The sequence below is a fragment of the Mesocryomonas fontinalis genome (assembly GCF_055730125.2).
The window spans coordinates 107,853-332,359 of record NZ_JBUZWG020000004.1 but is presented as its reverse complement, the minus strand read 5'-3'; the positions used below and the strand labels follow the sequence as shown (position 1 = coordinate 332,359).

The window sequence follows — 224,507 nt, the reverse complement described above, 5'->3', positions numbered from 1 at the left end:
GAGCGGCTGAGCGTCATCGACCGCATGGCGATCGCCGCCTGAGCACGCCGCAGGGGCGCGCAGGCCGTTTCGGGTGGCGCTGCTGAGCCTCGTAAAGCCCATAGTCTCTCACGCCTTATAGTCTCTCACCCCCAACGAGAGACGGCGCCACTTCCAGCGGCGCCGTCTTTTTGTCGGAACAACTCGCCTTGCGGCGGTCGTCAGGCCGCGTCGGCCCGTCGTGGCAGGCGCCAGTTCGGCCGGATGAAGTGGCAGGTGTAGCCGTTCGGAATGCGCTCGAGGTAGTCCTGGTGCTCCGGCTCGGCGAGCCAGAAATCACCCACCGGCGAAAGCTCGGTCACCACCTTTCCGGGCCACAGGCCGGACGCGTCGACATCGGCGATGGTGTCTTCGGCCACGGCCCTCTGCTCCGGGCTCGCATAGAAGATCGCCGAGCGGTAGCCGGGGCCGCGGTCGTTGCCCTGGCGGTTCGGCGTCGACGGGTCGTGGATCTGGAAGAAGAATTCCAGCAGCTGGCGGTAGCTCATCACCGACGGCTCGAAATTGATCTCGATCGCCTCGGCATGGGTGCCGTGGTTGCGGTAGGTGGCGTTCTTGACGTCGCCGCCGGAATAGCCGACGCGGGTCGAGACGACGCCCGGCATCTTGCGGATCAGATCCTGCATTCCCCAGAAGCAGCCCCCTGCCAGAACGGCGCGTTCGGTGGTCATCGGATGTCTCCTATCGGATTGGTTCCCTGGACCCTTGAGATAGGAAGTTTCCGCTTCGTTTCCAGCCGGTTCGCCGGCTGTTCCTGGCTTCAAGGCGCAGCGGGAACGAAAGCCGTGCCGCGACGCATCCGCCGGAAATACAGCGCTGCGGCACCCCCGATGCGGCCATGGGTTGGCGGGCGGCACTCGGCGAAATCGGGCCGCGCAGCCCGGCCCCCGCTGACCATCGCGCCGGCGCCTCCTATATCCAGGGGATGAGAGCGTCGATGCAATTTGTGGGAGAGGCTGAATGACGGCCCTGATACCGTTCGACAACAGCTATGCCCGCCTGCCCGAGAACTTCTATGCCCGGGTGCTGCCGACGCCGCCGACAACGCCGCGGCTGATCAAGCTGAACCGGGACCTCGCCGTCCAGCTCGGCCTCGACCCGGATGCCCTGGAAACGCCGGAGGGCGCCGAGATCCTCGCGGGCAAGCGGATCCCGCTCGGCGCCGAGCCGATCGCGCTCGCCTATGCCGGCCACCAGTTCGGCAGTTTCACGCCGCAGCTCGGCGATGGGCGGGCCATTCTTCTCGGCGAAGTCGTCGACCGCGATGGTGGTCGCCGCGACATCCAGCTGAAGGGATCGGGTCCGACGCCCTTCTCCCGCCGTGGCGACGGGCGGGCGGCGCTCGGGCCGGTGCTGCGCGAATATGCCGTCAGCGAGGCGATGGCGGCGCTCGGCATCGCGACGACGCGCGCGCTCGCGGTGACGACGACCGGCGACAGCGTCATCCGCGAGACCGACCTGCCGGGCGCCGTGCTGGCGCGGGTGGCGGCGAGCCACATCCGCATCGGCACCTTCCAGTTCTTCGCCGCGCAAGGCGACGGGGCGGCCTTGAAGCATCTCGCCGACCACGCCATCGCCCGGCACTATCCCGACGCGGCGCTCGCCGAATTCCCCTATCGCGCATTGCTCGACGGCGTGATCGGGCGCCAGGCGGATCTGGTGGCGCGCTGGATGCTGGTCGGCTTCATCCACGGGGTGATGAACACCGACAACATGTCGATCTCCGGCGAGACCATCGATTACGGCCCTTGCGCCTTCATGGACGCCTATGACCCGGCTGCCGTCTTCTCGTCGATCGACCATTATGGCCGCTACGCTTTCTCCAACCAGCCCGGCATCGCCCAGTGGAACCTGACGCGGCTCGCCGAATGCCTGCTGCCGCTGTTGGCCGAGGACGAAGCGGCGGCGATCGAGATCGCGCAGGCGTCGCTGGCAGGCTTTGCCGACCTCTTCCACGCCGCCTATCTCGGCGGCCTCCGCCAGAAGCTCGGGCTGACCACGGCGCGGGAAGGGGACGACGCGCTGGCGCAGGACCTGCTCGGCCGGATGGCGACGGGCAAGGCGGATCACACCTTGACCTTCCGGCGCCTCGCCGATGCCGCCGCCGATCCCGCAGCGGACGGCGCCGTTCGCGTGCTGTTCGCGGCGCCCGAGGCGTTCGACGAATGGGCGGTCCGCTGGCGCGCGCGGCTGGCCGAGGAGGGCGGCGATCCGCAAGGACGGCGGACCGCGATGCGGGGCGTCAGCCCGGCGATCATTCCGCGCAATGCCGAGGTCGAGAAGATGATCGCGGCAGCGATCGGCGCCGGGGATTTCGCGCCGTTCGAGCGCCTCGTCGCGGCGCTGGCGGAACCTTATGCCGATCGGCCGGAATTTGCGGATTATGCCAATGTCCCGGTGCCGGGCGAGCGGCCGTACCAGACCTTCTGCGGCACCTGAGCGTTCCCGCAGGCCGCGCGGGCGGCGAGATCCGCGCGGCTTTCTCCCGTCCGACACTGGATCATGACAGAAGGCTGCCCCATGCTTTCGGCATGGGAATTGAAATTGAGCGTAAGTTTCTTGTCCGAGACGACAGCTGGCAGACCGTTTCCGGCAGCGACAGCGTCTCGATCCGGCAGTTCTATCTCGGCCGCCGCGATGCCTTTTCCGTCCGCGTCCGCATCGTCGACGGGCGCGACGCCTTCCTCACCATCAAGACCGGCAATGGTTTTGCGCGCGGCGAGTTCGAGTATCCGATCCCCTTGGCCGATGCGCTCGACCTCGAGCCCGCGCGCGTCGGCATCACCATCGCCAAGCGCCGGTACCGGCTGCCGCATGGCGACCATCTCATCGAGATCGACGTCTTCGAAGGAGAGCTTGCGCCGCTGATCGTCGCCGAGATCGAGCTCGAGACGGAAACCGATGTCGTCGTGCTCCCGGCATTTCTCGGCCGCGAAGTCACCGGCGATCCCGCCTTCTCCAATGTCCGGCTGGCGACGGCCGGCATCCCGGACGCCGCCACGAAGCTTTAGCCTCACGAACCTCTAGCCCCCGAACTTTCAGCCCCGAGGGCGCCGCTGCCCGGCGCCCGGCTTGCCCCACCCGCCCATTTTCACCCGCCTGATATTTGCCCGCACGGATTTCACATGAGTTTTCGGATCGACCCCGCCGCCCCCCTCGACGCCGACGTCCGGCGCATCGCCGGAGAGCAGATCGACAAGGCCATCGCCCAGCTCGGCGCGACGTCGTCCGGTGGTGACCGCGATACGGCCATCCACGACGTGCGCAAGCGCATGAAGAAGATGCGCGCGCTGTTCCGGCTGGTCCGGCATGGCGATGCGGCCTTCTACCGCGAGGAGAACGCCCGCCTGCGCGACGGTGCGCGCCTCCTGTCATCCGCGCGCGACCGCACCGCTCTGATCGAGGCGCTGGATTCGCTGGCGCAGGACGTGCCGGCGAGCCTTTCCACCGAAGCGGTCGTCGCAGCCTTTGCGCCGCTGCGGCAGGATTTGCTCGCCCGGCGCCGCGAGGCCGAGAACGGCCAGGGCAGCACTGATGTCCTCATCGCGGGCACGATCGACACCTTGCAGGCCAGCCGCGCCGCGCTCGACGGGCTCGGCTTCCCCCGCGCAAAATCGCGGGCCGTCGCCAGCGCCGGCTTTGCCGCCACGCATGCGGCGGCGCGGTCGGCCTTGAAGGTCGCCGAGAAGACCGGCTCGGCCGAGGACCTTCATCTCCTGCGCAAGCATGTCAAATATCTCGGCTTCCACCTGGCTCTCCTGTCGCCGCTCTGGCCGGAGGCTTTCGCGCCCTTGCGCCAGGCCGCGGGAGACATTGCCGACGATCTCGGCCGTGACCACGACTTCGCCGTGCTGCGCGACGAGATCGAGGCAGGACAGCATTCGCTGGTGCTTGCCTTGATGGACCGGCGGCAGGCCGAGCTTCAGGGCAGGGGGCTCGTCCTGGCCCGGCGTCTGCTCGCAGAGAAGCCGGCGGCCGTCGAAACGCGCATTGCCCGCCTCTACCGGAACGCTCGTCAGGGTACTGTCACACAGATGTGAACGACGCTGGGTTGCGCCGGCGAGAGCATGAATGGGCCGATGCCGAGGCCTTTCCCGCGGGCTGCGGGTGTTGTGGTTCTGCAGCACCGTGGCGGGCGATTCACGTTACATGCCAAGCTTTTGCGTCCCCATCAAAATTCCAGTGGAACCGGCTGAATCCTTCGTGCATGCTCTGATTCGTGAGGCTGCTATGAAGCAAAAGACGGCAGCAGGCGCACGGCAGGCCCTGTAGAGAAGGGCCGTTTAGGGGAGGTTGTAATGCTGAGACTTGCATCGCAGAACCTCAATAGCCGCACCGTACTTCTGATCGAACGCGATGAAGTCTGTGCAGGCGAGATGATGGCCGCCGTAAAGGCAGCCGGTGGGCAGTTGGCGGGTTGCGTCAGTTCGGGCATGGGGGCCGTGGCCTTTGCCCGCCGCCAGCGGATCGACTGCGTCATGGTTCACACCCAGACACTGCTCCGGATTTCGTTTCCGCTGAACGAGGTGATGACATCGCTCGGCGTCGTCGTCGTGCCCGTGACCTCGTTCGACGAATGGTACGAGCTCGACGACGAAGAAGACGAGGAACAGCCCCTCGAGCTCTCTCTGGCGGCGTGCGCCTGAGGCTTGAGGCCTGGACGGGCGGCAGGCGTTTGTGCCGTTCGCACCGCGGTGCCATCGACGGCATTTTCGCGGGCATTCCCTCGCCATCATCTTCCGCGGGATTTCTCGACCAGGAAATTCCGCGGCTGTTTCCCCTCCGCCCCGTCCTTCCCGTCCTCGAACCGTCCTGACGGCACAGCCCTCGTGCTGGCCGCTGCGTCGATGGCGTCAGGTTTCCGGCCGGCACGCGCAACGGGCTGGGCGGCCAGGCAGCCCCTTCACGCGCGCCAATGCTTTCCGCCTTTGAGGTGGCGGGTGGACCGCCCACAAGGCGTTCCGGTTCCCCGGACTGTCCTGTAGGACAGGGCCATCGGCGCGCGAGCGCCGCATTGGGGGGGGCGATCGGCATGTTGACCGCGCACTGCAAGGTGAAGCTCGAGGATCCGCAGGAGACCTTGCGCGAACTCCTGGAACAATACGAGGAGCACGGCACCGTGACGCTCGGCGAGCGGACCGGCTTGATCGTCACGCCTTTCGGTACGGCTAACCTCGTTGCGGGCGCGCGGACGATCCGCATTTCCGCCGAGGCGGGGGACGAGACCAGCCTCGCCTACATGACCTACGGCATCGCCTTCCACCTCAGCGAGTTCTCGCCGGAAAGGCCCCCGGTGGTGCGCTGGGAAGGGCATCACACGGTGGGGGTGACGCCGCCCTATTTCCGCGAGATGACGGTCGTCTCGGCCGCGGACCTGACGCCGTCGATGCGCCGGCTGGTGCTGCGGACGGATAACGTCGAACGCTTCGCCCGAGACGGTATCCACGTGCGCCTGCTGTTTCCGCCGAAAGGCCGCCCGCCGGTCTGGCCGGTGACCGGCGAGGATGGCTGCCCGCAATGGCCGACCGGCGACGACACGCTGGTTGCCCGCGTCTACACCGTGCGGCGCCTCGATGTGGCGGCCGGCGAGATGACGGTCGACATCCTCCGCCACGACGGCGATGCGACGCCTGGCTCGGTGTTTGCGACGACCGCGCAGCCCGGCGACATCGTCGGCGCGGTCGGACCGGCGGGAGACGCGCTGCCGGAGGCCGGCAAGCTCTTCCTCTTCGGCGACGAGACGGCGATCCCCGCGATTGCCCGCATTCTCGACGCTCTTCCGCCGTCCGGCACCGCCCGCGCCGTCATCGAGATCGCCGGGCCGCAGGAGCGACAGCCCTTGCCGACCGGCGCCAACATCCACGTCGACTGGCTGCAGCGCGGCGAGCGGAGCCTCGGCGAGGCCGCAGCGGCCCTCACCCCCGGCGATATCGGCGAGGACGGCTACGTCTGGGCCGGCTGCGAGTTCGCCGACTTCAAGGCAATCCGCCGCCATTGCCGCGCGGTGCTCGGCCTCGCCAAGCACCGGCACCTCGTCGCCGCCTATTGGCGGCGCGGGCATGCGGGCGACCTCGACGGCTGATCCCCGGCGTCCCGCCGGGCCGGCAGGTCCGGTCGAAGCGGCAAGGCCCTTGCCCGGCCTCTCACGGGCTGCCGGGCGTTCGCCCTCTGGTTCGCCGTCGCCGAACTGTCCGGCGCGAAGCCGCGCGGCTCAGAAACGGTACTTGATCGACCCGATGATGTCGCGGCCCTGCTCGCGGTAGCAGTAGGCGTCGGCACAGGTCACGTCCCGCTTGTCGAAGAGGTTCTTGGCGTTGATCTGCGCCGAGATGCCGTCGAGCTTGGGGTTCGCCTTGCCGAAATCGTAGGAGAGCGAGGCGTCGACGAAGACGCGGTCGTCGTTCTCGCGGATGTTGGTGCTGTCGGCATAGCTCTGGCCCTGGAAGCGGACGCCGAGACCGAGGCCGAGACCCTCGGCAAGGTTTGCCGGCAGCTGGTAGCCGCCCCAGACCGAGAACTGATGCGCCGGGATGCCGACCGGTACCTTGCCGAGATTGTCGCCGCCGGTGATCTCGAGATCGACATAGGTGTAGGCGGCGGTGAGGTCGATGCCCTCGGCAAGGCTCGTCGTCGCCGAGACCTCGAAGCCGCGGGACTGCACTTCGCCGAGCTGGATCTGGAAGAAGCGGTTGTCGGGGTCCTGCGACAGGACATTGGTCTGGTTGATCTCGAACAGCGCGGCGTTGACCGAGAGGTTCACGTCGTCCGGAGCGTACTTGACGCCGAGCTCGACCTGGTCGCCCTCCGTCGGGTCGAAGGCGAGCCCCGCGGCATTGGTGCCGATCGTCGGCGCGAAGGAGGTGGAATAGCTGACATAAGGCGAGATGCCGTTGTCGAAGAGGTAGGAGAGCCCCGCCCGGCCCGAGAACTGCTCGTCGTCCTGCTCGCTGCGGGAGAGCGGGGCGATGACGCTTTCGTTCCGGGTGTTCAGCCAGTCGTAGCGGCCGCCGAGCGTCAGGACGAAGCGGTTGTACTCGGCCTGGTCCTGCAGGTAGACGCCGGTATGGCTCTGCTGGGTGTTGGTGCTCGAGAAGAACTCGTCCGCCGCCGGCCCCTCGATCGGCTGTGCGCCGTAATTGCGGGTCAGGAGGTTCAGCGACGGCACGTCGCTGTTGGCGCCGTAGCGGTAGCTGGAATCGGTGTGGCTGTAGTCGAGGCCGCCGAGCAGCGTGTGGGCCACAGGCCCGGTGCTGACGTTGACCTGGACCTGGTTGTCGACGGCGATGGAATCGGCATCGTCGAGGATCTGGCCGGCGCTCCGGCTGGCGGTGATGCCGTCGGGATTGACGCCGGTGAACGAGACGAAGCGCATGTTGGTGTCGACCGACTGGTAGCGGAGATTCTGCCGGATGGTCACGGTCTCGTCGAACCGGTGCTCGAACTCGTAGCCGATGCGCGCCTGGCGGCCGTCGAGGTCGCGGTAGCGCGGATCGCCTTCCTCGATGTCGGTGATCCTGTTGTTCAGCGTGACGTAGCCCGCAGCGCCCCCCGAGGTCAGCTCGGTGTATTCGCCGAGGATGGTGAGGTGGGTGTTGCGGTCGGTGGAGCGCAGCGTCAGCGCTGGCGCGATGTAGGTGCGGTCGTCGCGCGCGGCGATCAGCTCGGTGTCGGCGCTGCGGGCGATGCCGGTCAGCCGGTAGAGCACGTTGTCATTGCCGCCGAGCGGACCGGAGGCGTCGAAATTGCCCTGGTAGCGCTTGTTCGAGCCGATCTGCGCCTCGACCTCGCGGAACGGCGCCTCGGTCGGGCGTTTGGAGATGACGTTGACGATGCCGCCGGGCGGGCCGGCGCCGTAGAGAACCGAGCTTGGTCCCTTGAGGATCGAGATGCCGTCGAGGCCATAGGGCTCGAGCCGCAGCACCGAGAAAGTCCCGCCGAGGCTGCGCAGGCCGTCGCGGTAGAAGCCGTTGCCGGTGACGTTGAAGCCGCGGAGGAAGACGGTGTCGAAGCGCGGATCGAAGCCGTAGGTGCCGACGCGCACGCCCGACGTATAGGCGACGGCCTCGACCAGCGACTGCACCTGCCGGGCCTCGAGTTCCTCGCGGGAGACGACGGCGATCGACTGCGGCACCTTCTTGAGGTCGGTATCGGTCTTGGTGCCGACCCGCGCGGCCTTGGCGACATAGCCCTCAGTGGCAAGGCCCCCGCCGGTTCCGACGCCCGCATCGCCGGCCGTCCCGCCCTCGAGCGTCACCGCCTCCAGCACGATCGCATCTTCGGCAGCCGCAAGGCCGGCGGACAGAGCGAGGCAGGAGCAGCCGAGGAGCCCGGACAGGACGAGGCGACGGGGGCGGACCATGGCGAGATTCCCTGATGACGGCGGCCGGCGGCCGCTTGGCCGTCAGTACGTAAAGTTGACATTTACCGTCAACATTTAGCCGCCGCAAAATCATCGATCGGGGCGCGACAGGGGGCATAAGCCGCAACTGTTGCCCGAAAACCTCAGGAAGCGTGTCCGCGCCCTCATCCCTTGTGTTCGGTGGGATGGCGATGATCCCTGCGGCGCCGTTTGCGGCCCGTCTGGCGTTGGAGCACCGGCCGCCTCGGCTCAGCTCTGCGCGAGAGATTGCGCTGCCGCGCACAAAAGCTGCGCCGCCGTAGGGGAGGATCGCGCCGACACCACCAGGGTGCAGCGCTTCCGGCTGTCCTGCCGCCTCTGGCCGGTCGCCACGGTCGACTGCCTTGCTGGACAAGGTATCCGGCGGACTTGCGCTACCAGCCCTCGACGGTCAGCAGCATCGCGACCATGGACCTGCGCACCATCCCCCAGTCGTCGAAACTCACCGCCGGGATCTCGAAGCGGTCGAGCACGACCACCCCGTGGTGCCGCGTGTCCCGCGCGATCTGGACGAACAGGTCCTCGACGGCCTCACCCGAGCCCTCCAGCACCTGCATGACCTTCCGGCCGTCGACGGCCAGGATCCCGGTGATCGCATGGGCGCGGTTCCATTCCGCCGACCACGCGACGATCGCCACGAGATCCTCCTGCGTGGTCGCTTCGGAAAGGGTGCTGGCGTAGCGGAGGCGGATGAGCATGAACCGAACCGTATCAGAAACTGCTGGGATGGACTGACAGCGGCCCATCGGAGCCAACCGGCCGGTATGTTGCAACCCTTAGGGCCGACGGCGCGGAGTGTGGAACGTGCTCTGCGGCCCATGCGCTGAAGCGCCCGCTTCCCTTCCGCTTGGTTTGGCTGGGCCGCGCTGATCCAGCTGTCGCCCACCAACGCGCCATCGACTTGAGCCGTTTCAGCCGGACGATGGGACGAGGGGAAGGCGTGGTGCCCAGGGACGGAGTCGAACCGCCGACACTGCGATTTTCAGTCGCATGCTCTACCAACTGAGCTACCTGGGCGCCTTGCTGCGGAGGGATGCGGCAGGCCGCGTCCCTCGCGGGTGGTGGCCTTATATGAAGATCATCCGGCGCTGTCCAGCCACTTTCTTCAGGCGAGGGACGGCGATGGCCGGCATTTGCTTTCGCTCCGTCGCGCTGCGCCACCGTCATGCTCAGCGCCCGCGGCCGACAGCCTTGCGCGAGGCTTTGGTCATTCACAGGGATATCCATTGTTTGCGCCAGGACCGCTTGCGCTTCGCCCGGGGCTATGTCAGAAGGCCCTCGCTTTCAGCAAAAGCGCTGCGGTAGCTCAGTGGTAGAGCACTCCATTGGTAATGGAGAGGTCGGGAGTTCAATCCTCCCTCGCAGCACCATCATCTGCTTCGCGCAGAAACCGCTGAAACCCGGCGCAGTAACCCGCTTCTGAGATATCAACACTTTCCGCAGGTTAAAACGATTGGCCTGAAACAGGACCATTTCGGTACGTTTCCAACGTTCTGCGGATACCTTTCGGACTGCCCGACAGCATCAAGGTCCGCGTGGTGCGATGCCTTGGACGAACCGACGGCTCCACAGCGTCGCGGACCGACTTCGGTCTGAACTAAAGCCTTGATCCTGCACCGTTGGACTGCTCTCTCGTTTGCATGAGCATACCCCTCTGGGCCGGGTTCGAGTCCGGCCACCTCGGTTGGTCGAAGCACGATCTCCTCGTCACAACCCGGCACATGCCTGATGACCGCATGGCAGCGCACTACGCCATCGCTCGGGACCATGGGCTGCTACGGGCGCGCGACGGCTTGCCTTGGCGGCATAACCCGGTCCCGCGACTGCGGCTTGCCGAGGCGTCGGGAATGGAAGTCACCTGGGACCTCGCGCATTTCGATCGACCGCCGGATCCGGTGGCCCACGCCGTCGCCGTCGCCCGGGGCGCGGATCCCCAAAGGCCCTTGCGCCTCTGTCCGGTCAACGAGCCTTCGATATACCCGATGCTGGCCGGCATGGCCTGGGAGGAGGCGGTCGAGATGGCGATTGCCATGGCGCGGGCCGCGCGCGACCACCATGGGGACGTGCGCCTGCTCGCCTGCGACCCGATCAACGGGATCGGCGAGCGCCAGTTCGCAGCCGTCGACCGGCTGGTGGCCGCCGGCGTCGTCGACACCGTCGGCATCAACTCCTACCCGCACACCGCGCGGGCGCCGCTCGGCCGCGCGATCCTGAAGAGCTGGCGGCGGTACAGGCTTCCGATCCTTGTCGCCGAGACGAGCTGGCACGACGGGCATCGCGCGCAGCGTCGGCGCTTTCCCGGGTTCGACAAACGTCGTTGGCTGGAGCATGTGTTGGCCGAGGTCGACTGGGCGCAGGAGAGGGGCGCGCGGGTCGAGGGCGTCTGCTGGTATCCGATCGTCGACTGCCCGCCCTGGCCGCATCCGGGGTCTGCGCATCGCTGGCGACACGGCCTGATCCACGAGGACCTCGGTCTCGACCCCTTGCTTTCGGAGGCTCTCAGAGGCCGCATGGGTGTGGAGCTCGGTTTGCCGAGCGAGCAGCTCAGCCTCGCACTCTGACCCCGGTTCGATTCCAAACGGCTTGATCGTGTAGAAGGGAGACTGGCAGCTTTCGGATCGTGCGGGCCAGGAAGCTGACGGTCGTCGAACTCTGGAAAAGCACCGTTCGTTGCTGAGGCACCTAGCAGCGATCTGGCGGTCCGACGTCTGGTCGGAAAGCGGGCGCTACGGGCCCGACCATCTTGCCCGCTGTGTATCACTCAGCTTTCGGCCAACCTGCCATCGCTGCGTCCACGATCCCCATCAGCTTGGTGCGTCCAGCCCCATCCTTGGCAAGCGTCGACATACCCTGAACCACTGCGAAGACATGACCTGCCAGCGCCTCTGCGTCCGATCCCTGCGGCAGAAGACCCTCGCGAATGTCTCGCTCGATGCGGGCACGCAACGCCGCCTCAATGCCCCGGCGGATTGCAGCCAGTGTCTCGCGCACGGTGTCGGCCTCGCTGGAACTCGTCACGAGAGAACTCGCGAGGAGGCATCCTGGCGGCGTGTCGTCGCCGGTGTCGCCGAGCACGGCGGAAACCAGAAGGTCGCGCGCGGCATCATAGGCGCTCGCCGCGCCCGCGATGCTCTGTTCGACGGCTTCAAGTCCCCCGAGATAGCGCTCGACCGCTTCCAGGAAAAGGCGCCGCTTGTCCCCGAACGCGGCGTAGAGACTGGGAGGCGTGATCCCCATCGCGCGCGTCAGGTCGGCGACGGACGTTGCCTCGTACCCATGGCGCCAGAAGAGATGCATCGCGCTGACCAGCGCCGCATCCCGGTCAAAGGAGAGCGGTCGCCCCGTGCGTCGCGCGGCCGGAGGAGGCAAGGGTTCCATATCGCTCGCTATAGAACGCTTGACCGGGTCGATCAAGCTGGCTAGACGACTTATATAGCGATCACTAGGAAACGATCTCATGTCCATGACCACCTATCGCACGCTCGGCCGATCCGGCCTCGTCGTCAGTCCTCTGGCGCTGGGGACGATGACCTTTGGCGTCGGTCGGTGGGGCATGGAACGGCCTGAAGCGGAGGCTGTCTTCGATGCCTATGTCGAGGCGGGCGGCAATCTCGTCGACACCGCCGACGTCTATGCCGGCGGCCGCAGCGAGGAGATGCTCGGGGCCATGATCGCCGATCGCGGGCTTCGCGACAGCCTCGTCGTCGCCACCAAGTCCGGCTTTTCCACTGGGCGTGGCTCCCACGCCGGAGGCAATGGCGCCAAGCATGTGCATGCCGCACTGGACGGGTCGCTGCGCCGGCTGGGAACCGACTACATCGATCTCTACTGGGTGCATGTCTGGGACTCGGTGACGCCTGCGGAAGAACTGCTGGAGACGATGGCGGGCCTCGTAAGAGCCGGCAAGATCCGCTATTGGGGCCTCTCCAACGCACCCGCCTGGTATGCCGCCAAGATTGCGACGCTGGCGTCCGCCCACGCGATGCCGGGGCCGATCGCGCTCCAGTATTTCTATTCCCTGGTCAGCCGCGAGGTCGAGGCCGAGCACCTGCCGCTCGCCCGGGACATGGGCCTCGGCCTGATGCCGTGGAGCCCGCTTGCCTACGGTCTGCTGACGGGCAAGTACGATCGCGCCGCAGTCGAGGCAGGCATGCCGCGTGCCGGCGGCCTTCCCACCGACGTCGGAACCGGCGTCTCCCGCCCGGACAACGACAAGCGTCTCGATGGCAGCAATCCCTTCGGCGATACCCTCTTCACCGAACGCAACTGGCGGATTGTCGACACGCTTCGCCATGTCGCGGAGACGATCGGCGAGACGCCGGCCCGGGTTGCGCTGGCCTGGGTTCTCTCGAAGCCCGGCGTCGACACGGCCCTGATGGGTGTGAGCCGAGTGTCGCAAGTCCACGACAACGTCGCCGCGACCGAGCTTCGCCTGCCCGCCGAGCAGATTGCAATCCTCGACGAGGCCAGCAAACCGGAGGGGGCGATGATCTACGGCCTCTTCACCCAAGCCGCGCGCCAAAACCTTGTCTTCGGCGGAAGCAATGTCGTCGATCGGGGATAGCGACACTTCGACGAACTCTCGCCGGAAGGCAATTTGGGCCCGTTCTCTTGCGTCCATCGGGCTGCCATTGGGCGTCCATCGGGCGGCCACCAGGGTGTCCGCTTCCGCGCCTTGTTCGCAATGTGACAAGGACCATCTCGGGTCGTGAGCCGCCAGATCGGCTGGTAGCCTCTGAAACCTATGGGGTCGATTGGTGCCGTACCTGGCAAATCGCTTCGGTCTCAGCGCCGCCCGCGATAGGCGTCGAAGCTGAACCTCCCTGGGCCGAGGAGGGCCGCAAAGAGAAATCCGCCGCACATCGACACGTTCTTGAAGAAGTGGAACTCCATGTCGGGGTTCGAGAAATCGGTGTGCGCGACGAAGGCGGTGGCGATGCACCAGGCGGCCAATACCAGGGCGGCAGGACGGAAGAAGAGGCCGGTCATGATGAGGAGGCCGCCGCCCAGTTCGATCAGGACGGTCACGGCGTAGGCGGCTGGCGGGACGGGAAGCTGGAGCGCGGTGAAATATGCAATGGTCGCTCCCATCGTCATCGCCTTGGCGAGCCCGAACCAGGGGAAGATTGCCCCGAGCAACAGGCGCGCCAGTAAGGTTCCCGCATCGATCGCGGACGTCGTTCGTTTGATCTCGCTCATGCGCTGAGGTCCTTCAGTTTTGTTTCGGCGAGCGGCGAATGTCGGTCGGCGGGATGCCAGGACAGCACCCCGTCGATGGGGATCAGAAGGGGTAGGACGGCACTTCGTCGTGCATCGACAGCCACTGCCATTCGCTGAACTGGTCGGCATTGGTCAGGGTGCTGTGAGCAAAGCCGTTGCCGGAGGAGCCGACCCCGCCGATGGGTCCGTAGACGTCGTGCAGAACGGTCTGGTCGTTGATGTGGACCACGCCCGCATGCAACGCGTCGGCGATCCGCTGGCCGCGCGCGAGGTTGGGCGTGACGACCGCCGCCACGAGGCCGTATTCGGTTGCGTTGGCGAGCTCGATGGCCTCGGCGTCGGTGCGGAACGTGGTGATCGGCGCGATCGGTCCGAAGATCTCCTCGTCGAACGCGGCCATTCCGGGCACGACACCCGTGACGACCGTCGGCTTGAAGAACAACCCGTCGCGCGTCCCGCCCGTCAGCACCTTGGCACCTTTGGCGACGGTCTCGTCGAGGATCCGCTGGACATTGGCCGCCTGGCGCTCGTTGGCGATCGGGCCGATCTGAACCTTCGGGTCGATCGGATCCCCGACGATCAGCGCGGCGGCCTTCCGGACCAAAGCCGCCGTATAGGCGTCGGCAATGCTCTCGTGGACGATGTGGCGGCCGGCGGTGAGGCAGATCTGTCCCTGGTGGAAGAACGAGCCCCAGGCACCCGCGCTCGCCGTCGCCTCGATGTCGGCGTCCTCGAGGATAATAAACGGGTTGTTGCCGCCGAGCTCGAGCGAAACCCGCTTGAGCTGGGCACCGGCGATCCCGCCGATCTGACGGCCGACCTTGGTGGAGCCGGTGAAGCTGATCATGTCGACCAGCGGCTCGGCCACCAGCGCCGCTCCGGTCTCGGCCGCTCCGGGCAGGACATGCAACAGTCCATCGGGAAGACCGGCCATCTTGAGGAGGATCGCAAACACGAAGCCTCCGATGAACGGCGTCTGGATATCGGGTTTCAGGAGGACGGCATTGCCCATGGCGAGCGCCGGGCCAACCGCGCGGGCCGCGAGGATGAACGGCGAATTCCAGGGCGTGATGATGCCGACGACGCCGAGGGGGACGCGGCGCGCAACGTTCCGCCGGCCCGGTTCGGCCGTCGCCGTCATGAAGCCGTGCGGTGCACTGCCGAGCGCCGCCGCCTTAAGAATCTCCCGGGCAACGACGTGGACCTCCCACTGCGCCTTCGCCTTGATGGAGCCGGACTCGCGGGTGAGTTGTTCGGCGATCTCGTCCGCATGCACGAGGATGAGACGCGAAAATTCGCGCAGCACGTCACCGCGCTTCGGGCTTGGCAGCGCGGCCCATGCCTTCTGTGCCTCTCGACCGACGGCAGCAGCCGTGCGCACGTCCTCGGCGGAGGCGACGCCGGTGTGCGCGAGCGTCTTGCCCGTGGCCTTTTCCAGCACGGGCTGGGTTCCGCCGCCCGGCTGCTTCCAGCCACTGCTGTAGATCCTGCCGCTGTAGACATCGACGGATTTGAGAATGCTCTGTTGGGTCATATGCCTGATCATCCCTCTGAAGCTGATGGCCGACTCCAGTTCAGGTCGGTAGCCTTCAGTTAAAGAGATCTCGGGGAATGATTAGTTGGGGCATCCGGGATGTAATGTCCAAAGGGATGGACGATCGCCGGCGCCCGGTGGATGTAGTAAAAAATAGATCTGAATACTTTAATATTTAGCCGGCGCATGATTGACGCAAAAGATAAGACTAAGCGCGGATATTTTTAAAAATTCAGGGGAACTACGCGGGAAAGGGTTCCGGGTTGACCACTTTGGGCAGTTCGGTGATGAGACAGTCGAGAAACGCTCGGACCGACGGCAGAACGTAGCCGCGGAAGGGCAGGACGGCGGTGATCTCCGCCTTTCCCGCCATCCATTCCGGCATGACCCGTTTCAACCGTCCTGTGAGAACGTCATCCCGGCAGATGTAGCCGGGGAGGGCGGTGATCCCGATCCCGTCGACGGCCGCCTGTTTCAGCATCATCAGATCATTGCCGGCCATGCGGGGTTGAACCGGAAGCAGCCGGTCGCCGATCAGAGGATGGCTGAGCTTCCACACCGTCGCCTGCCCGGGGCGATGCATCGCCAGGAGGTCATGCTGCGAGAGGTCATCCGGCGCCATCGGCGCGCCACGGCGTTCGAGGTAGCCGGGTGCCGCGAAGATGAACCAGGGCGCCGGCGACAGGCTACGCTGGACCAGGGACGAGTCGTCCATCGGTCCTTCATGCGCCCGGATTGCGAGGTCGAAGGCGCCGCCGATGATGTCGGTCTGCTCGTCGCCTGTGTGCTGGACAAGCTGGATCTTGGGGTGGTCGATCGCAAACCGGGGTATGATCGGGCGCAAGGCATAGACGGAGGTCGCAATCGCCACCGTGAACTTCACGATCCCCGTCGGCTCGTCCAACCTCTGTCGGACCGACTGCTCGGCGAGATCCGCGCTCCGAAGCATGACCAGCGCATGGCGGTAGAACAGGGCACCGGCCTCGGTCATGTTCTGCGTCCGCGACGTTCTGTTCATAAGCCGTACCCCGAGCTCGGCTTCGAGTTGCTGGAGGCGATGGCTCAGTGTCGATTTAGGGACGCCCATGCTTCGGCCTGCCGCCGTCAGCCCCCCGCTGTCGACGACCTGAACGAAATAGCGGAAGTCATTGAGATCCAGCACTAGGGCGCTCCATCCAGTGGCTCCAGGCGCCCCCAAGGGCTGCTCTCATCAGGCGGAAGCTCAATACGGCCACCACCAGGACTAGAGAGGCGCCTTGACCATAGCAACCCGCAGGTGGCGGGCGAGCCCTTCGGACGCCGCCGCGAACGCCGACAGATTGATATCGAGCACCAGGTTGGAATCGTCCCCGTCAGCCGGAACGAACGAGGCTTCGAACCGGATATTGGCTTCGTCGCCCGTCTCGCCGGGAGCCACGATGATCTGGTTCGTCTGCTGGGTGACGGGGATCGGAAACGTCACCATCTCGTAGGTCAGGTGACGCGCGGCATCGTCGCTCTTGATCAGCCGCTCGCGGACGAGCGTTCCGTCGGCGGTGATCAGCTCCCTTTCGCCCTCGGCCACCAGGCGGCTCTTACGGGCAATGGGGCTCCACGACGCGACCGCGCCGAAATCGCGGATCACCGACCAGACCCGCTCAGGGCTCGCGCGGAGGGTCGCGGTGTACACCGCGACGTAGCTCTTGCTCATACTCTCGCTCCGCCGTTCGCGAGGATATGCTGCCCCGTGAGCCAGCGCGCCTGGTCGGAGGCGAGGAAGGCGACGACATCGGCCACCTCGTCCGGCTCGCCCAGACGCCCGAGCGGCGATCCGGCGGCAATGCGGTCCCGCTCTTCCTGCGGCGCATCCTTGATGAATTCGGTGTTGGTCGCGCCGGGCATGACCGAGTTGACGGTGATCCCGCGGTGACCGAGCTCGATCGCGAGCACCTCGACGATCAGCTTCGACCCGGCCTTCGACGCGGCGTGCAGCCCCATTCCCTGTGCCGTGAAGGCGGTCGTCGAGGTCGAGATGTCGAGAATCCGCCCACCGTCCCGCACGCGCTTGGCCGCTTCCTGGAGAACGAAGAACGAGCCCTTGGCGTTGAGCCCGAAGATCCGGTCGAAATCCTCCTCCCTGACGTCGATGACGGGCACGCCGATGAACGGCAGTCCGGCATTGGCGACGACGATGTCGAGACCGCCAAAAGCGGCATCGACCTCCGTGAAGAGGCGCCGGATATCCGCCATGTCGGCGACATCCGCCTGGAAGGCGCGGGCCACGCCGCCCGCATCCTCGACGGCGCGAACCGCGTCCGCCGCTTCTTCCGGTCGGCTGCGATAGTTGATCGCGACCGTCGCGCCTTCGCGCCCGAGGCGTTCGCCGATCGCGCGACCGATGCCGCGCGATGCGCCGGTGATCAGCGCCACCTTGCCTGTGAGGGATGTCATGAAAAGGCTCCTTCTCGGGGTAGACGATCGGCGGGGCGCCGCTTGGCTATTTCGGGAAGACGACCGATGCGCTGACGTCGCGCCAGGCGTCGATGTCGCTCTTCAGCGATGCCATCTTGCGCTCCATGACGGCGACCGCATCCTCACCGAGCGCGAGGTGCAGCGGCGGCTTCTCGGATGCGACGAGCTTGAGGATCGCCTCGGCGCCGCGCTGGGGATCGTTCGGCTGCTGGCCGGCAACCTGGTCCATGAAGCCCCGGAACTTGCCGACCGGGTTGTCCTCGTAAGCCGCGATTTTCTGGCCGGCGTGCTTCAGCGAGGACGAGGCGAAGTTGGTGCGGAAAATGCCGAGCGTCAGGATCGTCACCTTGATGCCGAACGGCGCGATCTCCTGCGCGAGAGCTTCGTTCATGATGTCGACGGCGGCCTTCGCTGCGGAATAGACCCCGAGCCCGGCGAATCCCGTGAAACCGCCGACCGCGGAAGCCGCAATGATGTGTCCGGAGCCGGCAGCCCGCATGATCGGCAGAGCGGCGCGCAGCACGTTGAGCTGGCCGAAGAAGTTGGTATCGAACACCGCCTTCGCCTCGGCCTCGCTGGTCTCCTCGACCGCGCCCAGCATTCCCCAGCCGGCATTGTTGACGAGGACGTCGATCCGACCCCCGAACAGGTCGCCCGCCTGTGCGAGGCCGGCCTCCACCGAGGCGACGTCTGTGACGTCGAGGACGACGGCGGACGATCGGCCCGGCACGACGGCCTCGAACTCGGCCTTGTTGGCGGCGTTGCGAACCGTGCCGACGACACGGTCGCCTTGCGCCAAAGCGGCCTCGGCGAGGGTGCGGCCGAGGCCGGAGGATACGCCGGTGATCAGCCAGTTCTTCGATGATGTCTGCGACATGGAAACGTCCTTCTGGGGAAGTCTGAGACGGAGGAAATTCGAGCTAGGCAAGGATCCGCGCGGCGATCCGTTCGGCGACCATGATGGTGGTGACGTTGGTCGGGACCGATGGGATGTCTGGCAGGATGGAGGCGTCGACGACCCGAAGGCCCTCGAACCCGCGCACGCGTCCCCAGGCGTCGACGACGGCGGTGTCATCCGTGTCCGCCCCCATCGGGACCGTCGATGTCGGATGCTGGTAGGCCGCGATATTGGCGACGATGTTGGCGCGCAGGTCGACTTCGCTCTGCACCTCTTTCCCCGGCGCCATCTCGTGATCGACGGCGTCGACGAAAGGTGCCGTCCGTCCGATCTCCCGGGAAAGCTTCACCGCCTCCACCATCCGGTCGAGATCGCTGGGGTCGTCGAAGAAGTTGTAGTGGATCCGCGGGGCGACGCGGGGATCGCGTGACACCAGGCGGAAGGATCCGACCGACCTCGGCAGCGTCACCGCAGCGGCAAGAACGATCGCTCCGCCGGTGGGGCTCGCCTTCGGATCGATGAAGTGGGTCGCGGACACCTGGAGGTCGAGTTCGTCGCCGGCCGCCGCCGACGAGCCCGTCCAGACAAGGGCACCGGCCGCAGGGGTCATGGCTCTTGCTGAGGCCTTCAGAGCGTAGACATTGTAGAAGAAGGGATGGTCCTGAAGACGCGCGCCGACCGGCAGGTCCGCCAGCACGGGGATCCCAAGATCGCGCAGATCGCCGGCGGGACCGACGCCCGAGCGGAGGAGAATGGCCGGACTGCCGAACGTCCCGCCCGACAGGAAGATCTCGCCGCCGCTGAGGACCTCTCCCGACACCAGCCGAACGCCCGTGGCGCGATGGCCGCTGAAGACGAGTTGGTCGACTTCGCACGCGCTGCGGATCGTCAGGTTCGGACGCGCCCGCATGGCGACCGTGCCGTTGACCGCGGAGCTGCCGCCGACCACCCGGCCGCGCGGCAGGGGAATGTCATGGCCGAGCTTTGCCATGTCGTCGCTGTGGTAGTGCCAGTCGAAATCCGGCGTGCCGACGGTGCCCGCATTGGTCAGGCTTGCCGGATACCCCGTCGGCGCAAAGTTAGGGCCCGCTTCCAGCAACAGCACGGTGCGCATCGGGTCGGCGCTGAGGCGGGTGGCGAGCACGGCTCCGGCGGATCCCGCTCCCACGATGATGACGTCGGCCGGTCGCGCGGCAGCTTGGGCGCGCCCAAAGCCGATCAGCACGGCAGCCGTTGCCTTGCCTCCCTCAGCCATGAAACTTCTCCTCGTGATTGCCATCGCGTCAAACCGTCCGTGGGCGGAGCCAACCGGCGCATGCAGGGCAAGTCGGCTCCCGGTGCTCTGGAAGTAGCGAGTGCCCGGCTGACCGAACAGCAGGCCAGACCCGGAAGCTAAGTCCGACAGGATGGACGACCTCGGGCATCGCTCACCGGGCTCGCCCCGGAGAAACGGCGGTCGATCTACGCGCGAGTTTCAGCTCGTCAGCGGGCCGGCGCTCATCTTGACCAGAAGGGCCGTGGCTGGAGCGGCCCCGGCGGCGCTTTGCCGATGAAGGCCACGACGAGAAGGCCGGCAACCGCAGCCCAGAAGGCAAGCCTGAAAGCATCCGCATGGGCCAGCACGGTCGCCTCGCGGTGCACAATGTCAGCGATCGCGTTGATGCCGGCGGCCGAGCGGGCGATCGGATCGTCCAGGTTGAGGCGGGACGGCAGCCTCCACGGGCCCGCCGCAGCCGCATCGTCGTTCGGCATGCGCTGGATGATCGATGTCAGGTGGAGTTGCCCCTGAATGCTGAGGAGGGCAGCGAGGAGGGCGAGGCCAAGCTCGTTGCCGACCAGCCTCACGACCTGGATATAGGCGGAGAACGCGACGGACCGGGCCGGATTGAGGTTGGCGATGCCGATCACGATGAGCGGCAGGAGGCTGAAGGCAAAGCCGACCGATTGGAGCAGTGCCAACGGGACGAAATCGCCGGTCGACCAGTCCGATGTGACGCGCGACCCCAGGAGAGCTGCAATGGCAAAGGCGCTCAGTCCGATCGTCAAGGCAATGCGCGGATCCAGCCGACGCAGCAGGAAAACGCAGAGCGGCGTCAGCGCGATCGACGGTAGCGCCGCGAAGGACAGGAGCAGGGGGCCGATCTGTCCTGGCCGGAGCCCGGCAACGGTCGACAGGAAGCTCGGGATCAGCAAGGTGTTCGACAGGCTCGTCAGCGTGAACATCAGGACGACGACGATACTGAGACCGACGTTGCGCGATGCCAGCACGCCGATCCGCGCCCATGGTTCTTCGACCACGGCCTCGTTGACGAGAAAAGCGAGGATCAAGACGGCTCCGCCCGCCAGCAGCGGCACGACGATGCCGGACGATGTCCAGCCGAGGCGGTTGCCCTGATCGAGCGCCGCAAAGAGCATCGCCATTCCCGATCCGAGCAGCAGCATGCCGCTCCAGTCGGCGGAGCGCAGGCGCGTCCTGTCGACAGCTTCCCTTCGCGTGCCGAGGAGTATCAAGAGCCCCATCAGGGGGGCGATGATGGCGTCCTGCCAGTAAATCCATTGCCAGCCCGCCGACCCGACGTACCAGCCGGCCAGGGCGAAGCCGGCATTGAGGCTGAAGACGGTCCGAAACGCATAGAGCCCGATCGCCGGGAGCCACCAGGCGGGCGGCAGGTTCTTCAGGATCACCATGATGGTCGCGGGCACGAACAGCCCGAGGAGAAGTCCGTGCAGGACATGGAGGACGAGGAGGATCTCGTAGCTCCGGACCAGCGGGATCAGGATCGACAGGAGCGTGTAGAGGAGGATCGGCATCGCCAGCACCCGGCGGACGCCGAAGGCCGTGGCAAGCCAGGCGACGGCGGGGGCGACGAAGATCTGCGGCGCCGTCGCGGCCGTGTTCAGCCAGGCGCCTTCGTCGACGCCAAGGGAGAAGGCCGTGCGAAGATCTGCAAGCCCGATGCCGAACAAGCGGCCGTGAAGCGCCACCATGAAGGATCCGAGCAACACTGCGCCGACGGCACATGCCGGACAAAGCGTTCGGCGAGCTGCAGCGCTCGGCGCGGTGGTGCGCGCGGCCAACCTCACCGGTTCGCTGCGCTATGCCCGTGCTTCGGCGACGCTTCGCCGGACGGCGACAGTTTTGCCGAAGCGGTGCACATGGACAGCCTGACGCTGGAGGGGGCGGATAGGCGTTGCATCCTCTCTAGGCGCACGGCCGACTGTCCGAGGTTTGGACGGGACGGGCATGTCGACGCTTCGGCGGTGGAGACGGATGTGGGTCAGGCCGACAGGCGGGGTTTGACCTCGCGCCCGAGCAGTTCGATCGACCGCAACATCGCCGGTTGATCGCTGGCCGCCGAGCTCATCTGGAACGTCAGCCGATCGATGCCACCGAGTTCATCGGACGTCTGGAGGATCTTCGCCGCGACCGCATCGGGATCACCGACGAGGAACGCCCCGCCGGGACGGACCATGCGGTCGAACTGCGGACGTGTCGACGGCGGCCAGCCTCGCTCGAGACCGATCTTGGTGAACATCGCCTGCCATCCCGGGAAGAACCGTTCCTCCGCCTCGCGCTGGGACTCTGCGACGAAGCCGAGGGCGTGAACGCCGACGCGCAGTGCTTCCGCGGCGTGCCCGGCCTTTGCTCCGGCTTCCCGGTAGAGATCGACCAGCGGTCGAAACCGCCTGAACTCTCCGCCGATGATCGCCACCATCAGCGGCAGTCCAAGCCGCCCCGCCCGCGCAAAGGACTGTGGCGTGCCACCGACCCCGAGCCATATCGGCATCTTCGGTTGAGCCGGCCGCGGATAGACGCCTTGGCCATCCAGCGGAGCCCGGAAACGGCCGGCCCATATCAGTTTCGTCTCGTCGCGAAGGGCGAGCAGCAGGCCGAGTTTCTCTTCGGAGAGCGCGTCATAGTCGCTGAGGTCGAGGCCGAACAGGGGATAGGCTTCGATCGACGAACCCCGGCCCACGACGATCTCGGCCCGTCCGCGCGAGATCAGGTCGAGGGTCGCGAATTCCTGGAAGACCCGGACGGGATCGGCGGCGCCGAGCACCGTCACCGCGCTCGTCAGGCGGATCGACTGGGTGCGCGCGGCGGCTGCGGCGAGGATAACGGCCGGGGCACTGTCGAGATAGTCGCTGCGGTGGTGCTCGCCGATGCCGAACACGTCGAGCCCAGCCCTGTCGGCCGTCTCGATCTCGTCGAGCAGGAAACCCATACGGTCCATGTCGCTGACGCCGGCGACGGTCGCGGCAAAACTGTCGATTCCGATTTCCAAGATGCCGTCCTCCTCATATGCAGTTCGACTGCATCGATGCAGAGACCTTACGGGACGAAGCTTGGGACCAGAAGGACGAAGGCCGGGAAGGTGCGTCCAACGCCTCGGACGATGCCGACCTGACTGGCAACCGCGATGGGCATCAAGCGGCAACTTCCTGTGGCTGCGGTCGTGCCACGCCGGAACCCGAGGCAAGCGCCAGTCCATCCTCGCGAAACGCCAGGAGCAAGCGCCTGATCGCCTCGCGTTGCACGAGAGAAGGGTTGCCGGGCCGGGCGGTGAACTTGAAGCGCACGATCAAGGCCGTTTCCGTGACGTCCTGGATGCCTTGCATCTTCAGCGGCTGAAGAATCTGCGCGGCCAGTTCGGGATCTTCCATGATCTCGAGACCGACGCGTTTCACGGACTTGCGGAGCTTCTCGACATCGACGCCGAGGTCGAACTTCAGCTCGAATTTCACGACGGACCAATCCCGGCTGTAGTTCGTGATCGACTGGATCTGGCCAAAAGGCAGGGTGTGGAACTGGCCGTTCTGGTGGCGCAGCCGCACCGAGCGAAGCGAGATGTGCTCGACGGTCCCTTTCAACCTGCCGGTGTCGATGTACTCGCCGACGCGAAAGGCGTCCTCGGCGATGAAGAAGATGCCGGACACGATGTCCTTCACCAGTGCTTGCGAGCCGAAGGAGATGGCGAGGCCAAAGACCCCGAAGCCGGCGAGGAGCGGCGAGATGTCGAGTCCCAGAGCTGAAAGCACCAGGAGGGCGGTGACGGCGATCACCAGCCCGAGCGCGACGTCCCGGATCAGTGGCAGCACGGTCGACAGGCGGGTCGCGGGGAGGGCTTGGGCTTCCTCGTCCCCGGACCCGGGGGCCGTAGCCCCGCCGCTTGGCAGATGGATCCGGAAGAAAGCCGAGGCGAAGGTCCAGAGCGACCAGCCCGCTACCACGCCGAGCCCGAGGCGCAGGGCGTCGTCCAGGCGGACGGACAGCCCGTCGGCCTCGGTGCCGACGAGTGCATTGCTCCAGAGCCGTGCGACGATAGACAGACCGCCAAGCCAGATCAGGCCCGTGACCAACGTTCGGCCGGCAACGAAGGCTGCCGCGACGACAGGGCGCCCGTCCGCTTCGTGGCGGTGCAGGTAGGATGCGGACAGGGCGTGGAACCCCATGGCCATGAGCGGAACCAGGAACGCGAGCACCTGCGTCGACCGGGCGGTGGCATTCCAGCCGGCGACAGGTGACCCTGCAATGGCAAGGCATCCCAGAAACCAGAGGACGAGGGCGAGCGCGATCAGGAACCACGGATAGGCATGGGCCGCGCCCCATCTGACCGAGCTCGGTGACGGGCCCGCAAACGCGTTCGCGATATCGTGCCGCCCGACCCCGAACCAGATCAACTTCAGGGCGAGCACAAACGACGCTCCGAGGAAAGACACGCCGCGGATGGCTTCGTCGCTCGCTCCCGCGCGCTGAAACAGCCCGGCGATTGCGAGGATGATGGCGCCGGCGGCGCCGTAGGCGACCAGCATTCCGAAGTGCCAGCCGGGTCTCCCGACCTTCAGCAGCCGACGCTCGCTGCGGCGCGGGGATAGGAGCCAGTCGCCGACGACGAGATGAACACCGATGACGGCGATGATGCGCAGGAGCGCGGCGGACGCCTCCTCGGCGGGGGCGCTGAGCGACAGCAGCCCGCGATGCGCGCCGAAGGCAAGAAGGACGAAGACGCCGAGCGCGGCCAGATGCGCCAGGGCCGACCGCGAGGCAGAGCGGGTCCGCGTGCGAAGGTCGACGCCATGTCCGAACGCCCCCGCCGCAGGCAGCAATCGCCGCACCATCAGCGCAAGGCAGGCTGCTATCAGTGTCGCGCCGATGATCGTTCCAGCCGACCCGCCCGTTCCGTTATCTCCCGGTGCGATCCAGTCGAGCGTCATCCGTGCGGCTGCGGGGATCGCGGAGATTCCGGAAAGGCCGAGGGCGACCCCATCGGAAATGCTCCGGGATAGATCCGTTCGAGTTTCCTCCGTCGGTCTGGTCGGCGGGGTTTCTGTCGGAATGCTGGTGGCGGGCGTGGCAGCAACGCCGCCCCAGCGAACCGTCACCGGACGTCCGCCTGCGGACGCAGCCCGTATCGCGGCTTCCACGGAGGCCGCGTCCTGCCCGGGCATCAACTCCAGGACGAGCGGTGGCAACGCTGTCCCCGTCACCTCAGCACTTGCCGTGGTCACGGCGCCGACGACGCAGATGACCGCCAGGATACGGACGGCGGCAAGTGCTCCGGTCCTCAGAATGTCTCCTAAAACTGCCACGCCGTCGCCTTCCTGATCGAGCCGATATGCCATTTGCAGATGATCTGGCGGGCGGCGTCGCGCTGACCGTAACGTGTCTCAGCGGCGGTGCCGGCGTCTCGACTGTGCTCGAAGCGACCGGCACGTGTCCTGCGCACCCCTACGACCGGTCAATTGTCGGCGACGGTAAGCTGGACGGCCGGCGGGTGATAGTCCGGGAGTTTGGACGCACCGTTCCGTCCCCTGGACGAAGCCGCCTTCGTCCGATCAGATCGCTTTGGCCGCTGTCGCCGACAACTCCTCCAGGTCCAGATCCCTCTCCAGATCATGCAGCGTCTCGTCGCTGATCTGGTTGGCGCGGTGCAGGCGGACGAGTTCGGCCCGGCCGGCCCTCACGGCCTCGAGGACGATGTCGTAGTGTGCCGTGATCTCACCGACGAACGTGTCTCCGTTCTTCGCATGCTGGGAGGTCTGGTCGAACCGCCGCTGGAAGCCTTCGAGCAATCGCGGGTGGGCGAGCGCTCCGTCGGCGGCATAAGCTTTTGACCGGACGGCGACGAGTTGCGCTGCCGCTACCGCGGCTTCCGCCTCGGCGAGGACCAAAGGCGGCCGCAGGTCCCGGTCGGAGAGCCTTGCCGCACGGATGACCAGCCCGAGCGTCGTCCCCTGTACCAGGACGGTGACGAGGATCGCGGCGAAGGCGGCGACGAGCATCAGGTCGCGGCCCGGCATCGTTTCCGGCACCGTCAGCGCGACGGCGAGGGTCACGACGCCCCGCATGCCGGCCCAGCTCATCACCGTCGCGGCTCTCGGGCCGAGCGGATCGTCCGTGGCGAGGCCCATCCGGTCGAGCAGGACGAGGACGGCGTCGCAGCCGAAAATCCAGATGAAGCGCGCCAGCGTCATCGCCGCGATCACCCCGACGACCGGAACGGTCATCGTCGACAGCACAGTCTCGAAGCCTCCGACACGCTCCAGGACGCCGCGCAGCGACAGTCCGATGAGGATGAAGATCATCGCCTCCAGCAGGAATACCATGACGTGCCAGAAGGCGCCGGCGCGGATGCGAACGCTCGCGGTGAACACGACATGCTGGTACCAGCCGAAGACCAGTCCGGCGGTGACGGTGGAGATGACCCCGGACACATGCACCGCTTCCCCCGCCAGATACGCGGCCCAGCCGAGGATCAGGGACGCGAGGATCATCAGGGTCTCGTCGCCGAGGCGCCGGAGAAGCAGCGTCCAGATCCCACCGACGACGGCCCCGACCACGACGCCGCCGACGGCGAGGAACCCGAACTCGAGGCCTGCATCGACGGCATCGAAGCTTCCCGTCAGGGCGGCTGCGACGGCGAAGCGGAAGAGCACCAGGCCGCTGGCGTCATTCAGGAGGCTTTCGCCCTCGAGCAGCGTGGTCAGCCGGCGAGGGAGCTTGACGCGCTGAAGGACCGCGCGTGCCGACACGGCATCCGGCGGCGAAACGATGGCGCCGAGGGCGAAGCATGCCGCCCACGGCAATTCCGGCACGAGCCAGTGAACGACGACGCCGACCACGAGGGTGGTGAAGACAACGGCGCCGACGGCCAGCGACAGGATGCCGGCACTGTGGCGGCGGAAGGCGGCGAGGGCGGTGTAGAACGCTCCGTCCATGAGGAGGGGCGGCAGGAAGAGGACCAGGACCAGTTCGGGGTCGAGTTCGATCACCGGCAGTCCGGGAAGGAAGGCGAGGGCACCGCCGCCAACGAGGAGAGCGACCGAAGGAGGAAGCTGGGCGCGAGCGGCAATCCAGTGCAGTGCAAGGATCGCGAGAAGAAGGATGAAAACCAGTTCAAATGTCTGGGCCGGGTGCATCGCTCTCTCCGCATCGGGGTCATGCAGCCCCCGGTAGCGGATATCGGCGCGGAACATAAGACCGGTTGAATGTAGCCATCTCCCGAGCGCTTCAGCGCACGTCCGCTTCCGACGTCGTCGGCAACGTTCGAGCAGGGCCGACGACGACCTTTGCGCCGTCGGCGGCAAAAAGCCGGGCTGTGGCGCGGCCAATGCCGGCACTGGCGCCTGTTATCAGCGCGCCCCTGTCTTCCAATCGGTCCGTGGCAGTTCTCCTTGGCCGCAAGCCATCGGCTGTGGGCCCGACGGGTTCAGTTTTTCCTGTCGAGGAAAGCGCGCACCATCGCGACGGTATCGGTCGGATTCTCTTCCATGATCCAATGGCCGGATCGGGGAACGATGGCCTCCTCGACGTCCTCCGCGGCATAGCGCATCACGGTCGCCATCATCGGCCCGAAAGACTTCTCGCCGCCGACCGCCAGCACGGGCATGGTCAACTTGCCCTCGGCCATGAAAGCCTTGTTGTCGGCTGCGTCCCGGTCGAAGGCGGCGAACTGCAAAAACCCGGAGTGCATGGCGCCCGGGAGTGCGTATAGCTTTGCATAATGCGCGCGCGCCGCCTCGGTGAACGACGCCGGATCGGCCGAGAAATCGTTCCAGAAGCGATCGAGGTAGATCCGCTCACGTCCCGCGACCAGTCGTTCCATGTCCGGTCCGCCGAAACGGAAATGCCAGAGGATCGGGTTCTTCAGCACTTCTTCCCAGGGACCAACACCCGGCAGTGGCGCGTCGATCAGCACGAACCGGGTGACCCGCTTCGGGAACTCTGCGGCGAAGGCGTATCCGACCATGTTGCCGATATCGTGGGTGACGAGCTCAACCGTGTCGATCTTCAGCGCGTCGAGCACGCCGGCTACGTCATGCCCTTGCGTCTTCTTGTCGAAACCATCCTTCGGCTTTCCCGAAAGGCCGAGGCCTCGCAGATCAGGGACGACGACGGTATGGTCGCGCATCAGATCGACCGCCAACGGGACCCACATGTCACCTGTCTCGCCATAGCCGTGCAGGAGCACCACCGCCGGCCCGCTTCCGCCGACGCGAACGTGGATGGTGCTACCGTTGGTGTCGATATCGCTGATCTTGAACTCGGCTGGGAACGTCAGCGCTCCGGCAAGCGCGGGAAGGGTCATGAGGAGTGTTCCGACGGCGCTCGTGAGGATGCGGTGCATGGCCGTGTTCCCTGTGAGATGAGGTTCCGGCGCGATCGCGTCGTCCGGTGCCACAGGTATGGCTCTTCCTTGCAGTTCGGATAAGACTGCAAATCTTGGAACTGCAATCCGGAATAGGCGAACAATGATGAAGCTGGATGGCATCAGCACGTTCGTCGCCGTTGCGGAATGCGGCTCCCTCACCGAAGCAGCTCGGCGACTGCGCTTGTCAAAGTCGGTGGTCAGCGAACGGCTCGTCGAGCTCGAGCGAAGCCTCGGCGCCATGCTGGTGCACCGAACGACCCGCAAGCTCTCGATCACCGAGGACGGCGCGGCCTTTCTCGAACGCGCGGTCGCCATCCTGCGCGACGTCGAGGCTGCCCAAGCGGACATTGCGGAGCGGCGGGGGACGCTGGCGGGACCTTTGCGGATCTCGGCCCCAGTGACGTTCGGTAGGATGCATCTCGGGCCGGCGATCACTCCCTTCCTGGCGGCCAATCCGCTGATCGAGATGACGCTTGAACTTGACGATCGGCGAGTGGACGCGGCAGCGGACGGATACGATGCGGTCGTGCGGCATGCGCCGATCGAGGACACCCGGCTGACGGCTCGGCGGTTGGCGCCAAGCCGCCGGGTCCTGGTTGCCGCGCCCAGCTATGTTGCCAGACATGGTGTTCCAACTTCGCTGGCGGACCTCGCTGACCATCGCGGCATCTTCTACCAGATCCGCGGGGTCGCCGACTGGCGCTTCGCGGGCGAGACGGAGGGTGCGGAAGCCCGTGTCGTCAGGGCGAAGGCCGTGCTGCACACCAACAACGGCGACGTCATGCGCGATGCGGTGACGGCCGGGCTCGGCGTGGCACTCCTTCCGACATTCATCGTCGGCGATGCCCTTCGCCGTGGCGAGCTTCACGTGATCGATGTCGGAGCCAGGCCACCGGAGGAGTTCATCTACGTGGCACATCCGGAGGGTCGCCGCTCTTCCGCCAAGCTGAAGGCCTTGGTCGAGCATCTGGGAACGGCCTTCGGCGATCCTCCGTATTGGGACGTGGACCTGTAGCGACCCGGAGAATGTCCGGACAAGCAGCTCTTCGAAGGGCGGACTGGATCGGCCGAGGCTGTATGAAGCGACCAGTCTGCGTGGCTCGCCACCTCTGATCGCGTGCAGGTCATTTGCCGTCGCGGCCGCTCAAGAAGTGGCTTCCTGGATTATGATGACGGCGTCGTCGCCATCCGGGACCGGAGGCAAGCGCTCACCTCGGATCGTGGCCGGGGGAGGCCCCGACCTTCAGTCCGGATGCAGGGCGAGGTCGAAGGCAAAAGCGGGGCCGCAGGATCGTGTCGATCCGGCGGCCACCGCTTCGTCTGGTCACCCGTCAGGACATGTCAGCCTCAGACGAGGCCCTGGTTCTTGGCTTCGTCCTTCGCCTCGTTCGTCGCGGAGCGGACCACTGAGGACAGCTTATCCGCAACGGTCTCTCCGCCATCCGAATTCGGCTTCAGGCCCACGTCCTCAGCTTCGGCACTGGCAGCGTCGAAGACTTTGCTCGCAACGATCTCGGCCTTCTGCAAGACGTCGCGGCCCTTGTCGAGCACCTCATCGCGAACCGTATCCCGGGTCTCGCCGAGCAGCCCATCCTCGACATTCGTTGACGGCAGGGCCGCCCCGATGGCAGCGCCGATGGCGACAGCCAGGGCTCCGAGCACGAGGGGCTCGTTCTGCAACGTGTCGAGGAAGGTGCGCCTGGCCCTCTGCTGAACGTCAGAGACGCGCTCGCCGAGGTGCGAGGCTTCCCGGAAGATCGCATCGCCTGCGCGGTGAACGGCGTCGCCGGCTTCGTGACCGAGGCTGCGAGCACGCTGCGCGGCTGCCTCCGCCGCGGACGTGACCGTCTCAGCCACGTCGGACGCGGCACCCGAGGCTGCCCCCGTTGCCGACGACACTGCAGAGGCGACACCGTGGCCAGCGTCGCGAAGACGGTCTTCGGAATACCCGTCCGCATACGGGCGTGACAGGTCGCTTCCGCTGCGGGCCGTGTAGCCGTCGCGGCCCCGCAACCTCTCGTACCGATCGTCATCCCGGCCCGGGCGATACCGAGCTTCCGACGGTTTGTCGCGCACGCCTTGCCCGAGGAGAAGCCATGCGGCGCCGGCGCCGATCAGTCCGAGGGCAAGCGGGTTGTCCCGGACCTGCCGGTTCAGGTTCTGTACCATCTCGGCGCCTTGCCCATTCCGGACATAGGCGGCGACCTCGTCGACGATCTGGCCCGGCGAGAAGCGATCCTTCAGCGCGTCGAGGGTCGAGTCGAGCGAGGAGCGATGGCGCTCGGCTTCGCGTTCGAGACGTTCGGCTTCGGTGCTCATCGTACCTGCTCCTTCACGAGGTTTCCGTCTTTCTGCAACTGTTCGATCGCCCGGTCGGGAACGAGGCTGACAGTCGCCAAAGCCGTCTTGCCGCGATTGATCAGAACCATCCCGGCAAGGCCGAACACGACAGCGACCACAAGCGCCGCCCAGCCGGGTCCGACGAGATGCGCCAGCGCGATCACGAGCGCCTGCGCCAGGACGACGAGGGCGACGATCAGGCAGATCGCGCCGGCCGCAAGCGAACCGCCACCGAGCTGAACCTGCGTGAACTTGTCGGAGATCTCAGCCCGGATCAGCTTGCCCTCGGTGCGCAAGAGCTCGTTTGCCTCTCGCACGACATCGCCGATCAGATCGGGGACCGAGCGGGGATCCTTGCTCTCGATGCTCATCGCACACCCCCTTCGTGATCGACGCCATCGTCGCGCAATCCGGTGTCGCGCAAGCCCGACGAATAGGAGGGGCCCGTCGAATAGGCCGGGTCGCGCGGATCTGTAGAACCTGGCCGCTCTCCAGCAGCATCCGAGACGCCGGATCCTGGACGCGCGCCGCGGTGACGCTCGGCATCGGAGTGGTCGCCGGACGCCTTGGCGAAGCGACCGATCGCCACGCCTGCCAGCACGGCGCCGATCAGAAAGGCCGCAGGCTGCTGCCGGGCGAAACCGGCGAGCGAATGCGTGATGTCGCCAAGGGACTTGCCCTTGATCGACGACGAGGCGTCCTCGAGGCCCGACGCCGCTTGCCGCACCATACTGGCGACCATGGACTGGTCTCGCGCCCCGAGTTCGTCGGAAGCCTTGCGGATGGCGGCCGTGAAATCCTCGAGGCTTGTCGCGGCGACGGTGATCCCGTCCTTGGCCTGTGCCTCGACCTTTTCCTTCAGGCTGGACGCCAGGTTCGACGCCTCGTCTCGAAACGTTCCCGCGACCTTGCGCGCTTCTTCGCGCACAGCTTCGCTCTCACGCCCGACAGCGTCGGGCGCATCCTTCATATTCGACATGCTTGCTCCAGTTGGTTTGGGACGGCTCGTGCCGTTCCCATGCGCTACGGGCGACTGCCGGCGTTAGCGGGCGGCGCTTCGCTCGGACCTTTTCCGAGCGACCTTTTCCAGATGATCGGCCTCGATCTCTCGCGAGGCGGTCGCCCAGAATTCGTACTCGCGTCCGTAAGGACGACCAGCTTCCTCCCAAAGAAAGTAAGCGCGCTCTCGAACCGCCGGCGTCAGATCCCTATGATCGGTTTGCATTTTTCTTCCATCAGGCTGCGCGCGATCGCCTCGGCGTCATCGTCGCCGATCGTTCTTCTCAAACCGGCCACTTAAACCGGGACGAAGATGTAGTACCCGGTTTCCCGGAGCACCGCGGCGTAGGTCGACCTGTCCGTCTCCAGCAGCTGGTCGGCAATGTCAGGGACTTTGCCGACGAACTTCCAGCCTTCGCCTTTCAGGAAAGACGGCAAGGCGCCACCATCGGGCACAGCGCACACGGGCACGAGATCGCCGTCCTTGCGAAACAGATTAAGCATCTCGTTGCCCATGGCAGCCTCTTGGATGACGTCGGATCGCATAAGCAGACCGCGCATAAGCCAGAACTCGAGGCGGACGTCTTCGACGTGAGATCCGCCTCTCCGGGGGGGGGGGCGCAGAAGGTTACTTCAGCGCGTCGCGCGCCTTGTCCTTGGCTTCGCCGACCTTGCCCTGGACCTTGCCACCGGCCTTCTCGGCCGTGCCCTCGGCCTCAAGCTTCTCGCTCCCGGTCACCTTCCCGAGGGCTTCCTTGACGGAGCCGACAACCTGCTTCTTGGCGCCCTCGATGCGATCCTTATCCATCTCAATCTCCATTAGTTCCAGGAGAAGCTTGCCGTCCGCGTTATCGAAGACGACGCTCGCCCTTCCAGAGACTTGGTGCTTCAACGGCGCTTACCCAGTTCCGTTTGCATCAGTTCGGATGAGGCAGTTGCTTCTATTTACCGGTCTCCAAGGTAGCTGGCGGGCCAGCGGCGGCGACGGCGGACCAAGGATACGAGACGGCAAATGCCACTATAGGTCGTCACTTCGATTTCTTCGGGCGTATCCCCTGAGCCTCCGGACCGACGATGCCGCGTTCACGCGCCCAGACGATCGCCTCGCTCCGGCGGTGTGCGTCGATCTTGGTGTAGATGCGCTGGACATGGTTGCGGATGGTGTTGCGCGACAGAAAGAGCAGCGCGGCGATCTCGCCGTCGTCGAGCCCCTGGGAGATGAAGCCGAGGACCTGGCGCTCCTTTTCGGTAAGGTCGGCCCCATCGGACTTTCGCTGACCGTCCGGCTGTGGGGATCGCATGTTGGCCAGCTTCTCCATGACACTGCGGCTGAGCCATGAAGTGTCCGCGAGCGCCTCCTCGATCGCCTTGACCAGCTCGAGCTCGGATGTCTTGCGGACCGTGATGTCCTGGAAAACGTCGAGGACGCAGACCTCGCCACCGATGTCGATCGTCTCGGCGGACACCAGGCAATCCGCGATCGAGCCGTCTTTCTTCTTCAGCTTGGCCTCGTACCCCCGGAACCCACCGGTCTCGACGAGTTCGCGCTCCTGCTTTCGCCGGGTGGCCGCGCTGTCCCATAGTTCGATCTCGGCGGTGCTCCGCCCCACAACCTCGTCGATGGACCATCCCGTTTCCTTGAGGAAAGCCTCGTTGACGTCGAGGACCCGGAAGCCGTCCAGCGTGCAGATCTTCATCGGGACCGGAGCCAGCCTGAAGGTTTTTGCAAACTTCTCCTCGCTGCTGCGCAGGGCCGTTTCGGCTTTCCGGCGTGGCTCGAGGTCGGCAAACGTGAACAGCATGCACCGCTCGTCGCCCATCTCTATCGGCTGCCCCGCGACGATGACGAGCTTCGTCTCGCCTTCGGGGAGCGCGATACAGGCCTCCATCTGCGGGACGGTCGCCCATTCCGAAAGACGCTGCTTGCCGATCTCACGTTTGTCGGCACCCGCCATGACGTCGAGGTCATAGACCGAGCGGCCGACGACGGCCTCCCGGGCATAACCCGTCATGTCCATGAAGCCCTGGTTCACCCGAATGAACCGGAGGTCGGAGACGCGGCAGATGAGCGCCGGCGCCGGGTTGGCGTTGAACGCGCTCTCGAAACGATCGACCGCCTGCATCTCGTCCGTGGCGTCGGTAACGATGAGGACAAGGCAGTCGGGATGGCCGTCGGCGTCGGTCAGCACGAGGCTGCGGACACGGTGGACCCATTCCGGCTCTTCTTGTCCGGCACGCGCGACCTCGACGACGACATCGGCGAAGACCTCTCCCGCCACCACCCGTTCGGCGGGATAAGCGTCCTCGTCCAGTCGATGATTGTTGCGGTAGCGCAGTTGGAAACGCGTGCGGTATTCGTCGACCGTGGCGCCGAGCGCGGCGACCGACGACACCCCGTGCATTGCCAGAGCGGCTTCGTTGGCCCAGCTGATCGACTGGTCGGGATCAATCAGGATGACGCCCTCGGTCAACCCGGCAATGATCTGCTGCAACTGGCGTCGTTCGGCCGTGGCGGCGTGAAGTGACTCAACCATTCTTCATTTCCAACCGGTTCTGAGCCGCACCGGAGGTTTTTCCGGAGCGACTAAAACTCATTCCCTGACAGCGCTCGAACTCATCGCGGCCACACGGTCCAGCTCGGCCACAACCAGATCTGAGGATGGGATATCTGGCGTTGGTTCCGATGAAGGGGAGAGCACGAGGCCGACGACACCGCCGTCCGTTCGCATCGCCACCACGCCGAAACGGGCGAACGCCGCCTCCAATGATCTCACCAGATGTGCCTCGATGGGACGGTCCCGCTCGACCTCGAAGATGCGCGACACGGAAACGCCGCTTTCCACCGAGAGCCGCCTGGATGTCCAGTTGAGGAACCCTCTGGCGGCCCGGCAGATCGCACCGTCCATCAGATCGACTTCCCCAGGTTGCACGGTGGTACGAACTCGCCCCGTCCCTGCTCGGTGTAGATCGTCTGGTGGTCGTAGCCTTCCATCCATGTTCTCCAGGTCTCGGACCCTGCTGGGTGGGGGTTTACGCTCCGGCGTTGCCCTTCGCGCGCGGCAGTCGCGCCAGCAACGAGGAGCTCGACGCTTGTCTTGTCTTCATTGGTTTCTTGAACGTCCATGACACTCATCCTGAGACACTCATTCTGATCGATGATGGCCCGGCAATTCCGAGCCATCTGATTGCTGGAGCCTAATGATCAGTGGCGACGAGGCCCAAGGGCGCCCGAGCGGCCGCCGAACCAGCCAGCCGCTGCCCCGAGGATGAGGGCGAGAGCCGCCAGCAGCGAGCCCTTCGAGACAACCGAAGCGGTGACCTCGGCAGCACGCGTTGCGGTCTGCTTCGCGGTGTCGACCGCTGAGCGATACTGCTGCTCGAGCTGCGTGATCTCTGCGTTGGCCTGATCGAGGGGAATGCCCCTTGCCTCGGACAAGGCCTGTGCCGCCTGGCTGCGTGCCTGATCGGCCCCAGCCTCTCCGCCCGTCAGCAAGGCCCTGATCGCATTGACCGCGTTGCCCTGGAGAGCCTCCGGGCTGGTCCCGGTCGACCGGACCTGTGACTCGATCGCATCGAGAGGATTGGAGTTGGCGAGAGCCGGGGCTGCGGTCTGGGCGACCGTCTGCCCGATGCCCCCAAGCGTCGAGGCGACGCCGCTGAAGGCACCACCGACGATCGAACCGACGGCCGTCGTCAGAAGGTAGAGAACCAGCAAGGTCGTGACCGCCCATGCGGTGACGCCATGCAGCCCGGCCGAGATCCTGTCGGACCGTCCAGACATCCGGGCCGCGACATAGCCGCCGATGTATGCTGCAACGAGGGCGGAGAGGACGTACCAGACACCCGCTCCGATCGAGAACGTCGAAGCCGCAGGGTTGTCGGCACTGCCGGCACCCGGGTCGAGCGTCGCAATGCCGATACCAGTGCCAACCAGCGTGAGGATGACCTGAACCGCCAGTGCGATCGCTACGCCCGCGAACACGGCGCCCCAGGAGGCGCGATCGAGGGAAACGACCGCCGTGTCGTTATGGACCGGGGTTTGTGGCCCGGCGCCGGCGTGCCGAGGTCCAGACTTCATGGTGCTCATGTCTCGTTCTCCCGTTTGCAAGCGATCGCCTTGGGTCAAGACGTCGGTGCGTCGATGCGTTGTTGATGGTGCAGTCAAGTTCACGCGCGTCGCGTCGACGGAACGCGGCGTGCATGATCGATCAGTTCGGAAAGACGTACGCATTCACGCAGCCGTCGGTAGACGCAGCATCACCAGCTTTGCTGATGCGCAATGCTCTATTTATTGCCGGGTGATCGGTTCACTCGCGGCCTGTGGCGCTCGTCTCGTCGAGGGCGACGCTTCGGTAGAGCACTGCAGGATCATTAGAAAATGTTGCGCCCTCTTGCGGCGTCGGCGCGTCGCCGAGGTTCAGCGCCCCTCATCGATGACACCAGCATTTGGTTCTCACGTCTTCAGTCGATTTGTTGAGAGCCGTTCTGTCTCGAAGGCCGTAAGTCCCGAAGTAACGTGACGCTTGATACTTCGCGTGGTTTGAGTAGTCGATTACTCAATTCAGTGAACTCGTCGGAAAGTTAACCCTCGGTTAAGGTCTCGGGAAGCTGCACCGTCGTTGTGATGCCGTCGTTCCGGCGATAGCCCGCAATGGCTGGCGGTGTCGGCGCGTTCCTGTCGGCCGTTTTGCAACTGGCGACGGTTCTGGCCCGGGGCGGAGCGACCTTCCTGGCATACGCGGGGTCGGCCCAGCCGTAAGCGCTGCGTCCGGTCTTCGTCCTCGGCGCCGCGTCGGCGCGCTTTACGTGGTTCGCGGCCCTCGGCTAGGGTGCGCCTGTTGTAACCCGTCTTCACCCGCCCGTCCGCATTGCTAACCCTCGATGCCGTCGTCGGCATCGTCATGCCGAGCCTTGCTGCCTTGCTTCGTGCCGGGCGCCCTGAACCAACCCGGTTGATCCCACCATGCCCCTCCACGATCTCCTCCTCGTCTACACCGCCTACGTCATCGCCGTCGTCAGCCCCGGCCCCAGCAACATGGCGATCATGAACGCCGCCATGCGGCACGGCCGCCCTGCCGCCCTTGCCATGGCGGCAGGCGTCATCACGATGTCGACGGTCTGGGGCCTCGTCGCGGCCACCGGCGTGTCGACGCTCCTTGCAACCTATGCCCACGCCCTGACCGTGCTCAAAGTGGCTGGCGGGCTCTACCTCCTGTGGCTCGCCTGGAAGGCGGCTCGCTCCGCCGCCACGCCGGACAGGCCGATGGTCGGGGCCGGCACGATCCCGCCGGGGGCCTGGAGCCTCTACCGCCGCGGCGTCCTCATGCATGCGGGCAATCCCAAAGCGGTGCTGGCCTGGCTGGCGATCATGTCGCTGGGAATGCGACCCGACGCGACGCCGGCGAGCGTCGCGGTCGCCCTCGCGGGCTGCATATCTCTCGGCATCCTCATCTTCTCGGGCTATGCGCTCCTGTTCTCGACGGCGCCGATGGTGCGTGCCTATGCCAAGGCCCGCCGCTGGTTCGAGGGCCTGCTCGCGATTTTCTTCGCGGGCGCCGGCATCCGCCTGATCCTGTCCCGCTGACCCTCTGAACGGAGCCGACGACGATGTCCGATCCCTCTCCCTTCCACGGCCTCTCCGCCTTCCCGATCACGCCGGCCGACGAACACGGACGCGTCGACGTCGAGTTGCTCGGGACGCTGCTGGACCGCGCTTGCCAGGCGGGCGTCGACTCGATCGGCCTCCTAGGCTCGACCGGCACTTACGCCTACCTCTCGCGATCAGAGCGGCGCCGGGCGATCGAAGCGGCCGTGGAGTGCGTACGGGGGCGCGTCCCCATCGTCGTGGGTGTCGGGGCGCTTCGCACAGACGCGGCACGGGATCTTGCTGGGGACGCCGAGGCCGCGGGGGCCGATGCGCTCCTGCTGGCCCCGGTATCCTACACCCCGCTCACGCAGGACGAGGTCTACGATCACTTCCGGGTGGTCGCGGGCACTTCGAGCCTTCCGCTGTGCGTCTACAACAATCCCGGCACCACCCACTTCACCTTCGGTCTCGATCTCCTGGAGCGGCTCTCTCGTCTCCCAACGGTCAAAGCGGTGAAGATGCCCTTGCCCTCGAACGGCAACTACGGGGACGAGATCGCCACCTTGCGTGAGCGGACGGGGCTGGCGATCGGCTACAGCGGCGACTGGGGGATGGCGGACGCCCTGCTGGCGGGAGCGGATGCCTTCTACAGCGTACTCGGCGGCACATTGCCGGCTCCGGTCGTGGCGCTCGCTAATGCCGTGAAGGCAGGGGATGCGGCGGAGGCACGCCGCATCGATGCGACGCTCGAACCCCTGTGGGATACCTTCAAGGCGTTCGGCAGCCTGCGGGTGATGTACGTGCTCATCGATCTGCTGGGACTTGGAAAGGCGGAATTGCCGCTGCCGATCCGCCCGCTCGCGCCCGAGGCGCAAGCCCGGGTGCAAGCGGCGCTGCAACCGCTCTTGAAGATTTGACCGGACCCGGACCCGGCTAACCTCGAACGGCACAGTCGTGCATGCCTAACGGACGCCGCGCCAAGTCGTCCTGGGTCCGACGGCCCGCGGGGCTACGCGCTGGGCGCCGCCTCGCTCTTGCGGGAGCCACCGTGAAGGTCGCGGTTGCCCCAGCTCCGCAGCGCCCTTTGGGTGATCGACGCGATCCTCCACGTCCCGTCGGTCGACGAGAAGCGGAATTCGTATGAGCCGCAGGAGTGATAGAAGTCCTCGCCCCCGGACGCACCCCCGGACGCACCCTCGGCCAACCGCAGGATGAGGTAGTTGCAACGCCCACCGACCCCGTCACCCTCTTGCGACAGCAGGAGGTTCGAGAAGCTGTGCTGCTTCGAGAGGCTGTCCTTGGCCCCCTTGCGTCGCTCGACGAACTCGGCGCTCGGCATCGAACCCGGCGCCTCGCGTCCGGAGGACGCGTAGTCGACGAACACTTCCTCGGCGAGTGTGTCGCGCATCATGACCCAGTCGCGCTGGTCGAAGGCCAGGAAGAAGCGGCACAGCAGGTCGTGGATTGCCTCGCGGGCTTGGGTGTCGACGATGCTCATGAACTGGCCTCGGTTACCGGGACCCGATCCGTAGCGATCGTCTTCGGGTGGATCAACTCGGGTAAATCAACTCGGGTGGACAGCCGTCCGGCAACTCTCTGGGTAAGGCTGGCGTGCAGTGCCGGGTCTGCGCTACAGCGCTACAGGGGCCGGGCTCCGCTGCGTTGATGGGTTGCAAACGTCGAGATGCGCCAGGAGCCGGCGGTTCTCTGCACCAACACGCTCCGCCAAGCAAAGGACGAGGGTCGATGACGGATCTGCGGAAAGGCGTCTGGCTGAACGAACCAGGTCGGGCGGAGCTCGGCTTGGACAGCCTCCAGATGATGACGGAGGAGCGGACCGACTTCTGGCGCGAGACGCATTACGGCTTCACGCGCGACAACGGCCATTTCCTCGGGGTCGAGACCGGCGACGGCTTCACCGCGCAGGTGCGCATCCGGGCGACGTTCGAGCATCTCTACGACCAGGCCGGCATCATGGTCCGCATCGACGAGCGGCGCTGGATCAAGGCAGGCCTCGAGTTCTCGGACGGACACGCCCTCCTCGGCAGCGTCCTAACGAACGAGCGGTCCGATTGGGCAACGGGGCGCTTCGACGGCGATCCGATGGACTTCTGGATGCGCGTGTCCTTGGCCGACGGTGTCCTCCGGGTGCAAGCCTCGACCGACGGCAGGCTTTGGCCCCTCGTGCGGCTCTGTCCGTTCCCGGAGAACCTTAGCTACCGGGTCGGTCCGATGTGCTGCACGCCGGAGCGAGCGGGTCTGGCTGTCCACTTCTCGGACTGGACGCTGACGGGCCATCTTCGAAAGGACCTGCACGACCTTCGATAGGGTGGCAGCCCGACGACGGCTGCGGCCGTCCGCTTCTGGTGGCGCCGTCCAAGCGGCGCCGAAGCTGACGGCGCAGCAAGTCTAGCCTCTCCGATCGCGGCGCATACCGTCCCATACCGCTTGCCAACGCCGACGTGTTCTGACGGGCGGAGGCAAGGAGACGGGATCGATATCGATGGGGTAGTCCGCGAAGAACACGGGAAGGCTCGCCGGACCAGCCCGTTCGGCAAGGCCGATCCTCTCCGTCAGCCACCCCGCATAGGCCCAGTCGCGGCCTCTTCCCAGCTGCACGATCCGCGGAAAACGCTCTTCGAACAGCGTGGCGAGTTGCTTCGCCGAGCAACCCGGCGCGTCCGACCAGCCGAAATATCGATCCTGCGAGCCGGTCGAGTAGTCGGCGACGTCTTCGCGCGACAAAGGGTCGATGATGCGCAGCCCATCGTCGCTCATGTTGCCGATATGGGTGATCGAGCAGCGCCAGTACAGGCCATTCGGTGCCATCCCAGAGGCGAAGCGAATGTGCTGATATCCGGTCCGGTGCAACTCGTGGATGGCGCAGAGGAGACGTGTCGCGGACTGGTGAGCTGGGCTTGGCGGGGGTTCCTGCCCGGTCAAGTCGCTCATTGGCAGCCTTTCGAGAAAGAGGCTCTCGTCCGAAGCCCGACGTCCATAATGTTCGCTCTGCGGTGATGTCGCAGGCAAGACCAATGTCTCGAAGGGCGCGAAAGCACAAGCGCGACCGAGGGTGCAAAGCGAACTGCCTAATTCGAGCGGGTCTCTCGGACAAGGGGCCAGCCGTCCGCCCGTGCAAAGGCTGGTCTAAAGCGCTCTGCGATTTGCGCCGGGCGTCGTCCGAGGCTGCACTCCGGGCGCCGGCCTTTGGGGGCAGGCGAGGGGGCAGGCGAGGAAGCGGGTGTCGCCACGGGACCGGCGGGTCCGTTCACGATGGAGTTCCCTCGGGTTGTCGGTGGTTTCGAAACCGATTATCCCAAGCCCAGAAATGCTGCCTGCCGGGCGATCCGGCGAGGCGGCAGGCTTCTCCGCCGGCGGGCCATAAGGTTCGTGGGGCCGGGTCCATGCTCTCCAGCGGGCGGATAACGCGTCCGGGTGGCAGTGAAGCGTGGCGAAGGCCGGGCGAAGGCAGACGAAATGTTGCACCTCTTTTTTGGCATTCCCTGCGCCTACGTCATCGCGCGGTTCGTCCTTCCGCTGGCCTTGCCGCTTTGGGCGACCCTCGGCGCGATCCTGCTGCTCCTTGCCGGTGCGGAATTCCATCTCTGGAACCGCCTGTCCTCGGGCTCGGTGTTCTCGCCCGAGTTCCCGCGGGCGCTGGTGATCGCCTTCAACGTGGCTTTCGGCGCCATCCTGTTGCTTGCCGTGCTGCAGTTCGCGCTCGACGTCGGCACCGGCCTTGTCAGCCTGTGGCGCGGGCACTGGATCGGCATTGCGCCGGGGGCGCGGGCGGCGATCGCGCTGGTCGCTCTGGCGCTGGCCGGCCTCGGCGTCAGCCAGGCGATCAAGGCGCCGTCTGTGCGGGATGTGACCGTCGCCATTGCCGACCTGCCGCCGCAGTTCGAGGGCTACAAAATCCTGCAGCTGACCGATCTTCACATCAGCCGGCTGTTCGAGACGCCCTGGTCGGAGCAAGTCGTCGCGCGGGCCAATGCCGCCGGCGCGGACCTCATCGCCATCACCGGCGACTTCATCGACGGGACGGTCGAGAAGCGGCGGGCGCATGTCGAGCCGTTGCGCGGGCTTACGGCTGACGACGGGGTCTTCGCGGTGCCCGGCAACCATGAGTATTTCTTCGACGCCGAAGCCTGGCTCCGGCACTTCCAGTCCTTTGGCATCCGCATGCTTGTCAACCGGCACGTCGTGATCGAACGGGGCGGCACCGGGCTGGTGCTGGCGGGTGTTGCCGATCTCTCGGCAGCGGAGGTCGGTCTTCCGGGGCCGGACCTCGCTAGGGCCCTCGCCGGCGCGCCGGGAGGAATGCCGGTGGTGCTCCTCGACCACCAGCCGCGGGATGCGCGAAAATCCGCCGCTGCCGGGGTGGCGCTGCAGCTCTCCGGCCATACCCACGGCGGCATGATCCTCGGCTTCCATTGGCTGCTGGCGAAGATGAACGGCGGCTTCGTATCCGGGCTCTATGCGGTCGACCGGATGAGCCTCTATGTCAGCAACGGCACCGGCATCTGGCCGGGATTTGCCTTGCGGCTGGGCAAGCCGGCGGAGATGACGCTGATCACGCTCCGCCGCTCTTAGCCTTTGTAGAACGGTTGCTGCCCGCCGTCAGGCGAGGTCGATGGTCTGCCGCTGGATCCGCGCCGCGGCTTCCTCTTCCGTTTCCGCCTCGTCCTGGGGCGCCGGGTCCTGGCTGTCCTCGAAGGCCGGGTCGTCGGAGTGACGGATCTCTTCGAGGTCCGGGGTCAGCGGGTTGATGCCGGGGGTGTTGGACATGGCTTCCTCCATTTCACTGGATCAGCAAGACGGCATGCCCTGTCATTGTTCCCGGTCAGCCCCGCCGCTGCCTCGCCGGACCGCTCGGGTCGGGCCAGTAAAAAACCCCCTCCGACGGGGTCGGAAGGGGCTTGTAGTGGCTTCAATTCTTAGGAACCGGGCAGCTGGTTCCTTTGAACCCGCCGCTTCTCGAACTAGCGAACCGAGATCACGTCGCCCGAGCGGCGGTCGATGTCGACGCGAATGTCGCGGCCGCGCCGGTCAGCGCCCAGGATCGAATAGGTGCGGCGCGATGTGCGGACGTCGTCGACCTCGCGCACGCCCTCGCCGCGGGCAATCCGCACGGCTTCGCGTTCGCTGATCTCGCGACGGTCGCGGCGATCGTCACGCGGCGGGCCGCGGCGGTCGTCCATTGGCGGTCCACGACGGTCGCGGTCGGGCTCCATGACGCGGACGCCGTCCGGTCCGATGACGATGTTCTGCGCGAGAACGGGCGTTCCGACGGTGACCGCGCCGAGCGCAAGGAGACCAATGGCCCAGAATTTATTCTGCATGGGAATGCCTCTTTTCTGCCGACGCTCTCCGCGTCAATCTTGGTGCACCCTAACCGTTCACACGAATATTTGTTCCGTGCGCCCGGTGCTTCCCTGAAAGGCGTTTTGACGCGTTTGAAGGCGTTCGAATGCGTTGCGGTTCAGTCTTCACACGGGTCTTGGGCGCCAATCTCGTTCGAAATTCGGCGAAAACCTATCATGGGTTAGAGAACGCGTTCCCGTTTCGTCTTAGTCTCCTGCACATGATAGAGACATCCAGGATGGATTTTGACTGGGACGGTGACCAAGGCTTCCTGCTCGATCTCAAGCGGGCGGCGAAGGGGCTTTCGATCGGCAGCGATGGTTCCTCGATCGCGAAGCTTCGCCAGCTCTTTCAGGAGGCGGAGAGCGATCTCGGGGCTTCGAGACAGGCCTTGACCGTCGTTTGCCAGCCGAAGTGAGCCGGTTCGGCCGGCATCGCCGCCGAGATGGCTTGGCCTTCGCGGGTCGCCTGCGCTAAACCCTCGGAAAGCCCGGCATGGATCCGGCAGCGCAAGCCCCGGGAATGCTCATGGTCGCGACCGATATCGCCACGCGGGTCTGGAACCACACCTTCAAGCTCGACCCGATCGTGCGCAGCCTGCTCGATACTGATTTCTACAAGCTGCTGATGCTGCAGATGATCTGGGGCCTGCACCGGGACGTCGACGTGACGTTCTCGCTGATCAACCGGGCAAAGACCATCCGCATTGCCGACGAGATCGACGAGGGCGAACTGCGCGCCCAGCTCGATTATGCCCGCACCATCCGCCTGTCAAAGCGCGAGATGATCTGGCTCGCCGGCAATAGTTTTTATGGCTCGACGCAGATCTTCCGTCCCGCCTTCCTCGAATGGCTCGAGAATTTCGCGCTGCCGGAATACGAGCTGCGGCGGGTCGACGGGCAGTTCGAGCTGACCTTCAGCGGGCCGTGGACGCACACCACCATGTGGGAGATCCCGGCGCTCGCGATCATCAACGAGCTGCGCTCGCGTGCCGCGATGAAGGATCTCGGCCGCTTCGAGCTCGACGTACTCTATGCCCGCGCCAAGGCCAAGATGTGGGGCAAGGTCGAACGCCTGAGGCAGCTGCCGGACCTCAAGATCTCCGACTTCGGCACCCGGCGACGGCACTCCTTCCTCTGGCAGCGCTGGTGCGTCGAGGCGCTGAAGGAAGGGCTGGGGGATGCCTTCATCGGCTCGTCCAACGTGCTCCTGGCGATGGAGACCGACGTCGAGGCGATCGGCACCAACGCGCACGAACTGCCGATGGTGGTGGCGGCGCTGACCGACAGCGACGCGGCGCTGCGGCAGGCGCCCTACGAGGTGCTGAAGCAGTGGCAGAGCTATTACGGCGGCAACCTCCTCGTCGTTCTGCCGGACGCCTTCGGCACCGAATCCTTCCTGCGCTGCGCTCCGGACTGGCTGACCGAGTGGACCGGCTTCCGGCCCGATTCGGCGCCGCCGATCGAGGGCGGAGAGGCAATTCTCGCCTGGTGGAAATCCCGCGGCATCGATCCGCGCGAGAAGCTCCTGGTGTTCTCCGACGGCATGGATGTCGACGGGATCGAGGCTGCCTACCGGCATTTCGAGGGGCGGGTGCGCATGAGCTTCGGCTGGGGCACCAACCTCACCAATGATTTCCGCGACGTGGCGCCGGACGGGCGCTCGGCGCTGGAGGCGATCTCGCTGGTCTGCAAGGTGATCGAGGCGGATGGCCGGCCAGCGGTGAAGCTGTCGGACAATCCCGGCAAGGCCACTGGCGATCCCGCCGAGATCGAGCGCTACCGCCGGCTCTTCGGCGCGTCGACGGTTTTTCCCCGAGCGGTGCTGGTTTGAGCAAGGCGTGTCTCGCCACAGCCCGATTTATAGGTCAAACCCGCGCGATAGCCCTGTCGACACCCCTGTCCTCCCGGCGCGCGCCTTTGCAAGCCGGATCGCAATCCTGAACCGGAAGGCCCGCCTTCGATGAATGCCCTTGCCCCCGAGACCGCCGCCTCCTTCCCGATCCCGGCCGGCGTCTACGCCGAGACCGTGACCGAGGTTAAGCACTACACCGACCAGCTCTTCCGCTTCCGGATGACGCGACCGGAAGGTTTTCGCTTCCGCTCGGGCGAGTTCGTGATGATCGGCCTGCCCAACGCCGAGAAGCCGGTCTACCGCGCCTATTCGGTGGCGAGCCCGTCCTGGGCGGAGGAACTCGAATTCTTCTCGATCAAGGTGCCCGGCGGTCCGCTGACCGAGCATCTGCAGAAGATCGAGGTCGGCGACACCGTATTGATGCGCAAGAAGTCGACGGGCACGCTGGTGCACGATGCGCTGGTGCCGGGCAAGCGGCTCTATCTGTTCTCGACGGGCACCGGCATCGCGCCCTTCGCCAGCGTCATCCGCGACCCCGAGACCTACGACAAGTTCGAGACGGTGATCCTGACGCACACGACGCGGACGCTGGCCGAACTGACCTACGGCAAGGAGCTGGTCGAGGAGATCAAGGCGGACGAGCTGATGAGCGAGTTCGTTGGCGACAAGCTGCTCTTGCACTCCAGCGCGACGCGCGAGGGCGAGGCCAAGGGCGAGCGGATCACCACGCTGGTCGAGACCGGCAAGCTGTTCACCGATCTCGGCCTGCCGCCGCTCGATCCCGCCACCGACCGGGCGATGATCTGCGGCTCGATGGCGATGCTGAAGGACACCGCCGCCATGCTGGACCGCTACGGCTTCGAGGAAGGCGCCAACTCCAAGCCCGCGACCTACGTGGTCGAGCGCGCCTTCGTCGGCTGAGCCTTACACCGGTCGGGTTTGTCCCCGCGCGGCCCCAGGTCAGCCGTCAAGCCGCGCTGAACGCCTTGAAGGCGACGGTGGTGAAGGTGTCGGTGACGCCGTCGATCACCTGGAGGCGCTCGGTGACGAAGCGGCCGAGATCGCTGGTGTCGCCGAGGTAGAACTTGGCGAGGAGGTCGAACTGGCCGGAGGTCGAGTAGACCTCCGAGATCTCCTCGACGTCCTGCACCAGGGCGTCGGCGACGGCATAGGCCTTGCCGGGCCGGCACTTGAACTGCACGAAGATGGTCTTCATCGAGATGCTCCGGCTGGGCGCTGGGCGCCGAGAATGGTGCGCCGTGTCTACAGCATCGGCTTGCGGACCGGTATCGGTTTGCGAACCCGCCCATGCCGGGATCCGACGTGTCGGGATGCCGTTGTTTTGCGGCGCTCGCAGGGAATCCTTGCCGAGGAGGATCGCGGGATCCGCGCCGCTGGCGCCAGCGGGGAGGCAGGCGATGCGCGCAGCCGGTCGCGGCGGCTTCCATCGTCCGGCCGGGATGTCTATGGCTGCGGCAGCACCTCCATCTCATCCTCTCTGAAAGATCGCCATGACCCGCCTGACCCTTGCCGATGCCGAAGCGCTCGTCGTCGACGCCCTGATGAAGGGCAATGTCGACCGCGCCGTCGCCGGTTCGGTCGCCCGCGCGCTGGTGTCGGCGGAGGCGGCGGGGCAAGGCAATCACGGCCTCCGCCGCGTCGTCGCCTATACCGGGCAGGCGCGGACCGGCAAGGTGAACGGCCATGCCGTGCCGGCCGCCTTCCGCCCGGCGCCGGGGGTGCTGGTGGTCGATGCCGCCGACGGTTTTGCCTATCCCGCGCTCGACATGGCGGTCGACCTCCTGCCCGAGATCGCCCGCAGCCAGGGCGTCGCGATGGCCGCCATCCGCCGTTCGCACCATGCCGGCGTCGCCGGGCTGACGGTCGAGCGTCTCGCCGATCTCGGTCTCGTCGCGCTGATGGTCGCCAATGCGCCGGCGGCGATGGCGCCCTGGGGCGGCCGCACGCCGCTCTATGGCACCAATCCGCTCGCTTTCGCCGCGCCCCTCGAGGGGCAGGAGCCGGTGGTCGTCGACCTCTCGCTCTCAAAGGTCGCGCGGGGCAATGTGATGACGGCGCGGCAGAAGGGGCTGCCGATCCCGGAGGGCTGGGCGCTGGACCGCGACGGCAACCCGACCACCGACGCCAATGCCGCGATGGCGGGGACGATGGTGCCGGCCGGCGATGCCAAGGGCGCGGCCCTGGCGCTGATGGTGGAGATGCTCGCCGCAGGGCTCACCGGCGGCAATTTCGCCTACGAGGCCGGCTCGCTGTTCGAGGACAATGGTCCGCCTGTCGGTCTCGGCCATGTCATCATCGCGCTCGACCCCGTCCGCATCGGCGGCGCCGGCACGACGGTGCGGATGGCCGAGATGGCGACGCGCGTCGCCGAGGAGCCGGGCGCACGCCTGCCGGGTCGCCGCGGCCAGACGGCGCGCCAGAAGGCCATCGAGGAAGGCGTGGAGATCGAGGCGGACGTTCTGGCGGCGATCGCCGCGCTGTAGAGGATCCTGCGATCCGGCGAATACGAAAAAGGCGCCGAGCTCGAACCTGCGGCGCCTTTTTATTTCCTGGAGCGCGCGGGGTGGCCGCGCGCTCTGCTGTTTAGCGCGAGGCCTGCGCCTGCGGGCTCTGCGCAACGCGCCAGACCGTGTTCGACAGGTCGTCGGCGATCAGCAGGATCCGCTTGTTCGGGTCGAACAAAACGCCGACCGGCCGGCCGCGCGTATCGCCGTCCTTCATGAATCCGGTCACGAAGTCCGTCGGCTCGCCGGACGGGCGGCCTTGCTCGAACGGCACGAAGGCGACCTTATAGCCCGACGGATCCTGGCGGTTCCAGCTGCCGTGCTCGCCGATAAAGGCGCCTTGGGCGAAGTTGCTGCCGAAACCGTTCTGCGTCGCAAAGGACAGGCCGAGCGCGGCGACGTGCGAGCCGAGCGCGTAATCCGGCGCAACCGCCGTCTCGACGAGGTCCGGCTTCTGCGGCTGCACACGCGGGTCGAGGTTCTTGCCCCAGTAGCTGTAGGGCCAGCCGTAGAAGGCGCCTTCGCGCACGGAGGTCAGATAGTCCGGCACCAGCTGCGGGCCGAGCTCGTCGCGCTCGTTCACCACGGCCCACAGGGCCTTGCTGTTCGGCTCGATCGCCAGGGCCGTCGGGTTGCGGATGCCACGGGCGATGGTGCGGTGGGCGCCGGTCGCCCGATCGATCTCCCACACGACGGCGCGGTCCTGCTCGACGTTCATGCCGCGCTCGCCGACATTGCTGTTCGAGCCGATGCCGACATAGAGCTTGGTGCCATCGGCGCTGGCCGCGAGCGACTTTGTCCAGTGGTGGTTGATCGCCGAGGGAAGCTTGGTGACCTCCTCGCCGGGCGCGGTGATCTGCGTCTCGCCGTCCTGGTAGGGGAAGCGCATCAGCGCGTCCTGGTTGGCGACGTAGACGGCGCCGTCTACGAAGGCGAGGCCGTAGGGCGCATTGAGGTTGTCGATGAAGACCGTGCGCACCTCGGGCACGCCGTCATTGTCGGCGTCGCGCAGCAACGTGATGCGGTTGCCGCTCTTCACGCTGGTGTTGCCGCGCTTCTTGATCACGCCGGCGATGATGTCCTTCGGGCGAAGCGCCGGCGCATTGCCACCGCGGCCTTCGGCGACGAGGACGTCGCCGTTCGGCAGCACCAGCATCTGGCGCGGAATCGCGAAGTCGGTCGCCATGGCCGAGATGGTGAAGCCCTGCGGCACGGTCGGCACTTCGCCGTTCCAGCCCGCGGGGGCCGCGATCTTCATCGGCGGGATCAGCGTCTCGTTGATGTCGGGCAGGTCGGGCTGCGCGCCGGTCTGGTTGAGGCTCGGGTCGCTGCTGTCGCAGGCCGAGAGGGAAAGGGCGGCCGCAAGGGCCAGCAGAACGGATTTGGTCATCGGGCTACCTCCCACTGAAGGGTACGCGAGTAGAAGATCCAGCCGGCAATGAGCGCCAGCACGGTCGAGATGATGGTGAGGATGAGGCCGACGGTGCCGACCGAGCTCCAGCCGTCGCGGGCATGGTGGAAGGCATTGACGAGGCCGATGACCCACATCACCGCGAGGACGGCGAAGTAGACGAGGCGGCCGCGGCTGGCGGGATGGCCGAGCTTGACCAGCCACTCGATCAGCGCCCAGGCCAGCACCAGTCCGCCGAACACCAGCGCGCCGGCGATCGACCAGCTGGCGAAGTTCGTCCACTGCGTCTCGGCGGTCTTGAGGTAGGCGATGTCCGTTGCAAGGGCCAGGCTGAAGAGGGCAACGGGAAAGCTCAGCAAGATGCCGTGCAGCGCGCTGGCTTTCGATCCGTGGTCTTCGTGTGTTCTACTCATTCTCAGCTCCAGCTTGGCTGCAAGAAAACGCCAATCGCCACCTTCCCTTGCGGTGCGCGCCTCCGGCGGCGTCGAGAAGGGAGGCATACGGGCGTCGCGTGTGACGGAAGTGACGTGTGGTGTTTCGGTGGCGACGAACAGATGTTCCGGTTCGCCTGACAGGCGATGTAAGGCCGCCATTCGTCTTGGTAAGATCAAAACCGGCCGGCTTCACTATCTTTTGTGATTCCGGAGGGTGAAAGCCGCGGCTCGATCGCAAAAGCCGGGAGAGGACACCCCAGAGAACGATCCTGTCATCGGATGACAGGTAGCCGTCCACGCTCTCATACTTCGGGACATCGCTGCAAAACCTCTAGAGCAAAGGCGACGCTTTGACTTGAGAGGGGTCTTCGCAGGACGCGTCGACAGGCTTCCGTGCCGACCGGCCGGGAGGACGATTTGGAAACGGCGGAGCGCCGGGGTTGGTGTTGCGGGAGGTGGCGGTCATGTCCGGCGCACCGCGGTGTCTCCGGCGGTCCAGAAGACCGCCTTTGCAGGCCTGACCCGTTTGACGGGCCGCTGCCTCCGGGGATGCCAGTCCCGCAAGGCCTTCCTTCGGCGGCTGAAGCCCGGCCAAGGCCCTTGCCGCCACCCGCTTTGCCTTGCCTCGGCCCGATAGGCCGGCTGGTCCGCGCCGGCGGGGGCTGTCTCGGGCATTCTCCTGCGGGCGCCGCCTCCCTCGCGACGAGGATACGGCCCGGATGCTGCCGATGGGGCGGTGATCGGGCGCCCGTCTGACAACGAGGCGACTGTGGAGGGTATAGGAAAATAAAACTAGGAACTATTGCTTAGGTGGGATGCGGATCGGCGCAGAGGTTACAGGCGGTCGGACCCATTTTCTCTGGCCGTGGTGGAAGGAAACTTCTGGCAATCGCCGGAGCTTCGTCATCCTCGCGCGCCGCGCGGGGACCCATGCCAAGGCGCGTGTCACAAATGCAAAGCGCACTGAACCACCTATCCGGTAACCGTAGAGGTGGTGGAAATGCAGAGGCATGGGTCCCCGCGCCGTGCGCGAGGATGACGACCTTTGGGGTATCCGCACCGCAAACTCTGCTTCATTGCGGCAGGGACGAGTTGGATGGCGCAGTGAGCAACGCCGGCGGGTTCTCGCCATTCTTGCGCCAGTCTCACTCGGTGCAGACCGGCCGCACGAAGAGGCAGGCGGGTTGATGGGACGTTCTCACCCCACCCGCGTCGCCGCCAGCCGTTCCTCGTCCAGCGCGATGCCGAGCCCCGGCGCGTCGGACAGCACCAGCCAGCCGTTATCGGCCTTCAGCGGCGCCGACATCGGGTAGTCGCGGCGGTCGAGGGACCATTCGGGCGGGTCGTAGGGCCATTCGAGCCAGGCGGCCTCGCCGATGCCGGCGGTGAGGTGGGCGTTGGCGGCGACGCCGATGCCGTTGGTCCAGGAATGCGGGGTGAAGGCGAGCCCCGCCTCGCGCGCCATGATGGCGATGCGGCGGAGGCCGGTGATGCCGCCGACGAGGGCGACGTCGGGCTGTAGCACGTCGAGGCAGCGGCCCTCGATCAGGTCGCGGAACTCGTGCAGCTCGCGCGTCATCTCGCCGCCGGCGATGCGGATCGAGACGGCCTGGCGCAGATCCGCCATGCCCCGGCGGTCGGCGCGGTGCAGCGGTTCCTCCATCCAGTAGATGCCGAGGCGCTCGAGCTCGCGGGCCACCGCCAGCGCGTCCTTGTAATTCCAGGGTGCGGACGTATCCCAGGGCATGCGCCAGCCCTGGTTGCAGTCGACCATCAGCTCCAGCCCATCGCCGACCCGCGCGCGGATCGCCTCGAGCGCCCTAACGTCCTCGCGCCAGCCGAGGCGGCCGCCGGCGGAGGAGGTGAAGCGGACTTTCATGGCCGGAAAGCCCTCGGCACGAAAGCGCTCGGCGGTCTCGGCCATGGCGCCGTGGTCGCGCAGCACGCCGGAGGAGGCGTAGAGCCGGACGCGGTCGGACCGGCCGCCGAGCATGCGCCAGACCGGCTCGCCCGTCACCTTGCCGGCGAGGTCCCAGAGCGCGAGGTCGACCGGCCAGCAGCGGCCATAGTGGAACTGCAGGTGCGAGAGCACCTCGTAGTGCCGCTCGAGAAGGCGCGGATCCCAGCCGATGAAGAGGTCCTCATGGCCCTCGAAGCCGAGCATCAGGTCGCCCGAGCCGATCCCCTCGCGCCCCTCGTCGTCGCGGATGCGCACGATCGCGGCGTCGAAGCCGGTGCGCGGGCGGCCGTCCCAGCTCGCCTTGAACGGCGGGTCGAGCGGCAGCCGGTGGCGGGTGATCTCGATCGCGGTGATCTTCGACATGTCAGGCGGCCTTTCCGGGCGCGGTGGCCAAGAGCAAGGCGGCGAAGGCCTCGATGTCGGCATCGCCGATCTCGCGCACCGTGGCGGCGCGCATCGGCGCCTGGCCGGGCGCCCGCATCGCGACCGCGAGCTCGTCGGCGGTGACGCCGGCGAAGGCGGCGGGCAGCACGCGCTGGAAGCCGCACTGGTCCATCAGCGCGCTGACGAAGCCGGGGAGGTAGGCGACGGAGACGAGGCCCGCCGCCTCCGCGGCGGTCTGCATGTCGTGCGTCCCTTGCTCGGCGAGCCAGGGCAGCGTCGCCTCGAAGGCGAGCGCGGTGGCAAAGCCGTGGTTGACCGGCGCGATGCTGGCCAGCGCATGGCTGATCATGTGCGCGACGGCGGTGCCGCACTGGTCGATGGCGATGCCGGCATAGCAGGAGCCGAGCAGCAGGTCGCCGCGCGCCTCGATATCGCCGGGCTCGGCTACGGCCCGGGCGAGGGCGCCCGAGATCAGCCGGATCGCGGCATGGGCGTAGAGCTGTGCGCCGCGGTGGGTCTTGCGGTTGGTCGCGGCCTCGAAGGCGTGGATGAAGGCGTCGAGGCCGCAGGCGGCGGTCAGTGCTGGCGGCAGGCTGACGGTTAGCGCGGGGTCGAGCAGCGCGAGGTCCGCCTTGGTCTCGGGGCCCCAGATCCAGACCTTGTCGCCGCGGACGTCGGAGAAGACGGAGGTCGACGAGGTTTCCGAGCCGGTGCCGGCGGTGGTCGGGATCAAGATCTTCTTCAGCGGCTCGGCCGGCAGCGGGTTGATCGCCAGCGCGTAGTGCATCGGGTCGGCCTCCCCGACGGCAAGGCAAGCGGCGACCTTGGCGACGTCGAGCGCCGAGCCGCCGCCGATGCCAATCACCAGCCCGGCGCCGCGCGCGGCTTCGCCAGCGGCATGGAGGTGCGCGGCCTTCGGCTCGCCGGCGATCTCGCCATAGACGGTCGCCTCTATACCGGCGGCGGCAAGGTCGCCTTGCAGCCGGGCGACGCAGCCGGACTGGACGAGGAAGGCATCGGCGACGATCAGCGCCCGTCGGGACGGATCGAGCGCGAGCGCCCGGGCGCCGATCTGCTGCAGGCTGCCCGGCCCGAAGACGATTTCCGGGACGGCGGCGGCATTGAACGTCATGGATCACCCTCTTGCGCGATGCCGGGACGAGCGCCCGTCGGGAGGGAGCCTGTCAGGCCGCAGCCCGCCGCGTCAATCGCCCAGTGCGACACCCTCGCGTCGCGGATCGGCGCCGCCTTCGAGCCCGTCCGGCATGATCTCGATGGCATGCAGCCCCGAGTTCAGCTCGCCGGTCTTGGTCTTGAACCCGGCCGCCTGCAGCGGCGCCGCGAGTTCGGCGGCCGGCGTGCCGGCCTCGAGCTCGAAGGCGCCGAAGCGGTTGAGGAGATGGGGGGCGGCGACCGCCGCTTGCGCGTCCATGTTCCAGTCGATCATCGCGATGACGCCTTGCGCGACGAAGCCGATGATCGAGCTGCCGCCGGGCGAGCCGATGGCGATCACCGGGCGCCCGTCCTTCATGACGATGGTCGGCGACATCGAGGAGCGCGGCCGCTTGCCCGGCTGCACGGCGTTGGCGACGGGGCGGCCGCCTTCCTGCGGGGCGAAAGAGAAGTCGGTCAGCTCGTTGTTGAGGAGGAAGCCGCCGGTCATCAGGCGCGAGCCGAAGCCGTTCTCGATCGTCGTGGTCATCGAGACGACGTTGCCGGCCTTGTCGGCGATGACGAAATGGCTGGTCGAGGGCAGTTCGATGCTGGCGTCGTCGCCCCGCGCGGGGACGGTGCCGGGTGCAAGGCCTGCATGGTCCCAGCTCGGCTCGCCCGGCACGACGGCAGCTTCCGGCAAAGCGGTCCCGCCGTCGATGAGCCTGGCGCGGTCCGCGAGATAGGCCTTGTCGAGGAGGCCGGTCGGCATCGGCACGAAGTCGGTATCGGCGACGTAGCGGCCGCGGTCGGCGAAGGCGAGGCGGGAGGCGTTGCCGATCAGCGTCCAGGCCTTGGCGCTGTCCGGGCCGAGCGCCTTGAGGTCGTAGGGTTCGAGCAGTCCGAGGATCTGCCCGACGGCGATCGCGCCGGAGGAAGGCGGCCCCATGCCGCAGACGTCGTAGCCGCGATAGGCGGCACAGACCGGCGGCCGCACCGTCGAGCGATAGGCGGAGAGGTCGGCGAGCGACAGCGTGCCGGGATTGCGGGCGCCGGCGATGGTCTCGCCTGAAGAAACGGTGTCGACTATCCCCTGTGCGACCGGGCCGGCGTAGAAGCCCTCGGCTCCCTGGTCGCGCAGGCGCTCCAGCGTCTCGGCATATTGAGGGTTCTTCAGGATATGGCCGACCGGCCAGGGCTGGCCGGCGGGATCGAGGAGATAGGCGCGCAGGGAGGGTGAGCGCGCCAGATCGGGGTCGGCGAGCAGCGTGTTGAGGCGCTGGGTGACGGCAAAGCCGTTGCGGGCGAGGTCGATGGCGGGCTGGACGACGCGCCGCCAGGCGAGGTCGCCGCCGCCCCGTAGATGCGTGTCGTAGAGCAGCCGGACGGTGCCGGGCGTGCCGACCGAGCGGCCGCCGACCACGGCATCGAGGAAGGACAGCGGCTTGCCCGCGGCATCGAGGAACAGTTCGGGCGTCACGCCGGCCGGCGCGGTCTCGCGGCCGTCGACGGTCTCGAGCGTCTTCGTCGCCGCATCGTAGCGCACCAGGAAGGCGCCGCCGCCGAGGCCGGAGGATTGCGGCTCGACGAGGCCGAGCACCAGCTGCACCGCCACCATGGCGTCGACCGCATTGCCGCCGGCGCGAAGGATCTCGCGGCCGGCCTCGGCGGCGAGGGGGTGGGCGGCGACGACCATCTGCGACTTCGCGTGCACCAGCGTCTTGGCGGCGACAGGGGAGGCGGCCTCCGGCTGAAGCGCATCGGCGGCCTGCTGGGCGTGGACCGGGCTTGCGAGCAGCGTGAGCGCAAGGACGAGGTGGGATCGGCGCATGGACGTCTCCTTTGCCGCGGGGCTGGGCAGGCGTGTCGCAAGGCTCTGCAAGCCGGCGCCGGCTGTCAACGCCGGGAAGCAGCTTCGCGGCGGAAAGGACCGCGCCGTGTGGGCAAGGGGGCGGAAGCGGGGGATACGATGGCCGGCGGGATAATTCGGGGCGGCTGCGATATTCGCTTTTCCTTCGCCGCCGAACCGGTCTAGGCTCCCGGCGGGCACCGACCGGCCGCGTGGAGGCGCAGTCGGATCAATGAAATCAAGGAGGTACGTCGTGGTAGCACGGCTAATGGGCGCGCTCGTCGCGCTCTTGATTCTGCCCGGCCTGGCGCTGGCGCATGGGCCCACCCGCCAGAAGGTGACCGAGACCATCGAGGTCAACGCGGCCCCGGCGAAGGTCTGGGAGCGGATCAAGGAATTCAACGACATGTCCTGGCACCCCGACGTCGCCAAGACCGAGGGCGCCGGCGGCAATGCCGTCGAGACCGCGCGCCTCGTCACGCTGAAGAGCGGCGGCGAGCTGGCGGAGTCGCTCTACAAGTACGATGCGGCCAAGATGATGTACGCAACGCTGCTGCCGCACGTCGACGTCAAGGTGCTGCCGGTCACCAACTATTCATCCTACCTCACCGTGAAGCCCGGCAAGACGCCGGAGACCTCGACGGTCGAGTGGCGCGCCGCCTTCTACCGCGGCGACCCGAACGGCAATCCGCCGCCGGACCTCAACGATGCGGCGGCGATCAAGGCGGTCTCCGAGTTCGCGCAGAAGGGGCTCGGCGGCATCAAGCAGGCGGCCGAAAAGGGCTCCTGACATGAAGCGATCGGCTCTCGCCGCGCTGGCCCTCGCATTCCTCGCGGGGCAAGCGCAGGCGGGGGACACGGCCTTCGTCACCAACCAGTCGAGCGACAATCTCTCGATCGTCGACCTCGAGACGATGGCGGTGACGAAGACCATCCCGATCGGCGGCAAGCCGGCCGGGATCGCGGTGACGAAGGACGGGCGCCGGGCGTTCGTCACCTCGCCGGACTCGACCGAGCTGTCGGTGGTCGACACCGGTTCGGGCGAGGTTGTCCGGCGCATCAAGCTCGCCGGCGGGCCGCTCGGCATTGCCGTGCATCCGTCGGGCGCACCGGTCTACGTCGCCGACTGGTACGAGCACGAGCTCTTCGTCGTCGATCCCGAGACGGGCGAGATCACCGGCCGCGTCGAGGTCGGGCAGTCGCCGTCCGGCGTCGCCGTCTCGGCCGACGGCAAGACCATCGTCACCGCCGACCGCGATTCCAACCAGATCTCGATCATCGATGCGGCGACGCTGACGGTGACGGGAACCGCGGCGGTCGGCGAGCGGCCCTTCGGGGTCAGCTTCTCCGCCGACGGACGGCAGGTCTACACCGCCGATGTCGGCAGCGATTCGGTGACGGTGGTGGATCTGGCGAGCCGGAAGGCGGTCGGCACCGTCAAGGTGGGGCTGCGGCCCTACGTCACCGCCACGGCGAAGGGCAAGGTCTTCGTTACCAACCAGTATGCCGGCACCGTCAGCGTCTTCGACGCGGCGACGCTGGCGGTGGTGAAGACGATCGAGGTCGGCGAATATCCGGAAGGGATCGAGGCCGGCAGCGGCGAGGACTTCGTCTACGTCGCCAACTGGTTCGACAATCTCCTGATGAAGATCGATACGGCGACGCTTGCCGTCGTCGGCGAGGTCGAGGTCGGCGACGGACCGCGCGCTTTCGGCCAGTTCATTCGGCGCGGGAAATAGACCATTGCGGGGGCCGAGGGCCACCGTGACATCCGGCTGGGCTGCTCGAGCGGCCGCATTCAAGAGTTCAGAGGCTGGGAGGCCATCATGACGCGATTTGAACGACCGGGGTTCGCCGTGCTGGCGCTGCTGATGTCGGCCGGGCTGGCCACGGCCCAGACGGCGGCGGGCGCGAAGACGGCGGCACCGATCCTGCCGTCGAACGACTACCCGACGGTCGCCACCGCCGACTACGTGTTCGGCTGCATGCAGGCCAACGGCAACACGCCGCAATCGCTGCAGCGCTGTTCCTGCTCGTTCGACGTCGTCGCCTCGATCGTGCCCTACGACCAGTATGTCGAGGCGTCGACGTACCTGTCGATGGGGCAGGTGTCCGGCGAAAAGGGCGTGCTGTTCAAGACCGGCGTCGAGTCCAAGCGGGTGATCGGCGACCTCCGGCGCGCCCAAGCCGAAGCCGAGATCCGCTGCTTCGAGTGAGGGAGCGGATGTTCCGGCGCGGACTTTGCGATGAGCCGGAAGGGAATGGATCCCAGCGGAAACGATGGTTTCGCCGGGATCCACTACTGGATGATGCGCTCTAAAGGGTACTTTCGCGAATAGCCCGCTTACGAACTGCCGGCCAGGAACGTCTTCTCGAAGACGGCGCCTTCGGTGTCCGTCGCCTTGGCGGTGAAGGTCGCATCGGCGCCGGCGGTGTAGTCGAAGCGGAAGTTCGGATCTTCCGAGATCGAGATGCCGCCGGACATCGAGAACACCAGGGCGTCGCCGCGCTTGACCGTGAGGTCGGAGACGAAGTGCGCGGGGATGTAGAGCAGCGTCACCTGGTCCTTCTGCAGGCCGGAATTGTTGGGGTGGCGGATCATCAGCTGCGCGACGTCGCGGCCGGCATTGGGGCCTTCCTCGGCGCCGAGCCGTTTCAGCCGCATTTCGCCGAGGCTCTTGGCGGCCGCCGCTGCGTCCTTGGCGGCGGGCGCGGCACAGCCGCCCGCAGCCTTCACGAAGCGCTTGACCATGTAGAGCGTGCCGTCGTCGGCCTCCGCGACCGCGTGGATATCGGTATAGGCGTTGACGCGCACGCGCGTCTCCAGCGTCGTCAGCCCCGACTTGTCGCCAAGGGTGAAGGTGGCGGCGACCGGCGAGGGGTTCTCGTCGATCACCAAGGTCAGCTTGCGGATGTTCTTGGCGGGATCGACGACCAGCTTGATCGGCACGATGGCGGGATCGGCGGCGCGCGATGGCGCCTCCAGCGTCACGATGCCGGTGCCGTCAAGCATCGGCTTGTCGTTGAAGACGTCGGTGACGAGGCCCGGCCACGACGATTGCGCCGAGGCCGCAGCCTCCTCCGGCGTCGGAGCGGATCCGGCGAGAGCGATCGGCGCCGCGGCCGACAGCAGCATGGCGGCAAGGCCAGCGGAAACAAGCATGCGGCGTGGCCGTAGCGTGCCGGCACAGCGTTGCGAACGGATCATGACAACCTCCCAGTCGGCGCCTTCCGCGTGTGCCCGCCGCGGTTTTTTCTGGATCGCCTGCGACAAGTGTGCCGCCGGCGATCCAAAAGCTCAAGCGCTGTAATGTCTTAAGGCGACCGCCAGCGGGAACATTGGCGTGAGGTTGCTGCCGAGCGGGATAAGCGGGGTCATTCGGGATCACCGCTCTGTGGCCATTCCCCGACTTTCCCTGGTTTGGCCCATCCGACGGCGAATCCTGCAGGCGAGAAGTCCCCGCAAGCGCTGGAAGGGAAGGAGAAGGAGAACTGCGGCCCGGTGTCGCAAGCGGCGTCATAGTTCTTTGGTCGCGCATCTGTGGGACCGAGGCTGTTGACGGGATTGTCAACGCGCCGCGAGGCGGAGCCGGATAATTAACAGGGAAGCTTAGCAACGCCAGAGTTTCCGGCAATCCGGCGCCACGGCGGAAGTCGTCAGCGTCGACGACGGGCGGATGCACAAGCTTTGCCTGCCAGCCTGAGCAGTAGAGCTGCTTGCCGGAACTTCAGCAAAATCAGGCGCTGCGGGTGGAAACTATCAGTTCATCCCTTACAGGACTTCGGTTATTCGCAAGATATAGGGAAAATTGGCAAGCATAGACTGGAGGTGCCGGAGTATCTCCAGCCCACTCTAGTGCAATGCAACCGGTATATGCTGCATTGCACACAATATTTCTTGGTTTGCAAGCTTGCGTAGCTGTCATCTTCAGCCTAGCGTGAACCATGGTTTCCGGCTTCAAGGTCGGCGTGTTGGGAGCATGCCGAATCTCGAAGGCCACGGTAGGGCAAGATCAACGGTGCCCACCAAGACCCCTATTGGCGGTCGTGACACGCTGCCGGGAACCTTCCCCCATATACGATGTGAGCGGTCGCACGCGGACAGTTCCGTTCGCGGGAGCCGAACGGGTGATGTTCCTTGGGAGGAATCTGATGCTGAAGATGATGACGAAGGCGGCGCTGGCGACAAGCCTGCTGATCGGTCTCGGGACCGCGACGGTTTATGCCAACGAAGCGCTGTCCGAGCTGGCGAAGAACCCCGCCGACTGGACGATGCCGACCGGCGACTATGCCAACACGCGCTATTCCGCGCTCGACAAGATCAACAAGTCCAACGTCAAGGAACTCGTCCCGGCCTGGACCTTCTCGACCGGCGTTCTCCGCGGCCATGAGGGCAACCCGCTCGTCATCGGCAACACGATGTATGTCCACACGCCGTTCCCGAATATCGTCTACGCGCTCGACCTGAAGGATAACGGGTCGATCAAGTGGAAGTACGAGCCGACCCAGGATCCGAACGTCATCCCCGTAATGTGCTGCGACACCGTCAACCGCGGCGTCGCCTTCGCCCCCGGCGCCGACGGCAAGCCGGGCACGGTCATCCTGCACCAGGCCGACACCACCGTCGTCGCGCTCAACGCCGATACCGGCGAAGTGCTGTGGACCGTGAAGAACGGCGACAGCACCAAGGGCGAGACCGGCACGGCCGCGCCGATGGTCGTCAAGGACAAGGTGCTGATCGGCATCTCTGGCGGCGAGTTCGGCGTCCGTGGTTCGATCACCGCCTACAACCTTTCGGACGGCAAGCAGGCCTGGCGTGCCTACTCCACCGGACCGGACGCAGAAATGCTGTTCGACCCGGCCAAGACCACTTCGCTCGGCAAGCCGGTGGGCCCGGACTCCTCGACGAAGACCTGGGAAGGCGACCAGTGGAAGATCGGTGGCGGCACCACCTGGGGCTGGTATTCCTACGATCCCGAGCTGAACCTCATCTATTACGGCACCGGCAACCCGTCGACCTGGAACCCGTCGCAGCGGCCGGGTGACAACAAATGGTCGATGACCATCATGGCCCGTGATGCCGACACCGGCGTCGCCAAGTGGGTCTATCAGATGACCCCGCATGACGAGTGGGACTTCGACGGCATCAACGAGATGATCCTTGCCGACATCGACGTCGGCGGGCAGCCCCGCAAGGTGCTGGCGCATTTCGACCGTAACGGTTTCGCCTATACCCTCGACCGCGCGACCGGCGAACTGCTCGTCGCCAAGAAGTACGATCCGGCGGTGAACTGGGCGACCGAAGTCGTCATGGACAAGAACTCGGAGCAGTACGGCCGTCCGCAGGTGGTGGCGCAGTACTCGACCGAGCAGAACGGTGAAGACGTGAACTCGACGGGCATCTGCCCGGCGGCGCTCGGCACCAAGGACCAGCAGCCGGCGGCCTACTCGCCGAAGACCAAGCTGTTCTACGTGCCGACCAACCACGTCTGCATGGACTACGAGCCGTTCCGTGTCGCCTACACCGCCGGCCAGCCCTATGTCGGCGCGACGCTGTCGATGTACCCCGCCCCGAACAGCCATGGCGGCATGGGCAACTTCATCGCCTGGGACGCTGGCAAGGGTGAGATCGTCTGGTCGCTGCCCGAGCAGTTCTCGGTCTGGTCGGGTGCTCTCGCCACCGCGGGCGACATCGTCTTCTACGGGACCCTCGAGGGCTACCTGAAGGCGGTCGACTCGACTACCGGCGAGGAACTCTACAAGTTCAAGACCCCGTCGGGCATCATCGCCAACGTGATGACCTACGAGACGGACGGCCAACAGTTCGTCGGCGTGCTCTCGGGCATCGGCGGCTGGGCCGGCATCGGCCTTGCAGCTGGCCTGACCGATCCGAACGCCGGTCTCGGCGCCGTCGGTGGCTATGCCGCGCTGTCGAAGTACACCGCGCTCGGCGGCCAGCTGACGGTCTTCACCGTGCCGAACCAGACGGCCACGAAGTAGACCTCGACCCCTCCCTCGGGCCCGCCGTCCTCCACGGCGGGCCAGCCGGCCCTGCACCCGACGAGCGGCCCAGGTCGTTCGCCGGGTTTTTCATGTCTTCGGACTGTTAAATTCTGGTGCTGCAAACTGTCGCAAGGCGCGATGCATGATCAATAAAGACTTGCGCTCGCGTCCTTCTTCACGTGCTCTTTAGGGAATTAGCCGACTTTCGAGAATGAGCTTGGCAGCCGCCGATCGTTACAGGCAAAAAGGTTTCAGTATCACAGCGTCGACCGGTTCGGTCGGTTCTTCGTGCCCCGATATTCATGAGGTTAAGATGACTCGACAGCTTCTCGCGCTTGCAGGCAACCTGGTTCTGTCCACCGCCATGCTGACCACGGCGACCTTGGCCCCGATGTCCATGGCGAACGCGCAGCAGGCTCCCGCCGAGATCGTGCCGGCTGCCCCCGCCGGCGCTGCGGCCCCCGCACCTGCCGCCCCCGCGGCAGCGGCACCGGCAGCGCCAGCCCCTGCGGCCGCAGCGCCAGCTGCTGCTCCGGCGGCACCCGCTGCTCCCGCGACGGCGGCTGCGGCAGCACCGGCGGGCGATGCTGCCGCGGCTGGCGGCGTGATGTCGGCCGACACCAAGGCGAACGGCGCCGCGGCCACCGCCGGTGACGAGGGCAAGTTCGTCGACAGCGCGGGCAACCCGATCTACAGCAAGGCCGCCGACGGCACCTTCGACTACTACGCCTGGCGCGGGTACAAGAAGTATTCCGCCAACTGCATGCAGTGCCATGGCCCCGACGGTCTCGGCTCGTCCTTCGCGCCGAACCTCACCGACCAGCTGCAGCGGATCAACTACTACGACTTCACCGGCATCGTGGTGAACGGCCAGCAGAACAAGTGGCACCCGGTCAACTCGATCATGCCGGCCTGGGGCGAGGACCTCAACGTGATGTGCTTCCTCGACGGCATCTACGTCTACCTGCGCGGCCGGACCGATGGCGCCATTCCGCGCGGCGAGCCGAAGAAGCCGAAGGTCAACAAGGAAGCGCAGGCGGCTGAAAACGCCTGCCTCGGCTTCTGACGATGGCCTCCCGCCTCGTCATTCTCGGCGGTGCCCTGATGCTCGCCTTGACGGCGACGGCGGGAGCACAGGACCGCGAGTTCGGTGGATCCATCGAGCTCGTCGATCCCAACATCCTGCGGGTCTGCGCCGACCCCAGCAACCTGCCGTTCTCCAACGACAAGTACGAGGGGTTCGAGAACAGCCTGGCGAACTTCGTGGCCGAGAAGCTCGGCCGCAAGTCGGTCGCCTACAGCTTCTTCCCGCAGGCGACCGGCTTCGTGCGGATGACGCTCGGCGCCAATGCCTGCGACGTCATCATGAGCTATCCGCAAGGCGACGAACTGGTGCAGAACACCAACGCCTACTACCGCACCGCCTATTCGCTGGTGGTGGCGAAAGGCGGGCCGCTCGACGGGGTCGACGTGATCGAGGATCCCAAGCTGAAGGGCAAGGTGATCGGCGTCGTCGCCGGCACGCCGCCCGGTACCTACATGGCCCGCGCCGGCCTGATCGGAAAGGCGCGCGGCTACCAGCTGATGGTCGACACGCGCTACGACAACTCGGCGCAGAAGATGATCGACGATCTCGACAAGGGCGAGATCGATGCGGCGATCCTCTGGGGGCCGCAGGCCGGCTTCTACGCCCGCAAGTCCGACAAGGACTACACCGTCACGCCGCTGGTCAAGGAGCCGAAAGGCGGCCCGGCGATGACGTTCCGGATCACCATGGGCGTGCGGGTCTCCGACCAGGAATGGAAGCGGACGCTGAACACCCTGATCCGCGAAAACCAGGACGCCATCAACGAGATCCTGATCTCCTTCGGCGTGCCGCTGCTCGACGAGCAGAACCGCCTGATCGTCTCGAAGAAAGGCGGCTGATGCGGGCGCTGCGCCGGATCCTGGCGGTCTCGGCGGTTTTGGTCGGGATCAATGCGGCGTTCCCGGCGCAGGCCGACGAGCCCGCCACCGCAGTTGCTTCCGCTGTGTCCGTAAAAGACGCTGCAACGACGGGCGCCACCGTCGCGGAGCCCATGGGCTACCGGATGGACGACTATCGCTCGCCGACCCCAGCCTCGCTGAAGGGAGCCGACGTCGTCGACACGGCGGCCGTGAAGCGGCTGTTCGAGACCAAGGCCGCCGCCTTCATCGACGTTCTGCCGCGGGCGCCGAAGCCGAAGGGCCTGCCGGCGGGAACAGTCTGGCACCCAAAACCCCGTGCCGATATTCCAGGCTCGATCTGGCTGGCCGATACCGGCTACGGCGCGTTGCCGCCGGAGATGCAGGCCTATTTCGAGGCGGGGCTCGCGCGTGCGACGGGCGGCGACAAGGCCAGGCCCCTGGTGTTCTATTGCCTCCGGGACTGCTGGATGAGCTGGAACGCCGCGCGGCGCGCCGTCGCCGGGGGCTACACCGCGGTGTCATGGTATCCGGATGGCACCGACGGATGGAGCGAGGCAGGCCTTCCGATGGAGCGGAAAGAGCCGGAGAAGCGGCCGGACGAGTAGGGCTCCTGGGCGCTTATTCCAGCGCCACCTGCCGCAACCTCTAAGCTTCGTCATCCCGGACTTGATCTCGGCGAAACCGAAGGTTTCGCTGGGATCCATTCCTCAGCACGTCCGATTTGGTCCATCTCAGAACATAAGGGAAGGTCGCCCCTTACCCCGCTTGTTCGGCGGTTTGGAATGGATCCCGGGTCAAGCCCGGGATGACGACCGTGATTGAATCGTCGTCATAGAATTTCTCGAGATCGCACCCCGGACTGGGAATCGTAATCGATTTGCAGCGGGTCCAACGCGACATCGCCGTCCCTTCCACCTCCAGCCCTATAGCGCGCCACTCATCGCCCGACCGAGCGCGAACAGGCGCTGTTCGATCAGCGTCGGCACTTCACAGACATAAGTCAGCGACCGCCGGCGCTCCTCGAAGACGCGGGTATCCCAGAGGATCGCCTGCTGGGCATCGGCAGCCTTGGCATCGCCCGTGGTGCGGAGGTCGCTGAGCGCGGCGTTCTCCTGCCGCAGCTTGTCGGCCAGCGCTTGCTGGTGCGCGCCGTAGCGCTCGATGCCGCGCATGATCTGGCTGCGCTCGTCGTTCATCAGCTTGAGCAATTCGGTGAAAGCCGCGGAGGCTGCGGGCGCACGCTGGTCGGCCGGCAGGGCTTTGACGAAATCGACGGCGGTCTTCTCGGCCTCCGGCAGGGGCAGGCGGCGCGCGGCGACGGTCGCGACGAGCTGGCGCATGGCATCGGTGCGCGGCACGTCCGCGGCCGCCTCGAGCGGCGGACCCGGCCAGACCTGGCCGGCGTCGACATGGTCGATCTTGCGCTGGACGCAAGGCCACTGGTGCCGGCTGCCAGTGCCAGTGCCAGTGCCGAGAAGCTGGGTTGTGCCGGCGCTCGGCAGGACGAAGTTTTGCGTCGCCACAGTGCTGCCGGAGGAGCGGGGGACAGCGCCGGGCGAGGCCATGGCGCCGGCCGTCGTCCCCGGCGGGGGTGCCGGCATCGCTGCGCCGGGTGCGGCCGCTCCAGGTGCCGCGGTGCCGGCGGGCGCATTGGTCGGGGCCGGGCCGGGCAGCACGAAGCCTTTCGGCACCTCGCGCGGCGCCGGGGCCTGCGCCCATGCCGGGCTCGTCCACGCCGTGCCGGCGAGGCCCGCGCCGGTCAGGGCGATGAGGCAGGCGGCCATTGCCGCTGTCCTGGTGTTCGCCATGTCATCCCTCCCAAGATGTTTTCGTAAATGTCCGGTCCGTCGGCCCGGGCTATCGTGCGTGGCCTTCCGAGCCTTGCCGCTATTGCCGCTTACGGCCGATCAGGCCACGGGCCGGATCGTAGGCGATGATCGCCCCGCCGAGAAACAGCACCGTGCACCCTAGAACGATGCCGAAGGCCATCCAGTTCAGCTGTCCGTACAGCGCGAAACGGACGAGTTCGACGGCGTGGGTGAACGGGTTGGCCTGGCAGAGCCGGTAGAGTGCCGGGCTGGACTCGAGGATACGCCAGAGCGGGTAGAGCGCCGACGAGGCGAAATACATCGGGAAGATCACGAAGTTCATGACGCCCGCGAAATTCTCCAGCTGGTGCACCAGCGAGGAGAGCAGCATGCCGAGCGCGCCGAGCATCATCCCGGAGAGCACCAGCGCCGGAAATACCGTGAGGTAGCCAATCGCCGGCGGGCGAACTTCCCAGAACCAGGCGATGGCGAAGAACACGTAGACCTGGACGATCGAGACCGCCACGCCGGCGAGCAGCTTCGACACCAGCAGGAACCAGCGCGGCAGCGGGCTGACCAGCAGCGTTTTCATCGAGCCGGTCTCGCGGTCGTAGACCATCGAGAGCGAGGACTGCATGCCGTTGAACAGCTGGATCATGCCGATCAGGCCCGGCGTGATGTAGACCTCGTAGAGGATGTAGGTCTGGTAGGGCGCGACGATCGAGACGCCGAGCACCTGGCGAAAGCCGGCGGCGAAGATGAACAGCCAGAGCAGCGGCCGCACCAGCGCCGAGATGAAGCGCTCGCGCTGGTGCAGGAAGCGCAAGGCTTCGCGCCAGACGATGCCGGCAAAGCAGATGGCGTACTGCCCGGCGGTGAAGCCGTCGCGGCGTGTGTCCGCCGCCTCGGCGCGCTCGGCGATGGTGCTCATGGCTGGAACTCCGGGGCGGTCGCGCCATCGAGGCGGACGAGACCGGTGAGGCTGGCAAAAGCATCACGCACCGTCGCGGCGCCTTGTTCCTCGACGATATCGGCGACGTTTCCCTCCGCCAGCACCTTGCCGTGGTGGAGGACGACGACGCGGTCGCTCTCCTCGATCTCGTCGATGAGGTGCGTCGCCCAGAGCACGCTGACGCCCTCCTGGCGCACCAGGCGCCGGACCTCGGCGACGATCTCGGCACGGCTGCCGATGTCGAGGCCGACGGTCGGCTCGTCGAGGAGGATCAGGCGGGGGGAGTGCATGAAGGCGCGGACGATCTCCACCCGGCGCAGCTGGCCGCCGGACAGGGTGCGGGCCTTGTCGCCGAGCCGGTCGGCTAGATCGCTGCCGGCGAGGATCTCGGCGGTCCGGGCGCGCGCGACCTTGCCGGGCAGGCCATGCAAGGCGGCGTGGTAGGCAAGGTTCTGGCGGATCGAGAGATCGAGGTCGAGCGTGCGTGCCTGGAAGACGACGCCGAGACGGCGCAAGGCTTCGCCCGGCTGGCTGGCGAGCGATCGGCCGAGGATCGAGATCTCGCCTTTCTGGGTGTTGTAGAGCCGGGTGATCAGCGAGAACAGCGTCGACTTGCCGGCGCCGTTCGGCCCGAGCAGCGCGGTGAAGCTGCCTTGCGGCACGCGAAACGAGACGTCGCCGAGCGCCAGCCGGCTCCCGTAGGAATGGCTGACGCCGACGACGTCGAGGGCCGGAGCGGCGTGCGCTCCGGTGCCTGTCAGATCACGCAGATCGGTTGATCCCATGCGGCCTCTTCGAACGGAGAATGCGGCGGTTCAAGGACGCTGCCCGCGTCATGGTATCACGGTGATCGTGCCTTGCATGTCCTGCGCGCCGTCCAGGCCCTCGATGTGCCATTCGTAGTCGCCGGGGCGGATGGTGGTGAACTGGATGGCGATGGTGCCCTTGTCGTCATATTCCAGCCAGGCGGGCGGGCCTGCCATGTGGACCTCGAGGTCCGAAATGACGATCTGGTTGAACCAGACGTTGCGGAAGAAGTCGTTGGCGTGGAACTTGTATTCCAGATCGCCGGCGGAGGTGATCTTCCAGCGATAGCCCTGGCCGGACCGCAGCACGAAATGCTTGTGGTTGGTGACGAAGGGCTTGTCGGCGGAGCCGAGGATCATCTCGGGAAGGTCCTGGCTGGACTTCGAGACCTCGGGCAGGCCGAGCTGCTTGGCGTTGAGGGCGCTGGCGGGCATGCCCTTGCCCGGCTTCTCGGCCGGGGCCATCGGCGAGGCCTTGGCCGCCTCGGCAGGCGCGGCGGCATCGTCGTCGCCATCATCGTCGTCGTCGGCCTGGGCGAGCAGCATCTTGCCGCTCCCGGCATGGGACATCTCGGCTTGGGACATCTCCGCATGGGCCATGCCGGCATGGGCCAGGGTCATCGGCGCGAAGGCAAGCGAGGCCGCGATCAGCGACAGCCAGACTGGTTTCATCAAAATTTCCTCCCGTGTCATTGTTCTTGGGTCCCGCCGCTCTGTGGCGACGGGGCCTTGGCGAAGGCCGAAAGCCTTTGGCCTTCAGCGTGCCCTTGCCTCAGGGTGCCTTGACGTCGGCGATGGCAACGCCCCAGGGCTGCTGGCCGACCTGCACCGACTTGATCACCTCGTCGCTGGCGACGTCGACGACCGAGATGTCGTTGGAGATGCCGTTGGTCGTGTAGAGGTATTTGTCATCGGGCGAGAAGGCGAGCTGCCAGACCCGCTGGCCGACGAGCAGATAGTCGGTGACCTCGTAGGTCTTGGTGTCGACCACCGCCACGCGGTTGGCCGGGCCGAGCGCGACGTAGGCCTTGCTGCCGTCCTTGGTGATGCGGATGCCGACCGGCTGGATCGATTCCGAATTGATGCCGGGGATGGCGAAGGTGATCTTGTGGGTGATCTCCTTGCTGGCATTGTCGATGACGCTGACCGTGCCGCCGATCTCGGCCGACACCCAGATCTCCGAGCCGTCATGCTTGTACTGGGCAAAGCGCGGGCGGGAATCGACCAGCACGTTGGCGACGATCTGCTGGCTCTCGCGGTCGATGAAATGCGCCATGCTGGTGGTTTCGGAGGTGTTGACGATGGTGTTGCCGTCCGGCGAGACGCCCATGCCCTCCGGCTCGACGCCGACCGGGATCTCGACGACGCGCGTCCCGTCCTCGAGGTTGATCACGGTGACGAGGTTGTCGTCCTCGTTGGCGACATACATCCGCGTGCCGTCGGGGGAGGCGACCATCAGCTCGGGATCAGGGCCGGAGGGCAGCGTGCCGATCTTCGCGTAGGTGGTGGTATCGTAGACCTCGATGGTGTCGTCGTCGCTGGCGCAGACGTAGACCTTCTTGCCGTCGGGGCTGGTGACGATGCCGCGCGGCCGCTGGCCGGCCTTGATGGTGTGGATGATTTCGTTGGTCTCGCCGTCGAGCACGGTGACGTCGTTGCCCTTCTCGTTGGACACGAAGACCTTGTAGGCGAAGGCGGGCGATGCCGACATCAGGAGCGTGGCGGCAAACGCCGCAGCGGTGAAAGTCCTCATCATTCCTCCCGTCGGCCCCATTCGGAGCTCGTTGCCGGGTTTTTCCCCGGCTCTTCCTTCAGGCTTTTGCCCAGGCTTTCGCCTTCCGGCAATCGTCGGTGCGATCGCCCTTGAGGGCAAGCGCAAAGACCGCCGCTCGCCTAGTCTATTCGTCGCGGGTCGCTCCCCGGTCCCTCCGGCACATGTCGGCGCAGGCGGAAACGGGTGCGTCCGGTGGCGTGCACGGCCTGAACCGCTCCCGGGCTCCAGCTCCTTGGGAAAGACCGGAGCCACGGGAGTGTTCACGAAATGCCTTCCGACGGGTGATCGCCTTGGGAGAGCGAGAACGGAAAGCCTGCCTTGCAACAACGACGCTAGCGAGGGCCTGCCCGCCGCGCCATGGGACAAGTTCCCGTTGTCGGTAGACGGGGGGCGTTCAGCCTTGGCCGGGATGTTGAGAATGAGATCGCGATCCGAGAAGCCGCCGCCAGCGTTTCGTTCGGTCAGAGTTAGAAGACGGCGAGGTTGGGTGGTTTTCGGACCGTCTCCTTTGGAGCCAAGGGGAGCAGAAACGGACGCCGCTCCGCATCAGGGCTACGACGTAGACGCCAGCAATGTCTTGAGCTCTGCGAACGCGGTCTCGATGTGGGCTGCAAGCCCGTCTGCAGGGGCGTCCATCCAAATCTGCGACGCCTGCACGAAGGCGGCCAAGCCGATCCTGGCCGAAAGCACGGCGCCGCGCCTCTCGACACCGCGCGACGACAGCGCGTCCGCAAGAGAAGTCGACAGAGCGTCTAGCTTCGACAACTCACGTTCGTGCAAGGCGGGCGTTGCCATGATGAGATCCTGGCGCGGCTTGGCGTAGGCGCGTTTAGCCTCGAGAGCAGGCGCGAATTCGCGAAATGCCCAATGCAGAACCTCGATCGGGCTCAGTCTTTCCGGAGCGCACCCGATCGCCTCGACCAGCGTCGCGCGCACTAGGGCCTCCCCGTCGAACAGCACCTCCCGCTTGTCGGGGAAGTAGCGAAAGAACGTTCTCTCGGTGACGCCGGCATGGGCGGCGATCTGCGCCGCCGTGACCCGTTCGAAGCCCTCGCGCGCGAAGAGGTCGAGCGCAGCAGCCTGAAGGCGTGTGCGCGCATCTTCCGAAGGCTTCGACATACCTACCCCCATTGCTCTTGTCAGTCACTGACATAGCCCGTATGTCAGTGACTGACACAGCCGAGCATGCTTGGCTTTGCCACCCTACGTCAAGGAGATCAACATGCTCGTATTCCTGACCGGCGCCAATGGGTGGCTGGGGTCCGCCATCGCATCCGAACTGATCAAAGCTGGACACGCCGTTGCCGGCCTCGTGCGGTCGATTGAGAAGGGTAAGGCGCTTGCCGCGGTTGGCGCCACCCCGATCGTCGGATCGCTCGACGACCTCGACCTCTTGCGGACCGTCGCTCGCGACTCCGACGGCATCATCCATACCGCCTTCGGCCTGGACTTCTCGGACTATGCCAAGCTTGGCCGCGAGGACCGCGACGCAATCCTGGCATTTGGCGATGTTCTGGAGGGCACAGACCGACCGCTCGTCGTGACCAGCGGGCTTGGGCTGCTCACCTCGGGCCAAGCGTTCACGGAGGATGCCCGACCAGCCGTGATGCCGGAATACCCCAGAGAGTCCGAGCAGACCGCTTTCGCCTTGGCTCAGCGCGGCGTCCGGGCTTCCGTCGTTCGTCCCGCGCGCTCCGTCCACGGCGTCGGCGAGCGCCACGGCTTCATTCCCATGCTGGCGACGCTCGCACGCGAAAAGGGCACCTCCGCCTTTGTCGGCGAGGGGCGGAACCCATGGTCGGCGGTGCATCGGCTCGATGCGGCTCGGGTCTATCGCCTGGCGCTGGAGCGCGCCGCAGGTGGAGAGGTCTACCATGCGGTCGCCGAGAGCTTGCCTTTCAAAGACGTTGCCGAGGCGATCGGCCGGCAGACAGGCGTGCCCACCGTTTCACTGCCCGAAGAGGAAGCCGAAAGCCACTTTGGGGCTCTCGCGCGATGGATCGGGAGCACGGATGTTGCATCGAGCGATCGCACGCGCGAGGGGCTCGGCTGGCAGCCGCAAGAAGTCGGCGTCGTCGCCGACATCGCCCGTGGAGACTACTTCTCCTCGGACCGGAGTTGATCCCATGCAGATCGACCGCATCGCCACGATGTCCGCACAGCAGGCTCCCGAGCCGACCTTCACGGGCGACGTCATCGTCGCCGGCTACTTCCGGCGCAATTTGCCGAGCCGCCTTGCGGGTGCGACGGTTGCATTCGCCCCCGGGGCGCGCACTCCATGGAAGGTCAATCCGCTTGGCCAGACGCTGGTGGTCACAAGCGGGGTTGGCTGGGCGCAGATCGAAGGAGAAGATGTCGCCGAGATCCGCGCCGGCGACCTCGTCTGGTTCCCGCCCGGGGTTCGACACTGGGAAGGAGCGACGCCGACCAAGGCGATGAGCTACGTCGCTCTGCACGAGACCGATGGGGGAACGGGCGTCGATTTCGGCCGAGAGGTGTCTGACGAGGAATACAGCCTCGGTGCGCCGAAGCTGTGACGCTTACCACTTAGGGCAACTAGCCTGTACGCCACTTCCCAATCCTGTGGGCACCTCCGACGAGAGCAGAACTTGTCGGCAAGGCAGGCGTCATGTCTGCTCTGGTTGAAAGGAAAGGGACCCGCGGATGGCTACGAAGGGGCGGTACCTGCCATCCGCCCGCTATGTTTAAAGTTCAACTTCCTGACGCTCTTCAAATATCCCCCCGCTCGAACATCCGCCCACCCCGTGTCTCGATGGCGAGGCGGATGAGGTCCGACGTCCTTTCGACGCCGAGCTTTTCCTTGATGCGGGTCGAGGTGTTGGCGATGGTCTTGTAGGCGACGCCGAGGCCGTCGGCGATGTCGGAGAGGCTCTTGCCGTCGCCGAGCATGTGCAGGATCTCCAGCTCGCGGGTCGACAGTTTGCGGGTATTGGGGGTGGCGGCGGCGCCGAGGTCGCCGAGGGTTTCGGTGTCGACGTAGGGCTCGCCCCGCGCCGCCTTGCGGATGGCGGCGAGGAGTTCGTCCGAGGGGGCGCTCTTCGAGACGTAGCCGAGCGCGCCCTCGCGCTGCGCCGAGGTGGCGTAGACGAGGTCGGAATACATCGAGAACACGACGATGCGGGCGTTCGGGTCGTCGGCGCGCAGCCGGCGGAGCACGTCGAGGCCGCTGCCGCCCTTCAGATTGATGTCGAGGACGACGACGTCCGGCCGCGTCTTGCGGAAGGCGGCGAGCGCCTCGAACGGCGTCTCGGCCTCGGCGATCTCGGTGGCGGGAATGGCCGCGACGAGGCGGCGCACGCCTTCGCGGACGATGACGTGGTCGTCGACGATCAGGATTTTCACGCGGCTTGCCTCGCGCCAGGGGCCGGTGCCGGACGGGGATCGACCGCCCCGGCGGGCCGGTTCACGGGGGCGAGCCCGTTCGCGGTGGCGGGTCCGTTCGCGGTAGGAGGCCCGTTCGCGCTCGTGCGATCGGCGGCCCCGCTGGCGAGCGCACCGGGAGAAGGCTTTTCGCGTCGGGCGGGGCGCGGCAGGAAGCCGGCGACGGCGATGCCGGCGGGCAGGCCGATCTCGACGAGGTCGAGCCTGCCGCCTGTAGCCTCGACCCGCTCGCGCATGCCGATCAGCCCGTAGCCCCCGGTCGGGCCCTTTGCGCCAAAACCGCCGCCATCGTCGGCGATGCGGAAGGAAACCCGGTCTGCCGCCGTTCGCAAGGTGATGCTGATGGTGCTCGGCCGGCCATGGCGCAGCGCATTGGCCAAGGCCTCGCCGACGACGCGGTGGAGCACGGCATCGAGCTCGGCGCCCAGCTCCTCCTCGCAGACCTCGAGCCGGAACAGGATGTCCGGGTGGCGGAGGCGGGCGGCGGCGACGAGGTGGCCGAGCGTGCCGGCAAGGCCGATGCCGGGCATCAGCCCGGGGCGCAAGGTGCCGAGGATGCGCCGTACCTCCAGCCGGGCCTGGCGGGCCGCCTGCCGGATCGCCGTCGCCCGCTCGTGCCGCGCATCCGTGCCGTCGCTGCTCGCCGCGGTATCGGCGATGTGGGCGGCGTCGACGTCGATGGCGAAGAGTAGCGGCCCGATGTCGTCGTGGAGGTTGCGCGCGAGCTCGGCGCGCTCCTCGTCCTGCAGCCGCAGCAGCTGTTCCGACAGGCGGCCGTTCTGCCTTGCCATGGCGCCGAGCCGGGCGGCCATGTCGTTGCAGCCGGCCGCGAGCGCTGCGAGTTCCGGTGGACCGGAGAGCGGCAGCGGGGCGGCATAGTCGCCGCGGCCGATGCGGCGGAAGGCCTGCGTCAGGTCGCCGAGCGGCGCCAGCGCGCGGCCGACGACGAGGAAGACCAGGCCGAAGGCGAGCGCCAGGAACAGCGCGAGCATGCCGAGATTGAGCACCAGATCGGTCCAGACCTCGGCGATCTCGTTGATCGGCACCACCACCAGCATGGCCGCCACCACCGGCGCGGCGTTCGGCGGCAGCGGGATCATGTCGCTCATCCGCTGCGGCGCCAGCACCCGCTCGAAGGCGGCGGGCACCGATATCTCCGGCGGCGACAGATGCGATTGCAGGCGGACGCCGCCGAACGCGTCGATCAGCAGCAGCCGCACGTGGCGGTCGCCGTCGAAGGTGCGCACGAGGCTCTCGAGGTCGCGCTGGGGCGCTGCGGAGCCCGGAAGCGCGGCGATCAGGCGGGTGATGCCGTTCGCCGCGACGCTGCGCGCGGCGGCCATCTCGGCGGCGATGCGGTGCTGCGCCCGGATGTAGCTCATCACCCCGCCGACGATCAGGATGACGACCGTCAGGAGCGCGATGGTGGCCGCCAGCCGTCCTCTCAGCGACATCGTCGCCTGTCCTTCCGATGGCCCGTGATCCGGACCTTATACGCTGGCCGGCCGGGGCCCGGCAAATGCCGCCGGGTGAGCGCCCGAAGGCTCAGAACCGGCACTTGGTCTCCGGCTTGTCGACGCCCAGCGTATCGAGCTCCGAGCCCTGGTGCAGAAAACCTTCCTGCGGCGAGCTGGAGACGACCGAGGTCTCGTCGCCGAGGAGGATCGGCTGGCGCAGCTGCCAGTTCCAGTCGCGGAAGGTCAGCCGCTGGCCCTTGAAGGCGGCGACGGTGAAGTCGGGGCCCTTGATGAAGGCATCGAGCTTCTCCGGCTCGAGCGACTGGGTGCGGGACGCCGCTTCGCCGACGACGCGCACGGCGGTCCAGACCTGCATGTCCTTCGGCAGCATGCGCCGGCCGATGGCCTTCTCGAAGCGGTTCTGGATCTGCGCGCCGCCCCATTGCTCGGAGGCGGGATGCCACGAGCCGGGCACCAGCCCGGCGGTGCCGGCGACCGGGCGAGGCACCCAGGTGTGCCAGGGGATGTAGCTGCCGAACACCTGGCTCTCGTCGGCGACGAGGACGACGTCGTGATCCGGCAGGCCTTGCATGAAGACCGGGATCTGCCGCTGCACCAGCGCCTGGCCGGAATCGGTGGAGCGCGCGCCGCCCTTGTCCTCGAAGACGCGCTCCTCGAGAATGGTCCCGCCGAACTTGCGGGCGGAGGTCTTCATCGCCTCGGCAAAGCGCTTGTCGGTCTCGTGGCTGCCGGAGATCAGCACCCAGTTCCGCCACTGCTTCCACATCAGGTACTGCGCGAGGCCATCGGTCAGCATCGAGCGGGTCGGCGCGGTGTGCAGCATGTTGGGCCGGCAGTTCTCCTCGCGCAGGGAATCGTCGACGGCGCCGGCATTGATCACCATCGCGCCCTTGGTCGCGGCCTTGTCGGCGACCTTCAGCGTATCCTCGGGCCCGAGATCGGTGACGATGTAGTGCACGCCCTCCGCGAGCATCTTGTCGACGGCGGGCGAGATGTCCTCGCCGGGCTTGGAGGTCACCGTCTCCAGCTCGAAATGCTGGCCCATGAAGCTGCCGGTGGTGTTGTTGTCGGCGATGCCGACCGTGCCGCCGGCGAGGCCGTCGTCGGCCGGCGGGATGTCGAGCACCGACAGCGCGAGCACCCGCTCATAGGTGCGGAGGAAGCCGATCTTCAAGGTCTTCATCGCCACGCCCTTCGGCGCGAAGGACGCGGCGGGCTTCGGCGGCGCGGCTTGCTGTGCTGCGGCGCCGGAGACCAGCAGGCCGAGGCCGACGACTGCCCCCAGCACGGGCGCGAGGATATGGTTCGGCTGGCAGCGCATGGCGCCTTCCTCCCTATGTGCGCCCGGCCTTCCTCTCGCCGGAGACGGCGGAGGATTTATCTTTGTCTCATGACCTGACGGCGCTAAGTCATGGGTCGGCGGGCGCCGATTGACGTGCATGAGGAGCAAAAACGCCATGCGAAGACAAGTCGGACTTTTTCCCGTTCTGTTGATCGGCCTTGCCGCGCTGCCGGCTCTCGCGCTGTCCCGCCCGGCCGATGCCGCCGAGAAGAAGGTGGCGGTGTTCGAGTTCGAGCTGATCGACACCAGCCTCGAGGGGGAGATCAACGGCGTCAATCCGGCCCAGACGGCCCGTCTCGTGACCATGGCGCCGCGGCTGCGCGCCGACATCGCGGCCGAGCCCGACATGAAGGTCCTCGACATCGGCGAGAAGGCCGCCCAGCCCAAGGACCGGCCGTTCTCGAAGTGCGAGAAATGTGCCCTCGATCTCGGCAAGGACCTCGGCGCCGACATCGTCATCACCGGCACCGTGCAGAAGGTCTCGAACCTCATCCTCAACATCAACGCCTACGGCCACGAGGTGTCGACCGGCAAGCTGGTCGCGCAAGGCAGCGCCGACATCCGCGGCAATACCGACGAGATGTGGGGCAGGGGGCTGGAGGCGCTGTGGAAGAACACGCTGAAGAAGCAGTTCAAGGCGATCGAGACCAATCCATGAGCCGGATGCCGGCGATGAGCAGGATGCCGGCCGAGATCAAGATGCTGGCGAGCGTGACGGGGCCGGAGGAGGCCGCCGTCGCGCTGGCGGGAGGCGCCGACTTCATCGACCTCAAGGACCCGTCGAAGGGCGCGCTCGGGGCGGTGTCGCCCGAGATCCTCGCCGCGACCATCGCCGAGATCGCCGGCCGCCGGCCGGTCTCGGCCGTCGCCGGCGATCTGCCGATGGAACTGGAGGCCGTGCGGGCCGCGGTCCTCGCGCGCCGAGAAGCCGACTTCGTCAAGGTCGGGCTGTTCCCTTCTACCCGAGCCGCACGGCGGGCGGTGATCGCGGGGCTCGCCGATCTGGCGGAGGAGATCCGGCTGATCTCGGTGTTCTTCGCCGACGGCGACCCGGATTTCGCCTTGCTCGACGATCTGAAGGCCGCCGGCTTTCACGGCGCGATGATCGACACGCTCGGCAAGGACGGCGGTGGCCTGCTGAAGCATATCGCGGCCGGCGCGCTGGCAGGTTTCACCGCCCGGTGCCGGGCACTCGGCCTCGTCAGCGGGCTCGCCGGTTCGCTGGAAGCCCCAGACGTGCCGCGGCTCGCCGTGCTCCAGCCCGACTATCTCGGTTTTCGCCGGGCGCTGACCGGCGGGGCGCGGGAGGCGGCGGTCGATCTCGGCCGCATCGAGGCGCTGCGCAGCCTCATCACCGCCGAAAGCCGGCAGGCCGAGCAGGGCGGCAACGATCGCGACGACGCTACCGACGCACTGGAGGGCGCCGAGACCGACCTGATCTTCGTGCGCAACTTCGTGCAGGAGATGGAAATCGGCGCCTATGGCTTCGAGCGCGGCCGCCGGCAGACGGTGCGCTTCTCGGTCGAGGCCGACGTCGTCCGCGCACCCGTCCGGCCGGGCGAGATGGCCGACATCTACTCCTACGACCTCATCATGGACGCCGTCCGCAGCCTCGTCGCCTCCGGCCATACCGACTTCGTCGAGACCCTGGCGGAAGAACTTTCGGCGACGCTTCTCGGCGACCGGCGGGTGCGCGCGGTCATGGTGAGGGTGGAGAAGCTGCAGCTCGGGCCCGGTGCCGTCGGCATCGAGATCCGGCGGCGAAGGCGCAGCTGAATCCTCCGACAGGCTGCAAACCTGCATGGCTGACGGGCAAGCCTTGCCGAATGAGCCTTTGCCAGCCGCCCTTATGCCGCCATATGATAGCCGGAGAGCGGTCACGATCCGAACGCGGCCGCAGCACATCATCCCGCCGTGTACTCCCCACCGCACGGCCGGTGAACAGGGCGCCGCAGCTGCGGCGAAGCCGACATGGACAGCATTCTCGTCGTCAAGCTCGGCGGCAGTTCCGCCGCATCCCCGGATTTCCTGCGCTGGATCGAGGCGATCGAGAAGGCCACCGGGCCGGTCATCATCGTGCCCGGCGGTGGCCCTTTCGCCAACACCATCCGCCGCTACCAGCCGAAGATGGGCTATGACGACGATGCCGCGCACCACATGGCGATCCTCGCCATGGAGCAGTTCGGCCTCGCCCTCGTCAGCCTCGGCACCCGCATGGTGCCGGCGTATTCGCGCGAGGAGATCGACCAGCTGCTGGCCGACGGGCGCATCCCGGTGTGGATGCCGGCTCGGACAGTGCTCGGCGTGCCCGAGATCATCCGCGACTGGTCGGTGACCTCCGACAGCCTGTCGGCCTGGCTCGCGGGCCGGCTGCCGCAGTCGAAACTCCTGCTGGTCAAGCAGATCGACGTGCCGCAGCATTCCTCGCTCGAGGCGATGCAAGGCGCGCAGATCGTCGACGACAGCTTCATGTCCATGCTGCAGCCGGGGACCGTGGTCTATGTCGCCGGGCCCGAAGATCTGCCGCTCGCCGGCATTCGGCTTGCCGAAGGCCTCGTTCCCGGCCATGAAGTGCCGGGGCGGCCGCATCTCCTGGATGCCGCGCAGTAGACGTCAGGAAGCGACAGCGAGATCATGCCGGCCGAAAAGCTTCTGTTTCTGACCGGCCATCTGGCCTTGCCGCGGCTGGAAAAGCTGCTGGGCGACCTCGGCCAGACCGACTTCGAGTGGGCGATCCACGACATCGGCGTCAAGGTGGCGGCGCTGATGACCGGCGAGATCATCCTGCGCCGGCTGAAGAAGCCCGTCATCGCCGACCGGGTGATCGTGCCCGGGCGCTGCCGCGCCGATCTCGACGCGCTGTCGCGGCATTTCGAGGTGCGTTTCGACCGGGGCCCGGACGAACTCGTCGATCTCCCGGCCTTCCTCGGCCGCAAGGGCGCGCCGCCGGATCTGTCGCGTCAGGACATGCGGATCTTCGCCGAAATCGTCGACGCCTCCGCGCTGACCGCGGGCGAGATCGCGGCGCGGGCGGTGGGGATGCAGGCGGCGGGCGCCGACGTGATCGACCTCGGCTGCCTGCCGGACACGCCGTTTCCGCATCTCGAGGAAACCATCGCCGAGCTGAAGCGGCACGGCCTGCGCGTCAGCGTCGATTCCGCCAGCCGCGAGGAGCTGACGCGGGCGACGAAGGCCGGCGCCGACTATCTCCTCAGCCTCAACGAGGAGACGCTGGACATCGCCGGGCTGGGCGACGCCGTGCCGATTCTGGTGCCCGCGGTGCCGCACGACATGGCTTCGCTCGACCGCGCGATCGCGCGCGCGCGGGAAATGGGCATCGCTTTCGTCGCCGACCCCATTCTGGATCCTATCCACTACGGCTTCTCGGCCTCGCTGGTGCGCTACCACCAGCTGCGCGAGCGCCATCCCGAGATCGAGATGCTGATGGGGACCGGCAACCTCACCGAGCTGACGGATGCCGATACCTCGGGCGTGACGGCCATGCTGCTCGGCGTCGCCTCCGAGCTCTACATCCGCAACCTCCTCGTCGTGCATGTCAGCCCGCACACGCGGCGCACGATCGAGGAGCACGACGCGGCCAGGCGGATGATGTACGCCGCCCGCGCCGACAGCGCCTTGCCGCGCGGCTATTCCAACCGCCTGCTGCAGGTGCACGACACAAAACCCTTCGCCTCGACGCCGGACGAGTTGTTCGCGCAAGGCGCCGAGGTGCGCGACCGCAATTTCCGGATCGAGACGGCGGTGGACGGCATCCACGTCTACAACCGCGACGTCCACCACGTCGAAACCGATGCCTTCGAGTTCTACCCGAAACTCGGCGTCGAGGACGATGCGGCGCACGCCTTCTACCTTGGCGCGGAGCTGCAGAAGGCGGAGATCGCCTGGCGGATCGGCAAGCGCTACGCGCAGGACGTGGCGCTCGACTTCGGCGTCGCTGCGCCGCGACCGGACGGCGATCGCACCCGGCTCGAGGCCGCCGGCCACACGCTGAAGCCGAAGACCGGCGAGGCCGGGGCGCGGCCGGTGGGGGAGGCCGGGGATGCCGGGGCGCAGGAGACGGGGGAGGCAGGGGAGCCAGGCGGCGCGCGGCTGGAAATTCCGGCCGAAGCCCGCGAGAACGACTGACCGCGAGAGCTGCAGAAGCCGCCAGCGCAGAAAAAGTTCCGGGAGGACCGATGCCGTACATCCGCGAGACCATCATCACCACCGTCGGTGCCGACGGCACGGTCCACATCGCCCCGCTCGGCATCATCGAGGACGGCGCCGGCTGGATCATCGCGCCTTTCCGGCCGTCGCAGACCCTCGCCAATCTCGAGGCCAACGGCATGGCGGTGGCGAACTACACCGACGACGCGCTGGTCTTCGCCGGTTGCCTGACCGGCCGCAAGGACTGGCCGCTGGTAGCGGTGGAAGGCTGTCTGGTGCCGCGGCTGGAGGCCGCCTTGGCGCACGATGTCTTGACGGTGCAGCGGGTCGACGGCAGCGACGAGCGTCCGCGCTTTCATTGCACGGTGACCGCCGCCGGTCAGCACGCGCCGTTCCAGGGCATGAACCGCGCCAAGGCCGCGGTTCTCGAAGCCGCGATCCTCGTCAGCCGCCTGCACATGCTGCCGCGCGACAAAATCGAGGCCGAGATGGCCTACCTCAACATCGCCATCGAGAAGACCGCCGGCGATCGCGAACGGCAGGCCTGGTACTGGCTGATGGAGAAGATCATCGCGCATCTGGCGACGGCGGAGGCGGGTTAGCTTTCTGCAATTCTTGTGGTTCAATGGCGTATGGGTTTATATGTGGAACCGCAGCGACATCGCCTTCACCATCGTCGACGACATCAGCGATCATCCGGTTCTCACGGTGGCGGTGGATACGCCCGATGGACGTCTCTGGATAATGGCGGAAGCCGAGGAAGTTGGGCGATCCTTGCTGCTGCATCGCTTCCACATCCAGGCGGCGGCGATTCCAAGGTTAAACCTCGGCCTCCGCAAGCTTCGGCTGCTGGCTGACTTCGCGATGGAGGCCATGGACTATGACGAGATCGTCGTTGAGGGAGCGGTTCCCACGTCTGGGGCCAATCCAGGCCGTCGACCTGGTGCGAGACGGTTCGCCCGCCGTCCTGGCACTGCGGCCATGCGCCGGCATCGAGGGGATTGAGACGATCGCGGCGACCTTGGTGCTGGTTCGCCGGGGGCTGACCCTTCTACGGGCCAAGCGCGCGATCGAGGCCGTCGTGGAAACCGGTCGGCACGTGGTCGAAGTTCCCTTGCTCGACGATATCGCTGTCGTGGCCGCGGAACTCTCCGCGCAGGGTATTGCCGCGCGCGCCGTTGCAAGCGCTCCGGTCGATGCCCGAGCGGTTCGTCAAAGCCTTGGTCTGACGCAGGAGCAATTCGCCTTGCGGTTCGGCCTCGATGTCGATGCCCTCCGCAACTGGGAGTATGGTCGCCGGTCGCCGGACAGGGCGGCCGAGAGCTATCTGCGGGCGATCGCGCGGTTTCCGGCGGAGATCAGCCTCGCGCAGGAGGAAGAGGCGAGCTGATGCCCCGCCATCACCCCGCCTTTTCCGCCAGCAGCGCCAGCGCGGCGGCGGGGGCGGCGCGGCAGGTGGCGTCGCGCAGGTCCGAGCGGCAGTCGAGGAGGTCGGCGAAGTCGACGACGCCGCGGTCGAGCCGGGCGGCGAGGCGCTTCAGCACAGAGCGACCGGCGCCGGCGACGACGACCGGAGCGTCGTCGGACAGTTCGCCGCGCGACAGCACCAGCAGCGCCGCATCGTGGATGCGCCGGATCTGCGCCTCGGCGAAGGCGCGGGCAAGGTGCTCGAAGGCGTCGGGCGTGGCTTCCGCGGCATCGCGGCCGATCATCCGCGCGAGGCGGGCGCGCGAGGCCTCGGCGGTCTTCTCCTTGCCGTCAGCGGCGGGATGCTGGTCGTCTGCCTCGTCGAGGCTGCCGAGCAATCGCTGGACGTCGGCCATGCCCGCGAAGAACTCGGCCATGATCGGCGTCGACCGTCCCCGGAACGGCACATTGCTGGCGACCGCCATCAGCGCCGTGCGGGTATAGCCCTGGTAGACGAGCTCGCCGGTCAGCAGCCGCTCGGCATCGGTATGGCCCTTTGCCAAAACGACGCCGCCCCGGACCGGCACGAGGTCGGTGGTGGTCGAGCCCATGTCGAGGAAGAAGGCCTCGTCGATCCTCTCGGCGGTGAGCGCGGCGCTCGCATGCCAGTTGGCCGAGGCGATCGCCGCCGCGTGCTCGCCCAGCCGGAAGGCCGGGACGAGGCCGGCGCTGCCGGCATAAAGGGATAGGTCGGCACCGAGGCTCTCGGTGAGAATGCCGGTGATCGCGCGCACGCCCTCGTCGCGGTCGGCGAAGATGTCGGAGAGCTCGCCGGTCATGGTCACCGCGTGGCGGTCGACCGGGCCGATACGGGCGAGGATCGACGTCAGCGATTCCTCGAGATGGTGCAGGCCCTTCCAGATCGGCGTCGGCTCCTGGTAGACGGCGACGATCTCGCCTTTCTCGGCCAAGGCAGCCTTCAGATGCGCGCCACCGACATCCCAACCCAGCGTCTTCATGTCCTGCCCCTCGAAATATCCGCGGTCTGGTATAAAGCGGCTCCTGCGGGAAACCAACCGGTCGGTGGCGACCGCGCGCATCTGCCCTAACATTCGGATCGTTCGTCGGGTGGTTGCGCAAGCTTCGAGAATGAGAGCCGCTCTCGGGCGAGCGACGGCACGCAGGACGCTGCAGGAGACGAGAGAGATGCGGATCATCCCGGTGCTCGACCTGATGGGAGGGCTCGTCGTGCGCGGGGTGATGGGCGATCGCGCCGCCTACCGCCCGATCACGACGCCGCTTGCCGCCTCGGCCGACCCGCTGGCCGTGGCGCGCGGGTTGTCTCGCCTCGGCGCGTTCGAGGCGTTCTATCTCGCCGATCTCGACGCCATCGAGGGGCGGGAACCCAACCAGCAAGCGGTATCGGCGCTCTGCGCGGCGTTTCCGTGGGCCGACTTCTGGCTCGATGCCGGCGTGCGCGACGCGGCATCAGCGCGTCGCCTCCTCGAGAACCCGCAGGTGACGGTGGTGCTCGGCAGCGAGAGCGTCGAGAGCGCCGGCGTGGTCGCCGAGCTCGTGGGGGAGCCGCGCGTGGTGCTGTCGCTCGACTACCGCGGCGAGAATTTCATCGGGCCGTCCGATCTGGAACGGGAGGCGCGGTTCTGGCCTGCCCAAGTGATCGCCATGACGCTCGCCAAGGTCGGCAGCGGCGCGGGGCCGGATTTTGGCCGTCTGCGCGAGATACGGGCGCGCGCCGGAGGGCGGGCGATATTTGCTGCAGGCGGCGTTCGCGGCGCGGCGGATCTGTCGCTGCTGGCGGCGGCCGGGATCGACGGCGCGCTTGTCGCCTCGGCGCTGCACGATGGCCGTCTCGACAGAGCGACGCTGGCAGCGCTGGCGACGCCCAGCGAAGGCCGGGCGCCGTCGGGCGCATAAAAAAAGGGGCCGAAGCCCCTTTTCTCGTATCACTGGAAACCGAAGATGGCGGCCAATCGCCGGAGAAGGCCGGCTTTCATTGCAGGCTGTTGATCTTCTCCGGGATGGTCTCTTGTCTAGGCGCCGGCGAACGGATGTGACGCCGAGCCCTTCTTGGCGACGACTTCCTTGGCGGTCGGCGTGCCCTTGATGGCGCGCTCGATCGACTCCTTGGTGGCCTGGTAGTTGTATTCGCGGATCTTGGCGTCGTCCGCGGCTTCCCAGTGGATGAACACGCCGACGCAGATGAACAGGTCATCGGCTTCGTCGGCCGGGATGGTGCCGTCCTCGACGCTGTCGGCGACGGCACGGGCGACCGCGGTCTGGGCCGGTCCGAACATCTGCACCGCCTGGCGGGCATCCTTGATCGTGACCTTGTTGAACATCAGGGTGTTCGGCTTGCACGGCAGGTTCGGGGCGACCACCGCGAGGAGCGAGGTGAAGCCGTCCTTGTTGTTGGTCAGCGAGTTGCAGAACGCGGTTTCCGCGGCGCTGCCCCGGGGGCCGATGATCAGGTCGATGTGCGCAACCTCGTTGCCCTCGCCGACCAGCGATTCGCCGACCATTACCTTGTTGATGACTGCCATGGTGTTTCCTCCAAAATTGACAAAAAAGCCTCCGGCGCCCTGCTGGGCCGGGGTCACAAGTTCCGTATTTCGGGACAAAGTTATGCCGCCGCATCGAGCGGCATTGATCTCTGGCTCCCTCCCGAACGCCGGACCTCAAAGTCCGGCACACGGCTATCCTTGTTCGCGGCGTCCCCTGCGGGACCGGTTGGCCAGATAGCTACCAGGGGGACATGGCCCCCGGCATTCGACAGTCAATCATTCAGGGCCGCATTCTTCAAGGCGTCTGACGAGTTCTTCGGTGAAAAGGCTGGCAACGGTCAGATCCGCGGAAGTGCCTGGATTGAGGCCGCGCTGTTTCAGCCGGGTATCGGCACCGAGCAGCGCCGCCTCGCGGGCGGCGCGATCGGGCAAGGCGGTAAGGCTCCGTCGGAGCTCGCCCATCTCCGCCTGCAGCGCCTCGGCCGTCGGCGAGCCGAACTTCCGGCCGACATGGCTGTCGGGAAACTTCTCCGCGAAGGCGAGGAAGCAGGCGATCGCCGGCCACATCCCGGTCTCGCCGGCCTGCCGTGCGGTCGCCAGCGCCGGCAAGCCGATGTCGAAGATGCCGGCAAAGCCTTCCGCATACTGCCGGGCGACGAGATCGCGCGGCGCGGCTATGCGCATCGCCTCGACGAGGCCGATGCGCGGCGCGGCGCGGACGTCATGCGCCCCGTCGGTGCCGAGCCCGCCGGGGGAGGCGCGGGCGATGGCGCGAAAGGCGTTGGCCGCATCGTCCGGGGTGAGATCGCCGAGGACGCCGCCAACCGCCGCCCGCAGCCGGTCGGTCCCGTTGCCGCGGGCGGATCCCGCCCCACGTTCGGCGCTCACCCGTTCAGTCGCGGCAGCGAGGGGGGCGGCGAGGAGCAGGATGCCGAGATTGGTGTTCATGCCGACGGCGGCCCATGTCGCCTCGACGGCGGCGAGAACGCGCGCTCCGGCGGGCGTGCCGGCCGCGGCGATCGCCGGGGCGGAGACGACGGCGCTCCGCTCGAACACGCCGACATCCATGCCGTGGCCGCCGGCGAAGCGGTGGACGTTGCCGGGCTTCAGCGCGTCGAGTTCGGCCCGGCAGGCCAGGAGATAGGCGTCGGCGATGGTCTCGGACGAGAGCATCAGGGGGCCCGGGCAAGGCTCGCCGGGCAATGGCCGGCGTCCCGGCCGGCTAGCCGTTCCAGGAGGTCGGCGACGCGCCGCGCGGGAATGTCGATGCCGCTCGCCTTTTGAAGGCCTGTCCAGGCCGGCATCGAGTTGACCTCGATCACCTGCGCCGCGCCGGCCGAGTCGCGCAACAGATCGACGCCGCAGAAGTCGCCGCCGACCGCCTCGGTCGCGGCGATCGCCAATGCCTCCAGCTCCGGATCGGCCGGCATCGGCAAGGCCGCGGCGCCTTGCTTGATGTTGGTGATCCACTGCCCGGCCTGGCGCATCATGCCGGCGGCGACGCGGCCGTTCGAGACGAGGATGCGGTAGTCGGTGAAGAGGCCGTTGCCACCGTGCCCGGCGAAGCGCTGGAGATAGTAGACGCCGGCGATCTCCGCCTCGGACGGCAGGTCGTCCGCCGTGTGCAGCAGGCGCAAGCCCTTGCCTTGCGCGCCGAACAGCGGCTTCAGCACCAGCGCGCCGTCCTCGCCGTCACAGATGCGCGCGGCTTCCTGGAGGCTTTCGACGGTCCAGCTGCGCGGGCTCGGCAGGCCGGCACGGGCGAGGAGAAAACTCGTCATCGACTTGTCGACGCAGCGCTCGATCGAGGCTGCATCGTTGGACACGAGGACGCCGAGCCGGCCGAGCGCGTGCAGGACGCCGAGGCGGCGGGTCACCTGCTCGAAGCTGCCGGCATCGAGCGTGCGCACGCAGACGGCATCCGGCAGGTCCTCGCCGAAGTGCGGCATCACCAGCCCGTGCCGGGCCTCGGTGTCGTAGGCGATGTCGGCGAGCTCGATCGCCGCCACTTCCGCGCCGGCTGCCGTGAAGGCGGCCAGCATGTCGCGGGCATGGCGGTCGAGATCGGCGGTGACGAGGGCGATGCGCGGCGCGGGCCTTGTAGCGCCGGGCCACGGCGCGAGGGCTTCGGCAGCGCTCACGAGAAGGAGGCGTCGAGCAACGCCGGATGAACCCCGCCGGCGCGGAAAGTCTCGCCGGTCTCGAGCGCGACCACGGCGACCTCGGCCGGGCTGAACAGGCTCGGGTCGATCTTGTAGAAGTCGCCGTCGTACTGCTGGAAGATCTTGGCGAAGGGCGTGCCGTAGTCGGCGGAGTTGCTGCTCGGCAGCGCCTCGGCCAGCGCCTTCGCCTCGGAAGCCGGGCCGGTGACGTGGAGGAGCACGCGGCCGCCATAGATCACCGCGTCGTTGGTGCGGCCCATGGCGGTGATGAAGTCGGGGTGCGGCGGCGGCAGCGGCACCGTGCCGATGCCCGACTTGATGCGCGACAGGTCGAAGGCCAGCGTGTGCACCTTGTGCAGGGCGACCTCGACGACGCGGCCGATGATCTGGACGGTGCCGGCAAGGCTCTGCGTCGGCGCATAAAGGATGGTCAGCCGGTCCGGCGCGACCTTGCAGTCATCGGCGATGCGGCGGACGAGTTCCTCCGGCGGCGGGCTGCCGGTCTCCAGCACCAGGATCGCCCGCTCGTTCGCATCGGCATAGGCGATGTCGGCAAACAGCGTCTCTTTGCCGGCCAGCGCCCGGGCGGGGCCCGAGCCCATCGAGAAGTAGTTGCCGACCTCCGAGGTCAGCTGCCAGCCGGCATACTGGCTGCCGAGGCAAGCGAGCACGGGATCCCAGGTCTCGACCGTCAGCGCGAAGGGATAGCGCGGAAGGCTGGCGTCGGCAACGAGGCTGGCGCGGCCGAGCCCGCCGAGGCAGATCTCGGTCAGCAGCCGGCCGGCCTCCAGGCTGCCGAACGCCACGGCGCCGGCATCGACCAGCGTTTCGCCGGCACTGCCGGTGGAGACCGCCACGCCGAGCGAGTCCGCGCGGTCGATGAGCTCGGCGACGAGCCGCTCGGCGCCGCGGCCGACCGAGGGGGTGCGCGGGCCGCGCGCGGGCATCTGCGGATGGGTCATTGCGGCATTCCCTCGATCGAATTCTTGATGGCGGCGAGCCGGCTGGCCAGAAGGGCCATGGCGGCGTCCGGTGTCTCACCGTCCGCCTTCAGCGTGCAGATCGGCTCGCCGTAGCGGATGACGGTTCCGGGCATCGGCCGGTCCGACACGAAGTCCGGCCAGGCGACACTGCCGATCGTCAGCATCTCGGCCTCGCTGTAGGCAAAGCCCGCGGCGCGGATAGGCGTCGCCGGCGGCGTACCCCCGGGGCCCGGCAGCCGGCCGGCGCAGGCATCGAGGTGGATCGTCAGGAGCGGCGCACCCGGCCGCTCGAACACGTCCATCGAGGCGCCGGGGCGCGGGTTGATCTCGAGGAGGACCGGCGCGTCGCTTCCGTCGAGGATGAAGTCGGCGCTGCAGATGCCGGCCAGCGCCGGAATCGCCGCGGCGATCGCCGCGATGGCGCGGCCGATGCCGTCCTCCAGGCCTTCGCGCAGCCGAACCGGGCCGCAGGCGCCGCCATAGCGGAACGGCTCCGTCGGGCTTGGGCTCGGCCATTGTTCGGAAAGCCCGAGGATCTCGGCCCGTCCGCCGGCTGCGACGAAGAGCGCCGAGCGCCGGTCGCCGGCGACGAAGCGCTGGTAGTAGCGGTCGGGGGCCGGGTCGCGGGTTGCCAGCGTGCCGATGTGCAGTCCTCCGGCCGCGCCCGCCCGCTTGCTCAGCCAGTGCGTGCCGCCGTCCGCCTCGGCTTCCGGACGCTCGCGCTGGGTTTCAGGATGGCGAATGCCGTTTCGGCTGCACAGCCCGGCGAAGCCGAGCGGGTCCTTGAGGGTCCGGACGGTGTCGCCGGTATTGCCGAGCAGCGGCCAGCGCGCGGCGATGGCGTCGATCAGCTCGGGCCGGTCCTCGAAGCCCGGACCGCAGACGACGCCGACGGGATCGCGCCCGGCCGCCAGCGCACCCAGCGCTGCCAGCAGATCGTCGCCATCGAAGCCATCGACGAAATCGCCCTCGACGGTGCGGAAATCGGCGACGAGATCGCGCAGGTCGTTGTCGGCGAAGAGGTCGGCGACGAGCGGCGTATAGCCGGCCGCGCGCGCGCTGGCGGCGAGCGAGCGGCCGGAGAAGGTGGCGATGAGCAGGAAGGGTGCCGCCATCAGAGCTCGGGGACGAGCGTGCGGGCGAGGGTGAACGCGTCGCGGAAATCGAGCGCCAGTACCTGGTCGGCCTCGATCATCCGCCGGAACAGGCCGGATTCGGTCTGGTACTTGACGTTGCCGATGGCCAGCGCGCCGACGCCGAGGATCGAGGATCCGGCGATGGGCTTGCCCATGTCGAAGACGTCGACGCCCTCGATGCCGGACGGCGGCACGGCGTTGACGTCGGCGGCGGCCAGCAGCTTGGGGGCGGCCTTGAGGTTTTCCGCGGTGAGGACGCGCACGCCGGCCTTGGCGGCGGCGAGCACGATCTCGGCGCCCTCCAGCACCGCGGCCTTCTCGGCGTCCGTCGCGCCGTTGACCGCGGCGACGTCGACGCCGAAGCGCGCCTTCATCTCGTCCGCCCGGGCCTGCACCCGCGCGACGCCGCTGTGGCCGACAAGGGTCACCTCGGCGCCCTCGAGCGCGGCGATGACGGCCGAGCAGTAGCCGACGACGCCGGTGGCGCCGAACACGGCGATGCGGGTGCCGGCGAGTTCGCGGCCATGCTTCTCGCGCACAACCTTCTCAGTGCAGGCGACCATCGCGGCGGCGGTGGTGAAGGAGCCGGCGGGATCGGCGAAGATGTTGGTGCCGAACGGCGGCACCAACGCGGCCTTGGCGGCATCGATCATGTCGAGCGCCAGCACGGCGTCGTCGCCGCCGAAGAAGATGCCGGTCGAGACGCCGAAATGCGGCGGCCGGGAGAAGATCGCGTCCTGAACGAGGTCGGCCACCTCGTCCAGGGTCACGTTCTCATAGGGCACGATGACGTCGTAGCCGGCGTCGGCCGCCATGTTCACGTCGAACGGGCTGACATGCTTGTGCGGCGTCAGCATGTGCAGGATGTTTTTCTGGGCCATGTTTCCTCCAGGATTTTTTCGCCGGTTTGCCCGGCATTCTTGTTCGGGCGGCAGCGTTCAGGCGGCCGCTGATGTCGTGATGGTGGCGCCGCTGTTGCGCCCCTCGACGACGCGGATGTCGAGGCTCTCGCCGGCGCCGCGCACCTTGGCGACCATGGCGCGGGCCTCCTCGAGGCTGGCGGCGAAGGCGAAGCCGGTGGGTCCCCATGAGCTCTGGCCGATGCCGGTCGCGCCCATGGCCTTCAGCTGCGCCATGGCGCTGGCGACGCGCGGGCTGCTGAACAGGCCACCTTGCGCGGCCGCGAAATGCTCGCCGACATGGCGCTGGATTTCGCTCAGCGCCGCACCGAAATTGGCGAGGTCGGTTTCGACGAGGGCCGGCAGCAACTGCATCAGCACGAGGCGGCAGATCTGCGCCGCGGTGGTTTCGGGGAAGGCCGGCAAGGCGGCGAAGGCGTCGATCTCCTCGCTGCCCTCGAGGCCGTTGCGGGCCGGATCGATCACTAGGATCACCCGCCAGGCCTCGGGAAACCGCAGCCGCGCGATGACCGGCGGCGGCAGGTTCAGCGCGCCCTTGCCGCCGTCGACGAGAAACCCGCCATCGTTGAAGAAGCCCGCGCCGACGCCGGACCGGCTGCCGCGGCCGAGGAAGGCGGCATCGCCCTCCGGATCGAGCGGCATGCCGTTGAGCCGGCGCAAGGCCCCGGCCACCGCGAGCGCCAGCTGCGTGCCCGAGCCGAGGCCGGCATGCGCGGGAATGACGCTGGAAATCGCAAGGTGGTGGTGATGGTGGCTGATGCCGAGATGGGCGCGCATCGCCTCGATGTGCCAGCGGGCGCGCGATTTCTCCGGCCCCTCGACCACCGTCGCTTCGGCGCGGCGGAGGGTGAGGCGGGTCGATGGTTCCGACACGGCCATGCCGATGCCGCCGAACCGGCGGCCGAGGCCGCCCTGCATGTCCAGGAACCCCAGATGCAGGCGCGCGGGCGCTGCGACGCTGACGACGTCCGTTGTCACGATATGTCCTGTCTTCTGATGCCCGCTCAACTATTATTCTTCTTTGGCGAAGGCCGGCAAGGGGAGAAACCGAGGCGATGACGAACGAGGTCACCTATTGCGATGACGCGGTCAACGAAATCCTCCGGCGCGACCTGCCGCGCTGGCGGCTGGAGGACGGCTCGATCCGGCGGACCTTCAGGACTCATGGCTGGAAGGCCAGCCTGCTGGTCGTCAACGCCATCGGCCATCTGGCGGAGGCGGCGTTCCACCATCCCGATCTCCTCGTCTCCTACGCCGCGGTCGAAGTGCGGCTCTCCCACCATGAGGCCAAGGGGATTACCGACCTCGATTTCGAGTTGGCACGGAAGATCGAGGCGGTCATCGGCTGGCAGCCGGGCCGGGAAGACGGGGCGCTGACCGGGCCGCCGGACGACCCGCGCTTCGCCTATATCCGCTACGAAGACTGAGGCGGCGGCTGAGATCGCGGCTGATTCTGTGACGGCGCTTACGACCTGCCGCGACAATTTTTGTGCGCCGGGGCTTGGCGCTTGGGTGTCCTTGGCTTTAACTGGCCCCCGGGCGCCAGGAAGCGATGTCTTTTGGGCAATGTAGGGACTGACGGGCCGAGAGCGCCGCGGGACGGGTTGGACGGGGCGACAGCGCCTGTTGCCTGGATCGAAGGGGCCGGAGCCGCACAGGACGGAGCGATCGCGGCGGCAGCGCAGCTGATCGGTCGCAGCCGGATGCCGCTGTTCACCGGGCTGTCGACGGACGTCGCCGGTGTGAAGGCGGCATTGCGGCTGGCGAAGCTTTCGGGCGGCGTGATCGACCACGGCGCCTCGGACGCGCTCTACCGCAATATCGAGGTGCTGCGCGGCAGCGGCATGTTCCTCGCCGTGCCCGCCGAAATGCGCCGGCGTGCAGATCGTTTCCTCATCGTCGGCGGCGATGCCGCGACCCTTTCTCCGGACCTTCTCGGCTTTCTCTTCGATGGCACCCGCGATCTCGGACGAGACGGCGAGGGCGGTGGTGAACGGCGAATCGTCTGGCTCGGCGGGCCGGCCGATCCGCAGATCGCGTCCGGCCGCATTCCGGTCGAGGCTGTCGCCTGCGACATCGGCGATCTCGCCGATGCCGCGGCGATGATCCGCGCGGCGCTCGCCGGACGGCGTTTCGGCGACGGGCCGATCGACCGCGACAAGGCCGCCGAGATCGCCGCCTGGCTGAAAGGGGCGGGCTTTGCCTGCGTCCTCTGGTCCGCGGAGGGCCTGGACGCGCTCGGCGTCGAGATGCTCGCCGGCCTCGTCGCCGACCTTAACCTCACCACCCGCGCCTCCTCGATCCCGCTGGCCGGTCCCGGACAGGCCTGGGGGGCGGCGCAGATCGCCACCGCGGTGACCGGCTATCCGCTGCGGGTGAGCTTCGCCCGCGGCGACGCCGAGCACGATGCCTTCGCCTATTCCGCCGGCCGGCTGATCGCCGCGGGCGAGGTCGACCTCGTCGTCGACATCTCCTCGCTTGCCGCCTTCTCGGGCGCCGAGCCGAAAGGCGACGTGCCGCTGATCGTGCTCGGCACGCCGACGGCCGCCTCGGCCTTGCGGCCCGAGGTCGGCTTTGCCGTCGCCGAGATCGGGGCGGGGAGCCTCGTCTATGCCGACGAAATCGCGAGCTTCGTGCCGGTGGATGCAGACGAGGAGGAGGGCGCCGCGCCGGGCCATCTGCCGACGGCTGCCGCCATCCTCGACGCGCTCGCCGCTGCCCTCGAAGCCGGCCTCGGCGGTTCCGAGCGAAAGGCCTGACGATGCTGACGAAACTTTCCGGCGGCCATGTCGTCGATCCCGTCAACGGCCGCGACGGCATCGGCGACCTCTTCTTCGAGGACGGCCTGATCGTCGCCGCGCCGGGCGAGGCGCAGACGCCCGACAGGACCCCCGACAGAACGATCGACTGCACCGGCATGGTGGTGATGGCCGGCGCCATCGACATCCACTCGCACATCGCCGGCGGCCACGTGAACACCGCGCGGCTGCTGCTGCCGGAGTTCCACAAGGCGTTCAAGGCGCGGCCCGATGCGACGGCGCTGACCAAGGTCGGCTGGACCACGGAGGAGACCGGCACCCTCTATGCCGGGATGGGGTTCACCACGGTGGTCGAGCCGGCGATGGCGCCCTCGGCGGCGCTGCACGCCCATCTCGAGCTCGCCGACATCCCGATCATCGACAAGGCGACGCTGGTCATCCTCGGCAATGACGACTTCCTGCTGTCGCTGATGCGCGCCGGCGAGAGCGAGGCCGCCATCGAGGACTACGTCGCCTGGTCGGTCTCGGCGGCGCGGGCGCTCGGGGTGAAGACCATCAATGCCGGCGGGTCGGCGGCGTTCAAGGACAATGTTCGCGGCTTCTCCTTCGACGACACCGTGCCGGAGTACGGCGTCACCTCGCGGCAGATCGTCAAGACGCTGCAAGGCGCGGTGACGCGGCTCGGCATTGCCCACCCGCTGCATGTCCACTGCAACAATCTCGGCATTCCCGGCAGCAGCGCCGATGCCGCAGCTCAGACCATGGACGCGGCGGAAGGGCTGCCGCTGCACCTCGCGCACATCCAGTTCTACGGCTATGGCGCCGACGGCAAGCGCGCCTTCTCGTCGGAGAGCGAGCGGCTGGCCGCGGTCGTCAACGCGACGCCGGAGGTCACCGTCGACATCGGCCAGGTGATGTTCGGCCAGACCGTCACCGTCTCGTCCGACGCCATGCGCCAGTTCGGCGGGCGGGCCGGCGCGAGCCCGAAGAAGAGCGTGATCCAGGATGCCGAGGCGAACGGCGGCGGCGTCGTGCCGATCGACTACCGGCAAGCCAACTACTTCAACGCCCTGCAATGGGCGATCGGGCTGGAGCTGTTCCTCTTGATCGAGGACCCCTGGCGGGTCTTCTTCACCACCGACCATCCGAACGGCGCGCCCTTCACCGCCTATCCCGAGATCTTCGCCTTGCTGATGGACCGGGAGGTTCGCGCCCGCTGGATCGAGGCGATGCCGAAAGCCGCGATGCGGATGACCAAGCTGCCGGAACTCGCGCGCGAATATACCCTCGCCGAGATCGCCATCATGACCCGTGCCGCGCCCGCCAAGCTGCTCGGCCTTGCCGACCGGGGCCATCTCGGGCCGGGCGGCATCGCCGACGTCGCGGTCTACCGCGCCAGCCCGGACAAGGCGGCGATGTTCGGAAAGGCGGCCTACCTGTTCAAGGACGGCGACCTGGTGGTGAAGGACGGCGACGTGGTGGCGCGGCGGATGGGCAAGACCCTGTCGCTCGGCACCAAGGCCGACCCCGCCATGCGGCGGCGGCTCGAGGCCTATTACGACGAGACATACGGCATCCCGATGCGCTGGTTCGAGGTGCCCAAACATGCCCTCGGGCTCGGCGATCCATTCAAGGTGGTCCCATGGCAGCGCTGATCCGCAACGGCGTCACCATCGACGATACCTTCGCCGAGGCCTTCCCGATGAGCGGCACGGGGGTCATCGTCACCGCCGTCAACGAGCGCTGGGTGATGGCCGCGGCGCAGTCGATGACCGGCTTTGCCACCTCCGTCATCGCCTGCGGCTGCGAGGCGGGCATCGACCGGATGCTGTCGCCGGACGAGACGCCGGACGGGCGGCCCGGCGTGCGGCTGCTGATCTTCGGGATGGAGCCGGTGGGGCTCGCCAAGATGCTGGCGACGCGGCTCGGCCAGTGCATCCTGACCAGCCCGTCCTCGGCCTGCTATGCCGGGCTGGAGGGCGAAACGCGCATCGATCTCGGCAATGCCATCCGCTATTTCTCCGACGGCTGGCAGGTCTCGAAGAAGTTCGGCGACCAGCATTTCTGGCGGATGCCGGTGATGGAGGGAGAGTTCCTCTGTGAAGCGCAGACGGGGCTGACCGGCAAGGCGGTCGGCGGCGGCAACCTCCTGTTCCTCGCATCCGATGCCGCGCATGCGCTCCGCGCTGCCGAGGCGGCGGTCGACGCGATCCACGCGGTGGACGGCGCGATCATGCCGTTTCCCGGCGGCGTGGTGCGTTCGGGCTCGAAGATCGGCGGCAAGTACAAGGGCATGATGGCCTCCACCAACGATGCCTTCTGCCCGACGCTGAAGGGCGTCACCAACTCGGCCCTCGACCCGGAGATCGGGTCGGTGCTGGAGATCGTCATCGACGGGGTGACGTCCGAGGTGGTGGCCGAGGCGATGCGCGTCGGCCTGAAGGCGGTGGTCGACCTCGGCCCCGACAAGGGCGCGCTGCGGGTCAGCGCCGGCAATTACGGCGGCCAGCTCGGCCCCCACCACTACCACCTGCGGGATCTCGCACCATGAGCGGCCTGACCTTCACGCTGCGGCACGCGCCGGACCAGCGGCTCGACCTGTCCGCCCTGACCGCCGCCCGCCTCGCGGGGCTTGGCACCGCGGCGATCGCGGCGCTGCCGATCGGCACGACCCGTCGAGGCCTTGCCGTCGGCGACGTCTTCGCGGTCACCGGCGACGATCCCGCCGACATCCGCATCGTCGGCGGCTCCGAAAGGTTCGACCGGGTCGGCGAGAGCCAAGCGGGCGGGACGATCCTCGTCGAGGGCGATGTCGGCCAGCGCGCCGGGCGGGCGATGTCGGGCGGCACGCTGGAAATCCGCGGCTCGGCCGGCCCGTTTGCGGGCTCGGGCATGACGGGCGGCACGCTGACGGTGACGGGCGATGCCGGCGACGACCTCGGCGGTCCGCTGGCGGGCGAGATGGCAGGCCTCCGGGGCGGGACGGTGAACGTGCTGGGTGCCGTCGGTGCGCGGGCCGGCAACCGGATGCGCCGCGGCGTCGTGCGGGTCGGCGGATCTGCCGGACCGAATGTGGGCGCCCGTATGATCGCCGGAACGATCGTCATCGGCGGACGGGCGGCGCGCGGTGCTGGCATGCTGATGAAGCGGGGCACGATCGTTCTGGCGGGCGGCGCGGAGGCGACCGGGCCGACCTTTCTCGACAATGGGCCCGCCGACCTCCTGATCCTCCGCCTGATGGCACGGACTTTTGCGGCCGAACCGTTCGCCCATCCCCTCTTCGACGGCAGTCCGATGCGGCGATTTTCCGGGGATACCGCGGTCTCGAGCCTTGGAGAGCTGTTCCTGCCGCTGGACTAATCAGTATCCGGCCTCCGCTGTGTCGCATGGTTCGCGGACGCGTCAGGGCGGATCATAGAAAAACCGCCGGCACCTTTCGATGCCGGCGGTTTCAAAATGAGCTAGCGGCTCTCTGGGAGACGCCGCAAGACGAGCTTCCGCTAGCTGCCAAAGGCCTTGGTCAGCGCCTTGACGGCCATGTCTGTCGCTTCCTTCGCCTGCGGCACGATCGCCGCCATGCCGAAGAACTCGTGCGTGACGCCGTCATAGGTCTTCTGCTCGGTGGCGACGCCGGCCGCCTTCAGCTTCTCGGCGAGCATTTCGCCTTCCGACCGCAGCGGATCGATCTCGGCGTTGATGATCGTGGTCGGCGGCAGGCCGGAAAGATCCGTGCGGTTGACGAGATCCAGCCTCGGGTCGGACGCCTGGTCCTTGCTCTCGAAGACGTTGGAGACGAACCACTCCATCGCCTGCTTCGATAGCGGCATCGCGTCGGCGTTTTCGACATAGGACGGGGTCGTCATGTCCTTGCCGGCGACGGGGTAGACCAGCACTTCCGCGAGCGGCATGGCGAGCTTCTGGTCGCGGGCCGCGATGGCGACGTTGGCCGCCAGATTGCCGCCGGCGCTCTCGCCGACCAGTGCGACCTTCTTCGCATCGCCGTTGAAGCTGCGGGAATTCTCGATCGTCCACTTGTAGGCGGCGATCGCGTCCTCGTGCGCCGCCGGGAACTTGTGCTCCGGGGCATGACGGTAATCGGCCGAGACGACGATCGCCTTGGCGTTGGCCGCGATGCCGCGGGCGGAGGCATCATAGGTGTCGATGTCGGCGATCACCCAGCCGCCGCCGTGGAAGTAGACGACGACCGGGAACGGGCCGCTGCCTTCCGGCGTATAGACGCGGACCGGGATCTCGCCGGCGGCGCTGGGGATCATCATGTCCTTGGTCTTCACCGCCTTGAAGGCGGCATCAGGCTCGATGCCTTTTTCCTTCATCACGGCCATCGCCGCGTCCGCAGGTGTCGGACCTTTGCGGGTCGCCTCGACGGACTGCGTGCCGATCGGCTTGGCGCCGAGTTCCTTCAGCTTATCGAGCACGGACTTCATCTCGGCCGTCGGCTGCGCCATCGCCGGCTTGGCCATGTCACTGGCAGGGGCGGTCGCCGGGGCGGCGGTCTGCGCCAAAGCGGCGGTCGAGAGGAGCGTTGCCGAAGCGAGCGCCAGCGCCAGACGGGTTGCGGTCTTCATAAGGTATCCTTCGTAATGCCGATGTCGGATGGAGAACCGTGCATCTCCCGAATGCGTTCCAAGTCACTGAGCGAACAGAAACGTGATTGATTCTGAACGGTGTTTCGGCGCTTCAGAGTTGGGTGAACGGAACCAGAGGACGTCTCGGGCGTGCCTTGGCGTACGGGATGATGGTGGCGAATTCGAACGTCACGGTGGCTCGCAGGCCACGGCTTTGCTGGCGCTCGCGAAATCTTGAGAGATCTGGTGCGCGCGCGTGTCTTCCTCCACCGGCAGGCTGCTCTACGATGACGAATAGCGGGAGATAGCCCGGGACGATGCGGTGCTCTCCCTGTTCCTGCGGTGGGCACCGAAATTGGGCTGTTGGCCCAAGGAGCGCGAAATGATCGACCTGATCCTGTCCGTCTGCATGGTTTCCCAGCCGCAGACCTGCAAGGAAGAGCATCTCTACTACGAGAGCCGGGGCACGTTGACGCAGTGCATGATGCTGTCGTCACCCTACGTCGCCCAGTGGGCGGGCGATCACCCGCAGTGGAAGGTGACGAGCTGGAAGTGCGGTTGGCCGCAGGCCCGCAAGCAGCCGATCTGAACAGCGGCGCCACACCTGCCTAATATATAGGCAATACTGACATTGCAGCTGGCGAAGGCACGGGCAGCGAAGGCCCGGCAGCCCGCGGTTGCAAATTCTCGCGGCATTCCAACCGCGCGCAACGCCGTGCCGTGCCTTGCTCAGCAGTCGACTGACCATTTTGTGGCGGTTGAACTGCCCCTGTCCGCGATATGGCACGAGGCTTGCCAATCCACTTGCGAGGATCCGTCAGGGGGCGGGTCGGAACGTGTGGAGTGCGGGTATGTTTTCAGCGAAGAAGTGGCTGCGTGGGGCGGCAGCGGCCATGGCCCTCGGATCTCTCGGGGCGAACGCCGCCCTGGCGCAGGAGACTATCAAGGTCGGTGTGCTGCATTCGCTGTCCGGCACGATGGCGATCTCCGAGACGACCCTCAAGGACGTCATGCTGATGCTGATCGAGGAGCAGAACGCCAAGGGCGGCCTGCTCGGCAAGAAGCTCGAGCCCGTCGTCGTCGACCCCGCCTCTGACTGGCCGCTGTTCGCCGAGAAGATGCGCGACCTGGTGTCGGCCCAGAAGGTCGCGGCGGTGTTCTGCTGCTGGACCTCGGTCTCACGCAAGTCGATCCTGCCGGTCGCCGAAGAGCTCGACACCGTCGTGTTCTACCCCGTGCAGTACGAGGGCGAAGAGTCCTCGAAGAACATCTTCTACACCGGCGCCGCTCCGAACCAGCAGGCGATCCCGGCCGTCGACTACATGATGGAGGAAGGCGTCAAGCGCTGGGTGCTGGAAGGCACCGACTACGTCTATCCCCGCACCACCAACAAGATCCTCGAGGCCTACTTGCTGTCGAAGGGCGTCCCGGCCGAGGACATCAAGGTCAACTACACGCCTTTCGGCTTCTCCGACTGGCAGACCGAGGTTTCCGCGATCAAGGAATTCGGCGCGGCCGGCAAGAAGACGGGCGTCGTCTCGACCGTCAACGGCGACGCCAACGTGCCGTTCTACAAGGAACTCGCCAACCAGGGCATCACCGCCAAGGACATCCCGGTCATGGCCTTCTCGGTCGGCGAGGAAGAGCTCGCCGGCATCGACACCGCGCCGCTGGTCGGCCATCTCGCCGCCTGGAACTACTTCCAGTCGGTCGATACCCCTGAGAACGCCGCCTTCATCAAGGCCTGGCACGCCTACATCAAGAACGACAAGCGCGTGACCAACGACCCGATGGAAGCCCACTTCATCGGCTTCAACCTCTGGGTCAAGGCGGTCGAGAAGGCCGGCACCACCGACTCCGACAAGGTGATCGACGCGATGGTCGGCCTCTCCGTGCCGAACCTTTCCGGCGGCATGGCGACGATGGGCAAGAACCATCACATCACCAAGCCGACGCTGATCGGCGAGATCCAGGCCGACGGCCAGTTCGAGGTCGTCAAGGAAATCCCGGCCGTCGAGGGCGATGCCTGGTCGGACTTCCTGCCGGAGTCGAAGCCCTTGATCGCCGACTGGACCGACCCGATCCGCTGCGGCAACTACAACACAGAGACCAAGACCTGCGGCGGTTCCGTCAAGGCTAACTGACGCCTCCTCTCCCGCGCCGCTCCGGCGGCGCGGCCTCATGGCAGTCCGGCGCGATACGGCACCCTCTTTCGCCAGGACTGCCCGGAAGGCCCGCATGACCTCCCGCATGCGTTCCTTCCCCCCGGGGCGGCGGCCAGCGCCGCCCCGGCATTTCCTTTCCCTCGCGACCGGCGTGCCGATGATCCTCTCCTCCCCACGATCCCTGCTTTTCGCCGCCTTGATGCTGCTGGCTGTCGTCGTGCTGCCGGGCCTCGCGCTGGCGCAGGACCAGGCGAGTATTGCCCCGGTCATCGCCGAATTTTCCGGCAAGAAGAGTTTTGACGAGACCGAGGCGACCGTTCGCAAGCTCGCCGCCACCGGCGATCCGGCCGTGGCTCTCGCGCTGAACGCGCTCGCCGCCGGCGAGCTGTTCTACCGCGCCGACGGCAGCGTGGTGATCGCCCGGGGCAAGGCCGACCCAATCGAGATTCTCGATCCCTATACCGGCGCCTCGCTCGGCAGCGTCGCCGTCGCCGACCTGCAGAAGGTCCGCGTCAAGAATTCCATCCGCGTCGTCGTCGCCGATGCGCTGGGCACGCTGACCCTCGGCTCGCCCGATCCCGCGCGCCGCCTGTCTGCCGCGATGAACCTCTTCACCTCCGCGACGCCGGAGCAGGTGGGCGTGCTCGACGCGGCCATCGCAAAGGAGGATGTGCCGGCGGTGAAGCTGCGGCTGGAACAAGCCCGCGCCGCCGCCGTCATCAAGTCGGACCGGCCGGTGGCCGAGAAGCTCGCCGCGATCCAGCTGATCGCCGAGCGGGGCGACCGTCAGTCGCTGGTGGTGCTCGGTGAGATCCGCGCGGCCGAAGCCTCGGAGTTGACCGCCGCGGCGACCGCCGCCGCCGAGGCGATCGAGCAGAACATCACGCTCTGGGGCTACGCGCAGAACGTCTGGTACGGGCTGTCGCTCGGCTCGGTGCTGCTGCTCGCCGCGATCGGCCTCGCCATCACCTTCGGCGTCATGGGCGTCATCAACATGGCGCATGGCGAAATGGTGATGCTCGGCGCCTACACCACCTTCGTGGTGCAGGAGGCGATCCGCACCCATGCGCCAGGCCTGTTCGACTGGTCGCTGCCGATCGCGTTGCCGCTGGCCTTCGCCGTATCGGCGTCGGTGGGCCTCGTCATGGAGCGCTTCCTGATTCGCTTCCTCTACGGCCGCCCGCTGGAGACGCTGCTCGCGACCTACGGCGTCTCGCTGATCCTGCAGCAGGGCATCCGCACCATTTTCGGCCCGACCAACAAGGAGGTCGGCAACCCCTCCTGGATGTCGGGCGCCTTCGACATCGGGCTGATGTCGGTGACGTGGAACCGCGCCTGGATCATCGTCTTCTCCGCCGTGATCTTCTTCGCGCTGCTGGCAGCGCTCAACCGGACGGCGATGGGCCTGCAGATGCGCGCCGTCACCCAGAACCGCAAAATGGCCTCGGCCATGGGCATCCGCACGCCCTGGGTTGACGCCGCGACCTTCGCGCTCGGCTCGGGCATTGCCGGCATTGCCGGGGTCGCGCTCAGCCAGATCGACAACGTCTCGCCCGATCTCGGGCAGGGCTACATCATCGACAGCTTCATGGTCGTGGTCTTCGGCGGCGTCGGCAATCTCTGGGGCACCCTCGTCGGGGCGATGAGCCTCGGCATCGTCAACAAGCTGCTGGAGCCCTATGCCGGCGCGGTGCTCGGCAAGATCGTGGTGCTCGTCCTCATCATCCTGTTCATCCAGAAACGCCCGCGCGGCCTGTTCGCCCAGAAGGGGAGGTTCGTGGACGCATGATTTTCGCGAAATTTCTCGGACCGCGCGTCTGGTTCATCGTGCTCTCGCTCATCGCCGCCGCCATCCTGGTGCCGATGGCGAACCAGTGGGTGCCGGAAGGCGGCGCGCTGCACATTCCCTCCTACGCCATCCCGCTGATCGGCAAGTATCTCTGCTACGCGCTGCTGGCGCTCTCGCTCGATCTGGTCTGGGGCTATGTCGGCATTCTGAGCCTTGGGCATGGCGCGTTCTTCGCGCTCGGCGGCTATGCCATGGGCATGTACCTGATGCGCCAGATCGGCACCCGCGGCACCTATGGCAACGCGGTGCTGCCGGATTTCATGGTCTTCCTCAACTGGAAGGAGTTGCCCTGGTTCTGGACCCGCTTCGACCAGTTCTGGTTCGCCGCGCTGATGGTGTTCCTGGTGCCCGGCCTGCTCGCCTTCGTGTTCGGCTACTTCGCCTTCCGGAGCCGGGTCACCGGCGTCTACCTCTCGATCATCACCCAGGCGCTGACCTACGCGCTGCTCCTCGCCTTCTTTCGCAACGACATGGGTTTTGGCGGCAATAACGGCCTGACCGATTTCAAGGAACTGCTCGGCTTCCCGCTGGCTGCCGCCTCTACCCGGCTTGGCCTGTTCGTCGCCAGCTGCGTGGCGCTGGCCCTCGGCGTCGTGCTGGTCGGGCTGATCACCCGCTCGAAGCTCGGCAAGCTGATGATCGCGGTGCGCGACGCCGAGAGCCGCACGCGCTTCCTCGGCTGGCGCGCCGAGCACGTCAAACTCTTCGCCTTCACCGTCTCGGCGATGATGGCGGGGCTCGCTGGCGCGCTCTACGTGCCGCAGGTCGGCATCATCAATCCCGGCGAGTTCGCCCCGGTCAATTCGATCGAGGTGGTGGTCTGGGCGGCCGTCGGCGGCCGCGGCACGCTGCTCGGTCCGGTGATCGGCGCGCTCATCGTCAATGCCGGCAAGAGCTTCTTCACCGCCGCAGCGCCCGAGTTCTGGCTGTTCGTGCTGGGTGGGTTGTTCGTCTTCGTGACGCTGTTCCTGCCGCGCGGCATCGTCGGTACCTTCGACGCCGGCTGGAGCGGGCTTCGCGACCGCCGCACCTCGCGCGCGGCCGAAAAAGGCATCGGCGATGCCGGCACCGGCAGCGATGCCGCCGTCCCGAGCGCGTCGGCCCCGAGGGCGATGGCCCCGAGTGCTGCGGTCCCGAGTGCGGCGGAGTAATGGTCATGCCTCAGATCAACCCCGCCTTCTCCGCCCTCGACGGCGCCGGCTTCGTCGTCTCGCCGCATCCCTATGCCACGCAGCGCGCCGCCGAGCTGGCGGCGCGGGCGAGCATCATCTCGCCGCGGCGCGAGACTCTGCTCTACCTCGACGGGGTGACCAAGACCTTCGATGGCTTCAAGGCGATCAACGGCCTGTCGCTGGTCATCCAGAAGGGCGAGATGCGCGCCATCATCGGCCCGAACGGCGCCGGCAAGACGACGATGATGGACATCATCACCGGCAAGACCAAGCCCGACAGCGGCGAGGTGTTCTTCAAGGGCGACGTCGACCTCACAGAGCATGACGAGGCCGACATCGCCTCAATGGGGATCGGCCGGAAATTCCAGAAGCCGACGGTGTTCGACAGCCACACGATCGAGGACAATCTGCGCCTTGCGATGGCCGGGACGCGCAGCGTCTTCGCGGCGCTGCTCCACCGCAACGTCCCGGCCGAGGCGCACAAGATCGACGAGATCCTGACGACGACGCGGCTCGGCGCGCGGCGTGCGACGCTCGCGGGGGATCTCAGCCACGGGCAGAAGCAATGGCTGGAGATCGGGATGCTCCTGGCCCAGGACCCGGAACTGCTGCTGATCGACGAGCCCGTCGCGGGGATGACCGATGCCGAGACCGAGGAGACCGCGCGGCTTCTGAAGGACATCGCCCGGACGCGCTCGGTCGTCGTCGTCGAGCACGACATGCATTTCGTCCGCGCGCTCGACGTGAAGGTCACCTGCCTGCACGAGGGCTCGGTGCTCGCCGAGGGCACGCTCGACGCCGTCAGCGCCGATCCGCGCGTCGTCGAAGTGTATCTGGGGCGGTGAGGGCCGTGGGGGTGGCCTTTCATCTACGCCGTCGTGGGTATTGGGGTGCGTCGTCGCCAGCCGTCACGGCATGGGTCCCCGGGGCTACGGCCCCGAGGATGACGACCGCTGGGGTTGGAGTTTGGGGTACTGTTTACCGCAGTGCTCCCCGAAGCGCGGTGGCGAGCACTACCAATTCACGCACAACCCGTCCGTCGTCATCCTCGCCCGCAGGGCGGGGACCCATGCCTTGGCGTCTGTCCAGGCAGGTCCGGTACCGGATGGGCAAGGCACCCGATCCTGAGTGCATTCCCTCGCAAAGCCCGAGGTTTCGAGGCGGTCAAGCCCGCGATGACGGCTTCTACTGCGGTCGCTTTTCGCCACACGACACCCGTCTCGTCTCGAAAGGCCTCCCATGCTGAACGTCTCGAACATCGACCTCTACTACGGCGCGGCCCAGGCGCTGCGCGGCGTGTCGATGAATGCGGCGAAGGCCGAGATCACCTGCGTCCTCGGGCGGAACGGCGTCGGCAAGACCAGCCTGCTGCGCGCCATCGTCGGCCAGCAGCCGATCCGCTCGGGCGACATCTCGCTGGACGGGCATTCGCTCGGCCGCGAGGCGCCGTATGCGCGGGCGCGGCGCGGCATCGGCTTCGTGCCGCAGGGGCGCGAGGTGTTTCCGCTGCTGACGGTGAAGGAGAACCTCGAGACCGGCTATGCGCCGCTGAAGCGGACGGACAGGCATATTCCCGAGCACGTCTTCGAGCTCTTCCCGGTGCTGAAGACCATGCTCGGCCGGCGCGGCGGCGATCTGTCCGGTGGCCAGCAGCAGCAGCTGGCGATCGGCCGGGCGCTGGTGACGCGGCCGGGCCTCCTGGTGCTGGACGAGCCGACCGAGGGCATCCAGCCCTCGATCATCAAGGACATCGGCCGGGCCATCCGCTACCTCAAGGAGCATTCGGGCCTCGCCATCCTGCTGGTCGAGCAGTATCTCGACTTCTGCCGCGAACTCGCCGACAAGGTCTACATCATGGATCGCGGCGAGATCGTCTTCGAGGGCACGGCCGAGGATCTCGACCGCCCGGAGGTTCGCAAGCATCTCACCGTCTGACGCGCTGCCCATCGACATCGCCCCGGCAGCTCCCGCGCCGGTCCCTGACATGCAGCGGGCCCGCGGCCGGGCGATGGCCGAGTTCCGCCTGACGGACGGCCGCTCCCGGCTGGCGAAGCTGCATCAGGCGGGCTGCCTGAAGCTGCGCTTTCCCCGGAACGGCGCGGCGATGGCGGAAGCCGTGCTGATCAACTCCTCCGGCGGTCTCACCGGCGGCGACCGGCTGCAGCAGGACTTCGCCGCCGGGGCGGGCGCTGCCCTCAGCCTGACGACGCAGGCCTCGGAGCGCGTCTACCGCGCCTCCGCCGGCGAGGCGCGGATCGCGACGACCATCCGGGTGGGCGAGGGGGCAAGCTTCCATTACCTGCCGCAGGAGACGATCCTGTTCGACGGCGGGGCCTTGGCCCGGACGCTCGATGTCGACTGTGCCGCGTCGAGCCAGCTGCTGGTGGCCGAAAGCGTGGTGCTCGGGCGGACGCTGATGGGCGAGACCGTGCGGGAGGGGTCGCTGCGCGATCGCTGGCGTATTCGCCGCGACGGTGTCCTGGTCTTTGCCGACAATCTGAGCCTCGTCGGCGCGATCGACGACATCGCCGCGTCCGCGGCAAGCCTTGCAGGCGCCAAGGCCTTCTCCACCATCCTCTGCCAGGCGCCGGGCGCCGAGACCTTGCTGGACGAGGTGAGGCACCGCATCGGCCCGGACGGCGGCGCCAGTCTCGTCGATGGCCTCCTCGTGGCACGGCTGGTGGGGCCGAGCGGATTTTTGCTGCGCAAGCGGCTGATCCCCGTGCTGCAGGTGCTGGCAAACGCCCCGCTTCCGCGGGTATGGTCGATATGACAGTTTCGACGGGTTCAGAGAAGAGAGTGATGCGATGCAACTGACGCCGCGCGAAAAGGACAAGCTGATCATCGCCATGGCCGCGGAGGTTGCCCGCAAGCGGCTGGCGCGCGGCGTGAAGCTGAACCATCCCGAGGCGATCGCCATCATCTCTGACTTCGTCGTCGAAGGCGCCCGCGACGGACGCTCGGTCGCCGATCTGATGGATGCCGGCGCCCATGTCGTCACCCGCGGCCAGGTGATGGAAGGGATCGCCGAGATGATCCACGACATTCAGGTCGAGGCAACATTTCCGGACGGGACCAAGCTCGTGACGGTGCACCAGCCGATCCGCTGAAGGCAAAAGCGAATCTGCGGCTTTTGTTGTCGCCAGCGGATGCAGGTCGGAAAGTCTTTGCGTGACGACAGGCTACTGGGTGTCGGTGGCGTCGAGGCCGGCAATTTCGGCGTCGTTGGCGGTGCCGACGGCAAGATAACGTCGCTCCAGGCTGGAATAATAGACCGGGCCTGTCACACCATCGATCGTCGCGGTGCGGATGATCGTGCGCTCGGGTCCGCCGGTCTGGCCGGCGAGCGCGAGGAGGGTGGCGACGGGGAGGCCGAGAAGGAGGCAGCGGGAGAGTGTGCGGGGCATCGTGTGTTCCGTGGAGCGGCGTTGGCTGTCTGTCTCGCCTTGCCGCCAGCATAAGGGCAAAGGTCTTGGCGGAGCGGCTGCAAACTGTCTCGCATTTGAACGAACAGGCGGAATGCACTTGCCGGCGGGGATGATCTGCTGATGATCTTTGACAGGAACGGCCGGGTCTTCCAAAGTATCCCGGCGTGAACGGTTTTTTAACCTGACTCGCCATGCCGGGCGCGACCCAAACCCGGGCGCCCATGTTGACCTTCGAGGAACAGATGCTGAAACCTATCGCTCTCGCCGCCGCAGCACTCCTTGCCGGAGTTGCCCCCGCCTTCGCGCACCTCAATCCCGCAGAGCACGGCTCGCTGATGGCTGGCCTGTCGCACCCGCTGTTCGGGTTGGATCATATCCTGGCGATGGTGGCTGTCGGCCTCTGGGCGGCGCAGCTGGGCGGCCGGGCGACCTGGATCGTTCCGACGGCGTTCGTCGGCACCATGATGGCCGGCTTCGTCGCGGGCACGGCGGGCTTCGCACTGCCCTTCGTCGAGCCGACGATCCTCGCCTCGGTCGTCGTCCTCGGCCTTCTCGTCGCCGCGGCCGTCCGCTTGCCGCTGGCCGCATCCGCGCCGCTGGTCGGCGTGTTCGCACTGTTTCACGGCCATGCCCACGCCGCCGAGCTCGGTTCGGCGGGCGCGCTGAGCTTCGGCCTCGGCTTCGCTTTGTCGACGGCGCTGCTGCATGCGGCAGGTGTCGGTCTCGGGCTGTCGCTCGGCCGGTTCCAGGTCGTCGCCCGGCTGATCGGCTTGGGCACCGCGATCGTCGGCGTCGCGCTGATGGCGGGCTGACCATGATCCCCGGCGAAGTCATCACCGCACCCGGCGACATCGTGCTCAACGAGGGCCTCGATGCCGTTATCCTCGAGGTGTCGAATACCGGCGACCGGCCGATCCAGGTCGGCTCGCACTACCACTTCGCAGAGACCAATCCTGCGCTAGACTTCGATCGCGCCGCAGCGCGGGGCCATCGGCTCGACATCGCCGCAGGGACGGCGGTGCGTTTCGAACCCGGCCAGACCCGGGAGGTGGCCCTGGTACCGCTTCGCGGTCTGCGCGAGGTCTACGGCTTCAATGCAAAGGTCATGGGCGCGCTGTAGCGCCCACGACCGGTTTCGAAGTCCGAGGCCTTGCGTGACTTCTCAGTCACCGTTCGGCTTCGGGGTCGCGCTGGGCTGAGCCTCGAGCGCCCCGCGGATCTGCTGGGGGTCGACGGCGATCTTCGGGGCCGGGATGTTGTAATCCTCGGCCCGGCCAGCGCCCGAAGCGCCCATCCCGGTGCCGCCAGAGCCACCAGAACCGCCGATGGCGCCGCTCGATCCGCTGGAGGACGTCGTCGCTCCAGCATTGCCGGTGCGGGCGATGGTTTCGGCATTGGTGCTGTTGACCGAACTCGAGCCCTGCGTCGCCGTCCCCTCGCTGCCCATCGTATCGGCCGGCGCGCTGGTGGAGATGCCGCCGGACGGCCCGACATTGCCGCTGCCGACCGTGCCGCTTGTCGTGCCCGGCCCTGCCGTGCCCATCGCGCCCGATCCGACCGTGCCGGAAGAGCCGAGGCCGCTGGCGCCGGAGCCGGTCGTGCCGGAGCTTGCCCCGCTGCCGACGCTGCCGCTGACGCCACTGCCGCTGCCACTGGCCGCCGAACTGCCGCTGACGCCACCTGAACTGCTGCTGCTGCCCGAGCCGCTCGCGCCGCCGCCGGAGGTGCCGCCGCCCGAGCTGCCACCACCCGAGCTGCCGCCGGAAGACTGCGCAAACGCCGGTGCGCCGGCGAGCAGGACGGAGGCGGAGAGGGCGAGAAGGAATGTGCGAGACATGGCATTGATCCTGTCGGTTGGTTCGAAACGCCACCCGTGCCGTATGCAGGAGCGGCGACGAACGTCCTGTTTCGTTAATGCTTTGTCTTCTCAGGCGTTCCGATATCCGTCGCGAGCCAACGGAGCGAACGTCGTTCCGTCTACGGTGCGGGCTTGACGATCCGCGCCCGGCCGCTGCGGCTGAAGGTGCTGTTGCGGGTGACGGCGCTGCGGCCGATGGCCGTCGGACCGTCCAGTGCATAGGCGCCGGCGGCAGCGGGGTCGAGGCTTGACCGTCCCTCGGCCGCGCGCTCCGCATTGCTCTTGCCGGACCTGATGCCCTTGCGCACTTTCGGCTTGATGTAGCTGTCGTCGAAGTCCTTGCCGTAGGCGCGCTCCTCGGCCGTGTCGCCGAAGACCCGCGCGTTCGGAACCCTGTTGCCGCTTCCGACCTTCGGCTGGCCGACGATGCGGGCGCCCGACATCGAACTGCCGGTGGGAGTGCCCGGGGGGCCGCTGCCGAAGGACTGTGCCTGCGCTGCGCCGGCAGAGAAGGTGAGGCCTGCAAGAAGGGCAGCCAGCGTCGGTGCGAATATTCTGTTCATCTCCCCTAGGTGGGGCGGGGAGCGGCCTTTGACAAACCGGATGGTTTGCGGTCCGAATGCGCTTCGGCGCTGCAACACGGTTCGACCCGCTCGAATCCCGTCAGCGCCGGTCCCGCGCCGTCCATGAGGTTTCCGATGTCGTTCCGAATTGCCCGCTCTTCCTATGCCGCGATGTTCGGCCCGACGACCGGCGACAAGGTGCGGCTTGCCGACACCGAGCTGTTCATCGAGGTGGAGAAGGACCTCACCACCTATGGCGAGGAGGTGAAGTTCGGCGGCGGCAAGGTGATCCGCGACGGCATGGGCCAGTCGCAGAGGAGCCGGGCCGAGGGCGCCGTCGACACGGTGATCACCAATGCGCTGATCCTCGACCATACCGGCATCTACAAGGCCGACATTGGCCTGCGCGACGGGCGCATCCACGCCATCGGCAAGGCCGGCAATCCCGACACCCAGCCGGGCGTCAACATCGTCATCGGCCCGGGCACCGAGGCGATCGCCGGCGAGGGCAAGATCGTCACCGCCGGCGGCTTCGACGCGCACATCCACTTCATCTGCCCGCAGCAGATCGATGCGGCACTCTATTCCGGCATCACCACTATGCTCGGCGGCGGCACCGGACCGGCACACGGCACGCTCGCCACCACCTGCACGCCCGGTCCCTGGCACCTCGCACGGATGCTGCAGGCGGTCGACGGCCTGCCGATGAACATCGGCTTCTCCGGCAAGGGCAATGCGTCGAAGCCGGCGGCGCTCGAGGAAATGGTGCTCGGCGGTGCCTGCGCGCTGAAACTGCACGAGGACTGGGGCACGACGCCGGCGGCGATCGACTGCTGCCTCTCCGTCGCCGACGCCTACGACGTCCAGGTGATGATCCACACCGACACGCTGAACGAATCCGGCTTCGTCGAGGACACCGTCGCCGCCCTCAAGGGCCGCACCATCCACGCCTTCCACACCGAGGGCGCCGGCGGCGGCCATGCGCCGGACATCATCAAGGTCTGCGGCTTGCCGAACGTCATTCCGTCCTCGACGAATCCGACGCGGCCCTACACCGTCAACACGCTCGAGGAACATCTCGACATGCTGATGGTCTGCCACCACCTCGACGCGTCGATCCCCGAGGACATCGCCTTTGCCGAAAGCCGGATCCGGCGCGAGACCATCGCCGCCGAGGACATCCTGCACGACATCGGCGCGTTCTCTATCATCTCGTCCGACAGCCAGGCGATGGGCCGCGTCGGCGAGGTGCTGATCCGCACCTGGCAGACCGCCGACAAGATGAAGCGCCAGCGCGGCCGTCTGGTCGGCGAGACCGGCGACAACGACAATCTCAGGGCCCGGCGCTACGTCGCGAAGTACACCATCAACCCGGCGATCGCGCAGGGCATGAGCCGCGAGATCGGCTCGATCGAGGTCGGCAAGCGGGCCGACATCGTGATCTGGGACCCCGCCTTCTTCGCGGTCAAGCCGGCGATGGTGCTGCTCGGCGGCATGATCGTCGCCGCCCCGATGGGCGATCCCAACGCCTCGATCCCGACGCCGCAGCCGGTGCACTACCGGCCGATGTTCGGCGCCTTCGGCAAGGCGACGGCGGCGATCGGCGCGACCTTCGTCAGTCAGGCGGCGCTCGACGACGGCTTGCGCGCGCGCATCGGCTGCGACAAGACCTTCCTCGCCGTCGAGAACACGCGGGGCGGCATTTCCAAAGCCTCGATGATCCTCAACGACGCGATGCCGCACATCGAGGTCGACCCCGAGACCTACGAGGTCCGCGCCGACGGAGAGCTCCTGACCTGCGAGCCCGCCACGGTGCTGCCGATGGCGCAGCGCTACTTCATGTTCTAGGATCGGCCGATCGAGCCGCGTTGCGGCGTGGCTCTCGTCGCGAAGGAGCCGAACCGGTGTCCCGTCAGCTTGGCCAGTCCCGAGACGTTCCCGCGCGCCCGCGCGAAACGACGGCCTATGCCGCGGACTATTTCGCCTGGGTCCAGGATCAGGTTGCGGCCCTGAAGGCCGGGGAACTCGATCGGCTCGATCTCGAAAATCTCGCCGAGGAGCTGGGTGACCTGGGTAACTCGGCCCAGCGCGAGATCGCTTCTCGGCTCGTGGTGCTTCTGACACACCTGCTCAAATGGCGCTTCCAGCCCGCGCGCCGGTCGAGCAACTGGAAGGCCACCATCGTCGAGCAGCGCCGCCGGATTCTCGATGAACTTGCGACAAGCCCGAGCCTGAAAGCCTATCCCGCCAAAATTCTCGGCAAGGAATATGAAATTGCGCGCCTGAAAGCTGCCGGCGAAACGCGGCTTCCGGAGAACACCTTTCCGCAAGAGTGCCCCTTCGCCATCGCCGCCATCCTGGATTTGCACTTCTATCCCGAGGGCGGTGCATGACCGCATCCCTGAAGAAAACCGAGCCGAGCCTCTACGACACCGACCTCTATGCCTGGGCACAGGAGCAGGCTGCGCGGCTTCGCGCGCATGCCTCCGCCGCCATCGACTGGGAGAATGTCGCCGAGGAGATCGAGAGCGTGGGCAATTCAGAATGCAGCGAGATCGAGAACCGGCTGGCGGTCCTTCTCCTGCACCTCCTGAAATGGCATTTCCAGCCGGGGCAGCGGAGCGGCAGCTGGCGATCGACCATCCGCGAGCAGCGCTTCCGGCTGGCCCGTCGGCTTCGGCGCAGTCCCAGCCTCCGACAGTATCCATCGGAGGTGCTGATGGAGGAGTTCGAGTTTGCCCGCCTCAAGGCGGCGGACGAGACCGGGCTTCCGCCGGGCACCTTTCCGGCCGAATGCCCTTACACCATCGCCGACATCCTCGACCCCGACTTCTATCCCGAGGGCGACGAATGACCGCGCCGCTGAAGAAGCCCGAACCGAGCCTCTACGACACCGACTTCCACGCCTGGACGCTAGACCAGGGGGCGAAGCTGCGGGCGCGTGCAGGCTTCGACAACCGCGGCGACATCGACTGGGAGAATGCAGCCGAGGAGATCGAGAGCATGGGGCGGCGCGAGAGACGCGAGATCGCCAGCCGGCTGACGCTCATCCTCACGCATCTGCTGAAGTGGCGGTTTCAGCCGATGCACCGTTCTCGCAGCTGGAGCGGAACGATCAGGGAGCAGCAGCGCATGCTGCGGAGGGTTCTGGACGACAGCCCGAGCCTTGCGTCTTTTTCAGCCGAAATCCTTGCCGAGGAGTATTCGGCCGCGGTGTCCCAGGCGAGTGGCGAGACCGGTCTTTCGCCTGACGTTTTTCCCGCGACGTGCCCCTTCGTTATCGACGATATCCTGACGCCCGATTTTCTACCGGAGGCCGAATGACCGCGCTCAAGGCCTTTGTCGCCCTGGCAGTATTTTCCATCGCAGCCGGTGGCATGGCGCGGGCTGCGACCGTGACGCTCGACCTGCCCGGCACGCTCGACCAGCAGTCGGTTTCCTACGCCTGCGCGGGCAGCGACGCCAAGCTTGCGGTGACCTACTACAACTTTCCCGACACGCAGCTGGCCGTGCTGGCGGTGCGGGGCACGCCGCGTGCGTTCGTCAGCGTTCTCGCGGCGTCGGGCGCCAAATACGCGTCGGGCTCGACGATCTGGTGGACGCGCGGCAATATCGCCGACATCTACGACGAGAGAACGCCCGACGTGAAACCCATCCGTTGCAAGGTAAGCCGATGATCCGCGCCACCAACGTCAAATCCCGCGACCACAGCTTCGACTTCGCCGACACCATCACACTCGACGAGATGCAGCGGCACCGGCGGCGGATGGCGATGGTGTCGGACGGCGGCATCGCCTTCCTGCTCGACCTGCCGGAGACGGTGCGCCTGCGCGAGGGCGACGGCATCGCGCTCGACGACGGCCGGTTCCTGAAGGTGCGGGCGAAGGACGAGCCGCTCTACGTCGTCCGCGGCTCGAACGCGACGCATCTCCTGACGCTCGCCTGGCACCTCGGCAACCGCCACCAGGCCGCGCAGATCTGTGCCGACCACCTGTTCATCCGCCGCGAGCCGGTGCTGAAGGACATGCTGGAGGGGCTCAACGCCAGCGTCGTCGAGATCGACGGGCCGTTCGATCCCGAGGGTGGCGCCTATGGTGGTGCGCATAACGACCATCACGAGCACGAGGCGCCGACGGCGGATCACGGCACCGATCATCATGCCCATGATTGATGGCGCCGGGGCATCTTCCGACGCTGCGTCTCGTGGTGAGAACAAGCCTCCGTCGGCAGACGGCGGTGCGGCACTGCTGCGGCTGTTGACCTGGATGTCGCCCGCTTTCCCGGTCGGCGCCTTCGCCTTCTCGCATGGGCTGGAGAGCGCGATCTCGGCGCGGCAGGTCGCGGATGCCGAGACGCTGTTCGGCTGGGTGCGGACGCTCCTGGTGCACGGCTCCGGCTGGAACGACCTCGTCCTCTTCGCCGAAGCGCATGCGGCTGCGGGCGATCCGGTCCGGCTGCAGGCGGTCGCGGAGCTCGCCGTGGCGCTCGGTGGCAGCCGCGAGCGCCGGACCGAGACGCTGGCACTTGGCGCCGCCTTTGGCCTCGCGTCGGCGCCGTGGCGGACGGCGCCGGGGGATCTGCCGGACGCACCTTATCCGGTCGCCGTCGGCCGGCTTGCCGCCGATGAGGACGTGGCGCTGCTGCCGGCGCTCACCGCCTTCGCGCACGCCTTCGCCGCGACGCTGGTCACCGCGGCGACGCGGCTCGTGCCGCTCGGCCAAGGCGACATGGTGCGGGTGACCAAGCGCCTGGAGCCGGTGATCCTCGCCGCGGCAGAGAGGGCAGCCGGGTCGACGCTGGACGATCTCGGCTCGGCGGCGATCCTCTCCGACATCGCCGCAATGCGGCACGAAACCATGGAAACAAGGCTCTTCCGCTCATGATCTCCCAGAATGCACCGCTTGTCTCGCAGAATGGCCCTTTGCGTGTCGGCATCGGCGGCCCCGTCGGCTCCGGCAAGACGACGCTGGTCGAAAAACTCTGTAAGGCAGCGCGCGACCACTGGTCGATCGGCGTCGTCACCAATGACATCTATACCCGCGAGGATGCCGAGGCGCTGGTGCGGCTGCAGGCACTCGCCGCCGACCGTATCATCGGCGTCGAGACCGGCGGCTGCCCGCACACGGCGATCCGCGAGGACGCCTCGATCAACATCGCCGCCATCAAGGAACTGCGCGCCCGGCATGCCGACCTCGACCTGGTGCTGGTGGAATCCGGTGGCGACAACCTCGCCGCCACCTTCTCGCCTGATCTCGTCGACCTTTCGATCTACGTCATCTCGGTCTGCCAGGGCGACGACATTCCGCGCAAGGGCGGCCCGGCGATCACCCGGTCTGATCTCTTGATCGTCAACAAGACCGACCTCGCGCCCTATGTTCACGCTGACCTCGCCCGGATGGAGCGGGATGCCGCGAAGGGCCGGGGCGACCTCCCGACCATCTTCGCCGACCTCTCACGCGGCAACGGGCTCGGCGACATCCTCGCCTTCCTCGCGGCGCAAGGCGGCCTTCCCGTCATCGCTGCGGCGGCCTGACCATGGCGCGGCTGTTCCTGAAGGAGCCGCTTGGCATCCTCGCCGAGGGCGCCGAGGGTGGGCTCGTCGTCGAGGACGGCCGCATCGCCGAGCTGGTGCCAGCGGGGGCGGGCCCGTCGCAGCCGGTGGACGAGACCTTCGACGCTTCGCGCCATGTCGTCCTGCCGGGCCTCGTCAACGCCCACCACCATTTCTACCAGACCTTGACCCGCGCGCACCCGGCGGCGGTCGACAAGGAGCTGTTTCCCTGGCTGAAGAGCCTCTACCCGATCTGGGCGCGGCTTGATCCGGACGCGTTCCGCCTTTCCGTGCGGCTCGCCCTGACCGAGCTCCTGATGTCCGGCTGCACCACGGCGGCCGATCACCACTATCTCTTCCCCAAAGGCCTCGAGAACGGCATCGACATCGAGGCGGAAGAGGCGGCAGCGCTCGGCATCCGCGTCACGCTGACCCGCGGCTCGATGAATCTTTCCGAAAAGGACGGTGGCCTGCCGCCGGACGGCGTGGTGCAGGATGAGGACACGATCCTTGCCGACAGCGAGCGGCTGATCGCGAAATACCACGACCGCAGCGAGGGCTCGATGCTGCAGATCGCGCTGGCGCCGTGCTCGCCGTTCTCGGTGACCAAGAGCTTGATGTTAAGGAGCGCCGAGCTCGCCGAGCGCGAGGACTGCCGGCTGCACACCCATCTCGGCGAGACCCGCGACGAGAACGACTACTGCCAGCAGCTGTTCGGCTATCGCCCGCTCGACTATCTGGAAGAGGTCGGCTGGCTCTCCCCGCGCACCTGGCTGGCGCACGGCATCCACTTCACCACCGAGGAATGCGCGCGGCTCGGCCGCCACCGCGTCGGCATCTGCCATTGCCCGACCTCCAACGCCGTCCTCGCCTCCGGCTTCTGCCCGGTGGAGGCGCTGACGGCGGCAGGCAGCCCGGTCGGGCTCGGCGTCGACGGCTCGGCCTCGAACGACGCCTCCAACCTCATCGAATCCGCCCGCCATGCGCTGATGGTCGCGCGCCTCCGCACGCAGTCGGCGGCAGCGGTCACCTCGCGTGACGTGCTGCGCTGGGGCACGGAGGGCTCGGCCGCTTGCCTCGGCCGCAGCGACATCGGCCGCATCGAAGTTGGCAGGCAGGCGGACCTCGCGCTGTTCACGCTGGACGAGCTGCGGTTTTCCGGCGCGCACGATCCTGTGGCGGCGCTGGTCCTCTGCGGCGCGACGCGGGCTGACCGGGTGATGGTCCGGGGCGAATGGCGGGTCGTCGACGGCATGCCGCTCGGCGTCGACGTCGCGCGTCTGAGGGCCGAACACGGGGCCGCGGCGGCGCGCTTCGGCTGAACCGGCGGCGATGTAGGAATTCCGCAACGCCGCCACCGCCTTCTTCGCCCCTCCGGGGAGAAGTGGCCGGCAGGCCGATGAGGGGAGGCCTGCATCTGCAAGGTTGGCGCGGCCCCTCATCCCGCTGCCGCGACCTTCTCCCCGGAGGGGCGAAGAAGGCGGCGGGACCGCCGCTCCTCCGCTCTCCCATGTCATATGACTGTCGGATGATCGGTCTATCAGGGGCGCCTTCGCCGGTTGGGTGAAGCTTTCCGGAGACTGGCATGGCCTATCCCGCCCTCGAACGATTCCGCGCCGCGAACCATGCCGAGCCGCCACCCCACCTCGGATCCCGCTACGACCAGGACGGCCGCTTCCAGCCCGAGCATGGCAACACCGTCGTCTGCCATCTCGTCGAGGGCTCGCCGTCGTCAGCAGTGTTAATCGCGGCGCGGGCGCGGCTGATGGCGTTCGCGCCGCCGGGCAAGCTCGCCTTCACCCCGGTGGAAAGCCTCCACATGACGCTGTTCGAAGGCCTGACGGAAACCCGGCGAACGCCCGCCTACTGGCCCAAGGACCAGCCCGTCGACGCCGGCATCGCCGAGCTGACCGAGCATTACCGCCGCCGTCTTTCTGGATTTGCGGGCTGCGGCACCTTCGACGTCGCGGTCGTTGGCGTGACGCCGAACGGCCTGCAGCTGGCCGGGGCCAGCGACCGGGACGAGGCAGTGCTGCGCGCCTGGCGCGACGCCCTGACGGTTCCCTTCGGCCACCGCCAGCCGCAGCACGACGACTACCGCTTCCACATGACCTTCGCCTACATGATCGACTGGCTCGAGGACGCCGAACTTCCGGCCTGGCAGGAAAAGCTCGACGCCGAACTCGCCCTCCTGCAGCGCGACGCCCCGCTGCTCGGGCTCCGCCCGCCGGCCTTCTGCCGCTTTGCCGACACGACGCATTTCGAGGAACTGCTGGTCCTCGGATGAGGGGCGGGTGCGAAACCGCAGAAGTTTTGGCGGGTCGCGCCCCCAGGAGCTTCGTCATCCTCGCCCGCAGGGCGGGGACCCATGCCGCAACTGCGGCGCTGCCGCTTCGGCACCGAATTAGCGCTTCACCGCAGCGGCATGGGTCCCCGCGCTACGCGCGAGGATGACGAGCTTCGAGAGATCGCGCCTTCAACCTCGCTTGTCGGATCCGCAGGCAGCGCCGGGCACCGTGGCGGCACGCGCTGCCACTCGCTGAAATTCGTCATCCTCGCCCGCAGGGCGGGGACCCATGCCGAGGCGTGGAGCGCAATTGCTCCGGTCGACGCGAGCTGCCTTTTCCTGCGATGAAGCCGTGTTGGAATCGGCGGCGGTATGGGTCCCCGCGCTGTGCGCAAGGATGACGAGCGTTGGGGTTTGCGTCCCTGAGCGACCGGCTACCGGAGTCTTGCGCCAGAACGCCGCGCTCTACAGCGCCTCGATCCGGAACGGGGCGTCGTAGATCGCTTCCTCGAGGTTGGCGCCCTCGCCGCCGCGGTCGATGACCAGGAAGTCGCTGATCACGTCGAGCGAGACCAGCGGGTGGTGCCAGGTGTTGCGGGCGTAGTTCACGCCCTGGCCGCCCTCGGCGACGAAGGCGACCGGCCGGCCGGGGCGGCCTCCCTCGTCGGGCGCCACGACGATCAGGAACGGCCGGTCGTGCAGCGGCACGAAGGCCTGGCTGCCGAGCGGGTGGCGCTCCATCATGGCGATCTCCACCGGCAGCGCGAACGGCTTGCCGCGGAAGATGTTGATCAGCGGCCTGCCGCCCTCTGTGCCGACGTCGACCTTGGCAAGGTCGTGGAAGCGGGTCGTGGTGCCGCCGTTGATCAGGCGGATCTCCTCGGCATTGTCCGGCTCGATCACCTGCCCGAAAGGCTCGAATGCCTCTATGGTCAGCGGCAGGACGCCGAGGATTCTGGCCGCCATTAGGAGGTCTTCCGGCCGAACAGGCGCAGCCGCGAGATGCCGCCATCGGGGTAGATGTCGACCCGGAGATGCGTCACCGGTCCGGTGCCGGCGGGGGCCGTGAACTCGGCGACGGCATCGGCGGCGAGCTTGGTCTCCGGCAGGAGGACCGCCCAGCCGGCGCTGACAGCCTCGATCGTCTCCGGCGACGGATCGCCGTCGAGCCGCACCGCCTTCAGCGAGAACCGGTCGGGGAAATTGCCCTTGAAGTGCTTCGTGTCGCAGACGATCCGCTCGATCGTGCCGGCATGGCCGAGCCTGATGACGCACCAGTCATTGCCCGGCCGGCGGCGGCGCGCCGTCTCCCAGCCGTCGCTCATCACCGGCGCGCGGCCGGGCGCCAGCATGTTGGCGGGAGCGCCGTAATGGGCGTCGTTCCAGGCGATCGCCGTGCCGCCATTCTCCTGCGCGGCGAGATCCAGCACCACGTCCGGTGAGACCGTGCTCCAGTCCTTCTCGATCGTGCCGTAGACGCGCAGCCGCGCGACGCCGCCATCGGGATAGATGTGGAGGCGCAGCCAGGTGAAGGCGCGGTCGGGCGACGTCTCGACCACGTTGTGGCTGTTACCGGCGAGCGGGCGCCGGTCGACCAGCACCGTCCAGTCGGCCTCGCCGGGTTCGCCCACCGTGTCGGCTGCCTCCAGCATCGCCTCGGGCGGGAAATTGCCGGTGAAGAACGCGGTGTCGATGTCGACGGCGTGGATGCGGCCGCGCTGGCCGAGCTTCACCACGCAGAAGTCGTGGCCGGGCACGCGCTTGCGGCGCGATTCCCAGCCGTCCATCCATTTGCCGTTGTCGTCGAAACGGTCGGGATAGAACACCGGCGCTGCCGGCTCGATCAGCCGGCTCTTGTCGGCGAAGAAGTCGTCGGTGGCGTAGGTCACCTCGGTGCCGAGGCGGGGATGGGCGAGGTCGATGGTACGCCGCAGGAGGTCGGCGGCCTCGGGGGCCTCCGGTGCCGTGATGAAACGCTCGCTCATGCCTGTTCTCCGAAAATGCTGGATATGCGGATGGCCGCAATCGTCTCGACTTCGCGGGCCGCCGTGTGAAGCTCAGTGTCGCGGTCGTTGGCGATCCGCTGCTCGAACGCGGCGAGGATCTCCGCCGTGGTCCGCCGCCTGACTGCGATGATGAAGGGGAAGCCGAAGCGGGCGACGTAGTCCGCGTTCAGCCGTTCGAACCGCGCGCGGTCCGCGGGTGTCAGCCGGTCGAGCCCCGCCGATGCCTGCTCGCCCGCCGATTCCGCCGTCAGTTCGCCCGCCTGTGCCAGCCTGCCGGCGAGATCGGGATGCGCCTTGAGGACGGCGAGCTTCTCGTCGGCGCTGGACCGGCGGAAGGCCGCCTGCATCGCCACCGTCAGGCCGGGCGCGCTGTCGTGCGCGGCAGAAAGGCCGCGGTCGAAGGCGCGTTCGGCGACGAAGGGCGAGTGCTCGAACACGCCGCCAAAACGGGCTACGAAGGCCTCGCGGTCCATCGCGCTGGGGCGCAGGCCGGGGGAATAGGGGAAGTGCGTGTGCCAGTGCTCGGCGATGTCGATGCGCTTGGCGACCCAGACGTCCGGCTTCGACTGGACATAGTCGAGGAACCGGGCCAGCGCCGCCGCGCGCCCCGGACGGCCGACGAGGCGGCAGTGCAGGCCGATGTTCAGCATCTTGGCCGAACCGGCCTCGCCTTCGGCGTACAGCACGTCGAACGAATCCTTGAGGTAGGCGAAGAACTGGTCGCCCGAGTTGAAGCCCTGCGGCGTCGCAAAGCGCATGTCGTTGGTGTCGAGCGTGTAGGGCACCACCAGCAGCGGGCCGGAGGGCGTTTCCTGCCAATAGGGCAGGTCGTCGGCATAGGCGTCGGAGGCGTAGCGGAAGCCCCCCTCTTCGGCGACGAGGTCGAGGCTGTGGATCGAGGAGCGGCCGGTGTACCAGCCGGTCGGGCGGCAGCCGGTGAGGGCCGCGTGGATCTCGATCGCCTCGGCCATGTCGGCCCGCTCGGCCTCGATGGAATGGTCGCGGTAGTCGATCCATTTCAGCCCGTGCGAGGCGATCTCCCAGTCCGCCTCGAGCATGGCCGCAACGATCTCCGGGCTTCGCTCCAGCGCCGTCGCGACGCCGTAGACCGTCACCGGCATCGCCCGATCGGTGAACATCCGCCACAGCCGCCAGAAGCCGGCGCGGGCGCCGTACTCGTAGATGGACTCCATGTTCATGTGCCGCTGCCCCGGCCAGGGCGCCGCCCCGACGATCTCCGACAGGAAGGCCTCGGACGCCTTGTCCCCGTGGATCACGGCATTCTCGCCGCCCTCCTCGTAGTTGACCACGAACTGCACGGCGATGCGGGCGCCGCCCGGCCATTGCGGGTCCGGCGGGGTGCGGCCGTAGCCGCGCATGTCACGGGGGTAAGAGGTGGGCATGATGGCTCCGATGATCGTGCAGCCGCGTTGCGGCGGCCCTATCCTGCATGGCCCGACCGGCGGGTCGTCGTCAAATGCTGGGTGCGGCGGACCTCTAGTATTCGTCATCCCGGGCTTGACCCGGGATCCATTCCAAACCGCTAAACAAGGTCGGGCACCGTTGACCTTCCCGACGTTCTGGCACGAAGAGGGTTTGTCTGCGTATGAGGAATGGATCCCGGCTCAAGGCCGGGATGACGACCTCTCTGAAACGTCTTCGTGCGCTTCGACTTTGCCAGCGCCCCTTTCCTCTGGACGCCGCCAATGCCGCCGTTGCACACTGACCAGACGGTCAAATTCGGAAGGGTCCGCATGGTGCAACACGGTCGGCTGACGACGCATGTCCTCGATACCAGCCTCGGTCGCCCGGCGGCGGGGCTCGGGGTGACGCTGTTCGGCATCGCCGAGGACGGCCGGCGGACCGAGATCACGGCGCGCCAGACCAATGCCGACGGGCGCTGCGACACGCCGCTGCTGGAAGGCGACATCGCCGGTGAGTACGAGATCGTGTTCGCCGCCGGTCCTTATCTCGCCGCGACCATGCCGGCCTCGGGCGCCGCGCCGTTCTACGACGACATCGCCGTGCGCTTTACCATGTCGGAGCCGCGCCACTACCATGTGCCGCTGCTGCTCTCGCCTTTCGGCTACTCGACCTACCGGGGCAGCTGACGATGGCCGATCCCATCCGCTTCGTCCTCAACGGGCAGCCGCGCCGCATCGACGGCGCCCGGCCGACGACGACCATCCTCGAGCACCTGCGCCGGACCGAGCGCCTGACCGGCACCAAGGAGGGTTGCGCGGAGGGCGATTGCGGAGCGTGCACCGTGCTGATGGTCGAGCCGGACGGGGCGGGCGGCGTCACCCGGCGGGCGGTCAACGCCTGCATCCAGTTCGTGCCCTCGCTGCAGGGCCGCGCGATCGAGACGGTGGAGCATCTCGGCCGGGACGGACCGCACCCGGTCCAGACCGCGATGGTCGAGACGCATGCGAGCCAGTGCGGCTTCTGCACGCCGGGTTTCGTCATGCAGCTCTATGCCGGCTGGCTCAACCAGGCGATGCCGGACCGTCAGGCGGTGAAGGACACCATCGCCGGCAATCTCTGCCGCTGCACCGGCTATGGCCCGATCATCGACGCCGGCCTGAGGCTTGCCGCAACGCCGCTGCCGGACACGCGCGCAGCCGATGCGGCGCTCGCCACCGAGCTCGCCGCGCTGAGGACCGGCGACGTGTTCCGTTACGCGGGCGCGGGCGGGCTCTGGCTTTCGCCCGACAATGTCGATGCGCTTGCCGACCTCTATGCCGAGCATCCGGACGCGGTGCTGGTCGCCGGCGCCACCGATGTCGGGCTCTGGGTTACCAAGCAGCACCGCGACTTCCCCGTTCTGATCGACGTCTCGCGCGTCGAGGATCTCCGCCATGTCGAGGAGGCCGGCGGCAGCCTGTTCATCGGCGCCGCCGTCACCCACCGCGAGGCACATGCAAGGCTCGCCGCGATCCATCCGGCGCTCGGCGAGCTGCTGCGCCGCTTTGCCGGAGCGCAGATCCGCAATGCCGGCACGGTCGGCGGCAACATCGCCAACGGCTCGCCGATCGGCGACTTGCCGCCGGCGCTGATCGCGCTGGGCGCGCGGCTGCACCTGCGCTGCGGCGACGAGATGCGGGGCCTCGCGCTGGAGGATTATTTCCTCGCCTACGGGAAGCAGGATCGTCGGCCGGGCGAATTCGTCGCCGCGGTCGAGGTGCCCGGCATCGCCGCCCACCAGCGCTTCTTCTGCCACAAGATTTCCAAGCGCTTCGACTCCGACATCTCGGCCGTCCTCGCCGCCTTCCTCCTGACCTTCGACGGCGCGGTCGTTGCCGAGGCGCGGCTTGCCTTCGGCGGCATGGCGGGAACGCCGAAGCGGGCATCGCTGGCGGAAGCCGCGCTCGTCGGCCGGCCCTTCGATGCCGATGCGGTCGAGGCGGCAGCGGCAGCTTTGGCCGAGGATTTCGCGCCGCTCGACGATGTCAGGGCTTCGGCCGCCTACCGGCTGGGCGTCGCGCAGAACCTTTTGCGCCGCTTCCTTATCGAGAACGACGGCGGCGTCGCCACCCGCGTCCTGGACGTCGCCTGATGGGCGCCGAGCCGGAAACCCGCATCCAGGACCGCGGCGAGGCGGGCGACGTCTCGCCGGCGGTGCTCGCGGAACTGCCGCCGGCGCCCGATGCGGAAATCCGCGGCGGCGTCGCCAAGCCCCTCGCGCATGACAGCGCCGCGCGGCACGTCTCGGGCGCCGCCCGCTACATCGACGACGATCCCGAGCTGCCGGGCATGCTGCAGGTCTACATCGCGATGTCGGCGAAGGCGCATGCGCGGCTCGTCTCCATGGATCTCGGTGCCGTCCGCGCGGCGCCGGGCGTCGTGGCGGTGCTGACGGCGGCGGACATTCCCGGAAAGAACGACTACTCGCCGGTGTTCGGGGATGACCCGATCTTTGCCGTCGATACCGTGGAGTATGTCGGCCAGTCGCTGTTCGCCGTGGCCGCCGAGACGCTGGCAGCGGCACGGTCGGCTGCGGCGCTGGCCGGCATTGTCTACGAGGAGCGGGCGGCGGCGATCTCGATCGACGAGGCCGAGCGCCTGGCCGACGCGGCGGGCGAGGATCTCCTGCCGCCGCACGAGATGCGGCTCGGCGACGTCGAGGCGGAAATGACCGGCGCGGCGCACCGGATCGCCGGGTCGATGGACATTGGCGGGCAGGACCATTTCTACCTCGAGGGGCAGATCGCCGTCGCCATCCCGCAGGAGGACGGCGACATGCTGGTGCGCTCCTCGACCCAGCACCCTTCCGAGGTCCAGCACAATGTGGCGAAGGCCTTGGGCCTCTCCGACCATGCGGTGACTGTCGAGGTGCGGCGCATGGGCGGTGGCTTCGGCGGCAAGGAGAGCCAGCCGGCGCTGTTCGCCGCGGTTGCAGCGCTGGTGGCGGCCAAGACGGGGCGGCCGGCGAAATGCCGGCTCGACCGCGACGACGACATGGAGATGACCGGCAAGCGGCACGAGGCGCGTATCCGCTACGAATTCGGCGTGTCCGAGGGCGGCGTGATCGCGGCCGCCGACATCCAGCACCTCATCCGCTGTGGCTATTCCAAGGACCTGTCGGGCGCCATCGCCGACCGCGCGATGTTCCATGCCGACAACGCCTATGTCCTGCCGGCGGCGCGCATCCGCTCGCGCCGGCTGAAGACGCACACCGTCTCCAACACCGCGTTCCGCGGCTTCGGCGGGCCGCAGGGAATGCTCGGCACCGAGCGGGCAATGGACCATGTCGCGCACGCGCTCGGCCTCGATCCGCTCGACGTGCGCATCCGCAATTTCTACCCGCCCGAGGCCGGGGCGAGGACGCCCTACCACATGGCGGTCACCGACTCGGTGATCGGGGAACTCGTCGCCGAGCTGGAGACGTCGTCGGACTATCGCGCCCGGCGGGCGGCGGTGACGGCGTTCAATGCTGAGAACCCGATCCTCAAGAAGGGTCTGGCTTTGACGCCGGTCAAATTCGGCATTTCCTTCACCACCAGCCATCTCAACCAGGCCGGTGCGCTGGTGCATGTCTACAAGGACGGCTCGGTCGCGCTGAACCATGGTGGCACGGAGATGGGGCAAGGGCTGTTCACCAAGGTGGCGCAGGTCGTGGCCGAGGAGTTCCAGATCGACGTCGACCGGGTGAAGATCACCGGCACGACGACGGCGAAGGTGCCGAACACCTCGGCGACCGCGGCCTCTTCCGGATCAGACCTCAACGGCATGGCGGCGCAGGCCGCCGCGCGCACCATCAAGGACCGGCTGATCGCCTACGCCGTGGACCGCTATCATGTGCCGGTCGAGAGCGTCGTCTTCGCGCCGAACCGGGTGACCATCGGCAACCGCGAGATGCGCTTCTCCGACCTCGTCGCCGAGGCCTATCTCGCCCGCATCTCGCTGTCCTCGACCGGCTTCTACGCAACGCCCGGCATCACCTACGACCGCGACAGCGCGAGGGGTACGCCGTTCTACTACTTCGCCTATGGCGCGGCCTGTTCCGAAGTGGTGATCGACACGCTGACCGGCGAGAACCGGCTGCTGCGCGCCGACATCCTGCACGATGTCGGCCGCTCGCTGAACCCGGCGCTGGATCTCGGCCAGATCGAGGGCGGCTTCATCCAGGGCATGGGCTGGCTGACCACCGAAGAGCTCTGGTGGGACAAAGCCGGGCGCCTGCGCACCCACGCGCCGTCCACTTACAAGATCCCGACCGCGAACGACCGCCCGGACGACCTGCGGATTTCCCTCTGGGCGAAGGGCGAAAACCGCGCCGCCACCATCTACCGCTCGAAAGCCGTCGGCGAGCCACCGCTGATGCTCGGCATCTCGGTGTTCTCGGCGCTGACCGATGCGGTGCTGGCCGCCGGCGACGGCAAAGTGTTCCCGGTCTTCGACGCGCCAGCAACGCCGGAACGCATCCTCGCCGCCGTCGAGATGGTGCGGAGGGCGCAGTGAAAATCGCAGCGGTCGACAATCAGCCGATCTCCCCCTCGAGGGGGGAGATCGAACACGTCGCGGCAGCGGTGCCGGGATGACGCCGCTTTCTCCCGCCCTCCGCTCGCTCCTCGATGCCCGCACGCCCGCGATCCTTGTCCGCGTTGCGCGGGCGCTGGGCTCGACGCCGCGCGAGGCCGGGGCGGCGATGATCGTTACCGCGGAGACTTTGTCGGGAACGGTCGGCGGCGGGGCGCTGGAGATGGTCGGGATCGAGCGGGCGCGGGCGATGCTGCGGGATGGCGCGGCAGAGGATCGGCTGGCGATCCCGCTCGGGCCGGCGATCGGCCAGTGCTGCGGCGGGCATGTGACGCTGGCGCTGACGCGGCTCGATGCGGGCCTGCTGGCGGCCGAGATGGCGGCGGAAACCGCGGCCACGGCGGAGTTGCCGACGGTGCTGATCTTCGGTGCCGGGCACACCGGTCGCGCGCTGGCGCTGGCGCTCCTCCCGCTGCCGTTCCAGCTGTGCAGCGTCGATACCCGCCGCGAGGCCTTCGCCGACTGGCCGGGCGGCGAAACGCGCGTCACCGCCTTGCCGGAAGCCGAGGTCGCCACGGCGCGCCCGGGCTCGGCGTTCCTGGTGATGACGCACGACCATGCGCTCGACTTCCTGATCGCCGCCGCCGCGCTTCGCCGCGGAGACGCCGCCTATGTCGGCATGATCGGCTCGGCGACGAAGCGCGAGACGTTCCGCCGGCATCTGGCGGAGGCGGGCGAGGGGGCTCTGATCGAGGCGCTGACCTTGCCGATCGGCGGCGGAAACGTGCGCGACAAGCGGCCGGAGGTGATCGCCGCGCTGACCGCCGCCGAGCTGATCGCGGCATTGCTCTCCAAGGCTGAGGAAAAGCTAGGCAGTGGCTTTTCGACAGGCACATCGCAATGCAATAGTGAGCGCATCGAACCGGAGCCGAAAGCCCGCCCCCGTCTGAAAGCCCGCAATGCCAGCGCGTCTTGAGCTTTCCCGCATCACCAAGCGCTTCCCGAGCGTCACCGCCAACGAGGACGTGTCGTTTGCCGTCGAGCCCGGCAAGATCCATGCGCTGCTCGGCGAGAACGGGGCCGGCAAGTCGACGCTGGTGAAAATCATCTACGGCGTACAGAAGGCCGACGAGGGCAAGGTGCTGTGGGACGGCCGGGAGGTCTTGATCGCCAGCCCGCGCGAGGCGCGAAAGCTCGGCATCGGCATGGTGTTCCAGCATTTCTCGCTGTTCGAGGCGATGACGGTGCTGGAGAATATCGCGCTCGGCATGGACGACCCGCCGCCGCGCGCCACGCTCGAGGCCAAGGTGCGCGCGGTGCTGGAGAGCTACGACCTCGCGCTCGACCCGCACCGTTTCGTGCACACGCTGTCGGTCGGCGAGCGCCAGCGGATCGAGATCGTAAGGGCGCTCCTGACCCAGCCGAAACTCCTGATCATGGACGAGCCGACCTCGGTGCTGACGCCGCAGGAGGTGGAGAAGCTGTTCACGATCCTGCGCAAGCTCGCCGGCGAGGGCTGCTCGATCCTCTACATCTCGCACAAGCTCGCCGAGATCAAAGCGCTCTGCGACAGCGCGACCATCCTGCGCTTCGGCAAGGTCGTCGCCACCTGCGATCCCCGCGCGGAAACCGCGCGTTCGATGGCCGAGATGATGATCGGCGGCGCGTTGAAGGACCTGTCGCACAAAGAAGGCGGCACGTTCGGCGCGGACCGCTTCGCCGTCGAGGCCCTTTCGGCGCCGGGCGAGCCGCCTTTCGGCACCGCGCTGCACGAGATTTCTTTCCGCGTGCGCGCCGGCGAGATTTTCGGCATCGCCGGGGTCGCCGGCAACGGCCAGAACGAGCTGGTGATGGCGCTGTCGGGCGAAAAACCGTCGAGCGGCGGGATTTCCATCGACGGCAAGCCGGTCGACCGGCTCGGCGTCGAGGCCCGCCGCAAGGCCGGTCTCGCCTCGGTGCCGGAGGAGCGCAACGGCCACGCCGCGGTGCCCGGCATGAGCCTCTCCGACAACGCCATCCTGTCGGCCCGCGGCCGGAAGAGGCTGTCGATCGGCGGCCTGCTGCGCCAGGGCGCGACGCGGGCCTATGCGGCCAAGGTGATCGAGGCTTTTTCCGTGCGCACCACCGGGCCGCGCTCCTTCGCGTCGAGCCTCTCGGGCGGCAACCTCCAGAAGTACATCATGGGCCGCGAGATCCTGCAGGAGCCGGCGGTGCTCGTCGTCTCCCAGCCGACCTGGGGCGTCGATGCAGGCGCTGCCGGCTTCATCCGCCAGGCGATGATCGACCTTGCTGCCAAGGGCACTGCGATCGTGGTGATCAGCCAGGATCTCGACGAACTGCTGGAGTTGTGCGACCGCATCGCCGTCATCAACGGCGGCCGGCTGAGCCGGGCGATGGACGTGAAGGGCGTGTCGATCGAGGAGATCGGCCTGCTGATGGGCGGCGTGCACGGCAGCGACGCGCCGCCGCCGCCACTGTCCGCCGACGTGATCGGAGCCGTGCATGCTGCCTAGGCTGGAGCCGCGCCTTGCCCCGAGCCGCAGCATGGTCGTCGCCGCCCCGGTGATCGCCGTCGCCGCAACGATCCTCCTCGGCGCCATCGTCTTCACGCTGCTCGGCTTCGACGGGCTGGGCGCCGTCAAGACGATCTTCGTCTCGCCGCTGCTGTCCGCCTACCGCTGGCAGGACATTCTGGTGAAGGCGGCGCCCCTCGCCATCATCGCGACCGGCCTTTCCATCGGCTTTCGCGCCAATGTCTGGAACATCGGCGCCGAGGGGCAGTATGTGCTCGGCGGTCTTGCCGCCACCGGCGTCGCGCTGGCGACCCACGAGATGACCGGCGGGTGGATCCTGCCGCTGATGATCCTCGCCGGCATACTCGGCGGTATGGCCTGGGCCTCGGTGCCGGCCTTCCTGCGCACCCGGCTGGGCGTCAACGAGATCCTCTCCAGCCTGATGCTGAACTATGTCGCCATCCAGCTGCTCTATTACCTGATGCGCGGGCCGTGGAAGGACCCGATGGGGTTCAACTTCCCGCAGACCGTGCTGTTCTCCGCCGACCAGACGCTGCCGATCGCGATTTCCGGCACGCTTGTCCATATCGGCGTGCCGATCGCCGCGGCGCTCGCGCTGACGGCCTGGTTCGTCCTGTCGAGCAGCCTGACCGGCTACCAGATCCGCGTCGTCGGCCTCGCGCCGAACGCCGCCCGCTTCGGCGGGTTTCGCGAGAAACGCACCGTCTGGCTGGCTATGCTCGCGGGCGGCGGCGCGGCCGGCCTTGCCGGCGTGCTGGAGGTCTCCGGGCCTTTCGGGCAGATGGTACCGGCCTTCCCCACCGGTTACGGCTACACCGCGATCATCGTCGCCTTCCTCGGCCGGCTGCACCCCGTCGGCATCCTCATGGCTGCGCTGGTGCTGGCGCTGACTTACGTTGGCGGCGAGAGCGCGCAGACGACGATCGGCCTGCCGGCGGCGGCGACCGGCGTGTTCCAGGCGATGATGCTGTTCTTCCTGCTGGCGGCCGACATCCTCGTCCGCTTCCGGCCGGTCTGGGGCAAGCCGGGCACCGCATCGAAGGTGCCGGCATGACGCTGACCTTGATCATATCGATCCTGATGACGGTCGCCGCGGCGGCGACGCCGATCCTCATCGCCGCGCTCGGCGAGCTGGTGGCGGAGAAGTCGGGCGTCCTCAACCTCGGCGTCGAGGGCATGATGCTGATCGGCGCCGTCACCGGCTTCGCCGTCGCGGTGACCACCGGCAGCCCGGCGCTCGGCTGCGTCGCGGCCATGCTGGCGGCGGCGGCCGCCTCGCTCGTCTTCGCCGTGCTGACGCTCAGCCTCAGCGCCAACCAGGTGGCGACGGGCCTCGCGCTGACGATCTTCGGCACCGGCGTCTCGGCGCTGGTCGGGGCGCCGTTCGTCGGCATCACCACGGCGACGCTCGGCCTGGTCTTCCCGCCGAGCCTTGCGGCCGACCCGGTGCTGCGCGTCGTGTTCGGCCATTCGCCGCTGGTCTACCTCGCGCTGATCCTGACGCTTGGCGTCTGGTGGTTCCTGAAGCACAGCCGGGCCGGGCTGATCCTCAGGGCCGTCGGCGAGTCCGACACGGCGGCGCATTCGATCGGCTACCCGGTGCTGAAAGTGCGCTATGCCGCCGTGCTGTTCGGCGGGGCGATGGCCGGGCTCGGCGGCTGCTACTACTCGCTGGTGCTGACGCCGATGTGGGCCGAGCGGCTGACCGCCGGGCGCGGCTGGATCGCCATCGCGCTCGTCGTCTTCGCCTCGTGGCGGCCGGGCCGGCTGGCGCTCGGCGCCTACCTCTTCGGCGCGGTGATCACGCTGGAGCTGCAGGCGAAGGCCGCGGGCTTCTCGGCCCTCGCGCCGGAGTTCCTGTCGGCGCTGCCGTATCTCGCGACCGTCGTCGTGCTCGCGCTGATCTCGATGGGGCGGGGCACCGGCAGCACGGCCGCCCCCGCCTGCCTCGGCAAGCCATTCCGGGCGTCGGCGTGAGCCGGCGATCGCATACAATCTCCGTACACGACCGGTGTGCGCAATCTGTTCCGTATCCCACTGAGAAGGAGTGTCCCATGTTCGAGATCACCCGGCGCCGGCTTCTGGCAGGCGGCGCTTCGCTGCTCGCTCTGTCCGCCCTCAACCTCGTCCCCGGCTTCAGCGGCCTCGCCGCCGCGCAGGAGAAGAAGGACAAGGTGAAGGCCGCCTTCGTTTATGTCGGCCCGGTCGGCGACTACGGCTACTCCTTCGCGCACGACCAGGGCCGCAAGTTCCTGGCCGAGAAGCTCGGCGACAAGGTCGAGACGAGCTTCGTCGAGAACGTCGCGGAAGGCCCGGACGCCGAGCGCGTCATCCGCCAGCTGGCGCAGGACGGCAACGACATCATCTTCACGACGTCTTTTGGCTTCATGCAGCCGACCGCGAAGGTCGCCAAGCAGTTCCCGAACGTCAAGTTCGAGCACGCCACCGGCTTCACCACCGGCCCCAACATGGGCATCTACAACTCGCGCTTCTACGAGGGCCGCGCCGTGCTCGGCACCATCGCCGGCATGATGTCAAAGAGCGGCAAGGGCGGCTACGTCGCCTCCTTCCCGATCCCGGAAGTGGTGATGGGCATCAACGCCTTCACGCTCGCCGCCCGCAAGGTGAACCCGAAGTTCGAGACGCAGGTCGTCTGGGTCAACTCCTGGTACGACCCCGCCAAGGAAGCGGACGCGGCTAAGGCGCTGATGGACCAGGGCGCCGACGTCATCACCCAGCACACGGATTCGCCGGGCCCGCTGCAGGCCGCCCAGCAGCGCGGCGCCATCGCCTTCGGCCAGGCCTGGGACATGCAGAGCTTCGCACCGAACGCCCACATGACCGCGATCGTCGATCATTGGGGCCCGCACTACGTGAGCTCGGTGCAGTCCGTGCTCGACGGCACCTGGAAGCCGGGCGACGTCTGGGGCGGGATGAAGGAGGACTTCGTCGAGATGTCGCCCTTCAACCCGAAGATGCCCGCCGACGTTAAGGCCGCCGCCGAGAAGATCGTCGCCGGCACCAAGGACGGTTCGTACAAGGTGTTCACCGGGCCGATCAACGACCAGTCGGGCGCGGAGAAGGTGCCGGCTGGGACGGCCATTCCGGATGGGGACCTGCTGAAGATGGACTGGTATGTGGAAGGCGTGAAGTCGTAAGGGACGGATGGTTTAAGGTCGTCGGCGAGAGCCGACGCCCTCACCGGTCCCCGCCGACATTTGAGTTTCGTCATCCTCGGCCGTCAGGCCGGGGACCCATGCCGAAGCGGTGGCGGGCCGATTCGGTGATCGTTGGGGCGGTTTCAGCCTCTCGGCATGGGTCCCCGGCGCGCTGCGCCGAGGATGACTAGCTTTGAGCGGAAGCGCAGCGTGTTCGGTGGGTGGCTCAAAGAGTTCTTCCAACTCTTCACGTTCGCCAACCTTGCAAGTTCGCCAACTTTTCAAGTTCGCCAACTTTTCAATTTCGTCATCCCGGCCTTGAGCCGGGATCCATTCCAAACCGCCATCACTGCCAAGTCGCTTCAGAATGGACCCCTCGTGTTCTTGTTCAGCGGTTTGGAATGGATCCCGGGTCAAGCCCGGGATGACGAAGCGGTGGGATGGTCAATAGTTCTGACGCGTTTGGTGGTTTTGGCTTCGGGTATGGCCGATATGCCTGCCACCCCGTTGTCGCCCAAAACCTCGCAGCAAGGTGCCCCATGGCCCCCTACCTCTACGAATGGTTGAGTTTCGCGGTGCGGTGGTTGCACGTGGTGACGGCGATGGCGTGGATCGGCTCGTCGTTCTACTTCATCGCGCTCGACCTCGGGCTCCGCAAGTCGCGGCAACTGCCGCCGGGCGTCGGGGGTGAGGCGTGGCAGGTGCATGGCGGCGGGTTTTACCATGTGCAGAAGTACATGGTGGCGCCGGCCGACATACCGGAGGATCTGACCTGGTTTAAATGGGAGAGCTATGCGACCTGGCTGTCGGGCGCGGCGCTGCTCTTCCTCGTCTACTATCTCGGCGCCGAGCTCTATCTGATCGACCCCGAGCGCGCCGACCTGCCGGTCTGGGGGGCCTCGGCGATCGGCATCGGCGGCATCCTCGCCGGCTGGGTGTTCTACGACCTGCTCTGCAAGTCGCCGCTGGCGAAGAACGACACGGCGCTCTTGGCGGTGCTCTTCGTCTACGTCGTCACCGCGTCCTTCCTGTTTTCGCAGGTGTTTTCCGGGCGCGGCGCGATGCTGCACACCGGGGCGATGATCGCGACGATCATGACCGCCAACGTCTTTCGGCTGATCATCCCGAACCAGACCATCGTCGTCGCCGACCTGAAGGCGGGGCGCACACCGGCCGCCCATCTCGGGGCGCAGGCGAAGCAGCGCTCGCTGCACAACAACTATCTGACGCTGCCGGTGATCTTCCTGATGCTGTCGAACCACTACCCGCTGGCCTTCGCCACGGAGTGGAACTGGGTGATCGCCGGGCTGGTGCTGCTGATCGGCGCGGTGATCCGGCATTATTTCAACACGCTGCACCGGACGCATGTGAAGCTCTGGTGGTGCTGGGCGGTGGCGGCCGTGCTGTTTGCCGGCGTGATCACGCTGTCCGGCTTCCCCGGCTGGCGGGCGGTGCCGACGGAGAGCGCTGCGGCGCCCGCGGCCCGCGCGTGGACGAAGGATCCGCAGATCGCGCTCGCAAAGTCGCCGCATTTCCCCGAGGCCGAGGCGATCGTCCAGGCGCGCTGCGCGATGTGCCACGCCCGTGAACCGCTCTGGCCGGGGATGGTGCACCCGCCGAAAAACGTTCTCCTCGAGACGTCCGACGACATCGTCCACAATGCGGGCCTGATCGAGGTGCAGGCTGTGCGCAGCCATGCGATGCCGCCTGGCAACATCACCGGCCTCGAGCCCGAGGAGCGCCGCCGGCTCTCCGCCTGGATCGACGCGGCCGACGGGATCTACACGCGATGAGCCTGCCCCCCCTGAAGAACCGCAAGACCGCGCTGCGCGGACGCCTCGTCTCGTTCGACGCAGAGCCCTCGACCTCCTCGAAGGCCGTGCGCTTCATCGAGGACGGGCTTCTCGTCTTCGAGGATGGCATCATCATGGAGATCGGCGAGGCCTCCGAGATTCCGAAGCGGCTGCCGGTCGATGTCGCGGTCACCGATCACCGGCCGTATTTGATCATGCCCGGCTTCGTCGATCCGCATCTGCACATGCCGCAGACGCAGGTGATCGGCTCCTACGGTACCGAACTGCTGGACTGGCTGGCGAACTACACCTTTCCCGAGGAGAGCCGGTACCACGATCCCGACCTCTGCGCGGCCGCGTCGGTGTTTCTGGTCGAGGAGTTGCTGCGCTGCGGCACAACGACGGCGGCGGTCTACTGCACCTCGCATCCGGCCAGTGTCGACGCGCTGTTCGGCGAGGCCTTGCGGCGGGGCATGCGGCTGATCGCCGGCAAGGTGATGATGGACCGCAATGCGCCCGAAGCGCTGCTCGACACGGCCGAGCGCGGCTACGAGGAGTCCAAGGCGCTGATAGCGCGCTGGCACGGGCAGGGCCGGCTGTCCTACGCGATCACGCCGCGCTTCGCGCCGACCTCCACCGAGGCGCAGCTGCGGACCGCCGGGGCGCTGGCGGCCGAATATCCGGACATGCACATCCAGACGCATCTCTCCGAGAACCACGGCGAGATCGCCTTCGTGCGCGAGCTCTTCCCCTGGTCGAAGGATTATACCGAGGTCTACGAGCGCTACGGCCTGGTGCGCGACCGGGCGCTGTTCGGCCATTGCATCCACCTGACCGAGCGCGAGCGCACCGCGCTGGCCGATGCCGGCGCCTCGGCGATCTTCTGCCCGACCTCGAACCTCTTCCTCGGCTCCGGCCTGTTCGACCTCGCCGCCATGAAGGCGGCCGGTGTCAAGGTGGGGCTCGCCACCGACATCGGCGGCGGCACCAGCTACTCCCTGCTGACGACGGCGATGGAGGCCTACAAGGTGCTGGCGCTGCAGCGCCAGACGCTGCCGGCTTTTGAGGCCTTCCACATGCTGACCGCCGGCAACGCCGCGGCACTCGGGCTGGAGGACCGGATCGGCCGGCTGGCGCCGGGTTATGAGGCCGATGTCGTCGTGCTCGACGGCCACGCCACGATGGCGCTGCAACAGCGGATGGAGCGGGTGACGTCGCTGGCCGAGGAACTCTTCGTGCTGATGACCATGGGCGACGACCGCGTGGTGGCGGCGACCTACGTCGCGGGCAAACGGGTACACGACCGCCAGGCCTTCACCCACCGGCCGATGGAGGACCGGCCCGAGTTTCCGCTGCGGGCCGCCGAACTGCCGGCTGAATCGCTCGCCGCGACCGACGACCAGTAGGGCGCTGCTGCGGCTTTTCTCTCGGCCAAAGCGGGACAAATGCGCTGATCGGGCTATCTCTACCCGCGACGGCCGGCGCCGCGCGCCTGCCGGAAGCGAAACGCTGAGGAGAATGCGATGCGACTGGTACGATTTGGCGCCCCTGGCGAGGAGAAGCCGGGACTGATCGACGCGGAACACGTGCTGCGCGACCTGTCTGGCGAAATCGACGACCTGTCCGGGGCGCATCTATCGCGCGCTGGGCTGGAGCGCATCCGGGCGCTCGACCCGAAGAGTCTGCCGAAGGCCGACCCGTCGCACCGCCTCGGACCTTGCGTCGGCCGCGTCGGCAACTTCATCGCCGTCGGCCTCAACTATGCCGACCATGCCGCCGAGACCGGCGCACCGATCCCGGCCGAGCCGATCCTGTTCAACAAGGCGCCGTCCTCGATCGTCGGCCCGCATGACGACGTGATCGCGCCGAAGAATTCCACCAAGCTCGACTGGGAGGTCGAGATCGCCATCGTCATCGGCGAGGAGGCGCACAACGTCTCCGAGGCCGACGCGCTCGACTACGTCACCGGCTACTGCCTCTGCAACGACGTTTCCGAACGCGCCTGGCAGACCGAGCGCGGCGGCCAGTGGATGAAGGGCAAGGGTGCCCCGACCTTCGGGCCGCTTGGTCCCTGGCTGGTGACGCAGGACGAGATCCCGGACGTCCAGGCCGTCGACCTCTGGCTCGACGTCAACGGCGAGCGCAGGCAGACCGGCTCGACCGCGACGATGATCTTCCCGATCAAGAAGATCGTCTCCTACATCTCGGAGTTCATCCTCCTGCAGCCCGGCGACGTCATCACCACCGGCACGCCGCCCGGTGTCGCCATGGGCATGAAGCCGCCGGTCTGGCTGAAGGCCGGCGACATCATGACTCTCGGCGGGTCTCATCTCGGCGAACAGCGCCAGACGGTTAAAGCCTACGCCGAGTAGACACTTACGCCGCGTTTGCCCCGTTCGCGCCGAAGAAAGCGCGCGAACGGGCGCAACCCGTAAGCGGCTCGGCTGTTCTCCCCCAAAGCGCTGCAGTGCGAAGAGACCGGGATGCCGACGGCATGGCGTGATCTTGGCGCGCGGAGCGTTATCGCATTCCAGCTCGGAAGGGTCATCATGGCCAGTGCCACCGAAACACCCCGCAAGCCCTCGAAGATCGTCGCCCCCAAGGTGCCCGTCGATGCCCGCCTGAAGGTGCTCGCCGACAGCCGCATGGTGATCGAAGGCGTCTCGCCGGAGATTGATGGTGGACGCTTTGCCGTCAAGCGCGTCGAGAACGAGCCGCTGATCGTCGAGGCCGACATCTACTGCGACGGCCACGAGCAGCTGGGCGCAGCGGTGGTGTATGGGGCGGCCGGTGGAGAGCTGCGCGAGAAGCAATTCACCTTCGTCGAGAACGACCGGTGGGAAGCGGAGATCACGTTCGAGACGCCGGGGCCGCACCGCTATTCGGTCATCGCCTGGCGCGATCTCTACGCCACCTGGCGCTATGAGGCGGAGAAGAAGAAGACTGCGGGTCTCGATATCACGCTGGAGCTGACCGAAGGTCGGCAGCTGATCATCGAGGCCGCCACCTCCGATCGTGGCAGCGCGGCCGACCGTGCCGCGCTGAAGTCGCTGGTGCAGAAGCTGGAGCAGCTTCAAGCGAAGGGCGACGCCGAGACACAGTACACGCTGATGATGGATGCCGAGACGGTGCGCATCCTCGTCGAGACCGGCATGCGGACCAATCTGACGCGCTATCCGATCGACGTGCCGGTCTGGGTGGACCGCGAGCGGGCGGCGTTCAGCGCCTGGTACGAGTTGATGCCGCGATCGCAGTCTGGCGACGTCAACCGCCATGGGACGTTCGACGACGTGATCGCGCGCCTGCCCGACATTCAGGAAATGGGCTTCGACGTCCTCTATTTTCCGCCGATCCACCCGATCGGCAAGCTGAACCGCAAGGGCAAGAACAACACGCTGACACCCGGTCCGGACGATCCGGGCAGCCCTTATGCCATCGGTTCGGAAGAGGGCGGCCATGACGCGCTGCACCCCGAACTCGGCACGTTCGAGGATTTTGCGCGGCTGGTCGAGAAGACCGCCGAGCATGGCATGGAGATCGCGATCGACTTCGCGATCCAGTGCTCGCCCGACCATCCCTGGATCAAGCAGCATCCGGAATGGTTCGACTGGCGGCCGGACGGCACCATCAAGTTCGCCGAGAACCCGCCGAAGAAGTACGAGGACATCGTCAACGTCCACTTCTACCGCGGCGCCATTCCCTCGCTCTGGACCGAGCTGCGCGACATCGTGCTGTTCTGGGTCGGCAAGGGCGTGAAGATCTTCCGCGTCGACAACCCGCACACCAAGCCGTTCCCGTTCTGGGAGTGGATGATCGAGGAAGTGCGCAAGGTCGAGCCGGGCGCGATCTTCCTCGCCGAAGCGTTCACGCGACCGAAGCCGATGAAGCGGCTGGCCAAGGTCGGCTACAACCAGTCGTATTCGTACTTCACCTGGCGGAACCTGAAGTGGGAGCTGGAGCAGTATCTGACCGAGCTGACCACGACGGAATCGGTCGAGTACATGCGGCCGAACTTCTTCGTCAACACGCCGGACATCAATCCGCGCTACCTGCAGACGTCAGGCCGGCCAGGCTTCCAGATCCGGCTGGCGCTGGCGGCGACGCTCGGCGGCAATTACGGTGTCTACTCGGGCTACGAGCTTTGCGAGTACCTGCCGGTGCTCGGCAAGGAGGAGTATCTCAACTCCGAGAAATACGAGATCCGCGCCTTCGACTGGAAGGCACCGGGTAACATCCGCGACGACATCACCTTCTTCAACCGCATCCGGCAGTCGGAGCCGGCGCTGCGCTCGTTCCGCGACCTCGCCTTCTATAATTTCTGGAACGACAACGTCCTCTACTACGGCAAGCGGACACCGGACGGATCGAGCTTCCTGCTCTTCATCGTCAACCTCGACCCGCACAACCCGCAGGGCGGCAATTTCGAGGTCCCGTTGTGGGAACTCGGGCTGCCGGACGACGGTGTGGTGCATGTCGAGAACCTCGCGACCGGGCAGCAGTTCGACTGGCAAGGCAAGATCCAGAACTGGTGGCTGGATCCGGCGGCGACGCCATACGTTGCGCTGCGCATCACCATTTGAGCATCGGGCGTTCATCCTCCCTGCGCCCGCCGGGCGCTCAGCGCCGTCCCCTGGTCCTCGCCGCTTTCGGCGGCGTGGATCGGCGATCAAAGAGTGATCCTTCATGACCTCATCGACCTCCGCTGCCAATGATACGAGCGCCACACCGTCGCTGACCTTATCCGACGGGCCGCTGCATGCGGTCCTGACACCGGCCGCGCAGCAGGAGATTGCCCGTCTGCTGCCGGAGTTTCTCGGTCGGCAGCGCTGGTTCTCCGGCCGCAACCGCGGCGAGGGCGTGACCGAGCTGAAGGTGCTCGGCGTGCCCGCGCCGGGCGATGGCCGCCATCTCCTGACGGAGACGGTGACACGCACCGCAGCCGGCGAGCAGCGATATCTGCTGCCGCTCAGCACGCGGTTCGACGAAGGGCACGACGGGGCGGCCAGCTTGCCGCACCGCCTGACGGCAATCGACCAGGGCATGCGGCCGGGCTCCCTGATCGACGGCACCCGCGATCCGGCCTTTGCCGCCATCGTCACCGCTCTCATCGCCGATGGCCGCGATGTCGACCTCGGCAATGGCCGGCTCGAGATCATCGCCTCGCCGCTGGCCCGCGATGTCCTGGAGCGCGCCCGCGCCGTCGCCCCGGAGCGCATCCGGGTGATCTCGGGCGAGCAGTCGAACACCTCGATCCTCATCGGCGACGTCGGCGTGCTGAAGTTCTACCGCTTGCTGCGCGACGGCGTGCAGCCGGAGCTCGAGGTGACGCGCTTCCTGACAGACCACACCGACTTCACCGGCACGCCGGCGCTGTTCGGCTCGATCGAACTCGTGCGGCCGGACGGCACGCGCGCCGCGGTCGCCGCGATGTTCAAGCTGGCGGAGAACCAGGGCGACGCCTGGACGGTGGTCACCGAGGCACTGGCGGCGTCGCTCGCCGCCGGCACGGCCGGTGCTGGCGACGACGGTCACGGCACTGTCGTCGGCCGCCGCACCGGCGAGATGCACGCAGCGCTCGCCACCGTGACGGGGGATGCGGACTTCGATCCCGAGCCGGTGGATGCCGCAGCGCTCGCCCATTTCGTCGGCGGCGCCAAGGCCGGGGCGGCCGAGTCACTCGGTGTTCTCAGGCAGATCCGCGGTTCCGTCGGCGGCGAGGTGGCGCCCGATATCGACCGCCTGCTCGCGGCCGAGCCTGCCATCATTGCGTGGTTCGACGGGTTTGCCGGCACCACGATCGCCAGCCATCGAACCCGGATCCACGGCGACTACCATCTCGGCCAGCTGCTGGTCTCCGGCGACGACGTGGTGATCCTCGACTTCGAGGGCGAGCCGGGCGCGCCGCTGGAGGAACGCCGGGAGAAGTCCTCGCCGCTGCGCGACGTCGCGGGCATGCTGCGCTCGTTCGACTACGCGGCCTTCGCGGCGCTCGACCAGGCGGTGCCGGTGACGGATCCCGCCTACGACACGCGGCGGGCGATGGCGGCGGCGTGGCGTGACGAGGTCAGCGCCGCCTTCCTGTCCGCCTGGAGCGAGGCTTCCGGCCTGTCGCTGGACGACGAGGGATCGGCGCAGCTGCTGGATCTCTTCATCCTGCAGAAGGCGTTCTACGAACTGAAGTACGAGGCGGCGTCGCGCCCGGCTTGGCTGTCGATCCCGCTGCGCGGCATCATTTCCCTTCTCGAAAAACGACAGGTTCTGTGATGAACATCACCGCCACGACCCCGAAGACCCCCGAGCATCGCCCGAATGAGTGGGAGGCGCAGGAAATCGCGCGCGGCACGCACGGCGACCCGTTCGCCATTCTCGGCCCGAAGTTTTCCGATGGCGGCGCGATCGTCCGGGCGTTTCGGCCGGGCGCCGATACGGCAGCCGTCGTAGACGCCTCCGGCAAGGTGCTGGGCAAGCTCGATCCCGTGCTCGGCGAGGGCTTTCACTCCGGCTACGTCGCCGGTTTGAAGCAAGGCGAAACCTATCGCTTCAAGTTCACGCATGGCGCAGACGAATGGCTCGAGGACGATGCCTATCGTTTCGGCCCGATCCTTGGCGAACTCGACGTCTATCTCCTCGCGGAAGGCTCGCACTCGCGCCTGTATGAGAAGTTCGGCGCACACCCGACCGAGATGGACGGCATCGCCGGCACCAGCTTTGTCGTCCTGGCGCCCGATGCCCGCCGCGTGTCGGTAGTCGGCAACTTCAACTCCTGGGACGGCCGCCGCAACGTCATGCGCAAGCGGCACGAGTGCGGCTGCTTCGAGATCTTCATCCCCGGCATCGGCCGCGGCGAGGTTTACAAGTTCGAGATCATCGGCCCGCATGGCGAGGTCCTGCCGCTGAAGCAGGATCCGGTGGGCTTCCTGCAGGAAGAGGCGCCGGCCACCGCGTCGATCGTCGACGGGCTGGTGCAGCACGACTGGAAGGACCAAGCCTTCACGTCGAAGCCGCGCGACTGGCAGGATGCCGGCAAGCCGGTGTCGATCTACGAGGTGCATCTCGGCTCCTGGCGCCGCGGCGACGGCGACACCATGCTGGACTACGACCAGATCGCCGGGCAGCTGGTGCCTTACGTCAAGGAGATGGGCTTCACCCACGTCGAACTGATGCCGGTGTCCGAGCATCCGTTCTATGGCTCTTGGGGCTATCAGCCGATCGGCCTCTACGCCACGACGTCGCGCTACGGCTCGCCGGAGGCATTTGCGCGCCTTGTCGACGCCCTGCACCAGGCTGATATCGGCGTGCTGCTGGACTGGGTGCCGGGACACTTCCCGACCGACATTCACGGTCTGGCGCGTTTCGACGGCACGGCGCTGTACGAGCATCCGGATCCGCGGCGCGGCTTCCACCAGGACTGGAACACGCTGATCTACGACTACGGTCGGACCGAGATCAAGAATTTCCTCGTCTCCAACGCGCTGTTCTGGCTCGACCGCTTCCACATCGACGGCCTGCGCGTCGATGCCGTCGCGTCGATGCTCTACCTCGACTATTCCCGCAAGGAGGGCGAGTGGGAGCCCAACATCCATGGCGGTCGCGAGAACCTCGAGGCCATCGCCTTCCTGAAGGAGACCAACGAGAAGGTCGGCGGCTACTATCCGAATGCCACGACGCATGCGGAGGAATCGACGTCCTTCCCGGACGTCTCGCGGCCGACCTATGCCGGCGGCCTTGGCTTCCACTTCAAGTGGAACATGGGCTGGATGCACGACACCTTGCACTACATGCAGGAAGACCCGGTCAACCGCCGCTACCACCACCACCACATGACCTTCGGCATGGTCTACGCCTATTCCGAGAACTTCATCCTGCCGCTCAGCCATGACGAAGTGGTCTACGGAAAGGGCTCGCTGCTCGACAAGATGCCGGGCGACCGCTGGCAGAAGTTCGCGAACCTTCGCTCCTATCTCGGCTTCATGTGGAGCCATCCGGGCAAGAAGCTGATCTTCATGGGCGGCGAGTTCGCCCAGCAGAAGGAGTGGAACCACGACCAGTCGCTCGACTGGCACCTGCTCGACGATCCCGCGCATGCCGGCATGCAGCGGCTGGTGCGCGACCTCAACACGCTCTACCGCGAGATCCCGGCGCTGCACGAACTGGATTGCGATCCGGCCGGCTTCGAGTGGATCGACACCCAGAACGCCGAGGAGAGCGTCATCGCCTTCCTGCGCAAGGATGCGCTGGGCAATCCGGTGCTGATCGTCTCCAACTTCACGCCGGTGCCGCGCCATGGATATCGGATCGGCGTGCCGATCGCCGGCGAGTGGGTCGAGCGCATGAACACCGACGCCGACCTCTACGGCGGCTCGAACGTCGGCAACATGGGCGCCAAGACGGCGGACGAATGGTCGGTCAACGGCCGGCCCTACTCGCTGTCGCTGACCTTGCCGCCGCTGTCGACCATCGTGCTGGTTTCGGCCTCCGCGGCGGCCTGACGGCGTCGTATCATCGTCGAGGAAAATGGGGCGCCCTTTAGGGTGCCCCTTTTTAATGACCTCTACCGGTGCTCCAAGTCTTAGAATGCGGCTGCCATTCCGAGATCGCCGCTGGACACGGCGAGGCCGTTTCGCCCGGCCCGCTTCGCTCGGTAAAGCGCTTCGTCGGCTTCTCGGAGAAGGTCATCGAGATCCAGCGGCTGCGGGGGGATGGCGAGACCGGCGCTTACCGTTGCGCCGACCGGTCGTCCGGCAACTTCCTGCGCCGCTGCTGCGAAGTCCCGGATGATGGACAGCGCCTTTCGGCGGGCTGTGCTCTCGGTATCGCCCGGCAGCAGCACGGCGAACTCCTCCCCGCCGAGACGGCCGAAAAGGTCGGCAGGTGTGAGTTGCGCCTGCGCCACGCGGCAGAAGAGCTTCAGGATTTCGTCGCCCACTGCATGTCCGTACCGGTCGTTGATCTGCTTGAAATGATCGAGATCGAAGATCAGGGCGGCCACCGCGCCACGCGTCGCGATCTCGCGCCGGGCTTGTTCGGTGAAGGCGCGCCGGTTGGCGACACCGGTCAGGTAGTCGATCTGACATTCGGCGATCAGCAGCTTTTCGCTGCGCTCCCGCATCATCGCGAGGTAGAGGTAGGTCGTGACGACGATGAACATCACCGCCTCGAACATCACGATGGCCATCGGCAAGCTGCCCGACCGCAGCGGATCGGCTGGGCTGGAGAAGATCGGAAGTGTCGCGATCCGGGCGAGGTAGACGGAGCTGTGCAGGAGAAAGGCCCATCCGGCCTGGCGCGTCGCGGCAAGACCTTCGCGCGACGTGAGGAAACAGCTGGCGGTGCCGACGCTATAGGCCGCGATGAGCGCCGAACTCAGAAGAATGCGCAGATCGACGTCGGCGGCAAAGCTTGGGAGGGTCCAGGCCATCAGCCAGACCAAGACGCCCCCGAGCAGCAGAGGGACCGGGACGCGCTGGCCGGTGAACTGCGCTGCGGCATGCCATATCATCCCATAGCCGGCGATCAGGACGGCATTCGACAGCCCGATCCCGATCGTGACGAGACCAAGCGCGCGCAGACTGCTGAGAAGGCCGGCCACCGCGATCGTGAGATAGCTGAAGCTCCACCACAGCAGCGGCCGGGAACGCTGCCGCTGCCACTCCAGGGCCATTCTTCCGGCGGCCAGAAGGCTGATCCCGCACATCAGGTAGAACAGCGTCGGAACGTGTATCTGCATCGAGTTCGCCAGGCGTTGCCACTTTTATCCGGCCAGAATCGCGTGACTGGGTCGGCTGACCCTGTCGGGACAAGACGGTCATCGGATCTCTGTTGGGTAACTCACCCCATCGCAGACTTGTTCTAGCGCCAGATGCGCAAAAGTTCCTTTAAGATGCGGGTCTGTCGTCCTGCAGCCCGCCAACCGTCTCCATCTCGACGGGAACGACGTCGACGCTGTGCCGGCTTTTCTGCGGGCCGGAGGTGACGAAGAAGCCGCCGATCGGGGCGACGTCGGCGTAATCGCGGCCGATGGCGACCTCGATATGGTCGGCGCCGGTGACGACGCCATTCGTCGGGTCGAAGCCGACCCAGCCGGTCTCCACGCCGAGCCAGACCTTGATCCAGGCATGCATGGCGTCGGCGCCCTCGAGCCTCGGCCGTCCCGGCGGCGACAAGGTGCGGAGGAAGCCGCTGACATAGGCGGCGGGAATGCCGAGTGCCCGGAGCCCGGCAATGCCGAGATGGGCGAAATCCTGACAGACGCCGCGGCGGGTGCGGAACACCGTCTCGACCGGCGTGTCGATGCGGGTGGAGCCGGGCGCATACGTGAAATCGTCGTAGATCTGGCGGGTCAGGAACAGCACTGCATCGCCGCCGGGGCTCGCCGGGGCGAGGGGGGCGCCGAGATAGGTGCCGATCTCCGCCGACCGCCGCACCAGCCGGCTCGAGGCCAGGAAATGCACCGGGCTGAGGGGGCCGAAGTCGCGGCTGCGGAGCGCGGCGGCGCCGATGTCCGCGAGCGTCGGCGTGGCGCCGAGATCGGGCGTTTCCGGCTCGACGCGCACCCGGGCGCGCATCTCGACACTCAGCCGCTCGTGCGCCTTGCGCAGCAGGACATGGTCGATCTCGTTGCCGAAGAAATCAGGCTCGGTGCTGTGCTCCTCGGCCTGCGGCAGCACGTTCAACGACTGGGCAATCGTGGTCTGGCCGGCGCCATCGCGCAGCCGGATGCGCAGGACGTGGCGCGCGTCCTTGACGGCCGACGGGTAGACGGACGCGATCTTCAGGGTGATGTCGTAGATCATTCGTGATCGAACCGTTCGACCGTTTCACCGGGGTCAGAGGCGAAATAGCGCTGCGTCAGAAGATCGGAAATGTCGGAGAAGTCGCCGGCGGCCCGTTGCAGGAAGGCCTCGTCGACCTCCGTCGGCCCGGCCGTCGCCAGCCGTACCTGCAGGCGCGCGATCCGCCGCGCCAACTGGTCGAGCGTCTCGCCGGCGACGACGCCCGGCAGCTCGCCGATGGCCCGCTTCAGCGAGTTCACCTGGTAGGCGACGGAGCGTGGATTGGCCGGGTCGAGGACGGCAAGGTCCAGCACCGTCTCGCGCGAAAGGGTCACGGTATAGCGGCGGCGATAGGTGACGCGGCTGTCGGTGAACTCCAGCAAGACTTCGAAGGCGCCCTCGGGCACCTCGCCAGCGGTGACGGCGGCGGCGATCGCGGCGGTCATCGCGCCGCGCTCGATCCGCCGCCCGCATTTCAGGAAACGCCAGCCGGCGAACTGGTACATGTTCTCGCGCACCAGTCCGGTGAAGCCCGAGAGCCGGGTCATCACCTGGCTGGTCAGCGCGATGAGGTCCTCGTCGCCGCCGTGCTGCGTCGCTTCGTCGAGGAGGTCGACGATCTCGCTCAGCGTCCGCCAGCCGTCCGGGGAAAACCGGTCGCGGATGCGCGAGGCGGTGCTCAGCGCCGAGCGCGACAGTTTCAGGAGGCCGGCGGCCGGGTGCGCTGCGGCGACATCGACGCCGACCCGCTGCAGCAACTGGGCGACGCGCCGGTCGACGAGCCCCTGCCGGGCCGATTCCGGCTGGCGCGACGCGTAGAGCCGCAAGAGCCGTGTCGCGACTTCCGTGCGCTCGGTGTAGCGGCCGAGCCAGAACAGGTTGTCGGCAGCGCGGGCCGGCAAGGCGCCCGGACGCCGGCGCAGGAAGTTGCCGGTCGGTGTCTCGCCGAGCAGCGTCAACGGCTCATCGTCGGTATCGGAGGTCACCCAGACATCGGTCGAACGCCCGCCCGCCTGCATCGACACCGCCTTGGCGTCGGTCTCGTCGGAAACCCGGGCGAAGCCGCCGGGCATGACGTGCCAGCCGGTCGCGTCGCGGGCAAGGAACACGCGCAGCGTCACCGGCCGGGCCACCAGTGCGTCGTCGAGGAAGACCGGTGCGGTCGAGAGCGCGACGAGCTCCTGGCCGACGACCCCTGTTCCGCCGGCATCGAGCTCGGCGGCAAGACGGTCCAGCCGGTTGCCCGGCGGCGGATCGGAGGCGTGCGGGAAGGCGTCGGCGAGCGCCAGCCGGTGGCGGTTGCGCGAGACGTGGTCGCGTTCCTCCGCCTGGCCGCACCACCAGGTGGCGATGGTCGGCAGCTCCAGCGCTTCGCCGATCAGCGCCTTGGCGAGAGCCGGCTGGAAGGCGAGGAGGGCGCGCGTCTCAAGAATGCCGGAGCCTAGCGCATTGACCATCTGCAGCGAGCCGGCGCGGATCGCCCGCAACAGGCCCGGTGTGCCGATGCGCGAGCGCTGGAACAGCTCCAGCGGATCGGCGAAGTCCGAGTCGAGGCGGCGCCACAGCACCTTCATCGGCTCGAAGCCGTCGACGGTGCGAACCTCGACGGCGTCGTCGTTGACCACGAGGTCGCCGCCTTCGAGCAGCAGGAAGCCAAGATAGCGCGAGAGATAGGCGTGCTCGAAATAGGTCTCGTTCATCGGGCCGGGGGTCAGGACGCCGATGCGCTCGGTGCCGTCCTGGTTCAGCCGGAGGAGGGACTGGCGGAAGCGCTGGAAGAAGCCGGCAAGCCGCTGCACCCGCATGTCGGCATTGAGATCGGGAAAGGCGCGCGAGGTGGCGACTCGGTTCTCCAGCGCGAAGCCGGCGCCGGACGGCGCCTGGGTGCGGTCGCCGAGCACCCACCAGCGCCCGTCCGGCCCGCGGCCGAGGTCGATGGCGATGAAGCGGATCAGCGGATCGCCAGCCAGGCCCTGGTCGGCGATCGGCCGCAGGAATTCGGGGTTCTCGCCGACGATCACCGCCGGCAGCGTGCCGTTGGCGAGCAGCGTCCGCGCGCCATAGAGGTCGCCGACCAGCGCCTCGAGGAAGCCGGCGCGCTGCACGAGGCCGCGTTCGAGCGCCGCCCATTCCGCCGCGCCGAGGATCAGCGGCGGGAAAGTCAGCGGCCAGCTGCGCTCGTCACGCTCAGCCTCGCCGGTGCCGCCATAGACGCGGTAGAAGACGCCGGCCTCGCGCAGGTACTGGCGGGCGCTGCGCACCCGGCCGGCGCGGTCGGACGCGGTCATCGCCGCGAGCGCCTCGGCGAGCGGGCGATAGTGCGGCCGGATGCTGCCATCGGCCGCCAGCATCTCGTCGTAGACTCCCGCCGGCGGGTGGTAGCCCGCCAGCAGCGCGTCGAGCGCCAGGCCCTCTCGGGAAGCGGCGTCGTTCATGGGTTGCCCGTCATCCTGTTCAGACCGCAAGGCTCGCCGGACGGCGCAGATCCAGCGTCGTCGGGAAGGACGGGTCGGGGATCTCGAGGACCGGCGCGTAGTGCCCCGGCGTGTGGCCGATGTCCTCGAACCGCGCCAGCCGGCGCGCCTCCGCCTCGTTGGCGTTGACCGGGAAGGTCTCGTAGTTGCGCCCGCCGGGATGGGCGACGTGGTAGACGCAGCCGCCAAGCGAGCGCTGCGACCAGCGATCGTAGATGTCGAACGTCAGCGGTGCGTGCACTGGGATGGTCGGGTGCAGGCCCGAAGCCGGCTGCCACGCCTTGAAGCGCACGCCGGCCACCGCGTCGCGGCCGTTGCCGACCGGCGTCAGCGGCACCTGACGGCCGTTGCAGGTGACGATGTGGCGGGCCGGATCGAAGCCGGTGAGCTTTACTTGCAGCCGCTCGACCGAGGAGTCGACGAAACGCACCGTTCCGCCGATCGCGCCGGTCTCGCCCATGACGTGCCAGGGCTCCAGCGCCTGCCGCAGCTCCAGCGCGATGCCCTCGCGCTCGATCTTGCCGCAGAACGGGAAGCGGAACTCGGCCTGCGCCTCGAACCATTCCGGCCGGATGGCAAAGCCCGAGCGGCCGAGATCGGCGAGAACGTCGAGGAAGTCCTGCCAGAGGAAGGCGGGCAGCATGAAGCGGTCGTGCAGCGTCGTGCCCCAGCGGGCGAAACGGCCAGACTGCGGCTCCTTCCAGAATTTCGCGACCAGCGCCCGTACCAGCAGCTGCTGGGCAAGGCTCATGCGCGCGTCTGGCGGCATCTCGAAGCCGCGGAATTCGACGAGGCCAAGGCGCCCCGTCGGGCCGTCCGGCGAGTAGAGCTTGTCGATGCAGATCTCGGAGCGGTGGGTGTTGCCGGTGACGTCGACGAGGAGGTTGCGGAACAGCCGGTCGGTGAGCCACGGCAAGGGCGCTGCGCCTTCGCCCGGCAGCGGCACCTGCGCCATCGCGATCTCGAGCTCGTACAGCGCGTCGTACCGCGCCTCGTCGACGCGCGGCGCCTGGCTGGTCGGCCCGACGAACAGGCCGGAGAAGAGGTAGGAGAGCGAGGGATGGCGCTGCCAGTGCAGCACCAGCGACTTCAACAGGTCCGGCCGGCGCAGGAAGGGCGAGTCCGTCGGCGTCGCGCCGCCGACGACGACGTGGTTGCCGCCGCCGGTGCCGGCATGCTTGCCGTCGATCATGAACTTGTCGGTGCCGAGCCGCGACAGCCGCGCCTCGTCATAGACGGTGCGGGTGATCTCGACGCATTCGCGCCAAGAGGCGGCAGGGTGGACGTTGACCTCGATGACGCCGGGATCCGGCGCCACGCGGATGACGTTGACGCGCGAATCGTGCGGCGGCTGGTAGCCTTCGATCACCAGCGGCAGACCGTGCTTCTCGGCGATCACCTCGACGGCCTGGAGGAGGTCGAGATAGGCCTCGAGCGATTCCAGCGGCGGCATGAAGACGCAGAGCTTGCCATCGCGCGGCTCGATCGAGATCGCCGTGCGCACCGCGCCAAAAATCTCCTCGTGCTTCTGTTCCGGCGCCTGCCATACCTCGGGGCTGGCGGCGAGGATGCTCGGCTGCTCGCGGCCGCGGCCGATCTCCTCGGGCGCCGCGAGCGGGCCCTGTTCGGCGGTCGGGTCGTTCGGGTGGATGTAGGGGTACTGCGCCGGCGGCACGTGCGGAAGCGCTCCGAGCGGCAGGCGGTAGCCGACCGGGCTGTCGCCGGGCATCAGGAAGAGCTGGCCGCGCCGCGTCGTCCAGCGCTCGGACATCCAGCGCACGGCCCGCGTCATGCCGGTGCCGCTCGCCTGCGACTGCCAGGCCTGCACGGGCAGCACGTAGCCGGAGGCCTTCGACAGGCCGCGGTCGAACACCCGGGCAAGGCGCGCGCGCTCCTCGGCATCGTCGAGCTTCGGATCGCTCGGCTCGACGTTCTCCGGCAGCTTCGCCTCGCGCGACATCCAGTAGGACGGGTCCTCGTAGGCGGCGGCGGCATAGGCCGGGTCGACGCCGAGTTCCATCGCGACTTCCCGCGTCAGCGTCTCGGCGTCGGCGAGCGACACCGGCGCCTCCGTCACCTCGCGGGCGATGAGGTTGGAATTGCGCCAGATCGGCAGGCCGTCCTTGCGCCAGTAGAGCGAGAAGGTCCAGCGCGGCAGCGTCTCGCCGGGATACCACTTGCCCTGGCCGTAGTGCAGGAAGCCGCCGGGCGCGAAACGGTCGCGCAGGCGGCGGATCAGGTCGTCGGCGAGCGCCCGTTTCTGCGGCCCGACCGCGGCGGTGTTCCACTCCTCGGACTGGAAGTCGTCGATCGAGACGAAGGTCGGCTCGCCGCCCATGGTGAGCCGCACGTCGTTGGCCGCCAGCTCTGCGTCGACCGCCTCGCCGAGCGCATCCAGCGCCTGCCAGCTCTCGTCGGAGAACGGGGCGGAGACGCGCGGCCGCTCGGCGATGCGCTCGACCGTCATCTCGAAGCCGAAGGTCACCTCGGCATAATCGACGCCACCGGAGATCGGCGCGGCCGAGCCGTAGTGAGGCGTCGCGGCGAGCGGCACGTGGCTCTCGCCGGTCATCAGGCCGGAGGTCGGGTCGAAACCGATCCAGCCGGCGCCCGGCAGATAGACCTCGGCCCAGGCGTGCAGGTCGGTGAAGTCGTGGTCGGTGCCGGCCGGCCCGTCGAGCGAGACGAGGTCGGGCTTCAGCTGGATCAGGTAGCCGGAGACGAAGCGCGCGGCAAAGCCGAGCTGGCGCATGATCTGCACCAGGAGCCAGGAGGTGTCGCGGCAGGAGCCGGAGGCGTTGGCGAGCGTCTCCTCCGGCGTCTGGACGCCCGGCTCCATGCGGATGAGGTAGTTGATCTTCTGGGCGAGCAGGCGGTTGAGCCCGACGAGGAAGTCGACCGTGTGCGTCTCGCTGCGGTCGAGCTCGGCCAGGAACTGGCGCAGCATTGGGCCCGCCGGCTCGGCGCCGAGATAGGCGGAGAGGTCGGTGCGCAGCGGCTCTTCATAGGCGAAGGGCCAAGCCTGGGCGGCATCCTCGACGAAGAAGTCGAAGGGATTGTAGACCGTCATGTCGGCGACGAGGTCGACCTCGATCTTGAACTCGGTCGCCGGGTCCGGGAAGACGAAGCGGGCGAGGTAGTTGCCGAACGGGTCCTGCTGCCAGTTGATGAAGTGGTTCTCCGGCGTCACCTTCAGCGAATAGGACGGCACCTTGGTGCGCGAATGCGGGGCAGGGCGCAGGCGGATGACCTGCGGACCCAGCCGGACCGGCCTGTCGTACTGGTAATGCGTGACGTGGTGGAGCGCGGCGAGGATCGACATCGGGCGAAGTCTTACCTTCTTCATCGGATTGTTCGCCGACGACCATAGCCGTTCACGTCCTCGCCGCAAGCAGGGGAAGGTGCACATCGTTCGCAGTTGCGAAAATAAGAGCTTTCCCCCCGGTTAGAACGGGGAACTACCGCCGACGCCTCACATTGAGGCGAGAAGAAGGTAGCCGATCCACCTTCCGTCCCGCCCTTCTCCGCCTTCCAGGGGAGCGCGATGACAGGGCTGTTGGGTTGGCCTCGAGGGTGCGGTCATGCAAGTTTTCGGCGAAGGTGAACCGACCCTATTATGCCCTACTGTCTGCACTGAGGCGGGGATGGCATGGCACGCCGCCGGATGGGGCCGCCCCGCCGCTCACGGAGCGGAAAGCCGATTGGCCGGCTGCAAGAGAATCCCGACTTCCGGCATTTTAAAGCGGGACACGCGCCGGTCATGACCCATGTAGGGTTCGGGGGCGGACCGATCGGACGCCGCGACCGATGCGGCATACGGGATGCCGGAACCGGATTTCCGCAGCGTGCCGGCGATCGCCGACCTCCTCAGATTCAGGCCGCATCCGCGGCGCAACAGATATCGGTCGCCTCCAGGGCACGCCGAGCAATGCCACGTCCTTCGTCGCCCCCAGTGGATGCGACGGAGGCTGGGAAAGGATGAACATGCCAGCGACAGAGAAGACGTTCTCACAAGCGACCTCGTGGGGAAGCCGCATTACCGAAACGGGTGCCGCCTTCCGCCTGTGGGCGCCGAATGTGGACACCATCGAACTCGTTGCCGAGCGGGCCGGCGAGCGTCGCTTCCTGCCGATGGACAAGCATGACGGCGGCTGGTGGCAGACCGAGACTGATACCGTCGCGATCGGCGAAGGTTATGGGTTCCGGGTCAACGGCGAGCAGGTGGTGCCCGACCCGGCGGCGCGGGCGCAGATGTCGGACGTGCATTCCTTGTCGCGGCTCGTCGATCCCAGCGCCTTCGAGTGGAAGTCGGCCGGCTGGAAGGGGCGGCCTTGGCACGAGACGGTGTTCTACGAGCTGCACACCGGCACCTTCACGCCCGAGGGTACGTTCGATGCCATCGTCGAGAAGCTCGACTATCTGAAAGGTGTCGGAATCACCGCGATCGAGCTCCTGCCCGTCGCGCAGTTCGGCGGCCAGCGCGGCTGGGGCTATGACGGCGTGCTCTTGTACGCGCCGCATGAGATCTACGGCGGTGCCGAGGGCCTGAAGCGGCTCGTCGACGCAGCCCACGAGCGCGGCCTGATGGTCTTCCTCGACGTCGTCTACAACCACTTCGGACCGGACGGGAACTACCTCAACGCCTACGCCCCGGAGTTCTTCCACCCCGAGATTCACACGGCCTGGGGGGCGGCGATCGCCTATGACGAGCCAGCGGTGCGCGAGTTCATGATCGAGAACGCGCTGTTCTGGCTCAATGAATACCGCATCGACGGCCTGCGCCTCGACGCCATCGATTCGATCCAGGACACGACCGACGTTCCGATCATCCGGGAGCTTGCCGCCCGGATCCGCGAGAAGATCACCGACCGCCACGTCCACATCACCAGCGAGGACGCGCGCAACATCACGTGGCACATCGAGCGCGACCCGAAGGGCGAGCCGCTGCTGATCAGCGGCGAGTGGAACGACGACTTCCACCATTGCGCCCACGTGCTGGCGACGCATGAGAACGAGAGCTACTACGCCGACTATTCGCGCAACAGCGTCAAGCAGATCGCCCGGTCGCTGGCCGAGGGCTTCGTGTTCCAGGGCGAGCACTCGCGCCACCGCGACGAGGATGTCGGCTTCCCCTCCGCGCATCTGCCGCCGACGGCTTTCGTCAACTTCATCCAGAACCACGACCAGATCGGCAACCGGGCGTTCGGCGATCGGCTGGTGGACCTGGCGTCGCGCCGGGTCGTGGAATGCCTGCAGGCGATCCTGCTTCTTTCGCCGCAGATCCCGCTGCTGTTCATGGGCGAGGAGTTCGGCGACACCAACCCGTTCTGTTTCTTCACCGATTTCGACGGAGAACTCGGCGATGCCGTGCGCGATGGCCGGCGGGCCGAGTTCAAGAAGTTCGATGCGTTCCGGGACGAGGCCAACCGCAAGCTGATCCCGGATCCGAACTCGGAGGCGACGTTCCGCTATTCGATGCTCGACTGGGAGATGGCCAAGCGGCCGACCTACCGCCGCCGCCTGTTCAAGGTCTCGGCCATCCTCAAGCTTCGGCACGAGTGCATCGTGCCGCTGCTGACGGACATCCCGCCGAACTGCGGCAGCCACTACATTTCCGACAACAGCTCGGCGTTCGTCGTGTCCTGGGTGCTGAAGGATGGCAACGTCCTGAAGCTGTTCGCCAATCTCGACGACGAGCCCTGGACTGTCCCCGACGTGCTGTCGACCGAGGATCGCTCCAGTGGCGAGCTGGTGTTCGCCTATCCCAAGCATGCCACCGAGGATCTGGCATCGGGGACCTTGCCCGGTCCATCCGTTATCTTCCGGCTGAGCCGCATGCTGCAAATTGCGGACACGACCCAGGAGGCATCGCATGATTGATCGGCTCGACAGGCTCGCCGAAAGCCATGGCATCCAGCTCGGTTTCATCTCCGAAATGGGCGAGCGGCAGGTCATCGGGGATCGCGCCAAGCGGTCGCTCCTGACCGCGCTGGGGGTTGATCTTGAGACCGGAGAGGAAGGCAGCTTCGACGAAGCCGGCGACAAGCCGACCTCGCGCTGCGCCATGCCGGAAAAAGTCAGCTCCCGTCGAAGCTGGGGCATTGCCTGCCAGCTCTATAGCTTGCGCTCGGACCGCAATCTCGGCATGGGCGATTTTCGGGATCTCGGCGACTTCGTCGAGATCGCCGCGTCGGTCGGTGCGAGTTTCGTCGGCGTCAATCCGCTGCACGCGCTGTTCATGGCCGATGCCGGTCGGTTCAGCCCCTATTCGCCGTCCAGCCGTCGGTTCATCAATCCGCTTTATATCGCGGTGGACGAGCTACCCGGCGGAGCGGAGGCGATCGCCCGGCTGCGGGAAAGCGAGCCGTCGGCCTTTGCCGTGCTCGATGGAGACCTCGTCGAGTACGTCGCCGTCGGTCTCCTGAAGAACCTCCTGCTGCGGGAGGTTTTCCTGCAGCAGCTTGAGGCTCTGCGCCACGACGAGGCGTTCAACGCCTATTGCGCTGGCGGCGGCGAGGCGCTGCGCGACTTCGCACTGTTCGAGGCGATCTCCGCGCGGCAGGTCGCGAGCGGCGCCTATGCCGGCTGGCATTCCTGGCCCGAGGCATTGCGCAGCCGCGATTTGCCGGCGGTGCACACGCTGGAGGCGGAAGCGGGCGACGAGATCCTGTTCCACCTCTGGCTGCAGTACACCGCCGAGGAGCAGCTGGCGGAGGCGCAGCGCCGCGCCAAGGCCACCGGCATGAGCATCGGGCTCTACCTCGACCTCGCCGTCGGGGTCTCGCCGGACGGCGCGGAGACCTGGAGCGATCCGGCGCTGACCGTCGGCGCCGCCCGCGTCGGCTCGCCGCCCGACATGTTCAACTCTTCCGGACAGGACTGGGGCCTCGCCCCGCTGTCGCCGAAGGCATTGGCGGAGCGGGACTACCGGCCGCTCGGCGAATCCTTCGATGCGCTCACCCGGCATGCCGGCGCGGTTCGCATCGACCACGTCATGGGCCTGGCGCGGCTCTGGTGGATCGCCGAGGGGCACAAGTCGGCCGAGGGCGGCTATGTCCGCTATCCGCTCGGCAAAATGCTCGACACCATCGCCGAGGCCTCCAACCGCAATGACTGCCTCGTCATCGGCGAGGATCTCGGCACGGTCCCGCCGGGCTTCCGGGCGACGCTGAGCGAGGCGAACCTCCTGTCCTACCGCGTGCTCTATTTCGAGCGTCGGGATGTCGAGTTCCTGCCGACCTCGTCCTATCCGGAACTCTCGCTCGCGTGCGTCTCCACCCACGACCTGCCGACGCTGAAGGGCTGGTGGCTCGGGACCGATCTCGATCTGCGGGCCGAGACCGGACGGCAGAATGCCAAGCGCACCGAGGAGCAGCGCGAGGAGCGCAAGCGCGACCGTCGCATGCTGATCGGCGCCCTGAAGGAAGCCGGCGTCCTGCCCGAGGCCTACGACCGCGTGGCCAGCGGCGAGGATCCGCTGCCGGTGACGCTGGCACAGGACATCGCCGATGCCGTGCACCGCTTCCTCGCCCGCGCGCCGAGCCTCCTGGTGACCGTGCAGATCGAGGACATGACGGGCTCCGAGCGCCAGCCGAACCTGCCCGGCACCACCGACGAATACCCCAACTGGCGCATCCGCTCCGCCGTAAAACTGGAGGACCTCGCTGAAGACGGCGGTTTCCAGTCGATCGCCCGGGCCATGCGCGACGAACGACCGGAGACCGTATGAGCCGCCAGCTGATCGCCACCTACCGCCTGCAGTTCCGCGAGGGAACCGGTTTCGATACCGCGCGGGACCTCGCGCCTTACCTGAAGACCCTCGGCGTCAGCCATCTCTACGCCTCGCCGGTGTTCGCGGCCTCGCCGGGCTCGACGCACGGCTATGACGTCATCGACTACAACCGCTTCGAGGAAGACCTCGGCGGCGATGCCGGCTTCCTCGAGATGAGCGATGCGCTGTCCGGCCAGGACATCGGCCTCATCCTCGACTTCGTGCCGAACCACATGGGCGTCAGCCCGGAGAACGCCTGGTGGGAGGACGTGCTCGCCTGGGGCCAGGAGAGCCGCTACGCCAACACCTTCGACATCGCCTGGGATGCCGAGAAGGTGCTGATCCCGGTGCTGTCGAAGCCCTATGGCGAGGCGTCGATGGACGGCGACCTCTCGGTGGTGCTCGACCGCGAACGCGCCCGGCTGCGCTTCGACGCGGCAGGCTACGAACTGCCGCTCGATCCGCGCACGCTCGGCCACGTCTTCGGCTTCCTGGAGCATGCCGAGCGCGACCGCCTGGTGCGCCGATTCTCGGTCGCCACCGCGATCGAGGGCGAGGAACTGACCGAGCGGCTGCGCGAGCACCTCGGCGACGAGAGCTTTGCCGCGGCGCTCGACGCCGCCGTGCGCGAGATCAATGCCGACCAGAGCGCGCTCCACGCGCTGCACGAGGCCCAGGTCTGGCGCCTCGCCTGGTGGCGGACGGCACGCGAGAAGCTGACCTATCGCCGCTTCTTCGAGATCGCCGACCTCATCGGCGTGCGCCAGGAACTGCGCCACGTCTTCCGCGACTCGCACCGCACGGTGATCCGGCTGGCCCGCGAGCGGCGACTGGACGGCATCCGGATCGACCATGTCGACGGCCTCGCCGACCCCAAGAACTACCTGCTCGACCTGAAGCAGGCGTTCCAGTCGGTGCGCCGCGATCCGGTCATCTACGTTGAGAAGATCCTCACCGGCGAGGAGCGCCTGCGCACCTCCTGGGAGATCGCCGGCACCACCGGTTACGAGTTCATAACCGCGCTGGCGGGTCTCTATGTCGACCCCGACCAGGAGGAGGGGATGACACGGGGCTATGCGCATTTCATCGGCGAGGACGAGGATCTCCGTCAGATGATCCTGCGCCAGAAACGCTCGATCTTCTCGCGCAACCTTGCGGGCGAACTCGCCTACCTCACCGGCGAAGCGCTCAGTGTCGCAAGCCGTGGGCTCGCGACACGCGACCTCGGCCCGGACACGATCTCGCGGTCGATCATCGAGGTGGCCTCGGCACTGCCGGTCTATCGGACCTATGTCGGCGTCGACGGCGTGCCGAAGGGCGACGCGAAGATCATCGACGATGCCGTCGCGCTCGCCAAATCGCAGCGCGAGGTCGAGGCGGACGAGCCGATCGAGTTCATCGGCCGGCTCCTGAAGCTCGACTTCGACGACGGCCGGGACGTTGCCGGCGCGCTGAACTTCACGCGCCGCTTCCAGCAGACCACCGGCGCCGTCATGGCGAAGGCCGTCGAGGACACCGTGTTCTTCCGCTACAATCGGTTGATTGGTCTCAATGAGGTGGGCGGCGAGCCGGATCACTACGGCGCGGGCGTCGAGGCCTTCCACGAGGCCATGGCGATCCGCACCGAGGACCAGCCGGAAGGCCTGCTGGCCACCTCGACGCACGACACCAAGCGCGGCGAGGATGCGCGGGCCCGTATCTACACGCTGAGCGAGGCGCCGAAGCGCTGGTCGGTGCTGGTCGAGGGATTTGCGGAAAGCATGGGCGCCTATCGCCAGCCGATCGAGGAGAGCCTCGATTCGCCGGATGCCGCCAGCGAGTGGATGTTCTACCAGTCGCTGCTCGGCGTGCTGCCGGCGGATTTCGATCCGGCGGATGCCGTCGCCCGCAAGGCGATCGGCGAGCGGCTCTGCGTCTTCATGGAAAAGGCGGTGCGCGAGGCGAAGCGTTACACCTCGTGGACCTCGCCGGCCGAGCCCTACGAGTCGGCTCTCAAGGCCTTCGTCGAGGCAGCGCTCGACAGCGAGGCGACGGACGACTTCCTCGCGGACTTCTGGACCTCGGTTCAGCCGTTCGTGGCGGCCGGCGCCCTGACCTCGTTGTCGCAGACCTTGATCAAGATGACCGCGCCGGGCGTGCCGGACATCTACCAGGGCACCGAGTTCTACGACCTCAGTCTCGTCGATCCCGACAACCGGCGGAAAGTCGACTTCAAGGCCTGTGCAGCAGCGGCGGCGACCGACAACGTCGCCATCTCCGACATGCTGGCGGACTGGCGGAGCGGTGCGGTGAAGGCGAAGATCATCTTGGCGGGCGTTGCCGCGCGGGTGGCATCGCCGACCCTCTACACCACCGGCGCCTATGTGCCGTTGGCGATCGAGGGTAGCGCGGCGCGCCATGTCGTCGCTTTTGCGCGGGTCGAGGACGGCAAGGCATCGATCACCATCGCGCCGCGCCTCTGCCTCAGCCTGCTCGAAGGCGCCGAGGGCCTGCAGCCATCGGCAGCGCAGTGGGGCGACACGGCCGTGGTGCTGCCGAAGGAGCTTGCCGGTATGACCTGGCGCAATTCGCTGGGGACGGGCCGTATAGGTCCGGCCGACAAGTTGAAGCTCGCCGACCTGCCGGATGGCCTGCCTTTCGCCCTGATGATCTCCCAGTAGGGATCGGCTCCCGAAGCAACCTCTGAGCGGGTCGACTGGCCTGAACAGGGGTTGCTCGGATCAAAAACTCGGGAGCGTCCTTCGTTCATCGATTGGGATGGGCAGCGCTGTAGCCGGCCCCACCGGCGGCCAACCGTAACGGGAAACTGCCATGCCGATACGCGCCACTGTCTGGAACGAGTTCGCGCATGAGCGTGAGAACGAGACCGTCCGGGTGATCTACCCCAACGGCATCCACCGGATCATCGCCGGCGCGCTGGCCGCCGACGCAGAGATCATCCCGGCGACGGCTACCCTCGATGAGCCCGAGCACGGGCTAACCGCCGAGCGACTGGCGGCGACCGACGTGCTGCTCTGGTGGGGGCACAAGGCGCATGCCGACGTGGACGACGCGATCGTCGAGCGGGTGGCGCAACGCGTCTTCGAAGGCATGGGGCTGATTGTCCTGCACTCCGGGCATTTCTCGAAGATCTTCAAGCGGATGATGGGGGCTCCGTGTTCGCTGCGATGGCGCGAGGCGGGCGAGCGCGAACGGCTCTGGGCGATTAACCGCTCGCACCCGATCGTCCAGGGGATCGGCGATCATATCGAACTGCCGAATTCGGAGATGTACGGCGAGCCCTTCCTGATCCCCGAGCCGATGGAGACGGTGTTCATCTCCTGGTACCAGGGCGGCGAGGTCTTTCGCTCCGGGGTCACCTACCAGCGTGGCGCCGGGCGGATCTTCTATTTCGGCCCGGGCCACGAGACCTACCCGATCTACCACGACCCGAAGATCCAGCAGGTGCTGCGCAACGCCGTGCGCTGGGCACACAACCCGGTGCCCGCCTGGAGCGACGTCTCGGCGGCGCCGAACGTGCCTGTCCATCAGGCGCTCGAGCCGATCGAGCAGCGTGGCGGCTCGCTCCACCAGCCGGGCGTAAAGGGTTTCCGGTGAGCGACAAGCGGCTGCTGATCCTCGGCACGGGGGCGATGGCGCACCGGCATGCCGAGTTCTTCGCCGTTATCCCCGGCTGCGGCGTCGTCGCCGCCTGCGATATCGATGCCGGGCGCGCAAAGGCCTTTGCCGAGACCCACGGGATCGCGGCATCCTTCGGCAGTTTGGATGATGCGCTCGGCTGGAACGGTTTCGACGCCGCCGTCAATGTCACGCCCGATGCCGCCCACCAGCCGACGACCTTGAAACTGCTCGCTGCCGGCAAGGCGGTATTCTGCGAGAAGCCGCTGGCGCTGGACCATGCCGGCGCGCTGGCGATGACGGAAGCGGCCGAGGCCGCGGGCCTCGTCGCGATGGTCAACCTCACCTACCGCAACGCCCACGCCGTGCAGAAGGCGCGGCGAATGATCGACGCCGGCGAGATCGGCGAGATCCGCCATGTCTCGGCGAGCTATCTCCAGAGCTGGCTGACCGGAAAACATTGGGGCGATTGGCGCACCGACGAGCGCTGGCTCTGGCGCCTGTCAGCCGCGCACGGCTCGAAGGGCGTGCTCGGCGATATCGGCATCCACATCCTCGACTTTCTGACCTTCGGCACCGGCCTCGACGTCGCCAGCCTCTCCGCCCGCATGAAGACCTTCGACAAGGGCGGCGCGATCGGCGCCTACGGGCTCGACGTCAACGACAGCGTCGCGATGACGGCGGAGATGTCGAACGGCGCACTCGGCGTCGTCCACATGACCCGCTTTGCGACGGGCAAGCTGAATGATCTCGACCTCACCATTCATGGCGAGCGGGGTGCGCTGAGGATCTGGGCGAACCACGAGGCCTCGCGGCTCGAGGCCTGCCTTGGCCCCGATATCGAGACGCAGACCTGGCGGGCGGTGGACTGCCCGATAACGCCGACCAATGCCGAGCGTTTCGTGCTTGCGCTGTTGTCGGGCGAGAACGGCGAGCCGAGTTTTCGCCGGGCTGTCGATGTGCAGAAGCTGCTCGACTTGTGCTTCGTTTCGGACGCCGAGGGGCGGACCCTGCCGGTCTGACCTTTAGCCGCCGGCATTCGGCAGAGCGAGGTTGCGCGTGTAGCCCGGCCCGATGGTCAGTGGTTTGGAAGGCATATCCGCCGAACTGACGTCGGAAACGACGGCGAACGCATCCTCGAACAGCACGGCGTCATCGCCTTGCTGCAGCAGCCTGACGGTCACATGATAGGGCTTGCCGGTCTCGATGCCGTGGAGAGACGGCGTGCGCAGACCATATTGCCGCGTCTTCGGCCAGAGCTTGGCCTTGACCACCAGGGGATCGCCGCCCGCTGGATCCTCGAAGATCGCCTCGATCACCGAGGCGTTCTTAACCGGCTTCATCACCCAGGCCGTAAACCCGTAGTAAGCGTCCGCGATTCGGTAGTTGAATATGAAGCCCGCGCCGGCGATCTTCAGATAGGGTGTCTCGCCCGGCGGAACGCGCACCGCGAAGGCCGCGGCGGCGAGCGCTAGCAGAAAGGCGCCGCTGGAAAAAGCGAGCGTGCGGGGCGAAATCTTTCGCTGCGGTTTCGGCATGGGCGAATCCCGGAATGGCCTCATTCGAGGCACGTGCGATCCTAGGTCGATCATGCAGATTTCGCCATCCATCGGCAAAGCGAGGCGTTGCGCTGCGCAATCGCAGGAGGCCGGCTTTCCGCGCTGACGACAGCCTCGTACCGCAGCATTCGCGCTTGCCGGAAAACTCGTATCCCAGTTCTCTCTTCGCGCTTGCGAAAGCGCCGCCGCCGACGCAATCTCGGGCGTTGCGACCGGATGGGTATTAGCCTGGCGGCGCGCTGAGGGAGAGCCTGATTTGTCCATCGCCAAGATTCTCGTCGCCAACCGTTCCGAAATCGCGATCCGCGTGTTTCGCGCCGCCAACGAGCTCGGGCTCAAGACGGTGGCGATCTGGGCCGAGGAGGACAAGCTGGCGCTGCACCGGTTCAAGGCGGACGAGAGCTATCAGGTCGGCCGCGGGCCGCATCTGGCGCGGGATCTCGGGCCGATCGAATCCTACCTGTCGATCGAGGAGGTGATCCGCGTCGCGAAACTCTCCGGTGCCGACGCGATCCATCCCGGCTACGGCCTGCTCTCGGAGAGCCCGGAATTCGTCGATGCCTGCCATGAGGCGGGGCTCGTCTTCATCGGCCCGACCGGCGACACGATGCGCCGGCTCGGCAACAAGGTGGCGGCGCGCAACCTGGCGGTCGAAGTTGGCGTGCCGGTGGTGCCCGCGACCGAACCGCTGCCGGACGACATGGACGAGGTCCGGCGCATGGCGCGCGAGATCGGCTATCCCGTCATGCTGAAGGCGTCCTGGGGCGGCGGCGGGCGCGGCATGCGGGCCGTGCGCGAGGAGAAGGACCTCGAGCGCGAGGTGATCGAGGGTAAGCGCGAGGCGAAGGCCGCCTTCGGCAAGGACGAGGTCTATCTCGAGAAGCTGGTCGAGCGCGCCCGGCATGTCGAAGTGCAGATCCTCGGCGATACCCATGGCAACGTCGTCGACCTGTTCGAGCGCGACTGCTCGATCCAGCGCCGCAACCAGAAGGTCGTCGAGCGCGCCCCTGCGCCCTATCTCGACGACACCCAGCGCCGGGAGCTCGCCGGCTATGCGCGCAAGCTCGCCGAGGCGACCGCTTATGTCGGCGCCGGCACCGTCGAGTTCCTGATGGATGCCGATACCGGCAAGTTCTACTTCATCGAGGTCAACCCGCGCATCCAGGTCGAGCACACGGTGACCGAGGTCGTCACCGGCATCGACATCGTCAAGGCGCAGATCCACATCCTCGACGGTCACGCCATCGGCAGCCCGGAGTCCGGCGTGCCGCGGCAGGAGGACATCAAGCTCAACGGCCACGCGCTGCAGTGCCGGATCACCACCGAGGATCCCGAGCACAACTTCATTCCGGACTACGGCCGCATCACCGCCTATCGCGGCGCCACCGGCTTCGGCATCCGGCTCGACGGCGGCACCGCCTATTCCGGCGCGGTGATTACGCGCTTCTACGATCCGCTGCTGGAGAAGGTGACCGCCTGGGCGCCGTCGCCGGGCGAGGCGATCGCCCGCATGCACCGGGCGCTGCGCGAGTTCCGCATCCGCGGCGTGGCGACCAACCTCACCTTCCTCGAGGCGATCATCACGCACGAAAAATTCCACGACAACAGCTACACCACGCGCTTCATCGACACGACGCCGGAGCTGTTCAGCCAGGTGAAGCGGCGCGACCGCGCGACCAAGCTCCTGACCTATCTGGCCGACGTCACCGTCAACGGCCACCCCGAGACCCGCGGCCGGCCAAAGCCCAGCGCCGACCACGCGCTGCCGCGCGTTCCGGTGTTCCGCGAGGAGCTGGTCGAGGGCACCAAGCAGAAGCTGACCGCCCTCGGGCCCAAGGGCTTTGCCGACTGGATGCTCGCCCAGAAACAGGTGCTGGTCACCGACACGACGATGCGCGACGGCCACCAGTCGCTGCTGGCGACGCGGGTGCGCACGCACGACATCGCCGCCATCGCCGAATCCTACGCCCGCGGCCTGCCACAGCTGCTGTCGCTGGAGTGCTGGGGCGGCGCGACCTTCGACGTCGCCATGCGGTTCCTGACCGAGGATCCGTGGGAGCGGCTGGCCCTGGTGCGTGAACGGGCGCCGAACATCCTGTTGCAAATGCTGCTGCGCGGCTCCAACGGCGTCGGCTACACCAACTATCCCGACAATGTGGTGAAAACCTTCGTCGCGGAAGCCGCGAAGGGCGGCGTCGACCTGTTCCGGGTGTTCGACTGCCTGAACTGGATCGAGAACATGCGCGTCTCGATCGACGCCGTCCGCGAGGCGGACATGCTTTGCGAGGGGGCGATCTGCTACACCGCCGATCTCCTCAACTCGGCGCGGCCGAAATACGACCTTAAATACTATGTCGGCCTCGCCAAGGAGATGGAGGCGGCGGGCGCCCACATCCTCGGCGTCAAGGACATGGCCGGCCTGTTAAAGCCCGCCGGCGCGCGCGTCCTGTTCAAGGCGCTGAAGGAGGAGGTGGGCATCCCCATCCACTTCCACACGCACGACACCTCGGGCATTTCGGCAGCGACGGTGCTCGCCGCCGTCGATGCGGGTGTCGACGCCATCGATGCGGCGATGGACGCGCTGTCCGGCGCGACGTCGCAGCCCTGCCTCGGCTCGATCGTCGAGGCGCTGGCGGGGCGCGAGCGCGATACCGGCCTCTCGGCCGACGCGATCCGGCGCATTTCGTTCTATTGGGAGGCGGTGCGCAACCAGTATGCGGCGTTCGAGAGCAATCTGAAGGGGCCCGCCTCCGAAGTGTACCTGCATGAAATGCCGGGCGGCCAGTTCACCAACCTCAAGGAGCAGGCGCGCTCGCTCGGCCTCGAGACCCGCTGGCACGCGGTTGCCCAGACCTATGCCGACGTCAACCAGATGTTCGGCGACATCATCAAGGTGACGCCGTCGTCCAAGGTGGTCGGCGACATGGCGCTGATGATGGTGAGCCAGGACCTCACCGTCGCCGACGTCGAGGATCCCGACAAGGAACTGGCTTTCCCCGAGAGCGTGGTCTCGATGATGCGCGGCGATCTCGGCCAGCCAGCCGGGGGATGGCCGGAGGCCTTGCAGAAGAAGATCCTGAAGGGCGAGGCGCCGGTGACGGAGCGGCCGGGCTCGCTGATCCCCGATGCGGACCTTGCGGCCATGCGCGCCGAGATCGATGCGAAGCTCGAGACGACGCTCGGCGACCAAGCCTTCGCCTCCTACCTCATGTACCCGAAGGTGTTCACCGACTTCGTCGCGACGCAGGAGCTTTACGGTCCCGTCTCGGGGCTGCCGACGCCCAACTACTTCTACGGTATCGCGCAGGAGGAGGAGGTGCTGGTCGATCTCGAACGTGGCAAGACGCTGGTCATCCGCTGCCTCGGCTTCGGCGAGACCAACGAGAAGGGGCTGCGCACCGTGTTCTTCGAGCTCAACGGCCAGCCCCGCCGGGTGAAGGTGCCCGATCGCACCCGCGGCGCCACGGCGGCGGCGAAGTCGAAGGCCGAGCCCGGCAATGCTGCCCATGTCGGCGCGCCGATGCCGGGCGTCATCTCGACGCTCGCGGTCTCCCCGGGCCAGACGGTGAAGGCCGGCGACGTGCTGCTGTCGATCGAGGCGATGAAGATGGAGACGGCACTGCACGCCGACCGCGACGGCCGGATCGAGGCCGTCCACGTCAAGCTCGGCGACCAGGTCGACGCCAAGGATCTCCTGGTCGCCTTCTCGCCGGACTGACAACACCGGCAGACTGACGAAAAGGGGCGGGGCGGCAAGACATCTGCCGCCCCGCCCCTTTTGTTTTCCGCGCCTAGAGTGACATTTTTTCACTCGGTTGATTGCCCCGACACCGGGGGGCTTTTGATGCTCCGCTTTCCGCTAATCGCGCGCTCGCAACATTTCGAGAGCGCTCCAGGTGAGCATCTTTCCGGAGCGGCCAGATTTTGCTTTAATCTTTGGCCGGCTAAGCATGCCCTGGAACTTAAGACCGTCTCAATCATGCGCTCGATAGATTGGTGGCCAGGATTATCCTTTACTGGACAATGCCGGACACCGCATGGCCATCACTTCACGGCGTGATCTGAATACTGGAGGGGCGCAGCGTTGCGCCCTGCGCAGTCTTGTGCGCCGCGCCAATGGCGACCGGCGGGCTGCGACGGCGATCGAGTTCGCGCTGATTGCGCCGGTGCTTTTCATTCTGATCCTCGGGACGGTGGAACTCGGCCTCTGCTTTACGGCAGACATCCTGTTGCGCAACGCGACCTCGTCTGCGGCGCGGCTCGGGCGGACGGGCTATGTCGCCGCCAGCACCACCCGCGATGCCATGGTGCTGGCGCAGATCACGCAGGAGGCCGGGGCATTGCTGACGCCCAGCAAGCTGACGGTCACCAGCAAGGCCTATGGCGGCTTTGACGACATCGGCAAGCCCGAGCCTTTCACCGACGTCAACGGCAATGGCAAGCGCGACGACGGCGAGAGCTACACCGACGTCAACGGCAACGGGAAATACGATCTCGACCGCGGCAAGGATGGGCTCGGCGGCACCAGCCAGATCGTGATCTACACCGTCACCTATCCCTGGTCGTTCTTCACCCCGCTGGTCGGCCGGATGATCTCGAGCACCGGCACGATCATCCTCACCGCGACGGCGGTGATCCAGAACGAGCCCTACTGATGCGGAGCGCCTCGACCATCCCGTCCGTGTGGCGGCGCGTGTGCCGGCTTGCCGGGAGGCTGGGCGACCGGCGGGGCGTCGCGGCGATCGAACTCGCGCTGGCCAGTCCCGTACTTCTTGTCCTGTTGATCGGGACGACCGAGTTGGCGAGTTTCATCAAGATCCACTACCAGTCCGCGCAGATGGCATCGACCGTCGCCGATGCCGTCGCCCGCTACGACAAGGTGACCTCAGCCGATATCGCCGACATCCTCAGCGCGTCCGCCGCGGTCATGGACCAGACCGACTTCGGGGCAAAGGGCTATGTCGTCCTGACCTCGGCGGTGAAGGTCAAGACAACGGACGCGCCGACCGTCGCCTGGCAATGCCGCGGCGGCGGCACGACGGCGCAGGCGAGCCGGGTCGGCAAGTTGAAGGGCGTTGCGACGCTGCCGGGCAGCCTGGTGCTGGATGCCGACGACAACGTCATCGTGGCCGAAGTCTTCTACACCTACACCCCGATGTTCACCCTGATCCCGATCGACACCAGGATCGTCTACAAGACCGCCGTCTTCCGGCCGCGGCTCGGCGCCCTGACCACCGTTTCGGGCTGTTGAGAGGTCGACATGGCCGTAATCCGCTTCTCTCCGTTTCGACGATGTTTAGCGGCGCTGGACCGTCTCCGCCGCGATCGGGTCGGCAGCGTCCTGCCGTTGATCGCCGTCTCCCTCTTCGTCCTCGTCGGCAGCGCCGGTTTCGCCGTCGACGGGGCGCGGCTGATGCTGATGCATTCCAAGCTGCAGGCGTCGATCGATGCGGCGGGCCTCTCGGCGGTCGCGCGGCTCAGCACCACCGACTATCCTGGCCAGGTCAGCAAGTTCGCGCGGGCAAATTTCCTCGATGGCTATGTCGGGGCGGAGATCGCCGCGATCACTGCGGTCGTCAGCAACAACGCCGAGACGCTGACGGTGACCGCCACCGCGTCGGCCCCCACCAGCTTCATGCAGCTTTTCAACATCAAGCTGATGAGCACCAGTGCCAGCACGACCGTGACGCGGGCGATGGGAGGGCTGGAGGTGGCGCTGATCCTCGACGTGACGGGGTCGATGAAGACGGATGGCAAGATCGGCAGCCTGAAGACTGCGTCCAAATCGCTGATCAACATCCTGTTCGGCAACTCAGCCACCGTCGAAAAGCTTTACGTCGGGGTCGTGCCGTTCTCGCAGTCGGTCAATATCGGCACGACCAGAACGGGGTGGCTGACGAACGCCCCGAAAGGCTGGGGCGGTTGCGTAGAGGCGCGCTTCAACGGGAGAGATCTCACGGATGATCCGCCTGGTGTCGAGAAATACCGGCCTTATACTTATTCCAACTGCGCGACGGCAGTGGTCACCCCTTTGACGTCGACCAAGGCAACCCTCATCGCGGCCATCGACGATCTCGATCCTGGTGGCGGAACACAGATCGTCGGGGGGGCCGTCTGGGGCTGGAACATGCTGTCACCCCGCTGGCAGGGGCTTTGGGGCGGTACCATGGGGACGACTTTGCCGTTGAATTACGGTTCGACCGGAATGAGCAAAGCCGCCGTCATCATGACCGACGGCAAGAACGAGATCGGAACCAACGCTGCTTACGGAGTGAAGACCTGCCCCTATGACTTCTTTCGGGGTCGTTATACCTGCACCTACGACGAGCGGCTTGGCGTATCCGCGAGCTCGTACGATTCTGGAACCGCCTCCAACAATGTGGACACACTTGGCGATGCTGCGCTCGACACCAAGATGACCGCCGTCTGTACGGCGATGAAGAACGCCGGGATCACGCTCTATACCGTCGCGCTCGGCAGTCCCGGCACGGCGATCGAGAACCGGCTGAAAGCCTGCGCCAGCCAGCCGGCCTTCTTCTTTGACTCGCCGACCGGCGCCGATCTGCAGACGGCCTTCGCCAAGATCGGCGACTCGCTGTCGAGCCTGCGCGTCAGCCGGTGACGGATGAAGCGCCTATTCGCCGGCGGTGCAGAAGCGGCTCCGGCCGGCGGTGTCGAGATAGGTCCCGAGTTCCGGGTTGAAGCTGGCGAAGGTGTTGATGCAGTAGCGCGTCCAGGCCTCCGACCACGGCTGCAGATAGCCGGTCGCAGGCGTCTGGGACTTGGTCTCCGCGCTCGCCTCCCGCCGGCCGGAACGGGAATAGCCGGGCGCGATGCGGATGATCTTCGGCCCGCCCTTCGAAATGACCTCGATCCCGTTGCCGCCGACAGGGCGCCGGTCGAGCCGCTCCGTCTCGATGTCGATGATCTTCGGTCCCGACGGAAACCGCGGCGCCGCCGCAGCGCTGCCGCCGTCGCCATAGCCACCATAGCCGGACGAGCGGTCATAGTCGTATTCATAGGTGCCCGACCCGCCATAGGCGACATCATCGAGCGAGGGGATGTAGGGGCGATCGGCCGGATCGATGGCGCGGCCGACATAGATGATGGAGCCGCGGGCCTCGAGACGTCGGTCCGCGCGCGCGGTGCCCTCGCGGCGATCCCAGCGGTTCCGATCGTTTTCCGCGTCCCGGTCGTGACGGCTTTGGCCGGAGACCGCAACGCCCCGGCCCGACCGAGCAGAGGAAAGCGACTCCCTAACGCTGCCATTGCTGGCGATGTCGATGAAGCCGTAGCTCCTTTCGGCCGCAGCCGCGGCGCTGCTGGCGAGCGTCAGGGCGGCAAGGGCGAGGCAGGTGGTGCGCATGGCTGTGTCCCACATTGAAACCCGTTGAAGGGTGATGTGTGACGTGCTGCATTCCGCGTGCCAGACGAAATCGTTTCAGAATGGTTCACAGAGCACTTCAAGCACAGGAAAGTGCGGGCGGTGGGCCTGTTCTTGGGGGAAATGCGCTAACGCGGACGTTGGAAACGTACACCGCAGCGGCGGCGTGTCCCCGCAGGCGTTCGGCCGGACGTCGATCGTGCCGGCCCGAACGTCGATTTCTGGCGGGGATATGCCAAGGCCGCCGCAGGCTAGACTGCGACGCCCCGCCCGTCCCGCCAGTCCCGCGTGTCCTTCGGCATGCCAGGCAGCGAAGCCGTCCGGCCGCCGCAGCACCCAGGCGATTGCGTGGCTGATCCAAAGCCTCCCGGCCTGCCTTCCATGGTCGGCGTTCGGGCAGGACGGCGTTCGCTCGTCTGAGCCGAAGATCGCCTCAGTCGGCGGCTTCGAGGTTCACCGCTTTCGGGCCCTTGCCGCGCTTGTCCGGCTCGGTCTCGTAGGAGACCTTCTGGTTCTCGACGAGGCCATTGAGGCCGGAGGCCTGGACGGCGGAAATGTGGACGAAGATGTCGGCCCCGCCATTGTCGGGCTTGATGAAGCCGAAGCCTTTCTCGGTATTGAAGAACTTCACGGTGCCAGTCTGTGCCATTGCCAATCCCTGTTCCTTGGCGGTTCGCTGCGCCACGTCAGCTGTCGCAGGCAAGTCTCGAACGGCAAGGAAGAGAAGCGATACATCGCAGGCGCCCGTCCCGGCCACCTACTCGGAGGTTAAAGCCTCCGACCCGACATTCGTTCAGTCGCTGTGTTCACGAAGTTGCCCCAACCTGCTTTTTTTGCAAGGTACGGGGTATGAATGCAAGTAAAAGTTTTGGGCCGACCTCGCGCCCAGCCTCCTCAACTGTAGCTGGATGTTTGTTTGCAAAATTTACAAATTTGCAGGGCCATGAACGCGCGGTGATACTGACGTCGTTCGAATTTGTTTTGCCGGACAACTATTCTGGTCGATAACGGCGGGGAGGGCGAGCGAGGTTCGGCTGTGCGGCCGGCCCGAATACTATGCCTTCCTGCGTAAATGCGACCGCGTGCCGGTGCCACGACGCAGAAAGGGCCCGCCTTCCGGCGAGCCCTCTGATCTGTCCGCACCGCCCGCCGAACTTGTCCGGCGGGTTTGCTGCTTGGCTCAGGCGCGCTGGACGTTGACGGCCTTCGGGCCCTTGCCGCGGGTATCGGGCTCGACGTCGAAGGTGATCTTCGCGCCGTCCTCGATCGAGGACATGCCGGCGCGCTCGAGCGCGGTCACGTGCAGGAACACGTCCTTCGCGCCGCCATCCGGCGTGACGAAGCCGAAGCCCTTGGAGGAATTGAAGAATTTCACGGTGCCGGTCTGGCTCATGACAGTACCCTTTTCACTGACGATCGACGAAGTCCCGATCGATCCGGAAGGCGGGCGTCGGCGCACGGCTTCCGATGGAGGTGACGCCGTCCCGAGGGAAGGCGCCGGTGATGTCGGAAGTTTACGTCGTGTCGGCGAAAGGGTCGAAGTCGCTGATGTCGCTGGAGATCGAGGAGCCAGCAAAGGCCCGGCTCGAACTACTGCAGCATTTCCACGGGGAGACCCGCGGCCTTAAAACGTCTCACCAGTTCTCCGGGTCAGCAAATGCCCGAACGTTCTTGATATGGCAGGCACTCCGGCGCTTCGCAAGAGTAGGATGATTGCCGGCTATGGTGCGCTGCGTCATTCTGGGACAGGTCTGCTCCGCCCATCGTGCCAGACGCAGTTCGGGCGGCACCGGGTTTCCCCGCGCCGCCCGATCCTTCAGCTCTAGGTCTTCTCGTCGACTAAGCGACCTCAGGCAAACGGTCGATCAGCTTGTCGAGCGTGACGGGATAGTCGCGCACCCTGACGCCCGTGGCGTTGTAGATCGCGTTGGCGATCGCCGCGCCGACGCCGCAGAGGCCGAGTTCGCCGACGCCCTTCGCCTTCATCGGCGATGTCGTCGGGTCGGTCTCGTCGAGGAAGATCACCTCCTGGTGCGGGATGTCGGCGTGCACCGGCACCTCGTAGCCCGCGAGATCATGGTTGACGAAGAAACCGCGGCGCGTGTCGACGGCAAGTTCCTCCATCAGCGCCCCACCGACGCCCATCGTCATCGCGCCGATGACCTGGCTGCGGGCGGTTTTCGGGTTGAGGATGCGGCCGGCGGCGCAGACGGCCAGCATCCGGCGGACCCGCACCTCGGCCGTGGCGACATCGACGCCGAGCTCGACGAAATGGCCGGCGAAGGTCGACTGCTGGAATTTCTCGCCGAGATCGCCGAACTCGATCTTGTCCTCGGCGACGATGTCGCCGTCCCGCGCGGCATCGGTCAAGGCGATGTCGCGGCCGCCCGACCGGACGCGCCCGTCCTCGAACACCGCATCGGCTGCGTCGACACCGAGCTTGGCCGTCACCGCCTCGCGCAACTTGACGCAAGCGGCGTAGACGCCAGCGGTAGACGAGTTCGCACCCCACTGTCCGCCGGACCCTGCCGCAGCCGGAAAACTCGAATCACCGAGATTGACCGCCACCCGGTCGACCGAAACGCCCATCATCTCCGCCGCTGTCTGGGCGATGATGGTGTAGCTGCCGGTGCCGATGTCGGTCATGTCGGTCTCGACGGTCACGACACCGTCCCGTCCGAGCCGCACGCGGGCCCCGGAGGTCATGCCCGGGCTGTCGCGGAAGCCGGCGGAAACGCCATGACCGACCAGCCAGCGGCCGTCGCGGACCGCTCCCGGCGACGGGTTGCGCTTGGACCAGCCGAAACGCTCGGCACCGGTCCTCAGGCACTCGACGAGCTGGCGCTGCGAGAACCGCCGCTCCGGGTTCTCCGGGTCGACCTGCGTGTCGTTGAGGGCGCGGAAGTCGATCGGGTCCATGCCGAGCTTCTCGGCCATCTCGTCAATGGCGATCTCCAGCGCCATCAGGCCTGGTGCCTCGCCCGGGGCCCGCATCGCGTTGCCCTCGGGAAGATCCAGGTGCGACAGGCGCGTGCGCATGTGCCGGTGTGCGCCGGCATAGAGCAGCCGGGTCTGCGCCGCCGCCATTTCGGGCTTGCCGTCGGGCAGGTTGCCCGACCAGGCCTCGTGGGCGATCGCCGTGATCTTGCCGTCGCGGCCAGCGCCGATGCGGATGCGCTGGATCGTCGCCGGACGGTGCGTGGTGTTGTTGAACACCATCGGCCGGGTCAGCGCGACCTTGACGGCACGCTTGGCGGCCTTCGCGCCGAGGGCGGCCAACACGGCATCGGACCGCACGAACAGCTTGCCGCCGAAGCCGCCGCCGATGAAGGGCGAGATCACCCGCACCCGCTCCTTGTCGACGCCGAGCGTCAGCGCGATGTCGCCGACGGCCCAGTCGATCATCTGGTTCGAGGTCCAGACAGTGACGTCGTCGCCGTCCCAGACCGCCATCGAGGCATGCGGCTCGATCATCGCATGCGCCTGGTCGGGCGTGGTGTAGGTCTCTTCCAGCTTGGTCTCCGCGGCGGCGAAAGCCGCGTCGAAATCGCCGACGCTGGCGTCGGGATCCTTCTCCTCGCCCTCCGGCTTGACGCCCTCCTTGTGAACCGCGGCGAGATCGAAGCTGCCTTGCTCCTCGGCATAGGTGACATCGATGAGGTGCGCGGCAGCCCGCGCCTGCTCGAACGTCTCGGCGACCACCATGGCGATCGCCTGATGGTAGTGGTCGACAGACGGGCCGCCGAGCAGCTTGGCGATGTTCATCTTGCCCTTGCCGAGCGTGCCGGCGTTTTCGGCCGTGACGATGGCGATCACGCCGGGTGCGCGGCGGGCGGCAGCCGTATCCATCGCGGTGATCCGCCCCTTGGCGATCGTCGCCCCGAGGATGTGGCCGTAGGCGGGATTGTCGATCGCGTCATGGCGCTCGAAGGCATAGGGCGCGGTGCCCGTGGTCTTGTGACGGCCGTCGATCCGGTCGATTGGCTGGCCGACGACCTTCATCCGGTCGATCGGGTTGGTGGTGGCAGGCGTGTCGAACTTCATGGCTCAGTTCCTCGCATCGGAGAGCACGGCCCCGAGCGTCCGCTCGACCAGCGACAGCTTGAAGGCGTTCTCCTCGGTCGGCCGGGCGTCGGCCAGCAGCTTTTCGGTGACGGCCTTCGTGCCGCGTGACATCTCGGCCTCGGCGGCTTCGACCCGCCAGGGTTTCGGCGCGACGCCCCCGACGGCGACGCGTCCGCTGCCATCCGGCTGCACCACGGCGGCGACGGAGATGAGGGCGAAGGCGTAGGAGGCGCGGTCACGTACCTTGCGGTAGACCTGCGTGCCACCGATCGGCGCCGGCAGCGTCACCGCGGTGATGAGTTCGCCGGGCTGGAGGACGGTCTCGACCTCCGGCGTATCGCCGGGCAGGCGGTGGAAGTCGGCCATCGGGATCTGGCGCTCCGCGCCGTCGGGTCTGACTGTCTCCACCACGGCGTCGAGCACCCGCAGCGCGACGTTCATGTCGCTCGGGTTGGTGGCGATGCAGGCATCGCTGACACCGACGACGCCCAGCTGGCGCGAGAAGCCTTCGAGCGCCGAGCAGCCGGAGCCGGGCTGGCGCTTGTTGCAGGGCTGGGCGGTGTCGTAGAAATACGGGCAGCGCGTGCGCTGCAGGAGATTGCCGGCCGTCGTCGCGCGGTTGCGCAGCTGGCCGGAGGCGCCCGCCAGCAGAGCGCGGGACAGGACGCCATAGTCGCGGCGCACGCGGGCGTCGGCGGCAAGATCGGTGTTGCGCACGAGCGCTCCGACCCGAAGGCCGCCCTCGGCCGTCGCCTCGATCGTGTCGAGCCCGAGGCCATTGACGTCCACCAGATGCGCCGGCGTCTCGATCTGCAGCTTCATCAGGTCGAGGAGGTTGGTGCCCCCGGCGATGAATTTAGCGCCGGGTGTCCTCGCCGCCGAGGCGGCGGCAGCTTGCGGCGAGGCGGCGCGCTCGTAGGTGAAGGATTTCATGCCGGCACTCCCGCAACCTCGGTCATCGCGTCGACGATGTTGGAATAGGCGCCGCAGCGGCAGAGATTGCCGCTCATGCGCTCGCGCATTTCGGTAGCCGTCATCTCCGGGGCGGCGTTGAGATCGGCGCTGACATGGCTCGGAATGCCGGCCTTCACCTCCTCGATGACGCTGACCGCCGAGCAGATTTGGCCCGGCGTGCAATAGCCGCACTGGTAGCCGTCGTGCTTGACGAAAGCCGCCTGCATCGGGTGCAGATTGTCCGGCTGGCCGAGACCCTCGATCGTGGTGATCTCCTCACCCTCGTGCATGACGGCGAGCGACAGGCAGGAATTCATCCGCCTGCCCTCGACGATCACCGTGCAGGCGCCGCACTGGCCGTGGTCGCAGCCTTTCTTCGTCCCGGTCAGGTGCAGATGCTCGCGCAGTGCGTCCAGCAGCGTCGTCCGCAGATCGAGGTCGAGCGATCGCGCCTCGCCGTTGACCGTGAAGGAAATTTTGGACACCACCGGCACGCCCGCCGCTGCCGTCTCGTCGGCGCGGGCGCTGGCGGGCAACGCGCTCACCGCCGCCGTCGCCGCCGTTCCCGCCATCACTTCGCGGCGGTTCAGTTCAAAGCTGCAGGATTTCTGCATCATACGTCCAATCCGTGATCATCCAAATGCTGTGCCGCCCAATGTGTCCCTGGCTCGTTCACCCCAACGGGGATCACGAACCTGGAGCCATTCTAAGAGGCGGCATGAACGATCAACGAAAGCGACCCCCTCGTGTTGCCTCACGGCCGGTCACGCTTCGGGGAAGTGAAGTTCAGGGGGGGGCGGGTTATCGGCGGGTGCCGGCGATGCGGCGGTAAGGACGGCGTGAAGCCGTGCTGCGACGCTTATATCGGGAGTTGGTTGGTGATCCCGACTGGATTTGAACCAGTGACCCTCAGATTAGGAATCTGATGCTCTATCCTGCTGAGCTACGGGACCATTCAGGCGCACCCTAGTCGAAAAAGGGCGTCGGGGCCAAGCCCCATCAGTGGTATCGGGCGACGGGTCGTGTTCCGGGGTTTTTGGCCGGCTAGATGCGCTCGGTGGCGGGGCGGGCGTCGCCGCCGGGGGCTTGCACCAGCATGACCGCGGTTCCGCTCCCAAGCGTGACCGTCACCGGGCCCGCCGCCTCGTTCGACTGGGTGAGGATCGAGTGGAACGGCACGGCGACGTTCTCCAGCGGCCAGCGCGCGCCTTCGATGGTCAGGCCGGCGAGATCGGAGAATTTGAGGATGGAGAAGGTGGTGCCGGGCGCGAGGTCGAACTCTTGCGCGCCGGGGGCGAGCGGCACGGCGGTCTCGTTGCCGTCGGCGAGCGTCACGCCGAGCCCGCGCGCGGCATAGCGCAGCGCCAGCACCAGGTGCATGAAGGCGTGGTCGGTCCTCGGGCCGCCGCAGGCGCCGACCAGCAGGAGGTCGGTGGCGCCGCGCGCGATGGCGGTGTCGATCGCCAGTTCGCCGTCGGTCCGGTCCTTGTCGCGCGGAAAGGTCTCGCGCGGGGTCTCGGCATGGCGGGCATTGAGCGCCGGATCGACCGAATCGAAGTCGCCGACCCAGAGCTCCGGCACGACACCGAGCGCCGCAGCATGCATCATGCCGCGGTCGGCGGCGATGATGCGCGTCGCCGCAACGGCGCGGCAGAGGTCTCCGGTCGGCCGGATCGGGCCCGCGAGAAGGATGGTGAAGCGGCTCATGCCCGCGGCTGTAGCGGCCGGCGAGCGGAGGGGCAACCGTCGATCGCCAGGCATCGATCACTGGCGGCGACGCGCCCTGGCGTGCGGTGCCGCAGCGCCGGCCCCGTGGCGCCGAAAAGACTGCGGCTGCCAGGTGCGGCTGCGTCTTTTCGGCGCCGGATGACCTGCAGCGTCGCCGGCATCTTGCCTTGGCCGCAGAGCCGGCTATGCTGGCCTCGCTCACACGGGGTGCCTTCGGGCTGAGAGGCTTTTCGCCAACCCGCCGAACCTGATCCGGCTCGTACCGGCGGAGGGATGAGGGCGTCCGCGCAACGCGCGGAAGCGCACCCAGTCGATCCGCGAGACGGCCGCCCTGTCGAAGGAAACGCCGTGCGTCTTGCCTCCCTCGCCTCCATGCTGGCGCTTGTCGCCGCCTCCGCTCTGCCGGCCCTTGCCGCGGACGCCAAGCCGGTGCTCACCGTCTACACCTATGAGAGCTTCTTCCCGGAATGGGGTCCGGGCCCGAAGATCGAGGCGGCCTTCGAGAAGACCTGCGGCTGCGACCTGCAATGGGTCGGGCTTGGCGACGGCGTCGAGATCCTCAACCGGCTGAAGCTCGAGGGTGCGGGCACCAAGGCCGACGTCGCGCTCGGCATGACCGCCGAAATGGTGCCGGAGATGAAGGCGACCGGTCTCTTCGCCGACAGCGGCGTCGATCTCGCCGCGCTGACGGTGCCGGGCGGCTTCGACGACAAGGTGTTCGTGCCGTTCGACTACAGCTACCTCGCCTTCATCTACGATACCGAGACGGTGAAGAACCCGCCGAAGAGTTTCGACGACCTCATCAACGGCGACCCTGACGAGAAGATCGTCATCGAGGATGCCCGCACCTCGACGCCGGGCCTCGGCCTGCTGCTCTGGATGAAGGCGGTCTATGGCGAGGGCGCCGCGGCGAAATGGCAGACGCTGTCGAAGCGGATCCTGACCGTGACGCCCGGCTGGAGCGAGGCCTATGGCCTGTTCACGCAGGGCGAGGCGCCGATCGTCCTCAGCTATACGACGTCGCCGGCCTACCACATGATCGAGGAGAAGGTGGAGCGCTACCAGGCGGCGAGCTTTGCCGAAGGCCACTATCTGCAGGTGGAGCTGGCCGGCCGGCTGAAGGGTTCGAAGCAGCCGGAACTGGCGAAAGCCTTCCTCGACTTCATCCTCACCCCCGCCTTCCAGGACGTGATCCCCACCACCAACTGGTCGCTGCCGGTGATCGCGCCGTCGAAGCCGCTGCCGCCGGAGTTTGCGAGACTGGTGCAGCCGGCACGGCCGCTCGCGGTGCCGGCGGAGGACGTCGCGGCCAACCGCAAGGCCTGGACCGACGAGTGGCTGAAGGCGATCGGCCGCTGAGCCCGGGCCTTGCCGCCGGACGGCGCGGGAAGCTTGCCGCCAACCGGCACGGGAAGCTTGCCGCAGGCCTCGCCGGCCTAGGCTTCCTCGCGCTCTTCGTCGCCGGCCCGTTCGCTGCTCTGCTCGGTTTTGCCGGCGCCTTTCCGGACGTGCCGGCGCTGGCGCGCGACGGCTATCTGCAGGGCGTCGTCCTCTTCACCTTGCAGCAGGCGCTGCTGTCGGCGGCCCTGTCGGTTGCCGGGGCGGTGCCGCTGGCGATCGCCCTTCACCGCTTCCGTTTTCCCGGGCGGGCGCTGGTGCTGCGGCTGTTCCTGCTGCCGCAGGCGCTGCCGGTGCTGGTCGGCGCGCTCGGCATCATCGCGGTCTGGGGCAGGGGCGGCGTGGTGTCGGACGGGCTCGCCGCGATCGGGCAGCAGCGTCTCGACGTCTACGGCCTCTCCGGCATCCTCCTCGCCCACGTCTTCTTCAACCTGCCGCTGGCGGCGCGGCTGATCTTCGCCGCGCTCGACGGCGTGCCGGCCGAGAGCTGGAAGCTCGCGGGGCAGCTGTCGCTCGGACCGATGGCGGTGTTCAGGCTGGTCGAATGGCCGGCGGTGCGCGCGGCGCTGCCGGGGGCGGCGAGCCTTGTCTTCATGCTCTGCATCACGAGCTTTACCCTGGTGCTGGTGCTGGGAGGAGGGCCGGGCGGCACGACGCTCGAGGTCGCGATCTTCCAGTCGCTGCGCTATGATTTCGATCCCGGCCGCGCGGTGCTCCTGGCCCTCGTGCAGATCACGCTGACCGGCCTCGTGCTCGCCGCGGTGCTGCGCCTCGGCGGACATCTCGACGCCGGCGTGACGCTCGGCCGCAAGGCGGTCCGCTTCGACCGGCAGACGGCTCTGCAGCGCGCTGCCGGCATCCTGGTCATTCTCCTCGGCCTCGGCTTCATCGCTGCGCCGTTCATCGCCCTGCTGGTCAAGGGCCTTGGCGCCGATCTCTTCCGCCTTGCCGGCGAGCCGCTGCTGCAGCGCGCGCTGGCGACGAGCCTTGCCGTCGGGTTTGCCGCGGCGACGCTCAGCCTCGTCCTGTCGCTGGCGCTGCTGTTCGGCGCATCGAGCCTCACCCACGAGAAGGGACCGCTGCGATCGCTGCGGGGCGTGTTCGACCTGTCCGGCAGCCTGGTGCTGGTGATCCCGCCGATCGTGCTCGGTGCCGGCTGGTTCCTGGTGCTGCGGCAGGCGACCGACGTCTTCGCCCTGGCGCCGGTGATGGTGGTGCTGACCAATGCGGTGATGGCCATGCCCTTCGTCATGCGGATTGCCGGGCCGGCGCTCGCGTCGTCGGCGGCGCGGCACGACCGCCTCGCGGCCAGTCTCGCGATGACCGGCTGGTCGCGGTGGCGATATGTCGAGTGGCCGGCGGTGCGGGGCGCCCTCGGTCTCGGCTTCGCCTTTGCGCTGGCGCTTTCGCTCGGCGATCTCGGCGTTGCCGCCCTCTTCGGCAACCAGGATTTCGTCACCTTGCCGCTGCTCCTGCACCAGCGCATGGGCAGCTACCGCAGCACCGATGCAGCCGGCATCGCGCTGATCCTCGGCGCGCTCAGCCTCACCTTGATGGCGATTGCCGAGCGTGGCTTCCGGAGGTCGACATGACCCATGCGCTCCGCCTCGACGGCGTCACCCACCGATACGAAGACCGGCGCATGGCGTTCGACCTTGCGGTCGAGACCGGCGAGTGGCTGGCGATCATCGGCCCGAGCGGCGCCGGCAAGTCGACGCTGCTGGATCTTGCCGCGGGCTTCCTCGCACCGGATGCGGGCCGGGTGGAGATCGCCGGACGGGACGTCACCGCCGATGCGCCGGGCGACCGGTCGCTGAGCTTCGTCTTCCAGGAGAACAACCTGTTTGCCCATCTCGACGTGTTCCGGAACGTCGCGCTCGGCCTGTCGCCCTCGCTCCGGCTCACCGCGGCCGAGCGGCAGTCGGTCGAGGAATCGCTCGGTGCGGTCGGGCTTGCCGGCCTCGCGCACCGTCGCCCCGCGGAGCTGTCGGGCGGCGAGCGCCAGCGGGTCGCCCTGGCGCGGGCCTTCCTGCGGGAGCGGCCGCTGCTGCTGCTCGACGAGCCCTTCGCGGCGCTCGGCCCCGCGCTGCGCCGCGAGATGCTGGAACTGCTGCAGGATCTGCGCCGCCGCAGCCCGCGGCCGATCAGCGTGGTCATGGTGACCCACCAGCCGGAGGATGCGCGGGACCATGCCGACCGGATGGCCTTCCTCGAGGACGGCCGCATTGCGGCGATCGGTGCGACCGGGAAGATTCTCGCAGCCAAAGGCCATGCCGGGCTTTCGGCCTATCTCGGTCGCCCGCCGGCCTGACCGGACCGCATTTCAGGCGGATTCACTGGTTAGGGCACCATGTGTTTTGCTCTCGAAACACCGTGCGGGCGAAAAATGCGTTTCGTGTGCTCGGCTTGCTCTTTCGCACTGCGTTGCCGTACGCGTAGAGCATGTGCGCAACCCGTCCGGTTTCGGCGCGGCACGGTGCCGGCGGATGTGGACAGATCGGGGATCAGGCAGGAAATGACGGCGCAGGTGTTCAGCTCAGGACGGGCCCCAAACCGACCGCTCGCGGTTCGGCAAGGCCTTCGTGTGGCTGGTCTCCTCGGTGCCGCGCTGCTGCTCGGCGCCTGCCAGAGCATCAACAAGAGCCTCGAGGATGTCGCCAGCGGCGCGACGCCGGCCCAGACCGGCTATCTGCCGGGCCCGGCGCGCGAGCCTGTGACCTTCGAGAACCTGCAGAAGGGTGATCCGCAGGCGTCGATCGGTCGCTCGCAGCACCCGAAAATCCTGGCGGCCTATGGCGGGGCCTATTCCGACCCCGAGCTAGAGCAGACCCTGGCGACTATCGTCGGACGGCTCAGTGCCGTCACCGACGATCCGAACCGCGCCTACCGCATCACGGTCCTCAACTCGCCCAACGTCAACGCCTTCGCGCTGCCGGGCGGCTATCTCTACGTCACCCGCGGCCTGCTCGCGCTCGCCAACGATTCGGCGGAAGTCGCCGCGGTTCTGGCGCACGAGATGGGCCACGTCACGCTGAACCACGGCATCGAGCGCCAGCGCCGCGAGGCGGCAGCTGAGCTCGCCGGGCGCGTCGTCTCGGAAGTGCTCGAAAGCGATTCGGCCGGGCGGGCGGCGCTCGCGCGGGGCCGGCTCAACCTCGCCAGCTTCTCGCGCAACCAGGAACTCGAGGCCGACGCCATCGGCATCAAGCAGACCGGCCGTGCGGGCTACGACGCCTATGCCGCCGAGCGCTTCCTGAAGGCGATGGATTCCTACTCGCACTTCCGCAATGCGTTCCAGGCCGAGAACCCCAATCTCGACTTCCTCGCCACCCACCCGGCAGCGCCGCAGCGCATGGAGCTGGCGGACCGGCATGCCCGCGAGTTCGGTCCGCCGGGCACCGGATCGATCGACCGCGATCGCTACCTTGCCGGCATCGAGGGCATGCTGTTCGGCGACTCGGCCGTCGAGGGCTATGTGCGCGGGCGGCAGTTCTACCATCCGGGCCTCGGCATCACCTTTGCCGTGCCGAACGGCTTCGTCATCGACAACACCGCCGAGGCGGTGCTGGCGACCGGCCCCGGCGACACCGCCATCCGCTTCGACGGCGTCGCGCTGCCGCGGTCCTCGAGCCTCACCGACTACATCACCAGCGGCTGGATCGGCGGGCTCGACCCGTCGAGCATCAAGCAGGAGCGGATCGGCAATCTCGAGGCGGTTTCGGCCCGGGCTTCCGGTGGCGAATACGTCTTCGACGTCACGGTCATCCGCGTCGAGGGGCAGGTCTATCGCTTCCTCACCGCGCTGCCGACCGCCTCGGACGCCAGCGTCGGGCAGATTGCGGCCGGCGTCGCCGGGTCGTTTCGCCTGCTGACCGAGGCGGAGAAGACCCAGCTGAAGCCGCTGCGCATCCGCATCGTCACGGCCCGCGCCGGCGACACGGTGGATTCGCTGTCGAACCGGATGGACGGCATCGACCGCAAGCCGGACATGTTCCGGCTGCTGAACGACTTCGAGCCGACCGATGCAGTGAAGGCCGGGGCGAAATACAAGATCATCGCCGAGTAGGCCAGCCTTCGGCCTCGTTCCAGATCCACCCATCAGCGCCGGAGACACGAGCGATGGAAACACTTCCGCGCCGACTGGAAGCCCTTGAGGACGCGCTCAAGGCGCTGCCCGAGGAAAGCGATGCGATGACGCTCGGCGAGATCGACGGCTTCATCGCGGGCATTCTCGTCTGTCCCGTCGAGATCCCTCCGGAGGAATGGCTTGGCCTGCTCTGGCGCGACGTCGCCGACGATGGCACCACGCAGCTGGTGTCGGATGCCAGCGCGGATGCCTTGTCCCGGCGGATACTCGAGCATTATCGGCTGACCTCGCTCGGCCTTCGTGCCGCCGAAGAGGAATATGCGCCGGTCTTCTATCTCGAGGACGAGACCGACGACGTCATCTGGGAGCCATGGGTGACCGGCTTTGCCGAGGCGATGCAGGTCCGGATGGACAGCTGGGGCGCGATCACCGGTACCGGAGACGAGAAAGCCATCGAGGCCTTCAACGGCATGCTGTCGCTGGCCCGCCTGGCCATGCGACCTGACCTCGAGGCGCCGCTGTCCGAAGCGGATGCAGCTCTGGTTGCGGAGGCACCGGACCTACTCGCCGTCTGGACGGAGACACTGTTCGACTGGCGGATGGCTTTCCGGCCCGATCCAGTCCAGAGGCCGGTTCAGGTCGTGAAGATCGGGCGGAACGATCCCTGTCCCTGCGGCTCGGGCCGCAAGTACAAGAAATGCTGCGGCGTGAACGCGGCCGCCTGATCGGATAAGAAAAGGCCGCCTTGCGGCGGCCGTTTCTTCATCGAACTGGGCGGTAATTCTGGTCGATCAGCTGACGTAGGCTGCCTGATCCGGATTGGTCTGCAGGAGGGCGGTCCTGAGCTTTTCCAGTGCGCGCGTCTCGATCTGACGGACGCGTTCCTTGGAGATGCCGAGCTTGGTGCCGAGTGCTTCCAGCGTTGCACCATCGTCCTGCAGGCGACGCTCGCGGATGATCTTCAGCTCGCGCTCGCTGAGAACATCGAGCGCGCTCTTCAGCCACGTCACGCGGCGCTCGTCGTCGATCGACGTCGAAACCATCTCGTCCGGCAACGGCTCCTTCGCGACCAGGAAATCCTGACGGTCGGAACTGCCGGAATCGTCTTCCATCAGCGGCGCGTTGAGCGAGGAGTCCGGCCCGGAAAGACGCGAGTCCATCAGCGCGACGTCGCTTTCGGAGACCTTCAGCGCGGTCGCGATTTCGCGGTACATCGCGGTCCCGGTCAGGCTCTCGGAGCCTTGGCTGAGACGGGCCCGTAGACGGCGCAGATTGAAGAACAGCGCCTTCTGAGCCGAGGACGTGCCGCCGCGGACGATCGACCAGTTCCTGAGGATGTAGTCTTGGATCGAGGCGCGGATCCACCAGGTGGCGTAGGTGGAGAAACGCACCTCGCGCTCCGGCTCGAAACGCGCGGCTGCCTCGAGCAGACCGACATGCCCCTCCTGAATGAGATCGTTCATCGACAGGCCGAAATGTCGGAACTTCGACGCCATCGAGATCACCAGCCGCATATGGGCCGATGTGATCTTGTGAAGTGCATCCTGGTCGCTGTGCTCTTTCCACTTCACGGCGAGCTCGTATTCCTCCTCGCGCAGGAGGTAGGGCGCTGCCATGGCGGCCCGGATCATCGTACGGCCTGCGGACTGGGACTTCATGGGATTACCCTCCAGTAGCAAATGCGCTTGGGCCCGGAGAGGCGGCCGACAGAAGTTCCGCGCACCGAGCCATCTTCAAACGGCACGCGGCAGCAAACGTTCCTGAAAGGTTAAACTTTAAGAGTTGAGGTAGCGCCGTCTTCGGCTTCGACAAGGGAGACTGCCCAGCGGGAGAGTGGAGGCCCCGGCCTGGGGAGGCCCCGCCGCAAGCGTCTTGCAATCGCATGAAGCGATCCGGTCAAAGAAAAACCGGCCACGACGGGGTCGCAGCCGGTTTTGACAGGAGGTCTTTACCAGCCTGAGCCAGCGATTGCCGGATCAGGCGGCCTGCACTTCGACCGCCGCCTCTTCGGTGTCGGCGTCCGCGTCGGCTTCCGTCTCCTCATCGGCCTTGGCGGTGCGCTTCGGGCCCTTGTTGAGGTTCACTTCGATCAGCTGCACGGCCTCGGTCTCGGAGACCTCGTTCACTGCCGCGAGCTCGCGTGCCATCCGGCCGAGGGCGGCCTCGTAGAGCTGGCGCTCGGAATAGGACTGCTCCGGCTGGCTATCGGCGCGGTAGAGATCACGAACGACCTCGGCGATCTGGATCAGGTCGCCGGAGTTGATCTTCGCGTCGTATTCCTGCGCACGGCGGCTCCACATGGTCTTCTTGACCCGGGCCCGGCCCTGTACGACCTTCAGCGCGCGCTCGACGAAATCGGTCTCGGAGAGCTTGCGCATGCCAACGGCTTCGGCCTTGGCGACCGGTACCTTCAGGCGCATCTTGTCCTTCTCGAAGTCGATCACGAACAGTTCCAGCGTCATGCCGGCAACGAACTGCTCTTCGATCGCGACGATCTGACCGACGCCGTGCGCGGGATAAACGATGCTCTCGCCTGTCTTGAAACCTTGGCGCTGGGAGGTCTTCTTCGGGATGGTCATACGCTTTCAAAACTCCCTGTTGTGCCCGGCCACGACAGCCGCTAACACAATGACGGTGCGAAGCACCGCCGATTTCGACGCGCTCTCCAAGGCGGAAAGCAACAGCAGCAGACCGTCGACGGCGGCATTCCAGTCAGGGAACGGCGGCCCATCGCAAGACGGGGCGTCATGACCGAAACTGGGATGAAAGCGTCCTTCCGGAACTACCAAGAGCGGGAGATCGACCTGGATGCAGGTTTTCGCTCGACTGTTGCGAGAATACTACCCTATTGCGCGCCAAAATTCAAGGCTGGGCAGGGGACAGAACAATCCGCTCGCACCCGCGCCACGTCCGTTGCATAGCTGGCAATTAAAATAGTCGGGATTAGGCTACGCCTTACGCCGTCCCGGGTCCAGCTTAGCGACGCCGCTTCGGGGGCGTCGCTTAGCGGAAATCCATCAAGAAGGGCAAGCGCTTGTCAGTCGCCTTGGCCGCGCTCCGGCGAGAAATATTTTTCGAACTTGCCCGTCTGCCCGTCGAATTCAGCGGCATCAGCCGGCGCGTCACGCTTGATGGTGATGTTCGGCCACTGCTCGGCGTACTCGGCGTTGACCTTCAGCCACTTGTCGAGACCCGGTTCGGTATCCGGCTTGATCGCCTCGGCCGGGCATTCCGGCTCGCAGACGCCGCAATCGATGCACTCGTCCGGATGAATGACGAGCATGTTGTCGCCCTCGTAGAAGCAGTCCACCGGACAGACTTCGACGCAGTCCATGAACTTGCACTTGATGCAGTTGTCGGTCACGACATAGGTCATAACGGATCCTCGGCGATCTTCGAGCGGCCCCGACCGGCGCGACGCGAATGGGATGAAGCGAACGGCGCAGCGCTCGCTGAGGCTGGTGTCGTTCTGATCCCGGGACGTAGCGGCTCGGCATCAGACTGGCAAGGGTAAAGCATGTCGCGGGCAGGCCGCAGACCGGAACGCTTTTTTCCGTCACCGTCTGCCGAATCCCCGCGGCGCGCCAGCCCCGTCAGTCGCCGTCGTTCCATTGGAGACGATCGAGCGCCCGGCGTTCGCGCTTGTTCGGTGGCCGGTCGCTTGGCTGATAGCCGATCGCTGCGGCGGCCTCGGCTGCAGTCTCCGGCTTCACCGGTGGCGGCGTCAGATCCTCGTAGAGCGTCTGAGCTTCCGGTGCCGGGCCCCGGCGCTCGCCGGGATCGAGGATCTTCAGAACCTTGACGCCGCCCCCGAGGCTGACAGTGAGCACATCGCCAGGACGAACGAGCTTGGCAGCGCTCGTGGTCTTCTCACGGTTGATCCGGACGGCGCCGGACTGCGTGAGTTTTTGCGCCAAGCTGCGGGATTTGCAGACGCGCGCGAAGAACAGCCACTTGTCGATCCGCTGTTCCGTGCCCGGCACGCGGCCTTACTTTCCCAACTTGTCACGCAAAGCGGCGAGCTTGGCGAAGGGCGAGTCGGGATCGAGCTTGGCAGGCGGGGCAGGGGCCTTGTCGAAGCGGGGGGCCGGCTTGCTGTCGCTCCGCTGGTCGCGACCGGGTCGGTCGTTGCGCTCGTTGCGGCCCTCGCCTGGCTTGCCACCGCTGCGCGGCGGACGGGCATTGCCTGCCGCCTCGCCGGCCTTGGCGAACCGCTGCGAGCGGCTCTGGCCATCGTTGCGGCCTGGCCGGGGGCCACGTTCTCCGGACGGTGCCGCGACGGCATCACCCGTCGCCGCGCCGTCGCCAGTCGCGGCGGTGCGCGCCTGACCGTCGCGGTTCGGACGGTTGCGGCCCGAACGGGCGTTGTCGCGCGGGCCGCCGCGCGCTTCTTGGCGCTGAGGACGCCAGACCTGCACGAGCTTCGGCTCCTCGGCCTTGCCCTCGGACGCCTTCGGCGCATCCGCCGTCTTTTCGGCAGCAGGGCGATCCTCGGTAGAAGCCACGTCGGACGTTTCGTTAGCGCTGGCAGGTGCGATGTGGCGGATCTCGACCGTATCGGCGTCATCAGCGACGCCCTCGGCCTCGCCAGTCTCGCCAGTCTCGCCAGTCTCGCCGGCTTCGCCGGCTTCGCCAGTCCCGCCGACTCCGTCAGCCTCGTCCGGCCGCGGCGCCTCCGCCTCGCCGAACACGACGTCAAGCGGCAGCGGATCGCCGTTCGCGGCGGTGGCGTCACCGGCGACGTCCTCGGCGGTGGCGGTATCGCTTTCCGCCGTCATCGCGGCGTTCTCGTCGCGCTGCAGGATGACCGCCTCGCCTTCAGCGAACTCGGCGGGCGTCTCGTTCTCGTCCTCGTTGGCGATGGCAATGCTAGTGACGACGTCGTCGCCTTCGCCGATCTCGGCATCCTCGGCAGACGCGGTTTCCGCCGCGATCGGGGCCGGCATGCGGTCGGCCTCGAACGGCGCCGGTGTGACGGCTTCGCCCGGCGGCGTGCTGTCGCCTACCGCAGCAGCTTCGGGAGCGGGCTCGGACGGCTGCACCGCCGGCGAGGGCGTCATCGCCTCGATGTCGTACTTCGCCAGCGCGTCCTCGACCTGCTTGGCGTCGACACCCTGCGGGCGATAGCCGAGGCCGCGCAGGATCTCGTCCATATCGTCGGCGGTGGCGCCGAGAATCGACATCATCGCCGGCGTCACCAGGAACTGGGCGCCGTTATAGCCGCCCTCGGGACGCTTGCCGTTGCCGGGCTTCCAGGACAGCGCCGGGCGGATCAGGTCGGCGAGCCGCTCGAGGATGTCGATGCGAACGGCGCGGCGGCCGAGCAGTCGGTAGCCGGCCAGTCCGTAGAAGACCGGATCGAACTCGGGATTGGGCAGCGCCGAGGTGCGCCCGGTCGACAGAAGGTGAGTGACGTCGCCGAAGCCCGGCTTGTCGCGGCCGTCATGGGCGATCGCCCAGAGCAGCGTCAGAAGATTGGCCGGGGCCGGCTTCACCAGCGCGGGAATGAAGATGTGGTAGGCGCCGAAGCGCACGCCGTAGCGGCGGAGCGCCGCGCGCGCATCCTGATCGAGCGCGCGAACCTCTTCGGCGACGTCGCGGCGCTGGATAAGGCCGAAATTCTCGCAGAGCCGGTAGGCGATGCCGCGCGCCGCGCCTTCGAGGCCCTCGGCGGTCTTCAACTCGACCAGCGGCTTCAGCACGGTGGAGACCTGATAGGTCACGTAGCGCTCGGCACGCGCGGCGACCTTGTCACGCATCGGGCCGGTCAGCTGCTCGTCGGCCAGCAGCACGACGCGCGGCTGCAGCGGGTCGTCGCCTTGGGTCAGCGAGGCGACCGGCGCGCCGAGCCAGCGCAGCAGCGCGTCGGAACCCAGCGCAAGATCTCCGTTCGGCGAATTGCCAAAACGCTCCGCGCGGTTTTCGAACTCGCTGGCGAGTGCTTTCTGGGCTGCGGCACGCACGGCCTTGGCGTCCGGCCCATCGGCCTTGACGTCCGGCGTGAACCTGAACCCCTGCAGTTCGCCGACATGGTGGCCCTCCACGAGCACCTTGCCGTCGCCGCCGATTTCAGCTTCCATGACTGCGTTCTCTCTCAGCCGCTTCATCAAGACGCTTGTCCTGCGGTCTACGAAGCGTTTCGTCAACCTGTCGTGCAAGGCGTCCGACAGACGGTCCTCGATGGCACGTGTCTTTTCCTGCCAGTGTGACGGATCGGCAAGCCAACCCGGCCGGTGGGAAATATAGGTCCAGGTGCGGATTTCGGCGATCCGCCGCGACAGCGTGTCGATGTCGCCTTCGGTCCGGTCGGCCCGGATCACCTGGGTCGCCATGTAGTCTTCCGAGATGTGGCCGTTGGAGACCAAGTCCTGGTAGACGCTGGCGATAATCTCCGCGTGCTGGGCCGGCGCGATGCGCCGGTAGTCCGGCAGCTTGCAGGCTTCCCACAGCAACTCGACGCTTTTCGCGTTGGTCGCGCGGTCGACAATCTCCGGTGATCGCGACAGGAATTCCAGCGCCTCCTGGTCGACCGAGCGCAGCGAACGGGTGAGTTCGGGCACCGGCGGCAGCCGGTCGAGGCTCGCCTTCAGCGCGTCGATGGAGCGGAAATCCATGTCCGGCGAGCGCCACTGCAGCACGCGGACGGGTGCAAACGCATGCGATTCCAGTGATTCGACCAGCTCCTGCGGGAACGGATCGACGCGGCCCGTGACGCCGAACGTCCCGTCGCGGAGATGGCGCCCCGCGCGTCCGGCGATCTGGCCGAGCTCGGCGGGCGTCAGCTGGCGGTACTGGAAACCGTCGAACTTCCAATCCTGCGCGAAGGCGACGTGGTCGACGTCGAGGTTGAGGCCCATGCCGATGGCGTCGGTGGCCACGAGAAAGTCGACGTCGCCGGACTGGTAGAGCTCGACCTGGGCGTTGCGGGTGCGGGGCGAGAGCGCTCCCATCACCACCGCCGCGCCGCCGCGCTGGCGGCGGATCAGCTCGGCGACGGCATAGACCTCGTCGGCCGAGAAGGCGACGATGGCCGAGCGGCGCGGCAGCCGGGTGGTCTTCTTCGAGCCGGCATAGACAAGGTTCGACATGCGCGGCCGGGTGACGGTCTGAACGCCCTTCAGGAGCTTCTCGAGGACGCCGCGCATGGTGGAGGCGCCGAGCAGCAGCGTTTCCTCACGGCCTCGGCAGTGAAGGATGCGGTCGGTGAAGACGTGGCCGCGCTCGAGATCGGCGGCAAGCTGCACCTCGTCGATGGCGACGAAGGCGGCGTCGGTCTTGCGGGGCATCGCCTCGACCGTGCAGATGTGGAAGCGGGCCTTGGGCGGCCGGATCTTCTCCTCGCCGGTGATCAGGGCCACTTGGCTGACGCCGACCCGGTCGCAAACCTTCTGGTAGACCTCGCGCGCCAGGAGGCGCAACGGCAGCCCGATGACGCCGGACGAGTGCGCGACCATCCGCTCGATGGCGAGAAAGGTCTTGCCGGTGTTGGTGGGGCCGAGGACGGCGGTGACGTTGGTCCCGTCGAATCGGATCGTCTCGGTCTGGCTGCGGTTCATCAGGTCTATCTGGGTTCGTCGCCGTGGGATGAAAGGGTATCCGGACCACAGCCAGGTCCGAATGCCGACGGCACGAGCTTAGGCCGAGTTTAACGGCTTACGCCAGATACTGCCCGCCGTTGGCGGAAATGGTGGAGCCGGTGATGAAGCCGGCGGCGTCCGAGGCGAGGAAGACGACGCAGCGGGCGATCTCTTCGGGCTCGCCGAGGCGGCCGACCGGGATCTGCGGCAGGATCTGCCGCTGCATGACGTCGTCGGAGATCGTCGCCATCATGTCGGTGGCGATGTAGCCGGGGCAGATGGTGTTGACGGTGATGCCCTTGCGGGCGCCCTCCTGCGCCAGCGCCTTGGCAAAGCCAATGTCGCCCGCCTTGGCGGCGGAGTAGTTGGCCTGGCCCATCTGGCCCTTCTGCCCGTTGATCGAGGAGATGCTGATGATCCGCCCGAACCCGCGCTCGCGCATGCCCTCCCAGACCGGCCGGGTCATGTTGAAAAGGCCGTTGAGGTTGGTCGAGATCACCGCCTGCCACTGCGCCAGCGTCATCTTGTGGAACATCGCATCACGGGTGATGCCGGCATTGTTGACGAGAATCTCCACCGGGCCGAGCTCGGCCTCGATGGCGGCAAGGTTCGCCGTGCAGGCATCGAAATCGCCAACATCCCATTTTCGCGCCGGAATGTGGTTGGCGGCGGTGAAGGCCTCGGCCGCCGCGTCGTTGCCGGCATAGACCGCCACCACCTGATAGCCCTCGGCCTTCAGGGCCTTCGATATCGCCGCGCCGATACCGCGCGTGCCGCCCGTGACGACCGCTACTCTGCCCATGCCGTTCCTCCCACCGCTGCAAGGACGGCTTGCTGCCGCCTCTGTCCTGTCCGGCTCTTACCTACATTCGCTCGAGGCACATGGCGACGCCCATGCCGCCGCCGATGCAGAGGGTGGCGAGGCCCTTGCGGGCATCCCGGCGGATCATCTCGTGGATCAGCGTGTTCAGCACCCGCGCGCCGGAAGCCCCGATCGGGTGGCCGATGGCGATGGCGCCGCCGTTGACGTTGACAATGGCGGGATCCCAGCCGAGCTCGCGGTTGACGGCGCAGGCCTGCGCCGCAAAAGCCTCGTTCGCCTCGACGAGATCGAGGTCCGCGACCGACCAGCCGGCCTTTTCCAGCGCCTTGCGCGAGGCCGGGATCGGCCCGGTGCCCATGACGGCGGGATCGACGCCCGCGGTGGCCCAGGAGGCGATCCGCACCAGCGGCGTCAGCCCGCGCCGCGCCGCCTCCTCCTCGCTCATCAGGACGGTCGCCGCCGCGCCGTCGTTGATGCCGGAGGCGTTTGCCGCGGTGACCGTGCCCTCCTTGTCGAAGGCCGGGCGGAGCTTCTGCACCTTGTCGAGGGTCGTGCCGGCTTTGATGTACTCATCCTCGGACACCACCGTGTCGCCCTTGCGGCCCTTGACGGTGAAGGCGACGATCTCGTCGCGAAAGCGGCCGGCGGCCTGGGCGGCCTCGGCCTTGTTCTGCGAGGCGACGGCGAACTCGTCCTGCATCTCGCGGGTGATCTGGAACTGGCGGGCGACGTTTTCGGCGGTAACGCCCATGTGGTAGCCCTGAAAGGCGTCGATCAGGCCGTCCTTCAGCATTGTGTCGACGAGCTTCATGTCCCCCATTTTCTGGCCGGCGCGCAGGTGCGCGGCGTGCGGGGCCATCGACATGGACTCCTGGCCGCCGGCGACGACGATCTTCGCATCGCCCATCGAGATCTGCTGCATGCCGATGGCGACGGCGCGAAGGCCGGAGCCGCAGAGCTGGTTGAGGCCCCAGGCTGTCGCTTCCTTCGGGATGCCGGCCGCCATCGCCGCCTGCCGCGCCGGATTCTGGCCCTCGCCGGCCGAGAGGATCTGGCCCATCACCACCTCGTCCACCTCGCTCGGATCGACCTTTGCGCGGGCCAGCGCCTCGCGGATCACCGCAGCGCCGAGCTGGTGTGCGGGGACGTCGGCAAACGCGCCGTTGAACGACCCGACCGGGGTGCGGGCTGCGCCCACGATGACGACGGACATGGCGTTTTCCTTCCGTGGCGGCGCTCAGCAAGCTCCGCAATCTGCGGTACCCACGGCCTTTACGGCGAGTTTCGCAGACCGGGTTCGGCACTGTCAAACGGCTTCGACAGCGTGCCGCGCGGCCCTTATCCCGTCGGGTATTGCTGCTCAAGAGTTAGGCAAGACCGCGCCGCAGCCAAGTCTGCGTGCAATGCGGGAAATATTTGGAAGATAGGCTTTTTTGTGGAATGCTTTCGATGGCGCAACGCAATACGCCGGAAGTCGGCCTTGAGACCGACAGGCAGTGTGCGGCGCGGGGAGAGGAAAACACCCATGGCCAAGTCAGCGGAAACCACCGTCATCAAGAAATACGCCAACCGGCGGCTCTACAACACCGGCACCAGCACTTACGTGACGCTCGAGAATCTCGCCGCGATGGTGAAGGGCAACGAGGAGTTCGTGGTGCAGGACGCCAAGAGCGGCGAGGACATCACGCATTCCGTCTTGACCCAGATCATCTTCGAGCAGGAAAACAAGGTTGGCCAGAACATGATGCCGATCGCCTTCCTGCGCCAGCTGATCCGATTCTACGGCGACCAGATGCAGACGGTGATTCCCGGCTATCTCGAGCAGACGATGGCGGCTTTCTCGCGCGAGCAGGAGGGTTTTCGCGACAAGCCGGGCGGCCTCGCCGGCCAGAACCCGATGAAGCTGATGGAATCACAGGTGCGCCGCAACACCGAGATGTTCCGGCAGGCGATGACCATGTTCAACCCGTTCATCGCCAACGCCATGGCACCGGCCGATGATCGCCCGGTGCCGGCGCCGGCCGCCGCGCCCGAAGACCTCTCCGACATGCGCCGCCAGCTTGACGAGATGCAGCAGCGGATCGAGGCGATGGCCGCGACCAAGGCCTGAGCGCCCTATCGCAAGGGCGGGGCCGGTGCGAAGCATTCGGTCCCGCGCGCGGGGTTTCCGATGGGGCGACCTGTAGAAGGGGCGCGCCCCGCCCGCGTCTGAGACACCGCCAGGGAGACCGGGCTGTAGCCGCTTTCAGGCTTGGACCAGGCACAAAAAAAGGCCGGGCTTTTGGCCCGGCCTTGGATATCGCTCTGATAGAACCGGCGGCGCTGAGGCCCCGGGTGCGATCCGGCACCCGATCAGATCAGGCGTTGCCCTTGATCGTCAGGATCTGCTTGCCGCGGTACATGCCGGTCTTGAGGTCGACATGGTGCGGGCGGCGCAGTTCGCCGGAGTTCTTGTCCTCGACATAGGTCGGGGCGGTCAGGGCGTCGTGCGAACGACGCATGCCACGCTTGGAGGGCGAGGTCTTTCTCTTCGGTACGGCCATCGGTCTGCTCCGTTCGGATAGCGGGCGGACGGGCCGCGAGGGCTATCCGCATGGATTGGTTATCTGCCGTCGATCACGATGCGCCTGACGCCTTTCGATAATCCCTGGCATTCACGTCGCGAACCCGGCGATCGATATCGACCGCATCAGGCTCGGGGATGACGGGAATTCGCCGCAGCCCATAGCAAAACCATGGGGGGATGGGAAGGGCGGTGGCAAAAATTACTGGCCTGCGGTGCGATTGTTCGGCGTGACGGCGACGCAATCGACATAGTCGCCGGAGCGCTGCGCCCGCGCGGCGATCGTGCCCGCCAGCCGCGAAAGGCCCCGTGAGGGTTTGGCCGGATTGCGCTTGCGTGGCGCCGGCAAGGTCACCGCGAGGAGCGCCGCCTCGCGGCCGGTGAGGGCGAAGGCCGGCTTGTTGAAATAGTGCCAGGCGGCGGCCTCGATCCCGTAGATGCCATCGCCCCATTCGGCGATGTTGAGATAGATCTCGATCAGCCGCTTTTTCGAGAGGAAGAAGTCGGCATAGACTGCCAGCGGCACTTCCAGCCCCTTGCGCACGAAGGAGCGGCTGTTCCAGAGGAACAGGTTCTTGGCCGTCTGCATCGGAATGGTGGAGGCGCCCCGGGTCTCCTCGCCATCCAGCGTCTCGGTGATCACCGCGTTCAGTTCGCGCCAGTCGACGCCGCCGTGGAAGCAGTACTGCCCGTCCTCCGACATCATCACCGAATGCACCAGCACGGGCGCGATATCCTCGAGATCGACCCAGTCGCGGGTGACCGGCCGGAACATCAGATAGTCTCCCAGCATCAGCGTCGAGACGGGTCGGATGCCGGGAATGGCGTAGACCGGCACCAGAGCGATCGGCAAAGCGATCAGCACGACCAGCGTCACGATCAGAAGGCCGAGGACACGTCGCAGCATTGAGGGCTTTCCGGTGGGCCTTGGGGGGGCGGAAGTGCCCGGCCGTCGGACGGGGATCGCCTTCCGTCATATCGGCGCGTGCGGCGACTCGCAACGGTTGCCGCGCCGCGCTTTCTCCCGCGCCGTCCCCGGCGCTTGACGGCCGGAGCACGATCGGCGAAGCCGACCGGGATGGTGGGCCGTTCGAAGCTCCCCTTGCGACCGGCAAAGGGTCGCCGAATGCCGGAGACGTCAGATGAGCACACAGTCCTTTGAGGACCGGCTGAGGGCGGCGGCGCTGGCGGTGGAGACGACGCTCGATCTCTGCCTCAACGCCGCCCATCCGCTGATGCGCGGCACGCCGGAGCGGCTGCGCGCCGCCATGCGCCACGGCGTTCTGAACGGCGGCAAGCGACTGAGGCCTTTCCTGGTGATCGAGACGGCGCGGCTTTTCGGCCGCGCGCAGGACGAGGCGGTGACGGTGGCCGCCGCGCTCGAGTGCATCCACAGCTATTCCCTGGTGCACGACGATCTGCCGGCGATGGACGATGATGATCTCCGCCGCAGCCAGCCGACGGTGCACAAGGCGTTCGACGAGGCGACGGCGATCCTCGCCGGCGACGCGCTGCTGACGCTGGCTTTCGGCCTTCTCGCGGACGCGCCGGGGATCGGCGCGTCCGGCCGGTTGGATCTGGTGCGGGCTCTGGCGCGGCAGGCGGGGGCGCCTGGCATGGTCGGCGGGCAGGCGCTGGATCTGGCGGCCGAGCAGCAGGATCTCGGCGAGGCCGAGATCTCGCGGATGCAAGCCATGAAGACCGGCGCGCTCATCACCTTCGCCTGCGAGGCCGGTCCGATGCTGGCGGAAGCGTCGCCCGGGGACCGCGAGCGGCTTCGGCGTTTTGGCGAGACCATCGGCCTCGCCTTCCAGCTCGCGGACGACCTGCTCGACGAGACCGCCGACGCTGCCGCCCTCGGCAAGGCCGCCGGCAAGGACCGTGCGCGTGGCAAGAAGACGCTGCCGGCGCTGCATGGCCATGCCTGGACGGAGGCCCGGCTGGCGGCCCTCGTCACCGAGGCGAGCGAATTGCTCGCGCCCTATGGCGAGCGCGCGGCGGTGCTGGTGGCGGCAGCGCGGTTCATCGCGGAGCGCAAGAGCTGAGGTAGGCCCGATCCATCTGGCGGGCGACCGCATCGAGACGTCTGTCGCGTGTCCAGAGAAGCGCGCCGTCTATGGCTTCGGCGGCGCAGAGAAGATGGGTATCGACATATCCGATGCCGCTTCCCGCCAACGAATGCCGTTCGATGAATGCGCGAACGGCAGCGTCGGCAGCCAATCCTGCCGGGGGCAAGTTGCCGAGGGCGTCGAGAATGACCGCTCTCTGCCGCAATGTCCCGAGCGCAAGCTCGCCGATCACGAAGGCATGGCCAAGCACCAAGTCCCGCTCCAGCAGGGCGACGAGATGATCGTCCTTTGTCCGGAAATGATCGATCCAGATCGATGTGTCGACGAGGATCATCGCGTGCCGGAGCGCGACCTCGGTGCGGGTTCGGCCTCGGGCTCGGTTCCGCCCAATAGCGCGAGGCGGCGGGCGCTCTCGCGCGCCACCAAGGCTTTCAGGGCCTCGTCCAGAAGGGCGCCGGTTTCGGTCAGGCCCGTGTAGAACTGGGCCTTCGCCAGAAGTTCATCGTCCACCGAAAAGGTCATGCGCATGGCCTTGCCTCCTCCACCCCTGCCGAAGCCTACGGCCTGACGGCAGTTTTCCCAAGCAGATTGATCGTCGGCGTCCGCCGAGCTTCCGACCATTCAGTTCTTGAACACCGCGCAGGCGCCGCCCGCGCTGCGGAGCTTGCCGCAGAGGCTGTCGGCTTCGCCGCGCGAGTCGGCGCCGATGCGGACGGCGTAGATGCGGCCGTGGCTGGCGCGGTCGCGCAGGACGATCGGCGCCTTGTCGCCGAGCACCGAGGAGAAGCGGCCCTGGACGCGCCGGAATGTCTTCAGCGCCATCGACTGGTTGGGGTGCCCGGCGATCTGGACGCCCCAGGGCTGCATCGGCGCACTCTCGATCTTCGGCGTGCGGGTGCGCATCACCGGCAGCGCGCGGCAGGCCTCGTCAAAACCCTTGCTCTCGTCGAGCGGGGTCTCCTCAATCTCGCGGCCTTGCTCGACGAACCAGTCGGCCGGCCGCGCGGTGATCGAGAGGACGTAGTTCTCGGTCTCGTAGGGCAAGGCCCCACCGCTGACGCGCCAGCGCTTCACGCGGTTGATGCCGCCATTATAGGCGGCGGCGGCAAGGCCCCAATTGCCGAGCTCGGACTTGAGGTCGCGCAGATAGAGCGCCGAATGGCGGATCGCCTCGCGTACGTCGAAGGGGTCGGCGAGGCCGCGCTCCTTTGCGGTGTAGGGCATGAACTGGGCGATGCCCTGTGCCCCCACCGGGGAGCGCGCGTCGGCGTCGAAGCGGCTCTCTTTCCAGATCAGCCGGGCGAAATAGTCCGGCGGCATGGCGGTGGCCGCGGCGTTGGCGGCGATGAGGTCGCAGACGAGGTCGATGCCGCTGCGCTCCTTGACCGGAATGGAGATGCGGACGAGATCGGGCGGGACGAGGGCGAGGTTGTGCGTTCCGGGGTCGAGATTAGTCAGCGCCGGCGCCGCCGCTGCCGGCGCCAGCGGCCACAGCAGCGCGATGGCCACGGCGCACGGCACAACGCCGGTTCGCAGCAGGAGGCCGGTTCGCAGGCCGGCGTCCGTTCGGCGGAACCGATATGGGCGCCGATTATTCGGCGGCAGCGCGGGTGACGCCAAAGCGCTTCTCGATGTAGTCGGCGACCATCACCTTGAAGTCCTCCGCGATGTTGGGACCACGCAAGGTCGCGACCTTCTGCCCGTCGACGAAGATCGGCGCCGACGGCGTTTCGCCGGTGCCGGGCAGCGAGATGCCGATGTCGGCATGCTTGGATTCGCCCGGACCGTTGACGATGCAGCCCATGACGGCAACCTTCAGGCCCTCGACGCCCGGATATTTCTCCCGCCAGACGGGCATCGACGTGCGCAGGTCATCCTGGATCTGCTCGGCCAGTTCCTGGAACACCGTCGACGTCGTGCGGCCGCAGCCGGGGCAGGCGGCGACGATCGGCACGAACTGGCGAAAGCCCATGGTCTGCAGGATCTCCTGCGCCACCTGCACTTCGCGGGTGCGGTCGCCGCCAGGCTCCGGCGTCAGCGAGACCCGGATGGTGTCGCCGATGCCCTCCTGCAGCAGGATCCCCAGCGCCGCCGACGAGGCGACGATGCCCTTCGAGCCCATGCCAGCCTCGGTCAGGCCGAGATGCAGCGCGAGATCGGTACGGCTGGAAAGGTCGCGGTAGACGGCAATGAGGTCCTGGACGTTGGAGACCTTGGCCGAGAGGATGATCTTGTCGCGGGCGAGGCCGGTCTCCTCGGCGAGTTCCGCCGACAGCAGCGCCGACTGGATGATCGCCTCGCGCATCACCGCGCCGGCCGAGCGCGGGCGGTGCAGCAGCGAGTTGGCGTCCATCAGCGCGGTCAGCAGTTCCTGGTCGAGCGAGCCCCAGTTGACCCCGATGCGCACCGGCTTCTGGTAGCGGATCGCCGTCTCGATGATCTGGGTGAACTGCCGGTCCTTCTTGTCCTTGAAGCCGACATTGCCGGGGTTGATCCGGTACTTCGCCAGCGCCTCGGCGCAGGCCGGGTGATCGGCGAGCAGCTTGTGGCCGATATAGTGGAAGTCGCCGACCAGGGGCACATAGATGCCGAGCCGCTCCAGCCGATCGCGCACATGCGGCACGGCAGCCGCCGATTCGTCGCGGTCGACGGTGATCCGCACAATCTCCGAGCCGGCCTTGGCAAGGGCGGCGACCTGGGCGACGGTGGCATCGACGTCGGCCGTGTCCGTGTTGGTCATCGACTGCACGACGACCGGAGCGGTGCCGCCGACCAGCGCACCGCCGACCCTGACGCCGACGGTTGGGCGCTTCGGGGTCGGCTGGGCCTCGAAGGCTTCGATGGGGGCTTCGATGTTCATCGGCGACATCCGGTCGAGGTCATGGGGCGGTCGAGGTCATTGTGCAGTCGAGGTCATTGTGCGGTTGAGATCTCCGGACGGTCGAGGTAACCGGCAGAGGGGGCATTTCGCTTCGAGTTCGCGCTTTCGGCGCAGCTTGTCAAATGCGGCCTGATCGCCGCCGCATCAAGTCCCGCCGCCGGCAAAGGCGAACGCCGCAAGACCCATCATGCCCAATCGGAAGATGGCGGCTCAGCGGCAGCGCCGGAACTCACGCTGTCCTCGCGGGTTTGTGACACAGTACGTTGTTCACAGTCAGGAAATATCGACATGACGCTCGGCACAATCCTCATCATCATCCTTGTTCTCGTCCTGATCGGCGCCCTGCCGTCCTGGCCGCATTCGCGCAGCTGGGGCTATGGCCCGAGCGGCATTCTGGGCGTCGTCGTCGTGGTGATCCTGATCCTGCTGCTGATGGGCCGGATCTAACGGTCTCATCAGCCTGCCGTCGAAGCGCCGGTCCCGGGAGGGGCCGGCGTTTTGCGTTGAGACGCTTTGCGTTCAGACGCACTGCGTTCAAGCGTTCAAGCGTTCAAGCGTTCAGGCGTCCGGGCGATCGGCGACGGCGACCAGCCGGGCGGCGAAGAAGGTCACCACCAGAAGCAGCGACAGTCCGGCGAAGACCGCTGCAAAGCTGGTGTGCTCGGCGATGAAGCCGATCACCGAGGGCGCGATCAGGATTCCGGAATAGCCGAGCCCCGACACGATGCTGAGGCCGGTGCCGGGCTTCAGTCCGGGCACGTTGCCGGCAGCGGAAAAGGCGATCGGAACGATGTTGGCGACGCCGATGCCCATCACCGCAAAACCCACCAGCGCCATGGGCGTGCCGTTCGCCGTGGCGATGAGAACGAGGCCGAGGCCGGCGAAGAGGCTGCTGAACCGCGTCGTGGTGACCGCGCCGAAGCGGCCGCGAATGCCATCGCCGGCAAAGCGCAGCACGGCCATGCTGAGGGAAAACGCGGCGAAGGCAAGGCCCGAGGTCGCGGCATCCGCGCCGAGCTCCTGGCGCATGTAGAGTGCGCTCCAGTCGATCGCCGCCCCCTCCGGGATCATCGCGAACAGCGCGAACATGCCGACGGCGGCGGCGAGGAGAAGGCCGGCGGTGGTGTCGCCCCGGGGAGCTGCGGCATCGCCAGCCGATCCTGTCGCCGCAAGCGTCTGCGACTCCGTCCTGTCCGACAGCGTATGACGCCAGACCACGAACCACAGCAGCAGCGTGACGACGGCCACGACGAAGGCGTGCCCCTCCGGTCCCACGGCCTCGATCAGGAACCCGCCGGCACCCGCGCCGACGAGGCCGCCGACGCTCCAGAAGCCGTGGCAGGAGGACATGATCGGGCGGGGCAGACGCCGTTCCACCGAGACGGCGTTGGCGTTCATGGCGATGTCGAGCCCGCCTGTAGTCGCCCCGGCAAAGACGATGGCAAGGATCGCCAGCGGCAAGGAGGGCGCGAAGACCAGCAAGGGGAGGGCTGCAATCAGTGCCAGGTGCAGGATGATCGTCGGCCGGCGCGACCCCATCGCGGCGATCGCCCGGCCGGCAAGCGGCATCGTCGCGACCGCCCCGACGCCGAAGGCGAGGATCATCAGTCCCAGCTGCGACTCCGACAGGCCGAGCCGTTCGCGGAAAAGCGGGATCTCCGGCGCCCAGCTGCCGATCAAAAGGCCGTTGGCGAGAAAGGCCGCGGCAACGGCAATGCGCTCACGGGGCCATGACGTGGCGGGGATATCTAGGCTGAGGGTCATCTGGTCTCGCTGGAGGCTATGAGGGATTACGCGGTCGGGCGAAAGTGGATCAGGTCCGGGACCGTCGGCGGCCTGTTGCCGACGGTGCCTCGGCGCCGGCCGTCACGATTGCGACTTCGGCCGTTCGGAAAGGGGCGAGCAGGGCGGTTGGACAGTCGGCCTCGACGAAGAGGGTCGATATCCCCTGCGGCGCCAGCACGGCATAGGCCGCGGCCGTGCCGATCTTGTCGGTGGTGGCGGGCACGAGCACTTGCCGGCTGCTGGCGGCCAGTGCCGCCTTGAACTCGGCTTCCTCGAAGACGTGGCTGGTGATGCCGGCCATGGCATCGACACCGCAGGCGCCGAGCACCAGAACGTCCGGACGGAAGCGGTCGGCATCGGCCAGGGCCTTCGCGCCGAAGCAGCCGCCGGTCACCGGGTCGACCCTGCCGCCGAGGAGGATGGTTTCTATGCCACGACGCTCCAGCAGCGCTGTCGCGATCGCCGGCGCGTTGGTGATGACGGTCAGGCCGGCTTCTTCGGGGAGGCGTCCGGCGATGGCGAGGTTGGTCGATCCGGCGTCGAGAAACACCACCGAACCGGGTGCGATGGACGTCGCGACGGCGGCGGCGAGAGCGGACTTGCCATCGGTCCGGACGTGCCGCCGCTCGCTGAGCGAGCCCTCGAACGGCGCCATGGGCACCGCGCCGCCGTAGACACGCTGGCAAAGCCCGGCCTCGGCCATCTCCCGTAGATCGCGCCGGACGGTATCCTCGGAAACCCCGAAGGTCTCCGCGAGCCGCGCCGCGAGCACCCGGCCGTCCTGCGCTAGCAGGCTGCGGATTTTTGTCTGGCGTTCAGCGGTCAGCAGATGCGTATTCATGGCGTCCAATCGTGCAACAACGTGTCAAATCATGCATGAACGTGCATTAACGGTCAAGCGGAAGCGCCCCGGGGACGTTGCGCCGGGTCTGCAGGGGCGTCGCTTCATGTTTCAGGGCGGGCAGTGGGCCTCAGTCGGCAGACGGTCGGGACGGGCCCTGCGCAGAGCCTCGCCGGCTCTAACGCACGGCAACGCTGAGGCGCTATTTTCCGCTGGGCGATGCCGGACCAGTCGATCCTCAGTTCGACGCCCTTCGGCTCGGTCTTCTCACGATCGGGATAGATGGCGTGGGGCGCGAGCGGCGACGACGAGGGCCAGCTGTCGCACCCCAGTCAGTCCAGCTGGTGCAGGGACCGGGGTGCGGATCGCGCGTCAGACGATCGGCCAATGGTGGTGGAACACGCCCTCCCGGTCGAGCCGGCGATAGGTGTGCGCGCCGAAGAGGTCGCGCTGGCCCTGGATCAGGTTGGCGGTGCCGCGGGCGCGCCGGTAGTCGTCGAAATAGGCAAGCGCGGCCGAAAGTGCCGGGACCGGGATGCCGGCGAACGCGGCCTTGGCGACGACGCTGCGCAGTGCGGTCTGGCCTTCCGAGACTCGGGCGACGAAGCTTGGCGCCTGCAGGAGATTCACCACCGTCTCGCCGGTCTCGTAGGCCTGGGCGATGTCGTCGAGGAAGCGCGAGCGGATGATGCAGCCGGCGCGCCAGATACGGGCGATGTCGCCGAGCGGCAGGTTCCAGTGGAAGGCGGTCGAGGCTTCGGCCATCGTCGCATAGCCTTGCGCGTAGGCGATGATCTTCGCCGTTTCGAGCGCTGCCTCGAGCTCGGCGAGCCCGGCCGCATCGGTCTCGAAGGCCGGCGCGGTCGTGGCGACGCCGGCATAAAGCGCCTCTGCCCCCGCGCGCTCGGTCCGGCGGGACGAGACGCCCCGCGCCGACACGGCCGATTCCAGCGTCGTCGCGCCGATGCCGAGCTTCTGCGCTTCGATCACGGCCCAGCGCCCGGTGCCCTTCTGCCCGGCTTCGTCGAGGATCACGTCGACCATCGGCTTGCCGGTGTCGGGATCGGTCTCGGCGAGGACCGTCGCGGTGATCTCGACGAGGTAGGAGGAGAGACCACGGGTATTCCAGTCGGCGAAGATCTCCGCCATGTCCGACGCGGCCATGCCGGTGCCGTCGCGCAGGATGCCGTAGATCTCGGCAATCATCTGCATGTCGGCATATTCGATGCCGTTGTGGATGGTCTTGACGAAATGCCCTGCGCCGTCCGGACCGAGCCAGGCGACGCAGGGCTGTCCCTCGTATTGCGCCGAGACCGGCTCCAGCATCGGCTGCAGCGTCTTCCAGATCTTCTCCTCGCCGCCAACCATGATCGAGGGGCCGTTGCGCGCGCCGACCTCGCCGCCGGAGACGCCCATGCCGACGAAGTGGATACCGGTGCCCTCGACGCGTTTCGAGCGGCGCACCGTATCGTTGAAGTCGGCATTGCCGGCATCGATCATGATGTCGCCGGGCGACAGCAGCGGCATCACGAGGTCCATCTGCTCGTCCACGGGGGCGCCGGCATTGACCATGAACAGCACGGTGCGCGGGCTCTTCAGCCCGTCGATGAAGGCCTCGATCGTCTCGGAGGGGACGAGGTTGCCAGCGAGCGCGGGGTTCTCGTCGCGCAGGGCGAAAGCCTTCGCGGTCGTGCGGTTGTGGAGGGCGACGAGGAAACCTTCCTCGGCGATGTTGAGCGCCAGATTGGCGCCCATGGTGCCGAGGCCGAGCACGCCGATATCCGCTTTGGTGTCCGTCATGGAGATGTTCCTGAGCTGGTTGGCCGGTGGGGCAAGGCGCGGTGGGAGAGGAGCGTTCGGCGCGCTGCCGGCGCCGCCCGGCAGCGGCGCTGTCCGCCCATTCCTCTGGCAGGAACAGGCTGTGACACCATCGCCGGCGCCGCCCGAGGGATCGTTCGGCACAGCTCTCCGGTAACGCCGATCGCAGCGTTTGGCAAAGCCTTCCCTCAGCCGGCCCTGCCGCGGGGCGGGAGGCAGCAGCAGGGTTCTGGCTTCCCTTGAGGGCAGGAGGGTGTCAGGGCGGCGAAGCGGTCAGCCGGCCGGCGGGGTTGCAGCGGCCGTCGCGCCTTCGCGCAGCGCGGCCAGCCGCCGCGACAGCGGCTCGGCGAGCGAGTCGCGGCGCTCGCTCGGCGCATCCAGCGATTCGACCAAAGCCGCGACCGCCTGCTGCAGGCGGCGCTCGGCATGCTCGACGGCGAGCCGGGCCGCCGCATAGCGGTAGGGCCGGGTGGCGGCCGTATGGTTGCGGAAAGCATCGAGGTCGTCGAGCGCGTAGGCCATCGTCAGCTCCTGAACGCCTATCCATAGCGGGCGGGGGCTTGAGCGAAGCTGGGCGGGCGCCTGCGGCAGCAATGGGGAAAGGGCAGGGCGGCCGTTCTCTTGCCGAAACCGGGCCCGCCGCCCTAAGTCCCGGGAAGCGCCCCTCGCGAGGGATGCGGCAAGGTCTGGCGGGCAACCGGGGACGGCGACAGCGGGGAGGCCGTGCGGGCGCTCGGGCTGGCGATCCGGCTGGCGAGGCCGAAAGCAATAAGGAGATGGAATGAGCCTTGCAGACAACGTGCAGCGGCTGCGGATCACCGACGGGCAGACCGTCGACGAGCTTGCTGCCGCGACGCGGCTGCCGAAAGCGATGATCTTGTCGATCGAAAACGGCCGGATCGGCACCGCCAACAAGGCGGTGCGGGCGCTGGCACGGCATTTCGGCGTCAGCGTCGAGACGCTGGAGGCCTGACGCCGGCAAGGAGGTGCCGGCACTTCAGGGCCCACGGCTTCCCGGTGCCATTCGCTCACGCACCGTGGACCGGCACTGTGGATGGGAGACCCAAGCCGCGCCCAGATTGCTCAGGTCTTCCCGAGCAGATCTCCTCGGTCAGATCTCGCCGAGCAGTTCGCCGACGCGCAGGGCATAGCCGTTGGCGCGTTGCGTCTCGGCCTCGGCCTCGGCCAGCCGGGTCTCGGTTGAGCGCAGTTTCAGCTTGGTCTCCCAGGCCTCGATCTTCACATCGTGCAGCGCCTCGTCGGTTTCCTGGGCGCGGGTCTCCAGTTCGGCGACATTGGCCTCCAGCGAGGCGATATAGGCGTGAAGCCGCGCCTGCTCTTCCTCAACCCGCTGCATGAAGGCGCGCGTGTCGGCCTCCACGTCCTTAAACTTGCGCTCATAGTCCTTGATCGTCGCCGCTGCCCGCTCGACGAGCTTCATGGCGGACGGCCAGTTGCCGTCGGTTTCAGCGACCGCGTCGGACGTTACCGCGATCGCGTTGGAGTTCAGCGCGGCCAGCACGGGCGTGGTGTCCTCGTCTGCGTCCCGCAACTGGCGATCGTGGTCTGCGAAAGCGTGTGCTCGAAGAGTCTCGGCCATGATCCCTGATTCCCTGACGTGCCCCGCGCCTGCAAACGCAGGGGTCGTTCGTTCCGTATGAGTGCAGCGTCAGGAAGTCTGGCGCTGCGAGCTGCCGCCGAGCTTGCCGAAGCTGTTGACGATCGTTCCGCCCAGCCGATCCAGCCATGCTTCCGCAGCTGTCGCCCGCGCCGTGGCGGCGGCGGCCTGGCCGTAAGCGCGCTCGATCTCACGCTGCGCCAGACGCAGCTGCGCGTGCAGCGCCTCCAGTTCGGCGCGAGACTCCTCGCGTGCCTGTTCGGCCTCGGCCTCGAGACGCGCGATCCACTCCTCGCTGTTGCGCAGCGCGGCGCTGGCATCCTCGACCAGGGAAAGGGCGCCGGACCAGTCGGCCTTCGGGGCAGCGGCCGGACCGCCGCGCGGCACGGCGTCCTCCGACGGCGGCAGCAGCGCGACGGTGTCTGCCGCGGGGAGCACGCCGCCGGCGCCTGCCCCGTTGCCCGTCCCGCGCAAGGCCCAGGCTTCGAGACCGTTCGCCCACCTTGTCGGTTGTTCCATCGTCAACTCCGCCAACACTGCGCGTCACCGAATGATAGCTCAATAAGCAAATCGGTGGAATCGGCATTTTACCAATTCTCAACTATTGGCACGTCTCTGGCAAAGTCACCAGCATATCAAAGCTTTCCATCGGTGGAGAGTGGCTGAATGGTGTCAGGATCGGCTGCGGCCGTCGCGCCGCGGGGATCGCGCTGTAGGGATCGAGGATAAGGCCGTCATGATTCCGTGGATACCTCTCGATGTCGCCGCCGTCCCCGGGGGCGGCGAGCTCAAGTTGATGCGGCGGGGCCAGGAGTTCTCCATCATGGCCGGGGCGACCGAGCTGATGAACAGCCGTCTCAGCGGGTCCGAGGAGGCGCTGGCGTCCCTCTCGATCGAGCGGATCGGCGGGCGGGCGGCGCCGGCCCTTTTGATCGGTGGGCTCGGCATGGGTTTCACGCTGCGCGCGGCGCTCAAAGCCCTTGGCCCGGAGGCGAAGGTCACCGTCGCCGAACTCGTGCCGGCGGTCGTCGCCTGGGCGCGGGGGGCGATGGCGGAGGTCTTTGCCGGCTGCCTCGACGATCCGCGGGTCGCCATCGTCGAGGGTGATGTCGGCGGGTGCATCCGCACGGCAGAGCGACGCTACGACGCCATTCTGCTCGACGTCGACAACGGGCCGGACGGGCTGACGCGGCGGGGCAATGACAGCCTCTACGACGCGGCAGGTCTCAGCGCGGCCCGGCGCGCGCTGCGCCCCGGCGGCGTTCTCGCGGTCTGGTCCTCGGCGCCCGACCGCGCCTTCACCGCACGCCTGACGAGGGCGGGCTTCCGCGCCGAGGAGGTGAAGGTTCGCGCCAATGGTCGCCGCGGCGGCGCCCGCCACGTCATCTGGCTCGCCACCGCGCCGTCCTGAGGCGCCGCGGGCGGGCACGGCGCGCCTGCCGCAAGGGAACCGGATCTTTACCATACGCATGCTAGCAAGGTCGGACCAATCCGCCGAGACCGCGCCATGTCCCTTTCGTCGCCTGCTGACGGCCTGCCGCGGACCGGATCGGCCGACCGGCTGCTGCCTGTCCTCTTCGTCGCGACGGCGTTCCTCTCGGCCGCGCTGCTGTTCAGCGTGCAGCCGATGTTCACCAAGCTCGTCCTGCCGATCGTCGGCGGCTCGGCCGCGGTGTGGTCGATCGCCATGGTCTTCTTCCAGGCTGTCCTGCTGTTCGGCTATGGCTATGCCCATCTCCTGACGCGGTTTTGTCCCCGCCGGCTCGTCCTGCCGGTGCATCTCGGCTTCGCGCTGCTGGGTATCGCCATGCTGCCGGTGGCGATACCCGGTGGTTGGGGCGCCATGCCCGAGCGCTACCAGCCGGTCTGGCTGCTCGGGCTGTTCCTCGTCGCCGTCGGGCTGCCGTTCTTCTGGCTGTCCGCCAACGGACCGCTGCTGCAGGCCTGGTACGCCCGCAGCGGCCGACCGGATGCCGACCAGCCCTATTTCCTCTATGGCGCCTCGAACGTCGGTTCGTTCGCCGCGCTCCTGTCCTACCCCGTGGTGATCGAGCCGTTCCTCCGGCTGGGCACCCAGACCGGGCTCTGGGCTGCCGGTTTCGTCGTCCTCGCCGTGCTTCTGGCGGCTTCGGGGGCAACTGCCCTTTATCGGGGGAGGGCGATGGCGACGGAGGCACCAGCAAGACTGGGCGAGGCGGAGGTCATCGATCGCCGGAAGCAGCTAGGCTGGGTGCTTCTCGCCTTCGTGCCGTCGGGCCTTCTGGTCTCCGTCACCGCCCACATTTCGACCGACATCGCCGCCGTTCCGCTGCTGTGGGTCGTGCCGCTCGCGCTGTTCCTCCTGACCTTCGTCCTGGTCTTCGGCGACCGGTTCCGGAACGCGGCTCCCGCTCTCGCGCGGCTGCAGGTCTGGGCCGTGGCGATCGCGCTGATCAACCTCGTGCTGGCCGGCCCGTTCTGGTTCGGCATCCTCATCCACCTCGTCGCCTTCTTCCTGGCGGCGATGGTCTGCCATACGACGCTTTACGGGCAGCGCCCGCCCGCGCGGCAGTTGACCGAATTCTACCTCTTCATGTCGCTCGGTGGCTGCCTCGGCGGGATCTTCGCCGGGCTCGTCGCGCCGCTGATCTTCTCGACCGTTCTCGAATATCCGCTGCTGCTGCTCTGCTCGCTGTTCTGCAGCCCCGGCTTCGTCACCGACTTGCGCAGCGGCGGCTGGCGCACACCGCTCGCGCTCGCCCTATGCCTTGGCGTGCTCATCCTTCTCGGCCACGCTCTCGGCGAGCGCCTCGAAATCCTGCCGCTCGTGCGCTGCGGGCTGATGCTGGTCGTTGCCGTGCTGCTGATGGCGCAGTGGCGGGCGGCGTCCTGGCTGGCGCCGACGGCGCTCGCGGCGGCGATGCTGCTGGCGGGCTTCGGCTCGCCGGCCGAGCAGGCGATCCGCTCGTTCTACGGCGTGCACAAGCTCGACGTCACCGCGGACGGCCGCTACCTGACGCTCGCCCACGGCACGACGCTGCACGGCGCGGAGCGCCGCCTCAACGACGACGGCACGCCGGCCACCGGGCGCCCGGAGCCGACCACATACTATACGTTCGAGGGCGGTCTTGGCGTCGGCATCGCGTCGATCCGGGCGGCGCAAGGCGGGCATCTCGATCGCGTTGCGGCGATCGGGCTGGGGTCTGGAAGCCTTGCCTGCCACAGCGCGCCGACGGAGGACTGGCGCTTCTACGAGATCGATCCGGAAGTGCTGAAGATCGCCCGCGATCCCCGCTACTTCCACTTCCTCGAAGCCTGTGCGCCGAAGGCCGGCGTGGTGCTGGGCGATGCCCGGCTGACGCTCGGAAAGAGTGCCGGCGCGGAAAACCTCATCGTCATCGACGCCTTCTCGTCAGACTCGATCCCCGCGCATCTCATCACGCGCGAAGCCTTCGCGCTGTACCGGCAGACGCTCTCGGCAGGGGGCGCCATCCTCGTCCACATCTCCAACCGCCACCTCGACCTCACCCAGATCCTCGCGCGGACAGCGGCGGAGGCCGGCCTTGTCGCCTACAAGATCGAGGATCACCCCAGCGAGCCGCCGGAGAAGCGGCTTCGGCAGCCGAGCAAGGTCATGGCGTTTGCCGCCACGCCGGAGGATCTCGGCGATATCGCGACCGTCGGCATCTGGAAGAGGATTGTGCCCGACCTCAACCGCCGTCCGTGGACCGACGACTTTACCAATATCGTCGAGGCGCTTCGGGATCGCTACGTCAACGGACAGCTGCGCTGACGCATTGGAACGCATCCGCCTCCGGCGAGGGCGCAGATCTTACGAGGCTCAAAACTGTCGGGCTCAAGCGGATACAACGGATCTGGGGGCCAGTCGGCCGGGCCGCGTTCTAGCGGAACAAGGCAAGCACTTCCTGCACCCGCGCCGTCGGTATCGGCAAAGGCGGAGGGGGCTGTTCCTTTTCGCGTTTCCTGACGGGCAGGAAAAGAATGTTCGTCATCGTCTGCGCTCTATACGGGCCGACCCATGCCGGTCGGCAGCTTGACTGTTCCTGGGCCCTTCGCCCCTCTTCTACTCGCCGATTTCCGGTCGTTAGCTGCATTACCTTACCGCGACGAGTCTAAATGATTCGGTTTTCGCAAAGCGCGGCAACGAACAAATTGCAGAAATGGTAAACGGCGGCGACGGCGCGGCGAGACTGTCGCCGGGCGAGGCGCGTTACTTCGCAGGCGGCCGTCAGGACTCGGCGATACGCCAGCGCTCAGAGCGCCGGCAGCCGTTCTGCTTCGAGCGCGGCGTAGCGGCGCTGGGTGTCGATCGCATAGTCCCGCACGATCGGAACGGCATCGCGCTGGCGGCAGAGTTGTAGGTGAAAGACCATCTGCGCGCCCGACCGGAACATCGTCTCGCAGGACAACAGATAGAACTCCCACATCCGGGCGAAGCGCTCGTTGTAGAGGGCGACGACGGCGGGGCGGTTGGCCTGGAAACGGCTTTCCCAGATCGCCAGCGTCCGGGCGTAGTGCAGCCGCAGGCACTCGACGTCGGCCACCCACAGCGAATGCCGCTCGACCACCGGCAGGACCTCCGAGAGCGAGGGCGAATAGGCGCCCGGAAAGATATACTTGCGCAGCCAGGCGCTGGTACGCGCCGGCGGGCTCATATGGCCGATGGAGTGGAGGAGGGCGATGCCGTCGTCCGGCAGCAGCGCGTTGATCTTCGAGAAGAACTCGTCGTAGTGGCTGACGCCGACATGCTCGAACATGCCGACCGAGACGATGCGGTCGAACCGTCCCTCGACCTTGCGGTAGTCGATGAGCTCGAAGCGTACGCGGTGCGAAAGGCCGGCTTCCTCGGCCCGCTGGGTGGCCAGCGCCTGCTGCTCCGTCGACAGTGTCACGCCGAGCACCTCGACGTCTTCCATCGCGGCGAGATACAGCGCGAGATCCCCCCAGCCGCTGCCGATGTCGAGCACCTTCTGCCCCGGCCGCAGGTCGAGCTTGGCGGCCAGCAGCCGCAGCTTGTTGCGCTGCGCCTGTTCGAGGCTCTCGTCCTCGCTGCGGAAGTAGGCGCAGGAATAGAGCATGTTGCGGTCGAGGAAGAGGCGATAGAACGCGTTGCCGAGATCGTAGTGGTGCGCGACGTTCTTCTCGGCCTCGCCGACGACGTTGCTGCGTCGGCGCTGCCGCAGCAGGCCCGACCATTTCCGGACGAATTTCTGCAAGGGATAGGCGCCGAGCCCCGTCCGGTTCAGCGAGAACAGGGCGAGGAAGTCGCGGAGATGCGAGCCCTCCTCGAACAGGAGCGTGCCGTCCGTATAGGCCTCGCCGACGGCCATGTCAGGGTTCAGCACAAGCTTGCGGTAGAGCGCCTTGTCGGTCAGCCGCATCACGACGCGCGGGCCCGGCGCGCCCTCGAAACTGTGCCGCCGGCCGTCGGCGTCGATGACCACGAGCGTGCCCTTGCGGATGAAGCTCCTCATCATGTGGGACAGCGGGAACATGGGCGGCCCTCTCGCGGTGCAGAGACGCCATCATGCATGCTTCCTATCCCTACGGAAGGTCTGGCAGCCCGCCCACCCCACATCGGCGTCGGCGTCGGCGACGTTCGACCGCAAGGCGAAGCATCAGGAAACTCGGCATTTTCGCTCCAGCCGTCGCCGGTCAGCGGGCCGACAGGCCGGCATCATGCCGCTTCGACGTCCGCGACCCCCGCATTTTCGTCGCGCCGGCGCTGGCCGACCGTTTCGACGGCCGCCCGCAGCGCCGGGTGCATCGAGAGGAAGCGCTGGAAATCGGCGAGCGAGAGCTGCAGCAGCGTGCAGTAGGCGATCGCCGTGACGTCGGCCTGGCGTTTCATGTCGAAGAGCAGCGCCATCTCGCCGAAAACCTCGCCGCGGCCGAGGCGGATCACGGTGGCGCCGGTGTCGATCTCGACGGCGCCCGAGAGCAGGAAATAGGCGGCGTCGCCGACCTCGCCGCGGGTGATGATGCGCATGCCGGGCGCGGCGAAGAAGGGTTTCAGGAACTGTTCGAGATCGGTGCGGTCATCCGGCGAGAGCGGGCTGAACAGGTCGCAGCGGTCGATCATATCGCGGGTGTCGAGGCCGAGATCGAGCGGCGGGCTCAGCGTGTCGGCGTCGTCGCGTTCCGCCAGCGTCAGGAGCACGTCGCGCTCGACCTCGCTGCTGATCAGGCCGGAGCGGCGGAGATGCGCAAGTTCCATCGCCTCGCGCGCCCGCGCCGAGCGGGCGATCACCGCTCTTTCCAGCGCCACGACATAGGCGGGATATTGCAGCCGCACCGCATCGATCTCGCGCTCGATCAGCGCGAGCCGCTCGCGCAGCGCATCGGTGGCGGTATCGAGCGTGCCGATGCCGACCACCGGCCGCAGGTCGCTCTCGACGAACATCAGGAGCTCGCTGACCACCAGCGAGGTCTCGATCAGCGTCTCGAACCGCACCGACAACCGCAATGACAGCAGCCGGCTGTAGCCGAAGCGGCGCTGCAGGCTGAAGGCGACCCGGTCGAGCCAGAGGAACTCGATTTCCTCGCGGTTCGCCCGGCGATAGCCCTCGATGCCGTCGGCGCGCGCCATGTCGAGCCGGCGCCGTGCCTCCGCCGACAGCCGCTGGGCGATGCGCGGGGCGACGGTGCCCATGGCGAAATGCTCCAGCACCGTCTCGCGCTCGCGCAGCCCGATCGAGACCAGCGCGATGGCGACCCGCTCGGCCTCGGTCAGCGCGTCGGCGGCGCGTTCCGCCGAGGCCGTGGTCGCCACCTCCTCGGCCAGCGCCGCATCCTCGGCGCCCTCAGCCACCGCCCCGTCGGCCTGGAAGCGTTGCGCCATGTCGCGGGAGAACCGTCCGACGCGGGTGGCGGTGACGTCGAGCGCCATGTCGCGCAGTACCCGGTCGACGCCCGTCAGTTTGTTGAGGCCGAGCCTCTGGATCAGCGGCCGCAGCGTCGTGCCTTGCACCAGCAGCGTCATCAGCGTGAAGCCGGTGGCAAGGGTCGCGACGAAGCCCGCGGTCTCGGCCGGAATGCCGCGATGCTCGGTGACCGCCAGCGCCAGCGCCAGCGTCATCGACCCGCGCAGGCCGCCCCAGAGCACGACGATGCGATACGGCCGCGACACCTCGGCCGACAGCCCGAGCCGCGTCAGCAGCGGCAGCAGGCCGAACAGCACCAGCGCGCGGGCGAGAAGGGCGGCGACGAAGACGATGCCGAGCAGCACGAGATGGAAGGGCTCGGCCTTGCCGAGGAGGCGCGGGATGGTCAGCGAGGTCAGCACGAAGATCAGGATTGCCGACCAGGAGGCGAGCTGCTCCCAGGTGTCGGTGAGATGGCGCCAGGTGTCGGTGGTCATTCGGCCCGGCGCGAGCGTCGCCAGCGTCACGCCCGCGGTGACCACCGCGATGATGCCGGAGACATGCAGCATGTGCTCGGCGCCCCAGAAGCAGAAATACGGGACGGCAAGGCTGAGCGAAATGGCGGTGAGGCGGTCGTCGCCGATCAGCTTCAGGAGCGACAGGAAGATCAGCGCGATCAGGAAGCCGACCGCCGCCCCGCCGAGCGGCAGCAGCAGGAAGTCGAGCGCGGCATCGGTGACGGTGAGGCTCGCCGGCGAGACGATCGCCGCCGAGAAGATCAGGAACAGCGCGATCGCCGCGGCGTCGTTGAAGAGGCTCTCGCCCTCCACGAGTTGCGTCAGCCGCTCGGGCGCGCCGACATCCTTGAAGATCGCGATTACCGCCACCGGGTCGGTGGTGGCGATCAGCGAGGCCAGCAGCAGGCAGGCCAGCAGCGGCATGCCGGAGAACGGCCAGAGCGCAAAGGCGACGCCGATCGTGGCGGCGATCACCGCGACCAGCGCCAAAGCGATGATCGGCAGGAGGTCCTCGCGCACCCGGTGCATGTCCACGCCCAGCGCGCTCTGGAACAGGAGGGTCGGCAGGAAGACGTAGAGGAAGAGGTTCGAGCCGATCGGCAGGTCGGAGATGAACAGAGCGAAGTCGGTCGGCAGCAGGCTGCCGGGATGGGCGATCGAATAGGCGCTGGCGAAGCCGAGGGTCGCGCCGCCGAGTGCCAGCACGATGGAGACCGGAACCTGCAGCCGGCTCGACAGCGGGCGGGCCAGCGCGCCGAAGGCAACGACGGCGGCGATCAGCACGACGATGGTGGCGACGTCGATATCCAGTGTCGTCGCTCCTCTTGGAATGCCCGTCTGCGCCTGATTCTCTTTCCGGCACAGTCAGGTAAAGCCAGCGAGCGTCAAGCCCACCGGGCGTGTCGGCCCGAGCGATTTCCCTAGCGATGCGGTCATCTTACCGGCGTCACGGGAATTTCATACCGTCCGATACGTTTTAACTTGATTTCAGCCGCCAGCTGCTGCATTTAAATCATATCGAACGGTATGAAACGCGGAGGCAACCCGATGACGAACTGGACCGACACGGCGACCCCGACGACTGTCTTCCTCGGCAGCCGCTTTGCGCCCTGGAAGATCTTCTGCACGGCGCTTAGTGAGGATGCGGACGAGCGGGCGGAGACCGAGGCCGAGGAGGATGACGGGGACGCCGGCTTTGACGCCGAGGATCCGCGCGACCTGCGCGTCCGCGAGCGGCTGGCGCGGCTGGAGGCGTTCAGCGCGGCCTGAGGCGGAAAGCCCGGCTCGGGACGGTTGTCTCGGCCCGGGCCGCCCGCTATCCCAGCCGGACGGGCGTCGCCACGCGCCGCCGGCAAGGGATCACGACATGAGCGACCTCATTCCCGTCAACGACGGCCATAACCCCGTGCCCGTCGTTGACGGCCGTAACCCCGTGCCCGTCTTCGACGGCCATAATGACGTGCTGTTCCGCCTGTCGCTGCAGCAGGATGGCGATGTCGAGCGCGGGTTTCTCGAAGGCGGCCAGGGCGGCCAGATGGACCTGCCGCGCATGCGCCAGGGCGGCTTCGTCGGCGGCCTGTTCGCGATCTATCCACCCTCGGTGATGGAACGCGACATGCTGGCGATGATGCAGGGTGACGCCTACGACCTGCCGCTGCCCGCCCCGCTCGATTGGGTGGATGCCCAGCACCACACCCTGAAGATGGCCTCGATCATGCTGCGGCTGGAGCGCGCTTCTCACGGCCAGTTCCGGATTTGCCGCTCGAACGCCGATATCCGTGCTGCCATCCATGACAAGGCCATCGCTGCGGTGATGCATGTCGAGGGCGCCGAGGCGATCGACGGCGAGTTCCGCATGCTCGACATGCTGCATGCCGCGGGCCTGCGCTCGATCGGCATGGTCTGGAGCCGCCCGAACATTTTCGGCCACGGCGTGCCGATGCGCTATCCCAGCACCCCCGATACCGGTCCGGGCCTCACCGATCACGGCCGCGAACTCGTCCGCCGCTGCAATCAGCTCGGCATCCTCCTCGACCTCTCGCATCTCAACGAGGCCGGGTTCTGGGATATCGCGAAGCTCTCCGACGCACCGCTGGTGGCGACGCACTCCAACGTCCACGCCATTTGCCCGCACGCCCGCAATCTTACCGACCGCCAGTTCGCCGCGATCCGCGAGAGCAACGGGATGGTCGGGCTGAACTATGCCGCGGCCTTCCTGCGGCCGGACGGGCAGATGCTGGCCGATACCGGCCTCGACGTCGTCGCCCGCCATCTCGACGCGATGATCGAGCGCCTCGGCGAGGAGCGAGTCGGCCTCGGCTCGGATTTCGACGGCGCGGTGATCCCCGATGCCATCGGCGACGTCGCCGGCCTGCCGCGGCTCCTCGCCTATCTCAGCCAGCACGGCTACGGCGATGCGTTGGTGCGCAAGATCGCCGGCGAGAACTGGCTGGCGCTGCTGGAGCGCACGTTGAAGGACTGAATCGCAAAGGCTCGACGCGTTCGGGCGCGTTGATCGCGGCCGTTGCCTCGCCTATGGTTCGAGACGGCGCTTCAGATGGGATCAAGATGGCTTCCCCCGACCCAGAACTGATTTCTGCGGAGGATTTCCTCGGGTGGATTTCCACCCAGCAAGATCGGTTCGAGCTGGTGGAAGGTCACATCGTCCGTATGATGGCGGGTGCCAAGCAGAGCCATAACGTGGTGGCCGCGAACATCCTCGCCGCCTTGCTGCCGCAGGCGAGACGCGGCTTGTGCCGGACCACCGCGAGCGACACCGCGGTCCGGACAGGGCCCGGCAGCATCCGCTATCCCGACGTCGTCGTCGACTGCGCGCCCAGCGACCCGAATGCCGTCGAAGCGCTGCGGCCGACGCTGGTGGTGGAGGTTGCCTCTCCCGGCACCTCCGCCATGGACGCGACGGACAAGCTCGACGAATACCGGGCTCATGGCGCGATTGCGCTGATCCTGCTCGTCGACCCCGATCTTGTCTCGGCGAAACTCTACCGGCGCGATGGCGGCGGCCTTTGGCAGGTCGAGAAGTATGACGGCCTCGATCAGGCTATCGACTTTCCCGAGATCAACAGCGTGCTGGCGCTCGGCGAAATCTATGCGTCGCTGGAGCCCGGGCATCGTCCGCGCCTCCGGCTCGTGGAAAGCGGAGCGCCGGGCGACCTTCGGTAAAGTGATCGCCTGAAGATTGGCGTGAGGCGATCACTGGCCGCATGCGCCGTGCGGGGCGAGTGCTAGCCTAGCCGCTTGAGGGGAGGGGCGCTCGAGGCGCATCCCTCCCTCTCGACGGTTCGGTAGACGTACTTGTGGCGGCTCAGGCGGCCTTGGCCGGGGCCTTGGCCTCTTCTTCCATGGCGCGCATGTAGAGGTCGAGGACGGTGTCGTGCTCGTCGCGCTCTTCCTGGTCCTGCTTGCGCAGCTTGATGATCTCTTTCAGGATCTTGACGTCGAAACCCTCGCCCTTGGCCTCGGCGAAGACTTCTTTCTTGCCTTCGTTCAGCTCGGCGATCTCGGTTTCGATGTGCTCGATGCGCTCGACGAAGGCGCGGATCTGTCCGCCTGCGATACCGACCGTGTCACTCATGCTGGCTCCTTTGCGAATGAGCCTGCGTTATCGGCGGCGGATGGTTACCACTCTCCTAAAATGCGACGGGTTCCGCCGGCTTCCCACAGGCTGTCGCTTTTTGGCGCTGGCAGCATTTGCAACGCGTGCAGAAGCAGCTAGCAATCGCCGGTAAGGGAAGAGGAGACATCACCATGAAGACCCGCGCCGCCGTAGCCTTCGAGGCCAAGAAGCCACTCGAGATCGTCGAGCTCGACCTGGAAGGCCCGAAGGCCGGCGAGGTCCTGGTCGAGATCATGGCCACCGGCATCTGCCACACCGACGCCTATACGCTGGACGGCCTAGACAGCGAGGGCCTGTTTCCCTCGGTGCTCGGCCATGAGGGCGCGGGCATCGTGCGCGAGGTCGGCGCCGGCGTCACCTACGTGGTGCCCGGCGATCACGTGATCCCGCTCTACACGCCGGAATGCCGGCAGTGCAAATCCTGCCTCTCCGGCAAGACCAACCTCTGCACCGCGATCCGCGCCACGCAAGGCAAGGGCCTGCTGCCGGACGGCACGACCCGCTTCAGCTACAAGGGCCAGGCGATCCACCACTACATGGGTTGCTCGACCTTCTCGAACTTCACCGTCGTGCCGGAGATCGCGGTCGCCAAGATCCGCAAGGACGCGCCGTTCATGTCCGCCTGCTACTGTGGCTGCGGCGTCACCACCGGCGTCGGCGCCGTGGTCAACACCGCCAAGGTCGAGCCGGGCGCCAATGTCGTGGTCTTCGGCCTCGGCGGCATCGGCCTCAACGTGATCCAGGGCGCGCGCCTCGTCGGTGCCGACAAGATCATCGGCGTCGACCTCAACGACGACAAGGAAGAGTGGGGCCGCAAGTTCGGCATGACCCACTTCGTCAACCCGAAGAAGATCGACGGCGACATCGTCCAGCACCTCGTGGCGCTGACCGAAGGCGGCGCGGACTACACGTTCGACTGCACCGGCAACACCATGGTCATGCGCCAGGCGCTGGAAGCCTGCCACCGCGGCTGGGGCGTCTCGGTGGTCATCGGCGTCGCCGAGGCCGGCAAGGAAATCTCCACCCGACCGTTCCAGCTGGTCACCGGCCGCGTCTGGAAGGGCTCGGCCTTCGGCGGCGCGCGCGGGCGCACCGACACGCCGAAAATCGTCGACTGGTACATGGACGGCAAGATCCAGATCGACCCGATGATCACCCACGTGCTGCCGCTGGAGGACATCAACAAGGGCTTCGACCTGATGCACGAGGGCAAGTCGATCCGCTCGGTCGTGGTCTTCTGATGGCGGCGGCGATGGAGACGGTCTCGACGGCGAAGGCGCATGGCGGGGTGCAGGGCGTCTACCGCCATGCCTCGTCGGCCACGGGCACCGACATGACCTTCGCGGTCTACGTGCCGCCGCATGCGGAAGGGGCCAAGCTGCCGGTGGTCTGGTACCTCTCGGGCCTTACCTGCACGCATGCCAACGTCATGGACAAGGGCGAGTACCGCCGTGCCTGTGCCGAGCTCGGCGTGATCCTCGTCGCGCCCGACACCTCGCCGCGCGGCGAAGGCGTGCCGGACGATGCCGAGGGCGCCTATGACGCCGGCCTCGGCGCCGGCTTCTACGTCGACGCCACGGTCGAGCCCTTCGCGAAGAACTACCGGATGTGGACCTACGTCACCGAAGAGCTGCCGGCGCTGGTCGCCGCCAACTTCCCGGTCGATCCGGCGCGGCAGTCGATCTTCGGACACTCGATGGGCGGCCACGGCGCGCTGACCATCGGCCTGAGCTTCCCCGATCGCTACCGCTCGGTCTCGGCCTTCGCGCCGATCGTCGCGCCGGGCCAGGTGCCCTGGGGCCACAAGGCGCTGGCGATGTATCTCGGCGACGACCGGACGACTTGGCGCCGGCACGATGCGGTGGCGCTGATCGAGGATGGCGCGCGGGTGAAGGAACTGCTGGTCGACCAGGGCGAGGCTGACAACTTCCTCGAAGGCCAGCTGAAGCCGGAACTCCTGGAGGCCGCCTGCGCCAAGGCCGGCATCGCGCTGACGCTTCGCCGGCAACCCGGCTACGACCACAGCTACAACTTCATCTCGACCTTCATGGAAGACCATTTGCGCTGGCACGCGCAGCGTCTCGCCTGAGGGTCAGCTGCGGCGGCGATGGTGCCGCGACGTCGACGGTGGTCAATTAACGGTCGTCATCCTCGGGGCTTCGGCCCCGGGGACTCATGCCACTGCGTTTGCACGCCAGTTCGGTCACGGAGAGGTCGTGCCGCGTCCGCCGGCAAAGCCAGCTTCCACGCTTCGGCATGGGTCCCCGCGCTGAGCGCGAGGATGACGAGACTTTGAGGTCGGCGACACCTCTCCTCCACCCGGGCTGGTGATCTCTCAACGCGGCAAAACCCTCAACGGTCGTCATCCTTGGGGCCTTGGTCCCGGGGACCCATGCCTCTGCGTTTGCACGCCGGTTCGGTTGCGGAAGGATCGGCGTCTGTCCACCAGCAAAGCTAGCTTCCACGCCTCGGCATGGGTCCCCGCGCTGCGCGCGAGGATGACGAGCTTTCGAGGTCGGGAGCCACTTCTCCGCCAACCGGGCTGGCGGTCTCTTAACGAGGCATATCCCTCAACGGTCGTCATCCTCGGAGCCTTGGCCCCGAGGACCCATGCCTCTGCGTTTCCACACCGGTTCGGTCACGGAAGAGGAGGCGTGCGTCCACCAGCGAAGCCAGCTTCCACGCTTCGGCATGGGTCCCCCCGCTGCGCGCGAGGATGACGAGCTTTTGAGGTCGGCGACACTTCCTACAGAAGCGTGCCACCCGCATTTTTCTTCTGCTCAGACCGTCCGCACTCCCTCGATCCAGACGCCCGCGATATCCGTGGCAGCGTCAAGGTGGACGATGTCGGCGCGGGCGCCGGGCAGCAGCCGGCCATGGCTTGCCGACAGCCCCAGGAACTCTGCTGGATACACCGCCGCCATCCGCAGCGCCTCGTCGAGGTCGATGCCGACGGTGTCGACGAGGTAGCGGACGGCTCCTATCATCGAGAGGTCGGAGCCTGCGAGCGTGCCGTCGTCGAGGGTCAGCTGGCCGTCGCGCCGCGTCACCGTGCGGCCGCTGAGGACGAAGACGTCGTCGTCGACGCCCACCGTCGGCATCGCGTCGGTGATCGCCATCAGCCGGCCGGGCTGGCGTTTGGCCCGCAGCGCCGTCGCGATCGCGGCGGGGTGCACGTGGTGGCCGTCGGCGATGATGCCGCACCAGATCTCCGGCCGCGCCAGCGCCGCGCCGACGAGGCCGGGCGTGCGGTGCCCGAGCTGGCTCATGGCGTTATAGAGATGCGTCACGCCGCGCGCGCCGGCGTCGAAGGCGGCGTTGGCGGTGGCGAAATCTGTATCGGTGTGGCCGAGCGAGACGATGATGCCGGCGTCATTAAGCCGGCTTATCTGTTCCGGCGTGACGCTTTCCGGCGCGACGGTCAGCAGCAGCGGTCGGACCGTGGTGCCGATCAGCGCTTCGAGGTCCGCTTCGTGCATTGTCCGGATCAGCGCCGGGTCGTGCGCGCCTTTCCGGGCGACGGAGAGGAATGGGCCCTCGACGTGGATGCCGAGGCAGCCGGGCATGCCTGCCGCCAAGGCCGCCTCGACCGCGGCGATGGCGGCGAAGGTGATGGCCGGGCGGTCGGTGATCACCGTCGGCAGCAAGGCGGTCGAGCCGAAGCGGGCATGCGTGGCGCAGATCGCGCGGACGCCCTCGACGGTCGGCGTATCGTTGAGGAGCACGCCGCCGCCGCCGTTCACCTGGATGTCGATGAAGCCCGGCGCGAGGAGGCCTCCGTCCAGCGTCACGCGCTCGATCGCGGGGTCGAGGGAGGCCGCCGGCGCCATGGCCTGGATCACGCCGTCGGCGACGAACAGCGCCTGCCCGGCATGCCGGCTTTCTCCGTCGAAGATCTCGGCGCCGACCAGCGCAAATGCCGCCATCAGACGGTCTCCGTCACCTTGGAGAGGCCGCGCGGCACGTCGGGGTCGAGCCCTCTTGCACGGGCGACCTGCTCGACGAAGCCGTAGAACGAGAGAAGCATGACCAGCGGTTCGGTCAGCGGGTGGCCGGTGGCCGTCGTCGGCAGGAGGTGGCCCGGCGCGCCGCGGCCGGCGACGAAGAGTTTCGCGCCTTTTTCTTCCAGCCGGCGGGCGACGCCGACGAGGTTGGCGTGCGCGGCATCGTCCGGCAGGAAGGCAAAGACCGGGAAGCCGCCCTCGACCAGCGAGACCGGCCCGTGCAGCAGTTCGGCGCCGGAATAGGATTCGGCGTGGAGGAGCGAAGTCTCCTTGAATTTGAGCGCCGCCTCGCCGGCGACGGCAAAGCCGACGCCGCGGCCGAGCGTATAGAGCGATCCTGCCTGGACGGTCGCCTCGAGCGCCTCCGACCAGTCGTGCGCCAGCGCCGCGTCGAGTTGATCGGGGAGGGCGTCGAGCGCTGCGCCGAGCTTCTCGTCGCCGGTCCAGGCGGCAAGGATGCCGAGCGCGGCGGCGACCGAGGCGACGAAGCTCTTGGTCGCCGCGACGCTTCTTTCCGGGCCGGCCGAAAGGCGGACGGCGTGGTCGGCCGAGGCCTCCAGCGGCGAGTCCGGCGCATTGACCAGCGCGATCGTTTTCGCGCCACCGGCGCGGGCGGCGGAGAGCAGCGAGACGATGTCGGGGCTCTGGCCGGACTGCGAGATGGCAAGCGCTGCGGCGCCCTTCAGCTTCAGCTTGGCGCCGTAGATTGAGACGACGGAGGGGCCGAAGGAGGCGACCGGCACGCCGCTGAGGATTTCGGTCGCATATTTGAAATAGGTCGCGGCATGGTCGGAGGAGCCGCGCGCGACCGTCGCCACCACCGGCGGATCGAGATCGCGCAGCGCCAGCCCCGCCGCACGCATCGCCTCGCCGGACTGCGCCAGCAGGCGGCGCACCGCCTCCGGCGTCTCGTCGATCTCCGACCGCATCAGGCTTTTTGGGGACTGGCTCATGGGATCCTTCAGATCGTGAGTTCGGCGACGAAGTCGTAGGCGTCGCCGCGGTAGAGCGAGCGGGTGAGCTCGACGGCCTCGCCCTTTGCATCGAAGCAGAGGCGCAGGATCGACAGCGCTGCAGCGCCCGTCTCCAGCCCGAGGAGGGCGGCATCGGCCGCGGCGAGATTGGCGGCCGTCATCCGCTGCAGCGCCCGCACCGGCCGGTGGCCGACCGCCTCCATCGCCTGGTAGAGCGAGGTGTCGACCGCAGCAGGGTCGGGCAGGATGCGGGCGGGCACGACGGCCCGCTCGATCGCCATCGGCATCGCATTGGCGAGGCGCAGCCGGTGGAAGCGCGCGACGGGCTCGCCGGGCGACAGCCGCAGCTGCATGGCCTCGTCGGGGCTGACGGTCGACAGCGTGCGCTCCAGCCAGCGCGAGCCGGTGGCCGAGCCGCGGCTCTCCATGTCCTCGGTGAAGGATTTGAGGTGCGACAGGCCCATCTGCACCCGGCTCGGGGCCTCCGCCACGAAGTTGCCTGAGCCATGCCGCTGGCGGATCACGCCCTCGCCGACCAGCGCCTGGATCGCCTTGCGGACGGTGACGCGGGAAATGCCGATGCCGGCGGCGATGTCGCGCTCGGGCGGCAGGGCCTCGTTGGGCTTCAGCCGGCCTTCCGCGACTGAGCGGCGGATGCGTTCCTGCAGCTGGCGGTAGAGCGGGCCGCCGGTTCCGGGCGACATGAAGTGCTGGTCGAAGACCTCGCTCATTGCCCGGCCCCCGGCAGCAGCGTCGCGGCCAGCGCCAGCGCGCCGTCGAGCGCGTCGCCGCGCGGCTCGGCGATCTTGGCCTGCAGTTCCCGGGAGAGCCGTGGCCGGTAGCGCGGCGCGAGGCCGCCCAGAAGGACGATCGACGGCGCGCCGAGGTCGAGCAGCCGCTGCAGTGCCGCCTCGATGTGGCGCTGGCCATCGACGAGGATCGCTTCGGCGACGGTATCGCCGCCTTGCGCCATCTCCACCACCGAGGGCGCGAAGCCGCCGAAGTCGCCCGGCCGCGCCTCGTCGGCAAATTCCACCAGCCGCGCCGCATCTTGGTGGAAGCGTTCGAGCATGGTGTCCGTCAGCCCGCTGGCCGGGCCGATGCCGTCATGGGCGAGGAGTGCGGCGGTGAGCGCTGCGCGGCCGAGGAAGGCACCGCTGCCATGGTCGGACAGGGCAAACCCCCAGCCACCGATCGAGGTAAAGGCGTCGCCATGGCGCAGCACATAGGCCGTGCCGGTGCCAATGATGGCGATCGCGCCGTCCGCCCCGGCATGGGCGCCGCGGCAGGCGACCACCGCGTCGGACTCGAGCGCGCGGGCGGCGAAGGGCAGGGGACGCTGCATCAGTTCTGCCGACAGCGAGGGGATGTTGGCACCGGCCAGCCCCAGCCCGACATGGCATCGTCTCAAATCGGCTTCGCCGAGCCCCGCCGCGGCGAGTGTCTCGGTCGTCACCGCCACGATCGTCGCCAGCGCGCCGTCGAGATCGCTGAAGATGTTCGCCGAGCCGCCTTCGGCCTCGCCGAGCGGTGTTCCGTCGCGCAGCCGGGCCCGCACACGGCATCGGCTGCCCCCGCCATCGACACCGATCAAGATAGGCTGCTGCATGACGCCTCCATGGCGAAGTAATACCAAAACAGGTTAGCGATGCAACCAATTTCGAGGATCTGATCCGCGGATCCTCTTACCGAAGAGGTCGTGCGACTGAAATTATCGATCGTTTATGCACAAAAAACATGCTGCATCGCAGCAGATGAAAAAGTTAACAGTTTTGGCTGGACGAATGGCATTAAGTTGGTAACATCCCCGCAAGCCAGGCAAAGCTTTCGTCGCTCTGGCGGAGTCAACCTGGACCGAAACCAGCGGACCGAAACCCAGAGTGATCGCCATTTCCCATTACCCCACCTTGGTCTGCGCCGAGACTTTGCGGGACATCCTGCGGTGACCTTGCGCGCGACGGAACAGCGGGACCCGGCGGTGATCGGCATCGACGGCTGGGAGGATGCGCAGGTCCTGCAGGCCCTGCTTGATGGCCAGGCCCGCGCGGTGGCCTCGGTCGGCGCTGCCATCCCCGCCCTTGCCGACATCGCGGCGCTCGCCGTCGGCCGGCTTCGGGCCGGCGGGCGGTTGATTTACCTCGCCTCCGGCAGTCCAGCCCTCATCGCCCTCGGTGACGCGCTCGAAATACCGCAGACCTATGGCGAGCCGGCCGAGCGCTTTGCGACCATCCTCGCCGGCGGCCTCGCGATCACCGAGAGCCTCGTCGGCGGGCCGGAAGACGACGGCGAACAGGCCGAACTAGACGTCGCGGCGGCCAAGGTCGGAGCCAAGGATTGCGTCGTCGCCATCTCCGCCAGCGGCTCTACGCCCTATACGCTCGCCGGTCTCGTTGCCGCGAAGGCGGTGGGTGCTGCGACCGGCGCCATCGCCAACAATGCCGGCGCGCCGATGCTGGCGGTTGCCGATGCCAGCGTTCTCCTCGACAGCGGGCCGGAGATCATCGCGGGCTCTACCCGGATGGGGGCGGGCACCGCGCAGAAGATCGCGCTCAACATGCTGTCGACGCTGATCGCCCTGCGGCTCGGCCATGTCCATGACGGCCACATGGTGGGCCTGCGCGCCGACAACGACAAGCTGCGCCTGCGCGCCGCCCGCATGGTCGGGGAGATCGCCGGCGTTGGCGAAGCCGATGCCACCGCGGCGGTCGGGGCGGCGGGCGGCGACGTCAAGCTCGCCGTGCTCATCGCATCGGGCCTGCCGGGCGTCGATGCGGCCCGGCGCTTGCTGTCGCGGCATGCGGGCAATCTCCGCGCCGCCCTCGCCGACCTCTAGCGGGGTGATCTCACCCGCCTTCTGAAGCCGCCTCTAAGCTAGGTCCCGCAACAAGCCTTTGACGTGATCCCGTAACAAGCCTCTGACGTGATCCCGTAACAAGCCTCTGACGTGATCCGTAACAAGCCTCTGACCTGATCCCGTAACAAGATGGAGACGCCCGTGATGAACCGCATGTTTCTCAGCACTTTCACCAGCCTCGCTGCGCTGGCCGTGTCCTTGCCGGCCATGGCCGAGACGACGCTGACGATCGAGAGCTGGCGCAACGACGATCTCGCCGTCTGGCAGGAGAAGATCATCCCGGCTTTCGAGGCTGAGCATCCCGACATCAAGGTGGTGTTCTCGCCGTCGGCGCCGACCGAGTACAACTCGGCCCTGTCGGCCAAGCTCGACGCCGGCTCGGGCGGCGACCTGATCGCCTGCCGGCCGTTCGACGGCTCGCTCGCGCTGTTCCAGAAGAAGCAGCTGGCCGATCTCACCGGTCTGCCGGGCATGGAGAATTTCGGTGCCATCGCCAAGACCGCCTGGTCGACCGACGACGGAAAGCAGACTTTCTGCGTGCCGATGGCCTCGGTGCTGCACGGCTTCATGTACAACAAGAAGGCGTTCGCCGATCTGAAGCTCGAGGTCCCGACCACCGAGGACGAGTTCTTCGCGGTGCTCGACAAGATCAAGGCTGATGGCACCTACGTGCCGCTCGCCATGGGCACCAAGGACCAGTGGGAGGCGGCCACCATGGGCTACCAGAACATCGGCCCGAACTACTGGAAGGGCGAGGAGGGCCGCAAGGCGCTGATCGACGGCAAGGAGAAGCTGACCGACGCCGACTGGGTGAAGCCCTACGAGCAGCTGGTGAAGTGGGTGCCCTACATGGGCGACGGCTTCGAGGCGCAGACCTATCCCGACAGCCAGAACCTCTTCACCCTCGGCCGCGCCGCGATCTATCCCACCGGCTCCTGGGAGATCTCGCCGTTCAAGGGCCAGGTCGATTTCGAGATGGGCGCCTTCAAGCCGCCGGTGCCGAAGGCCGGCGACAAGTGCTACATCTCCGACCATCCCGACATTGCCATGGGCCTTAACGCGGCCAGCAAGAACGCCGAGGCGGCGAAGACCTTCCTGTCCTGGGTCGCGTCGGCCGATTTCGCCACGATCTACGCCAACGAGGCACCGGGCTTCTTCCCGCTGATCGATGCCAAGATCGAGCTGAAGGATCCCTTGGCCCAGGAGTTCGTGAAGTGGCGCTCGGAGTGCGAGCCGACCATCCGCTCGACCTACCAGATCCTGTCGCGCGGCACGCCGAACCTCGAGAACGAGACCTGGGCCGAGTCGGCCAATGTCATGAACAAGGTCGAGACCCCGACCGAGGCCGCCGCCAAGCTGCAGAAGGGCCTCGACGCCTGGTACAAGCCGGGCACCGCCACGCCGATCGCCAAGTAGGCGCGACGCAGGCGCAAGCCATAATCCATCCATCGCGGCGGCGGGCAGAGTGTCCGCCGCCGTCCCCGCATCCGGCATCGGAAACCCCGCACCCATGCACGATACGGCCCTGAAGAAGCCCCGACGCTGGCACATCGCGGTGTTCCTCGCGCCGGCTGTCATCGTCTACACCGCGATCATGATCTTCCCGCTCGCCGATACGCTCTGGGCGGCGCTGCAGCGGCGCACGGCGGAGGGGACGGAGTTCGTCGGCCTCGCCAATTTCCAGGTGCTGTTCGGCGATCCCCGCTGGTCGGAAAGCTTCTGGAACGCGCTCGGCAACAACTTCTACTTCTTCGCCATCCACATGCTGGTGCAGAACCCGGTCGGCATCGCGCTGGCTGCCCTGCTGTCGATCCCTAAGCTCAAGGGCGTCGCGATCTACCGGACGGTGATCTTCCTGCCGACCATCCTCTCCTTCGTCATCGTCGGCTTCATCTGGAAGCTGATCCTGTCGCCGCTCTGGGGCGTCGCGCCCGGCCTTCTCGGCGCCGTCGGGCTGAAGAGCCTGTTCGCGCCCTATCTCGGGCAGGAGGCCTATGCGCTGACCACGGTCTCGCTGGTTTCGGTCTGGCAGTATGTCGGCATCCCGATGATGCTGGTCTACGCGGCGCTCCTGACCATCCCCGACGAGATCCTGGAAGCGGCTGAATGCGACGGCGTCACCGGCTTCAGCCAGTTCTGGAAGATAAAGCTGCCGCTGATCATGCCGACCATCGGGCTGGTGGCGATCCTCACCTTCGTCGCCAACTTCAACGCCTTCGACCTGGTCTATTCCATGCAAGGGGCGCTCGCCGGTCCGAACGGTTCGACCGATATCCTCGGCACCTTCCTCTACCGCACCTTCTTCGGCTTCCAGCTGCAGCAAGGCGACCGCTCGATGGGCGCGGCCATCGCGACGGCGATGTTCCTGATCATCCTCCTCGGCGTGTCGCTCTACCTCTTCGTCATCCAGCGGCGCATCCGCCGCTACCAGATGTAGGCGCTGACATGGCTCGTTCCCGTCCCGCCTCCTTGCGCACCGGCCTCGTCCATCTCGCCCTCAGTGCCTATGCGCTGATCGCGGTCCTGCCGGTGCTGCTGGTGGTGATGAACTCGTTCAAGACCCGCCGCGCGATCTTCGGCAGCCCGCTGGTGCCGCCGCTGCCCGACACCGCGAGCATCGCCGGCTACCGCACCGTCGCGGCGCAAGGCGACTTCCTGCTCTACTTCCAGAACAGCCTGATCGTCACCGTCGTCGCGATCTTCTTCGTGCTGCTGTTCGGGGCCATGGCCGCCTTTGCGCTTTCCGAATACCGGTTTCGCGGCAACATGCTGCTCGGCCTGTTCCTGGCGCTCGGCATCATGATCCCGATCAGGCTCGGCACCGTGGCGATCCTTGAGATGATGGTCGCCTCCGGGCTCGTCAACACGCTGACCGCTCTGATCCTCGTCTATACCGCGCAAGGCCTGCCGCTCGCGGTGTTCATCCTTTCCGAGTTCATGCAGCAGGTCTCCGACGATCTGAAGAATGCCGGGCGGATCGATGGGATGTCGGAGTACAAGGTGTTCTTCGTCCTCGTCCTGCCGCTGGTGCGGCCGGCGATGGCGACGGTCGCGGTGTTTACCATGATCCCGATCTGGAACGACCTCTGGTTCCCGCTGATCCTCGCCCCCGGTGAGTCCACCAAGACCGTGACCCTCGGCGCCCAGCAGTTCCTCGGCCAGTACCTCACCAACTGGGAGGCGGTGCTGTCGGCGCTGTCGCTGGCGATCCTACCGGTTCTGGTGCTCTATCTCCTCTTCTCGAAGAACCTCATCCGCGGCATTACCTCAGGCGCGGTGAAGTGATGGAGGGTGGGATGAAGCCGTCGGAAATCCTGGCCGAGAAGCGCGACGCGGTGCTGGCGGTGATCGCCCAGTCGCGCTTCGACAATCCAAGGCTGTTCGGCTCGGTCGCCCGCGGCGAGGACAAGGAAGGCAGCGACTTGGATATTCTGGTCGACGCACATGAGGGTGCGTCGCTGTTCGACCTTGTTGGGCTCGAGCTGCAGCTGATCGATCTGCTCGGCGTCCAAGTCGATGTTTTTACGCCGGACTCGTTGAAGAAAGACATTCTTCCACGAGCCCTTCGCGATCAACGGCCGCTGTGATGGTACGGCGAACTTATCAAAACTGGCTTCAAGATATTGTTGAATGGGGCGAGCGGATCGAGACGTATATCGGGTTGAATACCTACGATAAATTTCTCCAAGATCGCCTCCTGCAGGACGCTGTTATCCGTTGCCTCGAAGTTGTCGGCGAGGCAGCGGGCCAGTTGATGCGAGACGAGACTATTGCCGCTGATACCTTTGAGATGCTCGATCTGAAGGGTGCCTACGCCGTTCGGAACAAGCTGATTCATGGCTATTTTGGTGCCGAACCGCCTTTGGTTTGGGCCGCGGCAATTAATTCAGTCCCGAGGCTCCTCACGGAGGCCAAGCGTCTCTTGGATCAACGAAACCGAGTTTCCTCAGATGAATGACCGCGAAACGCCCCTCCGCGTCTTCGTCGCCGGCCTCGGCCAGATGGGGCGCAGTCATGCGATGGCCTATCACGCCCATCCCGGCTTCGAGATCGTCGGCCTCTACAACCGTTCGCCGGTCGACCTGCCACCGGAACTCGCGGTCTATCCCCTGCTGGACAGCTTCGACGCGGGCCTTGCGCTGACACCCGATCTCGTCGCCATCAGCACCTATACCGACAGCCATGCGGACTTCGCCGTGCGCGCCATGGAGGCCGGCGCGCATGTGTTCGTCGAGAAGCCGCTCGCCGGCACCGCCGAGGAAGCGCGCGGCGTCGCCGACTGCGCCCGGCGGACGGGCCGCAAGCTCGTCGTCGGCTACATCCTGCGCCACCACCCGTCCTGGATCCAGTTCATCGAGAAGGCCCGCGAACTCGGCCCGCCCTTCGTTTTCAGGCTGAACCTCAACCAGCAGTCCACCGGGCCGGCCTGGGAGATCCACAAGCGGCTGATGCAGACGACCTCACCGCTGGTCGACTGCGGCGTCCACTATGTCGACGTGATGTGCCAGATCACCGATGCCCGGCCGGTCGAGGTGCGCGGCATGGGCGTGCGGCTGTCGGACGAGATCGCCGAGAACCAGGTGAACTACGGCCATTTACAGGTGCTGTTCGACGACGGTTCGGTCGGCTGGTACGAGGCGGGCTGGGGCCCGATGATCTCCGAGACTGCCTTCTTCGTGAAGGACGTGATGAGCCCGAAAGGCTCGGTGTCGATCGTCATGGAGGAGGGCGCCGCCTCCAGCGATATCGACACGCACACGCGCACCGCCCGCATCCGCGTCCACCATGCCGAGCGCGGCGCCGACGGCCGCTTTGCAAAGCCCGACAGCTGGCTGTCCACCGCGGACGAGCCGGACCACCAGGCGCTCTGCGACCGCGAGCAGGCCTTCGTGCTCAAGGCGATCCGCGAAGACCTCGACCTCACCCGCCACAACGAGGACGCGGTGCGCTCGCTGGAAATCGTGCTCGCCGCCGAGGTCAGCATGCGCGAGAACCGCAGCGTGACGCTGTGAGCCAGACAAGGATGCCATCATGAAGTCGCTGCGCCTCAGCCGGATCGTCAAGACTTTCGGCACAACCGAGGTCCTGAAGGGCATCGATCTCGAGGTCGGGACCGGTGAGTTCGTGGTCTTCGTCGGCCCGTCCGGCTGTGGGAAGTCGACGCTCCTGCGCATCATCGCCGGGCTCGAGGACCAGACCTCCGGGTCGGTCGAGATCGCCGGAAAAGCCGTCGACGCGGTGCCGCCGGCCGAGCGCGGCATTGCCATGGTGTTCCAGTCCTATGCGCTCTATCCGCACCTCACGGTTGCCGGCAACATGGATCTGGCGCTGAAGCAGGCCGGCATCGGCAAGACCGAGCGCGAGGCGGCGGTGGCGAAGGCGGCGGGCCTCCTCGACCTCTCGGCGCTCCTCAAGCGGCGACCGTCCGAGCTCTCCGGCGGCCAGCGCCAGCGCGTCGCCATCGGCCGGGCGATCGTGCGCGATCCAAAACTCTTCCTGTTCGACGAGCCGCTGTCGAACCTCGACGCAGCGCTGCGCGTCAACACGCGGCTGGAGATCGCTCGGCTGCACCGCGCGCTCGGCGCGACGATGATCTACGTGACCCACGACCAGATCGAGGCGATGACGCTCGCCGACAAGATCGTGGTGCTGAATGCCGGCCGCATCGAGCAGGTCGGCCGGCCGATCGACCTCTACAACAAGCCGGACAACCTTTTCGTCGCCGGCTTCATCGGCTCGCCGAAGATGAACTTCCTCACCGGCGCCTATGCCGCGCGAGAGGGCGCCGAGACCATCGGCATCCGGCCCGAGCATCTCGCCGTCGACGGCGAGGTGGCCCGCTGGTCCGGCACGGTCCGTCACGCCGAGCATCTGGGGTCCGACACCTATCTCTATGTGACGCTCAGCGAGGGGGCAGAGCTCACCGTCCGCCTTTCCGGTCAGAGCGAGATCGCTGTCGGCACCACGATCGGGCTGTCGCCCCGCGGTGGCCCAGTCCATCGTTTCGGTGTGGATGGCAAGGTGTTCTGACGAAGGCGCATCGTTCCGCCGATCAGAGGCGCCGCTGCCGATCGGTCTCAGCCGTCGATGGCGGCCTCGATCAGGTCGGCGGCCCGCCGGGCGCCGCCTTGGCCGTGCTGATCGGCGCCGATGTCGCGACCGAGCGCCAGGGCCGCGGCGCGCGTGCCTTGCGATCCGATGAGGACGCGGAGATCCGCCTCGACCTTGGCGGCCGTCAGGCCACGGCGCGCCCGCATGCGCCCGACGCCATGGTGCACAACGCGGGCGGCAATCCCCGGCTGGTCGAAGGCGATCGGAATGACCAGCAGCGGCACCCGGCGCTGCAGCGCATCGAGCACGGTATTCATGCCGCCATGCGTCACACAGACGTCGGCGCGGTCGAGGACGGCGGCCTGGTCGGCGAAGTCGGTGACGGCATCGGCGTCGATCGTGCCGGCCTGTTTCGGGGTAAGCCCGCCGCAATGGGCGACGAGAAGCTGCGCGCCGAGCCGCCGGCACGCCGTCGCGACCGCCTGGAAGATGTCGAGGCGGTGTCCCTGCAGCGTGCCGAGTGAGGCGAAGACGAAGGGCCTTCCCGGGTCGATGGCGAACGGCAAGGCTGCGGCCGCCGCATTGGTCTCGGATCGGATCGGGCCGACCGCATGGAAACCCTTAAGCGGCGGTCGCGGGAAATCGAACGCCGCCGGGCATTGCGCGATCTGCAGCAGCGGCGACAGACAGTCCTCCAGACTGCTCCGGCGCGGCAGGCCGAAGTGCTTTGACCACTCCTCGAGCCCATGCCGTTGCCGGCGCAGAAGGAGCGAAGCCACCCGCTCGCCGCCGCGGTTGCGCTTCAGTCCCTCCTTCGACGGATCATAGGGCCAGTCGACGAAGGGCAGCGGGACGCCCGGCGCGCTGTTGACCGGCAGCGCTGCGGCAACTGAAATATGCTTCAGATCCAGCGCGGCAGCCAGAAGGCCGGCAGCCGGCTCCATCTGGTCGCCGATCACCGTATCGACGCCGAGCTCACCGAGGATTGCAGGGCCGTCCCGGCAGAGGGCGGCGGTCAGCGATGTGGTATCGGCAACCGTGCGCAGGATGCCGAGCGGGCCGTTCGGCCGCGCCGCGCGGCGCGTGATCGCGGCAAGGTCGGTATCGTCGCGGCCGACGATCCTGCAGGCCGCCGGTCCACCCGGTGCCAGAAGCTTTTCCGCGCCGGCATTGAGCAGGAAGGTGGCACGGTGGCCGCGCGCCACCAGGATGCCGGCAAGTGCCTCGAACACCTTGATATGACTGTAGAAGGGGGGGCAGATCAGGGCGAAGTGCGCCATCTCAGCTCAACGCCTCGAAACGGCGGCGCGCGGTATCGGAACTGTCGCCAGCTGAAGATATCGCCGGAGATAGAGGTGGCCTGCACCGATATCGCACCGAGGGCCCTTCATCGATCGTCGCTTCGCCTGCCATCTGCCACTCCTACGCTTCCCTGACTGGCGCCGCCATGCCCGGCCCGTCGCTATGAGCGGACCGTCCGTCACCTCGGCTCTCTCCCGCTGCTGGGCGTCCCCGTCTGAGGACGCCGCCCCTTGGTCGCGTCAGATTGTCTCCCAGGCGCCGGTGAGCCCAGAGCGGTAGACCGCGTCGATGCACCGCATGTTGGCGATGGCGTCCTCGATCGGGAACTCGGCCGTCTCCAGCCCGCGGAACACCCGAACCGCCATGGCCGACTGCAGCGTGTACTGGTCGCAAGGCGCCAGCGTCTCGGTGCGAATGCCGCTGCCGTCGATCGCCCCGGTCGTGTCGACGTGAAGCCGCGTCGCCTCTTGCGGTGCGTTGAGCGACACCGGCACCTCGATGCGGCCGGTGGTGCCGAAGATCTGCGTGCGCTGCGCGGGGACGAGCTGCGTCGAGGTGGAGAAGGCCAGCTGCCGGCCGGCGCCGAAATCGAGGATTGCCGAGGTCAGGCGGTCGGTCTTCATTTCCGGGTCGCGGTCGATCAGCGATATGGCGCGAAGCGGCTCGCTCTCGAAAAGGAAACGCCCGAGCTGCAGCGCATAGCAGCCGACGTCGTAGAGCGCTCCGCCACCGATCTCGGCGATGTTGCGGACATTGGCGGGGTCGGCGTTGAAGTAGCTAAGCGTCGTCTGCACCAGCTTTGCCGGGCCGATCTCGCCGCTGCGCAAGATCTCGCGGGCCCGCAGCCATTGCGGATGCTGGCGCACCATGAAGGCCTCGAGCACTTGCTTGCCGCTGCGGTCGCGCGCCGCGATCAACTGTCCGGCCTCCGCCGCGTCGAGCGCGATCGGCTTTTCGCAGAGCACGTGCTTGCCGGCTTCCAGCGCCTTCACCGACCAAGGCACATGCAGGTGGTTCGGCAGCGGAATGTAGACCGCCTCGATCACGGGATCGGCGAGCAGCGCCTCGTAGCTGTCGTAGTGCGTCTCGAAGCCGAACTGTTCGGCGGCAGCTTTCGCCTTGCTCCCGTCGCGCGAGGCAATGCCGCGGATGCGGGACGTGGCATCGCCGAGCATGCCCGGAATGACCTTGCGAAGAGCGATGTTGGCCGCCCCCAGAACGCCCCAGACGAGTTGATCGGACATGGCGCTATCTCCCACGAGGGCCGGCATCGCTCGCCAGCGGACGGCCGGACTTAGCCGGCGGGAGGCGTGAAGTCGATCGCCGGGACAGGCGGCGCTGCCTAATAGAGGCCCTGTCCGGCGATGACCTCGTCAATGCTCATCGGCGCCAGGCGCTGCGCGTCGAGGGTCTGGGCCGCCGGCGCAATGGGGGCGGGGGTCGCTTCGGGCCTTGCCTGGAAGGTCCTGATGTCCTGCGGCTGGTTCCAGTCCGCCGGTGTCGCGGGATCGGGGACCACCATCACCTGCCGCGTCGGCGCGGCGCGGACCACGACCCGGCGCTCCGGCGGCTCGTAGCTGAGGCGGCTGCCGCGGGCGGCGACCTCGGCCTGCGTCGAGCTGGCATCGCGGCGCTTCTCGTAGAAGGCGTTGCCACCGGCGATCGCGACGTAGTGCATGTTGTTGTAGGGGTAGGAATAGCCGGCGGTGTGGAAGAACATCGCCCGGCCGACCTCGGGATGCTTGCTGCCGCGCAGCACGATGCGCGCCGTCTTGGTCGCGAGCTCGCGGCCCTTGCCCATCGGTTTCGACAGGACGCCCGGTGCGAACTGGTTCTTCTGGCCGACGACGCCGCAGACGCTTTTGGGATATTTGCCGGAGTTCATCCGGTTCATCACCACGGTTCCGACCGCCAGCATGCCTTCGGCGCTGGAGCGGTTGGACTCGAAATACATCACCCGCGTCATGCAC

Annotated in this window: 208 protein-coding genes, 3 tRNA genes, 1 pseudogene and 1 riboswitch (2 of these 213 cut by a window edge); of the genes and pseudogenes, 107 read left to right on the top strand and 105 right to left on the bottom strand. The window is 67.3% G+C overall.

Translation table 11 applies throughout. The features are described from left to right. Window positions 1-42, top strand: partial view of a hypothetical protein gene (locus ACZL02_RS12475; RefSeq protein ID WP_472939918.1) — the final stretch only. The gene continues 264 nt to the left of window position 1, outside the view; the window shows 42 of its 306 coding nt (coding positions 265-306); its start codon lies beyond the left edge, outside the window; it ends in the stop codon at window positions 40-42. Between the two features lie 158 nt (window positions 43-200). Here the strand turns inward: ACZL02_RS12475 and msrA are convergent, their stop codons facing one another. Next, window positions 201-710, bottom strand: coding sequence for a peptide-methionine (S)-S-oxide reductase MsrA (gene msrA / locus ACZL02_RS12470; RefSeq protein WP_472939917.1), 510 nt, complete (start codon window positions 708-710; stop codon window positions 201-203). 289 nt (window positions 711-999) lie between these two features. Between msrA and ACZL02_RS12465 the strand changes: the two genes are divergently transcribed. The 5 genes from ACZL02_RS12465 (at window position 1,000) to ACZL02_RS12445 (ending at window position 6,121) form a co-directional block, all read left to right on the top strand. Further along, complete coding sequence (locus ACZL02_RS12465) at window positions 1,000-2,478, top strand: protein adenylyltransferase SelO (protein ID WP_472939916.1); 1,479 nt, start codon at window positions 1,000-1,002, stop codon at window positions 2,476-2,478. A gap of 92 nt (window positions 2,479-2,570) precedes the next feature. Further along, entirely contained in the window at window positions 2,571-3,050 is a 480-nt protein-coding gene (locus ACZL02_RS12460) for a CYTH domain-containing protein (RefSeq protein WP_472939915.1), read from the top strand. Window positions 3,051-3,164: 114 nt separating this feature from the next. After that, window positions 3,165-4,079, top strand: a complete 915-nt coding sequence (locus ACZL02_RS12455) for a CHAD domain-containing protein (RefSeq protein WP_472939914.1) — start codon at window positions 3,165-3,167, stop codon at window positions 4,077-4,079. Between the two features lie 258 nt (window positions 4,080-4,337). Continuing rightward, window positions 4,338-4,685, top strand: coding sequence for a hypothetical protein (locus tag ACZL02_RS12450; protein WP_472939913.1), 348 nt, complete (start codon window positions 4,338-4,340; stop codon window positions 4,683-4,685). 386 nt (window positions 4,686-5,071) lie between these two features. Further along, entirely contained in the window at window positions 5,072-6,121 is a 1,050-nt protein-coding gene (locus ACZL02_RS12445) for a DUF2218 domain-containing protein (RefSeq protein ID WP_472939912.1), read from the top strand. Between the two features lie 129 nt (window positions 6,122-6,250). Here the strand turns inward: ACZL02_RS12445 and ACZL02_RS12440 are convergent, their stop codons facing one another. The 3 genes from ACZL02_RS12440 to ACZL02_RS12430 all read right to left on the bottom strand — a co-directional run bounded on the left by ACZL02_RS12440 (window position 6,251) and on the right by ACZL02_RS12430 (window position 9,454). After that, window positions 6,251-8,398 carry a TonB-dependent siderophore receptor gene (locus ACZL02_RS12440; protein ID WP_472939911.1) on the bottom strand — a complete coding sequence of 716 codons (2,148 nt, stop codon included), beginning with the start codon at window positions 8,396-8,398 and terminating at the stop codon, window positions 6,251-6,253. A 413-nt stretch (window positions 8,399-8,811) separates the two neighbouring features. Further along, window positions 8,812-9,135, bottom strand: a complete 324-nt coding sequence (locus ACZL02_RS12435) for a BLUF domain-containing protein (protein WP_472939910.1) — start codon at window positions 9,133-9,135, stop codon at window positions 8,812-8,814. A gap of 243 nt (window positions 9,136-9,378) precedes the next feature. After that, a tRNA-Phe gene (locus ACZL02_RS12430) sits at window positions 9,379-9,454 on the bottom strand. 278 nt (window positions 9,455-9,732) lie between these two features. Between ACZL02_RS12430 and ACZL02_RS12425 the strand changes: the two genes are divergently transcribed. Beyond that, window positions 9,733-9,807 (top strand) — tRNA-Thr (locus tag ACZL02_RS12425). A gap of 477 nt (window positions 9,808-10,284) precedes the next feature. Then, on the top strand, window positions 10,285-10,998 hold the full coding sequence (locus ACZL02_RS12420; protein WP_496258429.1) for a hypothetical protein: 714 nt from the start codon (window positions 10,285-10,287) through the stop codon (window positions 10,996-10,998). A gap of 196 nt (window positions 10,999-11,194) precedes the next feature. Here the strand turns inward: ACZL02_RS12420 and ACZL02_RS12415 are convergent, their stop codons facing one another. Further along, window positions 11,195-11,902: a TetR/AcrR family transcriptional regulator gene (locus ACZL02_RS12415; RefSeq protein ID WP_472939908.1), complete on the bottom strand. Its 708-nt coding sequence runs from the start codon at window positions 11,900-11,902 to the stop codon at window positions 11,195-11,197. Here ACZL02_RS12415 and ACZL02_RS12410 point away from each other — a divergent pair. Then, entirely contained in the window at window positions 11,895-13,001 is a 1,107-nt protein-coding gene (locus ACZL02_RS12410; protein ID WP_472939907.1) for an aldo/keto reductase, read from the top strand. The genes ACZL02_RS12415 and ACZL02_RS12410 overlap by 8 nt on opposite strands. A 221-nt stretch (window positions 13,002-13,222) precedes the next feature. On the opposite strand, the gene ACZL02_RS12405 is transcribed toward ACZL02_RS12410, so the two are convergent. The 13 genes and pseudogenes from ACZL02_RS12405 to ACZL02_RS12345 form a co-directional block, all read right to left on the bottom strand. Beyond that, on the bottom strand, window positions 13,223-13,636 hold the full coding sequence (locus ACZL02_RS12405) for a DoxX family protein (protein ID WP_472939906.1): 414 nt from the start codon (window positions 13,634-13,636) through the stop codon (window positions 13,223-13,225). Window positions 13,637-13,718: 82 nt separating this feature from the next. Next, window positions 13,719-15,191, bottom strand: coding sequence for a benzaldehyde dehydrogenase (locus ACZL02_RS12400; protein ID WP_472939905.1), 1,473 nt, complete (start codon window positions 15,189-15,191; stop codon window positions 13,719-13,721). Between the two features lie 241 nt (window positions 15,192-15,432). Beyond that, a complete protein-coding gene (locus tag ACZL02_RS12395) occupies window positions 15,433-16,353 on the bottom strand; it encodes a LysR substrate-binding domain-containing protein (RefSeq protein ID WP_472939904.1) in 921 nt (306 codons plus the stop codon). Window positions 16,354-16,434: 81 nt separating this feature from the next. Further along, a complete protein-coding gene (locus ACZL02_RS12390) occupies window positions 16,435-16,881 on the bottom strand; it encodes an SRPBCC family protein (protein WP_472939903.1) in 447 nt (148 codons plus the stop codon). Beyond that, the gene (locus ACZL02_RS12385) at window positions 16,878-17,621 is read right to left on the bottom strand and encodes an SDR family oxidoreductase (RefSeq protein ID WP_472939902.1); all 744 of its coding nucleotides are present in this window, start codon (window positions 17,619-17,621) and stop codon (window positions 16,878-16,880) included. The genes ACZL02_RS12390 and ACZL02_RS12385 overlap by 4 nt, the downstream gene beginning before the upstream one ends. A gap of 46 nt (window positions 17,622-17,667) precedes the next feature. Further along, window positions 17,668-18,519, bottom strand: coding sequence for an oxidoreductase (locus tag ACZL02_RS12380; protein WP_472939901.1), 852 nt, complete (start codon window positions 18,517-18,519; stop codon window positions 17,668-17,670). A 43-nt stretch (window positions 18,520-18,562) separates the two neighbouring features. Then, on the bottom strand, window positions 18,563-19,795 hold the full coding sequence (locus ACZL02_RS12375; protein WP_472939900.1) for a GMC family oxidoreductase: 1,233 nt from the start codon (window positions 19,793-19,795) through the stop codon (window positions 18,563-18,565). A gap of 242 nt (window positions 19,796-20,037) precedes the next feature. Continuing rightward, window positions 20,038-21,624 carry an MFS transporter gene (locus tag ACZL02_RS12370; RefSeq protein ID WP_472939899.1) on the bottom strand — a complete coding sequence of 529 codons (1,587 nt, stop codon included), beginning with the start codon at window positions 21,622-21,624 and terminating at the stop codon, window positions 20,038-20,040. 194 nt (window positions 21,625-21,818) lie between these two features. Beyond that, complete coding sequence (locus tag ACZL02_RS12365; RefSeq protein WP_472939898.1) at window positions 21,819-22,826, bottom strand: Atu2307/SP_0267 family LLM class monooxygenase; 1,008 nt, start codon at window positions 22,824-22,826, stop codon at window positions 21,819-21,821. A gap of 142 nt (window positions 22,827-22,968) precedes the next feature. After that, the gene (locus tag ACZL02_RS12360; RefSeq protein WP_472939897.1) at window positions 22,969-24,354 is read right to left on the bottom strand and encodes a mechanosensitive ion channel family protein; all 1,386 of its coding nucleotides are present in this window, start codon (window positions 24,352-24,354) and stop codon (window positions 22,969-22,971) included. Window positions 24,355-25,377: 1,023 nt separating this feature from the next. Next, entirely contained in the window at window positions 25,378-26,961 is a 1,584-nt protein-coding gene (locus ACZL02_RS12355) for a Na+/H+ antiporter (RefSeq protein ID WP_472939896.1), read from the bottom strand. Between the two features lie 127 nt (window positions 26,962-27,088). Further along, window positions 27,089-27,196 (bottom strand): annotated as a pseudogene (locus tag ACZL02_RS12350) (SDR family NAD(P)-dependent oxidoreductase); the annotation flags it as partial. 55 nt (window positions 27,197-27,251) lie between these two features. Continuing rightward, window positions 27,252-28,130 (bottom strand): alpha/beta fold hydrolase, encoded by an 879-nt coding sequence (locus tag ACZL02_RS12345; protein WP_496258428.1) that lies wholly within the window; start codon window positions 28,128-28,130, stop codon window positions 27,252-27,254. 163 nt (window positions 28,131-28,293) lie between these two features. On the opposite strand from ACZL02_RS12345, the gene ACZL02_RS12340 reads away from it, so the two are divergent. Then, complete coding sequence (locus tag ACZL02_RS12340) at window positions 28,294-29,208, top strand: LysR family transcriptional regulator (protein WP_472939894.1); 915 nt, start codon at window positions 28,294-28,296, stop codon at window positions 29,206-29,208. Between the two features lie 332 nt (window positions 29,209-29,540). On the opposite strand, the gene ACZL02_RS12335 is transcribed toward ACZL02_RS12340, so the two are convergent. The 10 genes from ACZL02_RS12335 to ACZL02_RS12290 all read right to left on the bottom strand — a co-directional run bounded on the left by ACZL02_RS12335 (window position 29,541) and on the right by ACZL02_RS12290 (window position 35,610). Beyond that, window positions 29,541-30,512, bottom strand: coding sequence for a DUF3618 domain-containing protein (locus tag ACZL02_RS12335; protein ID WP_472939893.1), 972 nt, complete (start codon window positions 30,510-30,512; stop codon window positions 29,541-29,543). Then, window positions 30,509-30,904 carry a phage holin family protein gene (locus ACZL02_RS12330; protein WP_472939892.1) on the bottom strand — a complete coding sequence of 132 codons (396 nt, stop codon included), beginning with the start codon at window positions 30,902-30,904 and terminating at the stop codon, window positions 30,509-30,511. The genes ACZL02_RS12335 and ACZL02_RS12330 overlap by 4 nt, the downstream gene beginning before the upstream one ends. Continuing rightward, window positions 30,901-31,512, bottom strand: coding sequence for a hypothetical protein (locus ACZL02_RS12325; protein WP_472939891.1), 612 nt, complete (start codon window positions 31,510-31,512; stop codon window positions 30,901-30,903). Before ACZL02_RS12325 ends, ACZL02_RS12330 begins: the two co-directional genes overlap by 4 nt. A gap of 63 nt (window positions 31,513-31,575) precedes the next feature. After that, on the bottom strand, window positions 31,576-31,758 hold the full coding sequence (locus ACZL02_RS12320; RefSeq protein ID WP_472939890.1) for a DUF2934 domain-containing protein: 183 nt from the start codon (window positions 31,756-31,758) through the stop codon (window positions 31,576-31,578). 71 nt (window positions 31,759-31,829) lie between these two features. After that, window positions 31,830-32,048 (bottom strand): hypothetical protein, encoded by a 219-nt coding sequence (locus ACZL02_RS12315; protein ID WP_472939889.1) that lies wholly within the window; start codon window positions 32,046-32,048, stop codon window positions 31,830-31,832. Between the two features lie 112 nt (window positions 32,049-32,160). After that, window positions 32,161-32,340 carry a CsbD family protein gene (locus ACZL02_RS12310; protein WP_472939888.1) on the bottom strand — a complete coding sequence of 60 codons (180 nt, stop codon included), beginning with the start codon at window positions 32,338-32,340 and terminating at the stop codon, window positions 32,161-32,163. 220 nt (window positions 32,341-32,560) lie between these two features. Then, on the bottom strand, window positions 32,561-34,066 hold the full coding sequence (locus tag ACZL02_RS12305; RefSeq protein ID WP_472939887.1) for a PAS domain S-box protein: 1,506 nt from the start codon (window positions 34,064-34,066) through the stop codon (window positions 32,561-32,563). Between the two features lie 57 nt (window positions 34,067-34,123). After that, window positions 34,124-34,438 (bottom strand): hypothetical protein, encoded by a 315-nt coding sequence (locus ACZL02_RS12300; protein ID WP_472939886.1) that lies wholly within the window; start codon window positions 34,436-34,438, stop codon window positions 34,124-34,126. Continuing rightward, on the bottom strand, window positions 34,438-34,656 hold the full coding sequence (locus ACZL02_RS12295; RefSeq protein ID WP_472939885.1) for a hypothetical protein: 219 nt from the start codon (window positions 34,654-34,656) through the stop codon (window positions 34,438-34,440). Before ACZL02_RS12295 ends, ACZL02_RS12300 begins: the two co-directional genes overlap by 1 nt. A 78-nt stretch (window positions 34,657-34,734) precedes the next feature. Next, window positions 34,735-35,610 (bottom strand): PhnA-like protein, encoded by an 876-nt coding sequence (locus tag ACZL02_RS12290; RefSeq protein WP_472940079.1) that lies wholly within the window; start codon window positions 35,608-35,610, stop codon window positions 34,735-34,737. A gap of 885 nt (window positions 35,611-36,495) precedes the next feature. Here ACZL02_RS12290 and ACZL02_RS12285 point away from each other — a divergent pair. Both ACZL02_RS12285 and ACZL02_RS12280 read left to right on the top strand, forming a co-directional pair. Next, window positions 36,496-37,116, top strand: a complete 621-nt coding sequence (locus ACZL02_RS12285) for a LysE family translocator (protein WP_472939884.1) — start codon at window positions 36,496-36,498, stop codon at window positions 37,114-37,116. A gap of 23 nt (window positions 37,117-37,139) precedes the next feature. Then, window positions 37,140-38,036: a dihydrodipicolinate synthase family protein gene (locus ACZL02_RS12280; RefSeq protein WP_472939883.1), complete on the top strand. Its 897-nt coding sequence runs from the start codon at window positions 37,140-37,142 to the stop codon at window positions 38,034-38,036. A gap of 92 nt (window positions 38,037-38,128) precedes the next feature. On the opposite strand, the gene ACZL02_RS12275 is transcribed toward ACZL02_RS12280, so the two are convergent. Further along, window positions 38,129-38,617 carry a nuclear transport factor 2 family protein gene (locus tag ACZL02_RS12275; protein WP_472939882.1) on the bottom strand — a complete coding sequence of 163 codons (489 nt, stop codon included), beginning with the start codon at window positions 38,615-38,617 and terminating at the stop codon, window positions 38,129-38,131. Window positions 38,618-38,865: 248 nt separating this feature from the next. On the opposite strand from ACZL02_RS12275, the gene ACZL02_RS12270 reads away from it, so the two are divergent. Continuing rightward, the gene (locus ACZL02_RS12270) at window positions 38,866-39,447 is read left to right on the top strand and encodes a DUF1349 domain-containing protein (protein ID WP_472939881.1); all 582 of its coding nucleotides are present in this window, start codon (window positions 38,866-38,868) and stop codon (window positions 39,445-39,447) included. Window positions 39,448-39,528: 81 nt separating this feature from the next. Here ACZL02_RS12270 and ACZL02_RS12265 read toward each other — a convergent pair whose 3' ends face one another. Continuing rightward, window positions 39,529-40,062 (bottom strand): hypothetical protein, encoded by a 534-nt coding sequence (locus tag ACZL02_RS12265; RefSeq protein ID WP_496258427.1) that lies wholly within the window; start codon window positions 40,060-40,062, stop codon window positions 39,529-39,531. Window positions 40,063-40,596: 534 nt separating this feature from the next. On the opposite strand from ACZL02_RS12265, the gene ACZL02_RS12260 reads away from it, so the two are divergent. Next, a complete protein-coding gene (locus tag ACZL02_RS12260; protein ID WP_472939879.1) occupies window positions 40,597-41,712 on the top strand; it encodes a metallophosphoesterase in 1,116 nt (371 codons plus the stop codon). Between the two features lie 27 nt (window positions 41,713-41,739). On the opposite strand, the gene ACZL02_RS12255 is transcribed toward ACZL02_RS12260, so the two are convergent. Further along, window positions 41,740-41,907, bottom strand: coding sequence for a hypothetical protein (locus ACZL02_RS12255; protein ID WP_472939877.1), 168 nt, complete (start codon window positions 41,905-41,907; stop codon window positions 41,740-41,742). A 194-nt stretch (window positions 41,908-42,101) separates the two neighbouring features. Continuing rightward, window positions 42,102-42,461 carry a PepSY domain-containing protein gene (locus ACZL02_RS12250; protein ID WP_472939876.1) on the bottom strand — a complete coding sequence of 120 codons (360 nt, stop codon included), beginning with the start codon at window positions 42,459-42,461 and terminating at the stop codon, window positions 42,102-42,104. A gap of 260 nt (window positions 42,462-42,721) precedes the next feature. Here ACZL02_RS12250 and ACZL02_RS12245 point away from each other — a divergent pair, with 260 nt between their 5' ends. From ACZL02_RS12245 to ACZL02_RS12235, 3 genes are all read left to right on the top strand, one after another. Beyond that, complete coding sequence (locus tag ACZL02_RS12245; RefSeq protein ID WP_472939875.1) at window positions 42,722-42,901, top strand: hypothetical protein; 180 nt, start codon at window positions 42,722-42,724, stop codon at window positions 42,899-42,901. A 110-nt stretch (window positions 42,902-43,011) separates the two neighbouring features. After that, the gene (pncB, locus tag ACZL02_RS12240) at window positions 43,012-44,316 is read left to right on the top strand and encodes a nicotinate phosphoribosyltransferase (RefSeq protein WP_472939874.1); all 1,305 of its coding nucleotides are present in this window, start codon (window positions 43,012-43,014) and stop codon (window positions 44,314-44,316) included. Window positions 44,317-44,445: 129 nt separating this feature from the next. Then, window positions 44,446-45,258 carry a ferredoxin--NADP reductase gene (locus ACZL02_RS12235; protein WP_472939873.1) on the top strand — a complete coding sequence of 271 codons (813 nt, stop codon included), beginning with the start codon at window positions 44,446-44,448 and terminating at the stop codon, window positions 45,256-45,258. Window positions 45,259-45,304: 46 nt separating this feature from the next. Here the strand turns inward: ACZL02_RS12235 and ACZL02_RS12230 are convergent, their stop codons facing one another. Beyond that, on the bottom strand, window positions 45,305-45,553 hold the full coding sequence (locus ACZL02_RS12230) for an Lrp/AsnC family transcriptional regulator (protein WP_472939872.1): 249 nt from the start codon (window positions 45,551-45,553) through the stop codon (window positions 45,305-45,307). A 295-nt stretch (window positions 45,554-45,848) separates the two neighbouring features. Here ACZL02_RS12230 and ACZL02_RS12225 point away from each other — a divergent pair, with 295 nt between their 5' ends. Further along, window positions 45,849-46,841, top strand: coding sequence for an Ldh family oxidoreductase (locus ACZL02_RS12225; RefSeq protein WP_472939871.1), 993 nt, complete (start codon window positions 45,849-45,851; stop codon window positions 46,839-46,841). A gap of 100 nt (window positions 46,842-46,941) precedes the next feature. Here ACZL02_RS12225 and ACZL02_RS12220 read toward each other — a convergent pair whose 3' ends face one another. From ACZL02_RS12220 to ggt, 5 genes are all read right to left on the bottom strand, one after another. Then, entirely contained in the window at window positions 46,942-48,252 is a 1,311-nt protein-coding gene (locus ACZL02_RS12220; protein ID WP_472939870.1) for a PQQ-dependent sugar dehydrogenase, read from the bottom strand. Beyond that, a complete protein-coding gene (locus ACZL02_RS12215; RefSeq protein ID WP_472939869.1) occupies window positions 48,249-48,686 on the bottom strand; it encodes a DUF2231 domain-containing protein in 438 nt (145 codons plus the stop codon). The genes ACZL02_RS12220 and ACZL02_RS12215 overlap by 4 nt, the downstream gene beginning before the upstream one ends. Before the next feature lie 1,219 nt (window positions 48,687-49,905). Continuing rightward, entirely contained in the window at window positions 49,906-51,030 is a 1,125-nt protein-coding gene (locus ACZL02_RS12210; RefSeq protein ID WP_472939868.1) for a mandelate racemase/muconate lactonizing enzyme family protein, read from the bottom strand. 1 nt (window position 51,031) lies between these two features. After that, the gene (locus tag ACZL02_RS12205) at window positions 51,032-52,183 is read right to left on the bottom strand and encodes an iron-containing alcohol dehydrogenase (protein ID WP_472939867.1); all 1,152 of its coding nucleotides are present in this window, start codon (window positions 52,181-52,183) and stop codon (window positions 51,032-51,034) included. A gap of 72 nt (window positions 52,184-52,255) precedes the next feature. Continuing rightward, complete coding sequence (gene ggt, locus ACZL02_RS12200; protein WP_472939866.1) at window positions 52,256-54,034, bottom strand: gamma-glutamyltransferase; 1,779 nt, start codon at window positions 54,032-54,034, stop codon at window positions 52,256-52,258. Between the two features lie 250 nt (window positions 54,035-54,284). On the opposite strand from ggt, the gene ACZL02_RS12195 reads away from it, so the two are divergent. The 3 genes from ACZL02_RS12195 (at window position 54,285) to ACZL02_RS12185 (ending at window position 56,268) form a co-directional block, all read left to right on the top strand. Then, window positions 54,285-54,842, top strand: coding sequence for an SRPBCC family protein (locus tag ACZL02_RS12195; RefSeq protein WP_472935947.1), 558 nt, complete (start codon window positions 54,285-54,287; stop codon window positions 54,840-54,842). 1 nt (window position 54,843) lies between these two features. Then, a complete protein-coding gene (locus ACZL02_RS12190; protein WP_472939865.1) occupies window positions 54,844-55,791 on the top strand; it encodes a YVTN family beta-propeller repeat protein in 948 nt (315 codons plus the stop codon). 132 nt (window positions 55,792-55,923) lie between these two features. Then, window positions 55,924-56,268 carry a hypothetical protein gene (locus ACZL02_RS12185; RefSeq protein ID WP_472940078.1) on the top strand — a complete coding sequence of 115 codons (345 nt, stop codon included), beginning with the start codon at window positions 55,924-55,926 and terminating at the stop codon, window positions 56,266-56,268. Between the two features lie 128 nt (window positions 56,269-56,396). On the opposite strand, the gene ACZL02_RS12180 is transcribed toward ACZL02_RS12185, so the two are convergent. After that, the gene (locus ACZL02_RS12180) at window positions 56,397-57,215 is read right to left on the bottom strand and encodes a quinoprotein dehydrogenase-associated SoxYZ-like carrier (protein ID WP_472940077.1); all 819 of its coding nucleotides are present in this window, start codon (window positions 57,213-57,215) and stop codon (window positions 56,397-56,399) included. Window positions 57,216-58,204: 989 nt separating this feature from the next. Between ACZL02_RS12180 and ACZL02_RS12175 the strand changes: the two genes are divergently transcribed. The 4 genes from ACZL02_RS12175 (at window position 58,205) to ACZL02_RS12160 (ending at window position 62,607) form a co-directional block, all read left to right on the top strand. After that, window positions 58,205-60,052 carry a methanol/ethanol family PQQ-dependent dehydrogenase gene (locus tag ACZL02_RS12175; protein ID WP_472939864.1) on the top strand — a complete coding sequence of 616 codons (1,848 nt, stop codon included), beginning with the start codon at window positions 58,205-58,207 and terminating at the stop codon, window positions 60,050-60,052. Between the two features lie 316 nt (window positions 60,053-60,368). Further along, a complete protein-coding gene (locus tag ACZL02_RS12170) occupies window positions 60,369-61,121 on the top strand; it encodes a c-type cytochrome (RefSeq protein ID WP_472939863.1) in 753 nt (250 codons plus the stop codon). Between the two features lie 38 nt (window positions 61,122-61,159). Further along, window positions 61,160-61,981: a substrate-binding domain-containing protein gene (locus tag ACZL02_RS12165; RefSeq protein ID WP_472940076.1), complete on the top strand. Its 822-nt coding sequence runs from the start codon at window positions 61,160-61,162 to the stop codon at window positions 61,979-61,981. 8 nt (window positions 61,982-61,989) lie between these two features. After that, window positions 61,990-62,607: a PQQ-dependent catabolism-associated CXXCW motif protein gene (locus ACZL02_RS12160; protein ID WP_472940075.1), complete on the top strand. Its 618-nt coding sequence runs from the start codon at window positions 61,990-61,992 to the stop codon at window positions 62,605-62,607. A gap of 318 nt (window positions 62,608-62,925) precedes the next feature. Here ACZL02_RS12160 and ACZL02_RS12155 read toward each other — a convergent pair whose 3' ends face one another. From ACZL02_RS12155 to ACZL02_RS12130, 6 genes are all read right to left on the bottom strand, one after another. Next, entirely contained in the window at window positions 62,926-63,810 is an 885-nt protein-coding gene (locus tag ACZL02_RS12155) for a hypothetical protein (RefSeq protein WP_472939862.1), read from the bottom strand. Between the two features lie 79 nt (window positions 63,811-63,889). Continuing rightward, the gene (locus tag ACZL02_RS12150) at window positions 63,890-64,741 is read right to left on the bottom strand and encodes a lanthanide ABC transporter permease protein PedC (protein WP_472939861.1); all 852 of its coding nucleotides are present in this window, start codon (window positions 64,739-64,741) and stop codon (window positions 63,890-63,892) included. Then, window positions 64,738-65,547: a lanthanide ABC transporter ATP-binding protein PedB/LutE gene (locus ACZL02_RS12145; RefSeq protein ID WP_472939860.1), complete on the bottom strand. Its 810-nt coding sequence runs from the start codon at window positions 65,545-65,547 to the stop codon at window positions 64,738-64,740. The genes ACZL02_RS12150 and ACZL02_RS12145 overlap by 4 nt, the downstream gene beginning before the upstream one ends. A 48-nt stretch (window positions 65,548-65,595) precedes the next feature. Beyond that, window positions 65,596-66,240 carry a cupredoxin domain-containing protein gene (locus tag ACZL02_RS12140; protein WP_472939858.1) on the bottom strand — a complete coding sequence of 215 codons (645 nt, stop codon included), beginning with the start codon at window positions 66,238-66,240 and terminating at the stop codon, window positions 65,596-65,598. A 100-nt stretch (window positions 66,241-66,340) separates the two neighbouring features. Beyond that, complete coding sequence (locus tag ACZL02_RS12135) at window positions 66,341-67,324, bottom strand: PQQ-dependent catabolism-associated beta-propeller protein (RefSeq protein WP_472939857.1); 984 nt, start codon at window positions 67,322-67,324, stop codon at window positions 66,341-66,343. A 570-nt stretch (window positions 67,325-67,894) separates the two neighbouring features. Next, window positions 67,895-68,461, bottom strand: a complete 567-nt coding sequence (locus tag ACZL02_RS12130) for a TetR family transcriptional regulator (protein WP_472939856.1) — start codon at window positions 68,459-68,461, stop codon at window positions 67,895-67,897. Window positions 68,462-68,564: 103 nt separating this feature from the next. On the opposite strand from ACZL02_RS12130, the gene ACZL02_RS12125 reads away from it, so the two are divergent. Further along, complete coding sequence (locus ACZL02_RS12125) at window positions 68,565-69,464, top strand: SDR family oxidoreductase (RefSeq protein ID WP_472939855.1); 900 nt, start codon at window positions 68,565-68,567, stop codon at window positions 69,462-69,464. A 4-nt stretch (window positions 69,465-69,468) separates the two neighbouring features. Further along, entirely contained in the window at window positions 69,469-69,879 is a 411-nt protein-coding gene (locus ACZL02_RS12120) for a (R)-mandelonitrile lyase (RefSeq protein ID WP_472939854.1), read from the top strand. 193 nt (window positions 69,880-70,072) lie between these two features. On the opposite strand, the gene ACZL02_RS12115 is transcribed toward ACZL02_RS12120, so the two are convergent. From ACZL02_RS12115 to ACZL02_RS12105, 3 genes are all read right to left on the bottom strand, one after another. After that, on the bottom strand, window positions 70,073-70,705 hold the full coding sequence (locus ACZL02_RS12115) for a response regulator transcription factor (protein ID WP_472939853.1): 633 nt from the start codon (window positions 70,703-70,705) through the stop codon (window positions 70,073-70,075). Next, on the bottom strand, window positions 70,702-72,198 hold the full coding sequence (locus tag ACZL02_RS12110) for a sensor histidine kinase (RefSeq protein WP_472939852.1): 1,497 nt from the start codon (window positions 72,196-72,198) through the stop codon (window positions 70,702-70,704). Before ACZL02_RS12110 ends, ACZL02_RS12115 begins: the two co-directional genes overlap by 4 nt. 91 nt (window positions 72,199-72,289) lie before the next feature. Beyond that, window positions 72,290-73,543, bottom strand: a complete 1,254-nt coding sequence (locus tag ACZL02_RS12105; protein WP_472939851.1) for a lanthanide ABC transporter ABC transporter substrate-binding protein PedA1 — start codon at window positions 73,541-73,543, stop codon at window positions 72,290-72,292. Window positions 73,544-73,679: 136 nt separating this feature from the next. Here ACZL02_RS12105 and ACZL02_RS12100 point away from each other — a divergent pair, with 136 nt between their 5' ends. The 7 genes from ACZL02_RS12100 to ACZL02_RS12070 all read left to right on the top strand — a co-directional run bounded on the left by ACZL02_RS12100 (window position 73,680) and on the right by ACZL02_RS12070 (window position 79,121). Next, window positions 73,680-74,222: a DUF3280 domain-containing protein gene (locus tag ACZL02_RS12100; protein WP_472939850.1), complete on the top strand. Its 543-nt coding sequence runs from the start codon at window positions 73,680-73,682 to the stop codon at window positions 74,220-74,222. Between the two features lie 14 nt (window positions 74,223-74,236). Then, window positions 74,237-75,340, top strand: a complete 1,104-nt coding sequence (locus ACZL02_RS12095) for a (5-formylfuran-3-yl)methyl phosphate synthase (RefSeq protein ID WP_472939849.1) — start codon at window positions 74,237-74,239, stop codon at window positions 75,338-75,340. A gap of 195 nt (window positions 75,341-75,535) precedes the next feature. Further along, window positions 75,536-76,174 (top strand): amino acid kinase family protein, encoded by a 639-nt coding sequence (locus ACZL02_RS12090; protein WP_472935974.1) that lies wholly within the window; start codon window positions 75,536-75,538, stop codon window positions 76,172-76,174. A gap of 24 nt (window positions 76,175-76,198) precedes the next feature. After that, the gene (locus ACZL02_RS12085; RefSeq protein WP_472939848.1) at window positions 76,199-77,710 is read left to right on the top strand and encodes a DUF6513 domain-containing protein; all 1,512 of its coding nucleotides are present in this window, start codon (window positions 76,199-76,201) and stop codon (window positions 77,708-77,710) included. A gap of 50 nt (window positions 77,711-77,760) precedes the next feature. Beyond that, a complete protein-coding gene (locus ACZL02_RS12080; RefSeq protein ID WP_472939847.1) occupies window positions 77,761-78,333 on the top strand; it encodes a DUF447 domain-containing protein in 573 nt (190 codons plus the stop codon). 40 nt (window positions 78,334-78,373) lie between these two features. Next, on the top strand, window positions 78,374-78,736 hold the full coding sequence (locus tag ACZL02_RS12075) for a hypothetical protein (protein ID WP_472939846.1): 363 nt from the start codon (window positions 78,374-78,376) through the stop codon (window positions 78,734-78,736). Window positions 78,737-78,755: 19 nt separating this feature from the next. Then, window positions 78,756-79,121 (top strand): helix-turn-helix domain-containing protein, encoded by a 366-nt coding sequence (locus tag ACZL02_RS12070; protein ID WP_472939845.1) that lies wholly within the window; start codon window positions 78,756-78,758, stop codon window positions 79,119-79,121. 10 nt (window positions 79,122-79,131) lie between these two features. Here the strand turns inward: ACZL02_RS12070 and ACZL02_RS12065 are convergent, their stop codons facing one another. Beyond that, the gene (locus ACZL02_RS12065; protein WP_472939844.1) at window positions 79,132-80,157 is read right to left on the bottom strand and encodes a hydantoinase/oxoprolinase family protein; all 1,026 of its coding nucleotides are present in this window, start codon (window positions 80,155-80,157) and stop codon (window positions 79,132-79,134) included. A 187-nt stretch (window positions 80,158-80,344) separates the two neighbouring features. Between ACZL02_RS12065 and ACZL02_RS12060 the strand changes: the two genes are divergently transcribed. Further along, window positions 80,345-81,073: a HisA/HisF-related TIM barrel protein gene (locus tag ACZL02_RS12060; protein WP_472939843.1), complete on the top strand. Its 729-nt coding sequence runs from the start codon at window positions 80,345-80,347 to the stop codon at window positions 81,071-81,073. Between the two features lie 116 nt (window positions 81,074-81,189). Here the strand turns inward: ACZL02_RS12060 and fae are convergent, their stop codons facing one another. The 7 genes from fae to ACZL02_RS12025 all read right to left on the bottom strand — a co-directional run bounded on the left by fae (window position 81,190) and on the right by ACZL02_RS12025 (window position 87,839). Further along, a complete protein-coding gene (fae, locus tag ACZL02_RS12055; protein WP_472939842.1) occupies window positions 81,190-81,699 on the bottom strand; it encodes a formaldehyde-activating enzyme in 510 nt (169 codons plus the stop codon). Window positions 81,700-81,936: 237 nt separating this feature from the next. After that, the gene (locus tag ACZL02_RS12050) at window positions 81,937-82,833 is read right to left on the bottom strand and encodes a triphosphoribosyl-dephospho-CoA synthase (protein ID WP_472939841.1); all 897 of its coding nucleotides are present in this window, start codon (window positions 82,831-82,833) and stop codon (window positions 81,937-81,939) included. After that, window positions 82,833-83,801, bottom strand: coding sequence for an ATP-grasp domain-containing protein (locus ACZL02_RS12045; protein WP_472939840.1), 969 nt, complete (start codon window positions 83,799-83,801; stop codon window positions 82,833-82,835). The genes ACZL02_RS12050 and ACZL02_RS12045 overlap by 1 nt, the downstream gene beginning before the upstream one ends. After that, entirely contained in the window at window positions 83,798-84,784 is a 987-nt protein-coding gene (gene mch, locus ACZL02_RS12040) for a methenyltetrahydromethanopterin cyclohydrolase (RefSeq protein WP_472939839.1), read from the bottom strand. Before mch ends, ACZL02_RS12045 begins: the two co-directional genes overlap by 4 nt. Next, window positions 84,781-85,920, bottom strand: coding sequence for an ATP-grasp domain-containing protein (locus ACZL02_RS12035; RefSeq protein WP_472939838.1), 1,140 nt, complete (start codon window positions 85,918-85,920; stop codon window positions 84,781-84,783). Before ACZL02_RS12035 ends, mch begins: the two co-directional genes overlap by 4 nt. Next, window positions 85,920-86,822 carry an NAD(P)-dependent methylenetetrahydromethanopterin dehydrogenase gene (locus tag ACZL02_RS12030; RefSeq protein WP_472939837.1) on the bottom strand — a complete coding sequence of 301 codons (903 nt, stop codon included), beginning with the start codon at window positions 86,820-86,822 and terminating at the stop codon, window positions 85,920-85,922. Before ACZL02_RS12030 ends, ACZL02_RS12035 begins: the two co-directional genes overlap by 1 nt. A gap of 57 nt (window positions 86,823-86,879) precedes the next feature. Beyond that, complete coding sequence (locus ACZL02_RS12025; RefSeq protein WP_472939836.1) at window positions 86,880-87,839, bottom strand: beta-ribofuranosylaminobenzene 5'-phosphate synthase family protein; 960 nt, start codon at window positions 87,837-87,839, stop codon at window positions 86,880-86,882. Between the two features lie 77 nt (window positions 87,840-87,916). On the opposite strand from ACZL02_RS12025, the gene ACZL02_RS12020 reads away from it, so the two are divergent. From ACZL02_RS12020 to ACZL02_RS12000, 5 genes are all read left to right on the top strand, one after another. Then, window positions 87,917-88,288 (top strand): 4a-hydroxytetrahydrobiopterin dehydratase, encoded by a 372-nt coding sequence (locus ACZL02_RS12020; protein ID WP_472939835.1) that lies wholly within the window; start codon window positions 87,917-87,919, stop codon window positions 88,286-88,288. 177 nt (window positions 88,289-88,465) lie between these two features. Then, window positions 88,466-89,620, top strand: a complete 1,155-nt coding sequence (locus ACZL02_RS12015; protein ID WP_472939834.1) for a hypothetical protein — start codon at window positions 88,466-88,468, stop codon at window positions 89,618-89,620. 2 nt (window positions 89,621-89,622) lie between these two features. Further along, on the top strand, window positions 89,623-91,275 hold the full coding sequence (locus ACZL02_RS12010) for a formylmethanofuran dehydrogenase subunit A (protein WP_472939833.1): 1,653 nt from the start codon (window positions 89,623-89,625) through the stop codon (window positions 91,273-91,275). Then, complete coding sequence (gene fhcD, locus ACZL02_RS12005) at window positions 91,263-92,171, top strand: formylmethanofuran--tetrahydromethanopterin N-formyltransferase (RefSeq protein ID WP_472939832.1); 909 nt, start codon at window positions 91,263-91,265, stop codon at window positions 92,169-92,171. The genes ACZL02_RS12010 and fhcD overlap by 13 nt, the downstream gene beginning before the upstream one ends. After that, window positions 92,168-92,980: a formylmethanofuran dehydrogenase subunit C gene (locus ACZL02_RS12000; protein ID WP_472939831.1), complete on the top strand. Its 813-nt coding sequence runs from the start codon at window positions 92,168-92,170 to the stop codon at window positions 92,978-92,980. Before fhcD ends, ACZL02_RS12000 begins: the two co-directional genes overlap by 4 nt. 140 nt (window positions 92,981-93,120) lie before the next feature. Here the strand turns inward: ACZL02_RS12000 and ACZL02_RS11995 are convergent, their stop codons facing one another. Continuing rightward, window positions 93,121-94,206: an alpha/beta hydrolase gene (locus tag ACZL02_RS11995; protein ID WP_472939830.1), complete on the bottom strand. Its 1,086-nt coding sequence runs from the start codon at window positions 94,204-94,206 to the stop codon at window positions 93,121-93,123. 382 nt (window positions 94,207-94,588) lie between these two features. Here ACZL02_RS11995 and ACZL02_RS11990 point away from each other — a divergent pair, with 382 nt between their 5' ends. The 8 genes from ACZL02_RS11990 (at window position 94,589) to ACZL02_RS11955 (ending at window position 102,502) form a co-directional block, all read left to right on the top strand. Beyond that, window positions 94,589-94,795, top strand: a complete 207-nt coding sequence (locus ACZL02_RS11990; protein WP_472939829.1) for a hypothetical protein — start codon at window positions 94,589-94,591, stop codon at window positions 94,793-94,795. 262 nt (window positions 94,796-95,057) lie between these two features. After that, window positions 95,058-96,350: an urea ABC transporter substrate-binding protein gene (urtA, locus tag ACZL02_RS11985; RefSeq protein WP_472939828.1), complete on the top strand. Its 1,293-nt coding sequence runs from the start codon at window positions 95,058-95,060 to the stop codon at window positions 96,348-96,350. 178 nt (window positions 96,351-96,528) lie between these two features. Next, window positions 96,529-98,160: an urea ABC transporter permease subunit UrtB gene (gene urtB, locus ACZL02_RS11980; RefSeq protein ID WP_472940074.1), complete on the top strand. Its 1,632-nt coding sequence runs from the start codon at window positions 96,529-96,531 to the stop codon at window positions 98,158-98,160. Beyond that, window positions 98,157-99,371, top strand: coding sequence for an urea ABC transporter permease subunit UrtC (urtC, locus tag ACZL02_RS11975; protein ID WP_472939827.1), 1,215 nt, complete (start codon window positions 98,157-98,159; stop codon window positions 99,369-99,371). The genes urtB and urtC overlap by 4 nt, the downstream gene beginning before the upstream one ends. A gap of 5 nt (window positions 99,372-99,376) precedes the next feature. Next, a complete protein-coding gene (urtD, locus tag ACZL02_RS11970; RefSeq protein ID WP_472939826.1) occupies window positions 99,377-100,237 on the top strand; it encodes an urea ABC transporter ATP-binding protein UrtD in 861 nt (286 codons plus the stop codon). 394 nt (window positions 100,238-100,631) lie between these two features. Further along, window positions 100,632-101,327, top strand: coding sequence for an urea ABC transporter ATP-binding subunit UrtE (urtE, locus tag ACZL02_RS11965; protein WP_472939825.1), 696 nt, complete (start codon window positions 100,632-100,634; stop codon window positions 101,325-101,327). Window positions 101,328-101,376: 49 nt separating this feature from the next. Further along, window positions 101,377-102,165, top strand: coding sequence for an urease accessory protein UreD (locus ACZL02_RS11960; RefSeq protein WP_472939824.1), 789 nt, complete (start codon window positions 101,377-101,379; stop codon window positions 102,163-102,165). A 34-nt stretch (window positions 102,166-102,199) separates the two neighbouring features. Continuing rightward, window positions 102,200-102,502 carry an urease subunit gamma gene (locus tag ACZL02_RS11955; protein WP_472935999.1) on the top strand — a complete coding sequence of 101 codons (303 nt, stop codon included), beginning with the start codon at window positions 102,200-102,202 and terminating at the stop codon, window positions 102,500-102,502. A gap of 72 nt (window positions 102,503-102,574) precedes the next feature. Here ACZL02_RS11955 and ACZL02_RS11950 read toward each other — a convergent pair whose 3' ends face one another. Then, window positions 102,575-102,799, bottom strand: coding sequence for a hypothetical protein (locus ACZL02_RS11950; protein WP_472939823.1), 225 nt, complete (start codon window positions 102,797-102,799; stop codon window positions 102,575-102,577). A gap of 263 nt (window positions 102,800-103,062) precedes the next feature. Between ACZL02_RS11950 and ACZL02_RS11945 the strand changes: the two genes are divergently transcribed. Next, window positions 103,063-103,632, top strand: a complete 570-nt coding sequence (locus ACZL02_RS11945) for a HupE/UreJ family protein (protein WP_472939822.1) — start codon at window positions 103,063-103,065, stop codon at window positions 103,630-103,632. Between the two features lie 2 nt (window positions 103,633-103,634). Continuing rightward, on the top strand, window positions 103,635-103,940 hold the full coding sequence (locus ACZL02_RS11940) for an urease subunit beta (RefSeq protein WP_472939821.1): 306 nt from the start codon (window positions 103,635-103,637) through the stop codon (window positions 103,938-103,940). 42 nt (window positions 103,941-103,982) lie between these two features. Here the strand turns inward: ACZL02_RS11940 and ACZL02_RS11935 are convergent, their stop codons facing one another. Further along, entirely contained in the window at window positions 103,983-104,657 is a 675-nt protein-coding gene (locus tag ACZL02_RS11935; protein WP_472939820.1) for a hypothetical protein, read from the bottom strand. A gap of 140 nt (window positions 104,658-104,797) precedes the next feature. Next, window positions 104,798-105,241, bottom strand: coding sequence for a hypothetical protein (locus tag ACZL02_RS11930; protein WP_472939819.1), 444 nt, complete (start codon window positions 105,239-105,241; stop codon window positions 104,798-104,800). Window positions 105,242-105,376: 135 nt separating this feature from the next. On the opposite strand from ACZL02_RS11930, the gene ureC reads away from it, so the two are divergent. The 10 genes from ureC (at window position 105,377) to ACZL02_RS11880 (ending at window position 113,079) form a co-directional block, all read left to right on the top strand. Then, window positions 105,377-107,089 (top strand): urease subunit alpha, encoded by a 1,713-nt coding sequence (gene ureC / locus ACZL02_RS11925; RefSeq protein ID WP_472939818.1) that lies wholly within the window; start codon window positions 105,377-105,379, stop codon window positions 107,087-107,089. 56 nt (window positions 107,090-107,145) lie between these two features. Continuing rightward, window positions 107,146-107,634, top strand: coding sequence for a DUF29 domain-containing protein (locus tag ACZL02_RS11920; RefSeq protein ID WP_472939817.1), 489 nt, complete (start codon window positions 107,146-107,148; stop codon window positions 107,632-107,634). Next, window positions 107,631-108,095 (top strand): DUF29 domain-containing protein, encoded by a 465-nt coding sequence (locus tag ACZL02_RS11915; RefSeq protein WP_472939816.1) that lies wholly within the window; start codon window positions 107,631-107,633, stop codon window positions 108,093-108,095. The genes ACZL02_RS11920 and ACZL02_RS11915 overlap by 4 nt, the downstream gene beginning before the upstream one ends. Next, window positions 108,092-108,565 carry a DUF29 domain-containing protein gene (locus ACZL02_RS11910; protein ID WP_472939815.1) on the top strand — a complete coding sequence of 158 codons (474 nt, stop codon included), beginning with the start codon at window positions 108,092-108,094 and terminating at the stop codon, window positions 108,563-108,565. The genes ACZL02_RS11915 and ACZL02_RS11910 overlap by 4 nt, the downstream gene beginning before the upstream one ends. Beyond that, window positions 108,562-108,918 carry an MliC family protein gene (locus ACZL02_RS11905; RefSeq protein ID WP_472939814.1) on the top strand — a complete coding sequence of 119 codons (357 nt, stop codon included), beginning with the start codon at window positions 108,562-108,564 and terminating at the stop codon, window positions 108,916-108,918. The genes ACZL02_RS11910 and ACZL02_RS11905 overlap by 4 nt, the downstream gene beginning before the upstream one ends. Next, window positions 108,915-109,412, top strand: a complete 498-nt coding sequence (locus tag ACZL02_RS11900) for an urease accessory protein UreE (protein ID WP_472939813.1) — start codon at window positions 108,915-108,917, stop codon at window positions 109,410-109,412. The genes ACZL02_RS11905 and ACZL02_RS11900 overlap by 4 nt, the downstream gene beginning before the upstream one ends. Further along, entirely contained in the window at window positions 109,405-110,124 is a 720-nt protein-coding gene (locus ACZL02_RS11895; RefSeq protein ID WP_472940073.1) for an urease accessory protein UreF, read from the top strand. The genes ACZL02_RS11900 and ACZL02_RS11895 overlap by 8 nt, the downstream gene beginning before the upstream one ends. Beyond that, window positions 110,121-110,774 carry an urease accessory protein UreG gene (gene ureG / locus ACZL02_RS11890; protein ID WP_472939812.1) on the top strand — a complete coding sequence of 218 codons (654 nt, stop codon included), beginning with the start codon at window positions 110,121-110,123 and terminating at the stop codon, window positions 110,772-110,774. The genes ACZL02_RS11895 and ureG overlap by 4 nt, the downstream gene beginning before the upstream one ends. 2 nt (window positions 110,775-110,776) lie before the next feature. Next, entirely contained in the window at window positions 110,777-112,114 is a 1,338-nt protein-coding gene (locus ACZL02_RS11885) for an 8-oxoguanine deaminase (RefSeq protein ID WP_472939811.1), read from the top strand. Between the two features lie 263 nt (window positions 112,115-112,377). After that, on the top strand, window positions 112,378-113,079 hold the full coding sequence (locus tag ACZL02_RS11880) for a DUF1868 domain-containing protein (RefSeq protein ID WP_472939810.1): 702 nt from the start codon (window positions 112,378-112,380) through the stop codon (window positions 113,077-113,079). A gap of 465 nt (window positions 113,080-113,544) precedes the next feature. Here the strand turns inward: ACZL02_RS11880 and ACZL02_RS11875 are convergent, their stop codons facing one another. Genes ACZL02_RS11875 through puuE form a run of 3 tightly spaced genes read right to left on the bottom strand, consistent with a single transcriptional unit; the run spans window position 113,545 to window position 116,488 of the window. After that, window positions 113,545-114,045: an ureidoglycolate lyase gene (locus ACZL02_RS11875; RefSeq protein ID WP_472939809.1), complete on the bottom strand. Its 501-nt coding sequence runs from the start codon at window positions 114,043-114,045 to the stop codon at window positions 113,545-113,547. Then, entirely contained in the window at window positions 114,045-115,064 is a 1,020-nt protein-coding gene (gene alc / locus ACZL02_RS11870; protein ID WP_472939808.1) for an allantoicase, read from the bottom strand. The genes ACZL02_RS11875 and alc overlap by 1 nt, the downstream gene beginning before the upstream one ends. Beyond that, a complete protein-coding gene (puuE, locus tag ACZL02_RS11865; protein WP_472939807.1) occupies window positions 115,061-116,488 on the bottom strand; it encodes an allantoinase PuuE in 1,428 nt (475 codons plus the stop codon). The genes alc and puuE overlap by 4 nt, the downstream gene beginning before the upstream one ends. Window positions 116,489-116,839: 351 nt before the next feature. On the opposite strand from puuE, the gene uraH reads away from it, so the two are divergent. From uraH to glgB, 14 genes are all read left to right on the top strand, one after another. Further along, window positions 116,840-117,196, top strand: a complete 357-nt coding sequence (uraH, locus tag ACZL02_RS11860; RefSeq protein ID WP_472939806.1) for a hydroxyisourate hydrolase — start codon at window positions 116,840-116,842, stop codon at window positions 117,194-117,196. A 2-nt stretch (window positions 117,197-117,198) separates the two neighbouring features. Beyond that, a complete protein-coding gene (gene xdhA, locus ACZL02_RS11855; protein ID WP_472939805.1) occupies window positions 117,199-118,641 on the top strand; it encodes a xanthine dehydrogenase small subunit in 1,443 nt (480 codons plus the stop codon). Next, a complete protein-coding gene (gene xdhB / locus ACZL02_RS11850) occupies window positions 118,641-121,046 on the top strand; it encodes a xanthine dehydrogenase molybdopterin binding subunit (RefSeq protein ID WP_472939804.1) in 2,406 nt (801 codons plus the stop codon). The genes xdhA and xdhB overlap by 1 nt, the downstream gene beginning before the upstream one ends. Window positions 121,047-121,122: 76 nt before the next feature. Next, window positions 121,123-122,040 (top strand): xanthine dehydrogenase accessory protein XdhC, encoded by a 918-nt coding sequence (xdhC, locus tag ACZL02_RS11845; protein ID WP_472939803.1) that lies wholly within the window; start codon window positions 121,123-121,125, stop codon window positions 122,038-122,040. After that, the gene (locus tag ACZL02_RS11840; protein ID WP_472939802.1) at window positions 122,024-123,577 is read left to right on the top strand and encodes an ABC transporter ATP-binding protein; all 1,554 of its coding nucleotides are present in this window, start codon (window positions 122,024-122,026) and stop codon (window positions 123,575-123,577) included. The genes xdhC and ACZL02_RS11840 overlap by 17 nt, the downstream gene beginning before the upstream one ends. Beyond that, the gene (locus ACZL02_RS11835; protein ID WP_472939801.1) at window positions 123,567-124,652 is read left to right on the top strand and encodes an ABC transporter permease; all 1,086 of its coding nucleotides are present in this window, start codon (window positions 123,567-123,569) and stop codon (window positions 124,650-124,652) included. Before ACZL02_RS11840 ends, ACZL02_RS11835 begins: the two co-directional genes overlap by 11 nt. Window positions 124,653-124,654: 2 nt before the next feature. Then, window positions 124,655-125,575: an ABC transporter permease gene (locus ACZL02_RS11830; protein WP_472940072.1), complete on the top strand. Its 921-nt coding sequence runs from the start codon at window positions 124,655-124,657 to the stop codon at window positions 125,573-125,575. A 77-nt stretch (window positions 125,576-125,652) separates the two neighbouring features. Then, entirely contained in the window at window positions 125,653-126,756 is a 1,104-nt protein-coding gene (locus ACZL02_RS11825) for a BMP family ABC transporter substrate-binding protein (protein WP_472939800.1), read from the top strand. Window positions 126,757-127,295: 539 nt separating this feature from the next. Further along, entirely contained in the window at window positions 127,296-128,549 is a 1,254-nt protein-coding gene (locus ACZL02_RS11820; RefSeq protein ID WP_472939799.1) for a urate hydroxylase PuuD, read from the top strand. After that, a complete protein-coding gene (guaD, locus tag ACZL02_RS11815; protein ID WP_472939798.1) occupies window positions 128,546-129,955 on the top strand; it encodes a guanine deaminase in 1,410 nt (469 codons plus the stop codon). The genes ACZL02_RS11820 and guaD overlap by 4 nt, the downstream gene beginning before the upstream one ends. A 117-nt stretch (window positions 129,956-130,072) precedes the next feature. After that, window positions 130,073-130,921, top strand: a complete 849-nt coding sequence (locus ACZL02_RS11810; RefSeq protein WP_472939797.1) for a fumarylacetoacetate hydrolase family protein — start codon at window positions 130,073-130,075, stop codon at window positions 130,919-130,921. Window positions 130,922-131,098: 177 nt separating this feature from the next. After that, window positions 131,099-133,129, top strand: coding sequence for an alpha-1,4-glucan--maltose-1-phosphate maltosyltransferase (locus tag ACZL02_RS11805; RefSeq protein WP_472939796.1), 2,031 nt, complete (start codon window positions 131,099-131,101; stop codon window positions 133,127-133,129). A gap of 103 nt (window positions 133,130-133,232) precedes the next feature. Continuing rightward, window positions 133,233-134,813, top strand: a complete 1,581-nt coding sequence (locus ACZL02_RS11800; RefSeq protein ID WP_472939795.1) for a putative maltokinase — start codon at window positions 133,233-133,235, stop codon at window positions 134,811-134,813. Further along, window positions 134,813-137,038: a 1,4-alpha-glucan branching protein GlgB gene (gene glgB / locus ACZL02_RS11795; RefSeq protein WP_472939794.1), complete on the top strand. Its 2,226-nt coding sequence runs from the start codon at window positions 134,813-134,815 to the stop codon at window positions 137,036-137,038. The genes ACZL02_RS11800 and glgB overlap by 1 nt, the downstream gene beginning before the upstream one ends. An 80-nt stretch (window positions 137,039-137,118) precedes the next feature. Here glgB and ACZL02_RS11790 read toward each other — a convergent pair whose 3' ends face one another. The 4 genes from ACZL02_RS11790 to ACZL02_RS11775 all read right to left on the bottom strand — a co-directional run bounded on the left by ACZL02_RS11790 (window position 137,119) and on the right by ACZL02_RS11775 (window position 145,117). After that, window positions 137,119-138,276 carry a GGDEF domain-containing protein gene (locus ACZL02_RS11790; protein ID WP_472939793.1) on the bottom strand — a complete coding sequence of 386 codons (1,158 nt, stop codon included), beginning with the start codon at window positions 138,274-138,276 and terminating at the stop codon, window positions 137,119-137,121. A 148-nt stretch (window positions 138,277-138,424) separates the two neighbouring features. Then, window positions 138,425-139,342, bottom strand: coding sequence for a transglutaminase family protein (locus ACZL02_RS11785; RefSeq protein ID WP_472939792.1), 918 nt, complete (start codon window positions 139,340-139,342; stop codon window positions 138,425-138,427). After that, the gene (locus ACZL02_RS11780; RefSeq protein WP_472939791.1) at window positions 139,339-141,756 is read right to left on the bottom strand and encodes a circularly permuted type 2 ATP-grasp protein; all 2,418 of its coding nucleotides are present in this window, start codon (window positions 141,754-141,756) and stop codon (window positions 139,339-139,341) included. Before ACZL02_RS11780 ends, ACZL02_RS11785 begins: the two co-directional genes overlap by 4 nt. Window positions 141,757-141,775: 19 nt before the next feature. Then, window positions 141,776-145,117, bottom strand: coding sequence for a transglutaminase family protein (locus ACZL02_RS11775; protein WP_472940071.1), 3,342 nt, complete (start codon window positions 145,115-145,117; stop codon window positions 141,776-141,778). Window positions 145,118-145,779: 662 nt separating this feature from the next. On the opposite strand from ACZL02_RS11775, the gene treZ reads away from it, so the two are divergent. From treZ to ACZL02_RS11750, 5 genes are all read left to right on the top strand, one after another. Next, window positions 145,780-147,675 (top strand): malto-oligosyltrehalose trehalohydrolase, encoded by a 1,896-nt coding sequence (gene treZ / locus ACZL02_RS11770; protein WP_472939790.1) that lies wholly within the window; start codon window positions 145,780-145,782, stop codon window positions 147,673-147,675. After that, on the top strand, window positions 147,668-149,524 hold the full coding sequence (malQ, locus tag ACZL02_RS11765; protein WP_472939789.1) for a 4-alpha-glucanotransferase: 1,857 nt from the start codon (window positions 147,668-147,670) through the stop codon (window positions 149,522-149,524). The genes treZ and malQ overlap by 8 nt, the downstream gene beginning before the upstream one ends. After that, window positions 149,521-152,226, top strand: coding sequence for a malto-oligosyltrehalose synthase (gene treY, locus ACZL02_RS11760; protein WP_472939788.1), 2,706 nt, complete (start codon window positions 149,521-149,523; stop codon window positions 152,224-152,226). Before malQ ends, treY begins: the two co-directional genes overlap by 4 nt. Window positions 152,227-152,377: 151 nt before the next feature. Next, window positions 152,378-153,163, top strand: coding sequence for a ThuA domain-containing protein (locus ACZL02_RS11755; protein WP_472939787.1), 786 nt, complete (start codon window positions 152,378-152,380; stop codon window positions 153,161-153,163). Beyond that, window positions 153,160-154,206 carry a Gfo/Idh/MocA family protein gene (locus ACZL02_RS11750; RefSeq protein WP_472939786.1) on the top strand — a complete coding sequence of 349 codons (1,047 nt, stop codon included), beginning with the start codon at window positions 153,160-153,162 and terminating at the stop codon, window positions 154,204-154,206. The genes ACZL02_RS11755 and ACZL02_RS11750 overlap by 4 nt, the downstream gene beginning before the upstream one ends. Window positions 154,207-154,209: 3 nt before the next feature. Here ACZL02_RS11750 and ACZL02_RS11745 read toward each other — a convergent pair whose 3' ends face one another. After that, window positions 154,210-155,007 (bottom strand): hypothetical protein, encoded by a 798-nt coding sequence (locus ACZL02_RS11745; RefSeq protein ID WP_472939785.1) that lies wholly within the window; start codon window positions 155,005-155,007, stop codon window positions 154,210-154,212. Between ACZL02_RS11745 and pyc the strand changes: the two genes are divergently transcribed. The 4 genes from pyc (at window position 155,000) to ACZL02_RS11725 (ending at window position 161,365) form a co-directional block, all read left to right on the top strand. Beyond that, window positions 155,000-158,461 carry a pyruvate carboxylase gene (pyc, locus tag ACZL02_RS11740; RefSeq protein WP_472939784.1) on the top strand — a complete coding sequence of 1,154 codons (3,462 nt, stop codon included), beginning with the start codon at window positions 155,000-155,002 and terminating at the stop codon, window positions 158,459-158,461. The two genes, ACZL02_RS11745 and pyc, sit on opposite strands and share 8 nt — an antisense overlap. A 319-nt stretch (window positions 158,462-158,780) precedes the next feature. Continuing rightward, entirely contained in the window at window positions 158,781-159,398 is a 618-nt protein-coding gene (locus tag ACZL02_RS11735; RefSeq protein WP_472939783.1) for a TadE/TadG family type IV pilus assembly protein, read from the top strand. Next, window positions 159,398-159,994 (top strand): TadE/TadG family type IV pilus assembly protein, encoded by a 597-nt coding sequence (locus tag ACZL02_RS11730; RefSeq protein WP_472939782.1) that lies wholly within the window; start codon window positions 159,398-159,400, stop codon window positions 159,992-159,994. The genes ACZL02_RS11735 and ACZL02_RS11730 overlap by 1 nt, the downstream gene beginning before the upstream one ends. A gap of 9 nt (window positions 159,995-160,003) precedes the next feature. Further along, window positions 160,004-161,365: a pilus assembly protein TadG-related protein gene (locus tag ACZL02_RS11725; RefSeq protein WP_472939781.1), complete on the top strand. Its 1,362-nt coding sequence runs from the start codon at window positions 160,004-160,006 to the stop codon at window positions 161,363-161,365. 12 nt (window positions 161,366-161,377) lie between these two features. On the opposite strand, the gene ACZL02_RS11720 is transcribed toward ACZL02_RS11725, so the two are convergent. The 8 genes from ACZL02_RS11720 to ACZL02_RS11685 form a co-directional block, all read right to left on the bottom strand. Then, window positions 161,378-162,109, bottom strand: coding sequence for a BA14K family protein (locus ACZL02_RS11720; RefSeq protein WP_472939780.1), 732 nt, complete (start codon window positions 162,107-162,109; stop codon window positions 161,378-161,380). A gap of 451 nt (window positions 162,110-162,560) precedes the next feature. Then, window positions 162,561-162,776, bottom strand: a complete 216-nt coding sequence (locus ACZL02_RS11715) for a cold-shock protein (protein WP_188853002.1) — start codon at window positions 162,774-162,776, stop codon at window positions 162,561-162,563. A gap of 531 nt (window positions 162,777-163,307) precedes the next feature. Beyond that, entirely contained in the window at window positions 163,308-163,520 is a 213-nt protein-coding gene (locus ACZL02_RS11710; RefSeq protein ID WP_472939779.1) for a cold-shock protein, read from the bottom strand. Between the two features lie 446 nt (window positions 163,521-163,966). Beyond that, window positions 163,967-166,171: an aldehyde oxidoreductase molybdenum-binding subunit PaoC gene (gene paoC / locus ACZL02_RS11705; RefSeq protein ID WP_472939778.1), complete on the bottom strand. Its 2,205-nt coding sequence runs from the start codon at window positions 166,169-166,171 to the stop codon at window positions 163,967-163,969. Window positions 166,172-166,174: 3 nt separating this feature from the next. Beyond that, window positions 166,175-167,125, bottom strand: a complete 951-nt coding sequence (locus tag ACZL02_RS11700) for an FAD binding domain-containing protein (protein WP_472939777.1) — start codon at window positions 167,123-167,125, stop codon at window positions 166,175-166,177. Beyond that, on the bottom strand, window positions 167,122-167,760 hold the full coding sequence (gene paoA, locus ACZL02_RS11695; RefSeq protein ID WP_472940070.1) for an aldehyde dehydrogenase iron-sulfur subunit PaoA: 639 nt from the start codon (window positions 167,758-167,760) through the stop codon (window positions 167,122-167,124). Before paoA ends, ACZL02_RS11700 begins: the two co-directional genes overlap by 4 nt. A 262-nt stretch (window positions 167,761-168,022) precedes the next feature. Further along, a tRNA-Arg gene (locus tag ACZL02_RS11690) sits at window positions 168,023-168,099 on the bottom strand. Between the two features lie 91 nt (window positions 168,100-168,190). Further along, a complete protein-coding gene (locus ACZL02_RS11685; RefSeq protein WP_472939776.1) occupies window positions 168,191-168,853 on the bottom strand; it encodes a thiamine diphosphokinase in 663 nt (220 codons plus the stop codon). 214 nt (window positions 168,854-169,067) lie between these two features. Beyond that, window positions 169,068-169,165: riboswitch (TPP riboswitch) on the top strand. Between the two features lie 81 nt (window positions 169,166-169,246). Here ACZL02_RS11685 and thiB point away from each other — a divergent pair. The 5 genes from thiB to ACZL02_RS11660 all read left to right on the top strand — a co-directional run bounded on the left by thiB (window position 169,247) and on the right by ACZL02_RS11660 (window position 175,084). Beyond that, entirely contained in the window at window positions 169,247-170,233 is a 987-nt protein-coding gene (thiB, locus tag ACZL02_RS11680; RefSeq protein ID WP_472940069.1) for a thiamine ABC transporter substrate binding subunit, read from the top strand. Continuing rightward, window positions 170,209-171,864 (top strand): thiamine/thiamine pyrophosphate ABC transporter permease, encoded by a 1,656-nt coding sequence (thiP, locus tag ACZL02_RS11675; protein ID WP_472939775.1) that lies wholly within the window; start codon window positions 170,209-170,211, stop codon window positions 171,862-171,864. Before thiB ends, thiP begins: the two co-directional genes overlap by 25 nt. Beyond that, a complete protein-coding gene (gene thiQ / locus ACZL02_RS11670; protein WP_472939774.1) occupies window positions 171,861-172,583 on the top strand; it encodes a thiamine ABC transporter ATP-binding protein in 723 nt (240 codons plus the stop codon). The genes thiP and thiQ overlap by 4 nt, the downstream gene beginning before the upstream one ends. A 204-nt stretch (window positions 172,584-172,787) precedes the next feature. Then, the gene (locus tag ACZL02_RS11665; protein WP_472939773.1) at window positions 172,788-174,338 is read left to right on the top strand and encodes a M48 family metalloprotease; all 1,551 of its coding nucleotides are present in this window, start codon (window positions 172,788-172,790) and stop codon (window positions 174,336-174,338) included. A gap of 53 nt (window positions 174,339-174,391) precedes the next feature. Further along, window positions 174,392-175,084, top strand: a complete 693-nt coding sequence (locus ACZL02_RS11660) for a UPF0149 family protein (protein WP_472939772.1) — start codon at window positions 174,392-174,394, stop codon at window positions 175,082-175,084. 66 nt (window positions 175,085-175,150) lie between these two features. Here the strand turns inward: ACZL02_RS11660 and ACZL02_RS11655 are convergent, their stop codons facing one another. From ACZL02_RS11655 to ACZL02_RS11625, 7 genes are all read right to left on the bottom strand, one after another. After that, the gene (locus ACZL02_RS11655) at window positions 175,151-176,017 is read right to left on the bottom strand and encodes an RNA polymerase factor sigma-32 (RefSeq protein WP_472935918.1); all 867 of its coding nucleotides are present in this window, start codon (window positions 176,015-176,017) and stop codon (window positions 175,151-175,153) included. A 318-nt stretch (window positions 176,018-176,335) separates the two neighbouring features. Further along, window positions 176,336-176,938 (bottom strand): CarD family transcriptional regulator, encoded by a 603-nt coding sequence (locus ACZL02_RS11650; protein WP_472939771.1) that lies wholly within the window; start codon window positions 176,936-176,938, stop codon window positions 176,336-176,338. Between the two features lie 458 nt (window positions 176,939-177,396). Beyond that, a complete protein-coding gene (gene fdxA, locus ACZL02_RS11645) occupies window positions 177,397-177,735 on the bottom strand; it encodes a ferredoxin FdxA (protein ID WP_472939770.1) in 339 nt (112 codons plus the stop codon). 217 nt (window positions 177,736-177,952) lie between these two features. Continuing rightward, window positions 177,953-178,342: an RNA-binding S4 domain-containing protein gene (locus tag ACZL02_RS11640; protein WP_472939769.1), complete on the bottom strand. Its 390-nt coding sequence runs from the start codon at window positions 178,340-178,342 to the stop codon at window positions 177,953-177,955. Window positions 178,343-178,348: 6 nt separating this feature from the next. Beyond that, window positions 178,349-181,915 carry a helicase-related protein gene (locus tag ACZL02_RS11635; protein ID WP_472939768.1) on the bottom strand — a complete coding sequence of 1,189 codons (3,567 nt, stop codon included), beginning with the start codon at window positions 181,913-181,915 and terminating at the stop codon, window positions 178,349-178,351. A 97-nt stretch (window positions 181,916-182,012) separates the two neighbouring features. Further along, a complete protein-coding gene (phbB, locus tag ACZL02_RS11630; RefSeq protein ID WP_472939767.1) occupies window positions 182,013-182,738 on the bottom strand; it encodes an acetoacetyl-CoA reductase in 726 nt (241 codons plus the stop codon). Window positions 182,739-182,799: 61 nt separating this feature from the next. Beyond that, complete coding sequence (locus tag ACZL02_RS11625; RefSeq protein WP_472939766.1) at window positions 182,800-183,972, bottom strand: acetyl-CoA C-acetyltransferase; 1,173 nt, start codon at window positions 183,970-183,972, stop codon at window positions 182,800-182,802. Window positions 183,973-184,284: 312 nt separating this feature from the next. Here ACZL02_RS11625 and phaR point away from each other — a divergent pair, with 312 nt between their 5' ends. Beyond that, window positions 184,285-184,869: a polyhydroxyalkanoate synthesis repressor PhaR gene (gene phaR, locus ACZL02_RS11620; RefSeq protein ID WP_472939765.1), complete on the top strand. Its 585-nt coding sequence runs from the start codon at window positions 184,285-184,287 to the stop codon at window positions 184,867-184,869. Window positions 184,870-185,116: 247 nt separating this feature from the next. Here phaR and rpmF read toward each other — a convergent pair whose 3' ends face one another. Both rpmF and ACZL02_RS11610 read right to left on the bottom strand, forming a co-directional pair. Next, window positions 185,117-185,302 carry a 50S ribosomal protein L32 gene (gene rpmF / locus ACZL02_RS11615; RefSeq protein WP_472935910.1) on the bottom strand — a complete coding sequence of 62 codons (186 nt, stop codon included), beginning with the start codon at window positions 185,300-185,302 and terminating at the stop codon, window positions 185,117-185,119. 222 nt (window positions 185,303-185,524) lie between these two features. Then, on the bottom strand, window positions 185,525-186,229 hold the full coding sequence (locus ACZL02_RS11610) for a biosynthetic peptidoglycan transglycosylase (RefSeq protein WP_472939764.1): 705 nt from the start codon (window positions 186,227-186,229) through the stop codon (window positions 185,525-185,527). A gap of 235 nt (window positions 186,230-186,464) precedes the next feature. On the opposite strand from ACZL02_RS11610, the gene ACZL02_RS11605 reads away from it, so the two are divergent. Next, a complete protein-coding gene (locus ACZL02_RS11605) occupies window positions 186,465-187,367 on the top strand; it encodes a polyprenyl synthetase family protein (protein ID WP_472939763.1) in 903 nt (300 codons plus the stop codon). Here ACZL02_RS11605 and ACZL02_RS11600 read toward each other — a convergent pair. The 4 genes from ACZL02_RS11600 to ispG form a co-directional block, all read right to left on the bottom strand. Further along, window positions 187,345-187,725: a type II toxin-antitoxin system VapC family toxin gene (locus ACZL02_RS11600; RefSeq protein ID WP_472939762.1), complete on the bottom strand. Its 381-nt coding sequence runs from the start codon at window positions 187,723-187,725 to the stop codon at window positions 187,345-187,347. The genes ACZL02_RS11605 and ACZL02_RS11600 overlap by 23 nt on opposite strands. Next, on the bottom strand, window positions 187,722-187,919 hold the full coding sequence (locus ACZL02_RS11595) for a type II toxin-antitoxin system VapB family antitoxin (protein ID WP_472939761.1): 198 nt from the start codon (window positions 187,917-187,919) through the stop codon (window positions 187,722-187,724). Before ACZL02_RS11595 ends, ACZL02_RS11600 begins: the two co-directional genes overlap by 4 nt. A 93-nt stretch (window positions 187,920-188,012) precedes the next feature. Continuing rightward, a complete protein-coding gene (locus ACZL02_RS11590; protein ID WP_472939760.1) occupies window positions 188,013-188,900 on the bottom strand; it encodes a transglycosylase SLT domain-containing protein in 888 nt (295 codons plus the stop codon). An 82-nt stretch (window positions 188,901-188,982) separates the two neighbouring features. After that, on the bottom strand, window positions 188,983-190,251 hold the full coding sequence (ispG, locus tag ACZL02_RS11585) for a flavodoxin-dependent (E)-4-hydroxy-3-methylbut-2-enyl-diphosphate synthase (RefSeq protein WP_472939759.1): 1,269 nt from the start codon (window positions 190,249-190,251) through the stop codon (window positions 188,983-188,985). Between the two features lie 309 nt (window positions 190,252-190,560). Here ispG and ACZL02_RS11580 point away from each other — a divergent pair, with 309 nt between their 5' ends. Continuing rightward, window positions 190,561-190,719 carry a DUF3309 family protein gene (locus ACZL02_RS11580; RefSeq protein ID WP_472935903.1) on the top strand — a complete coding sequence of 53 codons (159 nt, stop codon included), beginning with the start codon at window positions 190,561-190,563 and terminating at the stop codon, window positions 190,717-190,719. 111 nt (window positions 190,720-190,830) lie between these two features. On the opposite strand, the gene ACZL02_RS11575 is transcribed toward ACZL02_RS11580, so the two are convergent. The 4 genes from ACZL02_RS11575 to ACZL02_RS11560 form a co-directional block, all read right to left on the bottom strand. Beyond that, window positions 190,831-192,036, bottom strand: coding sequence for an MFS transporter (locus tag ACZL02_RS11575; RefSeq protein WP_472939758.1), 1,206 nt, complete (start codon window positions 192,034-192,036; stop codon window positions 190,831-190,833). A 49-nt stretch (window positions 192,037-192,085) separates the two neighbouring features. Further along, a complete protein-coding gene (locus ACZL02_RS11570) occupies window positions 192,086-192,898 on the bottom strand; it encodes a DeoR/GlpR family DNA-binding transcription regulator (protein ID WP_472939757.1) in 813 nt (270 codons plus the stop codon). A 372-nt stretch (window positions 192,899-193,270) separates the two neighbouring features. Then, window positions 193,271-194,698: an NADP-dependent phosphogluconate dehydrogenase gene (gene gnd, locus ACZL02_RS11565; RefSeq protein WP_472939756.1), complete on the bottom strand. Its 1,428-nt coding sequence runs from the start codon at window positions 194,696-194,698 to the stop codon at window positions 193,271-193,273. 291 nt (window positions 194,699-194,989) lie between these two features. Beyond that, window positions 194,990-195,238 (bottom strand): hypothetical protein, encoded by a 249-nt coding sequence (locus ACZL02_RS11560; RefSeq protein WP_472939755.1) that lies wholly within the window; start codon window positions 195,236-195,238, stop codon window positions 194,990-194,992. A 259-nt stretch (window positions 195,239-195,497) separates the two neighbouring features. Between ACZL02_RS11560 and ACZL02_RS11555 the strand changes: the two genes are divergently transcribed. After that, a complete protein-coding gene (locus ACZL02_RS11555) occupies window positions 195,498-195,689 on the top strand; it encodes a helix-turn-helix domain-containing protein (RefSeq protein WP_472939754.1) in 192 nt (63 codons plus the stop codon). 138 nt (window positions 195,690-195,827) lie between these two features. Here the strand turns inward: ACZL02_RS11555 and ACZL02_RS11550 are convergent, their stop codons facing one another. Next, window positions 195,828-196,316, bottom strand: a complete 489-nt coding sequence (locus tag ACZL02_RS11550) for a hypothetical protein (RefSeq protein ID WP_472939753.1) — start codon at window positions 196,314-196,316, stop codon at window positions 195,828-195,830. Window positions 196,317-196,385: 69 nt separating this feature from the next. Then, window positions 196,386-196,853 (bottom strand): hypothetical protein, encoded by a 468-nt coding sequence (locus ACZL02_RS11545; protein WP_472939752.1) that lies wholly within the window; start codon window positions 196,851-196,853, stop codon window positions 196,386-196,388. 217 nt (window positions 196,854-197,070) lie between these two features. Between ACZL02_RS11545 and ACZL02_RS11540 the strand changes: the two genes are divergently transcribed. Next, window positions 197,071-197,745: a spermidine synthase gene (locus tag ACZL02_RS11540; RefSeq protein ID WP_472939751.1), complete on the top strand. Its 675-nt coding sequence runs from the start codon at window positions 197,071-197,073 to the stop codon at window positions 197,743-197,745. Between the two features lie 96 nt (window positions 197,746-197,841). Next, window positions 197,842-200,106, top strand: coding sequence for a fused MFS/spermidine synthase (locus ACZL02_RS11535; RefSeq protein WP_472939750.1), 2,265 nt, complete (start codon window positions 197,842-197,844; stop codon window positions 200,104-200,106). 481 nt (window positions 200,107-200,587) lie between these two features. Here ACZL02_RS11535 and ACZL02_RS11530 read toward each other — a convergent pair whose 3' ends face one another. After that, window positions 200,588-201,829, bottom strand: coding sequence for a class I SAM-dependent methyltransferase (locus tag ACZL02_RS11530; protein WP_472939749.1), 1,242 nt, complete (start codon window positions 201,827-201,829; stop codon window positions 200,588-200,590). A gap of 182 nt (window positions 201,830-202,011) precedes the next feature. Further along, window positions 202,012-204,498 carry a cation:proton antiporter gene (locus ACZL02_RS11525; protein ID WP_472939748.1) on the bottom strand — a complete coding sequence of 829 codons (2,487 nt, stop codon included), beginning with the start codon at window positions 204,496-204,498 and terminating at the stop codon, window positions 202,012-202,014. Between the two features lie 264 nt (window positions 204,499-204,762). Here ACZL02_RS11525 and ACZL02_RS11520 point away from each other — a divergent pair, with 264 nt between their 5' ends. The 3 genes from ACZL02_RS11520 to ACZL02_RS11510 all read left to right on the top strand — a co-directional run bounded on the left by ACZL02_RS11520 (window position 204,763) and on the right by ACZL02_RS11510 (window position 206,898). Further along, entirely contained in the window at window positions 204,763-204,984 is a 222-nt protein-coding gene (locus ACZL02_RS11520) for a hypothetical protein (protein WP_472939747.1), read from the top strand. 97 nt (window positions 204,985-205,081) lie between these two features. Further along, entirely contained in the window at window positions 205,082-206,197 is a 1,116-nt protein-coding gene (locus ACZL02_RS11515) for a dipeptidase (RefSeq protein WP_472939746.1), read from the top strand. 86 nt (window positions 206,198-206,283) lie between these two features. Continuing rightward, window positions 206,284-206,898 (top strand): Uma2 family endonuclease, encoded by a 615-nt coding sequence (locus ACZL02_RS11510; RefSeq protein ID WP_472939745.1) that lies wholly within the window; start codon window positions 206,284-206,286, stop codon window positions 206,896-206,898. A gap of 142 nt (window positions 206,899-207,040) precedes the next feature. Here ACZL02_RS11510 and ACZL02_RS11505 read toward each other — a convergent pair whose 3' ends face one another. Next, window positions 207,041-207,310 (bottom strand): DUF2312 domain-containing protein, encoded by a 270-nt coding sequence (locus ACZL02_RS11505; protein ID WP_472939744.1) that lies wholly within the window; start codon window positions 207,308-207,310, stop codon window positions 207,041-207,043. A gap of 173 nt (window positions 207,311-207,483) precedes the next feature. On the opposite strand from ACZL02_RS11505, the gene ACZL02_RS11500 reads away from it, so the two are divergent. Beyond that, a complete protein-coding gene (locus ACZL02_RS11500; RefSeq protein WP_472939743.1) occupies window positions 207,484-208,593 on the top strand; it encodes an S-(hydroxymethyl)glutathione dehydrogenase/class III alcohol dehydrogenase in 1,110 nt (369 codons plus the stop codon). Beyond that, complete coding sequence (fghA, locus tag ACZL02_RS11495; protein WP_472939742.1) at window positions 208,593-209,441, top strand: S-formylglutathione hydrolase; 849 nt, start codon at window positions 208,593-208,595, stop codon at window positions 209,439-209,441. The genes ACZL02_RS11500 and fghA overlap by 1 nt, the downstream gene beginning before the upstream one ends. A 691-nt stretch (window positions 209,442-210,132) precedes the next feature. On the opposite strand, the gene nagA is transcribed toward fghA, so the two are convergent. The 4 genes from nagA to ACZL02_RS11475 are packed head-to-tail and all read right to left on the bottom strand — an operon-like array spanning window position 210,133 to window position 213,939. Beyond that, window positions 210,133-211,281: an N-acetylglucosamine-6-phosphate deacetylase gene (gene nagA, locus ACZL02_RS11490; RefSeq protein ID WP_496258430.1), complete on the bottom strand. Its 1,149-nt coding sequence runs from the start codon at window positions 211,279-211,281 to the stop codon at window positions 210,133-210,135. Further along, on the bottom strand, window positions 211,278-212,309 hold the full coding sequence (locus tag ACZL02_RS11485) for an SIS domain-containing protein (protein ID WP_472939740.1): 1,032 nt from the start codon (window positions 212,307-212,309) through the stop codon (window positions 211,278-211,280). Before ACZL02_RS11485 ends, nagA begins: the two co-directional genes overlap by 4 nt. An 8-nt stretch (window positions 212,310-212,317) precedes the next feature. Beyond that, window positions 212,318-213,061: a GntR family transcriptional regulator gene (locus tag ACZL02_RS11480; RefSeq protein WP_472939739.1), complete on the bottom strand. Its 744-nt coding sequence runs from the start codon at window positions 213,059-213,061 to the stop codon at window positions 212,318-212,320. Beyond that, window positions 213,058-213,939, bottom strand: coding sequence for a glucosamine kinase nucleotide-binding domain-containing protein (locus tag ACZL02_RS11475; RefSeq protein ID WP_472939738.1), 882 nt, complete (start codon window positions 213,937-213,939; stop codon window positions 213,058-213,060). The genes ACZL02_RS11480 and ACZL02_RS11475 overlap by 4 nt, the downstream gene beginning before the upstream one ends. A 333-nt stretch (window positions 213,940-214,272) precedes the next feature. Between ACZL02_RS11475 and ACZL02_RS11470 the strand changes: the two genes are divergently transcribed. From ACZL02_RS11470 to ACZL02_RS11435, 8 genes are all read left to right on the top strand, one after another. Then, a complete protein-coding gene (locus tag ACZL02_RS11470; protein WP_472939737.1) occupies window positions 214,273-215,163 on the top strand; it encodes an N-acetylmuramic acid 6-phosphate etherase in 891 nt (296 codons plus the stop codon). A gap of 228 nt (window positions 215,164-215,391) precedes the next feature. Further along, entirely contained in the window at window positions 215,392-216,600 is a 1,209-nt protein-coding gene (locus ACZL02_RS11465; RefSeq protein ID WP_472940068.1) for an ABC transporter substrate-binding protein, read from the top strand. A 94-nt stretch (window positions 216,601-216,694) separates the two neighbouring features. Further along, window positions 216,695-217,621, top strand: coding sequence for a carbohydrate ABC transporter permease (locus ACZL02_RS11460; protein ID WP_472939736.1), 927 nt, complete (start codon window positions 216,695-216,697; stop codon window positions 217,619-217,621). 8 nt (window positions 217,622-217,629) lie between these two features. Next, window positions 217,630-218,469 (top strand): carbohydrate ABC transporter permease, encoded by an 840-nt coding sequence (locus tag ACZL02_RS11455; protein WP_472939735.1) that lies wholly within the window; start codon window positions 217,630-217,632, stop codon window positions 218,467-218,469. Between the two features lie 11 nt (window positions 218,470-218,480). Next, window positions 218,481-218,771 (top strand): nucleotidyltransferase family protein, encoded by a 291-nt coding sequence (locus ACZL02_RS11450; protein WP_472939734.1) that lies wholly within the window; start codon window positions 218,481-218,483, stop codon window positions 218,769-218,771. Continuing rightward, window positions 218,771-219,142: a HepT-like ribonuclease domain-containing protein gene (locus tag ACZL02_RS11445; protein ID WP_472939733.1), complete on the top strand. Its 372-nt coding sequence runs from the start codon at window positions 218,771-218,773 to the stop codon at window positions 219,140-219,142. Before ACZL02_RS11450 ends, ACZL02_RS11445 begins: the two co-directional genes overlap by 1 nt. Next, window positions 219,135-220,196, top strand: a complete 1,062-nt coding sequence (locus ACZL02_RS11440; protein WP_472939732.1) for a Gfo/Idh/MocA family protein — start codon at window positions 219,135-219,137, stop codon at window positions 220,194-220,196. Before ACZL02_RS11445 ends, ACZL02_RS11440 begins: the two co-directional genes overlap by 8 nt. A 19-nt stretch (window positions 220,197-220,215) precedes the next feature. Then, the gene (locus ACZL02_RS11435) at window positions 220,216-221,214 is read left to right on the top strand and encodes an ABC transporter ATP-binding protein (RefSeq protein ID WP_472939731.1); all 999 of its coding nucleotides are present in this window, start codon (window positions 220,216-220,218) and stop codon (window positions 221,212-221,214) included. A gap of 47 nt (window positions 221,215-221,261) precedes the next feature. Here the strand turns inward: ACZL02_RS11435 and ACZL02_RS11430 are convergent, their stop codons facing one another. From ACZL02_RS11430 to ACZL02_RS11420, 3 genes are all read right to left on the bottom strand, one after another. Continuing rightward, a complete protein-coding gene (locus ACZL02_RS11430; RefSeq protein WP_472939730.1) occupies window positions 221,262-222,515 on the bottom strand; it encodes a glycosyltransferase in 1,254 nt (417 codons plus the stop codon). A gap of 261 nt (window positions 222,516-222,776) precedes the next feature. Further along, the gene (locus ACZL02_RS11425) at window positions 222,777-223,781 is read right to left on the bottom strand and encodes a Gfo/Idh/MocA family protein (RefSeq protein ID WP_472939729.1); all 1,005 of its coding nucleotides are present in this window, start codon (window positions 223,779-223,781) and stop codon (window positions 222,777-222,779) included. A 98-nt stretch (window positions 223,782-223,879) separates the two neighbouring features. Then, window positions 223,880-224,507, bottom strand: partial view of a cell wall hydrolase gene (locus tag ACZL02_RS11420; protein ID WP_472939728.1) — the 3' portion only. It continues 107 nt past the right edge of the window; 628 of the gene's 735 nt are visible here — the last part of the coding sequence; its start codon lies off the right edge, out of view — the gene reads right to left on this strand; it ends in the stop codon at window positions 223,880-223,882.

Excerpts from the sequence above, each read along its gene's own strand:
- urtA (WP_472939828.1), top strand. The coding sequence starts at position 95,058 with ATGTTTTCAGCGAAGAAGTGGCTGCGTGGGGCGGCAGCGGCCATGGCC.
- ACZL02_RS11875 (WP_472939809.1), bottom strand. The coding sequence starts at position 114,045 with ATGGCGGCCAGAATCCTCGGCGTCCTGCCGCTGACCATAGAGGCATTC.
- urtC (WP_472939827.1), top strand. The coding sequence starts at position 98,157 with ATGATTTTCGCGAAATTTCTCGGACCGCGCGTCTGGTTCATCGTGCTC.
- ACZL02_RS12320 (WP_472939890.1), bottom strand. The coding sequence starts at position 31,758 with ATGCAAACCGATCATAGGGATCTGACGCCGGCGGTTCGAGAGCGCGCT.
- ACZL02_RS11915 (WP_472939816.1), top strand. The coding sequence starts at position 107,631 with ATGACCGCATCCCTGAAGAAAACCGAGCCGAGCCTCTACGACACCGAC.
- ACZL02_RS11575 (WP_472939758.1), bottom strand. The coding sequence starts at position 192,036 with ATGACCCTCAGCCTAGATATCCCCGCCACGTCATGGCCCCGTGAGCGC.
- ACZL02_RS11480 (WP_472939739.1), bottom strand. The coding sequence starts at position 213,061 with ATGAGCGAGGTCTTCGACCAGCACTTCATGTCGCCCGGAACCGGCGGC.
- ACZL02_RS12095 (WP_472939849.1), top strand. The coding sequence starts at position 74,237 with ATGAGCAGGATGCCGGCCGAGATCAAGATGCTGGCGAGCGTGACGGGG.
- ACZL02_RS12340 (WP_472939894.1), top strand. The coding sequence starts at position 28,294 with ATGATGAAGCTGGATGGCATCAGCACGTTCGTCGCCGTTGCGGAATGC.
- ggt (WP_472939866.1), bottom strand. The coding sequence starts at position 54,034 with ATGCGCCGATCCCACCTCGTCCTTGCGCTCACGCTGCTCGCAAGCCCG.
- ACZL02_RS11880 (WP_472939810.1), top strand. The coding sequence starts at position 112,378 with ATGGCCTATCCCGCCCTCGAACGATTCCGCGCCGCGAACCATGCCGAG.
- gnd (WP_472939756.1), bottom strand. The coding sequence starts at position 194,698 with ATGACGGACACCAAAGCGGATATCGGCGTGCTCGGCCTCGGCACCATG.
- ACZL02_RS12415 (WP_472939908.1), bottom strand. The coding sequence starts at position 11,902 with ATGGACATGAGATCGTTTCCTAGTGATCGCTATATAAGTCGTCTAGCC.
- ACZL02_RS11435 (WP_472939731.1), top strand. The coding sequence starts at position 220,216 with ATGAAGTCGCTGCGCCTCAGCCGGATCGTCAAGACTTTCGGCACAACC.
- ACZL02_RS11465 (WP_472940068.1), top strand. The coding sequence starts at position 215,392 with ATGGCCGAGACGACGCTGACGATCGAGAGCTGGCGCAACGACGATCTC.
- ACZL02_RS12130 (WP_472939856.1), bottom strand. The coding sequence starts at position 68,461 with ATGTCGAAGCCTTCGGAAGATGCGCGCACACGCCTTCAGGCTGCTGCG.
- fghA (WP_472939742.1), top strand. The coding sequence starts at position 208,593 with ATGGCGGCGGCGATGGAGACGGTCTCGACGGCGAAGGCGCATGGCGGG.
- ACZL02_RS11720 (WP_472939780.1), bottom strand. The coding sequence starts at position 162,109 with ATGCGCACCACCTGCCTCGCCCTTGCCGCCCTGACGCTCGCCAGCAGC.
- paoA (WP_472940070.1), bottom strand. The coding sequence starts at position 167,760 with ATGCAGAAATCCTGCAGCTTTGAACTGAACCGCCGCGAAGTGATGGCG.
- ACZL02_RS11520 (WP_472939747.1), top strand. The coding sequence starts at position 204,763 with ATGACGAACTGGACCGACACGGCGACCCCGACGACTGTCTTCCTCGGC.
- ACZL02_RS11990 (WP_472939829.1), top strand. The coding sequence starts at position 94,589 with ATGATCGACCTGATCCTGTCCGTCTGCATGGTTTCCCAGCCGCAGACC.
- msrA (WP_472939917.1), bottom strand. The coding sequence starts at position 710 with ATGACCACCGAACGCGCCGTTCTGGCAGGGGGCTGCTTCTGGGGAATG.
- ACZL02_RS12075 (WP_472939846.1), top strand. The coding sequence starts at position 78,374 with ATGTGGAACCGCAGCGACATCGCCTTCACCATCGTCGACGACATCAGC.
- ACZL02_RS12295 (WP_472939885.1), bottom strand. The coding sequence starts at position 34,656 with ATGGACGTTCAAGAAACCAATGAAGACAAGACAAGCGTCGAGCTCCTC.
- ACZL02_RS11625 (WP_472939766.1), bottom strand. The coding sequence starts at position 183,972 with ATGTCCGTCGTCATCGTGGGCGCAGCCCGCACCCCGGTCGGGTCGTTC.
- ACZL02_RS12170 (WP_472939863.1), top strand. The coding sequence starts at position 60,369 with ATGACTCGACAGCTTCTCGCGCTTGCAGGCAACCTGGTTCTGTCCACC.
- ACZL02_RS11555 (WP_472939754.1), top strand. The coding sequence starts at position 195,498 with ATGAGCCTTGCAGACAACGTGCAGCGGCTGCGGATCACCGACGGGCAG.
- ACZL02_RS12245 (WP_472939875.1), top strand. The coding sequence starts at position 42,722 with ATGGATTTTGACTGGGACGGTGACCAAGGCTTCCTGCTCGATCTCAAG.
- ACZL02_RS11785 (WP_472939792.1), bottom strand. The coding sequence starts at position 139,342 with ATGATCTACGACATCACCCTGAAGATCGCGTCCGTCTACCCGTCGGCC.
- ACZL02_RS11725 (WP_472939781.1), top strand. The coding sequence starts at position 160,004 with ATGGCCGTAATCCGCTTCTCTCCGTTTCGACGATGTTTAGCGGCGCTG.
- ACZL02_RS11715 (WP_188853002.1), bottom strand. The coding sequence starts at position 162,776 with ATGGCACAGACTGGCACCGTGAAGTTCTTCAATACCGAGAAAGGCTTC.
- ACZL02_RS12145 (WP_472939860.1), bottom strand. The coding sequence starts at position 65,547 with ATGGGATCAACCGATCTGCGTGATCTGACAGGCACCGGAGCGCACGCC.
- ACZL02_RS12150 (WP_472939861.1), bottom strand. The coding sequence starts at position 64,741 with ATGAGCACCATCGCCGAGCGCGCCGAGGCGGCGGACACACGCCGCGAC.
- treY (WP_472939788.1), top strand. The coding sequence starts at position 149,521 with ATGAGCCGCCAGCTGATCGCCACCTACCGCCTGCAGTTCCGCGAGGGA.
- ACZL02_RS12010 (WP_472939833.1), top strand. The coding sequence starts at position 89,623 with ATGCTGACGAAACTTTCCGGCGGCCATGTCGTCGATCCCGTCAACGGC.
- ACZL02_RS11940 (WP_472939821.1), top strand. The coding sequence starts at position 103,635 with ATGATCCCCGGCGAAGTCATCACCGCACCCGGCGACATCGTGCTCAAC.
- ACZL02_RS12405 (WP_472939906.1), bottom strand. The coding sequence starts at position 13,636 with ATGAGCGAGATCAAACGAACGACGTCCGCGATCGATGCGGGAACCTTA.
- ACZL02_RS11935 (WP_472939820.1), bottom strand. The coding sequence starts at position 104,657 with ATGTCTCGCACATTCCTTCTCGCCCTCTCCGCCTCCGTCCTGCTCGCC.
- ureC (WP_472939818.1), top strand. The coding sequence starts at position 105,377 with ATGTCGTTCCGAATTGCCCGCTCTTCCTATGCCGCGATGTTCGGCCCG.
- fdxA (WP_472939770.1), bottom strand. The coding sequence starts at position 177,735 with ATGACCTATGTCGTGACCGACAACTGCATCAAGTGCAAGTTCATGGAC.
- ACZL02_RS12255 (WP_472939877.1), bottom strand. The coding sequence starts at position 41,907 with ATGTCCAACACCCCCGGCATCAACCCGCTGACCCCGGACCTCGAAGAG.
- ACZL02_RS12050 (WP_472939841.1), bottom strand. The coding sequence starts at position 82,833 with ATGCTCTCGTCCGAGACCATCGCCGACGCCTATCTCCTGGCCTGCCGG.
- ACZL02_RS11535 (WP_472939750.1), top strand. The coding sequence starts at position 197,842 with ATGTCCCTTTCGTCGCCTGCTGACGGCCTGCCGCGGACCGGATCGGCC.
- ACZL02_RS11650 (WP_472939771.1), bottom strand. The coding sequence starts at position 176,938 with ATGACCATCCCGAAGAAGACCTCCCAGCGCCAAGGTTTCAAGACAGGC.
- ACZL02_RS11960 (WP_472939824.1), top strand. The coding sequence starts at position 101,377 with ATGCAGCGGGCCCGCGGCCGGGCGATGGCCGAGTTCCGCCTGACGGAC.
- ACZL02_RS11840 (WP_472939802.1), top strand. The coding sequence starts at position 122,024 with ATGCCAGCGCGTCTTGAGCTTTCCCGCATCACCAAGCGCTTCCCGAGC.
- ACZL02_RS12155 (WP_472939862.1), bottom strand. The coding sequence starts at position 63,810 with ATGGCGAACACCAGGACAGCGGCAATGGCCGCCTGCCTCATCGCCCTG.
- guaD (WP_472939798.1), top strand. The coding sequence starts at position 128,546 with ATGAGCCTGCCCCCCCTGAAGAACCGCAAGACCGCGCTGCGCGGACGC.
- ACZL02_RS11755 (WP_472939787.1), top strand. The coding sequence starts at position 152,378 with ATGCCGATACGCGCCACTGTCTGGAACGAGTTCGCGCATGAGCGTGAG.
- ACZL02_RS12065 (WP_472939844.1), bottom strand. The coding sequence starts at position 80,157 with ATGAAGACGCTGGGTTGGGATGTCGGTGGCGCGCATCTGAAGGCTGCC.
- ACZL02_RS12410 (WP_472939907.1), top strand. The coding sequence starts at position 11,895 with ATGTCCATGACCACCTATCGCACGCTCGGCCGATCCGGCCTCGTCGTC.
- ACZL02_RS11950 (WP_472939823.1), bottom strand. The coding sequence starts at position 102,799 with ATGCCCCGCACACTCTCCCGCTGCCTCCTTCTCGGCCTCCCCGTCGCC.
- xdhB (WP_472939804.1), top strand. The coding sequence starts at position 118,641 with ATGGGCGCCGAGCCGGAAACCCGCATCCAGGACCGCGGCGAGGCGGGC.
- ACZL02_RS11450 (WP_472939734.1), top strand. The coding sequence starts at position 218,481 with ATGAAGCCGTCGGAAATCCTGGCCGAGAAGCGCGACGCGGTGCTGGCG.
- ACZL02_RS12315 (WP_472939889.1), bottom strand. The coding sequence starts at position 32,048 with ATGGGCAACGAGATGCTTAATCTGTTTCGCAAGGACGGCGATCTCGTG.
- ACZL02_RS12440 (WP_472939911.1), bottom strand. The coding sequence starts at position 8,398 with ATGGTCCGCCCCCGTCGCCTCGTCCTGTCCGGGCTCCTCGGCTGCTCC.
- ACZL02_RS11710 (WP_472939779.1), bottom strand. The coding sequence starts at position 163,520 with ATGAGCCAGACCGGCACCGTGAAATTCTTCAATTCCTCCAAGGGCTTC.
- ACZL02_RS12235 (WP_472939873.1), top strand. The coding sequence starts at position 44,446 with ATGAATGCCCTTGCCCCCGAGACCGCCGCCTCCTTCCCGATCCCGGCC.
- ACZL02_RS11655 (WP_472935918.1), bottom strand. The coding sequence starts at position 176,017 with ATGAAGTCCCAGTCCGCAGGCCGTACGATGATCCGGGCCGCCATGGCA.
- treZ (WP_472939790.1), top strand. The coding sequence starts at position 145,780 with ATGCCAGCGACAGAGAAGACGTTCTCACAAGCGACCTCGTGGGGAAGC.
- ACZL02_RS11745 (WP_472939785.1), bottom strand. The coding sequence starts at position 155,007 with ATGGACAAATCAGGCTCTCCCTCAGCGCGCCGCCAGGCTAATACCCAT.
- ACZL02_RS11820 (WP_472939799.1), top strand. The coding sequence starts at position 127,296 with ATGGCCCCCTACCTCTACGAATGGTTGAGTTTCGCGGTGCGGTGGTTG.
- ispG (WP_472939759.1), bottom strand. The coding sequence starts at position 190,251 with ATGAACATCGAAGCCCCCATCGAAGCCTTCGAGGCCCAGCCGACCCCG.
- ACZL02_RS12285 (WP_472939884.1), top strand. The coding sequence starts at position 36,496 with ATGCCCCTCCACGATCTCCTCCTCGTCTACACCGCCTACGTCATCGCC.
- xdhC (WP_472939803.1), top strand. The coding sequence starts at position 121,123 with ATGACGCCGCTTTCTCCCGCCCTCCGCTCGCTCCTCGATGCCCGCACG.
- ACZL02_RS12090 (WP_472935974.1), top strand. The coding sequence starts at position 75,536 with ATGGACAGCATTCTCGTCGTCAAGCTCGGCGGCAGTTCCGCCGCATCC.
- ACZL02_RS12305 (WP_472939887.1), bottom strand. The coding sequence starts at position 34,066 with ATGGTTGAGTCACTTCACGCCGCCACGGCCGAACGACGCCAGTTGCAG.
- ACZL02_RS12195 (WP_472935947.1), top strand. The coding sequence starts at position 54,285 with ATGAAATCAAGGAGGTACGTCGTGGTAGCACGGCTAATGGGCGCGCTC.
- ACZL02_RS12250 (WP_472939876.1), bottom strand. The coding sequence starts at position 42,461 with ATGCAGAATAAATTCTGGGCCATTGGTCTCCTTGCGCTCGGCGCGGTC.
- ACZL02_RS11700 (WP_472939777.1), bottom strand. The coding sequence starts at position 167,125 with ATGAAATCCTTCACCTACGAGCGCGCCGCCTCGCCGCAAGCTGCCGCC.
- ACZL02_RS11425 (WP_472939729.1), bottom strand. The coding sequence starts at position 223,781 with ATGTCCGATCAACTCGTCTGGGGCGTTCTGGGGGCGGCCAACATCGCT.
- ACZL02_RS12035 (WP_472939838.1), bottom strand. The coding sequence starts at position 85,920 with ATGGCGGCACCCTTCCTGCTCATCGCCACCTTCTCCGGCCGCTCGCTC.
- ACZL02_RS11545 (WP_472939752.1), bottom strand. The coding sequence starts at position 196,853 with ATGGAACAACCGACAAGGTGGGCGAACGGTCTCGAAGCCTGGGCCTTG.
- alc (WP_472939808.1), bottom strand. The coding sequence starts at position 115,064 with ATGAGCGAGCGTTTCATCACGGCACCGGAGGCCCCCGAGGCCGCCGAC.
- ACZL02_RS11995 (WP_472939830.1), bottom strand. The coding sequence starts at position 94,206 with ATGAAGACCGCAACCCGTCTGGCGCTGGCGCTCGCTTCGGCAACGCTC.
- ACZL02_RS12230 (WP_472939872.1), bottom strand. The coding sequence starts at position 45,553 with ATGAAGACCATCTTCGTGCAGTTCAAGTGCCGGCCCGGCAAGGCCTAT.
- ACZL02_RS11550 (WP_472939753.1), bottom strand. The coding sequence starts at position 196,316 with ATGGCCGAGACTCTTCGAGCACACGCTTTCGCAGACCACGATCGCCAG.
- ACZL02_RS11460 (WP_472939736.1), top strand. The coding sequence starts at position 216,695 with ATGCACGATACGGCCCTGAAGAAGCCCCGACGCTGGCACATCGCGGTG.
- ACZL02_RS11510 (WP_472939745.1), top strand. The coding sequence starts at position 206,284 with ATGGCTTCCCCCGACCCAGAACTGATTTCTGCGGAGGATTTCCTCGGG.
- ACZL02_RS12375 (WP_472939900.1), bottom strand. The coding sequence starts at position 19,795 with ATGGCTGAGGGAGGCAAGGCAACGGCTGCCGTGCTGATCGGCTTTGGG.
- rpmF (WP_472935910.1), bottom strand. The coding sequence starts at position 185,302 with ATGGCCGTACCGAAGAGAAAGACCTCGCCCTCCAAGCGTGGCATGCGT.
- ACZL02_RS11515 (WP_472939746.1), top strand. The coding sequence starts at position 205,082 with ATGAGCGACCTCATTCCCGTCAACGACGGCCATAACCCCGTGCCCGTC.
- ACZL02_RS12135 (WP_472939857.1), bottom strand. The coding sequence starts at position 67,324 with ATGATGAGGACTTTCACCGCTGCGGCGTTTGCCGCCACGCTCCTGATG.
- ACZL02_RS12450 (WP_472939913.1), top strand. The coding sequence starts at position 4,338 with ATGCTGAGACTTGCATCGCAGAACCTCAATAGCCGCACCGTACTTCTG.
- pncB (WP_472939874.1), top strand. The coding sequence starts at position 43,012 with ATGGTCGCGACCGATATCGCCACGCGGGTCTGGAACCACACCTTCAAG.
- phbB (WP_472939767.1), bottom strand. The coding sequence starts at position 182,738 with ATGGGCAGAGTAGCGGTCGTCACGGGCGGCACGCGCGGTATCGGCGCG.
- ACZL02_RS11580 (WP_472935903.1), top strand. The coding sequence starts at position 190,561 with ATGACGCTCGGCACAATCCTCATCATCATCCTTGTTCTCGTCCTGATC.
- ACZL02_RS12385 (WP_472939902.1), bottom strand. The coding sequence starts at position 17,621 with ATGACATCCCTCACAGGCAAGGTGGCGCTGATCACCGGCGCATCGCGC.
- ACZL02_RS11775 (WP_472940071.1), bottom strand. The coding sequence starts at position 145,117 with ATGTCGATCCTCGCCGCGCTCCACCACGTCACGCATTACCAGTACGAC.
- ACZL02_RS11505 (WP_472939744.1), bottom strand. The coding sequence starts at position 207,310 with ATGAGTGACACGGTCGGTATCGCAGGCGGACAGATCCGCGCCTTCGTC.
- ACZL02_RS11530 (WP_472939749.1), bottom strand. The coding sequence starts at position 201,829 with ATGTTCCCGCTGTCCCACATGATGAGGAGCTTCATCCGCAAGGGCACG.
- ACZL02_RS11665 (WP_472939773.1), top strand. The coding sequence starts at position 172,788 with ATGACGGCGCAGGTGTTCAGCTCAGGACGGGCCCCAAACCGACCGCTC.
- ACZL02_RS12355 (WP_472939896.1), bottom strand. The coding sequence starts at position 26,961 with ATGCACCCGGCCCAGACATTTGAACTGGTTTTCATCCTTCTTCTCGCG.
- ACZL02_RS11475 (WP_472939738.1), bottom strand. The coding sequence starts at position 213,939 with ATGCAGCAGCCTATCTTGATCGGTGTCGATGGCGGGGGCAGCCGATGC.
- urtD (WP_472939826.1), top strand. The coding sequence starts at position 99,377 with ATGCCTCAGATCAACCCCGCCTTCTCCGCCCTCGACGGCGCCGGCTTC.
- ACZL02_RS12080 (WP_472939847.1), top strand. The coding sequence starts at position 77,761 with ATGCCGTACATCCGCGAGACCATCATCACCACCGTCGGTGCCGACGGC.
- ACZL02_RS11885 (WP_472939811.1), top strand. The coding sequence starts at position 110,777 with ATGGCGCGGCTGTTCCTGAAGGAGCCGCTTGGCATCCTCGCCGAGGGC.
- ACZL02_RS11730 (WP_472939782.1), top strand. The coding sequence starts at position 159,398 with ATGCGGAGCGCCTCGACCATCCCGTCCGTGTGGCGGCGCGTGTGCCGG.
- mch (WP_472939839.1), bottom strand. The coding sequence starts at position 84,784 with ATGACCCATCCGCAGATGCCCGCGCGCGGCCCGCGCACCCCCTCGGTC.
- ACZL02_RS12100 (WP_472939850.1), top strand. The coding sequence starts at position 73,680 with ATGCGAAGACAAGTCGGACTTTTTCCCGTTCTGTTGATCGGCCTTGCC.
- ACZL02_RS11660 (WP_472939772.1), top strand. The coding sequence starts at position 174,392 with ATGGAAACACTTCCGCGCCGACTGGAAGCCCTTGAGGACGCGCTCAAG.
- ACZL02_RS11790 (WP_472939793.1), bottom strand. The coding sequence starts at position 138,276 with ATGCAGATACACGTTCCGACGCTGTTCTACCTGATGTGCGGGATCAGC.
- ACZL02_RS11455 (WP_472939735.1), top strand. The coding sequence starts at position 217,630 with ATGGCTCGTTCCCGTCCCGCCTCCTTGCGCACCGGCCTCGTCCATCTC.
- ACZL02_RS11540 (WP_472939751.1), top strand. The coding sequence starts at position 197,071 with ATGATTCCGTGGATACCTCTCGATGTCGCCGCCGTCCCCGGGGGCGGC.
- ACZL02_RS11500 (WP_472939743.1), top strand. The coding sequence starts at position 207,484 with ATGAAGACCCGCGCCGCCGTAGCCTTCGAGGCCAAGAAGCCACTCGAG.
- ACZL02_RS12185 (WP_472940078.1), top strand. The coding sequence starts at position 55,924 with ATGTCGGCCGGGCTGGCCACGGCCCAGACGGCGGCGGGCGCGAAGACG.
- ACZL02_RS12110 (WP_472939852.1), bottom strand. The coding sequence starts at position 72,198 with ATGTCGCTGAGAGGACGGCTGGCGGCCACCATCGCGCTCCTGACGGTC.
- ACZL02_RS12445 (WP_472939912.1), top strand. The coding sequence starts at position 5,072 with ATGTTGACCGCGCACTGCAAGGTGAAGCTCGAGGATCCGCAGGAGACC.
- ACZL02_RS12275 (WP_472939882.1), bottom strand. The coding sequence starts at position 38,617 with ATGAGCATCGTCGACACCCAAGCCCGCGAGGCAATCCACGACCTGCTG.
- ureG (WP_472939812.1), top strand. The coding sequence starts at position 110,121 with ATGATCTCCCAGAATGCACCGCTTGTCTCGCAGAATGGCCCTTTGCGT.
- ACZL02_RS12330 (WP_472939892.1), bottom strand. The coding sequence starts at position 30,904 with ATGAGCATCGAGAGCAAGGATCCCCGCTCGGTCCCCGATCTGATCGGC.
- ACZL02_RS11800 (WP_472939795.1), top strand. The coding sequence starts at position 133,233 with ATGACCTCATCGACCTCCGCTGCCAATGATACGAGCGCCACACCGTCG.
- ACZL02_RS11610 (WP_472939764.1), bottom strand. The coding sequence starts at position 186,229 with ATGCTGCGACGTGTCCTCGGCCTTCTGATCGTGACGCTGGTCGTGCTG.
- ACZL02_RS11560 (WP_472939755.1), bottom strand. The coding sequence starts at position 195,238 with ATGGCCTACGCGCTCGACGACCTCGATGCTTTCCGCAACCATACGGCC.
- ACZL02_RS12400 (WP_472939905.1), bottom strand. The coding sequence starts at position 15,191 with ATGACCCAACAGAGCATTCTCAAATCCGTCGATGTCTACAGCGGCAGG.
- ACZL02_RS12140 (WP_472939858.1), bottom strand. The coding sequence starts at position 66,240 with ATGAAACCAGTCTGGCTGTCGCTGATCGCGGCCTCGCTTGCCTTCGCG.
- ACZL02_RS11635 (WP_472939768.1), bottom strand. The coding sequence starts at position 181,915 with ATGAACCGCAGCCAGACCGAGACGATCCGATTCGACGGGACCAACGTC.
- ACZL02_RS11445 (WP_472939733.1), top strand. The coding sequence starts at position 218,771 with ATGGTACGGCGAACTTATCAAAACTGGCTTCAAGATATTGTTGAATGG.
- ACZL02_RS12175 (WP_472939864.1), top strand. The coding sequence starts at position 58,205 with ATGCTGAAGATGATGACGAAGGCGGCGCTGGCGACAAGCCTGCTGATC.
- ACZL02_RS12300 (WP_472939886.1), bottom strand. The coding sequence starts at position 34,438 with ATGGACGGTGCGATCTGCCGGGCCGCCAGAGGGTTCCTCAACTGGACA.
- ACZL02_RS11895 (WP_472940073.1), top strand. The coding sequence starts at position 109,405 with ATGATTGATGGCGCCGGGGCATCTTCCGACGCTGCGTCTCGTGGTGAG.
- ACZL02_RS11605 (WP_472939763.1), top strand. The coding sequence starts at position 186,465 with ATGAGCACACAGTCCTTTGAGGACCGGCTGAGGGCGGCGGCGCTGGCG.
- ACZL02_RS12465 (WP_472939916.1), top strand. The coding sequence starts at position 1,000 with ATGACGGCCCTGATACCGTTCGACAACAGCTATGCCCGCCTGCCCGAG.
- ACZL02_RS12270 (WP_472939881.1), top strand. The coding sequence starts at position 38,866 with ATGACGGATCTGCGGAAAGGCGTCTGGCTGAACGAACCAGGTCGGGCG.
- ACZL02_RS12390 (WP_472939903.1), bottom strand. The coding sequence starts at position 16,881 with ATGAGCAAGAGCTACGTCGCGGTGTACACCGCGACCCTCCGCGCGAGC.
- paoC (WP_472939778.1), bottom strand. The coding sequence starts at position 166,171 with ATGAAGTTCGACACGCCTGCCACCACCAACCCGATCGACCGGATGAAG.
- ACZL02_RS11735 (WP_472939783.1), top strand. The coding sequence starts at position 158,781 with ATGGCCATCACTTCACGGCGTGATCTGAATACTGGAGGGGCGCAGCGT.
- phaR (WP_472939765.1), top strand. The coding sequence starts at position 184,285 with ATGGCCAAGTCAGCGGAAACCACCGTCATCAAGAAATACGCCAACCGG.
- ACZL02_RS12290 (WP_472940079.1), bottom strand. The coding sequence starts at position 35,610 with ATGAAGTCTGGACCTCGGCACGCCGGCGCCGGGCCACAAACCCCGGTC.
- ACZL02_RS12360 (WP_472939897.1), bottom strand. The coding sequence starts at position 24,354 with ATGCTGGTCGCCTACGGCGCCGCCGGCGCCATCATCCTCGCAATCGCC.
- ACZL02_RS12190 (WP_472939865.1), top strand. The coding sequence starts at position 54,844 with ATGAAGCGATCGGCTCTCGCCGCGCTGGCCCTCGCATTCCTCGCGGGG.
- ACZL02_RS12225 (WP_472939871.1), top strand. The coding sequence starts at position 45,849 with ATGACCCGCCTGACCCTTGCCGATGCCGAAGCGCTCGTCGTCGACGCC.
- urtE (WP_472939825.1), top strand. The coding sequence starts at position 100,632 with ATGCTGAACGTCTCGAACATCGACCTCTACTACGGCGCGGCCCAGGCG.
- ACZL02_RS12310 (WP_472939888.1), bottom strand. The coding sequence starts at position 32,340 with ATGGATAAGGATCGCATCGAGGGCGCCAAGAAGCAGGTTGTCGGCTCC.
- fae (WP_472939842.1), bottom strand. The coding sequence starts at position 81,699 with ATGGCAGTCATCAACAAGGTAATGGTCGGCGAATCGCTGGTCGGCGAG.
- glgB (WP_472939794.1), top strand. The coding sequence starts at position 134,813 with ATGAACATCACCGCCACGACCCCGAAGACCCCCGAGCATCGCCCGAAT.
- ACZL02_RS11685 (WP_472939776.1), bottom strand. The coding sequence starts at position 168,853 with ATGAGCCGCTTCACCATCCTTCTCGCGGGCCCGATCCGGCCGACCGGA.
- ACZL02_RS12460 (WP_472939915.1), top strand. The coding sequence starts at position 2,571 with ATGGGAATTGAAATTGAGCGTAAGTTTCTTGTCCGAGACGACAGCTGG.
- ACZL02_RS11945 (WP_472939822.1), top strand. The coding sequence starts at position 103,063 with ATGCTGAAACCTATCGCTCTCGCCGCCGCAGCACTCCTTGCCGGAGTT.
- thiB (WP_472940069.1), top strand. The coding sequence starts at position 169,247 with ATGCTGGCGCTTGTCGCCGCCTCCGCTCTGCCGGCCCTTGCCGCGGAC.
- ACZL02_RS12105 (WP_472939851.1), bottom strand. The coding sequence starts at position 73,543 with ATGCGCTGCCAGCCGAACCATATCCTCGCGCCCGTGCTGGGGGCAGTC.
- ACZL02_RS12205 (WP_472939867.1), bottom strand. The coding sequence starts at position 52,183 with ATGACGTTCAATGCCGCCGCCGTCCCGGAAATCGTCTTCGGGCCGGGC.
- ACZL02_RS12120 (WP_472939854.1), top strand. The coding sequence starts at position 69,469 with ATGCAGATCGACCGCATCGCCACGATGTCCGCACAGCAGGCTCCCGAG.
- ACZL02_RS11805 (WP_472939796.1), top strand. The coding sequence starts at position 131,099 with ATGGCCAGTGCCACCGAAACACCCCGCAAGCCCTCGAAGATCGTCGCC.
- ACZL02_RS12280 (WP_472939883.1), top strand. The coding sequence starts at position 37,140 with ATGTCCGATCCCTCTCCCTTCCACGGCCTCTCCGCCTTCCCGATCACG.
- ACZL02_RS12125 (WP_472939855.1), top strand. The coding sequence starts at position 68,565 with ATGCTCGTATTCCTGACCGGCGCCAATGGGTGGCTGGGGTCCGCCATC.
- ACZL02_RS11570 (WP_472939757.1), bottom strand. The coding sequence starts at position 192,898 with ATGAATACGCATCTGCTGACCGCTGAACGCCAGACAAAAATCCGCAGC.
- ACZL02_RS11600 (WP_472939762.1), bottom strand. The coding sequence starts at position 187,725 with ATGATCCTCGTCGACACATCGATCTGGATCGATCATTTCCGGACAAAG.
- ACZL02_RS11835 (WP_472939801.1), top strand. The coding sequence starts at position 123,567 with ATGCTGCCTAGGCTGGAGCCGCGCCTTGCCCCGAGCCGCAGCATGGTC.
- uraH (WP_472939806.1), top strand. The coding sequence starts at position 116,840 with ATGGTGCAACACGGTCGGCTGACGACGCATGTCCTCGATACCAGCCTC.
- ACZL02_RS12345 (WP_496258428.1), bottom strand. The coding sequence starts at position 28,130 with ATGACCCTTCCCGCGCTTGCCGGAGCGCTGACGTTCCCAGCCGAGTTC.
- ACZL02_RS11780 (WP_472939791.1), bottom strand. The coding sequence starts at position 141,756 with ATGAACGACGCCGCTTCCCGAGAGGGCCTGGCGCTCGACGCGCTGCTG.
- xdhA (WP_472939805.1), top strand. The coding sequence starts at position 117,199 with ATGGCCGATCCCATCCGCTTCGTCCTCAACGGGCAGCCGCGCCGCATC.
- ACZL02_RS11440 (WP_472939732.1), top strand. The coding sequence starts at position 219,135 with ATGAATGACCGCGAAACGCCCCTCCGCGTCTTCGTCGCCGGCCTCGGC.
- ACZL02_RS12000 (WP_472939831.1), top strand. The coding sequence starts at position 92,168 with ATGAGCGGCCTGACCTTCACGCTGCGGCACGCGCCGGACCAGCGGCTC.
- fhcD (WP_472939832.1), top strand. The coding sequence starts at position 91,263 with ATGGCAGCGCTGATCCGCAACGGCGTCACCATCGACGATACCTTCGCC.
- ACZL02_RS12180 (WP_472940077.1), bottom strand. The coding sequence starts at position 57,215 with ATGCTTGTTTCCGCTGGCCTTGCCGCCATGCTGCTGTCGGCCGCGGCG.
- thiQ (WP_472939774.1), top strand. The coding sequence starts at position 171,861 with ATGACCCATGCGCTCCGCCTCGACGGCGTCACCCACCGATACGAAGAC.
- urtB (WP_472940074.1), top strand. The coding sequence starts at position 96,529 with ATGATCCTCTCCTCCCCACGATCCCTGCTTTTCGCCGCCTTGATGCTG.
- ACZL02_RS11910 (WP_472939815.1), top strand. The coding sequence starts at position 108,092 with ATGACCGCGCCGCTGAAGAAGCCCGAACCGAGCCTCTACGACACCGAC.
- ACZL02_RS11595 (WP_472939761.1), bottom strand. The coding sequence starts at position 187,919 with ATGCGCATGACCTTTTCGGTGGACGATGAACTTCTGGCGAAGGCCCAG.
- puuE (WP_472939807.1), bottom strand. The coding sequence starts at position 116,488 with ATGCCCACCTCTTACCCCCGTGACATGCGCGGCTACGGCCGCACCCCG.
- ACZL02_RS11485 (WP_472939740.1), bottom strand. The coding sequence starts at position 212,309 with ATGAGCCAGTCCCCAAAAAGCCTGATGCGGTCGGAGATCGACGAGACG.
- ACZL02_RS12210 (WP_472939868.1), bottom strand. The coding sequence starts at position 51,030 with ATGTCGAAGATCACCGCGATCGAGATCACCCGCCACCGGCTGCCGCTC.
- ACZL02_RS11430 (WP_472939730.1), bottom strand. The coding sequence starts at position 222,515 with ATGGCGCACTTCGCCCTGATCTGCCCCCCCTTCTACAGTCATATCAAG.
- ACZL02_RS11955 (WP_472935999.1), top strand. The coding sequence starts at position 102,200 with ATGCAACTGACGCCGCGCGAAAAGGACAAGCTGATCATCGCCATGGCC.
- ACZL02_RS12335 (WP_472939893.1), bottom strand. The coding sequence starts at position 30,512 with ATGAGCACCGAAGCCGAACGTCTCGAACGCGAAGCCGAGCGCCATCGC.
- ACZL02_RS12420 (WP_496258429.1), top strand. The coding sequence starts at position 10,285 with ATGGAAGTCACCTGGGACCTCGCGCATTTCGATCGACCGCCGGATCCG.
- ACZL02_RS11930 (WP_472939819.1), bottom strand. The coding sequence starts at position 105,241 with ATGAACAGAATATTCGCACCGACGCTGGCTGCCCTTCTTGCAGGCCTC.
- ACZL02_RS12435 (WP_472939910.1), bottom strand. The coding sequence starts at position 9,135 with ATGCTCATCCGCCTCCGCTACGCCAGCACCCTTTCCGAAGCGACCACG.
- ACZL02_RS11825 (WP_472939800.1), top strand. The coding sequence starts at position 125,653 with ATGTTCGAGATCACCCGGCGCCGGCTTCTGGCAGGCGGCGCTTCGCTG.
- ACZL02_RS11810 (WP_472939797.1), top strand. The coding sequence starts at position 130,073 with ATGCGACTGGTACGATTTGGCGCCCCTGGCGAGGAGAAGCCGGGACTG.
- ACZL02_RS11900 (WP_472939813.1), top strand. The coding sequence starts at position 108,915 with ATGATCCGCGCCACCAACGTCAAATCCCGCGACCACAGCTTCGACTTC.
- ACZL02_RS12455 (WP_472939914.1), top strand. The coding sequence starts at position 3,165 with ATGAGTTTTCGGATCGACCCCGCCGCCCCCCTCGACGCCGACGTCCGG.
- malQ (WP_472939789.1), top strand. The coding sequence starts at position 147,668 with ATGATTGATCGGCTCGACAGGCTCGCCGAAAGCCATGGCATCCAGCTC.
- ACZL02_RS12325 (WP_472939891.1), bottom strand. The coding sequence starts at position 31,512 with ATGTCGAATATGAAGGATGCGCCCGACGCTGTCGGGCGTGAGAGCGAA.
- ACZL02_RS12380 (WP_472939901.1), bottom strand. The coding sequence starts at position 18,519 with ATGTCGCAGACATCATCGAAGAACTGGCTGATCACCGGCGTATCCTCC.
- ACZL02_RS12220 (WP_472939870.1), bottom strand. The coding sequence starts at position 48,252 with ATGACCAAATCCGTTCTGCTGGCCCTTGCGGCCGCCCTTTCCCTCTCG.
- ACZL02_RS12020 (WP_472939835.1), top strand. The coding sequence starts at position 87,917 with ATGACGAACGAGGTCACCTATTGCGATGACGCGGTCAACGAAATCCTC.
- ACZL02_RS12260 (WP_472939879.1), top strand. The coding sequence starts at position 40,597 with ATGTTGCACCTCTTTTTTGGCATTCCCTGCGCCTACGTCATCGCGCGG.
- ACZL02_RS11905 (WP_472939814.1), top strand. The coding sequence starts at position 108,562 with ATGACCGCGCTCAAGGCCTTTGTCGCCCTGGCAGTATTTTCCATCGCA.
- ACZL02_RS12165 (WP_472940076.1), top strand. The coding sequence starts at position 61,160 with ATGCTCGCCTTGACGGCGACGGCGGGAGCACAGGACCGCGAGTTCGGT.
- ACZL02_RS12085 (WP_472939848.1), top strand. The coding sequence starts at position 76,199 with ATGCCGGCCGAAAAGCTTCTGTTTCTGACCGGCCATCTGGCCTTGCCG.
- ACZL02_RS12030 (WP_472939837.1), bottom strand. The coding sequence starts at position 86,822 with ATGGCCCAGAAAAACATCCTGCACATGCTGACGCCGCACAAGCATGTC.
- ACZL02_RS12060 (WP_472939843.1), top strand. The coding sequence starts at position 80,345 with ATGCGGATCATCCCGGTGCTCGACCTGATGGGAGGGCTCGTCGTGCGC.
- ACZL02_RS12215 (WP_472939869.1), bottom strand. The coding sequence starts at position 48,686 with ATGAGTAGAACACACGAAGACCACGGATCGAAAGCCAGCGCGCTGCAC.